At 35.2% G+C, this 230,686-nt stretch carries 211 protein-coding genes, 9 tRNA genes and 1 other RNA gene (2 of these 221 running past the window's edge); 127 read left to right on the top strand and 94 right to left on the bottom strand.

From position 1 onward, the window contains the following. On the top strand, positions 1 to 124 hold the end of the coding sequence (locus CJF12_RS16115) for an alkaline phosphatase (RefSeq protein ID WP_034682706.1). It extends 1,703 nt beyond the left edge of the window; the window shows 124 of its 1,827 coding nt (coding positions 1,704–1,827); its start codon lies off the left edge, out of view; the stop codon is at positions 122 to 124. A 115-nt stretch (positions 125 to 239) separates the two neighbouring features. On the opposite strand, the gene CJF12_RS16120 is transcribed toward CJF12_RS16115, so the two are convergent. The 4 genes from CJF12_RS16120 to CJF12_RS16135 all read right to left on the bottom strand — a co-directional run bounded on the left by CJF12_RS16120 (position 240) and on the right by CJF12_RS16135 (position 4,824). After that, positions 240 to 1,241 carry a phosphatidylinositol-specific phospholipase C gene (locus tag CJF12_RS16120; protein WP_095591186.1) on the bottom strand — a complete coding sequence of 334 codons (1,002 nt, stop codon included), beginning with the start codon at positions 1,239 to 1,241 and terminating at the stop codon, positions 240 to 242. Positions 1,242 to 1,682: 441 nt separating this feature from the next. Next, positions 1,683 to 2,954 carry a 3-phosphoshikimate 1-carboxyvinyltransferase gene (aroA, locus tag CJF12_RS16125; protein ID WP_034682703.1) on the bottom strand — a complete coding sequence of 424 codons (1,272 nt, stop codon included), beginning with the start codon at positions 2,952 to 2,954 and terminating at the stop codon, positions 1,683 to 1,685. Between the two features lie 137 nt (positions 2,955 to 3,091). Then, a complete protein-coding gene (locus CJF12_RS16130; protein ID WP_034678907.1) occupies positions 3,092 to 3,418 on the bottom strand; it encodes a nucleotide pyrophosphohydrolase in 327 nt (108 codons plus the stop codon). Next, entirely contained in the window at positions 3,418 to 4,824 is a 1,407-nt protein-coding gene (locus CJF12_RS16135) for a hypothetical protein (RefSeq protein ID WP_034682701.1), read from the bottom strand. The genes CJF12_RS16130 and CJF12_RS16135 overlap by 1 nt, the downstream gene beginning before the upstream one ends. A gap of 185 nt (positions 4,825 to 5,009) precedes the next feature. On the opposite strand from CJF12_RS16135, the gene CJF12_RS16140 reads away from it, so the two are divergent. The 8 genes from CJF12_RS16140 to guaB all read left to right on the top strand — a co-directional run bounded on the left by CJF12_RS16140 (position 5,010) and on the right by guaB (position 12,131). Beyond that, on the top strand, positions 5,010 to 5,261 hold the full coding sequence (locus tag CJF12_RS16140; protein ID WP_002976190.1) for a type B 50S ribosomal protein L31: 252 nt from the start codon (positions 5,010 to 5,012) through the stop codon (positions 5,259 to 5,261). Positions 5,262 to 5,480: 219 nt separating this feature from the next. Next, positions 5,481 to 6,641 (top strand): GlmU family protein, encoded by a 1,161-nt coding sequence (locus tag CJF12_RS16145; RefSeq protein ID WP_034682699.1) that lies wholly within the window; start codon positions 5,481 to 5,483, stop codon positions 6,639 to 6,641. Between the two features lie 102 nt (positions 6,642 to 6,743). Continuing rightward, positions 6,744 to 7,253: an RNA polymerase sigma factor gene (locus CJF12_RS16150; protein ID WP_034682696.1), complete on the top strand. Its 510-nt coding sequence runs from the start codon at positions 6,744 to 6,746 to the stop codon at positions 7,251 to 7,253. Continuing rightward, positions 7,228 to 7,893, top strand: coding sequence for a hypothetical protein (locus tag CJF12_RS16155; protein ID WP_051887220.1), 666 nt, complete (start codon positions 7,228 to 7,230; stop codon positions 7,891 to 7,893). The genes CJF12_RS16150 and CJF12_RS16155 overlap by 26 nt, the downstream gene beginning before the upstream one ends. A 68-nt stretch (positions 7,894 to 7,961) precedes the next feature. After that, positions 7,962 to 9,245 carry a DUF4252 domain-containing protein gene (locus CJF12_RS16160; RefSeq protein WP_034682693.1) on the top strand — a complete coding sequence of 428 codons (1,284 nt, stop codon included), beginning with the start codon at positions 7,962 to 7,964 and terminating at the stop codon, positions 9,243 to 9,245. 18 nt (positions 9,246 to 9,263) lie between these two features. Beyond that, a complete protein-coding gene (locus CJF12_RS16165; RefSeq protein ID WP_051887219.1) occupies positions 9,264 to 9,764 on the top strand; it encodes a DUF4252 domain-containing protein in 501 nt (166 codons plus the stop codon). A gap of 27 nt (positions 9,765 to 9,791) precedes the next feature. Further along, positions 9,792 to 10,499 (top strand): hypothetical protein, encoded by a 708-nt coding sequence (locus tag CJF12_RS16170; RefSeq protein WP_051887218.1) that lies wholly within the window; start codon positions 9,792 to 9,794, stop codon positions 10,497 to 10,499. A 171-nt stretch (positions 10,500 to 10,670) separates the two neighbouring features. Beyond that, the gene (guaB, locus tag CJF12_RS16175; protein WP_034682688.1) at positions 10,671 to 12,131 is read left to right on the top strand and encodes an IMP dehydrogenase; all 1,461 of its coding nucleotides are present in this window, start codon (positions 10,671 to 10,673) and stop codon (positions 12,129 to 12,131) included. A gap of 80 nt (positions 12,132 to 12,211) precedes the next feature. On the opposite strand, the gene CJF12_RS19965 is transcribed toward guaB, so the two are convergent. Genes CJF12_RS19965 through CJF12_RS16185 form a run of 3 tightly spaced genes read right to left on the bottom strand, consistent with a single transcriptional unit; the run spans position 12,212 to position 13,421 of the window. After that, positions 12,212 to 12,388, bottom strand: a complete 177-nt coding sequence (locus CJF12_RS19965) for a bacteriocin-like protein (protein ID WP_157759865.1) — start codon at positions 12,386 to 12,388, stop codon at positions 12,212 to 12,214. A 45-nt stretch (positions 12,389 to 12,433) separates the two neighbouring features. Next, positions 12,434 to 12,952 (bottom strand): DsbA family protein, encoded by a 519-nt coding sequence (locus CJF12_RS16180; RefSeq protein ID WP_034682686.1) that lies wholly within the window; start codon positions 12,950 to 12,952, stop codon positions 12,434 to 12,436. A 10-nt stretch (positions 12,953 to 12,962) separates the two neighbouring features. Beyond that, positions 12,963 to 13,421 (bottom strand): redoxin domain-containing protein, encoded by a 459-nt coding sequence (locus CJF12_RS16185; protein WP_084675617.1) that lies wholly within the window; start codon positions 13,419 to 13,421, stop codon positions 12,963 to 12,965. A gap of 221 nt (positions 13,422 to 13,642) precedes the next feature. Here CJF12_RS16185 and CJF12_RS16190 point away from each other — a divergent pair, with 221 nt between their 5' ends. After that, complete coding sequence (locus CJF12_RS16190; protein ID WP_034682684.1) at positions 13,643 to 15,514, top strand: GEVED domain-containing protein; 1,872 nt, start codon at positions 13,643 to 13,645, stop codon at positions 15,512 to 15,514. Between the two features lie 140 nt (positions 15,515 to 15,654). Here CJF12_RS16190 and CJF12_RS16195 read toward each other — a convergent pair whose 3' ends face one another. The 3 genes from CJF12_RS16195 to CJF12_RS16205 all read right to left on the bottom strand — a co-directional run bounded on the left by CJF12_RS16195 (position 15,655) and on the right by CJF12_RS16205 (position 18,454). Beyond that, the gene (locus tag CJF12_RS16195; protein ID WP_034681241.1) at positions 15,655 to 16,992 is read right to left on the bottom strand and encodes an IS1182 family transposase; all 1,338 of its coding nucleotides are present in this window, start codon (positions 16,990 to 16,992) and stop codon (positions 15,655 to 15,657) included. Positions 16,993 to 17,098: 106 nt separating this feature from the next. Next, positions 17,099 to 17,296: a KTSC domain-containing protein gene (locus tag CJF12_RS16200; protein ID WP_034680951.1), complete on the bottom strand. Its 198-nt coding sequence runs from the start codon at positions 17,294 to 17,296 to the stop codon at positions 17,099 to 17,101. Between the two features lie 87 nt (positions 17,297 to 17,383). Further along, on the bottom strand, positions 17,384 to 18,454 hold the full coding sequence (locus CJF12_RS16205; protein WP_034680953.1) for a DUF4407 domain-containing protein: 1,071 nt from the start codon (positions 18,452 to 18,454) through the stop codon (positions 17,384 to 17,386). A gap of 163 nt (positions 18,455 to 18,617) precedes the next feature. On the opposite strand from CJF12_RS16205, the gene CJF12_RS16210 reads away from it, so the two are divergent. After that, positions 18,618 to 19,028 carry a hypothetical protein gene (locus CJF12_RS16210; RefSeq protein WP_051887152.1) on the top strand — a complete coding sequence of 137 codons (411 nt, stop codon included), beginning with the start codon at positions 18,618 to 18,620 and terminating at the stop codon, positions 19,026 to 19,028. A gap of 5 nt (positions 19,029 to 19,033) precedes the next feature. Here the strand turns inward: CJF12_RS16210 and ruvC are convergent, their stop codons facing one another. Beyond that, on the bottom strand, positions 19,034 to 19,588 hold the full coding sequence (gene ruvC, locus CJF12_RS16215; RefSeq protein WP_034681587.1) for a crossover junction endodeoxyribonuclease RuvC: 555 nt from the start codon (positions 19,586 to 19,588) through the stop codon (positions 19,034 to 19,036). Positions 19,589 to 19,690: 102 nt separating this feature from the next. On the opposite strand from ruvC, the gene CJF12_RS16220 reads away from it, so the two are divergent. Together CJF12_RS16220 and CJF12_RS16225 are read left to right on the top strand one after the other, a co-directional pair. Next, the gene (locus CJF12_RS16220) at positions 19,691 to 20,182 is read left to right on the top strand and encodes a hypothetical protein (RefSeq protein WP_131329468.1); all 492 of its coding nucleotides are present in this window, start codon (positions 19,691 to 19,693) and stop codon (positions 20,180 to 20,182) included. Between the two features lie 2 nt (positions 20,183 to 20,184). Further along, a complete protein-coding gene (locus tag CJF12_RS16225; RefSeq protein ID WP_034680957.1) occupies positions 20,185 to 21,549 on the top strand; it encodes a peptidase M64 domain-containing protein in 1,365 nt (454 codons plus the stop codon). A 54-nt stretch (positions 21,550 to 21,603) separates the two neighbouring features. Here CJF12_RS16225 and CJF12_RS16230 read toward each other — a convergent pair whose 3' ends face one another. Together CJF12_RS16230 and CJF12_RS16235 are read right to left on the bottom strand one after the other, a co-directional pair. Beyond that, positions 21,604 to 22,125, bottom strand: a complete 522-nt coding sequence (locus CJF12_RS16230; protein WP_034680960.1) for a 2'-5' RNA ligase family protein — start codon at positions 22,123 to 22,125, stop codon at positions 21,604 to 21,606. Then, positions 22,122 to 23,288, bottom strand: a complete 1,167-nt coding sequence (locus CJF12_RS16235; protein WP_034680964.1) for a serine hydrolase domain-containing protein — start codon at positions 23,286 to 23,288, stop codon at positions 22,122 to 22,124. Before CJF12_RS16235 ends, CJF12_RS16230 begins: the two co-directional genes overlap by 4 nt. A gap of 292 nt (positions 23,289 to 23,580) precedes the next feature. Between CJF12_RS16235 and CJF12_RS20410 the strand changes: the two genes are divergently transcribed. Together CJF12_RS20410 and CJF12_RS20415 are read left to right on the top strand one after the other, a co-directional pair. Continuing rightward, positions 23,581 to 24,147 (top strand): hypothetical protein, encoded by a 567-nt coding sequence (locus tag CJF12_RS20410; RefSeq protein WP_316930819.1) that lies wholly within the window; start codon positions 23,581 to 23,583, stop codon positions 24,145 to 24,147. A 9-nt stretch (positions 24,148 to 24,156) separates the two neighbouring features. Continuing rightward, on the top strand, positions 24,157 to 24,990 hold the full coding sequence (locus tag CJF12_RS20415; RefSeq protein ID WP_316930820.1) for a pyridoxal phosphate-dependent decarboxylase family protein: 834 nt from the start codon (positions 24,157 to 24,159) through the stop codon (positions 24,988 to 24,990). A 142-nt stretch (positions 24,991 to 25,132) separates the two neighbouring features. On the opposite strand, the gene CJF12_RS16245 is transcribed toward CJF12_RS20415, so the two are convergent. Continuing rightward, positions 25,133 to 25,846, bottom strand: coding sequence for a Dph6-related ATP pyrophosphatase (locus CJF12_RS16245; protein WP_034680967.1), 714 nt, complete (start codon positions 25,844 to 25,846; stop codon positions 25,133 to 25,135). Positions 25,847 to 25,960: 114 nt separating this feature from the next. On the opposite strand from CJF12_RS16245, the gene CJF12_RS16250 reads away from it, so the two are divergent. Beyond that, positions 25,961 to 28,693, top strand: a complete 2,733-nt coding sequence (locus tag CJF12_RS16250) for a M16 family metallopeptidase (RefSeq protein WP_034680971.1) — start codon at positions 25,961 to 25,963, stop codon at positions 28,691 to 28,693. Between the two features lie 81 nt (positions 28,694 to 28,774). Here the strand turns inward: CJF12_RS16250 and CJF12_RS16255 are convergent, their stop codons facing one another. Then, positions 28,775 to 32,122, bottom strand: coding sequence for a methylmalonyl-CoA mutase family protein (locus CJF12_RS16255; protein ID WP_034680975.1), 3,348 nt, complete (start codon positions 32,120 to 32,122; stop codon positions 28,775 to 28,777). Between the two features lie 184 nt (positions 32,123 to 32,306). Here CJF12_RS16255 and CJF12_RS16260 point away from each other — a divergent pair, with 184 nt between their 5' ends. After that, positions 32,307 to 32,639 (top strand): hypothetical protein, encoded by a 333-nt coding sequence (locus tag CJF12_RS16260; RefSeq protein WP_034680977.1) that lies wholly within the window; start codon positions 32,307 to 32,309, stop codon positions 32,637 to 32,639. Here the strand turns inward: CJF12_RS16260 and CJF12_RS16265 are convergent. Beyond that, positions 32,636 to 33,724, bottom strand: a complete 1,089-nt coding sequence (locus tag CJF12_RS16265) for a DUF3667 domain-containing protein (RefSeq protein ID WP_034680980.1) — start codon at positions 33,722 to 33,724, stop codon at positions 32,636 to 32,638. The two genes, CJF12_RS16260 and CJF12_RS16265, sit on opposite strands and share 4 nt — an antisense overlap. Positions 33,725 to 34,124: 400 nt before the next feature. Between CJF12_RS16265 and rplM the strand changes: the two genes are divergently transcribed. The 3 genes from rplM (at position 34,125) to rpsB (ending at position 35,925) form a co-directional block, all read left to right on the top strand. Beyond that, on the top strand, positions 34,125 to 34,580 hold the full coding sequence (rplM, locus tag CJF12_RS16270) for a 50S ribosomal protein L13 (protein WP_034680983.1): 456 nt from the start codon (positions 34,125 to 34,127) through the stop codon (positions 34,578 to 34,580). An 8-nt stretch (positions 34,581 to 34,588) separates the two neighbouring features. After that, complete coding sequence (gene rpsI, locus CJF12_RS16275) at positions 34,589 to 34,975, top strand: 30S ribosomal protein S9 (protein WP_034680985.1); 387 nt, start codon at positions 34,589 to 34,591, stop codon at positions 34,973 to 34,975. Between the two features lie 188 nt (positions 34,976 to 35,163). Continuing rightward, the gene (gene rpsB / locus CJF12_RS16280) at positions 35,164 to 35,925 is read left to right on the top strand and encodes a 30S ribosomal protein S2 (RefSeq protein WP_034680986.1); all 762 of its coding nucleotides are present in this window, start codon (positions 35,164 to 35,166) and stop codon (positions 35,923 to 35,925) included. Between the two features lie 167 nt (positions 35,926 to 36,092). Here rpsB and CJF12_RS16285 read toward each other — a convergent pair whose 3' ends face one another. The 9 genes from CJF12_RS16285 to tsf form a co-directional block, all read right to left on the bottom strand. Further along, complete coding sequence (locus CJF12_RS16285; RefSeq protein WP_034680988.1) at positions 36,093 to 36,536, bottom strand: DUF6759 domain-containing protein; 444 nt, start codon at positions 36,534 to 36,536, stop codon at positions 36,093 to 36,095. A gap of 40 nt (positions 36,537 to 36,576) precedes the next feature. Further along, a complete protein-coding gene (locus CJF12_RS16290; protein WP_034680989.1) occupies positions 36,577 to 37,194 on the bottom strand; it encodes a DUF6759 domain-containing protein in 618 nt (205 codons plus the stop codon). An 18-nt stretch (positions 37,195 to 37,212) separates the two neighbouring features. After that, the gene (gene trmB, locus CJF12_RS16295) at positions 37,213 to 37,890 is read right to left on the bottom strand and encodes a tRNA (guanosine(46)-N7)-methyltransferase TrmB (protein WP_034680990.1); all 678 of its coding nucleotides are present in this window, start codon (positions 37,888 to 37,890) and stop codon (positions 37,213 to 37,215) included. An 88-nt stretch (positions 37,891 to 37,978) separates the two neighbouring features. Next, positions 37,979 to 38,755, bottom strand: coding sequence for a DUF6759 domain-containing protein (locus tag CJF12_RS16300; protein ID WP_034680993.1), 777 nt, complete (start codon positions 38,753 to 38,755; stop codon positions 37,979 to 37,981). 181 nt (positions 38,756 to 38,936) lie between these two features. Further along, the gene (locus CJF12_RS16305; protein WP_034680996.1) at positions 38,937 to 39,725 is read right to left on the bottom strand and encodes a hypothetical protein; all 789 of its coding nucleotides are present in this window, start codon (positions 39,723 to 39,725) and stop codon (positions 38,937 to 38,939) included. A gap of 152 nt (positions 39,726 to 39,877) precedes the next feature. Then, positions 39,878 to 43,234 carry a T9SS type B sorting domain-containing protein gene (locus CJF12_RS16310; RefSeq protein WP_228423511.1) on the bottom strand — a complete coding sequence of 1,119 codons (3,357 nt, stop codon included), beginning with the start codon at positions 43,232 to 43,234 and terminating at the stop codon, positions 39,878 to 39,880. A 152-nt stretch (positions 43,235 to 43,386) separates the two neighbouring features. After that, positions 43,387 to 46,212: a T9SS type B sorting domain-containing protein gene (locus CJF12_RS16315; RefSeq protein WP_034680999.1), complete on the bottom strand. Its 2,826-nt coding sequence runs from the start codon at positions 46,210 to 46,212 to the stop codon at positions 43,387 to 43,389. A gap of 136 nt (positions 46,213 to 46,348) precedes the next feature. Continuing rightward, positions 46,349 to 49,156, bottom strand: a complete 2,808-nt coding sequence (locus tag CJF12_RS16320; protein ID WP_034681002.1) for a T9SS C-terminal target domain-containing protein — start codon at positions 49,154 to 49,156, stop codon at positions 46,349 to 46,351. Between the two features lie 235 nt (positions 49,157 to 49,391). Next, a complete protein-coding gene (tsf, locus tag CJF12_RS16325; protein WP_034681007.1) occupies positions 49,392 to 50,219 on the bottom strand; it encodes a translation elongation factor Ts in 828 nt (275 codons plus the stop codon). Between the two features lie 143 nt (positions 50,220 to 50,362). Between tsf and CJF12_RS16330 the strand changes: the two genes are divergently transcribed. Beyond that, positions 50,363 to 51,079, top strand: a complete 717-nt coding sequence (locus CJF12_RS16330) for a DUF6759 domain-containing protein (protein WP_034681010.1) — start codon at positions 50,363 to 50,365, stop codon at positions 51,077 to 51,079. A 66-nt stretch (positions 51,080 to 51,145) separates the two neighbouring features. Here CJF12_RS16330 and CJF12_RS16335 read toward each other — a convergent pair whose 3' ends face one another. Together CJF12_RS16335 and gltX are read right to left on the bottom strand one after the other, a co-directional pair. Continuing rightward, a complete protein-coding gene (locus CJF12_RS16335; RefSeq protein ID WP_034681012.1) occupies positions 51,146 to 52,102 on the bottom strand; it encodes an acetyl-CoA carboxylase carboxyltransferase subunit alpha in 957 nt (318 codons plus the stop codon). 47 nt (positions 52,103 to 52,149) lie between these two features. Then, positions 52,150 to 53,661, bottom strand: coding sequence for a glutamate--tRNA ligase (gene gltX, locus CJF12_RS16340; RefSeq protein WP_034681016.1), 1,512 nt, complete (start codon positions 53,659 to 53,661; stop codon positions 52,150 to 52,152). Positions 53,662 to 53,965: 304 nt separating this feature from the next. Between gltX and CJF12_RS16345 the strand changes: the two genes are divergently transcribed. After that, positions 53,966 to 55,363 carry an MAC/perforin domain-containing protein gene (locus CJF12_RS16345; protein WP_034681019.1) on the top strand — a complete coding sequence of 466 codons (1,398 nt, stop codon included), beginning with the start codon at positions 53,966 to 53,968 and terminating at the stop codon, positions 55,361 to 55,363. A 122-nt stretch (positions 55,364 to 55,485) separates the two neighbouring features. Here CJF12_RS16345 and CJF12_RS16350 read toward each other — a convergent pair whose 3' ends face one another. From CJF12_RS16350 to pdxA, 15 genes are all read right to left on the bottom strand, one after another. Further along, the gene (locus CJF12_RS16350; protein ID WP_262485047.1) at positions 55,486 to 56,358 is read right to left on the bottom strand and encodes a glycosyltransferase family 2 protein; all 873 of its coding nucleotides are present in this window, start codon (positions 56,356 to 56,358) and stop codon (positions 55,486 to 55,488) included. Positions 56,359 to 56,396: 38 nt separating this feature from the next. Beyond that, positions 56,397 to 57,503 (bottom strand): DegT/DnrJ/EryC1/StrS family aminotransferase, encoded by a 1,107-nt coding sequence (locus CJF12_RS16355; RefSeq protein WP_034681026.1) that lies wholly within the window; start codon positions 57,501 to 57,503, stop codon positions 56,397 to 56,399. Continuing rightward, positions 57,493 to 59,013: a hypothetical protein gene (locus CJF12_RS16360; RefSeq protein WP_034681030.1), complete on the bottom strand. Its 1,521-nt coding sequence runs from the start codon at positions 59,011 to 59,013 to the stop codon at positions 57,493 to 57,495. Before CJF12_RS16360 ends, CJF12_RS16355 begins: the two co-directional genes overlap by 11 nt. Positions 59,014 to 59,076: 63 nt before the next feature. Beyond that, the gene (locus tag CJF12_RS16365) at positions 59,077 to 59,538 is read right to left on the bottom strand and encodes an N-acetyltransferase (RefSeq protein ID WP_034681033.1); all 462 of its coding nucleotides are present in this window, start codon (positions 59,536 to 59,538) and stop codon (positions 59,077 to 59,079) included. Further along, the gene (locus CJF12_RS16370) at positions 59,535 to 60,752 is read right to left on the bottom strand and encodes a glycosyltransferase family 61 protein (protein WP_034681034.1); all 1,218 of its coding nucleotides are present in this window, start codon (positions 60,750 to 60,752) and stop codon (positions 59,535 to 59,537) included. Before CJF12_RS16370 ends, CJF12_RS16365 begins: the two co-directional genes overlap by 4 nt. Beyond that, positions 60,730 to 61,149 carry a sugar 3,4-ketoisomerase gene (locus tag CJF12_RS16375; protein ID WP_034681036.1) on the bottom strand — a complete coding sequence of 140 codons (420 nt, stop codon included), beginning with the start codon at positions 61,147 to 61,149 and terminating at the stop codon, positions 60,730 to 60,732. Before CJF12_RS16375 ends, CJF12_RS16370 begins: the two co-directional genes overlap by 23 nt. Then, entirely contained in the window at positions 61,146 to 62,333 is a 1,188-nt protein-coding gene (locus tag CJF12_RS16380; RefSeq protein ID WP_034681037.1) for a glycosyltransferase family 4 protein, read from the bottom strand. The genes CJF12_RS16375 and CJF12_RS16380 overlap by 4 nt, the downstream gene beginning before the upstream one ends. After that, on the bottom strand, positions 62,330 to 63,319 hold the full coding sequence (locus tag CJF12_RS16385) for a glycosyltransferase family protein (protein WP_034681038.1): 990 nt from the start codon (positions 63,317 to 63,319) through the stop codon (positions 62,330 to 62,332). Before CJF12_RS16385 ends, CJF12_RS16380 begins: the two co-directional genes overlap by 4 nt. 4 nt (positions 63,320 to 63,323) lie before the next feature. Beyond that, positions 63,324 to 64,085 (bottom strand): glycosyltransferase family 2 protein, encoded by a 762-nt coding sequence (locus tag CJF12_RS16390; protein WP_034681589.1) that lies wholly within the window; start codon positions 64,083 to 64,085, stop codon positions 63,324 to 63,326. 2 nt (positions 64,086 to 64,087) lie between these two features. Beyond that, positions 64,088 to 65,338, bottom strand: coding sequence for an ornithine--oxo-acid transaminase (gene rocD, locus CJF12_RS16395; RefSeq protein ID WP_034681041.1), 1,251 nt, complete (start codon positions 65,336 to 65,338; stop codon positions 64,088 to 64,090). Between the two features lie 104 nt (positions 65,339 to 65,442). Further along, positions 65,443 to 66,798 (bottom strand): acetyl-CoA carboxylase biotin carboxylase subunit, encoded by a 1,356-nt coding sequence (gene accC, locus CJF12_RS16400; protein ID WP_034681043.1) that lies wholly within the window; start codon positions 66,796 to 66,798, stop codon positions 65,443 to 65,445. A gap of 98 nt (positions 66,799 to 66,896) precedes the next feature. Then, positions 66,897 to 67,376: an acetyl-CoA carboxylase biotin carboxyl carrier protein gene (gene accB, locus CJF12_RS16405; RefSeq protein ID WP_034681044.1), complete on the bottom strand. Its 480-nt coding sequence runs from the start codon at positions 67,374 to 67,376 to the stop codon at positions 66,897 to 66,899. A 125-nt stretch (positions 67,377 to 67,501) separates the two neighbouring features. Further along, positions 67,502 to 67,705: a 50S ribosomal protein L32 gene (rpmF, locus tag CJF12_RS16410; protein WP_034681046.1), complete on the bottom strand. Its 204-nt coding sequence runs from the start codon at positions 67,703 to 67,705 to the stop codon at positions 67,502 to 67,504. Positions 67,706 to 67,774: 69 nt separating this feature from the next. Beyond that, a complete protein-coding gene (locus CJF12_RS16415) occupies positions 67,775 to 68,305 on the bottom strand; it encodes a YceD family protein (RefSeq protein WP_034681048.1) in 531 nt (176 codons plus the stop codon). An 84-nt stretch (positions 68,306 to 68,389) separates the two neighbouring features. Then, positions 68,390 to 69,481 carry a 4-hydroxythreonine-4-phosphate dehydrogenase PdxA gene (gene pdxA / locus CJF12_RS16420; protein WP_034681051.1) on the bottom strand — a complete coding sequence of 364 codons (1,092 nt, stop codon included), beginning with the start codon at positions 69,479 to 69,481 and terminating at the stop codon, positions 68,390 to 68,392. Between the two features lie 49 nt (positions 69,482 to 69,530). Between pdxA and CJF12_RS16425 the strand changes: the two genes are divergently transcribed. The 3 genes from CJF12_RS16425 to CJF12_RS16435 are packed head-to-tail and all read left to right on the top strand — an operon-like array spanning position 69,531 to position 72,266. Continuing rightward, positions 69,531 to 70,130, top strand: coding sequence for a riboflavin synthase (locus tag CJF12_RS16425; protein WP_034681592.1), 600 nt, complete (start codon positions 69,531 to 69,533; stop codon positions 70,128 to 70,130). Then, the gene (locus CJF12_RS16430; RefSeq protein ID WP_034681053.1) at positions 70,117 to 71,571 is read left to right on the top strand and encodes a sensor histidine kinase; all 1,455 of its coding nucleotides are present in this window, start codon (positions 70,117 to 70,119) and stop codon (positions 71,569 to 71,571) included. Before CJF12_RS16425 ends, CJF12_RS16430 begins: the two co-directional genes overlap by 14 nt. Then, positions 71,571 to 72,266 carry a tRNA1(Val) (adenine(37)-N6)-methyltransferase gene (locus tag CJF12_RS16435; protein WP_034681055.1) on the top strand — a complete coding sequence of 232 codons (696 nt, stop codon included), beginning with the start codon at positions 71,571 to 71,573 and terminating at the stop codon, positions 72,264 to 72,266. The genes CJF12_RS16430 and CJF12_RS16435 overlap by 1 nt, the downstream gene beginning before the upstream one ends. A 2-nt stretch (positions 72,267 to 72,268) precedes the next feature. On the opposite strand, the gene CJF12_RS16440 is transcribed toward CJF12_RS16435, so the two are convergent. Together CJF12_RS16440 and rpmH are read right to left on the bottom strand one after the other, a co-directional pair. Beyond that, positions 72,269 to 72,979, bottom strand: coding sequence for a cell division ATP-binding protein FtsE (locus CJF12_RS16440; protein WP_034681059.1), 711 nt, complete (start codon positions 72,977 to 72,979; stop codon positions 72,269 to 72,271). 157 nt (positions 72,980 to 73,136) lie between these two features. Beyond that, entirely contained in the window at positions 73,137 to 73,295 is a 159-nt protein-coding gene (rpmH, locus tag CJF12_RS16445) for a 50S ribosomal protein L34 (RefSeq protein WP_034681061.1), read from the bottom strand. A 230-nt stretch (positions 73,296 to 73,525) separates the two neighbouring features. Here rpmH and CJF12_RS16450 point away from each other — a divergent pair, with 230 nt between their 5' ends. Continuing rightward, a complete protein-coding gene (locus CJF12_RS16450; protein WP_034681064.1) occupies positions 73,526 to 74,530 on the top strand; it encodes a DHH family phosphoesterase in 1,005 nt (334 codons plus the stop codon). 35 nt (positions 74,531 to 74,565) lie between these two features. Here the strand turns inward: CJF12_RS16450 and CJF12_RS16455 are convergent, their stop codons facing one another. The 8 genes from CJF12_RS16455 to tilS form a co-directional block, all read right to left on the bottom strand. Then, positions 74,566 to 75,357: a patatin-like phospholipase family protein gene (locus tag CJF12_RS16455; RefSeq protein ID WP_034681067.1), complete on the bottom strand. Its 792-nt coding sequence runs from the start codon at positions 75,355 to 75,357 to the stop codon at positions 74,566 to 74,568. Between the two features lie 90 nt (positions 75,358 to 75,447). After that, the gene (locus tag CJF12_RS16460) at positions 75,448 to 76,218 is read right to left on the bottom strand and encodes a phospholipase D-like domain-containing protein (protein WP_051887153.1); all 771 of its coding nucleotides are present in this window, start codon (positions 76,216 to 76,218) and stop codon (positions 75,448 to 75,450) included. A 191-nt stretch (positions 76,219 to 76,409) separates the two neighbouring features. Beyond that, positions 76,410 to 77,231, bottom strand: coding sequence for a hypothetical protein (locus CJF12_RS16465; protein ID WP_051887154.1), 822 nt, complete (start codon positions 77,229 to 77,231; stop codon positions 76,410 to 76,412). 12 nt (positions 77,232 to 77,243) lie between these two features. Further along, positions 77,244 to 78,026: an alpha/beta fold hydrolase gene (locus CJF12_RS16470; RefSeq protein WP_034681071.1), complete on the bottom strand. Its 783-nt coding sequence runs from the start codon at positions 78,024 to 78,026 to the stop codon at positions 77,244 to 77,246. Positions 78,027 to 78,036: 10 nt separating this feature from the next. Continuing rightward, positions 78,037 to 78,540 carry a hypothetical protein gene (locus CJF12_RS16475; RefSeq protein WP_034681072.1) on the bottom strand — a complete coding sequence of 168 codons (504 nt, stop codon included), beginning with the start codon at positions 78,538 to 78,540 and terminating at the stop codon, positions 78,037 to 78,039. 67 nt (positions 78,541 to 78,607) lie between these two features. Continuing rightward, on the bottom strand, positions 78,608 to 79,123 hold the full coding sequence (locus CJF12_RS16480) for an ExbD/TolR family protein (RefSeq protein ID WP_034681074.1): 516 nt from the start codon (positions 79,121 to 79,123) through the stop codon (positions 78,608 to 78,610). A 214-nt stretch (positions 79,124 to 79,337) separates the two neighbouring features. Further along, positions 79,338 to 81,413: a protein-disulfide reductase DsbD family protein gene (locus CJF12_RS16485; RefSeq protein WP_034681075.1), complete on the bottom strand. Its 2,076-nt coding sequence runs from the start codon at positions 81,411 to 81,413 to the stop codon at positions 79,338 to 79,340. Between the two features lie 2 nt (positions 81,414 to 81,415). Then, positions 81,416 to 82,750: a tRNA lysidine(34) synthetase TilS gene (gene tilS, locus CJF12_RS16490; protein ID WP_228379034.1), complete on the bottom strand. Its 1,335-nt coding sequence runs from the start codon at positions 82,748 to 82,750 to the stop codon at positions 81,416 to 81,418. A 68-nt stretch (positions 82,751 to 82,818) separates the two neighbouring features. Between tilS and CJF12_RS16495 the strand changes: the two genes are divergently transcribed. Then, on the top strand, positions 82,819 to 83,652 hold the full coding sequence (locus tag CJF12_RS16495; RefSeq protein WP_034681079.1) for an OmpA family protein: 834 nt from the start codon (positions 82,819 to 82,821) through the stop codon (positions 83,650 to 83,652). A 140-nt stretch (positions 83,653 to 83,792) separates the two neighbouring features. Here the strand turns inward: CJF12_RS16495 and CJF12_RS19970 are convergent, their stop codons facing one another. Next, positions 83,793 to 83,942: a hypothetical protein gene (locus CJF12_RS19970; RefSeq protein WP_157759866.1), complete on the bottom strand. Its 150-nt coding sequence runs from the start codon at positions 83,940 to 83,942 to the stop codon at positions 83,793 to 83,795. A gap of 180 nt (positions 83,943 to 84,122) precedes the next feature. Between CJF12_RS19970 and CJF12_RS16500 the strand changes: the two genes are divergently transcribed. From CJF12_RS16500 to CJF12_RS16520, 5 genes are all read left to right on the top strand, one after another. Continuing rightward, entirely contained in the window at positions 84,123 to 84,770 is a 648-nt protein-coding gene (locus CJF12_RS16500) for an O-methyltransferase (protein WP_034681080.1), read from the top strand. Positions 84,771 to 84,839: 69 nt separating this feature from the next. Beyond that, complete coding sequence (locus CJF12_RS16505) at positions 84,840 to 85,556, top strand: C40 family peptidase (protein WP_034681082.1); 717 nt, start codon at positions 84,840 to 84,842, stop codon at positions 85,554 to 85,556. Between the two features lie 51 nt (positions 85,557 to 85,607). After that, positions 85,608 to 86,039 carry a DUF1648 domain-containing protein gene (locus CJF12_RS16510; RefSeq protein WP_157759867.1) on the top strand — a complete coding sequence of 144 codons (432 nt, stop codon included), beginning with the start codon at positions 85,608 to 85,610 and terminating at the stop codon, positions 86,037 to 86,039. After that, a complete protein-coding gene (locus tag CJF12_RS16515) occupies positions 86,020 to 86,364 on the top strand; it encodes a cupin domain-containing protein (RefSeq protein ID WP_034681088.1) in 345 nt (114 codons plus the stop codon). Before CJF12_RS16510 ends, CJF12_RS16515 begins: the two co-directional genes overlap by 20 nt. 4 nt (positions 86,365 to 86,368) lie before the next feature. Then, the gene (locus CJF12_RS16520; protein ID WP_034681091.1) at positions 86,369 to 87,604 is read left to right on the top strand and encodes a 3-deoxy-D-manno-octulosonic acid transferase; all 1,236 of its coding nucleotides are present in this window, start codon (positions 86,369 to 86,371) and stop codon (positions 87,602 to 87,604) included. Here CJF12_RS16520 and CJF12_RS16525 read toward each other — a convergent pair. Together CJF12_RS16525 and CJF12_RS16530 are read right to left on the bottom strand one after the other, a co-directional pair. Next, the gene (locus CJF12_RS16525) at positions 87,596 to 88,222 is read right to left on the bottom strand and encodes a hypothetical protein (RefSeq protein WP_034681093.1); all 627 of its coding nucleotides are present in this window, start codon (positions 88,220 to 88,222) and stop codon (positions 87,596 to 87,598) included. The genes CJF12_RS16520 and CJF12_RS16525 overlap by 9 nt on opposite strands. Further along, on the bottom strand, positions 88,222 to 88,974 hold the full coding sequence (locus CJF12_RS16530) for a glycosyltransferase family 2 protein (protein WP_034681096.1): 753 nt from the start codon (positions 88,972 to 88,974) through the stop codon (positions 88,222 to 88,224). Before CJF12_RS16530 ends, CJF12_RS16525 begins: the two co-directional genes overlap by 1 nt. Before the next feature lie 146 nt (positions 88,975 to 89,120). Between CJF12_RS16530 and CJF12_RS16535 the strand changes: the two genes are divergently transcribed. The 11 genes from CJF12_RS16535 (at position 89,121) to CJF12_RS16585 (ending at position 99,679) form a co-directional block, all read left to right on the top strand. Beyond that, entirely contained in the window at positions 89,121 to 89,588 is a 468-nt protein-coding gene (locus tag CJF12_RS16535) for a lipocalin family protein (protein ID WP_034681099.1), read from the top strand. A 261-nt stretch (positions 89,589 to 89,849) separates the two neighbouring features. Continuing rightward, positions 89,850 to 92,663, top strand: coding sequence for a leucine--tRNA ligase (leuS, locus tag CJF12_RS16540; protein ID WP_034681101.1), 2,814 nt, complete (start codon positions 89,850 to 89,852; stop codon positions 92,661 to 92,663). Between the two features lie 241 nt (positions 92,664 to 92,904). After that, complete coding sequence (locus CJF12_RS16545) at positions 92,905 to 93,768, top strand: MotA/TolQ/ExbB proton channel family protein (RefSeq protein ID WP_034681105.1); 864 nt, start codon at positions 92,905 to 92,907, stop codon at positions 93,766 to 93,768. A 62-nt stretch (positions 93,769 to 93,830) separates the two neighbouring features. Next, a complete protein-coding gene (locus CJF12_RS16550) occupies positions 93,831 to 94,439 on the top strand; it encodes an ExbD/TolR family protein (protein ID WP_034681106.1) in 609 nt (202 codons plus the stop codon). A 12-nt stretch (positions 94,440 to 94,451) separates the two neighbouring features. Continuing rightward, complete coding sequence (locus tag CJF12_RS16555; RefSeq protein WP_034681109.1) at positions 94,452 to 95,024, top strand: ExbD/TolR family protein; 573 nt, start codon at positions 94,452 to 94,454, stop codon at positions 95,022 to 95,024. 23 nt (positions 95,025 to 95,047) lie between these two features. Beyond that, complete coding sequence (locus CJF12_RS16560) at positions 95,048 to 95,893, top strand: energy transducer TonB (RefSeq protein WP_034681112.1); 846 nt, start codon at positions 95,048 to 95,050, stop codon at positions 95,891 to 95,893. A 74-nt stretch (positions 95,894 to 95,967) separates the two neighbouring features. Continuing rightward, positions 95,968 to 96,165, top strand: coding sequence for a DUF308 domain-containing protein (locus CJF12_RS16565; RefSeq protein WP_185097158.1), 198 nt, complete (start codon positions 95,968 to 95,970; stop codon positions 96,163 to 96,165). After that, positions 96,155 to 97,027, top strand: a complete 873-nt coding sequence (locus CJF12_RS16570) for a PstS family phosphate ABC transporter substrate-binding protein (RefSeq protein WP_034681113.1) — start codon at positions 96,155 to 96,157, stop codon at positions 97,025 to 97,027. Before CJF12_RS16565 ends, CJF12_RS16570 begins: the two co-directional genes overlap by 11 nt. 89 nt (positions 97,028 to 97,116) lie before the next feature. Further along, entirely contained in the window at positions 97,117 to 98,766 is a 1,650-nt protein-coding gene (locus CJF12_RS16575) for a tetratricopeptide repeat protein (protein WP_034681115.1), read from the top strand. Between the two features lie 82 nt (positions 98,767 to 98,848). Further along, a complete protein-coding gene (gene bshB1 / locus CJF12_RS16580; protein ID WP_034681116.1) occupies positions 98,849 to 99,568 on the top strand; it encodes a bacillithiol biosynthesis deacetylase BshB1 in 720 nt (239 codons plus the stop codon). A gap of 35 nt (positions 99,569 to 99,603) precedes the next feature. Beyond that, positions 99,604 to 99,679: transfer RNA gene (locus CJF12_RS16585), tRNA-His, on the top strand. Positions 99,680 to 100,327: 648 nt separating this feature from the next. Here CJF12_RS16585 and CJF12_RS16590 read toward each other — a convergent pair. Together CJF12_RS16590 and CJF12_RS16595 are read right to left on the bottom strand one after the other, a co-directional pair. Beyond that, entirely contained in the window at positions 100,328 to 100,663 is a 336-nt protein-coding gene (locus CJF12_RS16590; protein WP_002976288.1) for a DUF3276 family protein, read from the bottom strand. A 99-nt stretch (positions 100,664 to 100,762) separates the two neighbouring features. Continuing rightward, positions 100,763 to 102,424: an ABC transporter ATP-binding protein gene (locus CJF12_RS16595; protein ID WP_034681117.1), complete on the bottom strand. Its 1,662-nt coding sequence runs from the start codon at positions 102,422 to 102,424 to the stop codon at positions 100,763 to 100,765. A gap of 90 nt (positions 102,425 to 102,514) precedes the next feature. Between CJF12_RS16595 and CJF12_RS16600 the strand changes: the two genes are divergently transcribed. The 5 genes from CJF12_RS16600 to CJF12_RS16620 all read left to right on the top strand — a co-directional run bounded on the left by CJF12_RS16600 (position 102,515) and on the right by CJF12_RS16620 (position 106,525). Next, on the top strand, positions 102,515 to 103,420 hold the full coding sequence (locus tag CJF12_RS16600; RefSeq protein WP_034681118.1) for a transcription antitermination protein NusB: 906 nt from the start codon (positions 102,515 to 102,517) through the stop codon (positions 103,418 to 103,420). 1 nt (position 103,421) lies between these two features. Continuing rightward, positions 103,422 to 103,922, top strand: a complete 501-nt coding sequence (locus CJF12_RS16605; RefSeq protein WP_034681121.1) for a DUF1573 domain-containing protein — start codon at positions 103,422 to 103,424, stop codon at positions 103,920 to 103,922. A gap of 5 nt (positions 103,923 to 103,927) precedes the next feature. Next, positions 103,928 to 104,299, top strand: coding sequence for a preprotein translocase subunit YajC (yajC, locus tag CJF12_RS16610; protein ID WP_034681122.1), 372 nt, complete (start codon positions 103,928 to 103,930; stop codon positions 104,297 to 104,299). A 253-nt stretch (positions 104,300 to 104,552) separates the two neighbouring features. Further along, positions 104,553 to 105,287, top strand: coding sequence for an SDR family NAD(P)-dependent oxidoreductase (locus CJF12_RS16615; RefSeq protein ID WP_034681123.1), 735 nt, complete (start codon positions 104,553 to 104,555; stop codon positions 105,285 to 105,287). Between the two features lie 392 nt (positions 105,288 to 105,679). Next, positions 105,680 to 106,525 (top strand): mechanosensitive ion channel family protein, encoded by an 846-nt coding sequence (locus CJF12_RS16620; RefSeq protein ID WP_034681125.1) that lies wholly within the window; start codon positions 105,680 to 105,682, stop codon positions 106,523 to 106,525. 88 nt (positions 106,526 to 106,613) lie between these two features. Here the strand turns inward: CJF12_RS16620 and ligD are convergent, their stop codons facing one another. The 3 genes from ligD to ku form a co-directional block, all read right to left on the bottom strand. Beyond that, positions 106,614 to 108,500 carry a DNA ligase D gene (ligD, locus tag CJF12_RS16625; protein WP_034681127.1) on the bottom strand — a complete coding sequence of 629 codons (1,887 nt, stop codon included), beginning with the start codon at positions 108,498 to 108,500 and terminating at the stop codon, positions 106,614 to 106,616. A 74-nt stretch (positions 108,501 to 108,574) separates the two neighbouring features. Beyond that, positions 108,575 to 109,174 (bottom strand): DNA polymerase ligase N-terminal domain-containing protein, encoded by a 600-nt coding sequence (locus tag CJF12_RS16630; protein ID WP_034681129.1) that lies wholly within the window; start codon positions 109,172 to 109,174, stop codon positions 108,575 to 108,577. Beyond that, complete coding sequence (gene ku / locus CJF12_RS16635) at positions 109,165 to 109,959, bottom strand: non-homologous end joining protein Ku (protein ID WP_034681133.1); 795 nt, start codon at positions 109,957 to 109,959, stop codon at positions 109,165 to 109,167. The genes CJF12_RS16630 and ku overlap by 10 nt, the downstream gene beginning before the upstream one ends. A gap of 136 nt (positions 109,960 to 110,095) precedes the next feature. Between ku and CJF12_RS16640 the strand changes: the two genes are divergently transcribed. After that, on the top strand, positions 110,096 to 110,665 hold the full coding sequence (locus tag CJF12_RS16640; protein WP_034681598.1) for a Crp/Fnr family transcriptional regulator: 570 nt from the start codon (positions 110,096 to 110,098) through the stop codon (positions 110,663 to 110,665). Between the two features lie 79 nt (positions 110,666 to 110,744). Next, complete coding sequence (locus tag CJF12_RS16645; protein ID WP_394336992.1) at positions 110,745 to 112,016, top strand: adenylosuccinate synthase; 1,272 nt, start codon at positions 110,745 to 110,747, stop codon at positions 112,014 to 112,016. 57 nt (positions 112,017 to 112,073) lie between these two features. Here the strand turns inward: CJF12_RS16645 and aspS are convergent, their stop codons facing one another. Then, positions 112,074 to 113,828 carry an aspartate--tRNA ligase gene (gene aspS / locus CJF12_RS16650; protein ID WP_034681138.1) on the bottom strand — a complete coding sequence of 585 codons (1,755 nt, stop codon included), beginning with the start codon at positions 113,826 to 113,828 and terminating at the stop codon, positions 112,074 to 112,076. 113 nt (positions 113,829 to 113,941) lie between these two features. Here aspS and CJF12_RS16655 point away from each other — a divergent pair, with 113 nt between their 5' ends. Together CJF12_RS16655 and CJF12_RS16660 are read left to right on the top strand one after the other, a co-directional pair. Next, a complete protein-coding gene (locus tag CJF12_RS16655) occupies positions 113,942 to 115,336 on the top strand; it encodes an MATE family efflux transporter (protein WP_034681140.1) in 1,395 nt (464 codons plus the stop codon). An 84-nt stretch (positions 115,337 to 115,420) separates the two neighbouring features. After that, positions 115,421 to 115,540: a 30S ribosomal protein THX gene (locus CJF12_RS16660; RefSeq protein WP_084675586.1), complete on the top strand. Its 120-nt coding sequence runs from the start codon at positions 115,421 to 115,423 to the stop codon at positions 115,538 to 115,540. 57 nt (positions 115,541 to 115,597) lie between these two features. On the opposite strand, the gene CJF12_RS16665 is transcribed toward CJF12_RS16660, so the two are convergent. Further along, positions 115,598 to 116,248: a DUF937 domain-containing protein gene (locus tag CJF12_RS16665; RefSeq protein ID WP_034681142.1), complete on the bottom strand. Its 651-nt coding sequence runs from the start codon at positions 116,246 to 116,248 to the stop codon at positions 115,598 to 115,600. Between the two features lie 121 nt (positions 116,249 to 116,369). Next, positions 116,370 to 116,879, bottom strand: coding sequence for a DUF2480 family protein (locus CJF12_RS16670; protein WP_034681144.1), 510 nt, complete (start codon positions 116,877 to 116,879; stop codon positions 116,370 to 116,372). Positions 116,880 to 116,957: 78 nt separating this feature from the next. Between CJF12_RS16670 and lpxB the strand changes: the two genes are divergently transcribed. The 11 genes from lpxB to CJF12_RS16725 all read left to right on the top strand — a co-directional run bounded on the left by lpxB (position 116,958) and on the right by CJF12_RS16725 (position 132,754). Beyond that, the gene (gene lpxB, locus CJF12_RS16675; protein WP_034681147.1) at positions 116,958 to 118,061 is read left to right on the top strand and encodes a lipid-A-disaccharide synthase; all 1,104 of its coding nucleotides are present in this window, start codon (positions 116,958 to 116,960) and stop codon (positions 118,059 to 118,061) included. 160 nt (positions 118,062 to 118,221) lie between these two features. Continuing rightward, the gene (locus tag CJF12_RS16680) at positions 118,222 to 119,598 is read left to right on the top strand and encodes a flavin monoamine oxidase family protein (RefSeq protein WP_034681149.1); all 1,377 of its coding nucleotides are present in this window, start codon (positions 118,222 to 118,224) and stop codon (positions 119,596 to 119,598) included. A gap of 142 nt (positions 119,599 to 119,740) precedes the next feature. Further along, on the top strand, positions 119,741 to 121,531 hold the full coding sequence (locus CJF12_RS16685; protein ID WP_228379035.1) for a ComEC/Rec2 family competence protein: 1,791 nt from the start codon (positions 119,741 to 119,743) through the stop codon (positions 121,529 to 121,531). A 146-nt stretch (positions 121,532 to 121,677) separates the two neighbouring features. Next, positions 121,678 to 122,340, top strand: coding sequence for a succinate dehydrogenase cytochrome b subunit (locus CJF12_RS16690; RefSeq protein WP_034681152.1), 663 nt, complete (start codon positions 121,678 to 121,680; stop codon positions 122,338 to 122,340). A 16-nt stretch (positions 122,341 to 122,356) separates the two neighbouring features. Continuing rightward, positions 122,357 to 124,369, top strand: coding sequence for a fumarate reductase/succinate dehydrogenase flavoprotein subunit (locus CJF12_RS16695; protein WP_034681153.1), 2,013 nt, complete (start codon positions 122,357 to 122,359; stop codon positions 124,367 to 124,369). 24 nt (positions 124,370 to 124,393) lie between these two features. Then, the gene (locus tag CJF12_RS16700; RefSeq protein ID WP_034681155.1) at positions 124,394 to 125,161 is read left to right on the top strand and encodes a succinate dehydrogenase/fumarate reductase iron-sulfur subunit; all 768 of its coding nucleotides are present in this window, start codon (positions 124,394 to 124,396) and stop codon (positions 125,159 to 125,161) included. Between the two features lie 137 nt (positions 125,162 to 125,298). Then, on the top strand, positions 125,299 to 126,831 hold the full coding sequence (locus tag CJF12_RS16705) for a TlpA family protein disulfide reductase (RefSeq protein ID WP_034681156.1): 1,533 nt from the start codon (positions 125,299 to 125,301) through the stop codon (positions 126,829 to 126,831). Positions 126,832 to 127,048: 217 nt separating this feature from the next. Next, positions 127,049 to 128,455 (top strand): 23S rRNA (uracil(1939)-C(5))-methyltransferase RlmD, encoded by a 1,407-nt coding sequence (rlmD, locus tag CJF12_RS16710; RefSeq protein ID WP_034681157.1) that lies wholly within the window; start codon positions 127,049 to 127,051, stop codon positions 128,453 to 128,455. 29 nt (positions 128,456 to 128,484) lie between these two features. Beyond that, a complete protein-coding gene (locus CJF12_RS16715; protein WP_034681159.1) occupies positions 128,485 to 128,964 on the top strand; it encodes a DUF6452 family protein in 480 nt (159 codons plus the stop codon). After that, the gene (locus CJF12_RS16720; protein WP_034681160.1) at positions 128,930 to 129,586 is read left to right on the top strand and encodes a DUF6048 family protein; all 657 of its coding nucleotides are present in this window, start codon (positions 128,930 to 128,932) and stop codon (positions 129,584 to 129,586) included. The genes CJF12_RS16715 and CJF12_RS16720 overlap by 35 nt, the downstream gene beginning before the upstream one ends. Before the next feature lie 252 nt (positions 129,587 to 129,838). Continuing rightward, the gene (locus CJF12_RS16725; RefSeq protein WP_034681161.1) at positions 129,839 to 132,754 is read left to right on the top strand and encodes a reprolysin-like metallopeptidase; all 2,916 of its coding nucleotides are present in this window, start codon (positions 129,839 to 129,841) and stop codon (positions 132,752 to 132,754) included. Positions 132,755 to 132,853: 99 nt separating this feature from the next. Here the strand turns inward: CJF12_RS16725 and CJF12_RS16730 are convergent, their stop codons facing one another. Further along, positions 132,854 to 133,303: a hypothetical protein gene (locus tag CJF12_RS16730; protein ID WP_131329470.1), complete on the bottom strand. Its 450-nt coding sequence runs from the start codon at positions 133,301 to 133,303 to the stop codon at positions 132,854 to 132,856. A gap of 95 nt (positions 133,304 to 133,398) precedes the next feature. Between CJF12_RS16730 and CJF12_RS16735 the strand changes: the two genes are divergently transcribed. Together CJF12_RS16735 and CJF12_RS16740 are read left to right on the top strand one after the other, a co-directional pair. Further along, the gene (locus tag CJF12_RS16735) at positions 133,399 to 135,411 is read left to right on the top strand and encodes a M43 family zinc metalloprotease (protein ID WP_051887155.1); all 2,013 of its coding nucleotides are present in this window, start codon (positions 133,399 to 133,401) and stop codon (positions 135,409 to 135,411) included. Between the two features lie 239 nt (positions 135,412 to 135,650). Beyond that, complete coding sequence (locus CJF12_RS16740; protein ID WP_051887156.1) at positions 135,651 to 142,100, top strand: GEVED domain-containing protein; 6,450 nt, start codon at positions 135,651 to 135,653, stop codon at positions 142,098 to 142,100. Between the two features lie 97 nt (positions 142,101 to 142,197). On the opposite strand, the gene coaE is transcribed toward CJF12_RS16740, so the two are convergent. The 4 genes from coaE to ruvB form a co-directional block, all read right to left on the bottom strand. Beyond that, positions 142,198 to 142,827, bottom strand: coding sequence for a dephospho-CoA kinase (gene coaE / locus CJF12_RS16745; RefSeq protein ID WP_051887157.1), 630 nt, complete (start codon positions 142,825 to 142,827; stop codon positions 142,198 to 142,200). Between the two features lie 3 nt (positions 142,828 to 142,830). Further along, the gene (locus CJF12_RS16750; RefSeq protein ID WP_034681165.1) at positions 142,831 to 143,697 is read right to left on the bottom strand and encodes an MBL fold metallo-hydrolase; all 867 of its coding nucleotides are present in this window, start codon (positions 143,695 to 143,697) and stop codon (positions 142,831 to 142,833) included. A gap of 25 nt (positions 143,698 to 143,722) precedes the next feature. Next, positions 143,723 to 144,334, bottom strand: a complete 612-nt coding sequence (locus CJF12_RS16755) for an FMN-binding negative transcriptional regulator (RefSeq protein ID WP_034681168.1) — start codon at positions 144,332 to 144,334, stop codon at positions 143,723 to 143,725. A gap of 150 nt (positions 144,335 to 144,484) precedes the next feature. Continuing rightward, on the bottom strand, positions 144,485 to 145,507 hold the full coding sequence (gene ruvB / locus CJF12_RS16760) for a Holliday junction branch migration DNA helicase RuvB (protein WP_034681170.1): 1,023 nt from the start codon (positions 145,505 to 145,507) through the stop codon (positions 144,485 to 144,487). Between the two features lie 278 nt (positions 145,508 to 145,785). Here ruvB and hutI point away from each other — a divergent pair, with 278 nt between their 5' ends. The 4 genes from hutI to CJF12_RS16780 all read left to right on the top strand — a co-directional run bounded on the left by hutI (position 145,786) and on the right by CJF12_RS16780 (position 151,709). After that, the gene (gene hutI / locus CJF12_RS16765) at positions 145,786 to 147,015 is read left to right on the top strand and encodes an imidazolonepropionase (protein WP_034681172.1); all 1,230 of its coding nucleotides are present in this window, start codon (positions 145,786 to 145,788) and stop codon (positions 147,013 to 147,015) included. Between the two features lie 208 nt (positions 147,016 to 147,223). Continuing rightward, on the top strand, positions 147,224 to 149,239 hold the full coding sequence (locus tag CJF12_RS16770; protein ID WP_034681175.1) for a BCCT family transporter: 2,016 nt from the start codon (positions 147,224 to 147,226) through the stop codon (positions 149,237 to 149,239). 116 nt (positions 149,240 to 149,355) lie between these two features. Continuing rightward, positions 149,356 to 150,279: a formimidoylglutamase gene (gene hutG, locus CJF12_RS16775; RefSeq protein ID WP_034681177.1), complete on the top strand. Its 924-nt coding sequence runs from the start codon at positions 149,356 to 149,358 to the stop codon at positions 150,277 to 150,279. Between the two features lie 137 nt (positions 150,280 to 150,416). Beyond that, positions 150,417 to 151,709 (top strand): aldehyde dehydrogenase family protein, encoded by a 1,293-nt coding sequence (locus tag CJF12_RS16780; RefSeq protein WP_034681179.1) that lies wholly within the window; start codon positions 150,417 to 150,419, stop codon positions 151,707 to 151,709. Positions 151,710 to 151,848: 139 nt separating this feature from the next. Here CJF12_RS16780 and pyk read toward each other — a convergent pair whose 3' ends face one another. The 6 genes from pyk to CJF12_RS16810 form a co-directional block, all read right to left on the bottom strand. After that, a complete protein-coding gene (pyk, locus tag CJF12_RS16785; protein WP_034681602.1) occupies positions 151,849 to 153,294 on the bottom strand; it encodes a pyruvate kinase in 1,446 nt (481 codons plus the stop codon). Beyond that, entirely contained in the window at positions 153,287 to 153,760 is a 474-nt protein-coding gene (locus tag CJF12_RS16790; RefSeq protein ID WP_034681181.1) for an IPExxxVDY family protein, read from the bottom strand. Before CJF12_RS16790 ends, pyk begins: the two co-directional genes overlap by 8 nt. Then, the gene (gene rnc / locus CJF12_RS16795; protein WP_034681183.1) at positions 153,738 to 154,499 is read right to left on the bottom strand and encodes a ribonuclease III; all 762 of its coding nucleotides are present in this window, start codon (positions 154,497 to 154,499) and stop codon (positions 153,738 to 153,740) included. The genes CJF12_RS16790 and rnc overlap by 23 nt, the downstream gene beginning before the upstream one ends. A 9-nt stretch (positions 154,500 to 154,508) precedes the next feature. Then, positions 154,509 to 155,753 (bottom strand): beta-ketoacyl-ACP synthase II, encoded by a 1,245-nt coding sequence (gene fabF, locus CJF12_RS16800; RefSeq protein WP_034681185.1) that lies wholly within the window; start codon positions 155,751 to 155,753, stop codon positions 154,509 to 154,511. A 33-nt stretch (positions 155,754 to 155,786) separates the two neighbouring features. Next, positions 155,787 to 156,026: an acyl carrier protein gene (locus CJF12_RS16805; RefSeq protein WP_002976354.1), complete on the bottom strand. Its 240-nt coding sequence runs from the start codon at positions 156,024 to 156,026 to the stop codon at positions 155,787 to 155,789. A 350-nt stretch (positions 156,027 to 156,376) separates the two neighbouring features. Beyond that, complete coding sequence (locus CJF12_RS16810) at positions 156,377 to 157,102, bottom strand: AAA family ATPase (protein ID WP_034681186.1); 726 nt, start codon at positions 157,100 to 157,102, stop codon at positions 156,377 to 156,379. A gap of 72 nt (positions 157,103 to 157,174) precedes the next feature. Between CJF12_RS16810 and CJF12_RS16815 the strand changes: the two genes are divergently transcribed. The 4 genes from CJF12_RS16815 (at position 157,175) to CJF12_RS16830 (ending at position 159,591) form a co-directional block, all read left to right on the top strand. After that, positions 157,175 to 157,735, top strand: a complete 561-nt coding sequence (locus tag CJF12_RS16815) for a helix-turn-helix domain-containing protein (protein ID WP_228379036.1) — start codon at positions 157,175 to 157,177, stop codon at positions 157,733 to 157,735. 246 nt (positions 157,736 to 157,981) lie between these two features. Next, complete coding sequence (locus CJF12_RS16820) at positions 157,982 to 158,227, top strand: hypothetical protein (RefSeq protein WP_034681190.1); 246 nt, start codon at positions 157,982 to 157,984, stop codon at positions 158,225 to 158,227. Then, positions 158,205 to 158,474, top strand: coding sequence for a hypothetical protein (locus tag CJF12_RS16825; RefSeq protein ID WP_034681192.1), 270 nt, complete (start codon positions 158,205 to 158,207; stop codon positions 158,472 to 158,474). The genes CJF12_RS16820 and CJF12_RS16825 overlap by 23 nt, the downstream gene beginning before the upstream one ends. Before the next feature lie 154 nt (positions 158,475 to 158,628). Then, positions 158,629 to 159,591: a beta-1,6-N-acetylglucosaminyltransferase gene (locus tag CJF12_RS16830; protein WP_228379037.1), complete on the top strand. Its 963-nt coding sequence runs from the start codon at positions 158,629 to 158,631 to the stop codon at positions 159,589 to 159,591. Between the two features lie 75 nt (positions 159,592 to 159,666). Here the strand turns inward: CJF12_RS16830 and CJF12_RS16835 are convergent, their stop codons facing one another. After that, a complete protein-coding gene (locus CJF12_RS16835) occupies positions 159,667 to 160,296 on the bottom strand; it encodes an RNA polymerase sigma factor (RefSeq protein ID WP_034681193.1) in 630 nt (209 codons plus the stop codon). A 273-nt stretch (positions 160,297 to 160,569) separates the two neighbouring features. Between CJF12_RS16835 and CJF12_RS16840 the strand changes: the two genes are divergently transcribed. The 11 genes from CJF12_RS16840 (at position 160,570) to istB (ending at position 174,572) form a co-directional block, all read left to right on the top strand. After that, the gene (locus CJF12_RS16840; protein ID WP_228379038.1) at positions 160,570 to 161,514 is read left to right on the top strand and encodes a FecR family protein; all 945 of its coding nucleotides are present in this window, start codon (positions 160,570 to 160,572) and stop codon (positions 161,512 to 161,514) included. 72 nt (positions 161,515 to 161,586) lie between these two features. Beyond that, positions 161,587 to 164,883, top strand: coding sequence for a TonB-dependent receptor (locus CJF12_RS16845; protein WP_051887175.1), 3,297 nt, complete (start codon positions 161,587 to 161,589; stop codon positions 164,881 to 164,883). A gap of 122 nt (positions 164,884 to 165,005) precedes the next feature. Then, positions 165,006 to 165,137: a hypothetical protein gene (locus CJF12_RS20365; RefSeq protein WP_262483396.1), complete on the top strand. Its 132-nt coding sequence runs from the start codon at positions 165,006 to 165,008 to the stop codon at positions 165,135 to 165,137. Positions 165,138 to 165,234: 97 nt separating this feature from the next. Beyond that, positions 165,235 to 166,554, top strand: coding sequence for a hypothetical protein (locus CJF12_RS16850; protein ID WP_034681195.1), 1,320 nt, complete (start codon positions 165,235 to 165,237; stop codon positions 166,552 to 166,554). A 64-nt stretch (positions 166,555 to 166,618) separates the two neighbouring features. Continuing rightward, entirely contained in the window at positions 166,619 to 167,542 is a 924-nt protein-coding gene (locus CJF12_RS16855; RefSeq protein WP_034681196.1) for a T9SS-dependent choice-of-anchor J family protein, read from the top strand. A gap of 184 nt (positions 167,543 to 167,726) precedes the next feature. Continuing rightward, positions 167,727 to 168,464, top strand: a complete 738-nt coding sequence (locus tag CJF12_RS16860) for a hypothetical protein (RefSeq protein WP_034681197.1) — start codon at positions 167,727 to 167,729, stop codon at positions 168,462 to 168,464. A gap of 23 nt (positions 168,465 to 168,487) precedes the next feature. After that, positions 168,488 to 169,843, top strand: coding sequence for a S41 family peptidase (locus tag CJF12_RS16865; protein WP_051887158.1), 1,356 nt, complete (start codon positions 168,488 to 168,490; stop codon positions 169,841 to 169,843). A 14-nt stretch (positions 169,844 to 169,857) separates the two neighbouring features. Next, positions 169,858 to 170,133, top strand: coding sequence for a hypothetical protein (locus CJF12_RS16870; RefSeq protein WP_034681198.1), 276 nt, complete (start codon positions 169,858 to 169,860; stop codon positions 170,131 to 170,133). A 526-nt stretch (positions 170,134 to 170,659) separates the two neighbouring features. Continuing rightward, positions 170,660 to 171,415 carry a GLPGLI family protein gene (locus CJF12_RS16875; RefSeq protein ID WP_262485062.1) on the top strand — a complete coding sequence of 252 codons (756 nt, stop codon included), beginning with the start codon at positions 170,660 to 170,662 and terminating at the stop codon, positions 171,413 to 171,415. 713 nt (positions 171,416 to 172,128) lie between these two features. Beyond that, positions 172,129 to 173,787, top strand: a complete 1,659-nt coding sequence (gene istA, locus CJF12_RS16880; protein ID WP_228423500.1) for an IS21 family transposase — start codon at positions 172,129 to 172,131, stop codon at positions 173,785 to 173,787. A gap of 41 nt (positions 173,788 to 173,828) precedes the next feature. Then, on the top strand, positions 173,829 to 174,572 hold the full coding sequence (gene istB, locus CJF12_RS16885) for an IS21-like element helper ATPase IstB (protein ID WP_034681199.1): 744 nt from the start codon (positions 173,829 to 173,831) through the stop codon (positions 174,570 to 174,572). Positions 174,573 to 174,873: 301 nt separating this feature from the next. Here the strand turns inward: istB and CJF12_RS16890 are convergent, their stop codons facing one another. The 7 genes from CJF12_RS16890 to CJF12_RS16920 all read right to left on the bottom strand — a co-directional run bounded on the left by CJF12_RS16890 (position 174,874) and on the right by CJF12_RS16920 (position 179,115). Beyond that, positions 174,874 to 175,101 (bottom strand): hypothetical protein, encoded by a 228-nt coding sequence (locus tag CJF12_RS16890; RefSeq protein ID WP_131329589.1) that lies wholly within the window; start codon positions 175,099 to 175,101, stop codon positions 174,874 to 174,876. Between the two features lie 163 nt (positions 175,102 to 175,264). Then, positions 175,265 to 175,663: a hypothetical protein gene (locus CJF12_RS16895; RefSeq protein ID WP_034687373.1), complete on the bottom strand. Its 399-nt coding sequence runs from the start codon at positions 175,661 to 175,663 to the stop codon at positions 175,265 to 175,267. Between the two features lie 64 nt (positions 175,664 to 175,727). Beyond that, positions 175,728 to 175,904 (bottom strand): type II toxin-antitoxin system HicA family toxin, encoded by a 177-nt coding sequence (locus CJF12_RS16900; protein ID WP_034687374.1) that lies wholly within the window; start codon positions 175,902 to 175,904, stop codon positions 175,728 to 175,730. A gap of 103 nt (positions 175,905 to 176,007) precedes the next feature. Next, a complete protein-coding gene (locus CJF12_RS16905; RefSeq protein WP_034687377.1) occupies positions 176,008 to 177,177 on the bottom strand; it encodes a site-specific integrase in 1,170 nt (389 codons plus the stop codon). A 115-nt stretch (positions 177,178 to 177,292) separates the two neighbouring features. After that, positions 177,293 to 177,695: a transfer-messenger RNA gene (ssrA, locus tag CJF12_RS16910) on the bottom strand. 149 nt (positions 177,696 to 177,844) lie between these two features. Continuing rightward, positions 177,845 to 178,180 carry a hypothetical protein gene (locus CJF12_RS16915; protein WP_034687380.1) on the bottom strand — a complete coding sequence of 112 codons (336 nt, stop codon included), beginning with the start codon at positions 178,178 to 178,180 and terminating at the stop codon, positions 177,845 to 177,847. Between the two features lie 146 nt (positions 178,181 to 178,326). Next, positions 178,327 to 179,115 (bottom strand): hypothetical protein, encoded by a 789-nt coding sequence (locus CJF12_RS16920; protein ID WP_131329591.1) that lies wholly within the window; start codon positions 179,113 to 179,115, stop codon positions 178,327 to 178,329. A gap of 207 nt (positions 179,116 to 179,322) precedes the next feature. Between CJF12_RS16920 and CJF12_RS16925 the strand changes: the two genes are divergently transcribed. Continuing rightward, positions 179,323 to 180,348 (top strand): helix-turn-helix domain-containing protein, encoded by a 1,026-nt coding sequence (locus CJF12_RS16925; RefSeq protein WP_034687381.1) that lies wholly within the window; start codon positions 179,323 to 179,325, stop codon positions 180,346 to 180,348. A gap of 90 nt (positions 180,349 to 180,438) precedes the next feature. Here CJF12_RS16925 and CJF12_RS16930 read toward each other — a convergent pair whose 3' ends face one another. Both CJF12_RS16930 and CJF12_RS16935 read right to left on the bottom strand, forming a co-directional pair. Then, a complete protein-coding gene (locus CJF12_RS16930; RefSeq protein ID WP_051887389.1) occupies positions 180,439 to 181,206 on the bottom strand; it encodes a hypothetical protein in 768 nt (255 codons plus the stop codon). Positions 181,207 to 181,286: 80 nt separating this feature from the next. Continuing rightward, positions 181,287 to 182,051, bottom strand: coding sequence for a hypothetical protein (locus CJF12_RS16935; RefSeq protein ID WP_051887390.1), 765 nt, complete (start codon positions 182,049 to 182,051; stop codon positions 181,287 to 181,289). Between the two features lie 175 nt (positions 182,052 to 182,226). On the opposite strand from CJF12_RS16935, the gene rpsU reads away from it, so the two are divergent. The 36 genes from rpsU (at position 182,227) to CJF12_RS17110 (ending at position 215,716) form a co-directional block, all read left to right on the top strand. Next, positions 182,227 to 182,424: a 30S ribosomal protein S21 gene (gene rpsU, locus CJF12_RS16940; RefSeq protein WP_034687383.1), complete on the top strand. Its 198-nt coding sequence runs from the start codon at positions 182,227 to 182,229 to the stop codon at positions 182,422 to 182,424. An 82-nt stretch (positions 182,425 to 182,506) separates the two neighbouring features. Continuing rightward, entirely contained in the window at positions 182,507 to 183,394 is an 888-nt protein-coding gene (locus tag CJF12_RS16945; protein ID WP_034687385.1) for a tyrosine-type recombinase/integrase, read from the top strand. Beyond that, a complete protein-coding gene (locus CJF12_RS16950; RefSeq protein ID WP_034687387.1) occupies positions 183,391 to 183,681 on the top strand; it encodes an HPF/RaiA family ribosome-associated protein in 291 nt (96 codons plus the stop codon). Before CJF12_RS16945 ends, CJF12_RS16950 begins: the two co-directional genes overlap by 4 nt. A 109-nt stretch (positions 183,682 to 183,790) precedes the next feature. Further along, a tRNA-Thr gene (locus CJF12_RS16955) sits at positions 183,791 to 183,864 on the top strand. Positions 183,865 to 183,883: 19 nt separating this feature from the next. Beyond that, positions 183,884 to 183,964 (top strand) — tRNA-Tyr (locus CJF12_RS16960). 87 nt (positions 183,965 to 184,051) lie between these two features. Further along, positions 184,052 to 184,124: transfer RNA gene (locus CJF12_RS16965), tRNA-Gly, on the top strand. Positions 184,125 to 184,219: 95 nt separating this feature from the next. Next, positions 184,220 to 184,293, top strand: a tRNA-Thr gene (locus CJF12_RS16970). Between the two features lie 19 nt (positions 184,294 to 184,312). Continuing rightward, positions 184,313 to 184,393 (top strand) — tRNA-Tyr (locus tag CJF12_RS16975). 87 nt (positions 184,394 to 184,480) lie between these two features. Beyond that, positions 184,481 to 184,553: transfer RNA gene (locus tag CJF12_RS16980), tRNA-Gly, on the top strand. 41 nt (positions 184,554 to 184,594) lie between these two features. After that, a tRNA-Thr gene (locus tag CJF12_RS16985) sits at positions 184,595 to 184,666 on the top strand. Positions 184,667 to 184,940: 274 nt separating this feature from the next. After that, positions 184,941 to 185,621: a response regulator transcription factor gene (locus tag CJF12_RS16990; protein WP_034687389.1), complete on the top strand. Its 681-nt coding sequence runs from the start codon at positions 184,941 to 184,943 to the stop codon at positions 185,619 to 185,621. Then, positions 185,622 to 186,986 (top strand): ATP-binding protein, encoded by a 1,365-nt coding sequence (locus CJF12_RS16995; RefSeq protein WP_034687392.1) that lies wholly within the window; start codon positions 185,622 to 185,624, stop codon positions 186,984 to 186,986. A gap of 82 nt (positions 186,987 to 187,068) precedes the next feature. Continuing rightward, a complete protein-coding gene (locus CJF12_RS17000; protein ID WP_084675686.1) occupies positions 187,069 to 188,310 on the top strand; it encodes a TolC family protein in 1,242 nt (413 codons plus the stop codon). Positions 188,311 to 188,314: 4 nt separating this feature from the next. Next, a complete protein-coding gene (locus CJF12_RS17005) occupies positions 188,315 to 189,397 on the top strand; it encodes an efflux RND transporter periplasmic adaptor subunit (RefSeq protein WP_034687422.1) in 1,083 nt (360 codons plus the stop codon). 28 nt (positions 189,398 to 189,425) lie between these two features. Then, a complete protein-coding gene (locus CJF12_RS17010) occupies positions 189,426 to 192,524 on the top strand; it encodes an efflux RND transporter permease subunit (protein WP_034687394.1) in 3,099 nt (1,032 codons plus the stop codon). A 400-nt stretch (positions 192,525 to 192,924) separates the two neighbouring features. Next, positions 192,925 to 194,136, top strand: a complete 1,212-nt coding sequence (gene tuf / locus CJF12_RS17015) for an elongation factor Tu (protein WP_034687396.1) — start codon at positions 192,925 to 192,927, stop codon at positions 194,134 to 194,136. A gap of 53 nt (positions 194,137 to 194,189) precedes the next feature. Further along, positions 194,190 to 194,260 (top strand) — tRNA-Trp (locus CJF12_RS17020). Between the two features lie 12 nt (positions 194,261 to 194,272). After that, positions 194,273 to 194,479: a preprotein translocase subunit SecE gene (gene secE / locus CJF12_RS17025; protein ID WP_034687424.1), complete on the top strand. Its 207-nt coding sequence runs from the start codon at positions 194,273 to 194,275 to the stop codon at positions 194,477 to 194,479. A gap of 18 nt (positions 194,480 to 194,497) precedes the next feature. Continuing rightward, on the top strand, positions 194,498 to 195,040 hold the full coding sequence (gene nusG, locus CJF12_RS17030) for a transcription termination/antitermination protein NusG (protein ID WP_034687398.1): 543 nt from the start codon (positions 194,498 to 194,500) through the stop codon (positions 195,038 to 195,040). A gap of 330 nt (positions 195,041 to 195,370) precedes the next feature. Next, complete coding sequence (locus CJF12_RS17035) at positions 195,371 to 196,003, top strand: hypothetical protein (RefSeq protein WP_034687400.1); 633 nt, start codon at positions 195,371 to 195,373, stop codon at positions 196,001 to 196,003. Positions 196,004 to 196,015: 12 nt separating this feature from the next. Continuing rightward, complete coding sequence (locus tag CJF12_RS17040; RefSeq protein WP_034687402.1) at positions 196,016 to 196,663, top strand: hypothetical protein; 648 nt, start codon at positions 196,016 to 196,018, stop codon at positions 196,661 to 196,663. Positions 196,664 to 196,670: 7 nt separating this feature from the next. Further along, a complete protein-coding gene (locus CJF12_RS17045) occupies positions 196,671 to 197,339 on the top strand; it encodes a hypothetical protein (protein ID WP_034687405.1) in 669 nt (222 codons plus the stop codon). A 270-nt stretch (positions 197,340 to 197,609) separates the two neighbouring features. Beyond that, positions 197,610 to 198,053, top strand: coding sequence for a 50S ribosomal protein L11 (rplK, locus tag CJF12_RS17050; RefSeq protein ID WP_034687406.1), 444 nt, complete (start codon positions 197,610 to 197,612; stop codon positions 198,051 to 198,053). Between the two features lie 11 nt (positions 198,054 to 198,064). Further along, a complete protein-coding gene (gene rplA / locus CJF12_RS17055) occupies positions 198,065 to 198,757 on the top strand; it encodes a 50S ribosomal protein L1 (protein ID WP_034687409.1) in 693 nt (230 codons plus the stop codon). Between the two features lie 17 nt (positions 198,758 to 198,774). Next, entirely contained in the window at positions 198,775 to 199,365 is a 591-nt protein-coding gene (gene rplJ / locus CJF12_RS17060) for a 50S ribosomal protein L10 (RefSeq protein WP_034687411.1), read from the top strand. 45 nt (positions 199,366 to 199,410) lie between these two features. Then, complete coding sequence (gene rplL / locus CJF12_RS17065) at positions 199,411 to 199,779, top strand: 50S ribosomal protein L7/L12 (protein WP_034687413.1); 369 nt, start codon at positions 199,411 to 199,413, stop codon at positions 199,777 to 199,779. A 109-nt stretch (positions 199,780 to 199,888) separates the two neighbouring features. Then, positions 199,889 to 201,226: an IS1182 family transposase gene (locus tag CJF12_RS17070; protein WP_095591034.1), complete on the top strand. Its 1,338-nt coding sequence runs from the start codon at positions 199,889 to 199,891 to the stop codon at positions 201,224 to 201,226. 226 nt (positions 201,227 to 201,452) lie between these two features. Beyond that, on the top strand, positions 201,453 to 202,739 hold the full coding sequence (locus tag CJF12_RS17075) for a hypothetical protein (protein ID WP_034685213.1): 1,287 nt from the start codon (positions 201,453 to 201,455) through the stop codon (positions 202,737 to 202,739). 31 nt (positions 202,740 to 202,770) lie between these two features. Beyond that, a complete protein-coding gene (locus CJF12_RS17080) occupies positions 202,771 to 203,304 on the top strand; it encodes a hypothetical protein (protein ID WP_034685214.1) in 534 nt (177 codons plus the stop codon). A gap of 411 nt (positions 203,305 to 203,715) precedes the next feature. Further along, a complete protein-coding gene (rpoB, locus tag CJF12_RS17085) occupies positions 203,716 to 207,537 on the top strand; it encodes a DNA-directed RNA polymerase subunit beta (protein ID WP_034685216.1) in 3,822 nt (1,273 codons plus the stop codon). A 112-nt stretch (positions 207,538 to 207,649) separates the two neighbouring features. Continuing rightward, a complete protein-coding gene (gene rpoC, locus CJF12_RS17090; protein WP_034685218.1) occupies positions 207,650 to 211,915 on the top strand; it encodes a DNA-directed RNA polymerase subunit beta' in 4,266 nt (1,421 codons plus the stop codon). 84 nt (positions 211,916 to 211,999) lie between these two features. After that, complete coding sequence (locus CJF12_RS17095; RefSeq protein WP_034685220.1) at positions 212,000 to 212,308, top strand: DUF3467 domain-containing protein; 309 nt, start codon at positions 212,000 to 212,002, stop codon at positions 212,306 to 212,308. A 148-nt stretch (positions 212,309 to 212,456) separates the two neighbouring features. Then, entirely contained in the window at positions 212,457 to 212,852 is a 396-nt protein-coding gene (locus tag CJF12_RS17100; RefSeq protein WP_034685222.1) for a cytidine deaminase family protein, read from the top strand. 122 nt (positions 212,853 to 212,974) lie between these two features. Then, the gene (locus CJF12_RS17105; RefSeq protein WP_051887301.1) at positions 212,975 to 213,856 is read left to right on the top strand and encodes a GNAT family N-acetyltransferase; all 882 of its coding nucleotides are present in this window, start codon (positions 212,975 to 212,977) and stop codon (positions 213,854 to 213,856) included. Between the two features lie 144 nt (positions 213,857 to 214,000). Then, on the top strand, positions 214,001 to 214,165 hold the full coding sequence (locus CJF12_RS19975) for a hypothetical protein (protein ID WP_157759868.1): 165 nt from the start codon (positions 214,001 to 214,003) through the stop codon (positions 214,163 to 214,165). Positions 214,166 to 214,435: 270 nt separating this feature from the next. Then, positions 214,436 to 215,716 (top strand): alkaline phosphatase family protein, encoded by a 1,281-nt coding sequence (locus tag CJF12_RS17110; protein ID WP_034685223.1) that lies wholly within the window; start codon positions 214,436 to 214,438, stop codon positions 215,714 to 215,716. Positions 215,717 to 215,786: 70 nt separating this feature from the next. Here CJF12_RS17110 and CJF12_RS17115 read toward each other — a convergent pair whose 3' ends face one another. Next, complete coding sequence (locus tag CJF12_RS17115; RefSeq protein ID WP_034685225.1) at positions 215,787 to 216,665, bottom strand: NAD(P)H-binding protein; 879 nt, start codon at positions 216,663 to 216,665, stop codon at positions 215,787 to 215,789. Positions 216,666 to 216,835: 170 nt separating this feature from the next. Here CJF12_RS17115 and CJF12_RS17120 point away from each other — a divergent pair, with 170 nt between their 5' ends. Next, positions 216,836 to 217,213 (top strand): winged helix-turn-helix transcriptional regulator, encoded by a 378-nt coding sequence (locus CJF12_RS17120; RefSeq protein ID WP_034685227.1) that lies wholly within the window; start codon positions 216,836 to 216,838, stop codon positions 217,211 to 217,213. A gap of 212 nt (positions 217,214 to 217,425) precedes the next feature. Here CJF12_RS17120 and CJF12_RS17125 read toward each other — a convergent pair whose 3' ends face one another. The 3 genes from CJF12_RS17125 to CJF12_RS17135 form a co-directional block, all read right to left on the bottom strand. Next, positions 217,426 to 218,337, bottom strand: coding sequence for an AraC family transcriptional regulator (locus CJF12_RS17125; RefSeq protein WP_034685229.1), 912 nt, complete (start codon positions 218,335 to 218,337; stop codon positions 217,426 to 217,428). Between the two features lie 332 nt (positions 218,338 to 218,669). Next, positions 218,670 to 219,722, bottom strand: a complete 1,053-nt coding sequence (locus tag CJF12_RS17130) for an NAD(P)-dependent alcohol dehydrogenase (protein ID WP_034685231.1) — start codon at positions 219,720 to 219,722, stop codon at positions 218,670 to 218,672. Positions 219,723 to 219,744: 22 nt separating this feature from the next. Beyond that, the gene (locus CJF12_RS17135) at positions 219,745 to 220,152 is read right to left on the bottom strand and encodes a cupin domain-containing protein (RefSeq protein WP_034685233.1); all 408 of its coding nucleotides are present in this window, start codon (positions 220,150 to 220,152) and stop codon (positions 219,745 to 219,747) included. A 132-nt stretch (positions 220,153 to 220,284) separates the two neighbouring features. Here CJF12_RS17135 and CJF12_RS17140 point away from each other — a divergent pair, with 132 nt between their 5' ends. Together CJF12_RS17140 and CJF12_RS17145 are read left to right on the top strand one after the other, a co-directional pair. Next, entirely contained in the window at positions 220,285 to 221,187 is a 903-nt protein-coding gene (locus tag CJF12_RS17140; protein WP_034685234.1) for a helix-turn-helix domain-containing protein, read from the top strand. 186 nt (positions 221,188 to 221,373) lie between these two features. Beyond that, on the top strand, positions 221,374 to 222,714 hold the full coding sequence (locus CJF12_RS17145; protein ID WP_034685236.1) for a carboxylesterase family protein: 1,341 nt from the start codon (positions 221,374 to 221,376) through the stop codon (positions 222,712 to 222,714). Positions 222,715 to 223,189: 475 nt separating this feature from the next. Here CJF12_RS17145 and CJF12_RS17150 read toward each other — a convergent pair whose 3' ends face one another. The 6 genes from CJF12_RS17150 to lpxK all read right to left on the bottom strand — a co-directional run bounded on the left by CJF12_RS17150 (position 223,190) and on the right by lpxK (position 228,773). Next, positions 223,190 to 224,656, bottom strand: coding sequence for an alpha-amylase (locus CJF12_RS17150; protein WP_262483416.1), 1,467 nt, complete (start codon positions 224,654 to 224,656; stop codon positions 223,190 to 223,192). A gap of 38 nt (positions 224,657 to 224,694) precedes the next feature. Then, positions 224,695 to 225,810: a DNA polymerase IV gene (dinB, locus tag CJF12_RS17155; protein WP_034685239.1), complete on the bottom strand. Its 1,116-nt coding sequence runs from the start codon at positions 225,808 to 225,810 to the stop codon at positions 224,695 to 224,697. A 48-nt stretch (positions 225,811 to 225,858) separates the two neighbouring features. Next, entirely contained in the window at positions 225,859 to 226,314 is a 456-nt protein-coding gene (locus CJF12_RS17160) for a GNAT family N-acetyltransferase (RefSeq protein WP_034685240.1), read from the bottom strand. A gap of 14 nt (positions 226,315 to 226,328) precedes the next feature. Then, positions 226,329 to 226,844, bottom strand: a complete 516-nt coding sequence (locus CJF12_RS17165) for a TlpA family protein disulfide reductase (RefSeq protein ID WP_034685331.1) — start codon at positions 226,842 to 226,844, stop codon at positions 226,329 to 226,331. Positions 226,845 to 226,948: 104 nt separating this feature from the next. Next, a complete protein-coding gene (locus CJF12_RS17170) occupies positions 226,949 to 227,764 on the bottom strand; it encodes a purine-nucleoside phosphorylase (protein ID WP_034685241.1) in 816 nt (271 codons plus the stop codon). Beyond that, positions 227,748 to 228,773 carry a tetraacyldisaccharide 4'-kinase gene (gene lpxK, locus CJF12_RS17175; protein WP_034685243.1) on the bottom strand — a complete coding sequence of 342 codons (1,026 nt, stop codon included), beginning with the start codon at positions 228,771 to 228,773 and terminating at the stop codon, positions 227,748 to 227,750. The genes CJF12_RS17170 and lpxK overlap by 17 nt, the downstream gene beginning before the upstream one ends. Before the next feature lie 49 nt (positions 228,774 to 228,822). On the opposite strand from lpxK, the gene truA reads away from it, so the two are divergent. From truA to CJF12_RS17190, 3 genes are all read left to right on the top strand, one after another. Beyond that, a complete protein-coding gene (gene truA / locus CJF12_RS17180; protein ID WP_084675649.1) occupies positions 228,823 to 229,614 on the top strand; it encodes a tRNA pseudouridine(38-40) synthase TruA in 792 nt (263 codons plus the stop codon). 23 nt (positions 229,615 to 229,637) lie between these two features. Next, the gene (locus CJF12_RS17185; RefSeq protein WP_034685244.1) at positions 229,638 to 229,979 is read left to right on the top strand and encodes a hypothetical protein; all 342 of its coding nucleotides are present in this window, start codon (positions 229,638 to 229,640) and stop codon (positions 229,977 to 229,979) included. 227 nt (positions 229,980 to 230,206) lie between these two features. Then, positions 230,207 to 230,686, top strand: partial view of an ABC transporter ATP-binding protein gene (locus tag CJF12_RS17190; RefSeq protein ID WP_034685246.1) — the 5' end (the start) only. Its footprint extends 1,281 nt past the window's final position; only the first 480 of its 1,761 coding nucleotides appear in the window; the start codon lies at positions 230,207 to 230,209; its stop codon lies off the right edge, out of view.

Consider the following 230,686-nt stretch of genomic DNA (forward strand, 5'->3'; position numbering starts at 1 on the left):
TGATCATACATCCATTCCATCCAGTGTATTTGCTTATGGTCCCAATTCTAAAGAATTTACGGGCCTGTTTGAAAATACCGAGATCTTTAATAAAATACTGAATGCCTACGGGATAAAGAAATAGATGTTAACTGAGGTTATATTACCAACAGCAGCTTTGTCCATTAAAAAAATTGCAGCCCTTATTCAATAAGGGCTGCAATTTTTATCATAAGGGCTTGTTTTTCAGAACCTAAAATCTAATTGAAATTGGTTTTAATGATCAGTTCTGATAATTCTGCACTGATAAAGTCTATAGGCATTATCCCATAAGATCCTTGAGGGCTGCTTTGAAATAAAGTTTTAAGCTTAGGGTTGATATTGTTGGATACGGTAGGGATATTTGGAATTCCAAATATTAAAGGTTTGTAACCGCTTGTGAAATTAATAAAGAGTTTACCACTCGTATCAGTTTTTGCTTCATTGTACAGAGCTGAAATCCTGGACCATTTATCGTCATTATTACTTACCTGATAATAATCCTGAACCTTTAAAGATGCGTTTGAGTTATTGATTTCAAATGTTGTATTGTCTGCCCATGATGTGGCATTAATTCCCTTAACTGTTTCTGCAGAAAACCTTCTTAATAATTTAATTTTTCCTCTCACAGATCCCAGGTTAGGAATAGTAGTACCTAGATCCCATCTGGATGGATTTTTCTGAATGTAAGAATCAAATGTCTTTTCAAAAGTTCTTGTATTATTGGACGGATCATATTCTTCTTTAACGGACATCACTATTGTTTCCGTCGGATGACTTTCCAAAAATGTATAACATGCATTAAGGACGTCATCGAAATTTAAATTCTGATAAATAGGACCATGATGTATGGCAAAAGAATTATCAATATGCCTGCACCGAATATCCAGAAAACGGATTCCAGCATTAAGCTGCTCACTGATGGTAAGATTTTGCGTTTTTGCAGTACCGCTATTAGAAGGTACTTCTCTCATAGCTCCCGAATCATGAGTACCGGGAATAGAAATTTTTGAAATAGAAGTATTATCCTGTAATCCGGACATCCAGTTACTGATTCCGATAGCAGCCAGGGAAGTTTTGCTGACATTTTTAGTCTGAAGATTCAGACTCTTATCATCAGAGTCCATTACGGTTACATTTTCTGAACAAGAAGAAAGCATGGTTGAGGCAGTCGTAATGCCGAAAAAGAGAATCGCCAGATATCTCATGTTAAGTTTGAACATAGTTTAAAGTATTTTATTTAATCTTAAAAATACACATACATCTATATTGGGGAGTTAATTAAATTTTAATATATAATTAAGTTATGAAAGCGAAAAGGCTGAATGGCAAAATCGCGGAATCGTAAAATTGTTCAATCGTTAATTAAAAAAAATAGAATATTTTAATTATCCTCAGTTTTCATGAATAATGCACAGTACCTTTTGTCATTGACTTCGTCTAATCTTCGATTTCAGGAATGGAGCAGAAGCGGAGTGGAGGAATCTCAACAGTAATATTAAAAATGAGGATATAATGAGTTGTTGAGGTGATGAAGAGATTTCTCACCTCGTTCGAAATGATAGAGGTTACATCAATAAATTATAACAATAATACATGAGATAGAAAACGACGTTCTTTAAGTAAGAACGTCGTTTGTATTTTAACTTAAGAGCATCGTTGAGCTATGAGATAAGTATCGTGGAAAGATCTTTCCAGAACATCGGATAAGATTTCTCAACGACATCTTCTTCCTCTATATTAAGTTCTTTGATCAGGCAGAACGGAGCAAAGCTCATGGCCATTCTATGATCCTGATATGTTTTGATAGAAATATTTTCTTCCGGTTCTCCAAAGCTAACCGATTGAATCGTTGAGTCTGTAATTTCAGTTTCTGCTCCTATTTTTTTCAGCTCATTGTATAAAGCCTGAAGTCTGTCAGTTTCCTTTACTCTCAACGTTCCAAGCCCTGAAATATCGAAAGGGATTTTTAATGCTGATGCTGTTACACAAAGTGTTTGTGCAATGTCAGGACAATTATTCATATCCAGTTCAATTTTTTCCGGGAAAGAGAAATTAGGATCAGGCTGTAAAGTGATTTTATGCTCATCTTCTGAAAAAGTTGTTGTAATTCCGAAGAGCTTTTCATAGATGTCCGCTATTGCAGAATCTCCCTGAGTGGATTGTTTATAGAAGCTTTTCAAATGAATGGTTTCTCTTCCTAATGCACAAATCGAATAGAAATAGGACGCAGAACTCCAATCACTTTCCACTTCATAATGAATAACAGAAGAAGGGTTGCTAAAAGGTTCTACCTTAATGACATTTCCATTAAAAGTGGCTTTAATACCGAATTTAGTTATAATATCCAGTGTCATTTCAATATAGGATCTCGATGTGATATCACCCACAAGATTGATTTCCAAACCATTTTCCAGTTTTCCCGCGATAAGAAGCAAAGAAGTAATAAACTGGCTTGAAATATTAGCAGGAACATTCACCGTAGACTGAATGATTTTCTTTCCTTTAATTTTTAAAGGGGGAAAACCTTCGTTCTCCATGTATTCTATATCTGCTCCCAGATCACGAAGTGCATTGACCAGGTTCTTAATAGGTCTTTCTTTCATTCTTCCGGATCCTGTAAGGATAGTATCTCTGCCCTCAAAAATTGAAAAATAAGAAGTGAGAAAACGCATGGCAGTTCCCGCATGATGAATATCCACCACTTCAGCATTTTGTTCAGAAGCTTCTATTTGTTTTTTATAGCCTTCACGAACCTCTATTGAGGTTTCAGACAAAGCTTTCGTCAGCATGTCAGTGTCCTGAGAATTGGAAAGGTTACCGATTTGTATGTTACTAAACAGACTTTCCAAAATCAATAAACGATTCGAAATACTTTTCGAACCGCTGATTTGTATTGTTCTGTTTCCTTCTAATTTTGATTGCTCTAACTTCATTGTTTCTTAAGGTTATAGACATTAGGTGCTATACCACAAGCTTACTCTTAATAACCCATTAAGGTATGGGGCAAGTCGTTAAGAATATATTAAGAGATTGCTTTGCTTTGTTCTCAATAGCAGCCTTTTGTCAATTTCTATTTCAATTTTTCATTATTCTGATGGCGGTCTTTGTCGCGATCAGTTTTTATCTTCATTTTTTTGTCAAAAGCTTCCTGTAGATTGACTCCGGTTTGATTGGCTAGACATAATGTTACAAACAGAACATCAGCCAGTTCTTCACCAAGATCTTTGCTCTTGTCACTTTCCTTTTCACTTTGTTCGCCATATCTTCTTGCGATAATTCTGGCTACTTCACCTACTTCCTCTGTTAACATGGCCATATTGGTCAGTTCATTAAAATAACGAACCCCAATGGTTTTTATCCATTCATCAACCTGTTGCTGTAAATTAGTAATCTCCATTATTGATAAGCTCCGAGCGTTGGGTTAGTAGTTCTTGATACATTGGCAATGTCAAAAGGTACACCTGCTGCAACAGTAACATTTCCTTTAGCTTTTGCTGGTGAATTGCTTTTTACTCTCAGATTAAGATGAGAGGTATAAACGTTTACAAATAAGGGGTCTTCATTTCTCAAGCATTGAATTACATTCGGATTGCTGTCAAAATTAAAACCGGCTTGCGATGTGTTGGAATATTTTAATAAAGAATTTTGGAATTGGAAGTTAAACTGCTGCCCAGGGGTTTGTTCTAAATTAACTGAATTATCCCGGTCAGAAAATACAATGCTGTTTCGTACATTCAGTTGTAGGGCTCCTTGTTCCGATTGACCGGAATCATTTTTCCATTCATTGGTTGCAAAAATACCAAGTCTATTGGCTGAAGATAAAACTTTAGAATAGTTGGCAATAGTAGAGTGTATATAATTATGGGTTCCTCCTTTAAAAATGCCGATAGCAGATTCCCCACAATTATTCATTACTAAGTTTTGTGCAGAGACTGTAGAGTTGACTGCATAAATTCCATATTCCTGGAAGGTGTGAATAATTGAATTGCTGATGGTGGCGTTGGTCTGTTTCATTTCCAGTCCGCGTGTTCCTCCAAAAAGTCTGGCGTAATTCATATTAAGTGTAGACCCTGCCTCCATTCTGATAGAGTTCCAGTTTTTAGGAATGGTATCATAGCGCGGATCATTTCGGTCTCCACGAAGGACAACCTGATTGTTCAACGTTCCGTTTATATTAAGGGATGCTCCGGCGGATACTTTCATTCCGCTATTCTTATGAAAATAAACTTTGGTTCCCGGTTGGATATCTAAGGTAATATTAGGGTTAATGGTTAAATCGCCATAAATAATTTTAGCCTTATCATTATTCCAGGTAGTATGATTGTTAATCACATTTGGATTACTTGGTGTTTTAATAAAAAATTCAGCATCCTGAACTACAGAGAATAAAGTGACATGTTGTTGTCCTGCCGGGCTTGTAAAAACGATTCTGTCTTCAGCAATGGCTTCCGGACCAGTAGCCTGTGGAGCAATTTCAACAAAAATATAAAGACTGTCTTTTTTTCTTAAAGGAACATCTTTAAAATCATAACCTGCTTTTCCATCTACATTGATTTTATAGAGCGATGCAGCTCCTTTTTCCAAATTAATTCTGGGAATTAAAATATCTTTATTCTCATTATTATAGACCTTTACCAGATATGTTTCCGAGCGTACCTGATGATAAACCGTATCACAGAATATCGTATCGCTTGAAAATCTCAATTGCTGAGAAGGTGCATCAAAGCTGATATCATCTTTATTGCATGATACTGTGACAAGAAGCATCCAGAAAGAAAAAGCCAGTAATAATTTGAATTTCATCGAAATTAAGGTTTTAATAGATTTCAAATTTAACGAAAATACTTTAATTTTCTTATCAATTGAAAAATATTGGATTCTCTATTTGGATATTAGAAAAAATATTGTATTTTTGCACCCTAAAATTAGCAGAGAAATATCCATTACTATTTCGAAAGCAAAACTTTAATTTTTTAACAAATTGTATTATGAAAAACGGAATTCACCCAGAAAATTATAGACTTGTTGTTTTCAAAGATATGAGTAACGACGAGGTGTTTCTTTGCAAGTCTACTGCAGAAACAAAAGACACTATCGAGTACGAAGGACAGGAGTACCCATTAATCAAAATGGAGATCTCTTCAACTTCTCACCCTTTCTACACTGGTAAAGTAAAATTAGTAGATACTGCAGGTAGAGTAGATAAGTTTATGAACAAATACAAAAAATTCGCTAAGTAATTTTTTGAATTAACGATATTGAAGTCTTCCAATTTTTTGGAAGACTTTTTTTATGCAGAAATTTAGGAGATGAAGGTTATAAATTAGTTTTAGTATTTGTATTTTTGTTTTAGATAGAAATTAGAAACTAAAATCTGGAAAATAATCATATCAATAAGGTGCATGACTTCCAGCTTCACGCCTCTAACTTCTAACATTCTAACCTCTAACTTCTTAAAAATGCAATTAGTACTTTCAGATGCACAGTATTGGGAAGATTTTCTCCCGCTTACATTTACCCGCCCAGTTGCTGAAATGCGATGTGGGATTCTTACCTTCTCTGAGAGGTGGAAAAGATTACTCGAGAACGATGAAATTTCTTATTTCACTGAAAACTACCTGCAAAAAAAATTTAAAAATCCGGAAGAAAAAGAAAGTCTTTTTCTGGTTGCCAATTTTCTTCCGACTGATCAGGTACTCCAGCAGATAAAAGATCTGAAACAAGGCGAAGCTTTGGTTTATGAAGATGAATTGATTGCTGCTAAGATCAATATGAAAGGGTTTTCACTGAATCAGATCGAAAAGATGACCGATATTAAAGAAGAACTGGTCTTCTTTAAGAAACCTAAAGATTTATTTACCTATAATCATAAGGCTATTGATTTTGATTTCGAACTGCTTACAAAAGGAAGAACTTCACAGGAGCTTTCTTCTACCAATGGTTTTTTAGGAGATAAAAAAGATTTGTTTATCGAAGAAGGAGCACAAATTGAATTTTCAACATTCAATACCAAAACAGGTAAGATTTACATCGGGAAAAATACAGAAGTAATGGAAGGCTGCCATCTTCGTGGCCCTATTGCGCTTTGTGATGATTCTAAATTCAATTTAGGAGCAAAGATTTATGGAGCCACTACGATCGGCCCAAACTGTAAGATAGGAGGTGAGGTCAATAATATTATTGTATTTGGATATTCCAGTAAAGGACACGAAGGTTTTGTTGGGAATTCAGTAATCGGGGAATGGTGTAATTTTGGAGCGGATACCAATTCATCAAATATGAAGAATAATTATGGTAACGTAAAATTCTGGAGCTACCGGACCAAGGCTTTTGAAGATACAGGATTACAGTTTGCCGGGCTCATTATGGGAGATCATTCTAAAACAGCAATTAATACCCAATTAAATACGGGAACCGTCATTGGTGTGGCTTCCAATATTTTTAAAGAAGGCTTTCCTCCGAACCTCATAGAAAACTTTTCTTGGGGTGGATTTAAAGGGGATGAAAGATTTAAATTGGATAAAGCTTACGAGGTTGCCGCAAGAGCAATGGCAAGAAGGAAAGTAGCCTTAACAGACGATGATAAGGGGATTTTAAAATATATTTTCGATGAATATTAACCTGATTATATAAAAGGCTTCAAAATTTTTTGAAGTTTTTTTATTTTTGATGTAATAGAAGTTAATTTTTAATTGTCTTACTTATAGAATCAAAACTAACTTATGAACCAAGAGACCTTTAAGAATACGGTGTTTATTCTCAAAAACGAGATGTATCGTTTTGCGAAGAGGTTTGTCATGAGTAGTGATGAAGCAGAAGATGTTGTACAGGATCTGATGATTAAGTTCTGGCAGAAAAAAGATGAACTGGAGCAGTTTGGAAATTTAAAATCTTATGCGCTGAAGGCCGTCCGGAACGAGTGCCTGAACAGGCTGAAGCATCACGATGTAAAACTCGGGTTTGCAGATATGCAGCTTCACCGGTCAGAGCTTTACAGTATGGAGATTAATAATCTGAAAGAACATATTATAGGATTTATAAATCAACTTCCTGAAAAACAAAAAATGGTAATCCATTTGAAAGATGTAGAAGAGTATGAAGTGTCTGAAATTTCTGAAATGCTGGAAATGGAAGAAAATGCAGTAAGAGTAAACCTTATGCGTGCAAGACAAAAAGTAAAAGAACAAATTTCACAATTGATGAATTATGAACAACGATCAATTTCAAGATAAGTACAAAGAAATCTTCCGGGATATTAAGGAAGAGAAAATGGATTGGGATTTTGATGATTTCCTTCAAAAAGCTGAAGGTGTAGATAATGATGATGATAAGATCATCCCTCTTGAAAAGAAAAAGCCTTCTTTCCCTAAATGGTTTTGGATGGCAGCAAGTGTAGTGGTGCTTTTAGGTATAGGTTTTGTCATTAATTATCATCAAAATACAGATATAAAGGAACAGTCTCAGCTTGTAGAGCATCAGGTATTGCAGCAAAAAACTGATTTTATTGAAGAAAATCACGAACCTGAACAACAAGTGGCCGTCAATCATGTAGATACAGTTTCTGTAAAAAAAGATTCTATATTTCAGGAAAATTCGATTGCAGAAAAAGATGTAATGGATGAGATTTTACCAAAAAGAGGGAGATTGAAAAAAGAAGTAAGACCTAAATATACGGACAATACTTCCTATAAAAAATATAATGTGGCTAAAAAAGATTCCACCGGATACAAAAACAATTATGTAATTGTAAACGGAAAGAGAATTGATAATGTAGAAGAAGCTATTAATGTAACTAAATATTCATTTCAAATATTTGCAAATAACGTTAGTGAAAAGTTAGTTCAACCCAAAGTAATGGATGATGACTATTAACTAAAAATATGATTGTTGTGCCTTTGATATCAAGGTGTTAATGATCTCCTTAAATTAAAAATTGACTCATGAAAAAAATATTGATCATATTCGCACTTGCTTTTTCCCATTTCTTTAATGTTTACGGGCAAGCAGACAAATTCGATAAACTTTTTGAAAAATACCAACAGGTAGAAGGTGTAACTTCTATCAAGATTGCAAAGCCGATGTTTGGCATGCTCAGCAGCCTGAATATTGATGATTCCCAACTGGATCAGATTAAACCATTGCTGTCAAAGATCAATGGATTAAGAATCCTGATCACAGAAAATCCTGAAAATGTAAACAGCGCTGTCGGAAAAAAGCTGCAAAATAATCTTTCTCAGATTAATAAAGATATTTCATCTTATTTGAGCCATCTGAATTACAATGAAATCATGTCTGTAAACAGCAGCGGAAACAAAATAAAATTTCTTTCTTCCGAAGCAAAAGAAGGTATACTGGATGATGTATTGTTAAGCATTGACAATGGAAGCGGAGGAAATGTATTGGTGATGCTGGACGGAAAGCTTTCAATGGATGACCTTAATAAAATTATTAATTCTAGTGAAACAAAAATAAGCTCGATCACCAATAGTACAAGAAGTAGCTTGTCGTCAGAGAATACTTCTTCTTATCTAAATGGGGAAGCCCGAAATGTGGGAGAATTTACCGGAATCCAGGTAAGCACAGGAGTAAACGTTGTGTATAAGCAAGAGAACCCAATTAGTGTGAAAGTTATTGCAGATGCTGACAAGCTCCAATACGTTATTACTAAAGTAGAAAACGGGATATTGAAAGTATATGTAGATAATAAAGGGACAAAGAACCTGAGATTTAAAAATTTAAGTGTTAATGTGTCTTCCCCAAGAATGGAGTCTGTCAAAACCTCTTCAGGAGCCAACTTTACGGTAATAAATACAGTAAAAGGAGCTAATTTAGATATTGATGCATCTTCAGGGTCTAACATCAAAGGAAAGTTCAGTATGTCAAATACTACGAATGTGAGTGCAACTTCAGGGTCTACTATAAAGGCTACCATTAACACAGGAAATATTATCGTAAAAGCTTCCAGTGGTTCTGATACGCTTTTGGAAGGGCAAGCTAATTCCGGTTTAATGGATGTGAGCAGTGGAGCGCTATGTAAAGCCGAAAACCTGAGAATGAGTGAAGTGGAAGCGGAATCTACCTCAGGAGGAAGTTTAAGTGTCAACGTTACAACAAAACTTACCGTAAGAGCTTCATCAGGAGGTTTAGTAAAATATAAAGGAAATCCTGAAATTAACTCTAAGATCAGTAAGACTTCGGGAGGAACCTTAAAATCAATAAACTAATCACTTAACCTAATCACCATGAAAATTTTAAAGAACACCTTCCTGCTGGTTTGCACCATTTTTCTTCTGCAATCCTGCGTGGTTTCTCACAAGCCGAATATGGATTTTTTCAGTAATTCTGATTACAATTTTAAAGGGGCTAAGTTTGAGAGTATCAATGTTCCGTTGTTTTTAGCAAAACCTTTTATTAAAAAGGCATTAAGAGAAGATGGTGAAAATGAAGAAATGATAGCCCTCGTTAAAAAAATATCAAAAATAAAAGTTTTGACTGTTGAAAACGGGGATAAGGAAATGTTGAAAGACTATGCTCAATATCTAAATAATAATAATTATGAAGACTGGGCTACGATAAAACATGATGGGGATAATGTAAATGTTCGGGTAAAGCAATCCGGTGAAACTATTAAAAATATGCTGATTACCGTGAATTCAGATAAAGAGCTGGTTTTTGTAGATGTAAAGGGTAGCTTCACTCCGGATGATATTTCAAAATTCATTAATGCAGCATCAGATAAATAATTTATTTTTATCAATAAATTATTTACCATGGAAAAATTAATTAGGGAAGTGCGCATGCTTAAAATATATGCTGCCTCACTTACAATCGCATGTATTCTGCTTTTTTTATCAGCTTTTAAATCCAATAATAATCACCAACGGTTTGAAGAAATTGATGTTGAGAGAATTAATATCGTTGAGAAAGATGGAACCTTAAAAATGGTAATCAGTAATAAGAAACGCCAGCATCCTGGATTATTAAATAATAAGCCTCTTAAATCCAGAGAAAGGGAGGCCGGATTGATTTTCTTTAATTCATTAGGAGACGAATGTGGAGGACTGATTTATGATTCTGATGAAAAAGGCTCAGGAATGGTATACTCCGTAGATCAAAGAAAAACAGATCAGATCATGCAATTGCAATATAGTGAAGTTACAGGCGCAGATAAGAAGAGAGCTTACGGTTTAAAGCTTTGGGACAGACCACATAATTTTCCATTAGAAATAATGATCCGCTTTGATGATTCATTACAAAAGTTAAATGATCCTGCGGCAGTAAAGAGAGCTTATACAAAGCTGAGGGAAGAAGGGAAACTTGGAAATGAACGTTTTTTTGCAGGAAAAGCAGCAAATGGAGATGTAGGACTTTTTATCCGGGACGATAAAGGCCGAATGCGTCTTAAGATCTATGTGGATAAAAACAATCAGACCCATATTGAAAATGTTGATGAAAACGGACAACTTACACGTCAATAAAAAGATAATTTTATATTCAAGTTCATATAACTTCATTTTATTTTGTACAGAACCGCTTTTAATTAAGAGCGGTTTTTCGATTTAACTTATTGATTATTAATTTTTATTTAAACTATTAAAAAGAATTTTCTAGTCTCATTAAAATAACTTAATTTTGCAAAGAAAGTAAAGATGTCTATTCATAACAAAATTGTAGAGACAGCCATCACTTTCGATGACGTTCTTCTAGTCCCTTCTTATTCAGAAGTTTTACCTAACCAGGTATCCCTAAAATCAAGACTTACCGATAAAATCACTTTGAATGTTCCGATAGTATCTGCTGCGATGGACACAGTTACTGAAGGCGATCTGGCTATTGCATTGGCAAGAGTTGGTGGTCTGGGTTTCATACATAAAAATATGACGATTGCAGAGCAGGCAGCACAGGTTAACCGTGTGAAGCGTTCTGAAAACGGAATGATCTCTGATCCTGTTACCCTTTCAAAAGATCATACTTTGGCACAGGCTAAAGAAATGATGTCAAAATATAAAATCTCTGGTCTGCCTGTTGTAGATCCGAATAATGTTTTAATTGGAATTATTACCAATAGAGACGTAAAATATCAGGAAGATCTTGACTTGAGAGTGGAAGAGATCATGACCAAAGAAAATCTGATTACTTCCGATAAAAATACGAATCTTGAAAAAGCAAAAGAAATCCTTCTTAAGAGCCGTGTTGAAAAGCTTCCGATCGTAGATCAGGATAACAAGCTTGTAGGATTAATTACCATTAAAGATATCGATAATCAGTTAGAATATCCTAACTCCAATAAAGATCAGAAAGGGCGTCTTATCGTAGGAGCCGGAGTTGGAGTTGGAGAAGATACAATGGATAGAATCGCAGCGTTGGTACAAGCCGGTGTTGATATTGTAGCTATTGATTCAGCTCACGGACATTCTAAAGGAGTTTTAGATAAAATTTCTGAAATCAGAAAAGCATATCCTGATTTGGATATCGTTGGTGGAAATATCGTAACTGCTGAGGCCGCAAAAGATTTAATTAAAGCCGGAGCAAATGTTCTGAAAGTAGGTGTTGGGCCGGGTTCAATATGTACTACCAGAGTAGTAGCCGGAGTTGGAGTACCTCAGTTATCTGCGATCTATAACGTTTACGACTATGCTAAATCTAAAAATGTAGCTGTAATTGCTGATGGGGGAATTAAGCTTTCCGGAGATATCGTAAAAGCGATTGCAAGTGGAGCAGGGGCAGTAATGCTGGGATCTCTTTTAGCAGGAACCGATGAGGCTCCGGGAGAAGAAATTATATTCCAGGGAAGAAAATTCAAATCTTACCAGGGAATGGGAAGTCTTTCAGCAATGAAGAGAGGAGGAAAAGAAAGATATTTCCAGAGTGAAGCTAAAAAATTCGTTCCGGAAGGAATTGAAGGAAGAGTACCACATAAAGGAAAACTGGAAGATGTTATTTTCCAATTGACCGGTGGTCTGAGAGCTGGAATGGGATACTGTGGAGCAAAAGATATTGAAGCTTTACAGAAAGATACCAAAATGGTAATGATCACAGGAAGCGGATTGAAAGAATCCCATCCTCATGATGTTATCATCACACAGGAAGCTCCGAATTATTCTTTGTAATGATTCAATTAAATATAACGAATAAGGCTATCTCAATGTTGAGGTAGCCTTATTTTGTATTTTGTTTAATAGTTAACTTATTATTGAGCAACGCAAGATCCTGGTGGAAGATCTGATATTCTTCTGCAACCTCCAGGTCCACAGCAGAAAAACTCTGAATCACCACAACCAAAATTGGGTAATTCAGCATTGCACATTTTAAATCCGCCTTTAATACTTTTTAGGCTTTCTCTTGAAATTTTTTTTGAATTTTTCATAATAATTATTTGTTTTATAATTTGTAAGATTTCTTTGAAATTAAACTAAGAAAGCAGGTCCATAAATGAGTCATAGGTTCCATCGTAATCTTCCCATTTTTGTCCATTAACGAAAAAAGAAGGAGTTCCGTTCACGCCACTGCGTACACCGCCTTCAAAGTCAGCTTCAATTTTACCTTGAAGTTCCGCAGTATTGATTTCATTTTCAATTTTATTGACATCCAGCTTCAAAACTTTCACGCATTCCTTAAGCAGCGCTTCGTTCAATATATTTTGATTATCATAGATCAGGTCATGCATTTCCCAGAATTTTCCTTGTTTTCCTGCAGCTTCAGCAACTGTTGCGGCAGCCATGGCATATTCATGGGCATCTGTTAAGGGAAAGTTTCTGAATACAAATGCTACATCATCACTATTTTCTTGGACGAATTTTCTTATCAAAGGAAAGGCATGCCCACAGTAAGGACATTGATAGTCGCCATATTCAACTAAAACTATTTTTGCAGTATCGGGATTTCCCTGAACATGATCCTGAGGGCCAATGGGAACTCTTAAAGTAGACATAAGTATTATTTTATTTTAAATTTTCTAATGCGTCAATAATCCCATCAGCACCGGGATTAATTCCATCAGGAGACAGATAACTCCATTGAATTATCCCTGCAGGGTCAATAACGAACAGAGCCCGTTTCGAGGTTCCATTTTCTTCATTGTAGACTCCATAGGCTTTTGAAACTTCTCCTTTAGGGTTAAAATCAGCCAATAAAGGGAAATGCAGTTTTCTGTTTTCCATAAAGGCATCATGACACCAAGTACTGTCTACAGAAATTCCAAGAATGTCAGCGTTATATTTATGGAAAATGGAAAGCATTTCGTTATACAGGCTTACCTGATCGCCACAAACCGGGCTCCAGTCCGCAGGATAAAAAACTAAAATCAGATTCTTTCCTAGAAAATCCGAACGTTTTAATGTTTGATCAGGTGTGGCATGAAGCTCAAAATCCGGGGCTGGGGTTCCTTTTTCTAATATCATATTTTTGAGATTGGTTATGAAAAAATTCATATTAAAAACTAAAATTACTAATAAGAAATCAATTCATAGGGGTTGATGACTTAAATTATTGTTAAAAATAAATATGCGGATTGTAACAAATGTAATATTACAATGACATATTACATCAAACATAGAATGATAGGTGAAAAAATTTATTTTAATAATAAAACTATAAAATAAATTTTAAAAAATTATCAAAAATGAAGAAAACTTTCCTTTGTGGGATTCTGGTATTGTCTGTTTCATTATCAGCACAACAGCAGCAAAAGATATGTGGTTTTGATGATGTTCAACAACCATATCAAAAACAGAATAAAGAAATTGATGAGATGATTCTCAAAATCCGTAATCAAATTCTTAAAAACGGCACGGCCGGCTCAAATAAAAATGCCTTTAAAACAGTGAACGGGGTTTATGAAATCCCTGTTGTTGTACACGTAATAGCACCTACAGGAGCTGCTATAGGAACGGCTTATAATAAAAGTGATGCTGATATTCAGGCATGGTTGGAACATTGTAACCAAATGTATGCAGGTACCTATCAATGGTCTCATACAGTTCCCGGAGATTTTGGAACTGCTGCCACAATGCCCATAAAATTAGTATTGGCAAAAAGAGATCCTAATTGTAACCCCACTACCGGGATCATAAGATATAATGGCGGAAGCATTTCCGGGTATGATGCTTATGGGATCAAGCGTAATGGCTCCAATGGAGTAACCACAGCGCAAATAAAATCTATCGCTCCTCATTGGACGGAGTCTTCTTATTTCAATATATACATTATGAATAAAGTAGATGGTGGCGGAACTTATGGAATTATGGGCTGGGCTGGTTTACCACAAAACCCGGATTCTTCCTATGAATCATTTATGAAATCTTTCGTTGTTACATTGCAAGACGATGTTACTTTAGCTCATGAATTTGGCCATAGTATGGGATTACTGCATACTTTTGGAAATGCAAATGCAGATGCTCCTGCAGGAACCTCTTCTACGGCATATTGCCCGCCTCAGGCTACTAACGATTGTACCAGAGATGATGATGGAGTTTGTGATACGGAAAGATCAAGAAGCTTACTGAATGATTTTCCTGTTCCTACCAATAATGATATGAATTACTGTACCGGAAGTAATTACCAAGGGGTTCAGTATAACATGATGAATTACACCAATCCACCGGCATTTAAATTCACCAATGGGCAGCATGACAGATCAGCTACGTATTTCTTCTTAATGAAAGGTTCTTTAAGTACTTCGCTTGGGGCAACACCTCCTGCGGCAGCTGCTAATCTAGGAACACCTATCCCAGCGTGTGCTCCAAGTGGCTTAACTAACGGAGCTAATAATAATTATTTTGTGGGTCCTACTTTGGTTAAATTAGGAAATATTAATAATGCTTCCAGTGGTGTATGGATGAATTCACCGAATTATTATGAAGACTATACCGGTTCGAACTGTTTAAGATCTGCATCAACAGAATTACAGGTCAGCCAATCTCAAAACCTACAGGTAAATGTTTCTGATGAAGGAAACTCTGTACGTACATGGATTGACTATAATAATAATGGAACTTTTGAAGATTCTGAGTTAGTGGCTTCTGGTGATAATATTGCCGTTGATCCAACGACTTTAATTGGAGTTTTCAATGCAAGCTTTACGGCTCCATCTTCTACAGTACTCAATACTCCATTAAGAATGAGAGTTATTGTAGATTATCAGAATACGAATATTACACCTTGTGGTCAATTATCATGGGGGCAAGCAGAAGATTATACCGTTAAGTTTGTTACCACATTAGGTACTAATGAAGTTAAATCTGATAATGATGACTTAATGATTTATCCAAATCCAATTACAAGTGGAGATAGTGTATTCATTAAAGCTAAAAATGGTAAAAACCTTAAAGTTGCGATTTCCGATATGTCTGGTAGATTGATTGTAAATAATCCATCTTTAACTGAAGAAGGAAGTGGAGTCTACAGAATCAATCAAAAACTTGAAAAAGGAGTCTATATGGTTCAGATTTCTAATGGGAAAGATAACAAAGCATCCAAACTGATTATTAAATAAATATTTTAGCACAATCAGTAAGAGAGGCTGTCTCAAAAGGACAGTCTCTTTTTAGTATTTCATTGAAAAAAGATTTCGATATTTTGAATAAAAAAAATATCTTGGAAAAAAGAAGATATAAGTCAAAAAAGCAGTCTGTTTTAGGCTGCTTTTGACATTTTCTTTAGATTGTGGGCAATTGCGAGTATGCCGATTTCTACCTCGACTTTATTTTTTCCCCGAAGCATGAATCGTTTAAAATTTTTGTTGTGTTTGAGCTCTGCAAAAACAGGTTCAACATCATGGGATCTTTGTTTTCTGAGTTTGATGCCCTTGCTGGTATTAAGAAGTTTGAAAACCTTTTCTCTGATTTTTGCCAATTTAGGATTGTTTTGTGAAGTGGTTATTTGTCCCGATTTCTGATCTTTTCTGAAGTAATTATATTTAACATAAGCTTTTATTTTCTTAGATTTTAACAAGTTGTAATTTTCTTCTGAGCCATAACCAGCATCAGCAACAAGCTCTTTGGGAGCTTTATGATAGCTTTCTTCAAAACCCAGTAAATGAGTCGCTAATGTTTTGGTGTCTGTTGGGTTGGGATGAATTGAATAATGTAAAATGAATTGTCTATGGGTAGAAATTTGTAGATTGTAAGCGGGTTTTAGTTGTCCGTTTCGCATATGATCCTCCTTCATTCGCATAAAAGTAGCGTCTGTATCGGTTTTGGAATAGGAATTTCTATCTTCTAATAATTCTTGCTGTTTTTTATATTTCTCTAAATTATCTGCCCAGTTTTTCTTAGCATAATTCAGTTTCTGACGAACTTTTGAAGCTACTTTTTTATCTTTCAAAACTTCATTGATCTTTTCGATGGTTTGAGTTACTTTTTCAGAATCTACTTCTTTAAAATCAATACTTTCTGTATTTTCAAGCTCGTCTTTGGCAACTGTTTCTGCATAGTTCCAAAGCTCTTCTAATTGCTCTGCAATCCTTTCTTTGTGTTTTTTGACAGCTCTTCCCCAAACAAAAGTATAGCGATTGGCATTGGCTTCTATCTTGGTGCCATCTACAAAAGTGGTTTTCAGACTTACCAAACCTTCCTTTTCCAAAAGAAGAACAATTTGTGTGAAAATAGCTTTAATCTCACCTTTCAATCGTTCACTACGGAACCTGTTTAAGGTGTTATGATCGGGACGGCTCATTGCAGAGAGCCACATAAAATGGATGTTTTCTTTCAAGGCCTGCTCCATTTTGCGGCTTGAATAGATATTGCTTAAATAGCCATAAATCAAAACTTTCAAAAGCATTTTCGGGTGGTAGCAAGATGTTCCGCCAGGTTTGTAGGTTTTAATTAAGCTTTTGATATCCAAGCCATCAATAATGTTTGAAACAATTTTCACAGGATGTCGCTCATCAATCAACTCCGATAAATTGGGAGGAAAAAGCAGATTTTCTTTGGGGGTGTAATCTTTAAAGACTACTTTTGACGTACTTAACACAATGCAAATTAATCAATTTGCAACTATTAGGAAAGCGAAAGCTTTCCTTTTTGCATAAAAAAGGCTATCTCTTTTGAGACAGCCTCTTTTTAATTGGAAAATAAAATTATTTTATTTTGACATATTTGAATTTCTTCTTAATGACCTTATTGAGAAATGTTCCCTTGGACTTTACCATCTTAAGCTGATCAGCAATTTTTTGTGGAACTTTCAGGTAATCATAAATAGCCCCTGACTGATATACAATTCGTAATATTTCAGTTTTAGGAAAGTACTCATAACTATGTACAACTGAAGAGGGCATAGTAGAGAAAATGCAAAAAATATTCCTTTATAAAATGAAAAGACCCTCCGAAATTCGGAAGGTCTTCAATTATATACAATGGGTATTTTACTTTTTAAAATTCTCTTTGAAATCCTCAATTCTATAATCGGTAAGCGCATTACCTTTTTCAATCTTTTCTTTTGAATACAACCGGAAATCATTTTCGGTTTTTTCCAGTAGATAATCATAAGGACCTACATGGGAAATTAATTTAACCAGTACCGGAGAAATTTCGAGACAGATGAAAAGCCCCATAATAAAAGTGGCTGCTAAGCCGATGATTGCTGAGTTTTTTCCTAATTCATCTAAAGCCTGTAAACGGGCTGCAAACCCATTGAATTTGTCTTCAAAGGTCTCTGTAGATTTTCTTTCTGTTTCAAGGTTGGTATAGACTTTAGAAATTTCCTTATCTAAATATTCGAGTCTTGGGGCAACCTGTTTCTGATAATTTTCTAAATCTTGTCTTCTTTGTTCTTTAAGCTCTTGCTTTCGCTTCGCATTAGGTCCAAAACCTTCTTTTCCGCTGGTTAAGCCGGATTGTTTTCCTAAAATTTCTTTTTCTAATTCTACGGCAGCGGAATCATAAGACTTCTGATATTGTAACGTTTTCTCTGAAATCTGTTTCTTTTCGGTTTCGAAAGGTCCGCTTTGCTGCAGGATTCTTCCGGTCATCTCACCCTGAAGTTGCTTTTTGTTTCTCTGAATAATAGTATTGAGCTGTTTATTAACCTCTTTCTCAAAAATTTTAAGCTCTAATGGCTTTGAAATAATAATTCCTAAAAAAGTGGCTAGTATCAAACGAGGGATGGCCATTAAAATCTGATTCCACCAGGTTCCCGTCTTTTTTATAGACGAAACGATATAGCGGTCCAGATTAAAAATCATTAATCCCCATAAAATTCCGAAGCCTGCTGAAGTCCAGATATTGTCGAATACTGTATACATCGCATAGCCTGCAGAAAGTGTCGCAAAAACTGCTGTGAAAAGAACAATACCTCCAATGCCTGAGAATTTGTTCCATTCACTTGGTGTTTTTCTTAAAATATGAATATTTCCTCCGGAGCATACCATCAGAAACTTCTGGAACCAATTTATTTTATGATTCATCTGATTTATAGTTTGTTGGTCATTTTTCATAATTGAAAATTTATACAAAAGTAATACTAAAAATCATACCAATGCTAAAGATAGTATTATGTTTTACCAAGTATAGACTTGTTTGTATTTATGTGTTTGATTTTCAGTTATTTATTTTATTGTGTTGAAATATTACTATCTTTAAGTGAATAATACCAAAATCATGAAAAATTTAATAGGACTTTCGGCGATCAGTACGACTTTACTTTTATGCTCATGCAATAAAGAAAAAACGATTGATCAAGAATTAAAGGAAGCAGCGGCAACGATGAATAAGCTTGGTCCTCAGGTGATGAGCAAAGGGATTCGTTTAGATAGTGCTTCTGCTTCCGGGAATAAGAGTTTTAAATACAGTTATACCTTATTGGAAGATGTAAAGGAAAGCGTGACAGAAACTGAAATCAGCCATTTTAAAAGTGAAGCGAAGGAGAGTGCTGTTAATGCTTTAAAAACCTCTCCTGATATGCAGATCTTCAGGGATAATGATATCACTTTGACCTATGTCTACTATGATAAGAATGGAAAGCTTACAGCAGATTTTTCCATTAGCCCGTCAGAGTATAAGAATAAATAAATTGACTATTTTAATCGATCCGGGTTTTGTTTCAGGAAGCTTTCCCAGCCCGAGAAAGATTTTGTATCTGCGATAGTTCCTGAGTTGAAATGGTGGCATACCGCTACGGCAAGGCCATCGGATGCATCCAGATATTTTGTAGGAAACTCTTTCAGGTTTAAAAGGTTTTGAAGCATTCCGGCTACCTGTTCTTTACTGGCATTTCCATTACCGGTAATAGCCATTTTTATTTTCTTGGGAGAATATTCTGTGATCGGAATATTCCTGTGCAGGCTTGCGGCCATAGCAACTCCTTGCGCTCGGCCTAACTTTAACATACTTTGTACATTTTTACCAAAGAAAGGAGCTTCGAGTGCCACTTCGTCGGGATGATATTCATCAATCAGAGCAAGCGTTTTATCAAAAATATATTTGAGTTTGGTTTCGTGATTGGGATATTTTTTTAGAATAAGTTCATGAATCGATATCATCTCCATTTTCCCCTTCTTAACGGAAATAATCCCGAATCCCATAATGGCAGTCCCTGGGTCTATACCTAAAATTATTTTTTCTGGAATCATTGAGTCAAAGATATGACTTTCTGCTTTTTTTTCATTAGAAAAAAAATAATAAAAATAAATCTTAATTTGGTGAAATCTTCTTAACTTCATCAAAAAATGATCATGAAAAATTTACTAAACCTTTTCGTGTTTCCTGTTTTTGTTCTTTGTAGCTTTCTGCAAGTGAATGACTTAATGACAGGAGGCCCAATTAGAAATGAAAAATCACAGGAAGGCAAAAATCAGATCGGCTACCTGTTTTTCAAAGTTGAAAAAAGTAGTTCAGGTATGGAAAAAATTACCTTGGAGGGAAAGAAAATAACAGGAGGAAAGCTTAAGGCTATTCCTGCTTTTGACAGAAGTTCTCTTGGTATTGGAGACTTTATTGTGTCTTTAACCGATGCTAACGGGAAAGAGTTTACAAAGCAGATTGTTGAAGATCCATTGAATCAGAACATGGAAAGTTTTGAAAAAGAGGGAATCAAAAGACATAAAGTTTCCCTTAATAGTGCAGAATTCAGTATTCGGTATCCTCATTCTTCCGAAATAAAAATTGTGAAAATTGAGAAGGCCACCAATGCTGGTAATCAATTATTATTTACCCAAAAACTATAGCCATGAAAAAAACTTTACTTTTATTACTTATCAGTACCTTCTGTTTTTCCCAGACTTTTCAAACAGTAGCGCTGCTCAATAATGGTTCTAATGATAACCGCATTAATATTGCGGTTTTAGGTGATGGGTTTACTTCAGCACAACAAAATAATTTTGTGTCGTCAGCACAATCGACGATTAATTATCTTTTTACCAAAAGCCCTTATACAGAATATAAAAATTATTTTAATGCCTATGCTGTAAAAGTTGTTTCGACCCAGACTGGTGTGAAGCATCCCGGAACAGCAACAGATGTTACGGAACCCGTAATTCCTGTTTCCAATCCTAATAATTATTTAGGCTCTTCTTTTGACTTTGGGGTTCACCGATGCATTTACAGCAATACGACCAATAAGGTAGCACAGGTACTGGCAGCAAATGTACCGGATTATGATATTACTTATGTTCTCGGAAACTCTACAGAATATGGAGGTTGTGGCGGAACATATGCATTTGCATCCTTAAACGGGGCTGCGAATGAAATTGTCGTTCACGAGCTGGGTCACTCATTCGGAAAACTTGCTGATGAATACTGGTTTGCAGGAACTGGAGAATCTCCCAATAAGACTCAAAATTCTAATACCGCAACGATCAAATGGAAAAACTGGCTTGGACTGAATAGCGTTGGAGTATATCCTTATACTGAAAGCCCTTCATGGTACCGTCCGCATCAGAATTGTGAAATGAGATATTTAGACAGACAATTCTGTTCTGTATGTAAAGAGGCCATTATTGAAAGAATACATTCCCTGGTTTCTCCAATAGATTCTTATACACCAGCGAATAGTAGTACCTTGAACGGAAATGCTGCCGCTACATTTACAGTGAATGAAGTTTTGCCTATTCCTAATACATTGGTCAACTCATGGATGCTTAATGGAACTACTCTTTCTTCAACCAGCAATTCCTTGACCGTTTCTCCGGGGCAGTTAAATAACGGTACTAATACCCTTATTTTTTCGGTAACGGATAACAGCCCATTAATAAAAGTTACTAATCATAATACAGTTCATTTGGCAACCATAACTTGGAAATTGAATAAATCCTCTACATTGAGAATATCTGAAGTTAAAGCCGAAGAAAGGAGATTTAGTATTTATCCAAATCCTGCTGAAAATGAATTTTACATCCGAGGTAAACAGAGTTTTTCTAAAAATGTAAAAGTAGCATTGTATGACGGAGCAGGTAGAATGATTCCTGTGAAGTTTGAAATGAAGGATTCTTCAACCATCTGGGTAGGTATTCAAACGATTCCGACAGGGACTTATACTTTAAGTGTTATGGAAGACGAAGGTCTTATTATTTCTCAGAAAATCGTAAAAGAATAATTTCTAGATATTCATTGCTATAAAAAAGAATCGACCTTATAAGACCGATTCTTTTTATTTTAATTCTTTTTGTGCTATAGGAACCCATCTTCCGTCATGGCGAAGAACTAATATTTTATCAACTATGAATTTAGTTTTGTAAGTTTTCTCTTTGTAAATCTCCCATGCTTTCAGGTAGTTCTCGTAACTTAAATCTCTGTAGCCAACTGTCATATGAGGAGTAAAAGAATATTTCATAAAATTAAAATGTTGTTTTACTCTATGGTGAAGTGCTGTCAAATTCTCATTAGGCACTGGATGAACAAATAATACAGGATTTTTAGGATTGGGGAAACTTCCAAATCCGTTCAGCTCAACTTCAAAAGGTGAAAGGTTTGTATCAATTTTATTAAATGCCGTAAGGATGTCACTTTCCAGCTCAATTTCCCTTGAAAAAGGAGGAAATAAGGTGATGTGTGCATCATTTTTAATAGCCTTTGAATTATGATAATTTATAAACAGATCCTGTTTAAAAAATTTGATCTCGTCAATGATCTGTTGAGGGGGATAGATGGCTATGAAATACAATTTTTTCATGGAAGCAATTTAGTGCTATTTTCAGGAACCGTGTTGATCATTTCTTTTTTCAGATCAATGACTGTATTTTCAATAGCGTCCGTTGCTTTCTTTATTTCAATATGAGGTTTAAAGATTGAGTTTTTCCCTTTGGACTCATCGGCAATATTAGAAAGTATAATCACTGAGGTTTTAGTTTCGGGATAGTAAATATTAAGGGATGGGGAGCCTTTAATATATCCACTGTGGAAATAAGAAACAGGTTTTCCGATATTCATCATAATACCATATCCATATCCCATTTTACCAAACACGGCATGTTGTCTTTCTGAGCTCTTGGAGATAAATCTATTAAGGGTTTCCGGTTTAATGATCTTTCCTCCGTATAAAGCGTGGTTCCAGATTTGGAGATCCTGTATTGTAGAAAGAATACCACCCGCAGGTGTTCCGATTTCTTTTCCGCCCAGTCTCTTAGGCATGTTAGGCACTTTCTCTGCATTTTTTTCAGTTCCAAGATAAGCGCTTGCGAAGTTTTTACCATTGCCATTAAATGAGGTTCCTGTTGAAGAATTGCTCATTCCGGTTTTTGAAAATAATTGTAGGACATTCTCATCATACGTTTTCCCGGTAACCTTCTCAACGATTTTTCCTAATGCATTAAAGCCATCATTGGAGTAGAAAAAACCTGTTCCACTTTTGAAAAGTAACCTTCCTCCGAACATATTCAATCCTGATGTGTGGTTTAAAAGTTGATGAATAGTAATATTTTCATATTCTTTGGTCTGGAATTCCTTTAGATACTTTGAAACCTTATCCTCTGTATTTAATTGGCCTTGTTCTGCCTGAAGCAGGATGAGAACCGCAGTAAATTGCTTGCTTACAGAGCCGATAGCAAAAATTGTATTGTTGTTGATCTTGGTTTTATTTTCAAAATTAGAAAATCCGTTTTCTTTTTGATACAGTTGAACCGAATCTTTGAAAACACCGACACTTCCATTAAAGTTATATTTTTTAAATATAGAATCAATCTGGCTGGCTAGCAATTTTTTCTCAAATGCTGTAATAGCTGAATCTACAATCGCATTTCTGTTAATAGTATCAATAGGTTCCGGAGTATTCTTACAAGCGGTTAAAGAGAAAACAATGACTAATAAAGTCAGTAATAGATTGGAAATTTTCAACATTTGTCTTTAAGTTTATGCTAAAAACCCAGCAAAAAGGATGCAAATCGAGTATTTTGAATTAAAAAAATAAGTTTTAAGTTTCAAAGCTATTCGGTAAAACTAGCCAAAAAGGGAATTATATTTTCATCACATTAAGCACAGAGGAATTAATTTAAGGATATAATAATGATTGCTCTGTCTGGATAGAAAGAAAATTTATATGAAAAAGATAAAAAATTACGTATCGGATGATAATTATGTAAATAAAAATAGGATAGAAAGTAATACTTTTGAGTAGATTATTGCTCTAAAAATGAAAACATACCTTGAAAACGATTTGTCTCAAATTGACCATTTACTGGACATCATAAAAAAACAAAGTATATCGTATCTCGATACAATATCGGATAGACGAACATCTGTTGAACATGATGTGTTCTTTGATCATGAATCATTACCTGAAGAAGGTTATGGAGCGGAAAAAGTACTGGAAATCTTTAATGAAAGATTTGAACAGGCTATCGTTGGGTCATCAGGACCGAGATACTGGGGATATGTTACCGGAGGCTCTACGCCTGCTTCCATAGCAGGGGATTGGCTTGCTTCGGTGTATGATCAAAATACACAATCATCAAAAGGGCAAGGAGATGTTTCTGCCATGATTGAATTAGAGGCTATCAATCTGATGCTGGATCTTTTAGGTCTTCCTAAAAGCTTTCTAGGAGGCTTTGTTACCGGAGCGACCATGTCCAATTTTACTTGTATGGCAGTAGCCAGACAATGGATTGGAAAACAGAAAGGAGAAGACATTGCTAAAAATGGAATTTCTAGTCCTCTTAAAGTTTTAACAGCTACACCACATTCTTCCAGTTTGAAATAACTTTCACTTTTGGGAATAGGAAGCAGCAATACCATAAAGATTAAAACCATTGAAGGAAATCGAGAAGCCATGTGTATGAGTGACCTGGAAAGCCGGATTATCGAATTACAAGGCGAACCATTCATTCTGATTTCGAGCGGTGGAACCGTAAATACGGTAGACTTTGATGATTTTAAAACCATTGCAGAGCTCAAAAAGAAATATAAATTCTGGTGGCATATTGACGCTGCATTTGGTGGTTTTGCTGCTTGCTCTGATAGCTACCGACATTTGATAGAAGGATGGGAATGGGCAGACAGTATTACGATAGACTGTCATAAGTGGCTTAATGTTCCTTATGAGAGTGCGGTATTTTTTGTAAAAGAGGACTATAAAATTTTACAGGTAGAAACTTTTCAAAATTCCAATGCTCCTTATCTGGGAGATCCGTTAGAAAATTTTAGTTATTTAAATTTTCTTCCCGAAAACTCAAGAAGGCTAAAGGCTTTGCCTGCATGGTTTTCAATAATGGCTTATGGTAAAAAAGGCTATCAGCAAATTGTAGAAAATACGATAGAGCTTTCAAATCAATTCGGACAACTCATTGAAAACGGTGAACATTTTAAGCTATTAGCTCCGGTACGGCTTAATACGGTTTGTTTTACCCTGAAAACTCAAGAAGATCAGGATAAGGTTAGTCTATTTTTGGAAAGGCTTAATAGTACAGGCAAAGTTTTTATGACGCCTACTTTTTACGATCAGCACAAAGGGATAAGAGCTGCTTTTGTGAACTGGAGAACGGATGAGAGAGATGTTGAGATGGTATTTAATCTAATGAATGAAATAATGCTAACCTTAAAATAAGGAATAAAGCTAAAAAGACCAACATACCATTTATAAAATATTCGTGCATTCGTGGCTTCAGAATTTATTGCCACGAATGCACGAATAAAAATAGCAGACTGAAATTATTTCGACAGGGCTATTATTTATAGTAATCTGCAGATTATCTGGATATCAAATCACAAAACCAGAAGACATACTCATCATCATTTTCGTTATCCTCAGACTTAGGCTTTGGATATGTTTTCTTTACTATTTCACCTACTTCGAACTGAATGGGGTTTTTAAAAATAGGCCCATCAAACGTGAAGGTATGAAACTCACCATTTTCTCCGCAAGGATCTACATTTTTAGGGAGATCAGCTAAAAATTGTTCATCAATAATTCTTCCTGCGAAACTTTTGTCCAGATAGGTTTCATTTACACAAGTGACAATCGTTTTAAAACCTAAATTCAAAAATTCATGAATAAGGCTGGTTGTATTTTCTTTCCACAATGGAAAAACAGCTTCCATTCCGACAGCTTTTAGTTGTTCTTCTCTATAAGTACGAAGGTCTTCTAAGAAAATATCCCCGAAAATAGAATAGGTGATACCCCGTGATTTCATGTCATTCATCTTTGTATTCATCAATTCACGATATATTTCCATGGAAGGTTCTTTGGGAAGTTCCATCTTAATTAAAGGAATGCCAATACTCAATGCCTGTTGCTCTAAAAGAGAAACGTGAACCCCATGCATGGAAATTCTCTGATACTCTTCATTAATGCTTGTAAAGAGGCATGTGACTTCAAATGTGTTACTTTTTAGAATTTTATATAATGCAAGTGCAGAATCTTTTCCGCTACTCCAGTTAAACAGAGCTTTTGAGATTTTCATTAATTAGTGATGTTTTTTATATATTTATTGTAATGTTTTGTAGGTTAGAGTTGTCTTATTAATAAATGGAGGTCCTTGTTTTTTTAAATTTAAACGAAATTAAACAAAATACAGATGAAAAATTTACTATTTGGAACGGCGGTTCTATTTTTAACAGGAATTACAACCCCTGTTTTTTCGCAAAAAGCTGAAACACCAAAATTTGTTGGGAATATTGAAGGGATAAAAGAATACTCTTTGAATAACGGAATGAAAGTTCTTTTAATCCCTGATGCCTCACAAAGTAATATGGTCGTCAACATTATTTATAATGTGGGCTCAAAAGACGAAGGGTATGGGGAAAAAGGAATGGCACATTTGCTTGAACATATGCTGTTCAAGAGTACTAAAAATCTTGGCGATATCAAAAAGCAGCTCTCTGATAAAGGAGGTCAGGCTAATGGAACGACCTGGTACGATAGGACGAATTATTTTGAAATTTTTCCTTCTAATGAAGAGAATTTAAAATGGTCTTTGCAAATGGAGGCTGATAGAATGATCAATGCGACCATCTTGCAAAGTGATCTGGATAAAGAATTTTCTGTGGTAAGAAATGAGTTTGAGATCGGAGAAAATGATCCTACAAGAGTCATGATCCAGAATGTATTCTCAAATGGATATACCTGGCATAATTACGGAAATAGCACAATCGGGAGTAAAGAAGATATTGAGCGTGTAAAAGCTCCAACACTACGAAAATTCTATGAAAAATACTATCAGCCTGATAATGCAACTTTAATTATTGCTGGAAAATTTGATGAGAATAATGCTTTAAAATATATTTCAGAATATTTTTCTGTATTACCGAAGCCTGCTCGTGAGTTGGGAGGAACATATACTGTAGAGCCTGCACAAAATGGAGAAAAATACTTTGAAATTAAAAGAAATAATGATAAGCAAATCATAGCTGTTGGTTATCATACATCAGCGTATGCAGATAAAGATTATGCTGCCTTAGCAGCACTTTATGAGATTCTTACATCCGACCCTTCAGGATATTTATATAAAAGTTTAGTGGAAACTCAAAAGGTTTCTGCTATCTGGACGTTTAATCCGGCCTTGAGAGATCCGGGAATGGTCTATTTTAATTTTGACGTTTCCAAGGATAAAAATCTGGATGAAATTACAAAACTTGTAAGAACAGAATTAGATCAAATATCATCCATGAAGTTTACCCAGGAAGATCTTACAAGAGCGAAATCAAAGTTGGTTAAAGGTATCGAGAATAAAAAAAATAATACTATTAATTATGCGATTGGTCTTACGGAAATTGTAGGGGCAGGAAATTACAAACTCAATTTTCTTTACAGAGATAATGTAGAAAATTTGAAATTGGAAGATATCAATAGAGTGGCTCTAAAATACTTTAAGAATAATAATCGTACCATAGGAGTTTTCAGGCCTTCTCCAAATGAAGAAAGGGTTTTCCCTACAGAGTTTAGAGATAATCAGCTTGCGGATTTGGTAAAAGATTATAAAGGAAGAGCTTTGGAAAAAGAGCCGGCTCCTTTTGAAGCCTCTATTGCTAACATTAAGAAAAACCTGACAGAAGGAAAGCTTTCTAACGGGATGAAATACGGGCTTATTAATAAAGAACTTAAAGGGGATAAGATACAGGGAACTTTCCGTCTCAGAATCGGAAACGAAAAAGATCTTCAGGGTAAAGAAGCGGTTGCAGGCATGGCTGCATCCTTATTAAAATCGGGAACTAAAACCAGAAAAAAAGAACAGATCCAAGATGATTTGGATCAGATGAAATCTTCGGTTTATGCTTATGTTTACGAACAGAATTTAATTATTGGTATCAATACCTATAAACAGTACTACCCGAAGGTAATGGCTATTGTACAGGATATGCTATCCAATGCGACATTCCCTGAAAATGAACTGACTAAAACGATTACTGAAACCAATACGCAATTAGAAGGACAGCTTAAAGATCCTCGGGCTATTGCAAATAATGAATTGCAAAGAATGGCTTCTCCATATCCGAAAACAAGTATTTTTTATATTGCTCCTTTGCAGGAACAAATTGATAAAAATAAAAAAGTAACCAGAGCACAAGTGGTCGATTTCTATCAGAATATTATGGGCGCTTCAGATGGTGCAGGAACCTTGATTGGTGCAATTGATTCAAAACTAGCTTCCTCTGAATTAGAGAAGACATTTGGGAAATTTACTGCTAAATCAAAATTTGTAGAAGTAAAACCAACATTTTTTGACACTAAAAAACAAGATAAAAATATCATTACCCCAGATAAAGAAAATGCAGTAGCCCTTGGAACTTCAAGCTTTAAGATGACACAAGACAATCCTGATTATCCGGCTTTGGTAATGGCTAATGAAATTTTAGGAAGTGGAGGATTTCTTTCCGCAAGGTTACCAATGAGGTTGCGGGAAAAAGATGGGATTTCTTATGGGGTAGGTTCCTATCTGAATGTTCCGATTACCAATGATGTGGCTTCCTGGAACTATTATGCTTTTCTTAATCCAACCAAGAGGGATGCTGTAGAAGCTGCTGTAAAAGAAGAGGTAAATAAAGCATTAGCTTCTGGGTTTACTCAGCAAGAGTTGGATTCTAATAAGCAAAGCTATGGTAATCAAAGAACAACAAGTTTAGGGTCAGATAATACACTCATGAATTTGGTTAACAATAATCTTCTTTATGGAGTTCCTTTGGAAAGGTTTGATGAACAGAATTTAAAAGTTCAGAATCTGAAATTATCTGAAGTTAATGCAGCCTTGAAAAAATACCTTTCTGAAAATAATATAATTTCTGTTTTTGCTGGGGATTTTAATAAGAAGTAATGCTTGATTGTATTGACTCAAATAACAAAGCCGTAGATTAAAAATTCTACGGCTTTGTTATTTGTTTAATATTATATTACATTACATATTTCTTCTGTACTTACCACCTACTTCAAATAAAGCATTGGTGATTTGTCCAAGAGAACAGTATTTTACAGCATCCATCATCACTCCAAATAAGTTTTGTTGGTTGATCGCTGCATATTGCAATTCTTTTAAAGCTGCTTCGGATTTATCCTGGTTTGCTTGCTGGAAATTATGAAGCGTTTCAATCTGAACCTGCTTTTCTTCTTCAGTAGAGCGGATGACTTCTCCCGGGCGAACCGTTGGTGAACCATCTTTACCAAGGAAAGTATTTACTCCGATAATTGGGTATTCTCCCGTATGCTTAAGCCATTCATAGTGCATGGACTCTTCCTGGATTTTTGAGCGTTGATACATGGTTTCCATCGCACCAAGAACACCACCTCTTTCTGTAATTCTGTCGAACTCTGCATAAACCGCTTCTTCAACAAGATCCGTTAATTCTTCTATGATAAATGAGCCTTGAAGAGGATTTTCATTTTTCGCTAAACCTAATTCTTTATTAATAATCAACTGGATAGCCATCGCTCTTCTTACCGATTGCTCTGTAGGGGTTGTGATAGCCTCATCATAAGCATTGGTATGAAGAGAATTACAGTTATCATAGATAGCGTATAACGCTTGCAATGTGGTCCTGATATCATTGAAATCAATTTCCTGGGCATGAAGAGAACGTCCCGAAGTCTGAATGTGATATTTTAGCATCTGACTTCTTTCATCGGCTCCATATTTTATTTTCATAGCTTTTGCCCAGATTCTTCTTGCTACACGTCCGATCACTGAATACTCAGGGTCGATACCATTGGAGAAGAAGAATGAAAGGTTAGGTGCGAAATCATTAATATCCATTCCACGACTTAAATAATATTCCACATAAGTGAAACCATTAGCCAATGTAAATGCTAACTGGGATACCGGATTGGCACCAGCTTCTGCAATATGATATCCTGAGATAGAAACCGAATAAAAGTTTCTTACTTTTTCCGTAATAAAATATTCCTGAACATCACCCATCAATCTTAGAGCAAATTCTGTCGAGAAGATACAAGTATTTTGTGCTTGATCCTCTTTTAATATATCTGCCTGTACCGTACCACGTACTGTAGCGATCGTATGGGCTTTAATTTTTTCGTAGTCTTCTTTAGGAATTACTTCATCTCCGGTGATTCCTAATAATTGTAGCCCTAACCCGTTATTTGAAGGGGGAAGTTCACCATTATATTTTGGTCGCTCTAATCCTTTATCGTCAAATTTTGCCTTTAGAACAGCTTCAACTTTAGCTTCTAGCTTGTGTTCTGCAATATATTTTTCAACGTTCTGATCAATAGCAGCATTCATAAAGAAAGCTAATAACATGGGAGCAGGTCCGTTAATGGTCATTGAAACCGAAGTCATTGCATTAATCAGATCAAATCCTGAGTATAGTTTTTTGGCATCGTCTAATGTAGCGATAGATACGCCTGCATTTCCGATTTTACCATAGATATCCGGTGGTAAAGCAGGGTCCTGACCATATAAAGTTACTGAGTCAAATGCAGTAGATAGACGTTTTGCCGGCATTTCTGCAGAAACGTAATGGAATCTTCTGTTGGTTCTTTCCGGACCTCCTTCCCCGGCAAACATTCTTGTAGGGTCTTCACCAGTTCTTTTGAATGGATAAATCCCCGCTGTATATGGGAAGTTTCCCGGAAGATTTTCCTGACCTTTCCACTGAATCAGATCTCCCCAATCATGATATTTTGGTAGAGCTATTTTGGGAATTTTCAGATGAGATAAAGATTCTGTTGAGGTTTCTACTTTGATTTCTTTTCCACGTACAAAATAGGAGAAGAATTCTTCATGGAAAGCCTTCTTAGTATCTTCCCAATTTTCAAGGAAGTCAATATTTTCCTGTTGAAGATCTTTTTCTGCTTTTTGATATTCAGCGTCTAAAGCTTCATTGGAAATAATATTTTTAACCCCTTGGATATGATACATTTTTCTGGCTAATTCTGCCTGTTTTTCAACAATGGCATCATAGTGTCTGTTATTTTCAACAATTTCAGAAAGGTACCGAACTCTTTTAGGTGGAATGATAGTGACTTCGTCTGTAATTTCCTGTTCAATAAAAGTTTTGAGGTCTAATTCTGAAAACTGATCATTTACTTTTGAAATTAATCTGTTGTATAATTCTGTCGTTCCATGATCATTAAACTGAGAAGCTTTGGTAGCATATACCGGCATATCATCTAGCGGACTTTCCCACAAAAGGTGGTTTCTTTGGAACTGTTTTCTTACAGCCTGCAAAGCGTCTAAAGCACCTCGTTTATCAGATTTGTTAAGTGCTACCAGATCTGCATAATCCAACATGTCAATTTTTTCTAACTGTGTAGATGCTCCATATTCAGGAGTCATCACATACATTGAAACATCAGCAAAGTCAGAAACCTCTGAGCCTGACTGTCCGATACCTGAAGTTTCTAAGATAATAACATCAGGGTGAGCCAGTTTTAAAACGTTTAAAGCTGAGTGAATGAATGGAGAAACAGAAACATTATTTTCTCTTGTTGCCATAGAGCGCATATAAACTCTTGGATCATTGATCGCATTCATACGGATTCTATCTCCCAATAGAGCACCTCCGGTTTTCTTTTTGGAAGGGTCAATTGAGATGATGGCAATTTTTTTATCGGGATTTGATCTTAAAAAGCGTCTTACCAGTTCATCAGTTAAAGAAGATTTTCCGGCCCCACCGGTACCCGTAATTCCGATAATAGGAATGATTAAATCTTTTGCTTTATCATCAATTGCTTTTACCAGTTCAGGCTTTTCATCTGAAAAGTTTTCAACAGCGGAAATAACTTTAGCAATGCTGGTTGAGTTTTCAAAGCTGATTGAATCTAAATCTTTAGCCGTAACATCTTTTCCTGTTGCGAAGTCTGATCTGTTAACCAGATCATCAATCATCCCTTGAAGACCAAGCTCACGTCCGTCGTCCGGAGAATAAATTCTATCGATCCCATAAGACATTAGGTCTTCAATTTCGTCAGGTAGAATAACACCGCCTCCGCCGCCAAAGATTTTAATCTGTGGGGAGTTTTTTTCTCTTAACAGGTCGTAGATATATTTGAAATATTCATTATGACCTCCCTGATAGGAGGTTAAAGCGATAGCATTAGCATCTTCCTGAATAGCTGTATTAACAACTTCCTCTGCTGATTTATCGTGACCAAGGTGAATGACTTCGCATCCCGTTCCCTGAATAACACGACGCATAATATTAATTGCCGCATCATGTCCGTCAAATAACGACGCTGCGGTTACAATTCTTACTTTGTTTTTAGGAGTATATTTTTGGGTTTCCATAAAAAATCTAGAAAATTTCTGAATTCTCAAATATAACAATAAAATAAGAATCGGGTTTTTATGGTTAATTGATTTGTTTACAGTTATTTATTGTATTTTTTGTGCTTGTGTTTTCCCCATATGGAAGAAGGGGTAGATAAGAAGTAAAAAGTAATTTACTTACTTTTGCAGAATATTTTATAGTATGCAAAAAGCTTTGGTTTATTTCGCTCTCGGGACTGTGGTTAGTTTTCTGATCAATTATTTTTTCTTAAGTAGCCAGAATATCGGTCTTGATCTCTATTATGCAATTGCTTTCGGGTTTGCCTGGGGATTAGCTTATTATCTGGATACCCCAAACTTTACACTGTCACAAAAACTCGGATTATCTTTTGCGGCAATGGGAGTACTGGTAGTAATTGGAACTCTTATTTTTAATATACAGCTTGCGATCCCATCTATTCTTAAATTTTCAACTGTTTTTGTAGCCTATTATTTAATAGCAAGCTTTAGGGGAAGTAAATCTTTGCGGAATTAGTGCATGGTTACAAAACTGATATAAGTCAATATCATAAGCATAAAAAGTAATCCGATACAATTGATTATAAATAAAAGAGAGCCTTTTAAAATGCTTGCTCTTTTGCTATTTTCATAAACCCTGTGGTGTGCAATAAAGAAATAAGCGCAAGTATAAAAGAATAGTGCGGTGTAACAAAGTCCGAAAATAACTTTAATAATAGTATAACTTGGAACCACTGCTATAAGATGATTGGCAAGAATAAAAATTAAAGTACTCGATAAGAGAAAGGAGAAGTAATGGAGTGTAAATATTCCATGGTCAAAATACCACCACTTTTTCTTATTGTGAAAAATCCAGAGAAAAAAAGCAAATACAGGTAGGTAAATAAAAAGAGCTTTCGGAAATGAATGGATAAATGTATCTACGAAACGGGCTATAATTTCCTTTCTCTTGAGACCTCTGTCCTGCAAATGAAAAATCTTTTTTGCAAAAGGTCTTACAGAGGTGTAGGTTCGGCCTCCTTTGATACTTAAAGAATCGTATTCTTTCATTGAAGTCGCTCCCAATATTGCAAACTGATCTTTTTGAGAACTCAGGATTTCTTTTTTATCAATTACATCTTCAAGGTTTTTTAATTTCGAGATACCTTTATTGATGATACTATCATTTTTAGTATTGCTCTCTACAATGATTCCACTTTTTACACTGTCAATTATTTTTGCTGCCAGGTCTTTATTATCTTTTTGTATTGAATGTTTTTCTATGGCTTCATCATCTGTATCCTCAGATTGTGAGAAAAGGGTAGGGACGAAGAATGTTATAAAGCTGATAAATATGTACAATTTTACCGGAGCAACATAGAATTGTCTTTTTCCTGATAAGTATTCTTTGGTTAGTTTTCCCGGTTGGAAAAGTAAATATTTTATGGTCTTCCAGAATTGTCCGTCATAATGGGTAAAGTCTTCAATAAAATGAGTGAAAAGATAATAGAAGGGCTGTCGTGGCTGGATATTTTCCTGTCCGCAATGTGGGCAGAATCTTTCCTCTACTATATGTCCGCAGTTAAGGCAGTTTTTTTCTTCTCTTATTTTTCCGTGGCTCATGGTTTTTAAGGCTTTATGAGCAAATATAATTATTTAGAGAAAGAAAAATAATTTTTTAGTTAAAATTCCTAAAAAATAAAATTTTATACAAATAAGGAAATCGTTAATTGCTAAGTAAATGTGGGAATTGTTGTGTAAAAGTTAATAAAGTAAGAGTTTAGTATCTAAACTCTTTACTTTATCACTTGTGTTTTTAGAATCTTCTAAAACTTTTTTTTCATCGTATTTGATTTTGCAATATTTGTGCCAAGATAATTTTCCATAGATGAAATCTGTCGAATCGTTTAACCAAAACGTCTAATGGATACATTAAATCAAATATGTTTTTCCATTACAAATTTTATTTGTATCTTTGCACACCCTTAGAGGGAAAATTATGTTTAATCTTTAACTAAAACGTGTGAATACATTAAGTTACAAAACTGTTTCAGCGAACAAAGCTACTGCTAATAAAGAATGGGTTGTGGTAGACGCTGAAGGACAACCGTTGGGAAGACTAGCTTCTCAGGTTGCAAAGATTTTGAGAGGTAAGCACAAAACAAACTTTACACCCCACGTAGATTGTGGTGATAACGTTATTGTTTTGAATGCTGGGAAAATTACACTTTCCGGAAACAAGTGGGCTGATAAGACTTATATCTGGCATACAGGATATCCTGGAGGTCAAAAGTCTATGACTGCGGCTGAACTTCAAAAGAAAGATTCTTTAAAAGTATTAGAAAAATCTGTAAAAGGTATGTTACCTAAAAACAGATTAGGATCTGCTTTATTGAAGAACCTTTATTTATATGAAGGAACTGAGCACAAACATGAAGCTCAACAGCCTAAAACAATTAATATTAACGAATTTAAATAATTATTAATATGTCTATAGTTCATAAAATCGGAAGAAGAAAGACTTCTGTAGCAAGAGTTTATGTAAGACCAGGTGCTGGTAATATTACAGTAAACGGTAAAGATGCTAAAGAATATTTCTCTACAGACGTAATGGTTTATAAATTAAACCAACCGTTCATCCTTTCTGAAACTGTTGGTCAGTATGACGTTACCGTAAATGTTTTCGGTGGTGGAAATACAGGTCAGGCAGAAGCTATCAGATTAGGTATTTCAAGAGCGTTATGTGAAATCAATGCTGAATTCAGATTAGCTTTAAAGCCTGCTGGTTTACTTACAAGAGATGCAAGAATGGTGGAAAGAAAGAAGCCAGGTCAGAAAAAAGCAAGAAAGAGATTCCAATTCTCAAAACGTTAATTTCGAGATTCAAGATATCAGACACAAGATTCAGGATTTTTTTCAGTCTTCAATCTCGGCTCTTGGTTCTTGGCTCTATTATCTAAACAAAAAATTGCCCGTTACGTTTAGCATCCAAACGCTTCTCCCATCTAAAGAAGTTGTTGATTGTTTAAAAGACGGAAAGTAAACTAACAAAAACAGAAAACATGGCAAAAGCAAATGTAAAAGACCTTTTAGAGGCTGGTGTACACTTCGGTCACATGACTAGAAAGTGGAATCCAAATATGGCTCCATACATTTTTATGGAGAAAAATGGTATTCACATTGTAGACTTACATAAAACAGCAGTGAAGTTAGATGAAGCGTGCAGCGCTTTAGAAAAACTTACTTCTGCAGGTAAAAAAGTTCTTTTTGTAGCTACTAAAAAGCAAGCAAAAGAAGTTGTTGCTAAGCACGCTTCAGAACTTAATATGCCTTATATTACAGAAAGATGGCCTGGTGGTATGTTAACAAACTTTGTTACAATCAGAAAGGCTGTTAAGAAAATGAACTCTATCGATAAAATGAAAAAAGATGGAACGTTCGAAACTTTATCTAAAAAAGAAAGACTTCAGGTAGACAGACAAAGAGCTAACCTAGAGAAGAACTTAGGTTCTATCGCTGACATGGTTCGTCTTCCTTCTGCAATATTTGTTGTTGATATCTTAAGAGAGCACATCGCTGTAACTGAAGCTAAAAAATTAGGTATTCCAGTTTTCGGTATCGTTGATACCAACTCTGACCCAAGAAAAGTAGATTTCGTTATTCCAGGAAATGATGATGCTTCTAAGTCTATCGATATGATTTTGAATGTTGTTTCTGATTCTATCAGAGAGGGTCAATCTCAAAGAAAAGCTGACAAAGAAAAATCTAAAGAAGAAGGAGAAAAAGTATCTGCTGATACAGATGCTGATTTTGATGCTGAATAATTAAAGGTTTATCTTTAAAATATTTTAAAAGCAGTGGAATTTTATTCCGCTGCTTTTTTTGTCTATTATTTATTAGCTAATTATTGATGATTGTATTTTGATATATTTCAATAATAGTAGAGGACATAAAAAAACTGCTAGAATAAAATTCTAGCAGTTTTTTTATTTTAGTTTGATAAACTTATGGTATAAGAATCAGAGATGAATTTAGTAGATTGGTAAACCGATCTGCAAAGGACACCGGATAGTCTGTAATTCTGGTTTTTCGGAAGCATGGTATACCCCATTTTACCGGCAGCAATAGGTATTTTCTTATAAAAATTATTACCGCTTATAGTAAGGACCATATTACAAGGTGATTTATTCTCCACTGTAAAAGAGGTTCTGTTGTCATCAGAGGAGCCATTTAAAAGGCTATTAAGCACTTCAGTGGTGTCTGGCTTGTAAGTTTTTACAAGCTCACTGTATTCTCTTTCTATATTAGCCGTAGAAGGAGTGTTATTTGTCGTATTAGGGAATCTGTTCCTTACAGGATAATTATTATAATTGACACTGCAGCTAACCAGAGATAAAGCCAGAATACCGCAGGACAAAGCCAATTTATTTTTCATAGATAATTTTTGATCAGTAAATTTAAGATTTACTTTTAATTTATTTGCTTTGAGTCCCTATCTGTTCAGGATTGCTGATACTCAAAATAATATTTTTTTTAATGTCTTTCTTGGTCTGGTATTTCACATCACAGACATTGCTTTCAATAGTATAGCTTCCTTTTTTTATCACAATAAAGTTTTCATCGTGTGCAGGAACTGCCATATTATAGAATTTTTCGCCCTGAATTTTTAAAATCAGATTACAGTCAGAATCATTTTTGAATAGGAAGATAGCTTCTTTGCGGGTAATGTCTTCATCAAACATGGAGTTCAAAAGTTTTGCTGTCTTTTCATTATGATCCTTAGAATCTTTAGACATCAAGCGTTTAAATTCTTCAATCTCATTGGGTCTTTTAGTGGGGATTTCAGCAATTACCGGTCTTGACTCCATGGGTTTCGCATCTTTTTTACCAAGTGTCCACTGCTGGTTCTTTAATGCGATTAATTTAGATTTTAAAAGGTTTCTTTTAGGATCTTCGGGATGTGTTTTTTCTAAATACTCTTCAATTTCTTTAATATTTGTGCTTTTTAAAATGTGTTTTCTGTTTTTTTGAGCGGTAGCTAAACAGGGGGTTAAGAAAGTGAAGAATAAAATAGTGAGAAATTTTTTTTTCATCAGGATTTTATTTTAAGGTCAACTTATTCGGAACTTAATATAAGTTATGGTTTTCCCTTTTGCAGAGAAAAGTTCTTCATAATAGGTTTTTATGTCTCTTAAATGTTCAGTGTTCGGATCATATTCCGGGGCACCGTAGATATCATGGTGTGCTGTAATGATTTCATAGCCAGCTCCTTGAAGGAAGCCTAAAGTATATCCATGTAAAAATTCAGAATCTGTTTTTAAATGGATAATTCCGCCGGGCTTTAAGAATTTCTTATATCGATCTAAGAAATCAGGATGCGTAAGTCTATGTTTTGTACGGCGGTATTTAATCTGTGGATCAGGGAAGGTGATCCATATTTCATCTACCTCATTTTCTGCAAAAAAATTATCAACAAGCTCTATCTGTGATCTTAGAAATGCAACATTAGACATGTTACTTTCAACGGCTTCTTTTGCTCCAAACCAAAATCTGGCTCCTTTGATATCAATTCCAATGAAGTTTTTTTCAGGGAAAGCTTTTGCCAGTCCTACAGAGTATTCTCCTTTTCCGCAACCTAATTCAAGAACAATGGGATTGTCATTTTTGAAAAATTCCGTTCTCCACTTTCCTTTAAGATTGAATCCGGTTAAGGCTTCTTCTCTTGTTGGTTGAATAACATTAGGTAATGTTTTGTTTTCTTCGAATCTTGCTATTTTATTTTTGCCCATGAGTATAAATGAAAATCGGGCAAAAATAATGAATTTAATATAGAATACCTTGTTTTTGAATAGAAAAGGCTATACTCTGTTTGTATATTTACTTAGATTCTGAAGTTCCTAAAGCAACTAAAATTGGTTTTTTTATGGTTTTCTGAGAGGCATATTGAGCTCCGCAAACCAGGCTTGTAAAAAGATAATCCCCTTTTTCTATGACAATTGAATTTTCATTGTGAGCAGGAACAGCAAGTCTGTACTTGGTAACGCCAACACCTTCCATTCTGACAATGATATTGCAATCCGATTTGTTTTCAATAAGAACAATACATTCTTTGCTCATAGGATCATTATCAAATAGTGAATTTAATATTTTTACCGTTTTATTTTTATGTTCTACAGGAGATACGGTCATCAGCATATTAAACTCTTCAGCTTCAGCATCTGGTATAGCTACAGTAGTCGTTGAAGTATTGGTGACAATAGCATTTTGTGCATTACTTGGAGTAAATTCTATCAACGATTTTTTGGCGGCTAGTTCTGCTTTATATTTTGCGATTTGCTTTTGTTTGATGATGGCATTCATTTCATCAAAAGTAATTTTAGTAGAAGGACGCCTTTTTAATAGGGCAAGCATTTCCTGCATTTCTTTGACCTTTTGATCCTCTGGATGAGCGTCCTTGATATACTCCCGCATCATGTCCATCACCTTAGGCTTCAATACTGATCTCCTGGGATCATCCGGATGGGCATCTCTTAAAAAAGCATTTATCTCATAAATGTTTTTACTTTTAATGATATTACTATAGTCTTTTGCTTTTTTCTGAGCAGACAGACTAAGGAATAAAGCGGAACAAAAGAATAAAAGCATTTTTTTCATTGAACAAATATTAGGTTAAAATTTGGTATTCCTCCTTATTTGTTTTCTGGCCAATTAGTCTTTAATGTGATAACGAAATACTATTGTTTTTATTTTAAACACCAGCTTGTGACATAAAGTTAAGAATATATTACTTATGAAAGCAATAATTTTTAAAAATAATCAACCTAATATGTTATTCTTATTTTATGATTTCCTGAAGGTGAGAGTTTTTTAATCTTCTTTGATAAATAGGTAAATACTTTTCTATCGGAACTTTTACAGCCTCAAAATTTCCGGACTGTATGTATGGTTGTATGTTTTCTGATGAGTAAACAAATTGCAAAAAGTTATCAATTAAATTTTCAGGAATCTTGAATTTTAAGAAATAATCCTTACCCAGGTAATTTTTAATTTGAGTAACCGAATTATTCATATTTTCATACGCAACATAGCGTTGTTTCTTTTTTCTTTCACCGGATAGGATATCATAAATACTTTCCAAACTGAAGGTAAGACCTCCATCTCTAAGCCCTGCAACCGGAAGCTGAGGAGGAGTTCCATCTCCTTTAGGTTCGGGTAAGCCAATTACCTTTTTCAGTTCGAGTGCTTTGTCCTTCTTGGTTATGGCATTCACATCATATCGTAAGTTTCCTGTAGGCTTAAATCTGCTGATTACAACCTCCTGAATATCATGGTACGCTATTTTTAACTCTATTAAACTTTTAATACCAAACATTTGTGGTGTAAGTTGGATATCTTTTCTCTCCGTAACAATAGAAGTAAAACGAATCATATCACCGGGGCTAGCTGGGATATTAAAATCTCCGTTATAATCTGTCAGGACAGTTTTTTGAGTATTAAGATTGGTGACATAAACCTGATTGAGATATAAAATTGAATTATCTCTCAGGAAAACTTCCCCCGAATATATTTGAGCGTTGATTTTTGCCAGAAAAACCAGCAGCAATAGAGTAATAAGTTTCTTCATATAATGGGCAAAATTACATAGAATTACCTCAGTTTATACCTATATAGATAGTGAAAACAGGTTAAAGTTATATTAAACTTTACTTCCAAATTGTTAATGAATGTTATAAGTAGTACTATAAAAGCATATTTTATACCAATAGGTTATTTGAGTTACCTGTTTTTCACTAAAAGCCAACTTGAATATTTAACCGTTGTACTGGCTCCATACTCCGTCCAGCTAATAGTATACCAGTAGGTAGCTGTTGATACGGGCCTTCCTCCTAATCTTCCATCCCAGGTATATTTATTGGAAGGGTTTCCTCTGAAAACTTCAGCACCATATCTATCATAAATTCTAAACTCAATCTGATCCTTTGTCATCAGAGCTGAATAGTTGATGGCATCGTTATGACCATCATCATTTGGAGTTATAGTGTTGATCAGATCGATAATTGTAAAAGGTCGCTGAGCGTCATTACATCTTTTGGAATCCCGTACGTAAGCAATATAACTTCCTCGGGGAATATTTTGAAATACATTGGAAGTTTGCCATGTAATTCCATCTAAAGAATACTGATAAGGTGGAACTCCGCCGCCAGCGCCTATCGTTACTGTTGTTCCATTGATATCTATTGAAATAATGGAAGGTAGCTCTGATTCTGTTATATTTACATATTGTCTGTAAATACAACCATTATATTTTAAATCAACCCAGTAACTTCCTGCAGGTATATTGGAAATAGAAGGTGTAGTAGCACCGTTGCTCCATAGATAGCTTTCAAAGCCAGGGCCGGCGTCTAATGTTGCAGTAGTCTTGGGACAGATAATAAGGTCTGTTAAAATAGCCGATTTTTTAGGAACCTTGATGGTTATAATAATTTTTCCAATCTGAGCGCAGACGCCAGTTTTTTCAAATCTGACATATATGGTTTGGGTACCTGTTACAGATGCTGGATTACTGATCGGATTGATATCATTTTGGGCATCTGTCAGACTGTTATGATAACTTACAGTTACTAACGGATCTGTTGTAAACTGGCTGATGTATTGAGTAAGATCAACCTGTTTAACACCATCGAGATCATCATCACAAAAACTTTCGGTTACTGTATCTTTGATAAGCTGAATTCTGGCGCCGATATTAAGATTTAAAGGCTGGATGACAGAGGCACATCCATCCGGCGAATCCACTCTTATGTAAATAGTAGTGGAAGTGCTGAAGCTCCATGTGCCAGGTAATGTATTTGCGTTTCCGGCAGTAGCATCAGTCAAATTAGCATAATACCGCACGTTTGTAAAGTAAGCCGGATTATTAAGGATTAAAGGAGTAACGTCGGATAAAACAACGCTTGCAATACCATCAAAATTATCGTCACAGAATGTTCCGGTATAATTTTGTAAGACAATGGCTACAGGATAAAGATTGAGGATAATTTCGGCAATATTTTTGCATCCTGCGGGGTTTTTTACTACTGCATAGACAATCGTACCATTAGGTGCGGTATAAGTAGAGGGATTGGTTATTAAGGCTGTAGGATTTTCTGTCTGCGCATCTATCAGGCTTGGGTAGTAAGTAATGGTTACAGGAGTATTGTTGGTGACATTTGCAGAAGTGAGGTTAAATGTACCTTGGCCATTTATATTACATGCAGATAATGTGGTATTGGTTACCGTTAGAGCTTGGATATTAATAGTTACTGTTATTGTTTCGCAATCTGGAAAATCTTGATCATTACCACAAAATGTGTAAGTAAAAGTATCTGCTCCAGTAGTTCCGGGGCTCGTAACAGTGTATGTAATAACTCCGGTTGTAGGATTAACGACCACGGTTCCTAAAGTAGGAGAAGTTGTAATAGCTATTGTAGATACAACTGGAGTTTGAGGTGAGTTGCTAAATGTAGGGATTATATTGTGAGCGGTGCAAACGTTATATGTAGCAGAGCTTTGTACGGTACAGTTTAAAACTTTGTATGGCTCTGTTATTAATGGAACGCAACTGCCCATGGTTACAGCACATGTATAATTTCCTGATTGTGTTGGAGTATAGGATATAGCTGTTGCCCCGGGAATAAGTACCCCATTTCTGTACCATTGATAAGCATTGTAAATAGCTGGATCTACAGTAAGAATAATACCAGGAACACAATCTCCTCCTGACTTTAAAATAACAGGCTGTGTAGGAAATCCGGCAAAAAAACCTCCATATCCCACAGCATCACTTCCCGCATTGATCCCTGCGGTAATAGCTTTGTCTGCGACAACAGTAATTGTTCCGGTTACATTTGGAATTCCGTATGTGACCCAATTATTTGTACCTGTCATGTTGAAAGGACCTGTAGTTGAAGGTGGAATAATACCGTTTATTGTTACATTGGCGCCTCTTTCTGTAATAAGGTTAAGCTTGGTGGGAATGTTAAGAATCCCGTTGGGGTTATTATTGGAATGAACAAAATTTTCATCAATAAGACCAAGTTCATTAATTTGTTTGGGTAAATAACAGTTTAAAGCAGGAATGAAATTAAAACCACCTGTCGCTACCTCATTACCTACTCCTGAATCTCCCGCAAGCATTTGATAGATATAGGCATTTTTTGAAGTTTTAATGTATAGATTATAATGATTATTTCCTTGTAACTGATATTTGCTATCGGGAATAATAAAATATTGGCCGGTATTTATTGTGGCTATTGGAGTGAGCTCATTATTAACAAATACCTGAGTATTATTTTCAGTAGCAATAACAAGAGCTTCTTCCATACTGGCTCCGATACTTCCGTTTCCTTTTACCAGGGCGAATTCATTGCCGAGCCTTTCTATCGGAACAGCTTGATCCATAAGTATATCTGAGCTGGTTGGGTAATTTCCTGCATATTGGCCATTGAAATTACCATTGGTAATGTTAATGGGTTTATTCGAGATTATTTTAGCGCCAATAAATCCATCAAAATTTCCGGTTATGTTCCCTATCCCTTCAATGATGTATGATTGTCCTTTATTAAGGTTGAAAGTTAAAACAGGATTGGAGGTTCCGGTTGTCCCATTAGAGAATTGAACGGAAGGCTTGTAGCCGGATATGGTCACTGTAGTATTATCCTCTGTTGCCAATACACTAGTCATGAAATTCAGAATAATATTGTTTACGGTGATTGGCGCGCTTGCTGCAAAGAATGCTTTTCCTGTAGAAGGAATTCCTTTTGATGTAATAATTTCTGCATGATTGAATACCGAGAATCTTAAATTAGCGTAGAAGGGGAATTCAGCTTTTAAATACAAGCCTTTAGATGTTGGAGTGAACAGATCTGTTTGTTGGGTAGTGATAATATAGTCTCTTAGAACATCAAACTTTTGAGGATTATTTTTGCTAATATTTAATGTGCCGATTAATATATTGTTATTATAAATACTTACCGGGAATGATGTAGCCCGGTTGGTGGATAAATATAATTTTTGATTTGGATTAGGATTTCCGGTTCTATCTATCATAGGGGCAAACCAGTGTTCTCTGTCTAACTGAGCAAAAGTTGACATGAAAACACAAAATATAAAGAGAAAGGATAGAATTTTATTCATTTAATATTAGCTTTTAACGCAAATTTAATAATAAAAAGCAGTAACGTGTTGAAAAATAATAAAAAAGCCGCGATGTTAAATCGTGGCTTTTTAGAAATTACTTAGAGGTATTATTCTCTGTTTTTGACTAAGATCCAACCGGAGAATTTTATTGGGGTTTGTCTTTTGTTGGATTCGTTCCAACTGATGTCGAACCAATAATTTCCTGTAGAGACTCTTTTGCTCCCATTAGTCGTTCCATTCCATTTATATCCGTTACTTTTATCCCCTTGGTGGATTTTAGCGCCATACCTATCATAGATATTAAATGTCATGTTGGGTTTATATGATAATGATGAGTAATCAATAATATCATTAATTCCATCGTCATTAGGAGTAATTACATTGACTAGGTTAGGGATTGTTATGCTTACGCTAATAGGGAGACAATTATAAGTGTCTTTTATATAAACCGTAATATCCCCCCGAGGGATATCCGAAAATACATTAGAATCCTGCCAGTTAATATTATCTATCGAATATTTATAAGGAGGTGTTCCGCCATTAGCATATACAGTAACAGTGTTGCTTGTAATATCAATATTTGAAATTACAGGCTGTTCAGATGCATATACGTTTACGGTCTGTGTAGTGACACACTCTCCGGTTTTTAATTTGACCCAATAAGTTCCTACTCCGACATTGGTAATAGTTTGCGTTGAAGCTCCTGTACTCCATTCGTAAGAGTTGAATCCGGGACCTGCGTCAAGAGTAGTTTTGTCTTCCATACAAATAATTTTATCAACCAATACGGTAGATTTTATAGGTGCTAAAACAATAAGTGTTACTTCGACAACTTTATAACACCCGTTTGCATTAGTTACTTTTATATATACTACTCCATTAGGGGCGATATAGGCGATAGGATTGATAATTTCATTCGTTCCGTTGACTGCATCAGTAGGAGAAGGATAGTATTTTTTAGTTACTCCGGTTTGTGATGTTACTGCTGCTGCTGTCAGGTTAAATAAGCCTGTAGTAGGATTCTGCTCAAGAAAACAAGTTCGTAGTGTAGCATTATTGACAACCGGAGTTGCGGAAACTGTCAAGTTTAAAGATACTTGTTCACAATCAATGAACTCCGGAGCATTGCCGCAAAATTTATAAACAATTGTATCAGGACCAAAATATCCAAAATTAGGAATATAGGTTATTACTCCTGTTACTGGATCAATCGTTGCTGTACCATTAGCAGGTGGAGTAACAATGGTTACTGTTCCTGGTACATATATTTGGGTAGAGTTGGTGAATTCAGGAACAATGGCTTGATAGCCTTCGCAAATGGTCATTGTTTTAGTAGATTGCTCAAGACATGAGAATACTTTATATACAGGAGTTATTGCTGGTGGGCAGCTTCCTACAGTAATTCTTACAGTGTAGTTTCCTGCCTGAGTAGGAGTATAAGAATTGCTTGTTGCTCCCGGAATAGGATTTCCGTTTAATGACCATTGATAGGTTTCAAAACTGTCATCAACTTCTAATATTATCCCGGGAATGCAATCCCCGGTTTGTTTAGCGATTACCGGTATGGAGGAGAATCCTGCGAAGTATCCTCCATAACCGGCTGTACTGTATCCACCATTAATTCCGGCGGTAACGGCTTTAGTAGAAGTGATGGTTACATTTCCTGTTATTCCTTGTATTGCATAAGTTACCCATTGTGTGTTTCCTGTGAGAGGAAATGGACCCTGCGCTGCAGTGGGAGCCATCCCGTTGACCGTTACTGCAGCACCTGCTTCGGTTAAAATATTTAATTTTAAATTAACATTACCATTGTAGCTAGGCATTTCATGGATTTTTCCAATTTCATCAATTTTCCTTGGTAAAAAGCAGTTTAATGGTGGAATGTAATTATAGCCTCCGGTATTATTAGCGCTGCCAGCTCCTATTAATTGGTATAAGTATACATTTTTTGTAGTACGAATATAAATGTTTGAATGTCCTCCGGCTTGTGTGGCGTAAGCGTTAGCCATAATTCTATAATAATCTCCCTCGTTAATAGTTGCTACAGGGGTTGTACCTGCATTCAGATATATTTCAGTATTATTTTCTGTAGCGATAATGATTCCACCTTCCATATTGTCACCGCTGGTAGAAATGCTTTTTACCATCGCAAACTCATTCCCCAAACGCTCTAATGGTACAGACTGGTCCATAATAAGGTCCGATCCATCCGCATATGCTGCGGTGGCATAGAACCCATTTGAATTACCATTAGTAACTGATACAGGTTTGTCGGAAACTATTTTTGCTCCTATAAAACCGGTTTGGTTGGGCACTGTATTGCCAAGACCAGCCAGGATGTAAGACTGTCCTTTATTCAGGGTTGTTGTAAGTGATAGAGGAGGAGATGTATTGTTAATAAACTGGATGTTGGGGTCATATCCTGAAATCGTAACCGTAGTATTGTCTTCTGTAGCCATAATTCCGGTAGTGAAATTATTGGAGATTGAGCTAACGGTCATAGGGGTAGCAGCTGCATAAAATTGGGTTCCGATTCCGGCCTTGCCTTTAGAAGTGATAATTTCTCCGTGGGAGATATTGTATATTCTTAAAGTTGCAAAATAAGGTTTATCCCCTTTGGTGTAAACTCCAAGATTAGTAGGCACCAAAGCGCTTGAAGAACTTGTTGTTCTTATATATTGTGCGCCCAACATAAATGTCTGCGGATTACTTTTACTAATGGTTACTGTTCCGATAACTGTATTATTGCTATAAATTTTTATTTCAAACGGGGTTACTGAATCTGTAGAGAAATATAATCCGTGTGTATAATTTGTAGGGGAGCTTGAGGAACTGTCAAAATAAGGAGCGAACCAATGATCTGTGTCTCGCTGTGCGAATGTTGTATGAAATGAAAATAAAAATAGGAATAAATAAAGTAGAGATTTTTTCATGGATATGGGAATTAGTTTATTATAAAAGTAATATATTATTTGATATATTGTAGTGTGTTTTCTTAAAATATATAATAAAATAATATATGTAAGCCAGGACTCTAGAGTCCTGGCTTACATATATTACAATTCAATATTAATCTCTATTTTTCACTAAAATCCAACCGGTGTATTTTATTGGTGTTTTTTGTTTATTGGGCTCATTCCAGTTAATGTGATACCAGTAAGTTCCTGTTGAAACTTTCTTGCCGAAATGTTTACCATCCCAACGGTAGTTGTTGAACCTATCTCCGGTAAATATTTTATTACCATATCGATCATAGATTACAAATACGAGATTTTCTTTATAAGATAATTCGATGTAATCAATATAATCATTAACATTGTCTCCGTTAGGAGTTATAGCATTAATAAGATTAGGAACTGTAATTTCTACAGAAACTGGTGTACAATTATTAGCATCTTTAACGTATAAGGTATGTTGCCCTCTTGAAAGGTTGGTAAAGACGTTGGAATCTTGCCAATTTACTGTTCCATCGACAGAATATTGATAAGGTGGTGTTCCTCCGTTTACAATTACTGTTGCATTGTTATTGGAGATTTCAATCTGAGTAATAACAGGATCTTGTGTTTTAAGTACTTTTACAATTTGAGTAACGAAACACCCATCCTTTCCAAGAATAACAACATATTCTCCGACCCCAACACCTTCAATAGCTGAGGTTGTTGCTCCTGTATTCCACTGGTAAGAATCGTAGCCCGGACCTGCATCCAGATTGGTTCTTGAATTGATACAAATGTATTTGTCAACGAGGGTCGGCGATTTTTTAATAGGTTTTGCAATTAATGTAATTTTAGCAATGCCGGTACATCCTTCACTGCTGGTTATTTTTACGTAAACAAAACCTCCTGTGGAACCATAATTTTCAGGGTTTGTAATTTCATTGGTATTTGCATTAAGATCAGCCAGAGTTGGATAAAATTTCTTAATAACGGTAGTAAGATCAATAACATTGGCAGTCCTTAAATCGAAATAAGCTTTGTCTTCATATTGACAGGCTTCTAATGTGGCATCTTTTACGATAAAAGGAACCACTGTTAAATGTAAAGTCACTGTTTCGCAGTCAATAAATTCAGGAGCATTTCCGCAGAATGTATAAACTATAGTATCAGGACCTAAATATCCGGGAGTTGGATTGTAAGTAATTACACCTGTTGCCGGATTTAAAACAGCTGTTCCATGCGAAGGATTTGTTAAAATACTTACCGTACTTGGAACAGGAGTTTGAGTTGAACTGGAAAAAGCAGGGGTTATGATTTTTGTGGCACAAGCATTAATGTTGCTTGTTGTATTTTTCATGCAGTTGAAAACTTTATAGACGGGTGTTGTCACAGGAGGGCAGCCTCCCATTGTAACTTTTACAGTATAATTTCCTGCTTGTGTAGGTGTGTAAGTATTACTTGTGGCGCCTGGAATAGCAACTCCATTTAAGTACCATTGATAAGTTTCGTATCCGTCATCTACTTCTAAAACAATACCGGGTACACACTCTCCTGTTTTTTTAGCAATTACAGGGATAGATGAAAATCCGGCAAAATACCCTCCGTATCCGGCTGTATTGTATCCTCCGTTGATTCCGGCAGTAACAGCTTTTGTAGAAGTGATGGTTACATTTCCTGAGATTCCTTCGATGGCATAGGTTTGCCATAAAGTATTTCCTGTTAGGGGATAAGGTCCCTGTGCTGGGGTGGGGGCAACTCCATTGACAAGAACCGTGGCACCTGTCTCAGTCAAAATATTTAATTTTAATGTGATAGCATTAGTCACGTTAGGCATTTGGTTGATATTGCCAATTTCATCAATTTTTCTGGGTAGGAAACAGTTGAGGGGTGGTATATAATTATACCCGCATGTTGCGTTACTATCATCAACAGCTACAAATTGATATAAATAAACATTTTTTGATGTTGAAATAAACATATTGGAGTGAGTTCCGGCACCGGTTTGTGTTACATAGCTCGTCTCATTAATTCTATACCATTGTCCTGCATTGATTGTTGCTATGGCAGTGCTCGCACCATTTAAAAATATATCAGTATTGTCTTCTGTTGCAATAATAATTCCTCCTTCCATATTTTCATTTGGGACAGTAGATCTGGTTTTCACCATGGCAAATGTATTACCAAGTCTTTCCACAGGGACAGACTGATCGAGAATAGGATCTGAACCCATAGATCCAAGCATTCCAAAATTTCCGTTACAACTTCCGTTAGTAAGAGATACCGGTTTGTCTGCTACGACTTTGGCTCCGATAAATCCTGTTAAATTGGCGCTGGTATTTCCAGAACCTGCGAATAAAAAAGATTGTCCTTTATTTAAGGTGAAAGTATGAGAAGTTCCTCCGGCTGTCCCACCGAAAAATGTTACAGATGCATTATTCCACGATACAGTAACGGTGGTATTATCCTCAGTCGCTAGAATTCCTGCTGTAAAATTATATAAAGAACTGGTTGAGGTATTCGGACTTGATGCTACAAAGAAATTCTTTCCAATACCTGCCTTTCCTTTACTGGTAATAATTTCACCATGGGCATACTGGGCCAGTCTTAAACTGCAGTAAAAAGGTTTGTCTCCTTTAAGATATAATCCTTTATTAATAACTTTAAAACCATCGGCTGCTGTAGAAGCAGATATCAGGTTATTGTTGGTAAGAGTATAAACTTGTGGGCTTCCTTTACTGACGGTAACAGTAATGAGCAAAGCATTATCACTGTAAATCTTAACTTCAAATGGAATAGTAGAATCTGTAGATAAGTACAAGGCGTTGGTGAAGCCTCCGACAGTATCGTAATAAGGAGCGATCCAGTGTTCAGTATCTCTTTGCGCGAAAAGTGTATTAATTGTAAAAAAAACTAATACTAAACTAAGTAGAAATTTTTTCATAAGATGGAATATGGAATTAGGATTTCTACAAATTTAAAATAATATTTGATATATTTTTAATAAATTATAAGTAAAAAGAAAAAAAACATTCTCGATTATTTACGAATATGTGTTCATTGTATGGAATTTGAAAGTGTATATCGATTTCATTTATTTAATCTGTATTACGATACTGATACACAAAAAATCCCACTGAAAGCTCAGTGGGATTTTTTATTTATTTTGTAGAGAAAAATTAGCTTAAGCTAACTCTTACAAATCCTGTTACTTTTAGGTCTGCATTTACAGATTTTACGTAATCAGCAACTGAGATACTAGAATCTTTAATGAAATCCTGGTGTACCAAAGTGTTGTCTTTGTAGAATCTCTGCATTTTACCTTTCAAGATATTGTCGATAATGTTTGCAGGCTTACCTTCTTCAGTAAGTTTGTGTCTTTCGATCTCTAATTCTTTGTCGATAGTTTCTTGAGAAACTCGAGTTTCATCAAGAGCGATTGGGTTCATCGCAGCAGCTTGCATAGAAACAGCTTTAGCAACTTCATCAGACCCTTCTACTTTTGCAGAAAGCGAAGTGATCGCAGCGATTTTGTTTCCAGCGTGGATATAAGCTCCTAGGAATGGTCCTTCAATTCTTTCGAAAGATCCGATTTCAATTTTTTCACCGATAACACCTGTCTGCTCAATCAATTTCTCAGCAACGGTCATTCCGTGGAAATCTGTAGCTAATAATTCTTCTTTAGTAGCTGCAAAAATAGCCATTTCAGCTAGTTCATAAGCTAATTCAATGAAATCTTCATTTTTAGCAACGAAGTCAGTCTCACAGTTTAAAGAAATAACAACACCTAAAGTGTTATCTTCATTTACTCTTGCAATAACAGCTCCTTCAGCAGATTCTCTGTCAGCTCTGTTAGCAGCAACTTTTTGTCCTTTTTTTCTAAGGATATCTACTGCTTTTTCGAAGTCTCCTTCAGCTTCAACTAAAGCTTTTTTGCAGTCCATCATACCTGCACCTGTTTGGTTTCTCAATTTTGCTACGTCCGCAGCAGCTGGTGTATAAGACATAATATCTATTATTTTTTTTATTAAGAATTAGTTTTGATTTTTTAGTTTATTTTTGAGCACTGCAAAGATAATGATTTTAATGACAAACTAAAAATTGACTTTTCACGTTATTTATTTGTTAATAATTTTAAAATGATTACTTAATGAAAAAAATATTTCTCCTTATATTTTTATGCATTTTTACACTTGGTTTTTCTCAGAAAAAGAAAAGAACTAAATCTAAAGCTGTTGTAGAAAAAGAAACTTTAATTATATACACTGAACAAGATGCTGAAAGTACAAAAGAAGCGAGAATTATTGCAGGATTTCTGAAACAGAATCCTAATCATGCTAAAACAAATTATTTTAAAAGAAAGCTGATTGAAATAATTATGGCAGACAATTCACCGGAAGCGAAGCCTACTATTAAACCTATCAGTAAGGAAAAAATTGAAAAAATTGTTAAAAATAATGAGCTTAATAGTGGTAGAACAATAGCAGCAAATTCATCATCAACATCTTCCGCTGAAAAGAAAGTCAACTATTCAAGTGTTAGCAAAAATATAAGTACAAGTGCAAGTAAAAGTGCCGGTCCGAGTGAAGAAAATAAAAAAACGGCGGCTATGCTTACTCATCTCTTTAGTAATGACCCTAGTTTAACCGAAGCCTATGTTAATATTAAGAATAGGTCTAATTGTAATCTGATTGTAAAAATCAGCGGAAAAAAATATTATAATCTGAACGTACCTGCAAAAGGGCAAAATTTTATTTTAATAGACAAAGGAGAGTATGTTGTAACAACAATGGTTTGTGATGCAAAGTATTCTTCAATTAAAAGAATTAGTAAGGATATTGAATTAGAACTGAATATTGCTGATTAATCAATCAAAAGAAATAAGTATCATAGAAAAATAAAAAGGTTAAGAAATTTCTTAACCTTTTTATTTTTATCCTTTAAATTGACCCATTGCAATGAATTTTTCTTGTCTTTGGGTTTCAAGTTCTTGTCCTGTGAATTTTGCAAAAGCTTTGATATTCTGTAAAATTGAGCTTTTCAAATTTAGATAAGTTGTTTCAGGGTCATAATGTGCTCCTCCTAGTGGCTCTTCGATAATTCCATCAATGAATTTCTCTCTTAAAGCATCCTTTGGAGTAAGGTTTAATGCGTTTGCAGCATCTTCTTTGTGATCCCAGTTTCTCCATAAAATAGATGAACAACTTTCAGGTGCAATTACCGTATACCATGTGTTTTCCAACATATATACTTTATTTCCAACTCCTATTCCTAAAGCTCCACCACTGGCTCCTTCTCCAATGATATAAGTGAAAATAGGCGTTTTAAGCTGAACCATCTCAAAAATGTTTCTGGCGATAGCCTCACCCTGTCCTCTTTCTTCAGCTTCCAATCCAGGATATGCTCCCGGTGTATCTACTAAAGTAATTACAGGAATGTGGAATTTTTCAGCAAGCTTCATTAGTCTTAAAGCTTTTCTGTATCCTTCAGGATTGGGCATTCCAAATCTTCTGTGCTGCCTTTCCTTGGTTGTTCTTCCTTTTTGAGTACCTATGATCATTACTTTATGACCGTCAAGGGTTGCTAAACCTCCAACCATTGCCGGATCATCAGCAAAATTTCTATCTCCATGAAGTTCCAGGAAACTCCCTTTATCTGCAATACCTTTGATATGATCTAAAGCATAAGGGCGATCAGGATGACGAGATAGTTGTACTCTTTGCCATGGGGTAAGATTTCCATAGATTTCTTTTTTCTTATCTATGATCTTATCCTCAATTTGGCTACATGCTAACTTTACATCAACACCACTTTCTTCTCCTACTAAAGAACATGTTTGGTATTGATCCATTAATTCTTTTATAGGAAGTTCGAAATTTAAATATTCCATTCTTGAAGTAAATTATATCGTTCAAATTTATGAAAAATTATGAAACTCTATTTAAAATTATTGATAGCATTGTTTATTCTGGCTGTACTTTCTTCTTTTCCAAGGAGTTCCAGGATATCAGGGACATCAGGTCCCTTCAATTCTCCCACTAAAGCAAGACGGAGTGGCATCATTACTTTACCCATTCCTAATCCTTTATTTTCAGCAAAATCATGAACGGTTTGCTTCAGTGTTTCAGCATTAAATGTTTCGCTTTTTGCTAAAACATCTGATAGTTCATTCAATATGGTTGAAGTTTCCTCATTCCACGCTTTTTTTGACGCTTTTTCATCATAAGAAGTAGGAGCCTCAAAGAAAAACTTGCCGTTTTCGTAAATGTCTTTTGGAAAAGTAGCTCTTTCTTTCATAAGATGAATAATTTTAATTAATTTCTCATCTGAAACATTTGAAAGATTAAGATCAGTGTTTTTCAAAATCTGAAGAAGCTCGTTATCAGATTTCAATTGTATATACTGATGGTTAAACCATTCCGCTTTTTCTTTACTGAATCTTGCTCCTGCCTTATGCACTTTATGAAGATCAAATTCTTTAATCATATCTTCTAAAGGAAGGATTTCTTTATCATCTGCAGGTGACCAGCCAAGCAAGGCAACCATATTAATGAAGGCATCCGGAAGGTATCCGTTTTCTCTGTACCCTTTAGAAATATTTCCGGTTTCAGGATCCTTAAAATCTAATGGAAATACAGGGAACCCAAATTTGTCGCCATCTCTTTTGCTTAATTTTCCTTTGCCTTCAGGCTTTAAAATTAAAGAAAGGTGAGCAAACTGTGGAGCATCCCATTGCATTGCTTCATATAAAAGGGTATGTAAACCTAAAGAAGGTAGCCATTCTTCCCCACGGATAACATGGGTTATTTCCATTTCGTGGTCATCAATAACATTGGCAAAATGGTAAGTTGGCATTCCATCGTTTTTAACAAGAACTTTATCATCTAAAGTATTGGTATTTACAGAAGACTTTCCACGAATAATATCTTCGAGGTTTAATATTCTGTCAACAGGCATTTTAAACCTTACCACATAAGGGGTCTTTTCATCCAATAATTTTTGAACTTCCTCTTCAGAAAGAGCTAAGCTGTTTCTAAGACGGTTTCTTGTTTTATTATCATAAGAAAAAACATCTCCCTTAGCTTCATACTCTGCGCGGATTGCATCAAGTTCTTCAGGAGTATCAAAAGCAATGTAAGCGTAATCCGTTTTTAAGATTAGCTCTGTATATTTATCATAAATGGCTCTTCTTTCAGATTGTCTGTAAGGAGCATGTTTCCCTCCTTTTTTAGGGCTTTCATCGGGAATGATTCCGCACCATTCTAAAGCTTCTTCAATATATTCTTCTGCTCCTTCAACATATCTTGCAGTGTCTGTATCTTCAATTCTTAATACAAATTCACCGCCTTGGTTTTTAGCAAAAAGATAATCATATAATGCGGTTCTTACACCTCCCAAATGCAAAGGTCCGGTAGGACTTGGAGCAAAACGTACTCTTACTTTCTCCATTTTCAATTTTAATTTTGTGCAAATTTACTTAAACGAATTGAGGTGACATTAAATAAAATAGACCTTTTATAGAGATGCTTGAGATTGTATGTAATAATTCGTTCAAAAATTAGTTTAAAAGTGAGTTAATTGTATAAAAATTTTTCTCAATTTTTTATTTTAATTCAATCATTAGAGATAGTAATATTCTTTATTGTAGCTGTTTTTACAGCTATAAAAAATCTATATTTTGTGATTTATGTCATTTGATTATTTTTTCTTTACATAATGATGAATCCTATTTTTGCAGAAATTTTTAATAATTATGAAAAAACAGATTTTATTTTGTTTGAGTGTCATTTTGATGCTTTTTTTAGCTTCATGTTCAACGGAAGAACTTACTAATGAAGCAACACCTGAAAGTTTAAACCGCTTAAATCGTACAGCCACTGCAAGGTCAGCAGGAGATGGTGAATATGATGTCCTAGGGCATGGTTTTAATGCTGCCGGAGAGTATGCAAATGCCAATTCAGCAGGATTTCAAATTATTGATATTGCCAGATTTAAAGTAGAACAAGCCGCGAGATTAGTCACAGACAATACATTCGCGCAGGAATATGTTGAAGAATATGGTGAAAATGCAGAATCTTATTCTAAAATGGTTTCTACTAAAGTGGGGGTGACTGCTGGAATACCATTATTTAAAAAAACGCTTTCAGTTGCCTTTAATACCTCAATTACCAATACTAATAAATTTGATGCGAAATATATTTATGGAAGCTATAATTTAACTATTAAGCAGAGAAGATTCAGAATCAATGCAACAGCTGCTGCTTTGTCAAATTACTTAACTCCAGAGTTTACACAGGACTTACAAAATAAGACTCCACAACAGATTGTTAATGACTATGGAACCCATGTATTGGTAGACATCTATACCGGAGCAAAAATGGATATTTTATTTCAGTCTGAAACGACGAATAGAAATAAAGAACATGCTGCTAGGGTAGGGGTTAAAGCAGGAATGAAAAGTATATTTGATGTAGATGTTACAAATGATGTTAATACTTCAAGTTCTAATCAAAATTTTTCTAAAAAGTTATCATATAAAACAAGAGGTGGAGACCCTTCAAAAGGTTTGATGAATGAATTAAACCTTGATCAGAATAACCCGAAAATCAATATTGCAAATTGGCAAAATAGTTCTACGCCTAATAACTCTGTTTTAGTGGATTTCGGTCCTAATGGGTTGATATTAATTTATGATTTGGTAAAAGATGCTGCTAAAAAGGCTCAACTTAAAGCTTATGTGGATCAATATCTAATTGATAATAGAGTTACTATCGAATATAAGAATACCCCCAATTTAGTCAACGGAAATTTTGTACGAAACCCTAGTACTGATGAAGTATTTTTTATGTTTGAAAATGAATTGAGATATATTCAGAGTCCAGATACACTTTTTGGTTTATTTAATATTAGGAACTCGGATATTTTTAATGTTAGCTCAAGTGATCTCTCAACAGTGAAAAAGGGTAAAGATTTGACTCCTGATAATGATCTTAAACAAGATAATAATACACTTAAGATCTATATGAGAGAAGGAAATACTTTGAGATGGATCCCTAATTCCACCATCTATAATAAATATAGATTTAATAATAATGCTGTTCGTAAAATTAATGGAACATCAGGATATATAATAGGAGCAGATATCCAATAGTATTAAAATAAAAAATAGAAGGGAGATGAAGTGTTAAACTTCATCTCCCTTTTTTATACTATCGTTTTGTTTTTATAGATGATAGGTAAATTGAGTGAAAAACTAAAAAAGAAAAGGACTAACTACTTGTTTTTTAATAACAAAAGTTTAAAAAACAAAATAGGATTGCTGTACTTTATTTTATATTTTTCCTTTTTCCATTCCAGCTTTAATACTTCTTTTTCATGTTCTGATTGGGTGTCTGATATGAGGATCTCATATTTGAAATGGATGAGCTTTAGTTGATATTTTTTATAAAGCTCTTTATCTGCTTTGATATAGTCGATGTATTTATTGGTAACTTTTTCATAAGAGCCCTTCATCAACTTCCAGTTTCTTGATAGGCTGGTAGAAAGGATTCTATAATAAAACAATTTTTTATCAATAAACCCAACTTTGAACCCCTTAGAAGTCAAACGCAGGTTCATGTCCCAGTCTTCTGTATTGATATTTTCATCAAAAGGAAACTCTGTCAGCAGCTCTTTTTTTACAAAGGTTCCGACATTGGCGGTCTTATTTTCCGAGACATTTTCATGGAAAAAATTACTGAGATTTTGAATGATATAATTCTTTTCTTTCAGAGTATAAACATCTGTCGTTTTATCCTCGTCCTGATAGTATTTATACCCATCCGTAAGGATAATATCAGCAGAGTTTTTTGTTAAGAAATTTATTTTCTCTATTAGATTATCTTCCGTATACCAATCGTCTCCGGACAAGATGGAAATGTATTCTCCTGAAGCATGTGAGACCAGGATGTTTATATTTTTTGATATTCCAAAGCTTTCGGAATTCTGTATAAGCTTATATCTGATTTTAGAGTGAGAAAGAACATTTTCTGCAATTTCAAAAGTTCTATCTTTTGAAGCATTATCTAAAAGTATGATTTCATAATTCGAATAAGTTTGGGAAATAGCAGATAAACAAGCCTGCTCTATGAATTTTTCATGATTCATAGTAATGATTATGATGCTTATAAAAGGCTGGTTGCTCATTACTCGAAACTATTTATTGCATGGATAATATAATCTACAGATTTCTCCTCTAAAACCGGACTGATTGGAAGGCTTAGCACCTCATTGCTCAAAAGTTCTGTAACAGGGAATTTTAAATGGTTGTATTCCGGGTAACATTTTTGCAGATGCGGAGGAATAGGGTAATGAATAAGTGTCTGAATCCCCTTTTCTAATAGATATTTTTGAAGGCGATCCCTTTTAGTACTTCTTATGACATATAAATGCCATACGTGTTCCGTATCATTTTTATGAACTTGGGGTAAAATTATTTTAGGATTATTGATTTCACGAGTATACCGTTCAGCTATCTTTCTTCTGTTGCTATTTTCCTGATCAATGTATTTCAGTTTTATATTAAGAACCCCTGCTTGGATTTCATCTAGTCTGGAATTGAGGCCTTTATACAGATTAACGTATTTTTCATTGGAGCCATAGTTGGCAACTGCTCTTATGGCTGCTGCAAGTTCATCATCGTTAGTAGAAACAGCACCACCATCTCCTAAAGCTCCAAGATTTTTACCAGGATAAAAACTAAACCCTGCCGCATCACCCAGATTCCCTGTCTTAATATTGTTATATACAGCTCCAATAGCTTGCGCGTTATCTTCAATTAATTTTAGATTATGTTTTTTTATAAGTTCTGAAAGCTGTTCATTATACGCTACTTTACCATACAAATGAACAGTCATTATGCCTTTTGTACGAGAAGTAATAAGACTTTCCAATTCATTTATATTAATATTCTGGTTGTTAATATCAGGTTCTGCAAAAATAGGAATGAGGTTATTATCTGTAATTGCTAAAACAGAGGCGATATAAGTGTTGGCAGGAACAATGATCTCGTCACCTTCCTGAAAGATACCTAGCTCTATATATCCTCTTATGATTAATCGTAAAGCATCTAATCCATTAGCAACTCCAATGATGTGTTTTACACCAATGTAATTGGCTAAATTTTTTTCAAAAAGTTTTGTTTCTTCACCCTGAAGATACCAGCCACTTTGAAAAGTCTTTAGCAGACTGCTTTGAATCTCATCCTGGTGAAGCATATTTATTTTTTGTAATTCGAGAAACTTAATTTCCATAAATAGTAAAATATTTAGTCTTTTTAATTATTTTTTTTTGCTTGATCAATTCCAATGTAATTGAACTTTTATAAAAACCTTCTTTGTAATAAGATTGTGAATTATCTACTGCTATTACATTGGTTTTTAGTTTAGATAAATCCTGTTTCCAGTTGGGATATTCAACATCCATTTCCCATGATGCCCGGTTGGGAAAACTTGTATTAATAATATCAAGAATAGGTGAGCCAGGTAAAAAGATAACATGTTTATAGATCTTATTTATCTCCTCTGCTTCAGTCACATATTGATATTCATGTTCTGAAATCCATAAGCCTGAAATTGATTTAACGTTATTACTGAAAATATATTTTGAATTTATTAAACTATCTGATAGGTAGGTATATTTAATTCTAAATAATAAAAAAGAAGTCAAAGCCAGGCCCCATAAAAGTAAGAAAAATTGTTTCCTTTTTTCGATGAATTTATAAAGAAAAATGAATATAAAGAAAATAGGAGTATTGTATCCCCAGGAAATCGAAGAAGACCAGCCTAAAAATAAGAGCAGGAAAATAAAAGTGTTCCTGGGTTCATATTTTAAAAATAATACAACCATAATTAAGAATAATGAATGGATGCCGGAATATGTACCCTGATTAAAAAATGGAAATACGAGTAGAACCGGGAATGTAATCAGTAATAATGTCTCAATATATTTTTTATTAATTTTTATAAAGTAGAGTAAAAGTAGGATTAGAATAAAAATTATTGTTTTGATATTTTTATCAAAGAAATAGATTGCAATACTGTTCTCATAGAAGCCTGAAGAGGCAGAAGAATTGAAAATCTGATTAAAAAATATTTTAAAATTATCAATAATGTGGTATTGAAATAAAACGATAATTAGAAAAACAATGGATGGAATAGAAATGTAAAAATCCTTTTTATCAAATGTGAACTTTCGACTTAGATCTCTTAATATAATCAGTCCCATTGCAAGTCCGAAAATAAAAAAGGACTGTTTGGTAAAAGATGCAAAAATGATAAAAATAAGAGTGCTTAAATACCATTTCTTTTTATAAAAAAATAGGGAGACTATTGAAAAGAATATCCCATCAATAGTATGCCAAGGCATGATGGGAAAGGTATGAAGAAAACAAATTAGTAAAAAAACAGTTACCTGAAGGGAACTTCTATTAAAGATTATTTTCTGTATTAAATAGCATATAATAAAGCTTTGGACGATAACTAATATTCGGGAAATTAAGATTAGGTATTCAGATGTCAGAGGAAGGGCTTTTAACAAATAATCCCAAAAAACGATACTAAAGAAAGGCCTCACATAATCGAAATCTTTGTAAATGATCTGCCCTGATTTTATTCTACTCACCATAGAAAGCTGAAAACCTAAATCATACTGATTGATCGAGTATAATGAAATGAAAATAAGATACATCAACGAAAGAATCAGCATCCCGTTAGCATATTGCTTTCTATAGCTTTCTAATGATAAAGTTATGGATTTATACATTTCTTTATTTGCAGATGCGTTACAAGATTGTAAGCTTTTGCCAATCTTTGTATAATGAAATATTTAATTAATACTTTTTGCTTTTTTCGCAGGGTTCCCAAACCATGTTTCTCCTGCCGGTATATCTTTTGTTACAACACTTCCTGCTCCTATAACTGCATTTTCATGAATCGTTATTCCCGGAAGTATTGTTGCATTGGCTCCAATAGAAGCTCCTTTTTTAACAATGGTTTTTAATAAGATAAAATCTTTATTTTTTGAAACAGGATGTTTGTCATTGGTAAAAGTTACATTGGGACCTATAAACACATCATCTTCAATGGAGATTCCATCCCATATCTGTACACCAGGTTTTATAGTCACATTATTTCCTATAAAAACGTCATTTTCTATAAAGACATTATAATTGATATTACAGTTTTTACCAATTACAGCCTGGGCAAGTACAACGCAGTGTTGCCATATCATCGTGTTTTCTCCAATTGAGTTGCTTAAAACTTCTGCAGTAGGATGTATCTTTATCATAAATTTAATAATTGGTTCAACTGATTTGAAAAAGTTTCAATATCCAAATGATAGTTTTCATGAAAATCCTCACTTGTCTGAGGGTAAATATAAAAATATAAATCAAACTGCATTTCTTTTGCTAATGTGGAGAATACAGAAAAGTCTCCCCATACAGAGCTCAGCCAAATTAACCCTTTAGCATTTGGGTTTACAAAAAGAATATTAGTCCAGGCTGCACCACTTGGCCCAATAATATAATCTGCTTTATTGATTAAGAATATTTGTTCATGAATATTAAGCTCTTCAAAAAAGACCTCTTCAAAGCCAAATTTTTTAGCCTCTTCAAAAATTTCTTCTTCATTGTATTTCCTAAATTTGGATTTTCTTGAAATAAAAATTTTCTTTATGGGCTTTATTTCTACCCGGTTAATATCCAGATTCTCAAAACATGTATTTCGAAGATACTGTAAAGACTTTTTTGAAAATTTGGTAAAGCCAGCTTCATACTTTTCACTAGGTAGAATATTAGGTATTGTATAGTTCGGACTAGTGATATGCCATAATTTTTTAAAGTGATAATAATTTTCGTTGTTTAGAAATAATACTTTATAATCTTTTACAAAGAATGATAAGAGTTCCTTTAGATTCTCAATATTTTGAATTCCTTCATCTACAACAATTAACTTGTTTTTAGCTTCAGGAATATATGAGAAAAATTCTGTTTTAGAAAGAATCTCAGTAAAAAAATGATAGTAATTAAATGTAAACGTACCTCCTAAAAAAATAGCTTCGGAATCATAATATATACTTTTATGATTTTTAACTTTTGCCAGAGTTATTGCATGTTGAAGTAAATTAGATGTATTGTATACATAATGAATTCTATCATCATCATGCCATTTTTCATAAAAAATTTTTTCTTTTTTTATGTCCAGAAAATAGGTAGAATTGGGAATACAATATAAATCTTTAAGCCCTAAAATTTCAATTGTATTTAAAGGAGTTTTTATAGACTTTTGTGGATTAAGAAATGTTCTGGGTAAAAATATTTCAACTTCTTTCTTCTCTTGTACTTCAATCCTATCTGTAAAATATTCAGAGGGAAGAGACTCCAGAGGTATAAAGTCGGTTACTAATCTTTTTGCTTTTCTGAAAAAAGACTTGAAATAATATTTTTTTCTTAATGAAGAAAGTTGTTTTTCTAGGTTTTCAATTGGTTTCCTTACGTCCATATCCTAAAAATTCAGAATATTCTCTAATATAATCTTTTTCATCATACTCAATACTTGCGACACACACCTGCACTGCATTATGGCTATATTTCATATCTCTCCAGCACATTTTAGGAATATAAAGCCCCATATTCGGTCTATCTAAAACAAATGTTTCTTTTTTTCCAGAAAGTAGCTCAGTTGTTACTTCTATTTTTCCTGAAACAGCAATAAGAATTTGCTGGAGGTCAAAATGAGAATGCCCTCCTCTCTCTACTTCTTCCGGCGTAAAGTAGGTCCAATATATTCTCTTTGGAACAAACGGAAGGTTTTCATTTTCTGCTACCGAGATGTATCCTAAAGCTGGAGCTCCAATTTTTGGAAACTCTATCAGGAAAGGCAATGTATAATCTGTCATATAATTTCTTTATAATAATCAATGGTTTTCGTAACCATTTTATCAATACAAAATTCAGTTTCTATTAATGTTCTGGCATTGAATGATATGGTGTTTTTTAGATTGTTATCTTCGAAAAGAAGACTTATTTTTTCATGAAAATTATCTTCATTAGCAATAAGTCCATTCACTGAATCTTTTATAATTTCTTTAAAAGAGTCTATCTCAGAACATATCACAGGCTTTTGTATAGCCATTACTTCCAGCAAAGATAAACTAAAATTTTCACCTTTTGAAGGAAAACAAACGACTTCAGCTTTATTAATAAGTTCTACAATTTCCTGACTGCTCTTATTTCCATAGAATGTGATTGAGTTTTCTATGTCTGAACTCCTGATATTTTGTGAGATGGTCGCTGGATAGTGATTAGGGTTTCCTATAAAGTGTAACGTAGCTTCAGGATATCTCTCTTTTATTTTAATAAATGAATTGAGAAGAGTGTCGGCTCCTTTTTCATAAGATACATTACCTAGAAAAAAAATAGACTTAGGTAGTAACGTAGTATTTTGAATAGGTGCGTAAAACTTTTCGTCAACACCATTATAAATCAATTTAGGATTCTGAATTTGAAAAAGATTTTTGTTGATTTTTTCATTGTATTGTGAGATGGTAATAATATTTTTAGAAATATTAAAAGCTAGTTTTTCACAATAGATTCTTCCTTTAGATACATTTTTGTAACCAAAATATGTTTTTAGAACATTCCATGAACCATGGCATCTGATTGCATAAGGAATTTGAGTAGGAATAGAAAGTGCCATACCTTCAAAATCGTGCGTTTCAGCTACGTCAAAATGATAATTGTTCTTTTGACTCCAGTTCTTTATTCTTTTAGAAATTATTTCTTTTTCCAGTTTATATAGATTGAAATGCCAGCTTTTTAAAAAGCTGAATCGACCTGTAAAAGATCTTAAAAGTTCGAGAAAAGGATTTGCTTTGAAAATATCTTTAATCGAATGGATCTTTACCCCTTCCTCTTCAATATCAAAGTTCTTTTTTGAAATTAAAAAAACATTGACACTTATCCCTCTTTTTACTAACTCTGATGATAGATTTTTATAAAAAACACCTGTTCCTCCTACTTTTGGGTAGGCAGAACATTTAAATTCCCTGGTAAGGATCAATACTCTTTTGATTTTTTTCATTGTTGCTGATCCAATTTAAAAACACGATCGACCCAGTTGTCAAGTGTGTAATAATAATAAATCTCATCAGGAATCTTTTCATAAGGCTGTTCAAAAAAGTGTCTGGTAAGATTACTGCATGTTTCATCCAGAACTAAGATATTATTTGGATTATAAAAATCATAATCTTTAATAAGCTCATTGTCTGTGATTATTTTTTTTTCTAAAGCCATTGCCTCAAAAACCCTGAAGCTTAAGCCATGCTGATTTTCACGGGTTAAGTCCAGTAATGCTTTTGAATTTTTATAATAGCGTGGGAGGTTTTTATGACAGATTTTTTTAATACTAAAGATTACTGAAAGATTTTCAGGAACACTGATAAACAGATTCTTTAATTGATGTTTCCAGCTCTTTTTCCCTATAATCATAATTTCAAACTTTAAGCCCAGGGCAATTAATTTCTTAGCCAATAGCTTAATATAAGAAACTCTTTTATTATCATATGAGGTAATGTAGAAAAGATCCATCGTAGGATTTTGATTTTCCTTAGAGACATGATCCAGATAGATGTAATTGGTTAGTTTTTCAAAGCCATGCTTTTCAATATCTGTAATATCAAACGAGAAAACTTTATCAAACAGAGATAGCTTATCACTCTCTACAGGAAACCTTTCAAGACTATCATAAAGATAGGTGATCAGTTTTTCAGTGTATGTTTTTATTTTCTCTAAGGTAGAAATGTCAAATGCATCAGGATTTAAAACTAAAATTTGATCCTGGTGGTCTAATTCGTCCAGAGAATCTAAAACGAATTTTTGTCTTTTTTCTGTCTTTAGATTTTTGTTCAGGAAAACCTTACTGATTGCGTTAGTAGCCCGTTCCTGAAAATTTGAATGGGTAACATCAGCAATTTTAATATGATGAGCATCAATACCTTTTCTGCATAGTGCATCTACAATATGTTTGTCATAACCCCAAAAATCATAACTAATTACACAAATCTTCATCCAACTAATTTTGTTCCTTTTTTAGCGATTCGTAAGTTTCAAACACACTCAGTGCTTGTAGATAAGAAAGCTGGTAGCCTTCTTTTCCGTCTAAAACTCCCAATCTCATAATATAAGCTTTGAAAAATTTGAATGCTGTCTTGGAATATTGAGTTAATTTACTGAATTTTTTCCCTTTTAAAGCAAGTTCTTGGCCTTTCAAAACTCCATAATGAATCATCTTTTTCTTGTAAGACTCATAATCTGAAACGGAAAAATGCAACAGTTTATTTTTCATTTCTCCGATTCTTCCCTCAACCTTCAATGTTTCATGAACTTTTTTTTCAGCAATATATCTTGCTTTTGATTTTCTGAAAAGTCTGAAATTTTTATCAGTCTGTGTTCCTGAATAATTGATAGGTTTATCTGCAAAAAAGAATTTCCTGTAGAAATAATAGGCGTCTTTTTTATCAGTTTTATTAAGTTCTTCAACTATTTCACTTCTCAATTGAGGAGTTATTCTCTCATCACCATCCAAAAATAATGCCCAATCGTTTCTGGCATTGTCTAAAGCTAAGTTTCTTTGCTTGGTAAAATCTTCAAATTTATTCTGAATAATTTTCACATTGGGAAACGTTTTAGCAATCTCTAAAGTTTTGTCCGTGCTAAAAGAATCAATGATAACAATTTCATCACAAAAATCAAAACATTCGAGTACTTCCCGAATGTTTTTTTCTTCGTTGTATGTTATAATTAAGCCACTTACTTTTTCAGTGAGTTCAGGCATATTTATTTTTTGAAATCTAAAATAGTTTTTTCTATAATTTTTACACAATCAAGCAATTGCTCTTCTGTAATAACCAATGGTGGAGCAAGTCTTATAATGTTTCCGTGAGTAGGCTTTGCCAATAATCCGTTTTCTTTTAATTTTAAACAAAGATTCCAGGCAGTAGAACTATCGGGTGTATCGTTAATTAAAATGGCATTTAGTAAACCCTTTCCTCTTACTTTGGTAATAAGATCTGATTTCTCGATCAGTTTTTCAATTTCACTTCTGAAAAGCTTCCCTAGTTGTTCTGCTTTTTCAGATAATTTTTCATCAGCTACAACATCTAGAGCGGCTACAGCTACAGCACATGCTATTGGATTTCCTCCAAATGTAGAACCATGCTGTCCGGGTTTAATCACATTCATGACAGAATCATTTGCCAATACAGCTGAAACAGGATACATCCCTCCTGAAAGTGCTTTTCCTAAAATTAAGATATCCGGTTGTACATTTTCGTGATGGCAGGCAATTAATTTACCTGTTCTTGCAATACCTGTTTGTACTTCGTCTGCAATGAAAAGAACGTTATGCTTTTTACATAAATCAGATGCTTGCTTCAAGAAACCTTCGTCAGGAACATAAACTCCGGCTTCGCCCTGAATAGGTTCAACCAAAAATGCAGCAATATCCTGAGCTTCATTAGTTAAAACTTTTTCTAATGCAGCAATGTCATTGTAAGGAATTTTAATAAACCCAGGTGTAAAAGGTCCATAATTCTGGTTAGCATCCGGATCGTTTGAGAAAGAAACAATCGTTGTTGTTCTTCCGTGGAAATTATTTTCACAAACAATAATCTTTGCTGCATTCTCAGCAATTCCTTTTACTTCATAACTCCATTTTCTGGCTAGCTTTACAGCCGTTTCTACGGCTTCAGCTCCCGAGTTCATAGGTAATACCTTGTCAAAACCGAAAAGATTTTTGATTTTCTTTTCATATTCGCCTAGATTGGAATTATAAAACGCTCTTGAAGTTAAAGCTAATTTTTTAGCTTGATTAACTAAAGCCTCAACGATTTTAGGATGAGAATGCCCTTGGTTTACAGCAGAATAAGCTGAAAGAAAATCATAATATTTTTTACCTTCCACATCCCAAACAAAAATGCCTTCACCACGGTCTAAAACTACCGGAAGAGGGTGGTAATTATGTGCTCCATGCTTGTCTTCTAGGTCAATAAAATACTGTGAATTTTTTGCTGTTTCTACTGTTGACATATTTTTTGGTTTTGTACAAAGTTAATAATTTAATATGATAAGACATAAAATAAAAAACTACCTCAGAATGAGGTAGTTTCATGATTTTATTTAATAAAATAACCTTAATGGTTATCATATTTTTTATCCATAACGAAGCTTTCCATAAATTTCGTTGTGTAGTTTCCGGAAAGATAATCCTCATTATCCATCAATTGCCTGTGGAAAGGGATCGTTGTTTTTACTCCTTCGATATAGAATTCTTCTAAAGCACGTCTCATTTTTGCAATAGCTTCCTCACGGGTCTGAGCAGTCGTGATTAATTTTGCAATCATGGAATCATAATTAGACGGAATGGTATATCCTGAATAAACGTGAGTATCTACTCTGATTCCGTGTCCGCCAGGGATATTTAATCCTGTTATTTTTCCAGGAGATGGTCTGAAATCAGCATAAGGATCCTCTGCATTGATTCTACATTCAATCGAATGTAATTTAGGATAATAATTGATTCCTGAAATCGGAGTTCCTGCAGCAAGGAGGATTTGTTCTCTGATCAGATCATAATCAATAACCTGTTCAGTAATAGGATGCTCAACCTGAATTCTTGTATTCATTTCCATGAAGTAGAAATTTCTGTGCTTATCTACTAAGAATTCAATCGTTCCTACACCTTCATATCCAATAAATTCAGCTGCTTTTACTGCTGCTTCACCCATTTTTTCACGAAGTTCGTCAGTCATAAACGGAGAAGGAGTTTCTTCCGTTAATTTTTGGTTTCTTCTTTGTACAGAACAGTCTCTTTCAGAAAGGTGACAAGCTTTACCGTATTGATCTCCCGCTACCTGGATTTCAATGTGTCTAGGTTCTTCAATCAGTTTTTCCATGTACATACCTCCGTTTCCGAAAGCAGCAACGGCTTCTTGGATAGCAGACTCCCAGTGATCTTTAAGGTCTTCAGCTTTCCAAACAGCTCTCATTCCTTTTCCACCACCACCTGCAGTAGCTTTAATCATTACAGGATATCCTGTTTCCTCAGCAACTTTTAAAGCATGTTCATAAGATTCAATCAAACCATCTGAACCTGGTACACAAGGTACACCGGCAGCTTTCATTGTTGCTTTGGCATTGGCTTTATCTCCCATTTTTTCAATCTGTTCAGGAGAGGCACCAATAAATTTGATTCCATTTTTCTGACAGATTCTTGAGAAGTTAGCATTTTCAGATAAGAATCCATAACCCGGATGAATTGCGTCTGCATTTGTAATTTCTGCAGCGGCAATGATATTAGGGATTTTTAAATAGGAGTCTTTACTCATTGCAGGACCAATACAAACTGCTTCATCCGCAAATCTTACGTGAAGACTATCTTTGTCTGCAGTAGAGTATACTGCAACGGTTTTGATCCCCATTTCTTTGCAAGTACGAAGAATACGCATTGCAATTTCGCCACGATTGGCTATTAATATTTTTTTGAACATCTTCTTAAATTTGAAAATTAGATAATTTGAAAATTAGATAATGTTATTTGAATGCAGGATAAGATCCGGCATCTAACGTCTAACATCTAATTTCTAAATTAAGATGGATCTACTAAGAATAAAGGTTGATCGTATTCTACCGGTGTTGCATCGTCAACTAATATTTTAACGATTTTTCCACTGATTTCAGATTCTATCTGGTTGAATAATTTCATTGCTTCAATTACACAAACAATTTTACCATTAGATACTTCATCACCTACATTTACAAAAACGTCTTTGTCTGGAGATGGTTTTCTGTAGAACGTTCCAATCATTGGAGATTTAATCGTTACATACTTACTGTCATCAGAAGCCGGTTCAGCTTTCTCAGTAGAAGTTGGAGCAACGGGAGCTGGTGCAGGAGCTGCTGTTTGCTGCGGTGCAGTATGGTAAACTGCAGGCTGTGCATAGTTTACTTCGCTTCCTGCTAATGGAGTTTTAATAGTGATTTCGAAATCTTTAGTTTTGTACTTCACTTCTGAAACTTCAGCTTTAGATACAAACTTAATAAGATTTTGTATGTCTTTAATGTCCATAAATTTGATATTTGATTTTGAGCCAAAGATACCAAAAAAACACAAAAAACAACAAAAAACCGCCTAATTTTATCAAAATTGGGCGGTTTTTGTATTAAAATAAGGCTTTTTTGAAATGTTACCTCTTAGTTTTCTTCAGTAGTTTCAACTGTTTTTTCCAATACTACTTTACCTCTGTAGTAAAGTTTTCCTTCATGCCAGTGAGCTCTGTGGTAAAGGTGAAGTTCACCTGTCGTTGCATCTTTAGCTAACTGAGGAACTACAGCTTTGTAATGAGTTCTTCTCTTATCTCTTCTTGTGGACGATTGTCTTCTCTTTGGATGTGCCATTTTGTAATAACTTTTTTAATTTGATGAGCGATGAGATTTTTTTCATCATCTCATCATATTTAAATTATTTTAATTTTTATCTTTTAATTTTTTAAGTGCCTCCCATCGTGGGTCACTTTCGGGTTCTTTTTCTTCAGTTTCTTCAATATTTTTAGGACTGAATTGATCAAGAATTGCTAAATCTTCATCGCTTACGTTAGGAGATACTTTTTTCATAGGAATGGAAAGCATCACATTTTCGTAAATTAATTGTGCGACATTGAAGGCATGATCTGTACTTAGAATCGTGATAACATTTTCGTCACTATCATCATATTCTTCTCCAAATTTTACCAACACGCTGATTTCGTTTTCAATGGGATGATTGAATTCATCGTTTGTGATATCACAAACCAATTCTACTATTCCATCTATCTTTATTTCAAATTCTAAAAAAGTAGTATGCTTATCCAGTAAGACATCTACTGCTATTTTAGGATTTGTAAATTCTTGCTCAGTGTCAAATAATTGAAAGAACGATTGGTCTATCTCAAATTTGAACTTATGCTTGCCGTTTTTTAATCCGGAAAAGCTTACGTCGTAGTTTCTTAACTTGTCCATAAAATGAGTGTGCAAAAATATGCATTTTTTTTTTAATTACAAATAAATTTTCAAACAAATTGATTTAAAATTTGTCAGAATTATTTAAGCATCAGTTTCATCGGGAAGATCTTCGTCAATTCCATTGTCCACAACCATTTTTCTAGGCTGCAGTCGGTTGCTCATAAGATCATTGTATTCGCTTCTATTTTTGAAAATCTTAATCGCGGCGAAAATTGCTTCGGTAAAACTCTGCTCATCCGCTATATTTTTTCCGGCAATATCATAGGCAACCCCATGGTCGGGAGAAGTTCTGATGAATGGAAGTCCTGCGGTATAATTAACGCCTTCTTCATATGCTAATGTTTTGAACGGAGCAAGACCCTGGTCGTGATACATTGCTAAAACAGCATCAAAGTTCTTATATTTAGCCGGCTGGAAGAAACTGTCAGCAGGGAATGGGCCAAAAGCCAGGATTCCATTATCTGAAAGTTCTTTGATAGCAGGTTCTATAATTTCAATTTCTTCACTACCGATTACACCACCATCTCCTGAGTGAGGGTTTAAGCCCAGAACTGCGATTTTGGGTTTAGAGATACAGAAGTCTTCAATTAATGTTTGATTTAAAGCTTTGATCTGTTTTTTGATTTTCTCCTTAGAAATATTTTCAGCCACTTTCGCAATAGGAATGTGATGGGTAGAAACGGCAACTTTTAAATCATCAGTTACTAAGAACATCAATCCTTTTTTGTTAAATTTCTCTTCAAAATATCCTGTATGACCAGCATGCTTAAAGCCCATTTTAACCATTTCGTCCTTATTGATAGGAGCGGTTACCAGAACATCAATTTCGCCTTTTATTAAAGCTTCGGTAGCAGCTTCCAGTGAAGCTATTGCCATTTTGGTAGATTCTTCTGTTGGAACTCCCAATTCTACATTAGAATTGTCCTTAGCAAGGTTTACCATATTCAGTTTTCCTGCTTGAGCCTGCGAAGCTTCATTAATATAATTGAAATTTAAATTCAGTTTGAAAATATTTTTCTGGTATGTGAATAGTTTCCCGGATCCGAAGATTACGGGAGTGAAGAAATCTGTAATAGTTTTGTCTTTCAAAGATTTCATAATGATTTCAGGGCCGATGCCATTGAAATCACCGATTGAAATTCCTACTCGTACTTTATAGTTTTTTGGACTCATTTTGATTATCTTTGAAGATTATAATTTTACAAATTTAGCAAAAAATAATATGTTCACAGGAATTATTGAAGCAGTTGGAGTTGTTGAGAAAATTGAGAGAAAAGGAAGTAATATCGATTTTACTTTAACATGCCCTTTTACCAATGAATTGAAAATAGATCAAAGTGTGGCTCATAGCGGTTGTTGTCTAACAGTTGTGGAAATTAAAAATGACCAATATGTTGTTACCGCTATTAACGAAACACTGGAAAAGACCAATCTAGGAAAATGGGAGATCGGATCAATGGTGAATCTTGAGCGTTGTATGAAGATGGACGGAAGATTAGACGGCCATATTGTTCAGGGACACGTTGATAAAACCGGAGAGGTTGTAGGAATTGAGAATAAAGACGGAAGTTATTTTGTCACGATTAAGTATGATAGTGACGGAGATTTTGTAACCGTTCCTCAAGGTTCTATTACTCTTAACGGTATAAGTTTAACCGTAGCAAAAAGTGAAGGCTTTCAGTTTTCAGTAGCCATTATCCCATATACCTGGGAGTTTACCAATATGCAACATTTAAAAATAGGAGATAAAGTAAATCTTGAATTTGATATAATTGGTAAGTATATTGCTAGGTTAATTAATAAACAGAATGGCAATAAGTAAGTATAAAGGATATAGCTTAAGAAATCGGGTCTTTTTCGGTTTCTTGTTGGTATGTTTTTTAAGTGTTGTTGCTTCTTCCCTCGTTCCATACTTTGTTTTGAGAAATAATTCCCTACAGCAAAGTAAAATAGACATGCAGGAAAAGACCAGTGCCGTTATGAGGTTTCTGGATTATGCAGTCAGTCGGACTATTCTTGAAACCAAAGATTTACCTCAGGTTTTAGGAAATAAAATTTTCGAGATTGCGGATATCAACCAGCATGATATTGTTATTTATGATCTGAAAGGGCATTATCTACTTTCTAACAAAGATGAAGGCTTGATTACTCAAAAGTCGATCCCTGTAGATATCGTCAATAGAATATTGACGACTGATGCAAGGGTAGATATCAGAGGGTATGATCAGGCTAAAGATGCTGTGTTTACTTCTTCTTATATGGTTTTGAAAAATAATGTTTTAGAACCTATAGGAATAGTCTATATCCCGCTTTACCATAATGAGTCTGCTTATCTTGAAGTACTCCATAAGTATGTGAAGTATATTCTTTTAGTTGACTTCTTTCTCATTATATTCAGTATCTGGATAAGTTGGGTTACTTCTAACAGTCTGGCAAAAAATATCACCAAATTCTCTGATATGATTACCCGTATTACATTGTTTGAAAATGAGATGCGTCCTATCAGATACTATAAAAATGATGAATTAAATGCTCTGGCAAGAGCATATAACAGAATGATTCTTCAGATTCAGGATCAAAAAGAAAGATTGCGTTTTAAAGCTTCGGAAGAAGCTTGGAGAGAAATGGCCAAACAGGTTGCTCATGAGGTGAAAAATCCTTTGACTCCCATGAAGCTTACTATTCAGAATTTTGAAAGAAAATTTGATCCGCAGGATCCTAATGTAACAGAAAGAGTGAAGTTGATGAGCAAGACGATGGTAGATCAGATTGATTTGATCGCTACTGTAGCATCAGCTTTTTCCGAGTTTGCCAAGCTGCCTGAAAAAAATAATGAAGTGATTAATCTTAACGCTGAAGTAGAAGATATTCTACGTGTGTTTAGTGATGATAGTGTTTTTGTTCATTCCAATAAAAACAATATTATGATTAATATGGATAAGATTTATCTTTCCAGGATTATTACCAATCTAGTGACTAATGCGAAACAAGCGCAGAGTGATGATCGGAAGTTAATTATTAATGTTGATATTGAGCAGCATCAGAGAAGGGTGATGATCTCTGTACAAGATAATGGAGTAGGTATTCCTGATAATATGTATGAAAGGATTTTTGAGCCTAATTTTACCTCAAAAAATAGTGGAATGGGCCTTGGTCTGTCTATGGTTAGAAAGATGGTGGAGGATTATAAGGGTGAAATTTCTGTGAAATCAGAAATCGGGAAAGGTTCTACATTTACGATTACGTTACCTACCAATTTATAGTGAAACCTTTTAGATTTAAACAATTTGATATTCATCAGTCCCCAAACGTTTTCAGAGTAGGGACTGATGGTGTTCTACTTGGTGCTCTTGCAAATATCTCCGGGGCTGAGAAAGTTTTGGAAGTAGGTACTGGGACGGGATTGATTAGTCTTATGCTGGCTCAGAGAAACCCTCAGGCAGAATTCCTGGGTTTGGATATTCAAGAGGAGGCAGTGAATTTAACCAAAAATAATTTTGAAAATTCAGTTTTTGCCAGTAGGTTAAAGAATAGATATCAGGATTTTAAAACCTTTGATACAAAAGAAAAATTTGATTGTATAGTCTCCAATCCGCCTTACTTTGAAGAATCTTCCTCTGATAAAGATAAAATCGCAAGACAAACAATTGAGCTTAATTTTAGACAACTAATTTTAAAATCCTCAGTTCTTCTTTCTCAAAATGGAGTTTTCTCAGTGATCATCCCAGCTGAAGTAGGTTTCGAATTTAATAAGATTGCGGAAGAATACAATTTGTTTCTCAATAGAAGAATTCATATTAAAGGAATTGAAAACTCAAAAACAAAAAGATTGATATTGGAATTTTCTTTCTATGAAAAAAATGTAGAAGAGTTTGACTTTGTAATAGAAAAAAGTCCGAGAGTATACTCGGACCAATATCTTGAACTCACAAAAGAGTTTCATATTTTTAGTAAATAGAATTATTCGAATAATTCTGTAGTATCCAATACAGATACTTTTCCATCTTCGCATCTGATTGCTTCTCCAGGGAAGTTTTGAATCATGTGGTAATCATGAGTGGCCATTACTACTGCAGCGCCGTTTTCTAAAGCTACTTGCTTCAGTAAGGTCATAATTTCATTAGAAGTTTCAGGATCCAGATTTCCCGTCGGTTCATCCGCAAGGATAAGATCAGGGTGGTTTAGTAAAGCTCTTGCAATAGCGATACGCTGTTGCTCTCCTCCTGAAAGTTCATGAGGCATTTTATGCTTTTTACTTTTCATATTTACGCTCCCTAAAACTTCATTGATACGGTCTTCCATTTTTACCTTATCACTCCATCCTGTTGCCTCAAGAACAAATTTTAAGTTCTTTTCTACCGTTCTGTCTGAAAGTAATTGGAAATCCTGGAAAACAATACCTAGTTTTCTTCTTAAGTTCGGAACATCAGAGGTTCTCATTTTGGCTAAATCGAAGCCTACCACGTCTCCATGTCCTGATGCTAAAGGAATATGTCCGTACAAAGTCTTTAAAAGAGAACTTTTTCCTGATCCTGTTTTTCCGATAAGATAGCAGAATCTTCCTTTTTTAATATTTAGATTAACGTCGGAAAGAACAGTAAAACTTTTTTGAGCAATTTTAGCGTGTTGTAAGCTTATAATGCTATCTCCGGAGATATTTGTATGTGGCATAATTCAATTTTAAAGTGCTGTTTCTGAAAAAATATATTTTCAGATTTTAAAAATAGAAAAAAGAAACTTATAGAACCTAAATTTTAGTAAATTTTAACAACAAAAAATGCCTGAAAAACTTCTTTTCAAGCATGATTTGTATATGATAATTTTGAGATTATCTCTTAGCGCGTGCTGCACTTATAGTTAAACTCTTTCTGCCTTTCGCTCTTCTTGCAGCCAATACTCTTCTACCGTTTGGCGTTGACATTCTTTCTCTGAAACCGTGTTTGTTTCTTCTTTTTCTTTCTGATGGCTGGAATGTTCTTTTACTCATTACTATATATTTAAATCGTAATTATCTATTAATTTTCAGGTTGCAAAGATATAGAATTTTTTAGAAGTTACAAATTTATATTACTTTTTTTTGAAATAATTTGAAATACATTTTTTAATAAAATTTTAAAAAGTCCTATTGTAAATAGTATCGGATGTTGTTTAAAATAATAAGCCATGATTTATTTAAAAACTTTATCTTTGGAAACTCAAATTTAAAGAAGCATAATGATGTTTACACCTGCGGAACTTTTAGAAATCAAAACTCTCCTTATTCCTGAAAATAAAATAGTTATTCTTACCCACTATAATCCGGATGGAGATGCTATTGGTTCCAGTTTGGGACTGAAACATTACTTGCAGGCTAAAGGAATTATGGCAGAAGTTGTTGTCCCTAACGATTTCCCGAAATTCCTGAAATGGATGCCAGACGCAAAGAAAAATATTATTGCTGAGTATAAAAGAAAATTTGCATTCGATCTGATTAATGAAGCAGATGTAATCTTTTGTTTGGATTTTAATTCTCCGTCGAGAATTGGGATTTTAGGAGACTGGCTGATAAATGCCCAGGCAAAGAAAATTTTGATTGACCATCATCAGCAGCCTGAACCATTCGATTACGTTTATTCTGATACTGTTATTCCTGCAACTTCACAGATGATCTATCATTTCATTGAAGCAATGAATGATGAGGACTTGGTTAATAAAGATATTGCGGAATGTCTTTATACAGGAATTATGACGGATACCGGAGGATTCCGTTTTCGTTCCACCAGTGCTACTACGCATAGGATTGTAGCAAATCTGATTGAAAAAGGAGCTGACCCCTCTGTGATTACATCGAATACTTGGGATACGAATACCGTTTCTCGTTTACAGTTATTAGCTCTGATTCTGGGAAGGATAGAAGTTGTAAATAATGGTACTGTGGCTGTTTTGTATCTGACAAGAAAGGAGTTGAAGGAATATGGTTTCCAGAAAGGAGATACAGAAGGTTTTGTTAATTATGGATTAAGCATTGTGGGAGTGAAAATGTCTGCATTTTTTATGGAAGATCTGTATGAGGATTTTATTAAAATCTCTTTCAGAAGTAAAGGAGATGTGGATGTGAATCAGTTTTCAAGAAAATACTTCAATGGAGGCGGGCACATTAATGCAGCAGGTGGAAAATCTAACGAATCTTTACCGGATACCCTTGTTACTTTCAAAGCAAGAGTAGCGGAGGAGAATTTATAGTAGCATAGGGGAATATTTATACTGGTTTATTGTACTTATATTCTTGTGTAGCCTTTGGATTCTAATTCTTCACAGGTGTATTCATAAACCTGTGTGAACATTTCATCCATAAACTTTTTATTGAAAAGACTGAACTTTGTCATTTTGGGTGGGTCCAAAAAAATGTCGCAGGACTTTGCTTTGGAATATACCGATTTGGCAATCGCTAAATGCAGAATCCTGTCAAACTCTTTCATTAAGCTCATTTTTTTTAATTCGTCATAGCTAATCGAGTTCACATGAGAAGCTATTAAAAAATCACATTTATCAATGATAGGCTCAATAGGGAGGTTATCAAGGACGCCGCCATCTACATAAATTTTTTCTTCTATTCTTACAGGAGGTAAGATAAAAGGAACGCTTGAGGAAGCTAGGAGAGGTTGGAAAAGCGGACCTTCTGAAAAGAAATCAACAATTCCATGAGTCATTTCTGTAGCTGCAACATACACTGGTATTTTAAGAATGCTAAAATCATCTTCAGGAAAATGATCTGTAAACAATTTTAAAATGAAATTTGAACTGAAAATACCATTTTTGGAGAGCTTTAGATAGGACCTTGAGAAGAATGTTGTTTGTTTTACGATGTCCATCATTTCATCCGGAGTTTTTCCAAATGAATAAAATGCCCCAACAATAGAACCGGCACTTGTTCCGGAAATGATCTGTGGCTTTAAATCATATTCTTCCAATGCTTTTAAAACAGCGATATGAGCAATTCCCCGCATTCCGCCGCCGGAAAGTGTCAGACCTATAATGGGTTTCTTTTTTTTGAAGGAGAATAGATTCATTAATATGGTTAATCCATACTAATATAAGATTTTTTAATAAATATAATGTGATTTTTGAGGTAGCTTATGATAAGAAAAAGAGAATGTTTTTTAATTTTTAGGCTCATTATATAATTCTTTACCCCAGTACTGTATGTCTCTTTCAGGTAAGCCGGAATGATAAAATAGATTATTGAATTCTTCTACAAGTTTTACTACGGCCTTATTATCTGTTGTTCTTATTCTTGTTTCGTAATTTTCTTTGGTTCCACTTCCTGTAAAATTTAAAGAACCCATATAAACAATTTCATCATCTATTATATAAACTTTACCATGTATGAAGGTATTTTTATATGTATTTGCATTTTGTGGAGATACAAAGACTTTGAATGGAAATAATTGTGAATACTTGTAATTAAAAATGCGATGATTTTCAATTTTGTTTTGATATAAATGTTTGAGTAGAAATAACAAAATAATTGGAATTATGCCATATAACAGCTTTGCACTTCTGTAAAAGTAAGCGGTTAGTATTAACGTAACGGCCAATGTAATGATACTATATAAAAGAATTTTAGTTAAATCTATCCATTTGTTTCTGATTTTTTCAGCTTCATTATCTTTTATTTGGTGTTGCTTAATTAATTTATGAATGTTTTTGTCATAAGAACCATAAAAATCTTCGATTGTATCTGTAGTTATCAAGTGAATATTGATTCCTTTGCTATGAAGATAGATTAGTTCTTTTATCAGAAACGGCGATAGATAAGGTGAGATAATTTTTACTGTTTTTCTTGCAGTAGAAATATCATCTAATAATTTTTTTCCTGCGCCTGTGCCAATATAGATATCACAGTTTGCTCCATTAAAATAAGTCCCCATATTCTTAAGCTTTTCATTTGTGTTTGTACAAAAATTACCACTAACAAGTAATAGACACTTTTATAGTCTCGTTGAGAACTACATTGTTAGGGACAATGAAGTAAACTTACTAAAAACTTATTAAATTGAAATTATAGATTTATGATTCTCTAAAAAAACTTACTTTGTTGTAACTTTTAATAAACGTTAAATTAAGGCCCATCACAGTCAGAATCAATTTTTATAAAAAGGGAATTAAATTCAGCATTCATTTTCTCATCATATTGGGGTCTGTCAATGTCATCATTAGCGCAATTGCCCCAACCAAATACAATCAGGTCTATGATGGCATAGTCTTTTTTATCAGGAGAGTTTAGATGCTTTTCGAATTCTTCTATTACATTTTGAGGGTTGCCATTTCTTTTGCTCATTTCTATACGGAGCTTCTTCCATTCTTCAACCATCTGACGGTCATCAGAATTTAAAGCATTAACAAAGCGGATGCAGTTTTTAGATATTTTGCTGTTAAGTAAAACAGATGGATCCGAATATGCTAAAATCTGAATTCTTTGCTTCTCATAAGAATTCAGCAGTTCCTGGTATTTTTGTTTTTTTACGTTTTGCCAGTAGGGAGTATTGACAACTTTTAAGTTCTCTATTAGCTTTTTCTTTTCTGAAAATTCCTGATTAAGTTTTTCCAGGATCTGATCCTTATCATTTCTTACCTTATAAAGGTCTTCAAGATTAAAAACATGTGGAGAGTCCAGTAATAAACCACTTAGTTCATGATATAATTTGTAGGTTCCTTCAATTTCCTGTCGGGTATATTTGCTCTCGTCAAAATATCCTTTGTTGTCACACAGTTCCGTAGCGAAAGTAAAAAGGCTTCGTTTGCCTTGTTGTGATTTTAAGGTGTCTTTTGAGGTGCTTCCTATCTGTGAAATCGAATCTGTACTACTGTTTTTAGAAGACGTGCTTTCTTTTTTGCAGGCAACGAATAGAAGAAGCATGATTGAAAGAGTCCATATTTTCATAGATGATTGTTTTTATAAAACTAAGTTTTTCGGCATATTGTGAAGAAGTTCTGTGTTAAGGATTTCAGCACAGATACTTGGCTTTTCCCAATGCCCGTTGTGCCCGCAGTCTAAAACATAAGATTTGATATTAGTTCTGTCCGGAAGATTTTTGATAGTTGCTTCAGTTTTTACTGCATTGTCATGTTTGCCGGCTAAGACAAGAATTTTAGACTCCAGGTTTTCCAGAACATGTTTTTTGTCTGTTCTTTCTACCATTCCTTTTACACAGGCTAGAGCGCCGAGATTATTGGTAGATAAAGCAACCTCCAATGCTGTTTCTATTTTTCCCTCCAGAACATCTCTTTCGTTTGGATTGAATAGATTAGGAACTCCTGCTTTGGCATAATTAGGGAAAGCTTCCTGAATTATTCTGTAGCTTTTTATCCGCTGTTTTTTCTTTTCATCATCATCAGGGAAGTAGGTTGAGAAAAATAAAGTTAGACTTTTTAATGAGTCAGGATATTTTTCGGCAAAAGCCAGAGCGGTATATCCACCCATAGAGTGTCCCAGTAGATGAACTTTTTCTAGTTTTTGGTATTCCAGGACTTTTTTTACTTCCTCTGCCATAAGCTCCATTGTATGTACATCAGCAAGTATTTCAGATTGGCCGTGGCCTGGTAAATCAATTTTTAAAAGGGAAAAGCTTTTTGAAAGATGAGGTTCCATGTCGCTCCATATGGAAAGGTTTTCCATGAAGCCATGAAGCAGAACCAATGTTTCTTTTCCGTTTCCTTTTTTTTCAAAGTTCAGCATAATTCAAAAATTAAAAGTGAATGTCGATATAATCTGCAAATCCTGAGCCGTTGATCATATCCTGTAATCTCCAGGTTTTTCCTCCGTCTTTGGAAAGAAATGTTTTTGTTCCCTTTCTTGTATAGGGCTTTCCGTTATCATTTTCAGCAATACTTTGAGTGATTTCTCCTGTGAAGTTCATATGCTTAGGCGAAACAACAACGGCTGTTCCTTTAATGGTGACGTAGTTTTTCCCGGATTTTACACTTCCTGAAACCTCATATTCGTCTCTGCTGACTTTTTTAAAATCTACAAAGCCTGAACTTTTGATTGAGTTGTGGGTGAATTTTCTGCTTCCGCTGAAGTCCTGAAATCTGTTTTTGTTTTTAATACTATCGTTCAGTTTTGTCCTGGCAGCGTTAATAGAATCAATAATCTTTACACTGTCTACCTGATTTGACGTAGATTGGGTTTCTTTTTTTGAACATGAAACGAATACGGTTGCAATACTTGCTGCGATTAAAATATTTTTCATCAACGAATAAAATTATACTCTCAAATGTAAATAAAAAAGAGCATTTTTAAAATGCTCTTTTTCTTTTTTATTTTGTTAATTCGTCGTAGACTTTTTTCTCCCATGGCTTAATGTCCGTAATACCGTATCGTTCTTTTTTAGAAATAGCAATATTGTCCAGCATATCTACAAAGTTTTTGTAGTTTGAGTCGTCTGTAGGTTCAATAATGATGGTGAAATTATTTCTTGCAGGAGCATTGTTGTAAGCTTCTGAAATAATTTTAGAAATAGTCACTCCGTTATAGCTGGCCTCTTTTAAATTACCTGCATTTAAATCTTCTTTTGCTTGTTGATGATAAAACACCCGATTGTCCTTTCCAATGATAAATGTAATCTGATTTTTAGTATCAATCACATTTACGGGAGGAGTGTTGCTTTTCGCAGGTAATCCTAAATCCATGACATTAGGTTTTGTAAAATTAGTGGTAAACATGAAAAAGGTAATTAATAAAAAACCTAAATCTACCATAGGAGTCATGTCAACTTTAATTAGTTTTTTTCTTTGTTTTCCTCCTTGTTTTTCTTGTGCAATTACTTCAGTCATAACGAATGTTTTAAAATGTTAAACCTTTTTAATAAAAAGTGTCGTATTGCTCTTTATTTAATCAAATCAATGCAAAGTTTGTACCTGATTTATTAAATATGTAAATATTTGTTATTTTCATTGAGTGTTTGAGTATAAATATTATTAAAATCAATGCATTAAAAAACCTTATCAAAATTAATTGATAAGGTTGTATTGAGATGTTGATATAAGTCTATTTATTCTTCTTAAAATAATTGACACCACATTCCAGGAATTTTTTGAAATCCTCTTTTGGCATATAACCGGAAACAGGAGTGTTAATTACTTTTCCGTCTGGCGTTACCAATACATAGTGAGGTTGTGAGTTATTATTGAAGTTTACCTGTTGGAATAAGCTCCATCTGTCGCCAATTGTTTTTACCTTTTTAATTTGTCCTTCTCCAAGATCTATTTTTGTTTTCTGATCTTCCGGAAGTTCTTCCTTATCATCTACATATAGCGATGCCAGCACGACATCATTTTGCAGAATCGGGAGAATATCTGGTTCACTCCAAACGAATTCTTCCATTTTTCTACAGTTTTCACAACCGTAGCCAGTAAAGTCTATCAGGATCGGTTTATTTTCTTTTTTAGCCAATTCAACTGCTTTAAAGAAATCATGCTCAGGATGCATTCCGAGGATTCCATCCTTTTCATTATGGAAATAGCTTACGTTTAGCGGAGGTAAGATTCCGCTTAATAATTGAAGTTTTGGACGGTCTGAAGGAATAAGTCCCTGAATCAGATATATAACAAAGCCGATACTCAGTACTCCAAATATTTTTCTTGTAATAGAGATTTTAGGTTTTTTATCATCATGTGGAAATCTGATTAATCCAAATAAATATAGAGTAAGCCCTATTGTAATAATGATCCAGATAACGATAAAAAGTTCACGTTTTAGTAAGAACGTTTTAGAAACTAAATCCGCTTTTGATAAGAATTTAAGTGCTAAAGCTAATTCTACAAATCCTAAGACTACTTTTACCGTATTCATCCATCCTCCTGACTTTGGAAGACTCTGTAATGCCTGAGGAAATAGAGCTAACAATCCAAAAATAATAGCCCATGCTAATCCAAACCCTGCTAAAGCAAAAGTTAATAACATCGGGACATTTGTAGAGCCGGTAACTGCGCTTCCCAGTAAACTTCCTAAAATAGGTCCTGTACAAGAGAATGAAACAATAACCAGTGTTAATGCCATAAAGAAAATACCGATAATTCCCCCTGCTTCTTCAGCTTTGGAAGATTTATTGGCAATAGAGCTTGGCAGTGTAATGTCATAATATCCAAAGAAGCTTCCTGCGAAGAAGATAAAAATGATAAAGAAGGCAATATTCAGCCATACGCTTGTAGATATTTCATTGAAGATATTCCCGGCAATCCCATTGATTAAATGGAAAGGAAGACTCAGTAAAACGAAAATTAAAAGAATGAAAAATCCATAAATAAGAGCATCTCTTTTTCCTTTTGCCTTGTTTTTATTTCCTTTGGTAAAGAATGAAACCGTTAAAGGAATCATTGGAAAAACACAAGGAGTTAATAAAGCAATGAGACCTCCGATAAATCCTAAGAACAAATAAGTCCAATAATTTTCATCCATTTTTGTAGATGCGGTACCGCAATCTGTTAAAGGCTTTTTGAAATCTAAAGTTTCTATTTTTAATTGCTTTGGATCCAAGCTTGAAGTTTCTGCCACCGTGATTTCTCCTTTTACGGGATTTTCAACCACCATCTCCTTTATTTTTGCTGAATCTTTTGTGGGTTCTGTAGTTGTTGCAGCGGGAGATTCTTCAGTAGCTCCTTTCGGAGTAACTTTTTGATTGAATTCTAAAGTATTGGGAGCCAGACAAACTCTGTCGTCGCAGGTTTGATAAGTAATTTCTGACGTTACATCAGCAGGCTTTGTAGCGTCTTTAAGCTTGAATTTTTGTTTAAATCCGACAGAATTGGAATAGAAAACAATCGTTCCGCCAAAGGCTTCGGAAAATTCCTCATGTTTTTTTCCAACCTCCTGAAATGTTCCGATCAACTCAATATTTTTCCCGGATACCTTATATTCTGTAGGGATTCCTGTATCCTCAGGAATATCTTTTGAATAAATATGCCAGCCACCTTCTATCGTTGTATTAAGCACTGCCTCATATTGATTATTCCCTAAATCGTTGATAGTGAATTTGAATTTTACAGGATTTTTGATTTGAGCGTTAAGTCCTGAAAATAAGAATACCAAAGCCAGTAATAGCCATGCCTTAAATTTACTTTTCATTTTTACTTTTGGTTAAAAAGGTTGAGGGTATATCTGGTTTTTTCTGTACAGACAAATCTTCTGTCTTGTCTGTAAGGAATAACACCTAGTACATTTTTATTGCCATCTGCCAATACCCAAATTTTTTGCTTCGCTAAAATAGATAATTTTTCATCTTTAAAGAACTTAGAAACTTTCTTTTTTCCTGAAAAGTTTAATGGATAAAATAAATCACCTTCCTGTTTTCTTCTTAAAACTAACGGAAACTGAATTTTTTCCATATCAAAACTCCATTGGAAGTTTTTGTTGTCCTCACCAGTCAATTGAATAAAATCTTTGATATTCAGATCAATTGACATAGGATTAAAATCAGATTTTTCAATTAAAATAATTTCCTGATTACTTTCCTGATCAGAATGGCGGTTAATGATGATTAATTCATCCCTATTGATCACCAACTGGTATTCATTAGAAAAAAAAGAACTTCCGGTTTCTGCAGTGAAGATTTTTTTAATCTCTTCTTCTTTGCCGAATCCATATTTTTTTAAAATTTCAAATCTTACAAAATCACTTTCTTTATTTAGCTTTTCTTTGGATAGGATTCTGTTTCCTAAGTTAAATGAAGAAAGATTATTTTCAATGTCCTGAATTTGTTTTCGGACAAAGTCTTTGGTTTGATTAAGATAGGAAGAGGTCTTTTTAAAGTTTTCTAAAAAATGATCATTCGTCTCTAAAAGTTTTGGAACAATCTCATTTCTTATCTTATTTCTTAGATAATCACTTTTTTTGTTGGAGAGATCTTCTCTGTATTCAATATTATTTTCTTGGGCAAAAGCATAGATCTCTTCCTTTGAGTAGGATAAGAGGGGGCGAAGAATTTTGTTGTCATTCGCAGGAATACCACTAAGTCCATTGATGCCGGATGCTTTTGACAAGTTAATGATAAACGTTTCCAGCTGATCATTCAAATGGTGTGCAGTAACCAGATATTTCAGGTCTTCTTTTTCCTGAATTTTCTTGAAAAACCTATAACGGATTTCTCTTGCCCAAAGCTGAATCGAATTTTCTGGTTGATGGTCCTTTTCAGAAACTTCGTACAGGTGAAATTTAATATGGGATTTATCACAAAAATCCTGTACTACTTTTTGGTCCAGATCAGAGTCGTTTCCCCGAAGCTTATAGTTGATATGGGCAATCTCAAAAGGTATTCCGGAATCCAAGAATAGTGAAGCTAAAACCATAGAATCAGCTCCGCCACTTACCCCTAAAAGATAGGTGTTGTTTTCAGGTGATTGAACGAGTTCTGCCAGATGATCTTTAATACTTAATTTTTTCAACATGGATGTTGAGAATTTCATTTGTGCAAAGATAATTCATATAATTCAATTGAATTTTCTAACTTTGATTCGTCTAAAAAAGATTATTTATGAAGATATTAAAAATTGTAGCAGTTTCTGCAATGGCGTTGGGAATGACATCGTGTGTCAGCAAAAAGCAGTATGATGCATTAAGTTCTAACTATAAGCAATGTATTGAAAATATCGGTGAAAGACAAAGAGAAATTCAGGATCTGAAGTCTCAAAACTCTGCGTTATCCGGTGAGAATAATTTGTTAAAAAGCCAGCATGATGCTTTAAAGTCATCTTTAGATGCTTGCTTGTCTAATACAGGAAAAAGTTCTGCAAACATTGATAAATTAGTAGGAGAGATTAATGCTTCTAACTCATATATCAAGAGATTGATTTCTAGTAATGCTAAGAATGACAGCTTGAATTTAGCGTTGTCAAACAAACTAAAAAGATCTTTGGATAATGTAACAGACGATGATGTTCAGATTAAAGTGTTGAAGGGAGTGGTAATGATTTCTCTTTCAGACAAAATGTTGTATAAAACAGGAGATTATAACATCTTACCTGCCGCTCAGGAAGTATTAGGGAAAGTAGCTAAAGTAATCAATGATTACGATAAATATTCAGTATTGATTGAAGGTAATACGGATAATGCTCCTTTAAACTCACCTAATCTACCAAGAGATAACTGGGATCTTTCAGCATTGAGAGGTACTGCAGTCGCTAAAGTTTTACAGACTCAATTCGGTGTGGATCCTTCAAGAATTACTGCCGGAGGACGTTCAGAATATAATCCTAAAGCAACAAATATGAGTGTTTCAGGAAGAGCAGAAAACAGAAGAACAGAAATCATCATTATGCCTAAACTTGATGAGTTTATGAGATTGATGGATATTGCTCCTAAGAAATAATTACATAATAAAATATTGAAAAAGAGGACGTTTTAAATGTCCTCTTTTTTATTGGTGAATAGTGAATGGGTTTAGGGAATATACATATCTCATCTTAATAAAAGAGGCTGTCTTGTAACAAAACAGCCTCTTTCTTTTAATCAAATTAATTCTTCTTTTTTCAATAATGAAATAATTCGCTGAAAAAATGAATCGGATACTTTGCGTTTTGTTTTTTCAGAAGATGATACATTCTTTACAGGTTCTATAGTCTCCTTTTTTTCTTTAGTTGAGCGTTCTTCTGTTTTCATGTTTATGTGTACTTTAGTGTTTTTATCTTCTTAGCAAAGATAGGATTGTATCTTTTTCGATGCTATCCGTGTTTTTACGGTATTTCATGGTGTATTTTCCCATTTTTCAGCAAGATCTTGACAGATAAGCTGTACTTTTTTCTTTTATTTGGTTAAATTTGAATAACAAAAAATTGTACAATGAGTTTTTTTGAAGAAAAGAACCCTGAAATGGATCGATACCTGGAATCGCATGCTTCTTCAGAGCCTGAAATTCTTAGGAAATTAAGAAGAGAAACTTTCCAGAAGACGACACAGCCACATATGATCTCCGGTTATCAGCAGGGAAGATTGCTCACCATTATCTCCCAGATGATGCGTCCTGAAAATGTTCTTGAGATCGGAACATTTACCGGATATGCAACACTTTGCCTGGCAGCAGGGCTGCCTGAGAAAGGTAGAATAACGACATTGGATGTGAATGAGGATCTTGCTTATATTCCTAAAAAATATTTTTCAGAAAGTGAACATTCGGATCGGATAGATTTTAAACTTCAGGATGCAAAAGAGTTTTTAAAAGAAACGAATGAGGTTTTTGATTTGGTGTTCATTGATGCAGACAAAGAAAACTACGCAGAATACTTCAGGCTTATTAAACCAAAAACAAAATCAGGTTCAGTGATACTATTTGATAATGTCCTTTGGTATGGAAAAGTGCTGGAAGAAAATCCAAAACAGAAATCCACACAAGTCATTAAGGAATTAAATGATTTAGTGGCAAAAGATGAAGATTTTGAAAATCTTATTTTACCTTTGCGGGACGGAGTAAATTTCCTTCGGAGGAAGTAATTAGAATAGTTTGAAGTTTAAGTTTTTAATCTTTGAATTTTTTAATCATTTAATATATAAAGAAAGTTGATGAATAAAGGAATTTGTATTGTTACTGTCGCTCCTGTTCGAGCTGAAAATTCGGACAAGGCAGAAATTGTTACAGAGATATTGTTTGGGGAAAGTGCAGATATTCTGGAAGTAGATAAAAACTGGACCAGAATAAAAATGCATTATGATGGTTATGAAGGATGGATGGATACCAAGCAAATAAAACCTGTATCAGATGAGGAGCTGGCTAACAGAAAAGTGTCTTTAATTACTGAAGATTTTTCTTCCGTTATCATGAATGATGGAAGAACTTTACTTTCTATGGGTTCCGAAGTTGAATTTCCTGCAGTTGCTTCAAGAAGGAGCCATGATATCCGTGAAAGTATTGCCCTGACTGCAAGAGAATTTATTAATGTCCCTTATTTATGGGGAGGCAAAAGCTTCTTTGCTGTAGACTGTTCAGGTTTTACGCAGCTGGTTTATAAAATTCATGGTGTAAAATTACCGAGAGACACCTATCAGCAGGCTGAAGTAGGAAGCCCGTTGACTTTCGTTGAAGAAAGCCAGCCAGGAGATCTGGCGTTTTTTGAGAATGATGAAGGTAGAATTATTCACGTTGGAATTATGCTTGAGAATCAAAAAATTATTCATGCATCAGGAAAAGTGAGAATTGATATATTGGATTCTACAGGTATCTTCAATAAAGAAATGAATAAACACACGCATAAACTCAGAGTTATCAAAAATGTCCTTTAGTAGCTAAGCATGCAAGTGATTTCAAAAACATTATTAATTGTAAATATTTTTTTGCTTATTTCAATTTGGGTTTTTGTAGGATTGAAATATGCTGGCCTGCCTGATATTATTCCTACCCATTTCGATGGTGGAAGTGGTATAAATGGATATGACCATAAAAAAACAATATGGTTCTTACCTGCTATTGCTACATTTGTTTTCCTTGTTCTTATAAGTATTACAAGAGATGTCAATTCTCCGTTATTACATGTGCCTACAAGCTTTCGCAATAAAAAATCGATGAAACTTTTTGCTTACAGTATTCTTTTTCCATTATTACTGGTATTTGGAGATGTTGTTTTAGAAAGCGTCTGGATAGCAGAAGGAAGAATAAAAGCCTTAAGTAATTTGTTTTTTGTATTTCTGGGATTGTTTTTTATTGTTTTAGCAGCCAATCTGTTGATCATGATTAAAAAAGGGAAAAATGATATTGTCCAAAGATAATTTACCTCATTATACCTGGGGAGATGGTTGTGATAGCTGGATTGTAAAAGATTTGCCAGGCCTGTCGGTTAAGCAGGAATCTATGCCACCGCATGCATCGGAAAAACTTCACTTTCATAAAAATGCTGAGCAGATATTCTATATATTAAAAGGAGAAGCATTATTTAATGTGGAAGAAGAACGTTTTTTGGTTAGGGTAGGAGAGAGTATTACAATTTTGCCCAAATCAAAGCATTATATTTCCAACGATACTGGAGAAGAACTTGAATTTCTAGTAATTTCCCATCCTTCCACAAACAATGATAGATTTGAAATTGAAAAATAAGTAAATGAGTTTCCTTTATAACATATTTATCAGTCTCCTCGTTTTCGGAATGAAAGTTTTTTCCTTGTTTAATGAAAAAACTAAAAAAGGAGTCGAAGGACGAAAAAAGTCTTTATCGCTCGTCAGAGACCGATTTTCTCCATCTGATAGAGTAATCTGGATGCATGCTGCAAGCCTTGGGGAATATGAACAAGGTCTTCCTGTTTTAGAAAGACTTAAGGAACAATTTCCTGAACATAAAATTCTAATTACTTTTTTTTCACCATCAGGCTATGAAAATGTGATTAAAAAGAAGCATATGGCTGACGTTATCTGTTATCTGCCTTTTGATAATAAAAAATCAGTACGAGAATTTGTTTCAGCATTTCATACAGAATTATTTTTTACGGTTAAGTATGACTATTGGTATAATCTGCTTGCTGAATTGAAAAGCAGAGGGATCCGAACTTATGTAATATCTGCATTATTTTATGAAACGCAGTCTTTCTTTACTTCTTATGGAAAGTGGTTCGTTAAACAGTTACAGAAAGATATTGATTGGTTTTTTCACCAGACCGACTTTTCTTTTGCTTTGGCTAAAAGTGTAGGATTGGTTCAGTCTTCGGTAACAGGAGATACTAGGTTTGATAGGGTGAAACAACTGAGAAATAGAAATAATCATGTAGAAGGTATTAAGGATTTTATTGGGGAGGAAAAAGTTATTGTTTTTGGAAGTTCATGGCATGCGGAAGAAAAATTGGCAAAATTAGTTGCTGAGAAAAATCACCAGGTAAAAATAATTATTGCTCCACATGACTTAAAAAGAATTCAGCACCTAAAGGATTTATTTCCCAATGCTCTGTTATATAGTGAAGTTTTAGGCTCTCAGCTCTCAACTTTAGACTCTCAACTCTTAATTATTGATAGTATAGGACTGCTGTCAAAGTTGTATTCTTATGTAGATGTTGCAGTCGTGGGAGGAGGATTTCATGATGCGGGCTTGCATAATATTCTTGAAGCCGCAACTTTTGGTGTTCCGGTAATTTTTGGAAATCAATACAGAAAAAATCCTGAAGCAGATCAGTTAATTGCTTTCAACGGAGGTAAATCTTTTGAAAATGAATCTCTCGCAGCCGAGTTTGTTCTTTTTTTGATGAACGATCCTGAAACCCTGGGCGAAATGTCTCTGCAAGCTCAAAAGTTTGTAGATGATACTCCTGACTCGACTGAGCTTATTATTCAAAAAATCGGATCACTTTAGGAATCCCTGACTTTTTATATCTTTTATGATGACATCCAGGTCCTCGGGGATATGATCACATCGTAGCCAGGCAAGATTAACACTATTGTTCAAGCAAAGCTTTTGCAGATAGCGGTTGTCATTAATTTTATCTTCTAAATCTTCCAGAAGCTCATCAATTTCAATCCAGTAATCCTCATCTAGCTTTTTAACCAATGTCAATGCTTTCAGAGCTTTATTAATCAGGTAGATGTGAAGTTTATAAACTTCATCAAACCTTTGGTGATTGAGTTTGTTATTGTGATCCAGAATTTTGTTGATCAGAAATAAATGAAGAGATACTTCTCCAAATTTATCGGTAGTGATTTTTATATGTTCAGTAACTTCAGCGCTTAATTTTCGGATGAGAACAAGGAAGTACTTGGGGTTACTTAAGTATTTTGAAGCAAAAAGAACTTTTTCCTCAATGATTTCTTCCATTTGAGTCCTTTTTTGATCTACCGTTTCCGTATCGATAAGCTCAAAATATAATTTTTTAGATAAAAGTTTGTCTTTTTTCAGTAATCTGAAAATGAGGCGGTCTTTTTCTATTGATGAAAAATTGCTGAGAGCAGCTTTAAATTCTTTTGAATACTCCATTAATTAAATACTTTAGAATACTTCATGAATCCGTTGATTGCCCAGTTCGCAGTATAGTATAGCGACTTTACAGTAGAAAACTTCATGAAGTCTTTATACACCAGATACTGATCTTTCACAATATTCTGTTTTTTTCTCGAAACGCTTGTTGCATGCATCCTGTATTTTGCCATTGTTTTTGGAAGGGGCTTTCCTACGGGAATTTTCTTAAGTAAATTCAACCACATGACATGGTCCTCACGTTTGCTTCCTTCAGGGAAATATTCCTTTCCGACCCTTTGGGAGTCGTACATCGAAGAAAGTAAAGAAAGACGACATGTCTTTAACAAGTTATCAAAGGTAACTTCTTTATCTGCTTTGAAATCTTCAATTTTAGGAACAAGCTGTTCGTCACATCTTGCATAATTTGAATAAGCGATTTCAGCATTTTCCCTTTTCATAAAACTGACCATTTCTTCTAAGAAATCAGGTTCCCAAAAATCATCTGCATCTAAAAAAGTGATAAACCTTCCGGTTGCCTGTTCCAGAGAAAGGTTTCTTGCATGTCCGGCGCCACCATTTTTCTCGGCGATAAGAAGCTTTATCCTGGAATCATTCACTTCCTGAATAATTTCTACGGAATTATCGGTAGACTTATCATCAGTGATCAACCACTCCCAGTCTGTAAAGGTTTGATTCATTACAGAGTTGATGGTTTCTGCTAAGAATTTAGAAGAGTTATAGCAGGGAGTAATTATGGAAACTTGAGGCATGCGTGCTTTTTTGCAAATATAAGGTTTTAAAATATCTGTTTTATTGAAGGAATTTTAAGGAAATGAAAATTATAATTCCAAAATCTAAAAAAAATGACAGAGTATTTAAAAAAAATCATAATTTTAGGCCTTGAAAAATTTGATATATGAAGAAATTAGCATTACTATTTGCAGGTTTATCATTATTAGCAGCTACAGGATGTAAAGATGACGATCCTGCACAAGTGTTTCCCATTGCTGGACTTTGGCAGCCTGTAAAAGAGGTAATTACTACAATCCCTACTGGGGGGAGTGGTGTTTCCGATGAGATTACTTATACCACTTGCCAAAAGGAATCAAGATGGCAGTTCAATGAAGGAACAACTGGGAAAAGAACTGATAAGGATGAAATCGGTACGCCTGCTATATGTAGTACTGTTTCTGAAAAGAATTTTACCTATAATTATAATACGAGTGATAAAAGGATAGAAATTAAATATCAAGGTGTAGCAACTCCGGATAAAGGAAAAGTAACTACGCTTAATTCTACTACGCTCAATCTTACGATCGAAGATACTACCAACCCTAATGAGTACCATTCTGTAACATATACATTCAAGAGAGTTACTCAATAATATATTATATATTACGTGTTAGGTATCTCTTATATTTATAGTAAAGGTATCCGCTAAATTCACCATTTTATAAAACAGCGATTTTATCTTTCATAGGAGGCATTATCATAAGAATATACAATCTCATCTTAAGGTGAGATTTTTTTTGTTTAAAGTGATCATGCTAATTAATTTAAAATTAAAGTTCTATTTCTTTTAAAATCTTTATTTTTGTAAGTCTTCAAATTTTTGAAATTAATTTATAATAAAATCTATATATAAGTGTTTTACGATCATCAGCAGATAGAAAAAAAGTGGCAGAAATACTGGGAAGAAAAACAGACGTACAAAACTTCCGATATCACAGATAAACCCAAATTTTATGTTCTCGATATGTTCCCGTATCCATCAGGGGCAGGACTTCATGTAGGGCATCCGCTGGGATACATTGCATCTGATATATATGCAAGATATAAAAGACATCAGGGGTTTAATGTACTTCATCCCGTAGGGTATGACAGTTTTGGCCTTCCTGCTGAGCAGTATGCGATTCAAACAGGGCAGCATCCTGCTATTACTACGGAACAAAATATTACAAGGTATGAAGAGCAATTAAGAAAAATTGGGTTTTCATTTGACTGGAGCAGGGAAGTGAGAACTTCTGACGCTTCGTATTATAAATGGACTCAGTGGATTTTTATTCAATTGTTCCATTCGTGGTATAATAAGAATACAGATAAGGCAGAATCAATAGAAACTTTAATCCAGCATTTTGAGGAAAAAGGGACAGAAGGTTTAAATGCCAATCAGAATGATGAATTAAACTTTACTGCAGAAGAGTGGAAGAATGCTTCTGATATTGATAAAGAAGATATTCTTTTAAATTATCGTTTGGCGTACAGAGCTGAGACTACCGTTAACTGGTGCCCTGCTTTAGGAACAGTATTAGCTAACGATGAGGTGAAAGACGGAAAATCCGAAAGAGGAGGTTTTCCTGTATTTCAGAAAAAAATGATGCAGTGGAGTATGAGAATTTCTGCATACTCTGAAAGATTGTTACAGGGTCTGACTACTTTAGATTGGCCACAGCCATTAAAAGACGCCCAGGAATATTGGATCGGAAAGTCTCAGGGAGCTCAGGTGAAATTCAATGTTGAAAACCATGATGAGTTTGTAGAGGTTTTCACCACAAGACCTGATACTATTTTTGGGGCAACATTCATGGTGCTCGCTCCTGAAAATCCTTTAGTGGATACGATCACTACGGAAGCGCAAAAAGTTGAAGTAGATACTTATATTGAAGAAACTTCTAAAAAGACCGAGAGAGACAGAATGTCTGACGTTAAAAACGTGAGTGGTGCTTTTACGGGAAGTTATGTGATCAATCCTTTCAGTAATGAAAAGATGCCTGTTTATATTTCTGATTATGTATTAATGGGATATGGAACGGGAGCTGTAATGGCTGTTCCTGCTCATGATGAGCGTGATCACAGATTTGCAAAGAAATTTAATTTAGAAATTAAAAAGGTGGTTGAAACTGACGAAGATGTTCAGGAAAAATCTTTTGATTCTAAAACCAGTGTTTGTATCAACTCAGATTTCTTAAATGGTTTATCTTATGATGAAGCTAAAGCAAGAATGATTGCTGAGATTGAGAACCGTAATATAGGTCATGGAACTACTAATTACAGGCAACGTGATGCTATCTTTTCAAGACAGCGTTATTGGGGTGAGCCTGTTCCTATATATTATAAGGATGGAATGCCTTATACATTACCCGCTTCAGCTTTGCCTCTTGAACTTCCTGAGGTAGAAAAATATTTGCCGACGGAGGATGGAGATCCACCATTAGGAAATGCAAAAACATTTGCGTGGGATGAGGTAAATCAAAAGGTTGTTGCTACAGATCTTATTGATGATGTCAATGTCTTTCCATTGGAACTCTCTACGATGCCGGGATGGGCTGGAAGCTCATGGTATTTCTTAAGATATATGGATCCTCATAATGAAGAAGGGTTTGCTAAAAAAGAACTGACAGACTATTGGGGACAGGTAGATTTATATATCGGGGGAAGTGAACACGCTACGGGACATTTATTATATTCTCGTTTCTGGAATATGTTCTTAAAAGACAGAGGATGGATTGATCATAATGAACCTTTCCAAAAACTAATCAATCAAGGAATGATTTTGGGAATGAGTGCATTTGTATATAGGATAGACGGAACGAACCAATATGTTTCTAAATCTTTAGCCAATGATCATAAAACTCAGAAAATTCATGTAGATGTATCCTTATTAAAAGGAGGGTCTGATGAATTAGATACGGAAGCATTTAAACAATGGAGACCGGATTATGCGGATGCAGAATTTATTCTTGAAGACGGAAAATACATTACCGACCGCGAGGTTGAGAAAATGTCCAAATCAAAATATAATGTTGTTAATCCTGATGATATCTGTGAAGAATACGGAGCTGACGGTTTAAGATTGTATGAAATGTTTTTGGGACCATTGGAACAATCAAAGCCATGGAATACCCAGGGACTAAGTGGAGTATATGGTTTCCTTAAGAAATTCTGGAACTTATACTTTAACGGAGATGTTTTCGAAGTTTCGGATGAGGAGCCGACAAAAGCGGAATATAAGGTTTTACATACTTTAATAAAGAAGGTCGTATTTGATATTGAGAACTTCTCTTTCAATACTTCTGTGTCTTCATTTATGATTGCGGTGAATGAGCTGCAAAAATTAAAATGTAACAAGCGCAATATTCTTGAACCTTTAGCCGTTATCATTTCTCCTTATGCACCGCATATTTGCGAAGAACTTTGGAATCTCCTGGGGCATAGCGATTCTATAGAATTTGAGAAGTTTCCGGAGCTGAATGAGGCTTATTTGGTAGAAGATGAAATTGAATATCCGGTAAGCGTAAATGGCAAAATGAAGTTTAAAATATCCCTATCTGCTCAATTTTCTGCCAAGCAGGTAGAAGATTTGGTGATTTTAGATCCTAAAATGCAACAGATTTTGGAGGGAAAAACGCCCAAAAAAATCATTGTGGTTCCTCACAGAATTGTGAATATTGTAATTTAAAAAAAAATTAACATTGGCAAATTAAAAAAAATGAAGGCTTAATTTTTTTGATTTTTTAATGTATTTTTAAAAACTGAGAAATATCATTAAAAAAAAAGAGAAAAAATGAAATATCGAAATCGTAATAATATTTCATTATCAAAAAAAAGCAAAATGTTTATTTAAGACTATTGTATTTTAATTAATTTTGCCTTTAATTTACAACCTGATAAAATTTTAAAACAATATAATTTAGTTAAATATGGAAATGAATGTTTCAAAAAATGATGAGCAAGTAGTTGCTAGAAAAGCGGGAGGTTTAAACCCGGCTGTTATTATTCCTATTTTATTCGTTATAGGAGTTTGTATTTATTTATTCGTATTAGGAAGTCCTGGTAACTTCAAAGATGCAGATAAACTAGGTAGTGGATCTGTAGCTTTTGCAAGCGTTGAAGGAAAAGACATTCATCCAGAATCGTTTTTAGGTATTATCTACAAAGGAGGGGTTATCGTACCAATCTTGATTACTTTCATGATTACTGTAATCGTTTTCTCTTTTGAAAGATATTTCGTGCTTGGTAAGGCTGCAGGAAAAGGAAACTTGGATAGCTTCGTAGTACAAGTAAGAAATTTATTAAATCAAAACAAAATTGATGAAGCTTTAGAAGAGTGTGACAGACAACAAGGATCTGTAGGTAACGTAGTGAAGGAAGGTCTTACTACTTACAAAGCTTTATCTCATGATACGACTTTGAATAAAGAGCAGAAAATGGTAGCTCTTAACAAAGCGATTGAAGAGGCTACAACTCTTGAGATGCCAATGTTAGAGAAAAACATGATGATTCTTTCAACTTTAGGTACTGTTGCAACGTTAGTAGCACTTTTAGGAACTGTAATCGGGATGATTAAAGCATTCTTCGCATTAGGTTCAGGTGGTGGTACTCCAGATGCTGCTGCACTTTCTACAGGTATCTCTGAAGCCTTGATCAACACGGCATTAGGTATTGGTACTTCAGCTATCGCTATTATTCTTTATAACTACTTTACTTCTAAAATTGACGGATTAACTTACAAGATCGATGAGATCGCTATGAGTATCCAGCAATCTTTCGCTGAATTCAACTAAGAATTTGTAGCAGGAAATTTGCATTAGCAATAAAAGAAGTTTAATTAAAAATAATAAAAATAATGGCGAGAGTCAAACCAAAAAGACATGGAGTAGTGACGGATATGACCGCGATGTGTGACGTTGCGTTCCTACTACTTACATTCTTTATATTGACCACTCAGTTTAAAAAACCTGACGTGGAGCAGATTAAACCGCCATCTTCAATATCAGAGAAGTTACTTCCTGATGCTAGTTTAATGACTATCAACGCTACTCCAGACGGAAAATTTTATTTCCAGCCGGTAGAAAATGCATCAGAGAGACTACAGCTTTTAGATAAAATGGGTCAAAAATATGGTATTAGTTTTGACAACAACGAAAAAGCTGCATTTCAAAAAGTACAAGCGATTGGGGTTCCTATGAACCAACTTAAGAGCTATCTTGATTTGTCAGATGAGGAGCAGAAGAGTTTCAAGAGTCCTACAGGGATTCCTATGGATAGTACAAATAAGCAGTTAGTAGACTGGGTACAACAGAGTTTGAGCGTAAATCCTGATTACAAATTAGCAATCAAAGGAGACGTAACGACTCAATACCCTAAAGTTAAAAGCCTATTTGAAGGTTTAAGAGATATTGATTTTCTTAAATTTTGGTTGATTACATCACAAGAAGGTAAACCTAACGAATAATATCACGTAGAAATGGCAGAAGTACAAGTACAGGAAAAGGGCGCCAAAGGCGGCAAGGTACGTTCCAAGAAACAGAGTACCAGAGTTGATATGACTCCGATGGTGGACTTGGGTTTTCTATTGATTACCTTCTTTATGTTCACAACCACATTCAGTAAACCGAATGTAATGGATTTGGGTCTTCCGGCAAAACCGAAAGATAAAGATAAAAAACCACCTCCAACAGAAATTAAACTTTCTAACTCTATTTCTTTATTATTAGGTAAAGACAACAGAATTTTCTGGCACCAGCAAGATAATACATCTTTAACGGATCAGAATCTTAATGAGACTACTTTCGATAGAGAAGGGATTAGAAAAGTAATTGAGCAGGCAAAAGCAAATGCGGCAGATAAGACTAAATTTACTATTATTATTAAGCCGACGGATGATGCTGTATATAAAAACTTTGTGGATATTCTTGACGAAATGGCAATTACAAAAAGCGAACAATACGGTGTTACCGATTTGAAGCCTTGGGAATTAGCTATTTATAATAAGAAAGTTGGAAACAATGGAGCAGCTGCTTCACCAGCTACAAAGTAATTTAACCATAAAATTGTAAATCTATGGCAGATGAAAACGTATACAATCAGAATCTTACTTTAGATGAGATTGTATTTGAAAATAGAAACAAAGAGTATGGTGCCTATGATCTGAGACATCAGTATCCTAGACTTCTAACAAGATCTTTTCTTATTGGAACGGCATTATTCTTAGTTTTGGCCTTGTCTCCTTTTATTTATCTTACGATTAAGAGACTTACAGCACCAGAAAAGCAAGAAGTAAAAGCTGATTTGGTAGAAATTCTTCAGGAAGATAAAATTATAGAGCAGCCGAAAGAAGAGGAACCACCTCCACCACCTCCACCTCCAAAAGAAGAGGAAAAAATTGAGGTGATTCAGAACGTAGTTCCGGAGCCTGTAAAAGCTCCAAAAATTGAAACACCACCACCACCAATTTCTAAGCAATTAGAAACAACAACTGGTTTGCAAAATCAGGAGGGGGTAAAAGCTCCGACTTATACACCACCGCCACCACCACCATCTACAGGTACTAAGACTTCAACTGCTGAAGTTAAGCCTCAGGTGAGTGATACTCAGGTTTATACCGAGGTTGAGCAAACTGCAGAATTCCCAGGAGGTATCAATGCCTTTAGAAATAAAGTAGCAAGTAGCTTTGACGGATCTGCAATGAACGGTGATGAAGGTACTGTAAAAGCTGAAGTTACTTTCGTTGTTGAAAGAGATGGAAGTATTACAGATGTAAAGGCTAATGGAAAAAATTCAGACTTCAACTCTGAAGCTGTAAGAACGATTAAGTCTATTAAGAATAAATGGAGTCCTGCTAAAATTAATGGTCAGTCTGTTCGTTACCGATTCAGATTACCTTTAACAATGAATTTTGAAGGATAATATTTATCTTTAAATAATAATTAAAAAAGAGAAGCATATGCTTCTCTTTTTATTTTTTTTGGTATTTTTGTTACATGATGTTCAATTGGTTGTCCTTAATAACAGGATTGTTTTATATCGTTTTAGGAATTGTAGTTATTATCTACAAATTCTTCTTTGTCATTCTTGAACCTGCAGTAGCGTATCCGCTTGGAGCCGTTATGATTCTTTATGGAATATTCAGAATTTACAGGGCAGTTTCAAGAATTAAAAATTCAGGAAATGAAGAATAGTATTAAACTTATAATACTTCTTATTTTTAGTTTAACTACTATAGGTTGTAAAAAAGAAGATAAATCCCCTTCTTACCACAAAGGAGACCTTACCATTCTTACCGACGAATCTTTTAAAAGTGTTACAGAAGCATTGGCCGAAGGCTATATGATTAATTATCCGGAAACACATATCAAGATTGTTACCAAGAAAGAAGACTTAGGTTTTCTTGATCTGTTAAATGATAAAGCAAGAATTGCTGTCATGTCCAGAGATTTAAATGCAGAAGAACTGAAAGCATATAAAGAACAGGTTGGACTAAAATTCTTACCTGCGAGATTTGCTGCTGATGCAGTGGTTTTCGTAGTTCCTAAAACTTCTTCCAAGACGAGTATTTCTATGGAGGAAATTCAAAATGGTCTTATGTCTGAAAACAAAGAATTTATCTTTGACGGAGTTAATTCCAGTAATCTGAATTTTGTTGCTCAGAAATTTAAAAAGCAACCTAAAGATCTTAAGTTTTCTATTATTCCCGGAAGTGAAAATATTATTGAGCAATTAAATAAGTATCCGGATAAGATTGGTGTTATCGGTCTTAATACGTTCAGTCGCCCTTATGATAAGACTGCTGAAAAGTTAAGAGAAATGGTTAAAATATTACCCGTAGAAAGTAAGGGTAAATTATATACTCCGGATTCTGGTGGGCTTCGCGAAATGAAATATCCTTTTACAAGAGTTTTGTATTTTTTAACAAATGAAGGAAACTTTAACATAGCCAATGGCTTTATAAGATATTCTTGTACCCAATTAGGTCAGATGATTGTACAAAAAGAAGGATTACAGCCCTATAATATATACAAAAGAGAGGTTCAAATGCGTTAAAAAGTATTAAATTGATCTTTTAACCTAAATAATTACAGTATTTTGGTCTGAAAATTGTGTATAATATAACTCGATTTAGAAAATATAAAATGAAAGATATAATGATTATGAATGTAAAAAAGATTGCTTTTGGAGCAGCAGTGGTATTTTTTACCAACTTTTCGTTTGCGCAGACGCTACAGGACGGTATCAACAGTGTTGATAGTGATAAATTTGCACAAGCTAAAAACAATTTCACTGAAATGATTGCAAAGGCACCTACAGCTGAAAACTATTTCTATTTAGGAAATACTTTTTTGAGACAAGGTGAACCTGATTTTGCAAAAGCAACAGAAAATTTTAATAAAGGTCTTGCTGCAGATAGCAAAAGTTATTTGAATAAGATCGGATTAGCAGCAGTAAAACTTGGAAAAGGAGATAAGGCAGCAGTTGCTGAAATCCAGAAGATTGTAGCTGATTCAAGAGAAAAAGATGCAGAAGTATTGTTTAGAGCTGCTGAAGCTTTAACTTTATTTGAAAAAAATAACTCACCTGATTTGGCTATTCAGTTCTTAAATAAAGCTATTGAAAGAGCTCAGAAGAAAGAAGTTCCTGCCAATTATTATTATACGCTAGGGGATGCTTACAGATTGAAGAAAATTCCTGGTGATGCAATGACGGCTTATGATAAAGCGTTACCTCTTGCAAAAAATAAAGCTTCTGTTTACACAAGAATGGGGACTTTATGGATGGCTGCTCAGCAGTGGAAATTAGCTAAAGAAAACATCGATAAAGCTATTGGAGTAGATGCAACTTATGCACCTGCTTATAAAGCTTTAGCAGCATACGATATCAAATACCAGCAAAACGAAAAAGCAACTCAGGATTTGATCAACTATACTAAGTATGCTGATGAAGATCCATATACATTATTAGAAATTTCTAAACTTTATTTTACGAATGAAGATTATGCTAATTCTAAAATGGTATTGGATAAAATTTTCGACAAAATCGATGACCCAATTAAATTTAAATTAAGAGCATATCAATTATATGCTGACGGAAAATATACAGAAGCTAAACAAAATATGGATAGCTTCGTTTCTCAGGCAGATAAATCAAGAGTACAGCCTGCAGATCAAGGTTTACAAGGTCTGATTGCTGCTGGATTAGCTAAAGAAGAAAAAGACGAAGCTAAGAAAACTGCTTTAATGACTGAGTCTCAACAGAAGATTGCCATTGCTAAAGCTGCAAAAGATGAAACAATGAAGTGGGATATGGAATTGGTTAAGATTGCCGGAGGAGGAGCTTCTCAGGCATCTGCAGATGCAGGACCAACAAACCCTACTATTGAAGGATTAAAACAAAAAGTAGCAGCTAATACTCAGGATACTGATTCATTATTCAAGTTGGCAACAGCTTACCAGGATGTTAAAAACTGGAATGAAGCAATCCTTACATGGCAGAAAATGAGTACTCTTCTTCCTGACTGGGCACCTGCTTACTACAGTCAAGGGTATTCTTATCAGCAAGCTGGAAACAATGATGCAGCAAAAATTGCTTATGAAAAGTTCATCAGTACTGTTAAGCCTGCAGATATGGAGGCTAACAAACAGACTTTAGCTTATGCTTACTTTGCTGTAGCATATATGAGCAAGGACTCTGATGTAGCTAAAGCTAAAGATTATGTTGCTAAGTCTGTGCAGTTAGATCCTACTTATCAGGATGCTATAAAACTTAATGCAGAAATCAATAAGTAATTTAAAATTTAAATTATAAATATTAAAACTTCCCATTCGTAATGTTTGGGAAGTTTTTGTTTTAAGTCTTATCTTTGAACGTATGAAAACAGATATACTTGCTTTTGGGGCGCACCCTGATGATGTAGAACTAGGATGTGGAGGCACAATAGCCAAATTAGTATCAGAGGGTAAAACATGTGTTATTGTTGATCTTACCAAAGGTGAGATGGGAACAAGGGGTACAGATGAAACCAGAAAAATGGAAGCCGCAGATTCTGCAAAGATTTTAGGTGTTTCTGCCAGAGAAAATTTAGGAATGAAAGATGGGTTTCTTGTTAACTCAGAAGAGTACCAGATGAAGATTGTAAAAATGATCCGCAAATACAGGCCAGAAATCGTTTTAGCCAATGCTATTGATGATAGACATCCGGATCATGCAAAAGGAGCAAAATTAGTTTCTGATGCGTGCTTTTTAGCAGGCTTACGAAAGGTTAAAACAGTACTGGAAGGAGAAAACCAGGAAGTATGGAGACCTAAACATATTTTTCACTACATCCAGTGGAAACATATCCAGCCGGAATTCGTTATTGATATCTCTGAACATCTTGATAAAAAGATTGAAGCATGTATGGCATTCAAAACTCAATTTTACGATCCAAATTCTAAGGAACCAGTGACTCCGATTGCTACAAAAGACTTCTTTGAAAGCCTAACCTATAGAGCTCAGGATTTAGGGCGTTTATCGGGAGTTGCTTACGCTGAGGGCTTTACAACAGAGAAGTTAATTGCTTTGAAAAATTTTGAAGGAATTGTTTTGTAATTAAAAATTCTTTCCTATATTTGCAACCACAAAACGGTGATTGTAGCTCAGTTGGTTAGAGCGTCGGATTGTGGTTCCGAAGGTCGGGGGTTCGAGACCCCTCATTCACCCAGAGAAAGTACACTTTTTACAAGTGTACTTTTTTATTTTATACGATTTCCAGTGTTAATTCTTACCCTTAAAAAATACTTGAGTTGCTGATTTCTATTCCAAAAATGAACTGTTTATTCAGTTTGATAGTAGTTAATGGAGAATTTTTGAAATAAATAGGATACTTAAAGGTCTCATTAAGTTATTAAGAAAAGTAAGAGATTCTCCTTCGTCGAAATGACAGTGCTCGAAAAAAACTCTCTGTCTCTTTCATTGACTACGTCTAATCTTCGATTTCAGAATGAAGCGAAAGTGGAGTGATGAATCTAAACATAGTAAAGAGATCAAATCATCTATGGGAGTATTATATACTTTTAATTCTAAAAATTTTTAAACACTTTAGTGATTTTAAGTTTAATATATGCTGGATAAGAAGTACACATAAATTTAAAAATCAAAGATTTTCAAGGGAGATTTGAAAATAAACCATTAAGATTCTATTAAGCTGTTAAGAATTGAGAGATTGCTTCGCTTTGCTCGCCATGGCTAATACAAGGGATGTTTAGCAATTTAATAAATCCGCGATTTTGCCTTTCGTGAGCTTTTCCTTCAATCAAGGCATAAAAAAAGCACCTTTTTCAGATGCTGTGTTTTTAGAATATTCTTTTTTTATACTTCGTCGTCCGAATCTATCGTATAAGATCTGCTTTTGAAGTCTTTGTCATGTTTTTCTGATATTACATCCTCACCTTTTTCATTAATGATGAAATCTGTTGACTCATTGAACATTTCCTGGAAACTTTTAAAATCTTCTTTGTAAAGATAAATTTTGTGCTTCTCAAATGTAGCTTCTCCATTTTCCCCGAAGTTCTTTTTACTTTCGGTAATCGTAAGATAATAATCCCCTGCTTTCGTCTCACGCACATCAAAGAAATATGTTCTTCTTCCTGCTTTTAACACCTTCGTGAAAATTTCATTTTCATGGCGTTCCTTGTATTCACTCATTGTTAGATATTTTTTAATCTTGTTAAGAACAAATATAAAAGATTTCTTTTAATCACAAAATTTTTTTTATGATTTATTTAACAATGTTGAATGAATTGCCTAAGCAGTTACAGAATTGGTAATTTCAGTAAGATTGATGATCTTATCTGCTTTTTGTGCGCTAGACTCTCTGTGTGTGATGATTATGGAAGTTGCATTGTGGATTTTAGTCTCAATATTTTCAAGGATATTCTGTTCCGTTTCGGTATCTAAAGCTGATAGTGAATCATCGAAAATGATGATATTTGGGTCCTTAATTAAGGCTCTTGCAATACAAATTCTTTGTTTTTGTCCTCCCGAAAGCATCACTCCACGTTCACCAACGGTCGTTTTGTATTGTTCCTTAAAGTCTATGATGTTTTTATGTACATCAGCAATTTTTGCATACTCAACCACTCTCTCGTGAGAAGGATTGTCAATGGCAAAACCGATATTATTCTCGATAGAATCTGAAAATAAATAACTTTCTTGTGGAATATAGCCAATGAAATTTCTGTAAACATTAAGATTATGATCCTTAAGGTTTTTTCCGTCAATAAGGATTTCACCTTCAGTAGGATCAATCAGTCGGCAAAGTAAGAGCGCAATTGTTGATTTTCCACTTCCTGTCTTGCCCATAATTGCTAAGGATTGTCCGGCATTAATGGTGAAGCTCAAATTATCCAATGCTTTAATCCCTGTATTGGGATACACATAAGAAACGTTTCGGAATTCTATATCTCCTTTGATTGAATATTGATCGGAATTTTTATTGATAATTTCAGATTTCTTGTCTAAAAATTCATTAATTCTCTGCATAGAAGCCTCAGCCCTTTGATTCACTGAAGTTACCCAACCAACCATTGAAAATGGCCAGATTAGGATATTGATATACATAAAGAAATCTGCAATCTTTCCTACACTCAATTCCCCTGCAATATATTTTTGTCCACCAATGAAAATAACGGCTACGTTTAATAACCCAATAACGAACAGGATAATGGTGAAGAAATAAGCTTCTGTTTTAGCTAAATCTAGCGCCTTATTCTGATAATCGGTTACTTTTACTCCATAATTTTTTTCGATGTATTTTTCTTTAGCAAAGAATTTTACAACCCTGATGCCTGAAAAGCTGTCTTGAACAAAAGTAGAAATTGCAGATTGGCTTTTCTGCATGATCTTCGATTTCTTATTGATAATAGAGCTTACTTTAAAAATAATATAAGATAAAATAGGCAGTGGAAGCAAAGTCCATAGAGTCATTGATGCATCAGTCTTTATCATATAGATACTTGTGATCAATAATAAAATCACAAGATTAACGACATACATAACGCCTGGTCCCAGATACATTCTCACCGCAACGACATCTTCGCTTAATCTGTTCATTAGATCTCCAATAGTGGTTTGTTTGTAATCTGATAAAGATAAGTCCTGATAATGTCTGTATATTTTATTTTTCAGCTCATATTCGATTCTTCGTGAGGAAACAATAATGGTCTGTCTCATCATAAAAGTGAAGAATCCTGTTAATAATGAACAACCAACGATGATGGCAACATAGATCAATACTTGTCTGTTGAATCCCAGATTTCCGCTTTTGGTAAGCTCATCCACCGATTTTCCTACAAACTGAACTTTATAAATATTGAAAAAATTACTGGCAATGATAAATAATAACCCCCAAAACAAAAGTATTTTGTGTTTCCAAAAGTAAGGGTTTAAGGTTTTTAGAGCTTTCATAAAGTTTTACAAATTTACAAAAATACCTTCAGACTACGAATTTCATAAATTTTAAATTTTGTATCTTTGCACGCATAAAAAGCTCTTTGAATGTTAGGAAGAAGACAAATCCGTGAAAAAGTGGTGGAGAACGTATATTCGTACTACCAAAATCCTATTAAATTTGATGTTTTAGAAAAAAACATGTTTTCAGGTATAGAGAAAATCTATCATCTCTATATCTATCAGCTTAATTTTTTGGTGGGTCTTAAAGACCTTGCAGAAAATCAAATGGAGATTGGGAAGAAAAAATATCTGAAAACTGATTCTGATATTAATCCAAACCAGAAATTTATTAATAATCAGGTTCTGATTAAGCTGGAAGAAAATCCTGAAAGACTTTTTTTCACAGGACAGCATAAAGAATTGAAATGGGATTTACATGACGATCTTTTGGTGAAAACTTTCCAGAGAATTACAGCCGGAAAGCGTTACCAGGATTTTATGAAAGTAGAAGAATATTCTTTTGAGGAAGATCAGAAATTTATTGGTAAATTATTCTTACGATATATCGCAGAAAATGAAGATTTTCATGATTATCTAAGCGATAAGGAACTTACATGGTCTGACGATATCCACATTTCTAATTCGATGGTTCAAAAAACAATCGGTTTCCTAAGAGAAGATGAAGAAAGCAGAACATTGATAAAAATGGTGAAAGATGAAGATGATAAAGCTTTTGCTTCTAAGCTTTTAAGAGATACTCTGAACAATTGGGAAAATAACGAAAAGAAATTGAGCGAAAGACTGGAAAACTGGGATTTAGAAAGAGTTTCTTTAATGGATAAAGTTATTTTGTCTACAGCGATCTCTGAAATTGATCACTTTCCTTTAACACCTTCAAGAGTCATTATCAACGAATATATTGAGATTGCTAAAGTATTTGCTACGGATAGATCCAATATCTTCATTAATGGAATTTTAGATAAATATTGTAAAGATCAAAATAGAATTTAACATGAAAAAGACGTTATCAATTATCGCTTTGTCTATTATAGGCTTTGGTTTAGTATCTTGTAAAAAAGAAAACAAGGAAACTCAGAGTGCTGATTCTGTAATTACAGATTCTACAGCAGTTCCTACTGATTCAGCAGTTGCTCCGCAAGTAACAACTGCAGCAGCGGCTCCGGCTCCATCTAACCAGCCATTAACTACAATAGCTTTGGCAGAAAGTAATTTTGATTTTGGAAAAATCAAAAAAGGAGATAAGGTAGAACATGTATACGAAGTTACCAATACAGGAAAAAATCCATTAATAATCTCTGAAGTTAAGCCTGGATGCGGATGTACAGCTCCTGATTTTACTAAAGAACCAATTTTACCAGGTAAAAAAGGAAAAATCACATTGCATTTTGACTCTTCAAATTTCGACGGAAACGTTCAGAAATATGCAGATGTATATGCTAACGTAGAAAAAGCTCCAATTAAATTAACATTCATTGCGAATATTCAACCGTAATTAAAATGAACACACTAACAATATTTTTACAGGCTCAACAAGGAGGAGGATCTTCTATGATGCTCATCATGATGGGGGTCATGTTTGTAGGTTTTTATTTTTTAATGATAAGACCACAAATGAGAAAGCAAAAGCAGGAGAAAAGCTTTCAGGAAAACTTAAAGGTAGGAAGCAGAGTAGTGCTTACTTCAGGTCTTCACGGAAGAATCGCTCAGATTCAGGATGATGGTTTTGTGATTGAAACGCTTTCTGGAAAATTAAAATTCGAAAAAGCAGCGGTATCAAGAGAATTTACTGATGCCCGTTTTGGAGAAAAAGCAACAAAAGCAGCTGAAAAAACTGCTGAGAAAAAAGAAATTGAAACTGAAAAGAAGTAATTTTTTAGTTTAAAAGATAATACGTTTCGGGGCGGTGAATAAAGTTCACCGCCCCGAATTTTTTTATGTATATACTACATCCTCGTTCAGAATGGAGCGAGGATGAGTGAAGGAAGGGTTTAGGCATTAGATTCATCATTTTACAAATTAACGCTTTCACGACTTTACTTCTACAACTATTGAATAGCCTCTACAATATTATAAAACCTGTGTAAAGGTTTGTGTTCTTTGAGGTTTAATTTATCTTTGACAGATGAATCAAAATACCAACAAAACTGTTCTTATTTTAGGTGCTAATTCCGATGTGGCTAAACAATGTATCCTGCTCTATCTTAAAAAGGGATTTTCTGTTATTGCGGCATCACGAAATACAGCTGAGCTAGATGATTTAGCAAGAATTAATAACTTGGATGAATCGAAGATGAAGGTTTTGTATTTTGATGCCGTAGATTTTGATTCTCATCAAAAGTTTTATGATGAGCTTCCGGTAAAACCTCATATTGTCGTATATGCAGCTGGTTTTCTGGTGGATAATGAAAAGGCTTTAAGGGATTTTAAAGGAGCTCAGCAAATGATGCAGGTTAATTATATGGGAGCCGTTTCTGTTCTTAATATTATTGCCATGGATGAGACTAATACAGGGCTCGAAAGAATTGTAGGACTTTCTTCGCTTTCCGGAGTAAGAGGAAGGAAAAGTAATTTTGTTTATGGAAGTACAAAAGCAGCATTTACACAGTACCTGGCAGGATTGAGACAGGAGTTGGCTTCAAGAAAAGTAATTGTTAACGCTTTAGTCATCGGTTATATTCGTACTAAAATTAATGCGGGATTAGAATTGAATGAATCTTTAATCATGGAGCCGGATTATGTTGCGAAATTTATTGTTAATGCAGGAGGTTCTTTTATTGTTGTACCCGGTTTCAAGTGGAAAATAATTTATCATATTTTGAAAATTTTACCTGAGAGCCTGGTGGCGAAATTACCTTGATTTTTTGTATTTAGATTATGTTTTGTGTAATTTATTTTCTTTCAATGTGGATTTTGTATTAATATTTTGTCTTTGTTCTAGTGTTTGGGTATTTGTTTTTGATGAAGCTAGGTTCATCGAAATTGGAAATTCGTGTTTTTTTGATTATTTTTAGACTCCAAAATATTTCTTTTATAGAATTCGATTTCTAAAATGATCATTGATTGAAGCTGAAAAGCTGTTCTGCTATCCAACTTATTTTATATATAATTAATACATACTTTGGCCAAAAAGGTCTAAAGTTTGTTTCTATTGGAACCAGCTACATTGATCAGTCTCATTTTATGGAATCTGATTCATATAGAACATGAATGCATATTTAACATTTCAACATAAAAATAAGTAGTAAACAAATGGACGATTTAAAATTGAACAATATTCAACAACATTGGGATAGCCTGATAACTTCAGCTATTGCATGGGCACCCAAAATCATTACAGCTGTGATTTCAGCATTTTTGATATACATCATCGGATCGTGGATGATAAGGATGATCAAAAGACTGGTTGAAAAAGCTTTTAAAAAGCGCAATATGGATGCTTCTTTACAGCTTTTTCTTTTAAATATTATTAACTGGGGGCTTAATATCCTGCTCTTTATTGTTGTCGTTACCCAATTAGGCGTACAGACATCTGCTTTTGTAGCGATGATTGGTGCCGCCGGTTTAGCAGTAGGTTTAGCTTTACAAGGTTCTCTAACTAATTTTGCAGGGGGAATACTTATTTTATTATTAAAACCATTTAGGATTGGAGATTTTATTTCCGCCAGTTCAGGGGTTTCAGGGACTGTAAATGCAATAGATATATTTCATACAAGACTAATCACTCCGCAAAATCAACTGATTGTAATACCTAATGGAGAAATTTCAAATAAAAGTATTACTAACTACACCCAGTTAGGGACCCGAAGAACATGGTTTGATATAGGGGTTTCTTATAATGCTGATTTGAAGCAGGCCAAAGATATATTAATGGAAGTAATTACGAATAATCAATATGCTCTTAAAGACCCGGCACCACAAGTGGTTGTGACTGAACTTGGAGATAGTGCAGTGAATTTATCGGTAAGGGTGACAACGACCAACGAAAATTACTGGGCAATGAATGAGGAATTGATTATAGCTTGTAAGAAAGCTCTTGATAATGCTGGAATTGAAATTCCTTTCCCGCAAAGAGATGTACATGTTTATAATAAATAATATATCACTTCATAAGACAAAAATTCCTGTAGACACTACAGGAATTTTTTTATTTTATGGAAGGTTAAAATCTTAATCACAAAATAGGCTAAAGGTTTTGCAATAGATCTAACGCTTTTACCATATCAATTCCCTTTCCTAAAACTGGTTTAAACAAATCTCCTTTTTCTTTAATTCTGTCCAGAGCATTATGAATGTTAAAATCAGTAGGTTTTAAACCTGGTTTCAGTTCATCCCATTCCAAAGGCATCGAAACAGAAGCTCCTTCTTTAGGTCTTAAGCTATAAGCACTTGCTAATGTTTGTCCTGTTCGGTTTTGCAGGTAATCGAGATAAATTTTCTTATCGTCCCTTTTTTGTAAACTTCTTTCTAATGTGGTTATCTTGGGAAGCTTGTCATAAACTTGTTTCATCAATATATGAGCGAAATCTTTCACCTGTTCAAAATCATATTTTCCACCCATAGGAATATAGATATGAATTCCAGTACTTCCTGATGTTTTACAATATCCTTTAATTTTAATTGAATTTAAAACTTCGTTAACCTGAAGGGCAGTTTCAATAACATCATCAAATGTATTTTTCTTTGAAGGATCAAGGTCTAAGACAAGGTAGTCAGGATGTTCCAGATCCGGGAGTGAACTATTCCAGGGATTGAGGTCAATGCATCCTAGATTATTGAGGTAAGCCAACGTTGCTTTATCATTACAATAAATATAATCGATATACTTATCATTAGATTCTGAGTAGACCTTTGTTGTTTTAACCCATTCAGGAATATGATCACTCGCATCTTTCTGATAAAAACCCTGTTCTTCAATCCCATTGGGGAAACGGTTTAAAGATAATGGACGATTCTTCAAATAAGGGAGAATATAATCTGCAATAGATTGATAATATTCCACAACGTCACCTTTGGTAATGCCGTCTTTTGGAAAATATATTTTATCCTGATTGGTGAGTTTTACGGAATGCCGGTTTAATGTGATTTCCTTTTCTTTTTCAGATGTTGTGTCGGTTTTTTTGGAAGAGGTTTTAGCTTTCATTTCTTTAAGTTTTTCTTTGGAGGGTTTCGTTTTGTCTGTTGTCCCTTTAATATCTTCCGGTTCTTTATCCTCACGAATTGCTATAAAAACCGGATGGCGGAAGATACCGTCTTTTGTAATTTCAGAATATTTTATTTCACATACCAATTCCGGTTTTACCCAGGTGACCGGCATATTGGTTTTAGGAATATCTTCAAAAGGGGATTGTTTTATGACAAGTTTTTTCAACTCTTCATGCAGCTTGCTAAGAGACTCTGCATTAAAGCCTGTTCCTGTATGGCCTGAGTAAATTAACTGATCTCCTATATATTTCCCCAAAATCAAAGCTCCAAAGCCTTTTCTCGACCCTCTGGGTTCTGTAAACCCACAGATAATAGCTTCATCGGTATTGGTAAATTTTATTTTAAGCCAATCACTATTTCTGTAATTTTCGAGATAGAGGCTGTTTGATTTTTTAGCAATCATGCCCTCCAGTTTCATTTTCTTCATCTGGTTGAAAAATGCAATGCCTTTTTCAGGAATATGGTCACAATATTTGATGGTATCAGTTTCTACCAATGCTTCTTTTAATAATTCCTTTCGTTGGATAAGCGGAAGATCTTCGGTAGAATGGCCATTAAGCCAAAGCAGGTCAAATACCTGATAAACCAAAGCTAAATCGGGATGATCTCCGATTTGTTGTAGTAGTTGAAAGTCAGGTCTTCCTTCATTGTTATAAGCAACAATCTCACCGTCTATAACCATTTTATATTTTTGCCGGCTGAAATCCCGTGCTACTTTTTCAAATTTTGATAGAAAGGAAATTCCGTTTCTTGAATAGAAAAGAGGTTCTTCATTTCTGAGATCTGCAACCGCTCTGTATCCGTCCCATTTTATTTCAAAAACCCATTCTTTATCATCAAATGCTTTTTCAAAGGATTTGGCAAGCATTGGCTTAATAAAGTTTTTAAGTTTTTTTTCGTGGGTTAATATATTGAAGTTCTGGAATTTTTTTTGTGGAGCTATTACTTCTTTTTGTCGTTTTTTAGGCTTTTTTTTTCCTCCAGAAACTGAGTCACCAATGATTTGGGCGAGGTATTATCTTCAGCATCATAAGGACTTTCTGCAAACTCATCTTTATGTTTTATGAGTAACCATGCATTATTCTCAGCATTTTTCATTTTTACTAAAGCAAATTCTCCTTTTAGTTTTTTACCATGCAAAATGAATTTTAATGAACCTGATTTCAGCTCTTTCAACAATTCCTTTTCATCAGAAAGTTTAGCATTTTCTTCCAATGGTTCATAAGTTCCGTTATCCCATACTTCTACCTGTCCAGCTCCGTAATTCCCTTCAGGGATATTTCCTTCAAAATCTTTATAATCATAAGGGTGGTCTTCAACCATCATGGCGAGTCTTTTATCATGGGGATCCAGGGATGGACCTTTAGGAACTGCCCAGCTTTTTAAAACGCCATCCATTTCCAGACGAAAGTCATAGTGGAGACGAGAGGCAGCATGTCTTTGAATGACAAAGATAAGCTTGTCTTTACTTTTTTTTGCCTTGCCTTTAGGTTCGCTTGTTTCATTGAACTTGCGCTTTTCCTGATAATCTTTTAAAGCCATTCCGATGCTGTTTTAGAGTTAGGTTTTTGTAGACTGGCTTTTAACTGAGCCATTAAATCAATTACTTTACCTTCTTTTGCAGGTTCTGCTTTTTGTGCTTTTATATTTTTACCTTTTGCTTTTTGTTTGATGATTTTCATCAATGCTTCTGAGTAGGTGTCTTTATATACGCTAGGATCAAATGTTTCGGAGAGCTGTTGGATAAGGCTTTTGGCCATCTTTAATTCAGCGGGTTTAGGAGCTTTTTTGGCAGGAATTTTCAGATCTTTATAATCTCTGATCTCCTGGTTAAAACGTAACCGGTTTAAAACGAGTATCTCATCATTATATGGGCGGATCATTCCGATAGCCTCACTTTCACGAAGAACAAAGGTTCCGATTCCAACCATTTTGGTTTCCTGTAAGGCTTTTATAAGTAATCTGTAGGCATTTTCTCCATTTTTCTGAGGTTCCAGAAAATAGGGAGTTTCAAAATACACGCTGTCTACTTCTGTTTCTTTTACGAAATGTTCAATGGAAAGTATTTTTGTTTTTTCAGGACTTGCCGCTTCATAATCCTTATCCTCAAGAACGATGTATTTATCTTCCATCAGATAGGCTTTCACAATGTTTTCCCATTTTACTTCCTTACCTGTTTTTTCGTTAACTCTTTTGAATTTGATATTAGAAAAGTCAGATTTATCAAGCATGTCTAAATCTAATTTACTCGTTTCTGTTGCGGAATAAATCTTAACAGGAATATTCACTAATCCAAAACCGATGGCCCCGTTCCATATTGCTTTCATTGTCTTACGTTTTTAAAAATCAAGCAATTAATGTACCATCAAAGGATGTCAATCAGAGCGCTTCTGCTTTTATTACCAATTGGCAATTGTCGATTTTAAGGATTTGCCTACCTTTAAAATTCCAATGGACGGAACTATGAAAGAACTATTTGATTACATCAGGAAATTTGGAATACTTAGTGAGGCTGAGGAAGCATTAATTGCTGATGGGGTTCAGGAAATGGTTATCGGAAAAGGAGAAATATTTGTAGAAGCGGGTAAGGTCAGTCAGAAAATTGCTTTTGTAAAACAAGGAGTATTCAGATCGTTGTATTATAATAAACAGGGTGATGATTTTACAAGATACTTTATTTATGAAGGCCGGTTCATTGGAGACTTTCATGGTTTTGCTGATCAGCTTCCTGCTCATGAGTATATTGAGGCTATTACAGATGCCGTTTTACTTGTGATTGATCTTGATCATTTTAAAATTCTTGAAAGAGAAATAGCTATATGGCCTGTGTTGTTTGCCAGAATCCATGGCTTTGTAGCTGAGAATAAACTTAAGGTAGCCAGTATCATGCTGAATCAGGATGCAAAATCCCGCTACATTCATTTTTTAAATCATTATCCGGGATTAGCGAATAGGGTACCCCAATCCATGCTGGCTTCTTACCTTGGGATTACTCCTTCTTCATTCAGTCGCATCAGAAAAAATATATCTTAGATTTCTTTTTTGCCAAATGGCAATTGCCCTGCTTTCGACATGTAATAGCTTTGCCATATAAAAAGAAAATTTTATACATATGGATATTGTACTAGGTTTACAGTGGGGTGATGAGGGAAAAGGAAAGTTTATTGACCTGATCAGTGAAAATTATGATATTACAGCCCGATTCAATGGTGGCTCAAATGCCGGACATAGTATTGAACGAAATGGGAAAAGAATTACCCTTAAAATGATTCCTTCAGGAATTTTTATGCAGGGAGTTCAGAATGTTATCGGAACAGGAACTGTTATTGATCCTGTAAGTTTTAAAAAAGAAATTCTGAACCTTCAGATTTTTGATAAAACTGTTCAGCCGGAAACCAATATAATTATTTCTAAAAAAGCACATTTGGTAATGCCTACCCATAGGCTTCTGGATATTTTTATGGAAGAAAATCCGGATTATACTACGATTGGAACTACTAAAAATGGTATTGCTCAGGCATACTCAAATAAAATATTAAGACAAAATCTGAGAGTAGGGGATATGTTTTCTTCAGATTTTCAAAGCAGGGCACAGCATATTTTGGAAAGAGATTACAGGATGCTGAAAGATGCCGGAATGATTGTTCTGCCTGCTTTAGAGGAAATCAGTAAAGAATTTTTTGAGGCAGTAGACTTCCTGAAAAAGTTCAATTGTACAGAAACTGAGATTTATCTTAATAAAGCCCTATCCGAAGGGAAAAGAATATTGGCAGAAGGTTCTCAGGCCGCAATGTTGGATATTGATCATGGTACCTATCCGTATGTAACATCTTCCTCAACAACGGCATCAGGTGCCAGCAGTGGTCTGGGCGTTTCACCGAAAAAGATCGGTGAAATTTATGGAATTGCAAAAGCTTATTGCACCAGAGTTGGAAATGGAGCATTTCCAACAGAGCTTTTAGACGAATTTGGAGATGATCTCAGAATGAAGGGAAACGAATTTGGTTCGAATACAGGTAGGCCAAGAAGGATCGGATGGCTGGATCTGCCTGCCTTAAGGTATGCGGTAATGATCAATGGTGTTACCCAATTGGTTTTCACCAAAGCAGATGTATTAAGTGGTTTGAAGTCTATAGCTGTCTGTACCCATTACGAATTAGAAGATGAAGCTATTGAAACAACTGCATCAACACTTCCTGAAAATGCTAAACCTGTATTGAAATGGGTAGAAGGCTGGAATGCTGATTTTTTGAAAATAAAAAATGTCTCAGAATTACCAAAAGAATTAATGGACTTTCTGGTCTTTCTGGAAACAGAATTAGGAATTCCTGTGGGGTATCTTTCGATAGGGCCAGGAAGAGAACAGATTATAAAAATGAATTAGAGTATACTTATTTTCATAGAAATAAAAAAGCGGAGAAATTATTCTCCGCTTTTAATTTTATGCTTTTAAATTCAATTTTAATTCTAACTCATCCAGCTGTGCATCAGCAATAGATGCTGGAGCATCAATCATGACGTCACGCCCTGAATTGTTTTTAGGGAATGCAATATAATCCCTGATTACTTCATTGCCATCCAGGATTGCGACCAAACGGTCAAACCCGAAAGCTAAACCACCATGTGGAGGTGCTCCATATTTGAAAGCGTTCATTAAGAACCCAAATTGAGCTTCAGCTTCTTCTTTGCTGAATCCAAGAAGGTCAAACATTTTGGACTGAAGATCTCTGTCAAAAATCCTGATAGATCCACCACCGATCTCGTTTCCGTTTAAAACCATGTCATAAGCGTTGGCTCTAGCCTTACCAGGATCTGTTTCCAATAAATGAATGTCTTCAGGTTTTGGAGATGTGAAAGGATGGTGCATCGCATGGTATCTCTGCGTTTCTTCATCAAATTCCAATAATGGGAAGTCAACAACCCAAAGTGGTGCAAATACGTTTCCGTTTCTCAATCCAAGACGATTTCCAAGCTCCATTCTCAATGCGGAAAGTTGTGCTCTTACTTTATTTTCATTTCCGGAAAGAATCAGCATCAAATCTCCTTCTTTAGCTCCGAACTTCTCTATAATCTTAGCAAGGTCTTCTTCATTATAGAATTTATTGACAGATGATGTTTTTACGCCATCGTTTTGGAATTTAACCCAAACCATTCCTGAAGCGCCAATTTGTGGACGCTTTACCCAATCTACCAATTCATCGATTTGCTTTCTCGTGTAATCTGCACATCCTTCGACATTGATCCCAACTACCAGCTCAGCATCATCAAATATTTTGAAATCTTTTCCTTTTACCAATTCGTTGAGTTCTACGAACTCCATTCCGAAACGGATATCCGGTTTGTCATTTCCATATTTTCTCATGGCATCCGCGAATGTCATTCTTGGGAAATTTCCAAACTCCTGTCCTGTAATGTCTTTTAAAAGGGTTTTGGTCATTCCTTCAAAAACATTCATAACATCTTCCTGCTCTACAAAAGCCATCTCGCAGTCGATCTGAGTAAATTCAGGCTGTCTGTCAGCTCTAAGATCTTCATCACGGAAACACTTTACAATCTGGAAATATTTATCCATTCCACCCACCATCAAAAGCTGTTTGAAAGTTTGTGGTGATTGTGGTAATGCATAAAATTGTCCGGGATTCATTCTGCTCGGTACCACAAAGTCTCTGGCTCCTTCAGGAGTAGATTTGATAAGTACCGGAGTTTCTACTTCGATGAACCCTTCTTCTGAAAGGTAATTTCTTACTTTCTGGGCCATCTTATGGCGGAAGATTAATTTATCTTTTACCGGATTTCTTCTAATATCCAGGTAACGGTATTTCATTCTTAATTCTTCACCTCCGTCAGTTTCATCTTCAATAGTGAAGGGAGGAAGCTGTGAGTCGTTAAGAACAGTTAGCTTTTCAACTAAAATCTCAATTTCTCCGGTTGGGATATTTGGATTTTTGCTTACTCTCTCAATTACTTTTCCGGTAACCTGAATTACAAATTCACGACCTAATTTTTTAGCTTCTTCCATCAATTGAGCAGAAGAACGATCCTGATCGAATACCAACTGAGTAATCCCATAACGATCTCGTAAATCTATCCAAATCATAAATCCTTTATCACGGATAGTTTGTACCCATCCTGAAAGTGTAACTTCTTCGTTAAGATTTTTTAGAGATAATTCTCCGTTGGTGTGTGTTCTGAACATTGATAAAATTTTTTGCAAAGATAATATTATTTTTTGCTAAAACTTTCCATATGCTAAGTCTTAATCATTTTCAAATTGATATTTTTGGCACATATTAAATATGAATAAAACTCATGACAAAATATATAGACTTTTTTAAGAGGGCATTTAGTGGTGAAGAAGTAGACTATACTAAGATCACTATCAGAAGCGCTGTGCTTCTTTTAGCCATTCCGATGATGCTGGAAATGGCGATGGAATCTGTATTTGCATTGGTAGACCTGTACTTTGTTGGACATCTGAAAGAAAGCGGTTATGCAATACAAAGTGTGGGGCTTACAGAATCTGTTCTCTCTGTAATGTATTCAATTGCAGTCGGGATGAGTATGGCAGCCACAGCTTTGGTGGCAAGAAGAATTGGTGAAAAAAATCCTGAGCAGGCCTCCAGAAGTGCCGCGCAGGTTTTACTGGTTTCTATTGCTATTACTTTTATTCTGAGTTTATTTGGAGCGATATATGCTGAAGAAATTTTAATTCTGATGGGTTCTAAACCCGAAGCAGCAGCTTATGGTAAGGATTTCACAAGGATTATGATGGGCAGCAGCGTTATTATAATGCTTTTGTTTTTGATTAACGGGATTTTCAGAGGAGCGGGAAATGCTGCTATTGCTATGAAAAGTTTATGGATTGCCAACATCGCTAATATTATCCTTTGTCCCATATTGATTAGAGGTCTTGGCCCTATTCCGGCTATGGGATTGACTGGAGCAGCTCTTGCTACAACGATAGGAAGAAGTATTGGGGTTATGTATCAATTGTATCATCTTTTAGTTGCAGATACACAGATTCGTATAAAATTAAATTACTTTAAACCTGATTTCGGATTAATAAGATCCGTCGTGAAAATAGCAACTCCTGGAATCTTCCAGTTTGTTATTGCGTCATGCAGCTGGATCTTTCTGGCTCAGCTTGTAGCAACTTCAGGTGGAGAGGATGCTTCTGCCGGTTACCAGACTGCTCTTAGACTGATGATGTTTTTTATGCTTCCGGCTTGGGGATTAAGCAATGCTGCCTCTACCCTGGTGGGGCAAAATATGGGGGCGAATGAAATGCTGAGAGCAGAACAATCCGTGATGAAGACTGTAAAGTATAATGTTATTTTTATGCTGATTGTCAGTTTAATATTCTTTATTTTAGGAGATGTATTAGTCGGCTTTTTTACTCAGGAAAACGAAATCAAAAGTTTTGCTAAAAATGCGCTACACATTATGAGTGTAGGATTTATTTTCTATGGAATAGGGATGGTTATGATCAATGCCTTTAACGGAGCAGGAGATACATGGACTCCGACCTGGGTGAACTTTTTCGGATTCTGGATGTTTCAGATTCCATTAGCTTATTTTCTTTCCAAGCATCTGGGAATGGGGCCAAAAGGTGTTTTTATTTCGATTCCCGCTGCAGAAACGCTGATTACTATAGTTGCATTTATTTTGTTTAAGAAAGGAAAATGGAAAACCATTAAGGTTTAGATTTATAAAAACTTTAACAGCGTGAGTGCTTCAGTTTTTGTTTAGATTTCTTAAATTCGTAGATATCAACCAATAATAATTACTATGGGAAAAGGAGACAAAAAATCAAGAAGAGGTAAAATTAATAACGGAAGCTACGGAAAAAGAAGACCTAGAAAAGCCTCTAAATCATCTGTAACTTCAGAAGAACAAACCAAGAAGTAACATCATAAAAAAAGACCAAAGAATAAATCTCTGGTCTTTTTTTATATTTAAATTAAATTATTTTCCAAAAATACTACCCAGGATACCCCCTAGTCCGCCTTGTTGTTTTTGTTGTCCACCTCCAAGAACATTTCCTAAAATATCGTTTAAAGGATTTCCTGAAGATTGAGACTGCCCACCGCCACCAAGGACACTTCCAAGAATGTCGTTCAGTGGATTAGACTGCTGTGACTGAGCTTGGTTAGAAGCACTTCCAAGGATTCCTCCTAATAAATCTCCTAATCCTCCAGCTCCAACATTGTTCTGTTGTTTTTCTTTACCGATATATCCCATAATAACAGGAGCAAGCATAGCTAGAACGGGTCCGATTTTATCTATTGAGATTCCTGTATTCTGTGATAACTGGTTTTCAACATTTTGTTTATCGCTACCGAAAATATTATTAAGGATTGATCCTCCTTCTGCTTGTCTGGTCTCTACTTGAGAAGCATCATCTAAAATACTTCCATCGTGATCTTTTTCCAAAGCTTTATTCAGAGCCTCAGCTTCTTTTGAATCTTTAGATTTATTTCTTAAGTATGAAATAATTAATGGGGCTGCTACAGCCAGCAAAGCAATAATCTGGTTTTTACTGATTCCAAATTTATTTTCTGCTTGTTGTGCTACTTGGTTGCTTGTGCTTCCTGTAAGCAAATCGATTAAATTCATAGTTTGTGCTTATTTAAATTATTAAGTAAACCAAAGTTATCAAAAAATATTCCCTAATAATTTTTTTACCCTTAAATAACTGTTAAAGTTTGTTATTTTATATAAGGTATTGATTTTCAGTTTAATTTTTTAAAATCGGAACATTAGAACATGCCTCCCCAAACATTAATGATTTTACAATCGGTTGCAATTGTTCTACCAACTCAACGTAAGCATTTTCAGGGATCTCTTTATCTGAACACCCTTTTACTAGAACCCTTTTTCCAATCAGATCATCAAAATCATAGGTTTGTATGGCGTTGTGCATAAGGATTACTTCTAAATCCTCACGATTACCAAAAACTATTTTTTTAGCTACCCCCGTTAGTTTAGCAGTTAATACAAAATATGCCCATAACGGAACGATCGCATCGGCCGAGTTATAAATATGAATATAAGTATCGGTGTAATCTTCAGTATTAATGGCTGCTACTTTTTCACGGAAATCTTTTTCCTTAAGAATCATTTCCTGAAATAGAAAATCCTTGAGATCAATACCTTTTCGCGCTCCTTTCGGAACGAGCTGGGCAAGATCAAAATTAACTAAGCCGCTTTCATTTACTTTATTTCTGATTTCAAATTCTTCTGACATTTTTATCATTATCTTTGAACAAATTTACAAATTAAGATTCAACAACGTTTTAATTTGTTCTCTATCCTTATTATAGAAATGAAATATTATATTATTGCCGGAGAAGCATCGGGAGATTTACATGGAAGTAATTTAATGAAAGCTTTAAAAAGTAAAGATCCGGATGCGGAGTTTAGATTCTGGGGTGGCGATCTTATGGCCCAGCAGGGAGGTACTTTAGTAAAGCATTATCGTGATTTAGCTTTTATGGGATTTTTGGAAGTTGCCATGAATCTTAAAACGATTTTGAATAATATTAAATACTGTAAAGAGGATATTAAAAATCATAAACCTGATGTGCTGATTTTAGTGGATTATCCTGGATTTAATCTGAGAATTGCCAAGTTTGCCAAAGAATTAGGAATTAAAGTGATCTATTATATCTCCCCTCAGCTTTGGGCCTGGAAAGAAGGTCGGGTGGAAATTATAAAGAAGTATGTTGATGAAATGCTGGTTATTCTTCCTTTTGAAGAAGATTTTTACAAAAAGCATGGAGTTCATTCTCATTTTGTAGGTCATCCTTTGCTTGATGCCATCTCAAGTTTACAAAATATTGATCCTGAAAATTTTAAAAAAGAGAATGGATTCAATGAAAAGGAGATTATTGCTCTTTTGCCGGGATCCAGAAAACAGGAGGTTGAAAAAATGCTTGAAATGATGCTTTCAGTAAGGCCTTATTTTGAAAACTATCAATTTGTAATTGCCGGAGCACCAAGTCTTCCCAAAGAATTTTACCAAAAATATGTAGATGATAACGTTCATTTTGTTTCTAACAGAACCTATGATTTACTTCGATGTTCAAAAGCTGCGCTGGTGACATCCGGAACAGCAACTCTGGAGACGGCTTTGCTTAATGTTCCTGAAGTCGTATGCTACAGGGGAAGCACAATTTCTTATGCAATTGCCAAAAGATTGGTGAAAAATATTAAATATATTTCGCTGGTCAATTTAATTATGGACAGGGAAGTTGTCAAAGAATTGATCCAAAATGATTTGAACACTGAAAATCTGGTTAAAGAATTAAAAATGGTTCTGGAAGGTGAAAAAAGATCTCAGGTTTTGAGTGATTATGAGCTTTTACGGGAGAAACTTGGTGGAAGCGGAGCAAGTGATCATGCTGCTGAGGTAATACTAAAAGGTTAAATTAAATATTTAACAATAAAATAATATGAATCGAGGGAATTTTTTTTCTGCGATTTTTTTATTTTGAATCTGTGGTATGTATGAATTTTATTTATCTATTTTTGCTTTAGTTATGTAAATATTTCTAAAATATATCTTTTAGGATAAAAACTAATAATCTATGACGACAAGAAGGTCTTTTCTCCGGCAAAGTCTGCTTGCAGCTGGTGGTCTGATGATTCCCAGCTCATCTTTTGCCAACTTTATTTTATCAGGTAACAAGAAAGTTATTGTAATTGGTGCTGGATTTTCCGGGCTGGCGGCAGCTTATAAATTAGATCCTCGAAAATTTGATGTAACCGTTTTAGAAAGTCAAAATTCTATTGGAGGAAGAGTCTTTTCTCATAGAATGAGAAATGATCTTATCATTGAGCTTGGTGCAGAGTGGGTGGGGAATTCACACACACGCATTCTTACGCTTTGTGATGAAATGAAACTGAAGCTGGATAATAACCAGATGGATACGCATGTTTTATACAAAGGTATTTACAGTCCTTCTAAAAAGTCACATTACACTAAAGAATGGGATGATACATTTGATAGGTTGTTGGAAAATTACAGAAATTTTACTGAGGATGATAAAGAGCTGCTTGATCAAATGGACTGGTGGCGGTATTTAGTCAACAATGGTTGTAAGGGCAGAGATTTGGATCTGCGTGAATTATTTGACAGTACAGATTTTGGAGAAAGCATACGACAGGTTTCCGCGAATTCAGCACTTTCTGAATATTTTGAAAATATTACAGATGAAGGCAGGAGAAATAAGACAAATAACCAAATGGATCAGAAGATTATTGGAGGGAACAGAAGACTAGCTGATAAGCTTTCCGAAAAAATAGGCGAGAAAAGAATTCTCCTAAATCATACCGTAACCCGGATTGAGCAAGGAAATAAGGTGAAAATATTTTGTTCTAACGGTAAAGTTTTTGAAGCAGATAAGGTGATCTGTACTTTGCCAACTTTTGCCTTAAAAAAAATTGATTGGAAACCAGGTTTACCGGAGAATAAAATAGAGGCTCTTAATGAGCTTCAATATGCCCGAATAAATAAACACGCCATGTTGTTTGAAAAAAGGTTCTGGAAAGCCGAAAACTTTGATATGGTAACGGATCAGCTACCTCATTATTTTTATCATGCTACACAAAATCAACCAGGAACAGCCGGAGTGCTGATTTCGTACAGTATTGGTGATAAAGCTGCGGTGATTGCGAATCAAAGTCATGAGATGAATTTTAAAAGTATACAGGAAACTTTACATCCTGTTTTTGGAAATATACAGCCTAATCTTTTGCAACAGGAGAATTATTATTGGGGGAATGATGACCGCTCAAGAGGGTCTTATGCACTTTACGGACCTGGGCAATGGGGACGTATCAGACCTATTCTGAAGGAACCTTTTCTGCATACTCATTTTGCGGGTGAACACCTTGCTGATTGGCAGGGGTTTATGGAAGGTGCTATTCAGTCAGGAGAAATAGCAGCTGAGGAGATTATATGATGGATTGAGTTTTAAAATTTTTAATTATTTATAACAAATCACAGGAATTTTTTTCTGTGATTTTTCTTTTGTACAACGGATTTGATCTTATTTTAAAACTTTTAAAATTTTGAAGTGTAAATTTTTAGCTCAATAAATATTTTTGAGTAATACAAATTTTGAATTGAATAAACAACCTCTTCTTATTCTCGTTATATGTTTTATTCTTGGGATATTTTTTCAGGATAAAACAATGCTGGGGGAAACCTATATCTATATTGCTTTTGGAGTTTGCTTGTTAATTTTTATTTCAACCTTTTTTCATGCTTATTTTTTATATAAAATTAAACCTGTTCTGTTGGGGATCATGTTTTTTGGAATGGGAATTATGATTCATTCTTATAACATTCTTTCTACTCTTCCTATACAGCATTTTTCAAATGAAAAGATCATTTTTAAGATTTCTAAAAAATTAAATTCAACAGAAAAATATAAGAAATATGAATCTTTTATTCAGGTTGGAAAACAGCAGTTGAATTCCATTTTATTTATTCCTAAGGATAAGGGTGTCCTTGATTTCAATCATTATTACCAGGCAACTGCCTATATTAGTAAGGTGAAACCTCCCCAATTCGATTTCCAGTTTGACTATGCGGGATATTTGAAGAGAAAAAATATTGAATATCAATCGTATGTTTCAGGTGATATTGTGGGCGTTATGCGAAATGATCTGACAATCAAAGAAAAGGTTTCTCAAAAAAGACTTGATGTTTTGCAAAAGATTGATCAATCGGGTATTTCTTCTGAAAGCAAAGCTTTTCTGAAAGGAATTATTCTGGCAGACAGGACGGAGTTGAGTTCTGTGGTTGTTCAGGATTTTAACCGGTCAGGATTGGTTCATCTTCTTGCCATTTCGGGAACGCATATTATGGTCATCTTTGGGTTGTTCTATTTTCTTTTAAAAGCTTTTCTTCCGTTGAGGTTTAGGAAATATGTTATCATCATAAGTCTGCTGTTTATTTGGTTGTTTGCTGCATTTATAGGATTTGGTAATTCTGTCCTGCGTGCATGTACGATGCTGACGGTGTATTTTATCTATGTTTTGCTTCAGAGAAAAACCGATGTATTGCATTCTATGGCTCTGGCTGCTTTTATTATTTTGATTATTGATACTCAGGAACTTTTTAATCTCGGATTTCAATTGAGCTTTGTGGCAGTCCTTGGAATTTTTTGGTTGAATAAGCCTATATTAAAACTTTTTCCTAAACAGGATCATTATCTGAAGAAGCTTATTTTTAATACGGTTTCTATTTCAATTTCGGCTCAGCTTGCTACTTTACCTCTGATTTTGTATTATTTCCATCAGTATTCATTGATTTCAATTCTTGCCAATTTTATCGTTGTTCCCTTTTCTGAGCTTATCATTGTATTCTCATTTGTAATGGCAATTTTAATTGCATTGAATCTGGATTTCAATATAATCAATATTGGATATGATTTTGTAATTAGGGGATTGTTGAAGTGCATCCACTGGTTTGCGGAGCTTGAAATTTTATTTTTCGAAAATATTTCAATGAATTTGCTGGAAGCTTTCGTCTTATTGGTTATTATTTATTGGCTGAGGTTCGTGATTCTCAAATTTAATTTTAAAAACAGTATGGTATTGATAATGGGTATTTTAGTATTTTTTATTGTAAGTTCTGTTTTTAATGTTATTGAGAATCAGAAAGAAGAGGTCTTGGTTCATCATGTGGGTCATGAGAAAGTATTTTCAGTCAAAGAAGGAGATAGGGTCTGTTTTTGGATGAAAAATAGTATGGATCAGGATAAAGTCTCTAAATACGTTATAAATCCATACTGCTCGTCAAGAAGGCTGAAATATATTCAATTGAAAAATTTTCCGGAGCTGACGAAAAAGATTATGTATAAGGGTAAAATTTATGATATAAATTAATTGTTTTATTTTTTTTGTTTTTCCTTTATCTATAATACTTTAGGCTCTTATTTAGAAAGATTACAAACTGGCTAATTGTGAGATTTCTCACTTTTCAATATTGTTAACATTTCTTAATTTTGTAGAAATTCAAATTTAAACTTAATATGGCAGGTTTAACGAGTTCTACAATAGGTAGAAAATATGCTATGGCATTATCAGCTATGTTTTTGCTGATTTTTCTTATTCTGCATTTAACAACAAATTTATTATCTGTTATAAATCGGGATGCTTTCAATACGGCATCAGATTTTATGGGGTATAATCCTTTTGTTCAGTTTTTAATGCAGCCTATTCTTGGTTTTGCAGTTATTTTCCATTTTGTTATGGGATTTGTACTGGAGATTAAGAATAATAAAGCGCGTCCTATTAAGTATGCATCTAACGACGCTTCTGTGAATTCTTCATGGATGTCCAGAAATATGCTTATTTCTGGAGCTGTTATTTTGGCTTTCTTGGCGCTACACTTATATGATTTCTGGCTACATGAAATAAACTACAAGTATGTAGAGGGACTAACTCCTGATGCAGAACGTTTCTGGCCGGAATTACATGAAAAGTTTGCTGACATCTGGAGAGTAGCTTTGTATGTGATCTCATTCGTATTATTGGGATTACACCTTGCTCACGGGTTTCAGTCTTCTTTCCAGTCAATTGGTGCAAGACACCCTAAGTATACCCCGATTATTATGGCGGTAGGGACATGGTATTCTATCCTGATCCCTCTTGGGTTTATTTTTATTGCATTATTTCATTTTATAACTCAATAATATCAATATACATAGTATGAGTAAATTAGATTCAAAGATTCCAGCAGGTCCTCTTAAGGACAAGTGGAAGCATCATAAAGACCATATGAACCTTGTTGCACCAAACAACAGAGATAAGATTGATATTATTGTTGTAGGTACAGGTTTAGCAGGAGGTTCTGCAGCAGCAACTCTTGCTGAGCAGGGCTATAATGTAAAAGCTTTCTGCTATCAGGATTCTCCAAGAAGAGCGCACTCTATTGCAGCTCAAGGGGGGATCAATGCAGCTAAGAATTACCAGGGAGATGGAGATTCAACGTATAGATTATTCTATGACACCATAAAAGGAGGAGATTACAGAGCAAGAGAAGCTAATGTATACAGATTGGCTGAAGTTTCTGCTAATATTATCGACCAGTGTGTTTCTCAGGGTGTTCCTTTCGGAAGAGATTACGGAGGTCAGCTGGATAACCGTTCATTTGGTGGGGTTCAGGTAAAAAGAACTTTCTACGCAAAAGGACAAACGGGTCAGCAGCTATTATTAGGTGCTTATTCTGCCATGAGCCGTCAGATCGGAAAAGGTAGAATTAAAATGTACAACCGTCACGAGATGTTAGATCTTGTTATTGTAGATGGTAAAGCAAGAGGAATTATTGCAAGGAATCTTGTAACAGGAGAAATTGAAAGACATTCTGCGCACGCAGTAGTTATTGCATCAGGTGGATACGGAAATGTTTATTTCCTTTCTACGAATGCGATGGGATCCAATGTTTCTGCAGCATGGAAAATTCACAGAAAAGGAGCTTACTTTGCTAACCCTTGTTATGTACAGATTCACCCGACGTGTATTCCTGTTCATGGAACACAACAGTCTAAATTAACCTTGATGTCTGAATCATTAAGAAACTCAGGAAGAATCTGGGTTCCTAAAAAGATTGAAGATTCAGTTGCCATCAGAGAAGGTAAATTAAGACCTGAAAATATCAAAGAAGAAGACAGAGATTATTATTTAGAGAGAAGATATCCTGCATTCGGTAACTTAGTACCTAGAGACGTTGCGTCAAGAGCTGCTAAAGAAAGATGTGATGCTGGTTTCGGAATCGAAAATAATGAGACTAAAGAAGGGGTATACCTTGATTTCTCTACAGAGATCATGAAAAAAGGTAAAGAATCCGCTATCGAAAAACATATTCATAACCCGACTGATCAACAGCTTTATGACTTAGGTAAAAGCTGGGTTGAAGAAAAGTATGGTAACTTATTCGTAATGTATGAAAAAATTACTGCGGATGATCCATATAAAACTCCAATGAAGATCTACCCTGCGGTTCACTATACTATGGGTGGTATCTGGGTGGATTACAATCTTCAGTCTACTATCCCTGGATGTTTCGTGATTGGAGAAGCCAACTTCTCAGACCACGGAGCCAACAGACTTGGAGCTTCTGCTTTGATGCAAGGGCTTGCTGATGGATATTTTGTACTTCCTTATACGATTGCAGATTATCTTTCTGCAGACATTAGAACGGGAGAGATTCCTACCAATTCAGGAGCATTCGATGAGGCTGAAAAAGGGATTAAAGATAAAATAGACTTCTTCTTAAACAATAAAGGAACTCATTCTGTAGACTATTTCCATAAGAAATTAGGAAATATCATGTGGAATAAAGTAGGTATGGGAAGAACTCCTGAAGGATTAAAAGAAGCAATTCAGGAAATCGCAGAGGTAAGAAACGAATTCTGGAAAGATGTGAAAGTACCTGGTGAAGGAGAGGGAATGAATACTGAGCTTGAAAAGGCATTCAGAGTAGCAGACTTCCTAGAGCTTGGTCAATTAATGGCTATCGATGCATTGCAGAGAAATGAATCTTGTGGTGGTCATTTCCGTGAGGATCACTCAACTCCTGATGGAGAGGCGGAAAGAGATGACGTAAATTATAAATACGTTGCAGCTTGGGAATATCAGGGATCAGATATCAATCATGAGATTCTGCACAAAGAAGACCTGATTTACGATAACATCGAGGTTAAAACTAGAAGTTACAAATAATCTCCAACCTATAAATATAAAATTATGAGTGCAAAAAAAGGCTTACATCTTACGCTGAAAATTTGGAGACAAAAAAATAATAAATCTAAAGGTCAGTTTGAGACCTATAAAATATCGGATGTTTCTACAGACTCTTCATTTTTGGAGATGCTGGACATTCTTAATGAAAATTTAATTAACGAAGGAAAAGAACCGATTGCTTTCGATCACGACTGTCGTGAAGGAATCTGTGGTATGTGTTCTCTTTATATCAATGGTAGAGCTCATGGTCCTGATACAGGGATCACCACTTGTCAGCTTCACATGAGAATGTTCAAAGACGGTGAAACGATCGTTATTGAACCATGGAGAAGCGCAGCTTTCCCGGTAATTAAAGACTTAATGGTAGACAGAAGTGCATTTGACAGAGTAATGGCTGCAGGAGGATTCATTTCTGTGAATACTTCTGGAAATACATTGGATGCCAATGCTATTCTTGTTCCTAAAGAAGATGCGGATAAAGCAATGGATGCAGCAGCATGTATCGGTTGTGGTGCTTGTGTAGCTACATGTAAAAATGGTTCTGCCATGTTATTTGTAGGTGCTAAAGTTTCTCAGTTTGCATTACTTCCTCAAGGTAGGGTTGAGGCACAGAGAAGAGTTCTTAACATGGTTCAGGCTATGGATGAAGAAGGATTTGGTAACTGTTCCAACACTGGTGCTTGTGAAGTAGAATGTCCTAAAGGAATTTCTTTAGAGAATATTGCAAGAATGAACAGAGAATACATGTCAGCATTAGTAGACAAAGGATAAAACTAATTAAAATAGTTCAAAAAAATCGTCTCCTTATTGGGTGACGATTTTTTTAGTTAAATCTTTCATAAAAAGTAGTATTTAATTGTATTTAGTAAATTGGAAAAACTTATTTTTGTTTAATTATAAAAATCAAAATGAAAAAATATCTTTTATTGTTTATCATCGCAATATTTGTGATGTCTTGCTCTAAAAAAGTAGAAGTAAAAGGAAAAATTACAGGTGGATCTCCATTAGAAAGAATAGAATTCATTGAAGCTTCAGGTGTTGCTACATTACCATTAGCCAACATCGGAGTAAAGAATGACGGAACTTTCTCAGGAAGCTTTGAGGCTCCTAAAAATGGGATGTACCTTATTTCTTATGCAGGAAAACAAAATCTGGTATATCTGAAAAAAGGACAAACCCTTAATATTTCAGGTAACGGAATGACATTCCCTAGCGAATATGTTATCACCGGAGATGCTAAAAAGAACAATGACTTTTTTGCTGCTTCTCAAAAATTCCTTTCTAATTATGCTCAGACCGTGAACATGAATGAACTGATGATGAAAGATGAGAAAGGCTTTCTTCAGGGAATTGAAAAAGTAGGAAAAGATATTACTAAAAATATTGATGAGAACGTTAAAAAGTTCAGTCCTGACAATGAAGTAATCAACTGGAAGAAAAATGACCTTGCAAGTACTTTGCTATCCATTACTTCTCAGTATGAAATGAGACAAAGCCAGAATCCATCATTTAAAGCAAGTAAAGCTTTTGTAGATTATGAGAATAAGCTTCAGGAGAATAAGGATGTAATGATCAAGGAAAATCCTTTATACAGACAATACCTGCTTTCTAAGATGAGTCCGGATTTTCAAAAATATGCTGAAGCTAACGCTAAAGGGAAAACAGATATCACAACATCTGAGTTGTTTGCTCAATATTTAAAAACTAAAAAAGATTTGTCTCAAACTGCTAAGGATTACCTTTTAGCATTTGTAATGGCTCAATCTGATATTCATCCTGGGACACCGGTTAAAACTACGGATAAGATTAAAAAAATCATTGACGAAGATATCAAAGATGCTACTATTAAAAATGACCTGACTAAAATTCAGGTTGCAGTTAATGGAGTAAAAATAGGAGAAGTTGCTCCCGATGCATCTTTAGTAAAGCAAGACGGAAAGTCTTATAAGCTTTCTGAAAACAAAGGAAAACCATATATGTTATTCTTCTATGCATCTTGGAATCCATATATCGGAGAAGCTACAGTTCCTGTATTGAAAGAGGTAGTGAATTTTTATAAATCAAAAATGAATTTTGTATTTGTAAATGTTGACGATACAAAAGATCAGTTTATCAAAACAAGCGGTTCATTATTAAAAGGAATTCCGGGAGTTAATGTATACGGAGACGGAGGATTGGATTCCGATGTTGCTAAGAAATACGGAGTTTATGGATTTAAATTACCTTGCTTTGTAATTATTGATAAAGACGGTAAAATTGCCAGTAGATCTTTTGTTAATTTAGGAGAACCGGAATTAGTAACGATTCTTGATAAATTAACAGGGCTTTCTGCTCCGAAAGTTAACCCTAATGCACAATTACAGCCAGGTTTAGGCGCTGATCCAGCTGCACAACAAGCAGTTCCTCAGCCTCAAAATCCTCAACCTGCTCCAACAAAATAATAAACTTTAACATAGTAGAAAAACCTTGTCCTAGGATAAGGTTTTTTTTATTGTATTTTTGCAAAATAAAACCGAAAGGTTATATTCAACAATATAGAAAAATAGAAGTTATGGATGAACCCGAAAAGGTTTCATTTATCCATAGAAAAGAAATAGAGATTACGAATGAAACTGAAAAGTTGTATTCTTCGCTATTTAGAAAAATAGAAATTTTAGAATGAAAAAGAAGAAAAACATTATTCTTGAAAATATTAAGCTTTTAACGGCTGGAGCTAAAGGTGTAGCAATAGGTAAGACAGAAGATGGGAAAACCATATTAGTTTCAGGAGCTATTCCGGGAGATGTTGTAAATGCCAGAGTGAAAAAGTCCAAATCCAAATATTATGAAGCTGAAACTATTGAAGTTTTAGAAAAATCTCCTTTCAGGGTAGATCCTAAATGTATTCACTTTGGAGTTTGTGGTGGATGTAAATGGCAGAATATGAGCTATGAGAAACAGCTCGACTTTAAACAAGAAGAGGTATATAATAATATCAAGAGAATCGGAGGAATTGAGGATTTCGAAACGGTAAGGATATTAGGTTCGGAAGAACAGTATTTTTATAGAAATAAAATGGAATTTTCTTTCTCTAATGCAAGATGGCTTACCCAATATGAAATAAGTTCAGAAGAAAATTTTGGGAATAAAGATGCTTTAGGTTTTCATATTCCGGGAATGTGGAGCAAGATCCTGGATCTTAAAGAATGTTTTCTTCAGGAAGATCCATCGAATGCAATCCGTTTAGCGGTGAAAAATTATGGAGTAGAAAATGGACTGGACTTCTTTGATGTAAGAAATCAGGAAGGTTTTCTGAGAACATTAATGATGAGACAGAACTCTAAAGGTGAGTGGATGGTATTATTTCAGCTTTACAGAGAAGAAACGGAAAACAGAGAAAAACTATTTGAATTCCTGTTGAGTAAGTTCCCTCAGATTAAAACTCTGGTATATGCTATTAATCCTAAGCAAAATGACTCTATCTATGATCTAGATATTAATATTTATTTTGGAGATGGCTTTTTAATGGAAGAAATGGATGGGCTGAAGTTTAAAATAGGTCCGAAGTCTTTCTTCCAAACAAACTATAAGCAGGCTTTAGAGCTTTACAGAAAAACGTTGGAATTTGCTGATTTAAAAGGTGACGAAGTGGTTTATGATCTTTATACAGGGACAGGGACCATTGCGCAATATGTTGCTAGAAATGCAAAGCAGGTGATTGGAATAGAATCTGTTCAGGAAGCTATTGACGCAGCAATTGAACACGCTGAGCTCAACGGTCTTACGAACTGTACGTTCTATTGTGGTGATATGAAGGATATTTTTAATGATGAATTCATGGCAAACCATCCAAAAGCAGATGTTCTTATTACAGACCCTCCAAGAGACGGGATGCATCAGAAAGTGGTAGAGCAGATTTTAAAGCTTTCTCCTGAAAAAGTGGTTTATGTAAGCTGTAATTCTGCTACGCAGGCGAGAGATTTGGCATTGATGAAAGAACATTACAATGTGGTTAAAATATTGCCTGTAGATATGTTTCCTCAAACCCATCATGTTGAGAATATTGCATTGCTTATAAAAAAATAAATTACCTAAATTTGGATTCAAATCTTAGTATGAAATATTTTAAATTTCTTATCGTATTCGCTCTGCTTGGGATGCTTTATTCATGTGGTGGAGATGACGATATCTGTGAAAGTGGTGAAGGAACTCCAAGAATGAAGATTTCTTTTAAATCGTTCGAGACTACCAAAGATATTACGGTTGACTCCCTGTATGTTGCAGTTGATTATGGCTCAGGTAAAATAAACCTCGGGAAAACTGCTAATAATACTTCCAGACTGATTCCGCTAAGGGTGGATGATTCTCCTTATACAGAAATTTATTTCAAAAGAAGACTTACTGGTCCTGAATCAAAAGTCAGAGTAAACTATACGACTAAAGCATCTTATGTTTCTCCGGGATGTGGTGTTAAGAAAACGTATGAAAATCTCAATTCTGAATTACCAACACCTGATAATCCTGTCAAGAAAGTTGAAATTGGACAAAATAATATAGAGAATGAAGACAAGACTAATCTTTTCCTGTTTTTTTAGCATAATAAGCTTACTGGGTTTTGCCCAGGAAAAGAAAGTGGAAGCCCCAAAAGAGAAATATAAACCGAATTTTATGGTTGGTTTCGATGCTCTTAATGCGGGTGTTGCTTTTTTTTCAGATAGAAAATTATATCAGGGATTTATCTCTTCAAAAATTAAAGGGAGCTTGCATGGTGTTGCAGAAGCTGGTTTTGAAAAGAATATATATCAGAAAAACGGGTATGATGCTAAAGTAAGCGGTCCTTTTATAAAATTGGGAGTATTTTATATGCTTGCTAAAGATCCTGAAAATGAATTTAACGGCTTTTATGCCGGAGGAAAAGCAGGAGGCTCATTTTATACTCAGGAATATATGGCGATACCAGTACGTGGATTTGGTGGAAGCGGTTCTTCCCTTGCTTTTCCTTCGTCTACACAATCTTCTTATTGGCTGGAGGGAGTAATAGGCGGGAGAGTTCAGTTGTTTGAATCGAATTTTTATATAGACATTAATCTTCAGCCCAAGTATATGGTGTATACTACAAAACAGGATGATATCCAGCCTATGATTGTACCTGGGTTTGGGAGAAGTTCATCCAAATTTAATATGGGCTTTGCCTGGAATATTGCCTATAAGTTTTAAATAAACATAATCCATATTTTCAGTTGTCGTAAAGGAGTTTTTCTTTACGACAATTTTTTTGTGGATATACTGTTTTTGCTCTTTCTGTAATGCTCTTATTATTTGATAACAGATTTTTGCTAATATTTATTTTTTGTCTTTGTGTACTGAGGATTTACTATGTTTTTAGATTTATTATAGTAATTTATTTTTGTTTTCGGCTTTTTTTGAAAAAAATATTTAAATTTAGTGTCACCAAAAATCAATATTTATATGAAAAAAAGAATTACTACTACTTTGTTATGTAGTTTGCTATCTATTTCCGCTATGGCACAATGGAAACCCACTACACCTGTGGGTGAAGCAACTAAATCATCCCATGTTCGAAATTACTATGAGCTGAATATAAATATGATCAAAGATCAGCTCAAAAATGCCCAGGAGACGGGATCTAATGCAAAACCAGTACAAATATCTCTTCCTACTCTTGATGGTAAAGTTGAAAAGTTTGCTGTTTATAGCTTTCCTGTGGTTGTTAAAGAATTAGCAGATCAATATGGCTTGGGTTCCTATGTAGGAGTTGGTATTGACGACCCTTCTAAGTTTTTAAGATTCAGTGTTGCTTCGAATGATTTTCAGTCGATGATTATCAAAAATGGAAAATCTGAATTTATAGAACCTGTAAATGCACAAAAAACAGTGTATGGTGTGCATCCGAAAACGGATAAAAGTAAGGAAGGTTTTTTATGCTCGATGAATGAAGATCTGCTATCTAAACAAGAGATAGATAAACTTTATAAAAGTGGAGCAGCATTTACGAATCAGGCAACTAATTTTGCAAAAGCTTCTGACAAAAAATATAGAACCTTGAGACTGGCTATGTCAGTAACGGGTGAGTATACCCAATTCCACGGGGGAACAGTTACAGGAGCTTTAGCTGCAATTAATGCTACTCTGACAAGGGTAAACGGAGTTTTTGAAAAAGATTTTGCATTGCATCTTAATTTGCAGAATTTTCCAGGGGTAATTTATACAAATCCTGCTACAGACCCATATTCAGCAGCGGGTGCGGGAGCTGGAGGAGCGTGGACTCTGGAATTACAAAATACGCTTACAGCAAATGTCGGGAATGATAATTATGATATAGGACATTTGTTCGGAGCATCAGGAGGTGGCGGTAATGCCGGATGTATCGGATGTGTATGTATAAATCCAACGGCTTCACAGCCTAAAGGTAAGGGATCCGGATATACTTCTCCTGCGAATAGTATACCGCAGGGAGATAGTTTTGATATCGATTATGTTGCGCATGAATTCGGACACCAGCTTGGTGCTAATCATACCTTCTCTCATGGTCTTGAAGGAACAGGAGTGAATGTAGAGCCGGGTTCAGGATCTACGATTATGGGATATGCCGGGATTACAGGACCGAATACAGATGTTCAGCCGCACTCGGATGATTATTTCCATATTGCCAGTATCAAACAGGTACAGGCTAACCTGATCAATAAAACCTGTGATGTAGAAACTACTGTTGCTAATAATCCACCTGTGATTGCCGTATTACCTACTTATAATATTCCTAAAGGAACGGCGTTCGTATTAACGGCATCTGCGACTGATGCTGAAAATGATCCGATAACATACAGTTGGGAAGAAGTAGATAATGCGAGTGTTACAATTAATAAGAATAACTTAGGAACCACGGCTACGGGAGCTTCATTCAGATCCGGAGTACCTAGCACAAATCCAACACGTTATTTTCCTAAATTTTCTTCTGTATTAGCAGGAACTTTAGATAATAGTCTGAATACCTGGGAATCTGTTTCTATGGTGCCGAGAACTACCAAGTTTTCTGTTGCCGTAAGAGATAACAACCCTATTGCCAACCAACAGCAGACTCAGTTTGCAGAACAAACTATTGTTGTAGGTAATGACGGACCGTTTAAAATTAATTCAATGTATGCATTTTCTAATGCACCTACACCAATAACGTGGGATGTTGCTAATACAACAGCAGCTCCGTATAGTGTAGCCAATGTGAAAATAGATTATACTACTGATAATGGAACTACCTGGACGGTACTTTCTGCTTCTACAGCGAATGACGGTTCTGAAACATATACCTTTCCTGCTAGTTTAAACGGGCAAACGATTAAGTTAAGAGTAGCTTCTATCGGAAATGTTTTTTATGCGGTACGCTCAATGTCTGTTATAACATTAGCACCATGTGATGGTACTGCGCCTAGTGCCGTTACAGTGAATACTATTACAACATCATCTGCTGTGGTTAATTGGGCGCCTGTTAATGGGGCAACCTATTCCATCCGTTATAAAAAATCCTCAGCTACAACATGGAGTCAAACCACATCACCAACGAATAGCGTAACACTAAATGGTTTGGAAGTAATGACAATGTACGATGTGCAGGTGGCTGCGATCTGTTCTGGTACAACCGGAACGTATAGTGCGACAACTCAGTTTACAACCTTGTCTTACTGTGCCCTTACTTCTGCATCTCCAAGTGATGAATACATTTCAAATGTAACATTAGCAAATCTGAATAATACCTCCGGACCAAGTACCTATACTAATTATACTACGGATCCTACAAAAACAGTGACACTTGTAAAAGGATCAACGAATAATATGGTATCTGTTACCAAAACATGGACGGGGACTTTATATAACGAAGGGGTAAGAGTCTGGATAGATTTTAATAAAGATGGAGTGTTTGATGCTACCGAAATGGTGATGAGCTCTTCGCCGAGCCAGGTACCAACAGTAACCTCTACATTTACTGTTCCTGTGAGCTCAGTATTGAATAGCCCGCTTAGAATGAGAGTAGCATTGCGTTATAATACATTGCCACAAGCATGTACATCATATGATTACGGCGAAGTGGAAGATTATAATGTTGTAGTAACTGATGTATTAGCTGTAACTGATGTTAATGCTTCAAATAATGGAATTCAAATGTATCCTAATCCGACTTCAGAAATATTGAATATTACTAAAGTTTCTGATAAAGCAGCTTATAAAATTTATAATGCGGCAGGCCAGCTGGTTGGTAGTGGAAATATCAGAGATGGAAAAGTTAATGTTTCGTCTTTAGTTACGGGAGCATATGTGATTGCAATCGATGATAAAGGAAAAGATGTATTTAAATCTAAATTTGTTAAAAAGTAATCTTATGTGATAGGAACTACGATTGTAGTTCCTATTCAATAAATGATAAAGCCAAAGCATCAATGCTTTGGCTTTTTATTTTGTATGATCAGATCAATATTATTTTTTAAGTAATTTGTAAAGTGCCTGTAATTCTTTTGGAGGTGTCCCGGAATCGAATTCGGAAGACTGATAAGTATTTCCATTGCTGGTTATCTCGATTGTTGACGATAGCGCTTTGTCTGAAAACCGGTCAGTGGTAGGAGAGGTGTAGAAAGATATTTTTTCTAGATCAATTAAACTTGCTTGCTTGGAAAGATTATTCCAATCACTTACTGCCAATTTAGCGGTTGTAACCTCCCCGTTTAATGAGGTAATGACAGAAGTTGGGGTGAACGTTACTTTTCTGTTAGTTCCTCTGGTTTGTTCAGTAAGTTCTACTTTTTCTATTTTGTAGTTTTGATCTTTTATGACTGATTTATTTTGATCATTTTGCATCTTTTTTTGAGAATCACAACTTCCTGTGGCTAGCGCTGTAAATGCGATTATTGATAGTGTAATGTTTTTCATCTTGAAGTAATTGTATTTTTTAATTATTTTATGATAAATATAATTAAAAATATTACCTAAAACCAATATATTTGCAAATATTATAAAATAAAATAATGCGAAAATCTACTACTTTAAAATTTCTTTTCCTATTGCCTTTGTTTGCTGCAGGAGTATTAAATGCTCAGACACCGAGTCGATCTGTTAAGAAAGAAGCTCAATTTGCTAAGAAATCTCAGGAAGAGCTTGCTAAAGCCAATGGCTTTGACAGATGTTCTACTGTAGAATATGAAAACTATCTTAAGTCGAAATTCCCTGGAAGGATGACCGCTGAACAATTTGAATCATGGTTAGCTCCTTTGGTTGAAAAGGCCAGAGCCAATAAATCACAAAACGGAAACATCATCACGATTCCTGTCGTGGTACACGTTATCCATAATGGTCAGAACCTTGGAGTTGCACCTAATATTGTTGATGAACAGGTAATGTCTCAGATTACGGTAATGAATAATGATTATCGAAGACTGGCGGGTACTCCTGGTTTTAATAATAATGCGGTAGGGGCTGACGTACAGATCCAATTTGCTTTAGCAAAAGTTGACCCTAAAGGAAATCCTACTAATGGTATTGATAGAGTAAATTTATGTCAGAATAGCTGGTCAAGAGATGATATTGAAGCTTTTGTAAAGCCTGAAACTATTTGGGACCCCACTAAATATATGAATATGTGGAGTCTTAAGTTTGTAGATAATACTTTATTAGGGTATGCTCAATTCCCATCTGCTTCTGGTTTACCAGGATTGAATGCACAAGGTGGAGAAGCTTATTCTGATGGCGTGGTAGCTAAATATAGTACATTTGGAAGTAGTGATTACAATATAAATAATACTTTCTTGCTTTCAGCTCCATATGATAAAGGGCGAACAATGACTCATGAAGTTGGCCATTTCTTAGGACTAAGACATATTTGGGGAGATGCTGCTTGTGGTAATGACTTCTGTGATGATACTCCAACTGCTCATACTTCAAATTATGTGTGTAATCCGGCAATAGCAAGCTGTACTAATCCTTCAGTTTTTGAAATGGTACAGAACTATATGGATTATACGAATGATACCTGTATGAATATCTTTACCATTAACCAGAAAGATAGAATTACAACAGTAATGAATAACTCTCCAAGAAGAATGGAGCTTAAAACTTCTACAGCTGACCAGCCTATTCCTTTATTTCCAAATGATGCTGAAGTGAAGCTGGAAAGAGAATGTGCTACCGCTACTTGTGCTACTACAGCTGCTCAGAGTGTCAAAGTGTCTTTATATAACAGAGGAACAAGCCCGTTAACAACAGCGGTGATTACATATTCAGTAAACGGTAATACAAAAATATATAACTGGTCAGGAAATCTGGCACAGGATAAATACCAGGTTGTAACACTTCCTATGGATGCTAATACTTTAGGAGGGCAAATGAATATTAATGTAACTTCTGTAAATGGAACAACAGACCAAAGAGTATCTAACAGTAATATTACAGTTAATTATTTAGGAGCTATTGTAAGAGCTGACGCTAATGTTGTATTTAACCTTCAGTTAGATCAATATGGTTCTGAAACGAGCTGGGCGCTTAAAAACAGTTCTGGAGCCACAGTATATAGCGGTGGACCGTATACGGATTCTCCAAATGGATCACTTCCTGCTTTAAAAACTATCAACTGGACATTGAATCCGAATGAATGTTATACATTAACTGTTAATGATGAATTTGGTGATGGTTTCTACCCATATGGAGGATATTACAATGTTAAGTCTCAATCAGGAACAACATTACTTTCAGGATCTCACTTTGCGAGTACGCAAAGCAGATCTTTAAAAGTTCAGGTTCTTGGAACGAATGAGGTTGTTAAAGACAATTTCGGAATTTATCCTAATCCGGTTAATGATATTTTAAATGTTACTAAGGTTTCTAATAAAGCTAACTTCGAAATTCACAATGCTGTTGGACAGCTTGTAAAAAGCGGAGTAATCACTAATAACCAGATTAGAGTAGCAGATTTAGTAAAAGGCACTTATATTATTTCTATAAAAGATAATGCGATTTCAGAAAGCATTAAGTTTATTAAGAAATAGCAATTTTAATTGAATAAAAAGTCTCGGAATTCCGAGGCTTTTTCGTTAAGAGAAAAGTGGATAAAATAATCAAATATCTCACGAAATATGAAATCCTCAGTCAATAGCTGAGGATTTTTTTATTTTGAAATCATATTTTAAATTATTATGAAATTTGTATAAAAAAAATAATTAAGCCTGTAAATTAATAACAAAAAATGATTAGATTTGTGTAATTAATATAATATATTGAGAAGCTTATGAAGAAAATTTTTACTTCTTTCTTCTTTCTCTGTTTATTTGTTGTTACCAGTGCACAATGGAGTACGACATCATTCAGGGGAGAAAAAATCAGAGGAAGTTCTGAGATCAAGGACTATTACTCTTTAGACATTCCCTTATTAAAATCCCAACTGGCGAAGGCACAGGAAACAGGCAAGAATGCAAAGCCTGTAACTATTTCATTGCCAACTTTGGATGGGAAAATTGAAAGGTTTGCCATTTACAGCTTTCCGGTTGTTGTAAAAGAACTGGCAGATCAGTACGAATTAGGCTCTTATGTAGGTGTCGGGATAGATGATCCGGGCAAATACTTGCGATTCAGTTTAGCCCCTGATGATTTTCAGTCAATGATTATCAAAAATGGGAAATCTGAATTTATAGAACCGGTAAATAGACAGAAAACAGTTTATGGTGTGCATCCTAAAACTGATAAAAGCAATGAGGGGTTTTTATGTTCTATGGACGAAAACCTGCTATCTAAACAAGAGATAGATAAGCTTTATAAAAGCGGATCTGCATTTACCAACCAGACTACCAATTTTGCGAAGTCTTCTGATAAGAAGTACAGGACCATGAGATTGGCCATGTCTGTTACGGGTGAATACACCCAATACTTCGGAGGAACTATTGCGGGAGCATTGGCTGCTATTAATGCTACTTTAACAAGAGTGAATGGTGTTTTTGAGAAAGATTTCGCATTACATTTAAATTTACAGAATTTTCCTGGAATCATTTACACCAATCCGGCTACAGATCCATATTCACCTTCGGCGCAGATGAATAACTGGAATCTACAGTTACAACAAACACTTACTGCAAACGTAGGAAATTCCAATTACGATATTGGACATTTATTTGGTGCATCCGGCGGAGGAGGTAATGCTGGTTGTATAGGCTGTGTTTGTATTGACCCTGCTAATAATACAGCGACGCAAAAAGGTTCCGGATATACGTCTCCAGGAAATGGTATTCCTCAGGGAGATAGTTTCGATATCGATTTTGTTGCCCATGAAATGGGACATCAATTAGGAGGAAATCATACGTTTTCTCATGGTCTTGAGGGAACGGGAATGAATGTGGAACCGGGTTCAGGATCTACTATTATGGGATATGCTGGGATTACAGGCCCAAATACTGATGTTCAGGCGAATTCAGATCCTTATTTTCATATTGTTAGTATCAAGCAAGTACAGGCTAATCTAATCAGTAAAACCTGTGATGTAGAAACGACTGTTGCTAATAATCCTCCTGTAATTGCGGCTTTACCTACCTATAATATTCCTAAAGGAACAGCATTCGTATTAACGGCATCAGCAACCGATGCTGAAAATGATCCGATGACCTATACCTGGGAAGAAGTAGATAACGCGAGTGTTACCATTAACAAAAATAACTTAGGGACAACCACTACAGGTGCTACCTTTAGATCTGTATTGCCAACGACAAGTCCTATACGATATTTTCCTAAATTATCTTCGGTATTAGCCGGAGTTCTTAATAATTCTAATAATGGCTGGGAATCTGTTTCTATGGTACCGAGAACTACAAAGTTTTCTATTACAGTAAGAGATAATAGTCCTATTGCCAACCAACAGCAGACTCAGTTTGCTGAGCAGGTTATTGTGGTAGGTAATGATGGACCTTTCAAGGTAACTACTGCAACTGCATATAACAACGGACCTTCTACAGTTACCTGGGATGTGGCCAATACTACAGCAGCTCCTTATAATGTAGCTAATGTAAAAATTGACTATACAACAGATAATGGAATTACCTGGAATGTTCTGACTCCTTCTACTGCTAACGACGGAACTGAGTCTTTAACCTTTGGAGCCTTAACATTAGGTTCTACAGTTAAAATCAGGGTAAGTTCTATTGGTAACGTGTTTTATGCAATAGGGAATGCAACAGTAGGGAGCTTAGCAGCTTGTACGGGAGCAGCGCCTACGGGAGTTGTTGTTTCTGCTATTACGCAAACTCAAGCTACGGTTTCATGGGCAGCTTCAGCCGGAGCAACTTATGTTGTTCAGTATCGTCCGGTAGGAAGTACTACCTGGGTTACGGTAAATGCAGCTTCGAACTCTATTGTATTAACAGGTTTGACTGACGGAGTTCAGTATGAAGTACAGGTGGCAAATGTTTGTTCAGGTACTCAGGGTACTTTCTCTGCTTCGGTCAACTTTACTACTCCGGGGCTGAACTATTGCCAGATGCAGTCAAGTAACTTCAATGATGAATATATTTCTAACGTTACTGTAGTACCGAATGGTGCTGCTACGATGAGTAATAACTCTGCTGGAAGTAATTATACGGATTATACGACAACACCGGCAGCTTTGGTAAATCTGGTCATAGGTTCTGCTAACAATACAATTTCTGTTTCAAAAGGATGGTCCGGGTCTTCTTATAGCGAGGCAGTGAATGTCTGGATTGACTTTAACAGAAATGGAGTTTTTGAAGCAACAGAGCAGGTAATGGCTTCTCCGGCGAGTACGACTACTCCTGTAACAGCTACTTTCCCTGTTCCTGCAACGGCTTACAACGGCCCTTCAACTACGAGGATGAGAGTGGCTTTAAGCTTTAGTTCACCATCTGTAATGTGTCAAAACTTTACTTATGGAGAAGTGGAAGACTATGCCGTAAAATTAATTCAACCAATACCTTGTACGACGAATGCTCCCCTAAACCTGAGTGTGAATAACATCACTGCAACATCAGCGTATGTAATGTGGGATCCTGCAGCTGGAGCAACTTATGTTTTGGAATACAGACAGATAGGATCTCCTACATGGATCAACGTTCCTTTAACAACAAATGCATACACGATTAACGGTTTAACTGAATCGACTCAATATGAGGTTCGGGTAGCGTATGTATGTTCAGGAACAACAGGAACCTTTACGGCTCCGCTTCCTTTTACAACTCCGTCAGTAAGCTATTGTACTGTTACAGGTAACAGTACCAATGGATATATTTCAAATGTTACGTTGAAGCCGACCAACTCATATATCATGAGTAACACTACCGGAGCGAATTCTTATACTAACTATTCTCCGGATCCTGATAAATTGGTGACATTGGTTCGTGGATCTGCAAATAATAATATTTCGATCAGTAAATCATGGTTAACGCCATCAACATTCCCTCCTTCATTAGCAGTTGGAGCATGGATAGATTTTAACAGAAACGGAATATTTGAGGCAAGTGAAAGAGTAGTGAATACAACAGCAAACACGACAACACCTATTACAGCAACGTTTACTGTTCCGACTACATCCTATAACGGACCTCTTACGCTTAGAATGAGAGTGATTGTTTCTACATCTACAGTTAATGATCCATGTGTCAATATTACGAATGGTGAAATTGAAGATTATGCTGTTAAGATTGTAGACATACAAGCATGTTCAAATGCAGCACCTGCGCCAATTACGGTAACCGGTATTACTGCATCCACAGCTGTTATTTCCTGGCTAAATTCTACCGGGGCAACATATGCATTAAGGTATAAAGCTACAGCATCAGGTACCTGGATTATGGTTAATCCTGTTCCTGCACCTGGGTATAGCTATACCATTGCTAACTTAAATGCCGCCACTCCATATGAAGTACAAGTTGCTACTATTTGTAGTGGTACTCAGGGACCATGGTCGGCATCAGTGAACTTTACAACACTGGCAATTAATTATTGTAATTCAGGTACAGCAACGGTAACGGATGGTTATATTAATAATGTAACGGTTACTCCTACCAACTCTACCCTGATGATTAATAACTCAGGACCTACTACTTACACAGATTACTCTAATGATGTTACTAAACTAATTACATTTGTACGTGGATCCACCGGAAATAATATTTCCATAGGAAGAACAATTTTATCCAGTACTTATGCTACTTCTGTTTGGATAGACTATAATGGGGATGGTATTTTTGATAATACAACCGAGAGGGTAATGAATCTTGGTTACTCCAGCACGACTCCTGTAACCGCGACTTTTACTGTTCCTGCTACAGCTTATACAGGAACGAATAAAGTGAAGATGCGTGTTGTTGTTTATTATAATACAATTGATAATGCGTGTCAAAACTTCACAAGTAATGGAGAAGTTGAAGATTATGCAGTTAAATTCATAGATATCCAGCCATGTACAGCAGCACCTCCAAGTAATATCACGGTAAGTAATATTACTGCGACTACAGCGAACGTTTCCTGGATTGCTTCGTCAGGTGCTACTTATGCATTGAGATGGAGACAAGGAGCTACAGGAGCGTGGACTACTATAGATCCCGTATTGCCACCTGGAAACAGTTATACGATTACGGGTCTTACAGAGTTGACAAACTATCAAGTACAGGTAGCCACAAGATGTGGAGGAGCTTTAGGAGCGTATTCTCCTTCGGTTCCGTTTACAACAACAGCTATTACCTATTGCAATATGATAGGAACCGGTACCAATGATCACATTGCTAATGTAACGGTTACTTCTGTAAATCCTGGTATCTTGCCAATGAGTAATACTTCTGTACAAACCAATTACATTAGTTATACAACACCAGCTACACTTGTAAATCTTGAAGTTGGCTCTGCAGGAAATACTATTTCTGTAACGAAAGGATGGACAGGATCAACCAATAGCGATGCAATAAGTGCATGGATTGATTTTAACAGAAACGGAGTCTTTGAACCGAGTGAACAAATCATGGCCGTATCTGCAAATACCACCAATACCGTGAATGCAACATTCAGTGTACCTTCAACGGCATACAGCGGACCATTGACTACTACCATGAGAGTGGTGTTAAAACGCACCAGTGCTCCTGTTATGTGCCAGGTTGCTGTGAATGGTGAGGTAGAAGATTACGCAGTGAAAATAAGACCTTGTGTTACTACTGCTCCAACCAATCTGGCATTTAGTACAATCACTCATACTACTGCAATTATTAACTGGTCCGGAGCTGCCAATAGCCTTACGTATATTTTACAGTATAGACCTTTGGGATCTACTGCATGGACCAGTGTCAATGTATCCACTCTTCTTGGAAATCCTCCTATTCAGTTAACAGGCCTAACTCCTGCTACGACGTATGAGGTACAAGTTGCTGCCAATTGCGGAACTACACCAGGTACATTTACGCCTATCAAAACGTTCTCTACACGATGTGATCCTACACCTCCTATTGTGACTATCGCTAATGTAACTACGAATTCTGCATTAGTGACATGGGCACCAATTGCCCCTAGTTCTACATATGTATTAAGATACAGAGTAGTAGGAACAACAATATGGACTGATATCAGCGTACCGGCAACACCAGGGAACTCTTATCAGTTGACAGGATTAAGTCCTTATACAACCTATGAGGTTCAGGTAGCAAACAAATGTGTGGGCGAAACAACGATCAATCCATATTCAAATCCTAAAGTGTTTACTACGGAAAGAATCTGTGAGTTACCACCTCCGGGATTAACTATTACTAACCTGACACCTACTACGGCAATCGTAGTATGGGGCCCATTCCCGGGAGCTACTTATATCTTAAGATACAGAAAAGTAGGTATTCCGAGCTGGACAACAGTTCCTGTGGCAACGAATACCCTTACTCTTACCGGATTAACGGAGCTAACGAAGTATGAGATGCAGGTTGTTAACGTTTGTAACGGTACTCCTGGTACCTATACGCCACCATACTTCTTTACTACTCCTACGGTAGTTTACTGTCAGATGTCGTCTGGAAGTTCAGTGAGTGAGTTTATTTCAAATGTTACGGTGAAACCTACTGGTAAACCACAAATGTCTAATGACTCAAATGCTCAGAACTATTCGGACTTTACAGGTGATCCTACGAAGTTTATAGAGTTGATTCAGGGATCTACCGGTAATGAAATTTCTATTACGAAATCATGGACCGGAACAACGAATAATGAAGGGATTGCAGTTTGGATAGACTTTGACCGAAGCGGAACTTTTGATCCTAGTGAAAGAATCCTGGTATTCTCACCTAGCACAACAACACCTGTTAAAGGAACCTTCAGTGTTCCGGCTGATGCATTCATCAGTATGACAGATTACAAATATGTTGTGATGAGAGTAGCCATGCAAAAAGATGCTATTCCGGTAAATTGTGTAAGCTTTGCAAGCGGTGAGGTTGAAGATTATACCGTTAGAATTTCGAAACAAACAGTTCCTAATCCGGTTGACCAGACAGAGATATTAATTTATCCTAACCCGGTAAGCTCGATATTGTATGTGAAGAATATTAGTAAAAAAGCTAATTACAAACTTTATAATGCAGCAGGTCAGCTAGTTTCAGGTGGAGTCATCTTAAATAATAAGATTGATGTAAGCCAATTGATCAATGGGGTGTACGTAATTGACATTGATGATGTTAAAGGTACTGCTCAAAAGAAATTCATCAAAGAATAATAATTATTTATTTATATAGAATAAGCTCTCAGAAATGAGAGCTTATTTTTTGTTAAAAAAAACTCATCAGAAAAGTAATTCTGATGAGTTTTTATTTCTATTCGATTTCGAAGATAACTCTTTCGGTTTGTTCTTTTAAATCATCTAAATTGGTATCATTATAGATAATATAATCTGCAATTCTTATTTTATCTTTTTCGGGCATCTGCCGTTCCATAATTGCCTGTACTTCCCGGTAGGTTTTGTTATCCCTATCCATTACCCTTTTTATTCTTAAGTTGTCCTGAGCCGTTACCAGAAGAGATTTGTAGCATTGTAAATTAAGTTTTAATTCAAACAATAATGCGGTCTCTTTAAAAACCAGATATTTAGTCTGCTGGCTTACCCACTCTTCGAAATCAATCCGGACTGCAGGATGGATAATGCCATTTAAGCTCTGTAATAATTCATTATTATTAAATACTTTATTGGCAACAAACTTCCGATCATACATGCCATTTTCGTCGTAGGCTTTTTCTCCTAAAAGTTCTTTAATTCTAACTTTTAAACTTTCATTGTCATTGACGATCGTTTTTGCCCTGTCATCTGAATAATAGACTGGAAATCCACATTCTTCTATGAAATGAGCAACGGTCGTTTTCCCTGAACCTATTCCACCTGTCAGCCCAATGATCTTGGGTGCTGGTTCCGGTTCTGCTTTTTTTGTTTCTGAATTTAGTTCTTCCATAATTTAATATCCGAAAACATCATTAAAACTATAGGTTTCATCAAGTCTTACTCCTTTCTCAGTCATTTTCAGACTTGCCAGTTCGTGGTGTGCGTCATGTTCAAAAAATAATAAATATTCATTATCTACACATTGCTTAAGGAATTTTCCTTTTTCTTCCATTGTTAAAAGAGGTCTTGTATCGTATCCCATAACATAGACCTGATTAATGTGTCCGGTAGTAGGGATAAGATCTGCTGCGAAAACAATTGTTTTCTCCTGATATTGAATAACGGGAAGCATTTGTTTTTCGGTATGCCCGTCTACGAAAATAACATCCATTTTCAAATCCGGAGCAAAACCATAATTTCCGGTAGTAGGAAGGGGTAAAAAATTCAATTGTCCACTTTCCTGAATCGGAATAATGTTTTCTTTTAAAAAGCTTGCCTTTTCTCTTGGATTGGGTTCTGTTGCCCATTGCCAGTGATTTTCATTGGTCCAGAACTGGGCATTTTTAAAAGCAGGACGATAGCCTGTTTTATCATCATTCCATTCAATAGCACCACCACAATGATCGAAATGAAGATGAGTCAGGAAAACATCAGTAATATCCTCCTTTACAAAACCATATTTTTTTAAGTTTTTATCTAGATTATCATCTCCCCAAAGAGAATAGTGTCCGAAGAATTTTTCATCCTGTTTATTTCCAAGACCGCAATCTACCAGGATTAGTTTTTTGCCATCTTCAATAAGCAGGGATCGTGTTCCCAGATCGATTAAGTTTCTTTCGTCTGCAGGATTCGTTTTTTCCCACAGACTCTTTGGGACGACTCCGAACATTGCGCCGCCGTCCAGCTTAAATTTTCCACATTGTATTGGATATAACTTCATATAATATTATGTTTTATAAATGTATTTATTTTTTTATCATTTTCATTTTTTCAGCAATCTTTTTTCCTTGATCATCCGAGTTTTCAAGATGAGAAATAATATTTTGAGAATCTGCTTCCTTTCTGTTTTGAGAAAGCTTCTGCTTGATGAATATTTCAGTTGGAATGACTTTCAAACCAAAGACACCCTTCATTTCTTTTTCGACAAATTCTTTACCCATATCTTTTATTAATACAGGACATTGCTGGAAATTTTCGTACTTGGCGGTTAACTTTTCCAGGTGTTTGTAAAGTTCTTCATGGTTCATTAGTTCTACTTTTCCATGGATCTGTACAGCTTCATAGTTCCATGTCGAAACATTGATATGATCATACCAGCTGCTGGAAATGTAGGTGTGAGCACCAAGAAAGTCACACACGACTTCATCTCCGTTTTTCAAGGTTTTAGCCTGGGGATTTGCTCTGGAAATATGAGTTTCCACGTACATATGTTCGGGATCATCTTCATTAAGCATCATCATGGAGTGCGTAGCTCTTATCTTGTCTACAGAGGAAATAAGTAAGGCGAAAGCATTCTCTTTAATGATTTCTCTCATTACCTCGTAATCCTCGCTCCTGTATATTTTAGGTATAAACATAAATTCATTACTTATTTCAATCCCAAAAGTCTTAAAAATTCATACTTAAATGACGACTATTTGAGAAGTACATTCAGCTCTTGACAATCATTAATATTCGTTTCTTAATTTATTTTTTCTTAATATTTAAAACGTATAAGCATCCTAAATCTAAAAGAGTTCTCCCGGATTTCTTGGCACTGCAATATTCAAATGCTTATAAGCCTTGTCCGTAACCTCTCTTCCTCTGGGAGTACGAATGATAAACCCTTCCTGAATCAAAAAAGGTTCGTAGACTTCCTCCAGGGTTTCAGGGTTTTCGCCAATGGATGTAGCTAATGCAGATATGCCCACAGGTTTTCCTTTGAAGTTTTCAATCATGACACGCATGATTTTATTGTCCATTTCATCCAGCCCAAACTCATCTACATTTAAAGAGTTTAGAGCATACTTTGTAATATTAATTTCAATTTCGCCATTTCCTTTTATTTCAGCAAAATCCCGGACTCTTCGTAATAAAGCATTCGCAATCCTTGGTGTTCCACGACTTCTTCTTGCTATCTCGATAGCAGCATCTTCATAAATCTTAACTCCTAATACCCTTGAACTTCTGATAATGATCATGGAAAGCAGTTCAATCGTGTAATATTCTAATCTGCTTTGGATTCCAAACCTTGCCAACATAGGTTTTGTAAGCATTCCACTTCTGGTTGTCGCTCCTACTAATGTAAACGGATTTAGACCAATTTGAACACTTCGTGCATTCGGGCCTGTTTCCAGCATAATGTCGATCTTATAATCTTCCATGGCAGAATACAAGTATTCCTCTACAACAGGGGAAAGACGGTGAATTTCATCAATAAAAAGAACATCATTTTCTTCCAGGTTGGTTAATAAACCTGCTAAACTTCCGGGTTTATCTAAAACCGGACCTGATGTTATTTTGCAGTTTACATCTAATTCGTTGGCTATAATATTGGCTAAAGTCGTTTTTCCTAATCCCGGCGGGCCATGAAGAAGAACATGGTCAAGCGCCCCCCCACGTTTTTTGGCAGCGGTTACAAAAACCTCAAGGTTTTCCAGAGTTTTTCTTTGTCCTGCAAAATCTTTAAAACTCTGGGGACGAATTTGTTCTTCCTGCATGAGCTCTTCATGGGAATAATTTTCTTTATCTGGATGTAAAAAATCAGGCATTAATTCATTTCATTTACCTCAAAGATAGGAATTTTAGACTTACGTTGAGGGTTAGAATGAGGCAAAGATTGAGAATGAGACTAGGTAAGATTTAGTAAACTGAGATATTTTAACTATTTTTGGAAGGAGAAAATTATTAATAAAATATTTTCTGAAGATGATTGTTTGGAAATATAAAACTTGATCGGGAGTATATGGTTTAAATAAATCAGAAATTACCCGGATCGGAACAATCAGTCTTATATCGAAAACTTAATCTAAATCTTAGCCTAAACCATATGAAATTAATAGGACCATTTAAACAAATTGTTACGCTGTCTAATCTTCCATTAAGAGGTAAACTGTCTGATGAACAACTTGAAATAATTATTGATGGCGGAATTCTGATCAACAATAATACGATTGAAAAGGTTGGGGCTTTTGAAGAATTAATTGCTGAGAATCAATTTGCAGATTTGGAAAAAATAGAAGGAGAGTACATTGCTCTTCCTGCTTTTACAGATTCTCATACTCATATTTGTTTCGGAGGGAATAGAGCTAATGATTTTGCCATGAGAAATGCAGGTAAAACTTATCTTGAAATTGCTGAGAGTGGCGGCGGAATATGGAGCTCCGTACAGCATACACGAGAAGCATCCGAAGAAGAATTATTGAAAACGTTAGTAGAACGAATCAATTTTCTGATTTCTCTGGGAATTACTACAATTGAAATAAAAAGTGGGTATGGCTTGGACGTTGAGAATGAGCTGAAGATGCTTAGAATGATCAAAAGAGCTCAGGAACAAACAAAGGCAATGCTGGTTCCGACATGTCTTTCCGCCCATTTGAAACCTCGGGACTTTGAGGGTGACAATCAGGAATATCTTAATTACATTATCACTAAAATATTACCAAAAGTTAAAGAAGAGAGTTTAGCAAAACGAGTAGATATTTTCATTGAAAAATCAGCATTCCAACCGGAAGAGAGCAAAGCATTTCTCTTAAAAACTAAAGAACTAGGTTTTGAAATAACAGTGCATGCAGACCAATTTACGCCCGGAAGCTCAAGGATTGCTGTTGAGGTAGGTGCCAGATCTGCAGATCACCTGGAGGCCACTATTGATGAGGATATTGAGTTTATTGCTCAATCCGATACAGTGGCAACAGCATTGCCGGGAGCAAGCTTGGGATTAGGAGAAAAGTTCACTCCGGCACGAAAGTTGCTGGATGCAGGAGCTATTCTTGCAATAGCCAGTGACTGGAATCCCGGTTCTGCACCTATGGGCAACCTAATTACTCAGGCGTCCATCTTAGCAACTTATCAGAAGCTAACTACAGCAGAGGTTTTGGCGGGGATCACTTTCCGCTCTGCATACGCTCTGGGACTAGAAGACAGAGGAAGGCTGGAGCATGGTTTGAAAGCAGATTTTGTTGTTTTTAAAACCAATAATTTTCAAAACATATTGTATAATCAGGGAAGCTTGAATGCTGAAAAGGTTTATATTAATGGAGAAAAATGGGAGATATAGTATTGATAAACTTTACATTCCGTTTTAATACCTTATTATAAATTTCCCGATATTATACAAATATTACTTTTTTTCAATACTGAAAAAGTGATTCTGTCGTAAGTGTGATTAATAAGAAAGAGCCATATCGTTTTTCTTACTTTTTTTGAGTGCTTCTGTTGCGGCTATGCAAGGATGATGTATCAACAATATAATACGAAAAATAAATATGATGAAATTTCGAAATGTAAAGTCAACGTTCAACAAAGGAGTGACCATTCCAAGTTTAATTTTTATTATTGGGACTTGCTTTATATCAGGTGTTTATCCAAAATCAACGGAGTATATTCTCAACATTGTTAAGAATTTTATTTTCGTTAACCTAAACTGGGTCTACGTTTGGTCGGTAACTATATTTGTTATTTTCCTGGTATATTTAATGTTTAGCAAGTATGCCAATATTAAATTAGGATCGAATGACAGCAAACCGGAATATTCTCTTTTTTCCTGGATCTCCATGCTTTTTGCTGCCGGGATGGGAATTGGTTTAATATACTTCAGTGTCGCAGAACCTATGCAGCATTATTCTTCAGAAGTCTTTGCAGACAACCACTATATTAACAGGGCAAAACAGGCACAGCTGTATACCTTCTTCCATTGGGGGATTCATGCCTGGGCTATTTATGGGATTGTAGGACTTTCTTTATCTTACTTCGCTTATCGTTATAGATTACCGCTTTCATTACGAAGCTGTTTCTATCCATTACTGAAAGATAAGATTAATGGAAGATGGGGTAATGTTATTGATATTTTTGCGCTTTGTTGTACTTTTTTCGGAATTACCACAACCTTAGGGTTTGGGGTTGTCCAGATTAACTCCGGTCTTCAGGTATTAGGTGTTATTCCTGAAAATAATTTCGGATACCAGATTATGATTGTGGTATTTTTGATCGCTTTATCTGTAATTTCAGCAACGACAGGTGTTAACAAAGGAGTGAAGTTGCTGAGTAATATTAATGTGATCAGTGTCATTGTACTACTGTTATTTGTATTGATATTAGGTCCTACTGTTTATCTGATCGGAAGTTTTACGGAAGGATTGGGAAATTATATCAATAACTTTTTCGACCTTACTTTCAGTACTCATGTGTATGAGAAAAATACACTACCATGGTTTTATGACTGGACAATCTTATACTGGGCATGGTGGATCTCATGGTCTCCGTACGTAGGATTGTTTATTGCCAGAATTTCAAAAGGAAGAACTATCAAGGAGTTTATCCTTGCCGTTTTAATATTACCAACTTTATTTAATTTTATCTGGATGTCTGTTTTTGGAAACAGCGCCATTTGGTTTGATTTCAATATTGCAGGCGGACGATTGAGTGAACTGGCTTCGAACCCTGATGCATTGATGTTCCGCTTTTTAGAATACATGCCTTTATCTACTATTAGCAGTGCTTTTGTTGTATTGATCATTATTATCTTTTTTGTGACTTCTGCGGATTCGGGGATATTTGTTATGAATAGTATAGCGACAAAAAATGCTGCCAAATCACCTAAATGGCAAATTGCATTCTGGGGTATGCTTTTAGCTGTATTATCCCTTTTATTACTGAATGTGGGTGGATTAAAAGCACTTCAGAGTATGACGCTTATTACCGCGTTGCCTTTCTCTATTATCATCCTTTTCTTCATTGTCAGTTTAATGAAAGCCTTAATCATCGACCAGAAATATTACGATAGGGACTTTTCTGCTTCTGCTATTCCGTGGTCGGGCGAATTCTGGAAAGAACGTTTGAAAAGGATTGTTTCGTTTAAAGATAATTCTTCTGTGGATCATTTTATTGAAACTACGGTTAAAGAAGGATTCCTGGAATTGCAAAAAGAATTTGCGGAGAATGGAATCGAAGTCAAAATGAACTATGGTAAAAATCCAACCAAAATAGAGATAGAAATTCACCATGGTCTTGTGAATAACTTTATTTACGGAATTAAAAATCAGAAAAAAACAGTCTCGGAGTATGTGATGAATGAAGAGAATCTTCCGGACCTTGACAACAGTACAACGCACTATCCGAAATCATATTTTGGAGATGGAAGAGAAGGGTATGATGTACAATATTTTACAAAGAATGAACTGATTTCTGATATACTTAAACACTACGAGCGATTTTTAGAAATCATTTCGGAAGAAAAGAATGAAATGTTTATCAGTAGCAATGCTAATCAAAATAAAGACTAGAATTCTCTTTAAATAATCCATTTTTACAGGTGATAAAAACTAGTTTTATATATAAACAATATTATTTAGCTTTACTGGATATAACGGTGTAACTAAAATTGAATTTATAAAGGCTTATGTTTCAAAATATTTGGCAGGGTAGATTAGATGGAGAAGGGCTCCTTTTTCATAGAATTTTTCAACGGGTAAAAACAGAAAGTGATTATGATGCTATTTCCGCAGGGGATTTCGTTTTACACGGATTTGCTGTTGAAGAAGGAGTCAGAAGAAATAAAGGAAGGCTTGGTGCTAAAGATGCACCGGATGTTATTAGAAAGAATATGTCTAATTTTCCGGTAATCCTTCCAGATTTTTCTCTACTTGATTTTGGGGATATTACCTGTGATGACGGCAATCTGGAAAATACCCAGAACACGCTTGCAAAGAATGTTTCCAAAGTTCTTTTGAAGGGTGGAAAGTCACTCGTTATAGGCGGTGGGCATGAATTGACTTATGCGCATTATCTGGGTGTAAAAACAGCATTTCCGGAGCAGAAAATAGGAATCATCAATATCGATGCTCACTTTGACAATCGACAGCCGGAAGAAGGGGTAGGAGCAAGCTCAGGAACCGGATTCTGGCAGATCGCTCAGGAAGGAAAAATCAATTCCCTGCATATGGGTATCCAAAGGAATTCCAATACCTTAAAATTATTTGATACAGCTCATCAATTCGGAATGAAATATATTCTGGCGGATGAATTGTTTTTCGAAAATCTTCCTTCGATTTATCAGCGTATTGAAGATCTCCTCAATGAAGTAGATGTTGTTTATCTTACCATTTGTATGGATGTTTTCAACGCATCTATTGCCCCGGGAGTATCTGCTTCGGCGTATAACGGGATTTTTGCTGATGCTGCTTTTATGCATTTATACAGACGTATTTTAAAGAGTGAGAAGCTCGTTGCCCTGGATGTAGCGGAGGTCAATCCTTCATATGATATCCAAGAGAGGACAGCGAGGTTAGCAGCAAGTCTTGTAAATGAATGGTTTATGATATAACCCAAAAAATATATTCTTTTAATAGAGAAAATCATTATTTTATTTAACTTAAAGGAACAAAATTTGTTGCTTTGTTCATGCTTTTACCTGTAAAAGCAGTCTAAATTCATTTTTGAATTTGAAACAAAAATTACATTATGGAAGAATTAATTGAAAATAAACTTATCAAGGCGGATAAGGCTTTTTCAGAATGGAAGAAAGTGTCTTTTGAAGAAAGACAGAAATTAATTGCAAAGGCAGCTGATATTTTAAAGAATAATTCAGAGAAGTTTGGCGAAATTATTACCGGGGAAATGAATAAACCCATTTCACAGTCAATTGCTGAGGTAGAAAAATCTGCATTGATGATGGATTATTATGCGGACGCTGAAAATATTTTAAAGCCGGAGAAAATAGAATCTGAATATAAATTTTCTGAAGTTCATTATATCCCAAAAGGAGTTATTTTAGGAGTTATGCCATGGAATTTCCCTTTCTGGCAGGTATTGAGATTTGCAACTCCTGCTATTTTATCGGGGAATACGGTGGTATTAAAGCATGCTTCCATTTGCTTTGGAAGTGGTAACGCAATAGAACAAATATTTTTGGAAGCAGGTTTTCCGGAAGGCGTTTTTCAAAACCTGGAAGTAGGACATAAAGAAGTGAAGGCGATCCTTGAACATGATGCTGTAAAGGGAGTAAGCTTAACAGGAAGTGGAAAAGCAGGTGGAGAAGTGGCTTCTATTGCTGGTCTGAACATCAAAAAATCTCTGCTTGAATTAGGAGGGAGTGATGCATTCATCGTATTGGATGATGCAGATTTGGATAAAGCAGCAAAAGTAGGAGCGCAGGCAAGACTACAAAATTGTGGACAGACTTGTGTGGCTGCCAAGAGATTCATTATCAATGAAAAAGTTGAAGCTGAATTTTTGCCTAAATTTATTGAAGAATATAAGAAATTTGTGCCTGCAGATCCTATGGCTAAAGAAACGAAAATCAGTGGGATGGCAAGACCTGATTTAGCAGATGATCTGGAAAATCAGTTCAATAAAGCCTTAGAAAATGGAGCTGAAATAATTATTCCATTGGAGAGGATTTCTGAAAATGAATTTAATCCGGGATTAATCCGAGTGAAAGAAGGAAATCCAATTTTACAGGAAGAGCTGTTTGGACCTTTAGGAATGGTTATGATTGCTAAAGATGATGAAGAAGCGTTACAAATGGCCAATGACATTCCTTTCGGACTATCGAATTCTGTCTGGACAAGCACAGAGGCCCGTCAGTTATTTTTCATAGAAAATTTAGAATCCGGAACGGTCAATATCAATAGAATGACCAGCTCTGACCCACGTTTCCCTTTTGGAGGAACAAAAGGCTCAGGGTATGGGACAGAACTTTCATTAATTGCTTTAAAAGAATTTGTTACCCCTAAAACGATTGTGGGAAATTGATTTTCTTTTGTAGAATGTATTAATGATTTTTGATACTTAATATACAATATAAAAAAATAACTCCTGAATATTCAGGAGTTATTTTTTATTTCAATTTGAAAAGCAATTCTGCCTTTCAGCTTTTTTTGCCTTTTTGCTTTTAAACCGTAGTTAATCTCAGCGTATTTGTTTTCCCTCCTTCATAAGATGGAGTAGCATTGATATTGATTACAAAATCTCCACTTTCAATATAGCCATAATTATGCGTCAGCATATTAACCTGGATAATGGTTTCGTCTGTTGATTTATTCATGTCATAATAATAAGCATGAACTCCCCAAAGTAGATTTAACATGGTAATTACCCTCTTATTTCCACTATAAACGATAATGTGGGAATTAGGTCTGTGTGCAGAAAGTTGGAACGCTGTATAGCCTGAATGGGTCAAAGTAACAATTGCAGTTACATTAGTTGTTTTAGCAATCCTTACGGCAGCCAAACATACCCTGTTTGTTATAAACCTCTCGTCAATACAGTTGTAATCTTTTTCAATAGGCTCATTTTTGTGCTGATAGAAATTGGTTTTTTCTATATTCTGAACAATTTTAGCCATGTTCTCAACAACCTGTATAGGATATCTCCCTACAGAAGTCTCTCCTGAAAGCATTACGGCATCCGCTCCATCCAATACAGAGTTGGCCACGTCATTTACTTCAGCTCTTGTAGGAGTTAAGCTATTGATCATGGTTTCCATCATCTGAGTGGCAATGATAACCGGCTTGGAATAGAATCTTGCTTTTTCAACCAGGTTTTTCTGGATAGCAGGAACTTCTTCCATAGGAACTTCCACTCCTAAGTCTCCACGGGCAACCATCAATCCATCACACTCCAATAAGATTTCATCAATATTTTTTACCCCTTCAGGTTTTTCAATTTTAGCGATGATCGGAGTTTTGAACTTTCCGTTTGGATGTTTCTTGATCAATTCTTTCAAATCGATTATATCCTGTGCATGACGTACAAAAGAAAGTGCAATCCAGTCCACTTCCATGTCAAGCATGAAATTCGCATCCTGAATATCTTTTTCCGTTAAAGCAGGAAGAGAAACATTGGTATTAGGAAGGTTGACCCCTTTTTTAGAACTTAGTGGTCCCCCTTGAATTGTTTTTGCTTTTACCGTATCCTTTTGATTGGTTTCAATAACTTCCAAAACTAATTTTCCGTCATCAATCAAGATTCTTTCCCCTACATTCACATCTTGAGGAAACTGTTGGTAAGTCATGTAAACTTTGGTAGAATCTCCCTCAATTTTTTCATTGGTAAACGTTAAGATATCTCCAGGATTAAGATATGATCCCTCCTTTACGACTCCTACTCTTAATTTAGGACCTTGCAAATCCCCTAAAATACTTACAGAGTATCCATGTTCCTTATTGAGTTCTCTAATGATATCAATATTGGATCGAACTAAGTCATAATCTGCATGTGAAAAATTTATTCTAAAAACGTCAACACCTGCTTTCATAAGTCCTAACATGACTTCTTTAGATGATGATGCAGGGCCAAGCGTTGCGATAATTTTTGTCTTCTTTAAATACTTATTCATAATACTGGATAATTTGATAAAGTTCCTCATCAGAACTTAGTGTATAATCTTGAATTGGAAAAACAAGATTTTCAGGGAGCAAAATTACGGAAAAATCAGGAAACTGTTCCGAACTATGCAGAATATATTCCACATCTACCTGATTATTTAATAAAAATTTAATGTTTTCTTCTTCTGAAAAGAGCTCAGTCTGTAATTTTTTTTGCTTACTTTCTGATGACCTGTTGGAAATGAACGTAAAACAGGTTTTGGTAAATTTGTGATAAGCTTCAAATCTTGAGAAGTAATAATCGTAGTATAATCCATGGAAAACCAGGTCTTCTATTCTGGAAAACTTAAGATCATTGTTTTGATTTACTTTGAAAAAAAACTCGTAATCGGGTATATTTTTTGCTAATCTTACCAGTCCTATGGCAATATCTTCAAATTCTATATCGTCTAGATCATAAAGTTTTTGAATTTCCAAGTATATTTTCTTTTTTGTTTAAAATATAAAATGCCCGTTGTGCAGCTTTTTCTTCCGCCTTCTTTTTCGAAGTTTCAGTAGCGTTGGCAATCTTCTCATCTCCCAGCCATACATGGCAGCGAAATACGATCGCTTTATTAGCCTGAACCTCTTCGCAGGTTTCATACTTTATATGCAGCTTTTTCTTCTGGCTCCATTCAAGCAGAAGGCCTTTGTAGCTTACAATTTTATTTTCGAGTTTATTAATCTCAGAGGGCGTCAGTAGTCGTTCCAAAATGATCTTTTTACAAGTATCATATTGAAAGTCCAGATAAACAGCACCGATTAATGCCTCAAATAAGTTTCCGGAGATATTTTCGCCTAAAGCTACAGAATTTTGTTTGATTAAAAGATCAGTCAGCTTTAAATCTTCCCCTAATTTATTAAGATTTTTCCTATTAACAATCTTAGATTTCATTTGTGTTAAATATCCTTCATTAGCCCGAGGATAAGTCTGAAACAAATGACAAGAGATAATTGTACCCAAAACAGAATCTCCCAAAAATTCAAGCCTTTCGTAATTACTGTCTTGATTTTTAGAAGAATTTTTCAAAGAAAAAGCTTCCCGGTAAAGAGCAACATTTTCTACCTCAGTACCTAATATCTTATTGAGTTCAGTGCTGAGAAAATAGTCTCTCTCCGTTAATTTTCTTTTTCTTTGTTTGAGAAGGAATTTAGAAAAGTATTTCTGTAACTCCATTCAGTAAATTTAGATTTTCATAAACAGAACGCAGGCATTATGCCCACCAAATCCAAAAGTATTGCTCATGGCTACTTTTACATCTTTTTTCACAGCTTCATTAAATGTAAAATTAAGTCTGCTGTCAATATTTTCATCATCAGTAAAATGATTGATGGTAGGAGGAACTGTACCATGAATAATAGTTCCCAACGCAGCAATCGCCTCAATAACTCCGGCAACACCCAGAAGGTGACCCGTCATTGATTTGGTAGAATTAATCTGAATGTCGTAAGCGTGCTCTCCTAATAATTTAGAAATTGCATTAGATTCTGCAATGTCTCCTAATGGAGTAGATGTACCATGCATGTTGATATGATCTACTTCATCAGCAGTTAACCCTGCGTCTTCCAAACAGTTTTTCATTACTAAATAAGCGCCTAAACCTTCAGGATGAGGTGCTGTCATATGATGTGCATCTGCACTTAGACCGCCTCCTTTCAATTCTGCGTAAATTGTTGCGCCACGTTTTACCGCGTGCTCATATTCTTCAAGAATAATGGTTCCTGCACCTTCACCTAATACAAAGCCATCTCTGTCTTTATCAAAAGGTCTTGAAGCTGTTTTAGGATCATCATTTCTTGTAGAAAGTGCCATCATAGCATTAAACCCTCCAACACCACTTGCTGTAACAGCTGCTTCAGATCCTCCACATACGATAACGTCTGCTTTCCCCAATTGGATCAGCATTTTAGAATCGATGAGTGCATTTGCAGAAGAAGCGCAGGCAGATACAGTAGTATAATTGGGACCATGGAAACCATACTCAATAGAGATGTGTCCAGGGGTAATATCCGCAATCATTTTAGGAATAAAGAATGGATTGAATCTTGGAATATCAGTATTAGCCCATCCTAAAACTTCTGTTTCAAAAGTTTCTAAACCTCCGATTCCGGAACCCCAGATTACGCCGACTCTGTTTTTATCCACATTGTCTTCGATAATTCTGGAATGCGCTACTGCTTCTCTGGCAGCAACAAGCCCTAACTGGGTATTTCGGTCCATTTTTTTAGCTTCTTTCTTATCAAAATGCTGTAATGGATCAAAACCCTTGACTTCGCAAGCGAACTTGGTTTTGAAGTTTGTGGCATCAAAAAGAGTAATCGGAGCTGCACCGCTCTCACCTTTAACAAGATTTTCCCAGTAATCTTTCGCATTATTTCCAATCGGTGTTATTGCGCCAAAACCGGTTACAACTACTCTTTTTAATTCCATAAACTTTTTAAATTTTCCTTTTGTTGAAGAATATTATTTATTTACTACTTCTTCGATATAAGCGATAGCGTGACCTACAGTAGTAATTTTTTCAGCTTGATCATCAGGGATTTGAATATTAAATTCTTTTTCAAACTCCATGATTAATTCAACTGTATCTAATGAATCAGCTCCTAAATCGTTAGTGAAGCTAGCTTCAGGAGTCACCTCTGTTTCTTCAACGTCAAGCTTATCAGCGATGATAGCTTTTACTCTTGATGCAATGTCTGACATAGTAAATTATTTTTTTAATTGTTAGATGGTGCAAATATATAAAATTCTTTACGATAAAACATTTTTTTAGTCTTTTTTGTGGGTAGACTATCCGTATTTTATTGTCAGAAGTTTTAGTCTTTTAGTTTTCAGGTATTTATATTTTATATCTGCAGTGGCAGATGAAATTAATCATAAACGAAGAGAATGATTTTATGACTTAATTGGACATTAAAGACCGGATTCTGTTTTGCAAGTCGATAATTTCAACCTGTTCATGGTGAGCAGTCACTGTTATTTTGATAGAATTAGGTTGTTCTTCTCAATTTTGAGAAAAAAATATTTGAGATAAACGATATGATGATCTCTAATTAGTACTCATCATCATTGAATAAATGACGGAAATAAAGTTCTGGAGAATTGAGAAAGTTTTTAGTTACCTGATAATGTTCGGTATCCTGGTAATCAATGGGTGTCATATTATTATCAAGAGAGTAAATTGTTGCATTTGGATAACTTAATAAAATAGGTGAATGAGTAGATATAATAAACTGCGCCTTACCTGTTTTTTCCAGTGAGTGGATGATTGATAATAGGGATAACTGGCGTTGTGGAGACAGTGCTGATTCCGGCTCATCCAGAAGATAAATGCCTTTTTCGAAATGGTTGTGAAACAGGGCAAGGAATGCCTCACCATGAGATTGTTGATGCAGTGATTTTCCTCCGTAAGCGTCCAGAATTCTCATGTCGGTGGTGGCGACCTCATCAATATATGTGGCAAAATTGAAAAAACTTTCAGCTCTCATAAAAAAGCCTTCATTGATTTTTGTTTTCCAAGAAAGGGTAAGGTAGTCTGATAATGCGGACTCAGTCTTATGGAAATCATAATTATGGTTCCGGTTTCCGCCTGATAAATTGAATTCACATTTGTCAGCAATACTTTCCATTAAAGTAGACTTTCCAGTACCATTTTCACCCACGAAGAATGTTACATTGCTTCTTAAAATAAGATCCAGTCCATTTTTAAAGACCGGAAGATTAAATGGAAAATCTTCTGGATGATCTTCTTTTAGATAAATTCTTGATAAATACGTCATCTCTGATCAATGATTACTCCGCATATAGATAGCAAAAATATGCCAAATATTAAATATGTAACTTTGAGTATAATGAAATTGTATATAAAATACATGGTGAGTCTACGTTGTAAGCTTGCGGTTAACCAAGAGCTTAATGACTTAGGACTTAAGCATGCTGTTGTAGAACTTGGGACAGTGGAGCTTTTGGAAGAGATAACGGAAACACAGCGGGATATTTTAAGGCAGAGATTAAAAAAGCTTGGGCTAGAGCTATTGGATGATAGAAAAGCCATTCTCATAGAGAAAATTAAAAATGCCATTACGGAGATGATTCATTATTCAGAAGAGTTACCAAAAGAAAACTATTCTGATTATCTGAGTGACAAACTGGGGTATGATTATACCTATCTTTCCAATACATTTTCCGAGGTGAAGGGAATCACGATCCAGCAATTCATTATACTTAATAAAATTGAAAGGGTTAAAGAGCTTATTTTATACGATGAGCTCAACCTGACAGAAATTTCCTATAAGCTCAATTACAGTAGTGTCGCGCATTTATCCAAACAATTTAAAAAGGTGACAGGACTTCCTCCTTCTTACTATAAGCAGTTACAAAAAAACAGAAGCAATAATTTAGAAGACCTGTGATTTGTACAAGTATTTCAATTACATATATAATTTTCTTTCATTGTTTAATTTGATCTTTGTATAGAAGTAACTCTATTGAATTGTTATCTGCCACAGAAATACATCTTTGCGGATACAATATCCTGTAAAAGGTTTCAATACCTGTAAAATTATTAATGCACAATATTATGATATAGGAGTAGTTGGATAAAAGTGAAAGCTTTTGTCCAATTTATACTGTGTGAAAGATCTTTTATTGATAAACATATGGAAGCAAAGAAAAGCTATTTAACAAAAGAGATTCTAAGGATTACTTTAGAAATTCAAACCCAATTTCCAGAGCTGTACGTGCTTCTCAGTGAAACGCCGTTGATTCCTTCAAAACATCAGGAAGAAATCAACCTGAATGACTTAAGGCAATATCTTTTTTCAATTATCAAACAAAAGAAGGATTTTGAAAAAGGAATAAAACAGTTTAAAATGAGCAGATATGAAAACGATTCAATTATATAAATTTAAAGATTCGGTCACTAAGAAAATACCTTTATTTAAAGAGGATTCCAGTCTGAATACACTCAATGATCTGATGTATACTGATTTGATGGATGTAGAAATTGTCACAGAATATATTATCGATATTGGCGATGACTTTGTATTTGAAGATCTTCAAAATTCAGAATTATTGATAGTATGTACTTTGGCGCGGGAGACTATTGAGCATTATTTTGTGACCGCTATTAGTGATTATGATTTGATCTAAAGACTAAAGAAGCATAATAAAAAAACATAAGATGATTTTAAACCAATGAAGCAGTTGTATTAATAATACAGGCTGCTTTATTATTGCACCTATAGGGATGTTTATTAATACTTTATAAAATAAGTTGTAAGCATTCATAATTTAAAAATATAAAATGAGAAATGTTTACATGAGCGAAAGCAATGAACATCATGGTATGGATAGTTCAGCAAAACCAATTCGTATCGCGTACCTGATTCTGGTACACCGCTTACCTGAACAATTCAAAAGACTTTTTAAAGCCATCTATGAACCTACCAATTTTTATCTGATCCACATTGATAAAAAAGCGAATCAGGAGATCGGGAAAGACGTCAGAGATTTCCTGAAAAAATATCCGAATATCCACATTCTTAAAAGTGAAAAAGTAGTATGGGGTGGATACAGCATGGTTCAGGCTGAACTTGACGGAATGAACTATCTTCTTAGTATGAATGATGAATGGGATTACTTTATCAACCTGAGTGGTCAGGACTATCCTTTGAAATCACAAAAAATTATCAAAGAATTCTTATCGGCGAATAATGGAAAAAGTTATCTGAAAGTAGCAGACCAGAAAGAGATCAGGCCAGAAACCATGAATCGTATAGAAAACTATTTTGAAGAACTTGAAGATAGTATATCGGAAAAAACTCACAAAAGAGATTTTATGGAGGGAGTGATCCCTTATATTGGTGGGCAATGGATGATTTTAACCCGAAATTGTTGCGAATTCATATGTAATAGTATAGAAGTGAAGAAGTATGAAGACTACTACTTGAATACTTTGATTGCAGATGAATCTTTTTTTCAGACTGTCTTAATGAATACTTCTTTTGATGGCATTTTAGTGGATGATGATAAGAGGGCTATTATCTGGATTCCGGATGGAGACATTAAACTCCGTCCGAAAACATTTATCAGGACAGATTTTGATTTTCTGCAAACAGGAAGTCACCTTTTTGCAAGAAAATTCGATGATAACGTTGATGACCAGATTATTAATAGTATCGCAATTCAATACAACGAACCTTTTAAAGCGTTGGCGAAAGTAATCGATATAAAGACTGTCAGCAAAAGCTATGATCGTCTGAATTAAAACTATTGTAGATTTAATGAAAAGCAGGTATGTATTATTTACATACCTGCTTTTTTAGTATAGTACCATTGATAATTAATAGGTGTTCATGTGATTCATCATTTCCATAAGGGCTAAAAGGGAAACTAATTTTTTAGATGATTTGTATTTTGGAGAAAGCTGATCCCTGATTTCATTTAAAGCTTTGCTGAGATTATTGCTTACAGTTTTGTTGCTTAAATGAAGTGCTTCAGCAGTTTCATCTACTGACATGTTTTTACGGATCCGTAGATCATAGACTTTTTGTTCGGTTGGAGAAAGTCTGGATATCACCTCATCTATCATTGTAAAAAGCTCATTAATATCTGTATCTTCCAATATTTCTGCATACTCAGCATCACTTATTTCAAATAAAGAATCTTCAGACTCATCTATGTGGATGGATTGTGCCTTTTTGATGCTGTTATAATAGTCAAGGATGCGGTAGTGTATAAAACGAAACAGGTATCCTTTGGCGCTTTCTATTTCATCCGTCTGTACAAATTCAGGATTTTCCAACACTCTTATCCAAAGGTTTTGAAGCAGCTCCTCTGTAGCTTCTTTATCTCTCGTACGGGCAAAAATCATTGTATAGAAACTATCCCAATATCGCTCATATAACATGGTAAAAGCAGGTCGGTCACCTGATTTTATTTTTTTTAATAGAGTATAGTCTGTTGGTTTCATAATGTTTGATACAAAATTACCTAAACTAATATTAATGTTTTATGAATTATCCCACCTCCAAGATTAAATAATTCTGAAAATATTACTAAGTATTTAGGTTTTATATGTGGATATGTGTATAAATCATATGTTTTGTATTAAAAAAATGATAGTGATGTTAACCGGATATTAAATGCCTTAAGGGAAGTTTTCCTTTTTCACAGTATTATAAGTGAGGATGTTGATGAAAGTAATATCAACAAGAAACTAATACAATAACATTATACTTATCAAGTGAAGAAATTGAAATACAGCAAGACAGAGGCGTTTGTTTTTAAATTATGGAGCAGGGAAGTGTCAGGAGATAAAATCTCAGAGAAAGAATTAAGACTATTGGAATTATGGGAACGTGAGGTAATCAAAAGCCTGGACAAAGAAGATATTCAGAAGTCTAAAATAAAAGTACTCTCAGATCTTGAACCTTATTTTGTACATCCGATAAACAGTCAGGTTTATTTCAGGAAAAATAGGTATAGCGTTGCCGCTGTATTACTTCTCTTATTTTCTTTGGGCGGATTCTTTACGTATTTCTTTTTCTATAAACCTGATGTATATGTTGCTGAAAATATCAACCGTACTGTGAAACTAAAAGACGGATCGTTGGTAATGCTTTTGCCAGGTGCAAAACTTACGGTTGAAAAAAGTTTTCCGGCCGAAACGAGAATCGTGGACTTACAGGGAGACGCTGTATTTAAAGTGGCAAAATCAAAAGTCCATCCATTCATTGTAAAAGCTGATGGCTTTAGTACCAGAGTAATGGGGACTGTGTTTAAGGTAATGCAGAGAGGGACACGTAAAACAGTAGAGCTTTATGAAGGAAAAGTGGCGGTTTCGTCACCCGGTACTTCTGTCGCTTACCTTACTCCCAACCAACGATGGACGAACTTTGGGATAGCACATACTGCTGCGGTAGTTATAGGTAAGAAAGATAAGCGGTCTGGGAAAAAGTTGTTTGTACTGATGACCCTGACCTTTAATGATGTACCCTTCAAAAATATAATGGATATCCTCTATAAAAATTACGGAATAAGTATCAAATATCCTCCGGAAGTAGCAGATAAAAAAGTTACGGCCGACCTTACAGGGAGCAGTTGGGATGAAAATGTAGAAGCGTTGGCATTTATCACGGGACTTGAAGTGCAAAAGGAGAATAATACCACTTACATATTAAAAAAGTAGCAGTATAGCAGTTATGTAGTGTTTATGAAAAGAATTATGAGTCAGTCAGTAATAAAAAGTGGTATAAAAAATATGAGAAATTTGAAATGCAGTCTTACGGTAGCGGTGATCTTTTTTGCCACAACAGTAGACGCGCAGGAGTTGACGATGAAAGTATCTTTTTCTGCCCCGGCCGGAAAACCTTTGATCAATACATTGGAAGAATTCGCAGATAAAACGAGGATGCGTTTGGTGTATTCAAAAGAAGATATTAAAGACTTTAAAGTGAGAGAGGTAAGATGTGATTATATTTCTGTAACCGAATGTCTGAAAAATATTACAGATAACCTTCCCGTGGCTGTACGTCAGAGAGGAGAGTTGCTCTCAGTGAAATATCAAGGCTCCAACATGTCTGTATCTGCAGTACAGGGAAATGGAAGGCTTACAGGAAAAATTGTAGATGAGGTAGGAAATCCTATTGTAAAAGCAGAAGTAAATGTTGCAGGAAAGACTGCAGCAACGGATAATAATGGAGATTTCAGCATCAATGTGCCTGCAGGAGTTTATACCCTTACGGTGAAGGCATCAGGCTACAGTTCATTAAGAGTAGAGAAGTTGCAGGTAATTACTGATGAAATTAATACTGTTTCTTTTGCGATGAAGCATATCTCTAATAAAGAAATGAATATTAAGGAGGTTGTAATAACAGGTGTACGTAAGGCGGATACGCAGGCAGGTCTTTTAGCTCAACAAAAAAGAGCAGCTCAAATGAGTGATGGAATTTCTGCTGAGCAAATATCCAAAACTCCTGATAATGATGTAGGAGGTACTCTTAAAAGAGTTACAGGAGTGACTACGATCGATAATAAGTATGTGGTGGTACGTTCAATGGGAGAACGTTGGAATACCGCAGCAATGGATGGAATTAATTTACCGAGTACAGAAGCATACAACCAGAATTTTTCTTTTGATATTATTCCTACCGCTATGGTAGAAAGTGTGGTGGTCAGCAAAACGGCAACACCGGATATGAATGCCAGCTTTGCGGGAGGTTATGTAGAAGTGCGAACAAAAGATATTCCCAACGAAAATTTTACAACAGTAAATATTGGCTCTTCTTATAATGATATCTCAACATTTAAAGAGTTTATTACCAAGAAGCGAGGGAAGTATGATTATTGGGGGTATGATGACGGAACAAGGGATTTCCCAAAAGGTTTGGAAGCTACAGACTGGAATAACCCTTTGTTTTTTGAGCAATCAAAGCGATTTACCAATGATAATTTTACGAATTATTCAACGACAGCTAATCTTAATTCTAATATGCAGGTTGCTTTAGGAAGGAATTACAGGCTGAAAAATAATAATAAATGGGGTTTTGCTGCGGCTATTACAACAAGAAATGAACAAAATAAACTTGATATTGACCATACCGGAAGAGGAGGCTGGATGGATAATGCGGGATTGGTTATTGGCTGGGAAAAATTGGGAGTTGCCCCGGTAAGCTTTTTTAATTTTAAAAATAAAGGAGCATCCTATAGTTATAATTCGACCATAGGAGGAATGTTGAACTTCGGTTTGCAGCTTGGCAAAAACAGGATCTCTTTCCGTAATTCCTATACCCATATTTATGATCAGACCCTGACGAGGATTACCGGCTGGAATGAATATGTAAATGGAAGCGGAGATGCCACCATTCCGTATAATTATTTTTACTACGGTATTCTTCCTCCCAATACAGATCTGAAGTTCGTAGACCGACCGATTACAGAGACAACAGATTATCCGGTGTATCAAACCTTGCTCCAAAACAAATTGGAAGGAAGTCATAAAATAGGAAACAAAGAGATCAGCTGGTTTGCTGCCAGAACAGGTGTCACTTCGGATACAAAAGATTATACTCAGTATCAGACCAATTATAATTTCATAGGAAACGAAATTTTAAGTTATAATCAGATCTATAACTCCGGAAATAATTTTGCCAGAGGATATATTGCCAATAAAGAGACTGATTATAATTATGGAGCTTCATTCAAATGGAGTATGGATACCGGAGATTTTAAAAATGATGTTAAAGTAGGTTATGCAGGGGCTTTAAAAAATAATACCAATCAGCAACAGAAATTTTTTCTTAGAGTGGACGAAAACCGTGATGTTCCCAACAGTGAAAAAAACAGTCTGATTATGTATGGTGCACTTGCGGGGTGGTTTGATGGTTCTCATTACAATCCTGGCGGTATCGGATGGCAAACTAAAGCACTTTATAAAAATGATAAATACGAAGGTAAAGTAACTCAGCATGCTCCTTTCATTATGTTTGATAACCGTTGGAAGAATAAACTCAGATTGGTTTGGGGAATGCGTGCAGAATACTTTAGATATGATCTTATTTCTCAGCAGCAGGATCCGAGTGATAATAAAAATGTGATTAAAGCACCTATTAAAGAAAAAGCATGGCAGTGGATGCCTTCAGCGAATTTTACTTATAGTCCTTCTAACAATATCAATGTGAGATTAGCTTATAACAGATCGGTTATTCGGCCTCAGTTTAACGAAAGAACAGGGTTGCCTTATTTTGATCCGATTGCGAACGGTCTTATCTATAATACGGAAATGACTTCGGCTGTCATCAATAATTATGATTTCAAGTTTGAGTGGTTTCCGGGTCTGGGAGAAATAATTTCTGCAGGATTGTATTATAAAAATATTGATCGGCCGATTGAGCGAGAGGGTTATATTTCTCAAGAAGGAAACCTGTTTCTTTATAATGGAAATTCTAAAAATGCAAAATTAAAAGGATTTGAAGTAGAAGTAAGAAAAAGCTTAGGCTTTATCAAGGAAGGTACTTTCCTGAAAGATCTTTTTATCAGTGGAAATTTCACGTACAATGATACTAAAGTGGTGGCTTTCAAAGACCGGTATAAAACTGAAGATACCGATCCAACCTATGAAGTAGATCGTCCTCTGTATGGACAGACGCCTTATGCCTACAATTTAGGCTTGCTATATAATGGTAACCGTTTAGGTTTGAGTTTTTTATACAATGCTAAAGGTGATCAGTATGTAACCGTTGGGTATGCTTATATCGGTGAAGAAATTCAAAGGCCTTACGCCGTGGCAGATGCTCAGATTTCATATAGACTTTTAAAAGATAAGAACCTGGAGATCAAGTTTAACGTAAGAAACCTCTTCAACAGGGTAAGGGAATATTATAATAATTTCAATTCCTACTCGGTGTCCAAAGGTGACGGAAGTTCTTATGATACACAAAGAGAATCTCTGGGGCTTTTACCCGGAGCAACAAGCAAATATGATAAAGATATCGATAGAATATTATTCAGAGCTTACAATGGGAGGCTATTCGGCTTATCAGTAGGATATACCTTTTAGGTAGTGCTGAGTATCAGATAAAAAAGAAAACAAGCTTTTGACAGAAGCATTATGATATAAGATCTTATATAGATGGTAGGTGTTACAGGTTTCCGTATCCTGAGATCTGAGAAATAAAACTGATGATGCGCACTTCAGTAGATAATCAGACAAAAATGGAAAATTACTGTATTCCCTGGGCAGTAATTAGATCTACAGGGAACTTTGTAGGGGCTGCACCTCAGGCAATACAGAGTTTTAAAAACAATGTGTAACCAAATCACGGTGATATAAAGGTGGTATCCCGTAACCAGGATTCATCCGGCCCAAAAAAATAAAATAACCGGATCCATATTTCTAAATTTTACAACAATGAGAAAATTAACTTTAATCGCTGTAACAGCTTTATCCCTAACAGCTTGTCGTCAGAATGATTCTTTATCAGATTCTTCTTCATTTGAAATGCAATCTGCTTCTGCAGAATATTTAACTGCTTCCGCACTTCCTGTTACTGCAGTTAGTGGTGCGATTACTACCAATACTACTTGGAGTGGAGTTGTTGAAATCGATGGTATAGTAACTGTTAAAGGTGGAGCTACTTTGACAATCCAGCCGGGTACTTTTATCAAAGCAAAGCCTAATACAACAAATACGCCGACAGGAGTTTTGGTTATTGCTAAAACAGGTAAAATAAATGCTACAGGAACTGCATCTCAACCTATTATTTTTACAAGTTATAAGTTATTGGATGGAGATGAAGATACTACAGCAACTCCAGGTGATTTTGGAGGTGTTATTATGTTAGGAGATGCTCCTACAAATAAGCCTACAACTACTGTTATTGAAGGTTTATCAGGTGCTGATTATCAATATGGTGGTACGAATGCTGCTCACAATGGAGGAACTATTAAATATGCACGTATCGAATTTGGAGGATTTGACCTTTTCGCACCTAACTCAGGAAATGAAATCAACGGGTTAACTTTAGGTGGAGTAGGTAACGGTACTACATTAGACCACATCCAGGTATCTTATGGTAAAGATGATTCATTTGAATTCTTTGGAGGTACGGTAAATGCATCAAACCTTGTTTCTTTTGCACCGGATGATGACAACTTCGATTTTGACTTCGGATATTCAGGAACGATTACTTGTGCTTTGGCATTAGCAGATTATAATTCAACTCATAGCCAGAGTGGAGGTGTTTCTGATACAAATGGTATCGAATTGGATAATGACGGGACAGGTTCTACTGCTTCTCCTTTCACGCGTCCTACTGTTAAAAACCTTACTATCGTTGGAGCTAAAAGTCCTTTAAAAGGAGGTTTATATGAAAATGCAATCCACGTAAGAAGAAATGGTAAATTAACTTTAGATAATGCTGTTGTTACAGGATATCCTGTAGGAGTATTATTAGAGACTGTAAACAGTACTACTCCTGTCAATCTTGCAGATCTTAACTTTACAGCTGTACAAGCTCATGGGTTTACATTCGCTACAGCGTCTAAAGTAGGTTCTACTACTGCAGCACTTACGATTCCTGGAGTAACAACTTCTACTTCTAATCCTGCTAACCTTTGGGGAATGTCTCAGCCGTTCTTTAACGAAGCTACTGCATGGAATGTTTCTCCAAGAAATTGTGGAGATTTCCAAGGAACATGGACAAAATATAATTTTTCAATTGTACAATAATTGATAATATGGGGTGGCACCATCTGCCATCCCATTTTTTTAATTCATTTTTAAAATCTATAGTATGAAAAAAGTAGTTTTATTCTCTCTCTTAATTGTATCAAAGTTATTGTCTGCCCAATATCCGGTTTGGACCAATTCTTTTGATTCAACAAGTGATATGCAGGGGTGGTCTTTCCATGATCTAAACGGAAATGGAAACGGATGGATACAGGGACCGAATATTTATCATAACGGTACTGCTCTGCAGTATGGTTCAGCAGGTTCTTTACGCTACTCAATAAGCAGTGTTCCTTCCGGAAGTGTAGCGGGATTTGGTACTGAAAATGACTGGGCGATTTCTCCGCAAATTGACTTGTCTTCATCGGGCGGGACGATTACTTTGGCAGCTTATATCGGTCGTCAAAGAACAACCCATCAGATTGTTGGAAGATACCTTTATATTTATGTAAGTACCGATCAAAAGCCGGTGCCGGAATTAGCCGATTTTCAGGCATTGGCAGTAGATGCCAACGGAAATAACATTGTAAGTCCTTATGTGATCAGTGCTGGTGGTGGAGGTAACCCTTTTCCCAACGACTTGAATCAGTTTGTAGAAAGCCTTGTTGATCTTTCTGCTTTCGCAGGAAAAAAGATCTATATCGGATTATGGTCAAACAGAGCCACTGGAGATACGACCAATGTGCCTAATATCAACATTAATGAAATGGCGATTTATACTTCGGTTCTAAAAACACAGGATGTAAAAAAAGTAAAAGATCTTACCTTGGTGATGCAGAATCCGGTTGTAGCATCTTTAATGCTAAAGCTTAATCCTGCCTTCAGGGAAAATGCAACAACGGTTACAGTATTTAATATGGCCGGACAATCAGTTCTTAATACCCGATACAGCAGAGAAATGAATGTGACCGGGTTGTCTTCAGGTAATTATGTTGCTGTAGTATCAGACGGAATATTGTCTGAGAAAGTGAAGTTCATCAAAAAATAATTCTTTACATACAGGATGGTGCTCCCTCAGTTCGATTTCTTTAAGATGAAAAAAATAACCATGTCAAAAACTATTACTATAGGACTTTATAGCGCACCTGTACCATATACAATTTAAAAATATTGCCCTCTGTATGGCTTAGGGCAATATTTCTAAATTATAGTTTATAATTAATATCATAAAAATGAAAAAAATAATCGCCCTTGCTATTCTTATCGGTTTGTTATCATGTACTGATGAGGTTATGCAGCCTTATGATAAATCACAGAAACCTGCGGAAATTAATATCAAGGGATATTCAAAACCGGATGTATTGCAATTAAGGCTTAATGGGAAACCTGTAGTCATCAATGGAAGTACGTCATATACCAATACTATAGAAACCCAATTGAGTTTTGTTGTGGATGAAGGAGAAACAGATCAGATTGAGATCTATAACAATGAAAGCGGAAAACAGATCGCAAAATATAATATCAATTTTAATAATATAGATCAGTATAAAAATTTGTATTTCTTCAACCTTCCCGGAATTTACCTTCAGACGTATGCTGTCAAGCCTCAGGTAAATCTTGGAAAAGTAGGAATGGAATTTATCTTTCCTAATTTAGGGGAGGTCTCCGGTGTCTCTTTAGACGGGATAAAAGGAGTATTAAAGAGAGAAAATGGACAGGTGTTGGCAGAGTTTGATCGTATTGAAAAAAATAATTTCTCTCCGTTAAAGATGTACAGTTTTTTCAGTGTAACAGCTCCTGTCTATCTGGAATTGTACAAAACAGGAACTTCTGATCCATATTTCGGATCGCAAATCATTCAGGTAAAAATAAAACAGGATATAGGAGCAAACATGATCGTACTGCAGGAAAAGATGGAAAATGGAAAAGTTGTGGTGATCGGTGATATTGATATTGCAGACTATTTGTAAAAATAAATTCTTTAAGGAGCATCATGGGTAAATTTTTTACATTTAATAGACTGGCTTTAATCTCTCTGATTTCAATAATGGCTTTTTCATGCAGGTCTGAAGAAGAAGCAATTCCTGATTTTCCCGATGGAAGTGTGGAGTCTGCTAATGTGTGGGTACAGGACCAAATGAAACGATATTATTATTGGGCAGATCAGATGTCTTCGAAACCGGATTATCATCTGCCTGTCAAGAAATTTTTTACAAGTCTTTTATCTCAGAATGATCGTTTTTCAAGTATTGTTAATACTGAAGATCCCACAACCTATTTACGTACCGTCCGGAATATGTATGGATTTGATTATGCTGTTCTTCAACTTGCCAACGGGCAGATAACGGCTGTAATTAAACTAGTCTTACAGAATTCTCCTGCTCAAAATGCAGGTTTGCAGCGCGGGATGATCATAAAGAAAATTAATGGAAGCCTGATCACGGCTTCCAATGCAGAAAGTCTTCTTAACTCTATTCCCAATAATACAACCCTTGACCTTATGGTAGGAAACTGGAAAGACGGGAATATTGAGAATGAAAAAAATATAAAGGTGTATTGTGGCTTTTCTCTTGATCAGCCTATTATCTCTAAAATTTTTGAACAAAATGGTAAAAAGACAGGATACTTATATATTTACGATTTCCCGGATGGAATGTCTCATAGTCTTAATCAGAAATTTGCAGAATTTAAAGCTAATGGGGTAAAGGATCTTGTGGTAGATCTCAGATATAATTACGGCGGATCAGTAGCATCAGCAGCGGCATTATGTTCACTGATTCCTTTGGGAATAGCTTCCGGTTCTCCCTTTATTATCTATAAAGGGAATAAAAATGGAGGTGAAGTTAAAAAGACATTTGCAGAACAGATTGCCTATGACCCTACTGCTGTTGACTTTGCAACGCTTCATGCTAATGCATTAGGGTTGGGCCGGGTTTTTATTCTTACATCAAGGAATACAGCATCCGCATCCGAAATAGTAATCAATAACCTTAAACCTTATGTGCAGGTGATACAAGTGGGAGGTACTACTCTTGGGAAAGATATGGCAGGCTTTTCCATTTCAGATGATCGTAAGCCCAAGAAAATCTCATGGCAGTTGCATCCTGTTATTTATAAGGTATACAATGCGAACGGGCATGGAGAATATAACAATGGAATTTCACCACAGGTTCCGGTAGATGAATATGCTTCATTACCATTAATGCCTCTAGGGCAGGCTGATGAAACTTTACTTCAGACTGTTTTAGGGAAGATTTACTCCAAATCTGTTCAGGAAAATACAATTCAGGTGAAAATACTTTCTGAAAGTGAAAGACCATTTTCACTATCTAATAGTAAGCGATATTAAAAACCTAATGAGTTATGCAAGGAATAGAGCCCAAAATACACCAGGAAGTGATCAAAAGAGTTCATGATCTTGAACAATTGTTAAAAGAAACACCCGAGCAAAACAGGGAATACACGGAAGAAATTTTTCATATGAATACTGAATTGTCAGCACTTTATGAAGAGTACCTTACGATAAAAAAGAGGTTGGAAAGTTGTATTAAGCTTTACAAATCGCAGCATATTGAGATTAGGAAGCAGCTTACACAAAATATCCGAAAGTTGAGACGTGAAACAATAAATCAAAAATAGGGAATTTTAATCTCCGAGATTGATTCCTCACTTTAATGCTAAAAACACTCTATCCTTTTTTTGGGTAGGGTGTTTTTATTTTGCGAAGTATTTAAAAAAAACTCTTAAAAAATGTTAAAATTTAGATTAAATGAAATATTGGCACAATATTTCAATGTACTCAGCAACTCATGTTTAATTTGAGTTTTCATGGTTATTAGTTTTGTCCTCAACTTAGGTTGGGGATTTTTTGTATATAAATGTTGCGTTTAGCAATTGAAGTGCTAAATAGCCTATGGTATAATGATAATTAAAATATAAGATTTTAGTTTACTATATCAGGATTGTTTTTCGTTTAAATTGCTAATATTATATATAATTAAAAAATTTTAGTAATTATATATTCCCGTAATGGGGAATAAAAATATTTTGTATAATTGGTATTAGGTTGCAACCAGACAAATATTAATTAATTTTTTATTTGAAAATATGAAAAAGCATACTTCTTTTTTGCTTTCTTTTTCCGACTATATATTTCTCTCAGGATATTAGATTTACCTATCATTATAGATTTGTTACAGATACTTTGAAAAAAAATATTATTTCTGATGAAATTGTAATTTTAGATTTTAATGAGAAAGAAAAGCAATCTATTTTCACCGGACTAAAACATATAATATCTGACTCAACTATGAGAGCAAAGTCAGATAAAGGGATCATGTCATTTCCTGATACTTCAATGAAAATAAAGTATGTAGTAGAAAAGAATAGCAATGGCAGAATATACTTTTATACTCCTAATCATATGCCTAATCCTGTTTTAAAAGTTAAAGATGAAAGGAAAATAAATTGGAAAATTTCAAATGAAAAAGAAAGTATATTAGGATACATAGCTCAAAAAGCAACAACTATTTTTGCAGGAAGACAATGGACGGCTTGGTTTAATGCTGAAATTCCTATTTCTGATGGACCATATAAATTTTATGGATTACCTGGACTTATCTTAAAAATTTATGATAGAACAAACACCCATTCATTTGAAATTATATCTGTACAGAAAAAAAAGTCTGATTATGTTGTTTTAAATGATGTTACTTATAAAGAGGCGAAGCAGATTACTTTAAATGAATATGAAAGTATTTCTAGAGAGAGTCCTTTGGAAAGATATAGAAATAAAGCTTTTAGTGGGGATATAATTTTTCATAACAATGAAGAAAAGCAAAAGTTTTTGAAAGATTTAGATGTCCAAATAAAGGAAAGCAAGATACATGATAACAATCCTATTGAATTATTATATAAATAATCCTATAATTGGAAAGTGATATAAAAATGGGCACGAACAAATTGCCCGTACCCATCCACACATAAAAAAAATTAATGTAAAATATAAGTGAAGAATATAGCTGTGAATAATCTCATGTAAATTTTATAAAAGCTTAATTTGAATTATTGTCATCTTATTCAATTAAATAATTGATAAACTCTACATTTGATTCTATACTTTATTCTTAAGAATGTGTTTGAATTTTAACTTATTATGCTTTTAGCTAGTATGGGTTGCTAGGACAAAAATTTCATTAAATCCATTATTATAAAAACCATAGCATATACTTTTAAATCATTAGTTAAGTACATGTTTTGTAATCGATGTCTTTTATAAAATGGGCACGAGCAAAGCACTCGTACCCACCATCACATAAATGAAAAAATTAATGTAAAATATAAATGAAGAATGTGTAACTGTGAAATTGTGTTATGTAAATTTTACAAAAGCTTAATTGGGATTATTCAATTAAATAATTTATAAACTTTACATTTTGATTCTATATTTTATTCTTTTTCATTATGTATAAGAATGTTTCAAAATTTAAATCATCGTACTTTAATCTTTTAGTTAGTATGGGTTGCTAAGGCATGCATTTCGTTATTAAGTCCATTACTATCATTATAATTATAAAAACCATAGAGTGTAGAATCCTTCAAAATTGACCATCTCAATCCTGTGAAAATGATCAGTTGATTCCTGAGCAAATTGACCATGGTATTCCTGAGCAAATTGACCACCAAAAAAAAGTCAGAAAACGTGTCTTGAATAACTTAGCCAAAAAATACCAAATGGCTAACAAAAGAATAGACATGTTGAACATTAAACAATTATTACGATTATACACCCAGGGGGTAAGTAAATTGCGGATAAGCAAACAACTGGGTATCTCACGCAATACTGCTAAAAAGTATATCAGCCTGTTCCATGAACACCAGCTTACATATGACGAGCTGATAGAGCTGAGTGATGAAGATTTAGATGATTTATTCGAGACTCCGCCAACCGATATAAGGGATAAGGCCAATATTAAAAAACAACTTGAATCGTTGTTTCCTTACATATCCAAAGAACTAAAACGTGTTGGGGTCACCCGTTATCTGCTATGGGAAGAATACATAGATAAATACCCTTCAGGCTACCAATATTCCCGCTTTTGCCATCATTACCGGGAATGGTGTAAAAAGGTGAACCCTTCCATGCATATTGAACATAAGGCTGGGGATAAACTTTTTGTGGATTATACAGGAAAAAAACTTCACATTATTAATAAAGAAACAGGAGAACAACAGGAAGTTGAGGTCTTCGTATCCATACTTGGAGCCAGTGGCATGACCTTCGTAGAAGCTACAAGAACCCAGGGGAAAGAAGATTTTCTTGGAAGTCTTACCAAAACCCTGCATTATTATGGAGGAGTTCCCGCAGCTATTGTTACCGATAACCTGCGTACAGCCGTAAAAAAGAGCCATAAGTACGAACCTGTCATCACTGATTCTCTTCTGGATTTTGCTTCCCACTATAGCACTACAATACTTCCTACGCGTACCTATCATCCCAAGGATAAGGCTTTGGTTGAAAATGCGGTACGCATTGTGTATACCCGCATTTTTGCTCCATTGCGTAAAGATCACTTCTTTAGCCTGGAAGCATTGAACAAAGCTATAGAAAACCTGCTGGAAGGATATAATGAAGCTCCCATGAAAAGAAAGAAGTATTCCAGGGCTGATGTTTTCCGTGAGGTTGAAAGACATGCATTATCCCCACTACCAGCTATGATGTACCAGCTCAAGCATTCTGCACGTGCTACCGTTCATAAGACCAGCCATGTATATTTAAGTAAAGACCAGCATTATTACAGTGTTCCGTTCAGCTATATTGGTAAAAAAGTAAACATTATTTTTAGTAAAAATACAGTCGAGATTTACTATGACCAGCGCAGAATAGCATTCCATAACAGAATCCTGGCTAAATATCAGTATACGACTGTAAAAGAACATATGCCTTCATCTTATCAGTTTATGACTGAATGGAATCCCTCCCGGTTTATCTCTTGGGGAAGGTCTGTCGGGGAATATTGTGAGCAGTACATCATCAAAATCCTGGAAAAGAAACAGCATCCTGAGCAGTCCTATAAAACCTGCCTGGGAATCCTTTCATTATCAAAAAAGATCGGCAACATAAGACTTGACAATGCCTGTAAAAGAGCGTTGGGATATGAAAAATACAGCCTTGCCATGATTAAAAGTATTCTGGAAAGAGGGCTGGATAATCTAACCGATGACGATGCATTTTTTGAAGAAAAGAAACTGCCTAAACACAAAAACATAAGGGGCGGAAAATACTATCAGTAACATCTACAATCATTAACAATTAAATCATTAATACAAAACCTATGAATCAGGCAACATTAGAAAAAATGAAACATTTAAAGCTCCACGGGATGCACAGGGCGTTTTCCACAACAATGGAAACAGGAAGTATCTCCTATACCAATGATGAACTTATAGCCTACTTGATTGAATCCGAGTATGACGACAGGGAAAGCAGAAAGGTAGAAAGATTGATTACCACAGCTAAGTTCAGATACAGGACATTTATGGAAGAGATTACGGCCTCTTCTTCCAGAAATATTGATAAGAATACTATTGGAAGATTATCTTCCTGCGATTTTATATCACAGAAACAGAATATTCTTATTACAGGCAGTACAGGAGTTGGAAAAAGTTTTATCGCAACTGCCATTGGATACAAAGCCTGTACAATGGGATATAAAGTCATGTACTTCAGCATCAACAAACTCTTCTCAAAGCTTAAGATGGCTAAGGCAGACGGATCTTACCTTAAAGAGATAGACCGAATAGAAAAGCAGGATCTTATTATCCTTGATGATTTTGGATTACAATCCCTGGATAATCTTAAACGTCAGGATTTTATGGAGATTATAGAAGACAGACACGGAAAACGTTCCACTATTATTGCTTCGCAACTGCCTGTAAGTGCCTGGCATGAAGTCATTGCGGAACAAACAATAGCCGATGCAATACTTGACAGAATGGTTCACAACTCCCTGAGAATAGACCTTAAAGGAGAATCGATGAGAAGAAAAAAAGCTGATCAGAAAATCAGCTCAGAGTAAAGATTTATTTTATATTTTTAAACCATCTTTTAGACACCTTTTTTGACTTCATTCTTAGTGGTCAATTTAATCAGGAATTAGGTGGTCAATATCACTGGAATTTACACCTTGATGTCATCAATTATCGTAATAACAGGAATATTTAATACTGACAATTATAATAGGGGATTTTCTCTATCTTTTCTATTACCCTGTGCAATTTTCATAATAAGCACCATAGCATTAATTATAGTAAATTTTAAAAGTTCTAATAAAGTTCAATCATAAAAAAAATATCCCGAACTAATCCGGGATATTTTTTTTAAAACCCGTCTTCAAGTTTTTGAATTTCTTCTCTTGCGAACTCTTCCATTTCTTCAATGATCTTTTCTCTCTCATGTTTGTTTAAAAACATAGCGTGTTCAATTTCTCGTACCAAGCTAATAGGCTGCAATTGTTCAACTCTGAAAAATAGTTCTTTGCCCGGAGATCTGTACAAGACATAATATTGTTGCGTCTTAGGGTTATAAAACAGTTCTATTTTTTTCATGATATTAGATTTATTTAGATGGGAATCAATTATCATGCAAAGTAGATGCTTTAAAACGTCAAAACTTGTCGCATTAAAATGTGTTGCCTTCTAAAATATAAATTGACTACCTAATGTATAGATAGCCAATTTTGCAAACACTTTAATAAGTTGGGTTAATGCATTAAAGTTCGATCGCTAATAATTCTCTTCCTAATTTATGTAATCCTTCTTCAATTTTCTTTTTTTGTTTTTGTCGTGGTTTTTTTAATCCTTTAGAATATTGATGAATTAACTTTTGATTGATGCCTGTAATTTTTTCAATTGCCGGATTTGACAGCATTCCTTTGTAATATTGAAGCAGACTTTCTACGTCAAAATGATAGCGAATGCTATAATCACCTTTTAATATTTCTGGGATGTTTTCTTCAGAATTGTTCTCTTTTAAAATTTTTATTGCATCTAAGACCGATTGTTTTGCTTCTTCTGCTGTTCCTCCGCCTCCATAAATTCCTTCTACATTTTCAGCATAAGAAGAATACATATCTGCCGTCTTCTCTATGACAATATTAATTCTTTTCATAATACTACACTGTTATTCTTCTTCTATTAATTTGATAATGCGCTATAGTAAGGACAGGGGCTAATTAAAGCCCCATTTCCTTAATGATCTTTTTTTCAAGACCCTTACCAACTTCCTTTGCCCCGTGATACGGAACAGGGTAAGTTTTACCGTCCTTTTCATAAATGTAATGGCTCCCCTCACATCGGATATAGTTCCATCCATTTTTCCTTACCTTTCGGTGTAATTGACTTGATTTCATCGATCTCACTGCTTCATTAACCACTACAAAGGTATATAAATATATACCAATAAGCAAATAAAAAAAGAAAAAGGTGTAACGTTTTAGCTACATCTTTTATTTTCTAGTCAAAAGTTCCGTAATTACCTCTCTGTTTCTCTTGGACTATTTCACTGTATTTAGTTGCGTATATTTTTGTCATCTCTATAGTCGAGTGTCTATTGGCTTCTTTGACTTCTTCAATACTCCATCCTCTAGACAATTTATCATTATTATTTTTTTTCTTTAATGAGTACATATCAGCATCAATGTTTAGATGTTCCTTTACCTCTTTTTTCCACAATTTATTACATGAATTTATTGATATTTTCATTGGTGATGGTTTAAATATCTTCTTCCTATCTCTTGATCTGTACTTTTCAATTCCGAATAGGTAATCTTCGGGATTAGATAGATCCATCTTTTGTAAATCAATTTTTAGATCGTCAGGAATAAGTATGTATGCTTTCTTGTCATTTTTTGTTATGGTTTCAGGCAGGGTAAAATACCATTTACTTTGATCAATCATTCCAACTTTTAATAATCTTATTTCTTTAGGTCTAAGATCTAAGTGATACAAAACTTTTAGAAGTGTAATAAATTGAGGACATATGTTAGAAAAATGTTGAATAATGATTGTTTGCTCTTCAGCCGTAACAATGTGCTTTTCTTCACTATAGTACTCTTTTTCTGATAGTCCTTTGATTTTACTTTCTTTAATGATGAAAGCGTCAACAAGTGCCGTATTGAATGATTTTGATAAATTTAAGTGTTTATTAAAATAAACATCATCACATTTACGGATCTCACACATTTTCTCAATAATTAGTTTAAAATGAAACTGATCGAGATCAGTAAAAAGATTGTTTTGCCATTCTAATTTTTCAACAGCCTCAAGAAAGTACTTTTTATGAGTTTTATAATCGCTTTTAGTTTTCAATTCTCTTTTCTTGGTTAAGAGAATTGAAAAGCTCTTTTCGTAAGCCTCATTTACTGTTAGATTGTTTTGATAAGGTTGTGGGAGTGGTTTTGCTTTCGCAGAAGGCGGGATTGGTTTCCACCCGTTTTTAATTTCTTTTTCGAGAGAATCTTTGAATCCTTCACAGATAAGCATTCGTCTAACTAGGTCAGATTCCTTATTGATGCCTTTAGAGGTTCTGTGTACTATTTTTTGTAAGTCCACGTCATATACATAGACATACCATTTTACAGACGGACTGTCTGAAGAAAAGATCTTAACTTCAAAATTTTTCATATCACAATTTTTAGATTGCGAACACTTGGGCAAGATTTGAAAAACTTTTACTCTTTTTTACTCAAATACTTTTCGTAAAATCATAAAGCGTTAATTTTAAACGCTTTATGATAGTATGTGGAGTTGGAGGGATTCGAACCCTCGTCCAAACAAGCAATACATAAGCTTTCTACATGCTTATTTTACTATTGGTTTTCGACTGAAAGCAGAGAGTAAACACCCAACTTCCAGCTTATCTTCTAAGGTTTTCGAGTTTTAGCCGAAGTATCTAAAACCTTATTTCTGCATTCCTATATCCCAGAATCAAACGCCGCAGAACAGAGCATTTGTGAGATATCTTGCTTCCTTACTAAAATCTTCGGGAAAGCGCTTGAATCTACTAAACTTCGATATTAAGCTGCAAGAGCGAACTCTTCGTTGCCAGTTAAAATTGTGTAGCAAGGGATTAAAGAGATCGCGCTACGGTTCTCTGCATGCTTACTTACCCATTGACCTTGCTGTCGAAACCAGTCAACCCCATAGTAAAGTGAATGCAAAAGTAAGACTTTTTGTTTATATATGGTTAATTTGGTGATTAAATGTGCTTAAAAAGAAAGATTACCGGGATTCAAATTAGAATAAGCATAAAAAATGAAAAAGTAAAATAATCCTATGAGTGTTTTTTTTCTCATAAGTAACTAAGTGTTAGAAGCCCGGTAATCAATAATGTAATCAATGACATTATATACAATATAAAAAAGCTGTGGCTTTGCTGGAAGCGGGATGGTGTTTTTAAATGATCTGTTGCCTGAATGGAATGTTTTTTAAGAAGTGTTTGAATAGCGTTAGCATCATTCTTGTTAAAATAAAACCCCAATGTAAATAGATGTGAACCTGGAACATGCATTTCAAAATCTACCCAGTATTCAATCCCTGAGCGAACAAGTTTGTTTTCGAATGTAAGGTGTTTTCTATAAGGAACATGGATTCTGTAAAGGTTCTCATCAAAAATAGCTGATTTCATCAAATGTGTTTTTTGTGTATTATTTAATTTGTGTTTTTATATAAATTGTCAACAGCTTATTATGGTGAGTGGTAATCAAAGCCGGAATATAATTCCGGCTTTTTTATCGCTTATTGCGATCATCTAAAAAACAGACATGAAATTATCTAATATTGCTCAAATGCTACTACGTACATTTCATCATCGGGTGCAGCTCCACTATTAAAGCCATCGAAGCCATGAAAGTATCCAGCCCTCAAATCTTTACTTCCGGGTGTCACCCCATTTTTAGTATAGATTTGAGCTTGAAAACCCCACGGGTAATACCAATTACCATTATATGACAGGGCATTAGACCACTCATTCCAATTTTCTGGTGTGAAAGTTACAGACAACGCAGCTCCGTTTGTACGGGTTCCGAACCATAATAGGTTTGCGTAATAAGTGATTTCAGATATAGGTTTAGATAATAATCTAACTTCAATATAGGTATATGAGTTATCACTGTAAGCACCAGGAGTAGTCCCGTTATAAGTAGCGAACCTGAATTCCATATTCATGGATGGTACTTTTAGTGTGGGTTTGTCGAACCCGTTGGATTGTAAATTTCTTCCTCTGTATTTTTGTTTCAATAACAAAGATCCGGATGTGTCATCTGAATTCCTATTTACCAAATCCCACTTAGTTCCATCGTTGACGTATAGCCCTGGGGTAACGTCATTAGCTGTAGCTGTATTATAGGCTACCATTCCTGCTACATGCTCAGTTAATGGAGAGGCTATGGTTGTTGAAGTTAAGGCTAATCTTGGAGGTAAAAGACCCTTATTATTTGATGTTACATCTAATGCAGAATTCAAATTAGGAGTTGTGGTATTGATACCGACTTGTGCCTTTGATAAGGAAAAATTTAAAAAAAACGCTATAAAAATAACGCTCATAATTGAGTAATTCTTCATAATAATTTCTTTTTTAAAATTTATGTTAAGCAAATTTATGAGCATAATTTTTAATGATTTAATAAATCTAAAAAAAGAGATGTGTTATTTCTAAAAAATGTAACCTATTGATATGTAGTATTATTTTAAGTTTGGATATAGGAAAATAATACACTATATTGCATATTGCAATTTGTGAATTTTCTTTTTATATAATAATATTGTGTTATGAATAGAATAACAGATGAGGTAACGAATGAGATCAAACAATTGGAGTATTCTTTCGCCAGAAAAATCATTTTTCTGTTGTTGATGAAACAGGTTATTACCATATCATTTGATTTTTATTTTCTGGGGACTAAATATTTATTTTTCGACCTGATTTTAATTTTCACGGTGGCTCCGTGCTATGTTTTTACCCGAATTTCAGAAAATTATGATTTTCAGAGGATAGGTAAGCTTACAGTGGTATATCTAATGATTCTGAATGTTATCCTTACCATATTGTATTACCACAACTTTCCGAATATTGTTGCTTATGTCTTTATATTTTCAGTGACATTACTATTATTTTACAACACCAGAAAGGTTATCTATATTGCAATAGGTCTATTAGCGGCTATTCCTCTAAGTATTTTTTATAATCATTATTTTGGGGGTGTCAAAGCCGGATCTGAAACTAGTCTTTATCATGAGGTTACGAATACCTATATGTTAGGATGTGCTTTTGTTTTATTCATTGTTTCGCTTTATTATGTTGTTCAGATTTTGAAATTTAAATCAGTTTTTACTTTTTTAAATGAAAATAATATAATCATCGAGGGCTTTTATGGTCTGAATAAACAAAAAGAAGTAAAATTAATCCGGGGGAGTTTTCCAGATGATGATTTGTCTATCCCGATTTATGAAAAATTATTTTCAAAAATTGAGGATTTTATGTATATCCAAAAGCCCTGGAAAAATCCTGAATATAGCCTGAAGGACCTAGCTAGGGATGTGCACTCTAATACGCAGTATGTTTCTTCAGCAATCAATAACTCTACAAAGAATAACTTCAAAGCCTATTTGAATGAGTTTAGGCTGAATGCTTTTATTGCACTAATTAATAATAAAAATGAATTGGCTTCGATGGAGGAAGCTTACCTTGCTATTGGATTTTATAACCGATCTACTTTTAATAGAGTCTTTAAATCCAGATATAAGATGACCCCTCAGGAGTATATTAACAGTAAAATGGATAGTAATCCTGAGTGATGCTTATAGAAGTGTAAAGATTCTCTTAACGATACTAAAAATGCCGGAATAGAAATTCCGGCATGTTCAAATAGTTTTTGTCAGCTTATTTTAATATTGGTCAAATGCTAAAACATACATTTCATTTTCTACTCCTGATCCATTATTATAATTATTGAAACCATAGAAGTTTCCTGCCAGTAAATCATTGCTTCCAGGTATTACTCCATCTTTAGTGGAAATCTGATATTGGAAACCAAAAGGGTTGTGCCATGAGCCATTTGAAATAGCTCGGGTCCATTCATTCCAGTTTGTTGTTGTGAAATTTACAGACTGGGCACCTCCGTTTGTTCTAGTTCCAAACCATAATTCATTAGCATAATATGTTATATCATTAGCTGGTTGAGACAGGAGTCTTACTTCTAGATAATTAGAGCCACCGGTAGCTGCAAACCTGAATTCCATATTCATAGTAGGTACTTTCAGAGTAGGTTTGTTGTATCCATTAGTGTCGATATTTCGCCCTCTGTATTTTATTTTAGTTAATACAGTTCCTGATGTGTCGTCTGGGGCAGGTTTTACTGATGACCATTTTGTACCGTCATTATAATATAATCCCGGAACAACATCATTTGCAGTCGCGGTGTTGTAAACTACCATTCCTGCTACATGGTTAGCAAGTGGTGAAGCAGCAGATGTAGATGTTAATGCTACTCTTGGAGGTAAAAAACCTTTGTTCTTATTATTAGAGGTTACTTCTAGAGCTGAGTCTGGATCTGGATTGGTTGTATTGACTCCTACTTGAGCTATTGCGGCCGAAGAAATTAATAAAAAAAACGCTGAAGATAGGGTCTTAATATGGGTCAAATGATTTTTCATAATTTTTAATTTTAATATAGATTATGTTGATTATGGATGCCTTGCTGAGCATCATTACAGTTCTTAAGCTTTCTCAGACCTTAATATTGGTCAAATGCTAGAACATACATTTCATTTTCTATTCCTGCTCCATTTCCGTAATTATTGAACCCATAGAAGTTTCCTGCCAGTAAATCATTGCTTCCGGGTATTATCCCATCTTTGGTGGAGATTTGGTATTGAAATCCCCAAGGGCTAGTCCAGTTGCCACTTGAAATATCTCGGGACCATTCATTCCAATTTGTTGTTGTGAAGGTTACGGATTTTATATTCCCGTTGGTGCTACTTCCAAACCAAAGTTGATTGGCATAATATGTTATATCATTAGCTGGTTGAGATAATAGTCTTACTTCCAAATAATTAGATGATCCGGTAGCTGCGAACCTGAACTCCATATTCATTGAAGGGACTTTAAGGGTGGGTTTATTATAACCATTAGCCTCGAGATTTCTGCCTCTGTATTTTACTTTAGTTAATACGGTCCCTGATGTGTCATCTGGAGCTGGCTTCACAGAAGACCATTTTGTGCCGTCATTATAATATAATCCCGGAACAACATCATTTGCAGTCGCGGTGTTGTATACTACCATTCCTTCTACATGAGCTGCTAATGGAGTAGCTGAGGAAGTGGAAGATAAGGCTACCCTCGGAGATAAAAATCCTTTGTTTTGACTATTAGAAGTAACTTCTAGCGCTGAGTCAGGATTTGGAGTGTTGGTGTTAATACCAACCTGTGCTACTGCAACTGTAGGCAGCGCAAAAATAAGAGCTAAGGATATAGCTCTTGTAAAAAGGTAATTTTTCATGTCTTTTGTTATTTTTTATTATGTATGTATTTCTGTGTTAAACATATGTATCACAAATATATGAAAAATTGGCATTATGTTATGTTAACTAAATAATATTTTAAATTTTAAAAGGTATAGTTTGTGTATTAAGAAAAAAATATATACTTTTGCAATCCAAAATGAGATGTAAAGTATGTTAATAATTCCTGTAAAAGATGGTGAATCCATCGATAGAGCGCTAAAAAAATATAAAAGAAAATTTGATAAAACTGGAACAGTTCGTCAGTTAAGAGCTAGACAACAGTTTATTAAGCCTTCTGTAACGTTAAGACAAGCTAGATTGAAAGCGGCTTACAAACAAAGAGCGTTAAGCAAAGAAGAACAAGCTTAAGAAATTTTTCTTAAACAATACTAAATTCACTTCTTAAATACTTATATTTGAGGAGTGAATTTTTGTTTTATATGCTAATGTAATGTTGAATAAATTTTTAGAATACTTACAGTTTGAAAAGAGGTACTCTCCTCATACCATTACAAGCTATAAAAAAGATCTTGAAGATTTTTCCTATTTCTATCTCAAGACCGAATCTTCAGAAGACCTTTCCAAGGCAGATAAAAAAGTCATCCGAAATTTTATTGTAGCCCTCAGTGAAAATAATATTTCCAAAAGAAGTATCAACAGAAAGCTTTCCTCACTTCGTAGTTTTTATCTCTTCCTTTTAAAGATAGGCGAAATTAAGGTTTCTCCTACGGAAAGTATTTCCTCCCTCAAATTTTACGCAGAGAAGCAAATTCCCATGTCAAAAGAAGAAATGGAGCTTCTTAATGATGCTATTTTTGATAAGGCTCCCGATGTTTTGGAAAAATGTATTGTGGAAGTTTTATATCAGACAGGGATTCGTAAAGCAGAGCTTTGTGGCTTGATATTTGAGAATGTTAATTTAGATGGAAATGAGTTAAAAATTATAGGTAAGGGGAATAAAGAAAGATATGTTCCCATATCTCAGGACTTAACAAATTTGCTTCAAGGTTACTTGGGATTAAGGAAGCCGAATGACGAGTATAAATCATATTTTTTCGTGAATAAGAAAGGTAAAAAACTAACGGAAAAATTTGTTTATGTAGTAGTTAATAAGTACCTTAGTCTTATAACTTCTAAAGAAAAAAGAAGTCCTCACATTTTAAGACATAGCTTTGCTACGCATGTTTTAGATAATGGGGCCGAGATCTCGAAAGTAAAAAAGATATTAGGACATTCCAGTCTTGCAAGTACTCAAGTTTATACGAATGCTAATATCGAACAATTGAAAAAAGTGTTTAATCAGGCTCATCCTCGAGCGTCTAAAAAAGAAGAATTATGAAGATCAAAGTACAATCAATTGGTTTAACTCCACACGAACCACTAGAATCACACATTGAAAAAAAAGTAAGCAAACTTGAGACCTTCTATGATAAGATCCATGAGTGCAAAATCTTTTTAAAAGTTGAAAATAACTCGGATAAAGCAAACAAAACTACAGAGATTATTTTAGCGGTTCCGGGAGACGATATCGTCGTAAAAAAGACGGCTACAAGTTTTGAAGAAAGTTTGGACCTTTGCGTTGATACTGCTAAGAAGCTATTAATCAAGAAAAAAGAGACGGCATAGAAAAAAACTTTGAAAAAAGTTATTAAAAAGTTTGAGAATTCAAAAAATCCGTTCTATATTTGCACTCGCAAAAAGGGAACAGTGATCTTTTGAATTCTTTTTAAAATATGCCTCCATAGCTCAGTTGGCCAGAGCACGTGATTTGTAATCTCGGGGTCGTGGGTTCGAATCCCTCTGGAGGCTCAATTTAATATAAACATGAGGGAAGATTCCAGAGTGGCTAAATGGGACTGACTGTAACTCAGTTGCTTCGGCTTCGCAGGTTCGAATCCTGCTCTTCCCACATTTTATATTAGAAAAAAAAGTTGCAAATTTAGAATACTTTTTGTAGGTTTGCACAGCGTTTACCAATAGTTTTGGAAACAAAATTGCGGAAGTAGCTCAGTTGGTAGAGCGTCAGCCTTCCAAGCTGAATGTCGCGGGTTCGACCCCCGTCTTCCGCTCAATAAGATCACACCAATGGGCGTGATTTTTTTTTACTACTGATGTAGCACAGAGTAGAGTAGCTCTGAAAGCTTTCAGTTCTTTTTTTTAAATTGCCTCCATAGCTCAGTTGGCCAGAGCACGTGATTTGTAATCTCGGGGTCGTGGGTTCGAATCCCTCTGGAGGCTCAATTTAATATAAACATGAGGGAAGATTCCAGAGTGGCTAAATGGGACTGACTGTAACTCAGTTGCTTCGGCTTCGCAGGTTCGAATCCTGCTCTTCCCACATTTTATATTAGAAAAAAAAGTTGCAAATTTAGAATACTTTTTGTAGGTTTGCATAGCGTTTACCAATAGTTTTGGAAACAAAATTGCGGAAGTAGCTCAGTTGGTAGAGCGTCAGCCTTCCAAGCTGAATGTCGCGGGTTCGACCCCCGTCTTCCGCTCAAAGAAAATCACGCTATAAAGTGTGATTTTTTTGGTTAATGCCGACTTAGCTCAGCGGTAGAGTGCTTCCTTGGTAAGGAAGAGGTCACGGGTTCAAGTCCCGTAGTTGGCTCTCCATTATATCCCGAATATGATTCGGGATTTTTTTTGCTCAAAATTTTATTTTCCTATTCCGTTTACTTTATATTTTTATTCAAAAAATAAATTGTAATGAAAATATTTTTGGATAGATGACGAGTGTTTTGCCTTTATTATTGCGTTCATGAAAGTATAGTCGATCTCTTATTCATAATCATTTTTCACAAACCTTGGAATAAAATTTAGAAGGTGACACTTTAAATACATAATCATAAAAATTTTCATTAAATTCGTATAAATAATTTTTGATGAACATACTTTTATTAGAAGACGACCTTATTCTCTCTGCAGAGCTTTGTAAGTTTCTAGAATCAAATAATTTCGCCTGTGATAAAATTTATGATGGAGAAACTTTTCTTCGTCAGATTAAAAACAAATCTTATGACCTGTATCTTCTGGATATTAATGTTCCAAAGATCAATGGTCTGGATGTTTGTCAAACGATCCGTTCTTTTGATAAAAATACCCCCATCATTATTATTTCTGCTTACGGAGATCTTTCCGATAAAAAAGATGCTTTTACCAGACTTGCTGATGACTATCTTGTAAAACCTTTTCAATTTGAAGAATTACTGCTACGTGTAAACTCACTATTAAGAAGAAAAACACCTGTTGATAATTCTGATCAGGAAATTATCAGAATCGATGATCTCATCATTAATAAGACAGAACAAAAGGTTTTCAGAGCCGGAAATGAAATCAATCTTACACTAAAGGAATTTCAGTTACTGGATTATTTGGCTGAAGCACAAGGAAGGACTGTTTCTAAACAACAGATCACAGAACATGTCTGGGAACATAATTTTAATACCAATACGAATACAGTAGAAGTTTATATTAATTTTTTAAGGAAGAAAATAGATAAAGATTTTAAAGTTAAACTTATCCATACACGTTCGGGGTTTGGATACTATTTAAGTCCCCTCTAAATGTCATTAAAAAGAAAGATCGCTTTAAATTTAAGTATTGCCTTCTCATTACTTTTTGGTATTGTGATGGTGATTATTTATATGTCTTTTAATGATTTCAGAAGGGATGAATTCAAAGAGAGGTTCAGGCAAAGGCTGGAGTTTACCTGTCATTTTATTTCAGAATCGAAAGATTTCGAGGAAGAAGCTCCTGTTTTTTTTAATGAGAACTCTGATAATATTCTCCTTAATGAGAAAATTCTTATTTTCAATGCACAAAAAGAACTAATCTATAGTACCATCAAAGACCAGAATGTTACCTGGGATGCAGCATTACTGAAAGAATTGGATCAAAGGAAAACGATCTATACGGAAAAGACGATTCCAGAGGTATATGCAGCGGTAAAAAATATTAAAGGCGAAGATTATTACATTCTTACAAGTGCATATGACAGTAATGGTAAATCTAAGCTATCTTATTTAAAATATCTTTTGATTGCAGCATATGTCATGAGTACGCTTCTGATCGGTCTTTTTAGTTATTATTTTATGGGGCAGTTTCTCCGGCCATTGGAGGACCTTAATAAAGAGATTTCTGAAGTAACAGCGCATAAATTGACAACACAAATTCCGGTAAAACAATCTCAGGATGAAATCAGTATCCTGGCCCAGTCTTTCAATACTATGATTGTAAGATTAAATGATGTATTTCAATCTCAAAAAGATTTTACGGCGAGCGCATCGCATGAAATTAGAACACCCATTACAAGAATGGCTTTTCAGTTGGAGAACCTGATAAAATTTGAACAGCATTCTCCTGAGACCCTATCTTCATTACGGCAAATTCAGAAAGATGTTTATCAATTGTCTGATCTTACGAATTCGTTACTTCTCCTAACTAAATTTGATAAAGAGAATATTCAGAGCTTATATGAGGAGGTAAGAATTGATGAAGTTATATTCAGTTCCTTTGAAACGGTAGAAAAAAGTTATCCGGATCTGAAAATGGATTTTTTAATTTCTGAAGAAACTTCGGAACAAGCACTATTAACCATAAAAGGGATACAATCATTGCTGGACATCGTATTTATCAATCTGTTCAAAAATGCAGCGGCATATTCGGATAATACTGAAGTAGATGTTCTCATTACTGAGACCACTTCAGAACTGATTGTGGATGTTACTTCTCAGGGAAGTACTATTTCGGAAGATGAGCAGTCGAAACTATTTGAGGCTTTTATGCGGGGAAACAATTCTCAGAATATTTCAGGCTCAGGACTGGGACTTCGCATTGTTAAAAGGATTTTGGAATATCACGGAGCTGATATTACCTATTCTTCTCCATCAGAAAATATAAATAATTTCAGTATTAGATTTAAAAAATGAAATTTAATATTATTTTAAGCCTCATTTAAGTTCGTTTTAATCGTGTCTTAGCAATTTTGTATCACAAATAATAATTGAAAGAATGAACAAAATTGCAGGACTGTTTGTTGTCATTTCCTCATTCATGACAGCACAACGGCAAATGTCACTCCTGGATTGTGAAAATGCTTTCCAGGCGAATAATCTTCAGCTGCTGGCTCAGCAGTATAATATCAATATGGCCGATGCTGATATTATACAAGCTAAAATCTGGGAGCTTCCTCAGCTAAGCGGGCAAATTAACGCCTATAATCCCCAGGACAAAAAAGTATTTGATGTGGCACATGCCAAAGCTGCACAAGTAACCCAATTGATTTATATGGGCGGCAAAAAAAAGAATGAAATTGCCTTTGCAAAATCTAATAAAGAGCTGACTCAGCTCCAATTCTCTCAACTTTTGGTTGATCTTAAAACCCAGCTACGTACCACTTACTATAATCTTTATTATCAAAAATTAAAACTGGAAAACGTCAATAAGCAGTTGGGGTATATGAAAGAGCTTCTGAGTGCTTATAAAGTACAGTCTGCAAAAGGGAATGTTTCTCTTAAAGATGAAGTGAGGTTGCAGAGTATTGTCATTCAGCTCAATAACGATAAAGTAGAAATCAATAAAAATATTATTGCTGTTGAACAAACTTTAAAAGTTTTAACAGGAATTACAGAAGATATTGAACCACAGCTTTCAGAATCGGAAGCATCAGAGATTCTTACCAGTCAACCTTTTGGTGATGAAGAAGAATTAAAAAAGAAAGCCCTCGAAAATAATGCAGATTATCAGTATAATCTAAAATTGATTGATAATAGCAAATTGTATGCGCTTTGGCAAAAATCAATGAATGTTCCGGATCTTAACGTAGGTGCGGGATGGGATCAGAATGGAGGAACCTTTAGAAATGAAATCAATCTGATGGTAGGTATTCCTTTGCCATTATGGAAAAGCAATCAGGGAAATGTGGAAAAAGCCAATTTTGCGATTCAGCAAAATCAAAAAAATGCAGAGTATCAAAAGCTGGATTTAGAAACAAAGGTACTGTCATCTTACAGAACCTGGAAAGGTCAATACGATCAGCTATCAGAGATCAAAGATAGTGACTTAAATAATCTGGAACTTGTTTATAATGGTATGTTGACCAACTTTAAAAAAGGAAATGTAAGTTTTATTGAATTCACAGATTTTATGGAGAGTTACAGACAGACCGCTTTGCAGATCTATGACATGAAAAATGACCTTATCCAATCTGCTGAACAGCTTAATCAACTGGTACAAACTAAAATCTTTTATTAAAAACATGAAAAAATATATAATTATTGCATTGGGGGTTGTTTCACTAGCATCTTGCTCTAAAAAAGAAGAAGAGAAGACACCACAACCTAAAGGGTTTGAACTAAGTAATACGATGTTTAAATCGATTTCTTTTGCAAAAGCTGAGAAGAAATATATTGTAGACGATCATAATTTTTATGGAAAAATATCTGCAGATAAAAATAACTATATTGATGTTTACCCTTTAGTGGGAGGAAATGTTTTAAGTGTGAATGTTGAGTTGGGAGACTATGTAAAAAAAGGACAAGTCTTAGCTACTATTAGAAGTACTGAATTAGCTGAAGTACAAAAAGATGTAAGTGATGCTAAAACAGATTTGGTGGTGGCACAAAATAATGTAAGAGTTGCTAAGGAAATGTATGAAGGAAAACTGAATACAGAAAGAGATGTCTTAGAAGCTAAAAGCCAATTACAGAAAGCACAGGATCAGTTGCATAGAGCTAATGCCGTGAGTACGGTGTATAATGTGAAAAGAGGGAATATTTATTGTGTCGTAGCTCCTATTAATGGATATATTGTTCAAAAGAATATCAATAAAGATATGCAATTGAGGACGGATAGAAGTGATAATATATTTGATGTTGCCAATACGACTAATGTCTGGGCTATTATGAACGTTAATGAATCGGATATAGATAAAATTAGTCTTGGAATGAAGGCTGAGGTTTCTACTCTTTCTTATCCGGATAAAATATTTTATGGAAAAATTGATAAAATTTTCAAAATTATTGATCCGGAAACCAATGCTATGCAAGCAAGAGTGGTGCTGGATAATACAAGCGGATTACTCATTCCTGATAGTAAAGCAACGATAAAAGTTTCACATTCAGAAAATAATATGGCGATTACTATTCCTTCTAATGCTGTGATTTTTGATGACAATAGAAACTTTGTTGTTGTTTACAAATCCAGAGCAGATATTAAGGTTAAAGAAATAAAGGTTTTGAAACAGGTAGGCGATATTACTTTTGTCTCTGAAGGTTTGTCGGAAGGAGAGCAGGTTATTAACAACAATCAGCTGCTGATTTATCGCTCATTAAAGTCGTAACCGTTTATCCATTCTTCATTAATTTACTATGAATAAATTCATTAAAAATATTATTGCTTTTTCTCTGAAAAATAAAGCATTTACCTTTATCTGGGTAGCTATTTTGGCGGTTGCTGGTTTTATAAGCTTCAAAAATATGCCGATTGAAGCTTTTCCTGATGTTACCAATACCCAGATTGTAATCATTACCCAATGGAACGGAAGGAGTGCAGAAGAGGTGGAGCGTTTTGTAACGACTCCTATCGAATTGGCTATGAGTCCTGTTCAGAAAAAAACAAGTGTAAGAAGTACGACCATGTTTGGTCTTTCTATCGTTAAAATTCTTTTTGATGATGGAGTAGATGATACTTTTGCCAGAAATCAGGTCAATAATCAATTAAGAACAGTAAGCCTGCCTGATGGAGTGGATCCTGAAGTCCAGCCACCCTATGGGCCAACCGGAGAAATTTTCAGATATACATTAGAAAGTAAAACCAAAGATTCCCGGGAGCTACTAACCTTACAAAACTGGGTTATTGACAGGGCATTAAGAGGCGTACCTGGGGTAGCTGATATTAATGTTTTTGGTGGACAGGACAAAGTCTTTGAATTAAGTATTGATCCGAGAGCATTGGATAAATATAATCTTACACCGCTTCAGGTATATGATGCCGTTACGAAAAGTAACTTGAATGTTGGAGGAGATGTTATTGAGAAAAACGGGCAAGCTTATGTGGTAAGAGGAATAGGGTTGGTGAAATCTGTCGTTGATATTGGAAATATTACGATTGAAAATGATAGTGGGAATCCGGTATTGGTTAAGAATGTTGCCAATGTTCATGAAAGCTCTATGCCTAGAGTAGGACAGGCAGGATTAAATAACCATGAAGATACTGTAGAAGGGATTGTGGTGATGAGAAAAGGGGAGAACCCCAGAGAAGTTTTAGTCGGAGTGAAAGCTAAGATTAAAGAGCTTAACGAAAAGATTCTTCCGAAAGATGTAAAAATGGTAACCTTCTATGATCGTGATAACCTGATGGATTTCACGACTGAAACGGTAATGCACAATTTGATGGAGGGGATTGTTCTTGTAACGGTGATGGTATTGATTTTCATGGCCGACTGGAGGACTACTTTAATTGTTTCCATCATTATCCCATTATCTTTATTATTTGCATTCCTGTGTTTGAAGTTAGCCGGAATGAGTGCCAATTTACTTTCATTGGGAGCGGTTGATTTTGGAATTATCATTGATGGTGCCGTCGTCATGGTGGAAGGTATTTTTGTAATTCTTGATCATAAAGCCCATAAATATGGGATGGAAAAGTTCAATAAGATGGCCAAAGGTGGATGGATTAAGCAGACCGGAACAGGTTTGGGAAAAGCCATTTTCTTTTCAAAACTAATCATCATTACGTCTTTAATTCCAATTTTCTCATTTCAGAAAGTGGAAGGTAAAATGTTTTCACCATTAGCATTTACATTAGGGTTTGCTTTAATGGGTGCATTGATATTCACATTAACTTTAGTGCCGGTTCTTTCACATATTCTCTTAAATAAAAATGTCCGGGAAAAGAATAACCCATTTGTTAACTTTTGGGATAGAATCGTATTGAAAGGTTTTAACTATACTTTTAAGTATAAAAAAATGAGTTTAATTGTTGCTATTGCTTTTTTAGGAGTCACTTTATTCTCAGGAAAATTCCTGGGCACGGAGTTTTTACCACAATTAAACGAGGGATCACTTTGGATTACTGCTGAAATGCCAATGAGCTCTTCATTAAAAGAGTCGTTGAAAACAGCGGATCTTCTGAAAAAGGATATTATGAGCTTTTCTGAAGTTACGGATGTTTTAGCTCAGACAGGACGTAGTAATGATGGAACAGATCCGAATGGGTTTGGATTTGTACAGTTTGCAGTTAATCTCAAGCCAAAGAATGAGTGGAAACGAAAAATCAGCTATGATGAGCTTATTCAGGAAATTGATGGAAAACTAAGGAATTACCAGGGAATTACATTTAATTATTCTCAGCCTATTTCAGATAATGTGGCTGAAGCAGTAGCAGGATTTAAGGCAGAAAACGGAATTAAAATTTATGGAGATAATCTGGAAACTTTAGACAGATTGGCTGAGGAAGTTTTAAAAGAAATTAAAAAGGTAGAGGGAGTTAAAGATCCTGGAATCATCAAAAATATTGGGCAACCTGAAGTAAGCGTAGTATTGGATAGAGATAAAATGGCAGCTTATGGAGTGATGCCTGCCGATGCCCAGGCTGTTTTAGAAATGGCTTTCGGAGGTAAAACGGCTTCTGAGATGTTTGACGGTGAAAGAAAGTTTCCTATCAGACTTCGTTATGCTCAGGAATATAGGAAAGATGAGAATGATATTGCTTTGTTGATGGTTCCGACGCAGGATGGTGCAAAAATTCCTTTAAAGGAAATCAGTACTATTGTTAAGGATAATGGAGCGGCCTTTATTTACAGAGATGATATTAAACGTTATATAGGAGTCAAATTCTCTATCCGTGACCGGGATTTGGGAGGAACCATTGCAGATGCACAGAAAGAAGTTTCTAAAATTGAGCTTCCTGATGGCTATTCTATTGGCTGGACAGGACAGTTTGAAAATCAGCAAAGAGCTTCACATCGTTTGACACAGGTTGTTCCGGTAAGTATTCTAATGATTTTCTTCCTGTTGTTTATCCTTTTTGGAAATATCAAAGATTCTCTTCTGGTGTTGGCGAATGTACCTTTTGCATTAATTGGAGGAATTATTGCCCTTCATGTTACAAGAATGAATTTTGGGATATCTGCCGGTGTAGGAATGATTGCATTACTGGGTATCTGTATTCAAAATGGAGTAATTCTGATTAGTGAGTTCCATCAGAACGTTAAAAACGGATTGAAGCTTGATGACGCTATATTTACTGGAGTAAAATCGAGAACAAGACCGGTAATTATGACTGCATTAATGGCATCTATAGGACTTTTACCAGCAGCTTTGTCTACCGGTATAGGTTCAGAATCTCAAAAGCCTTTGGCAATTGTAATTATTGGAGGATTAATCACTGCAACGGTTCTTACATTGCTTATTTTCCCGATTATTTTCTGGATTTTTTACCGAACTAAGAGATCACAACAGATTTAATGCTGGTATTTCATTCAAATTATAGAATGTTAGAATAAGATGTAAACTTTCTTGAAAGAGGTTTGAGAATTAAAGAAATATCAGTTTTAAAATAATAGTGTATATTAATTACTTGAAATAGGCAAAAAAGTATAATCAGAGAGAAATATGCCTCAGAAAAAGCCACTCTTAAAACTTGAAATTAATTGGGTATCAGGCTTTTTGATAAAAGGTTTTCTAAAGTTTTTTTCAATCGATAAATTTGTGTAAATTTGCACTTCAATACAATGAAGTATATAGGGTTGTAATTCTTTGGATTTGAATATTGAAACTTTTTTCTGAAAAAAGATTTTAGTATTTAAAAATTCATTATATTTGCAAACCGAAAATTTGAATAAACAATAAATAAATAATTTAAATCATGGCAAAGGAAACGTTTAATCGTAACAAACCACACTTGAACATTGGTACTATTGGTCACGTTGACCATGGTAAAACAACTCTTACGGCTGCTATCAGTGCTGTATTAGCTAGCAAAGGTCTTGCTGAGAAAAAAGACTTCTCTGCAATTGACTCTGCTCCAGAAGAAAAAGAAAGAGGTATTACTATCAATACTGCTCACATCGAATACGAAACTGAAAAAAGACACTATGCTCACGTTGACTGTCCAGGTCACGCCGACTATGTTAAGAACATGGTAACTGGTGCTGCTCAAATGGATGGAGCTATCGTAGTATGTGCTGCAACTGACGGTCCAATGCCTCAGACTAGAGAACATATCCTACTTTGCCGTCAGGTAAACGTACCAAGAATCGTTGTTTTCATGAACAAAGTTGACATGGTAGATGATCCAGAGTTATTAGAGCTTGTTGAAATGGAGCTTAGAGACTTATTATCTACTTACGAATTTGACGGAGACAACTCTCCAGTAATTCAAGGTTCTGCATTAGGAGCTCTTACAGCAGCTACTGCATCTCCTGCTAACACAGAAGATAAGTGGTTCAAGAGCGTTGAAGAATTAATGGATGCTGTTGATACTTGGATCGAACAACCACCAAGAGATACTGAAAAGCCATTCTTGATGCCAATCGAAGACGTATTCTCTATTACAGGTAGAGGTACTGTAGCAACTGGTAGAATCGAGGCTGGTGTTATCAACACTGGAGATCCAGTTGATATCGTTGGTATGGGTGATGAGAAATTAACTTCTACTATTACAGGAGTTGAGATGTTCAGAAAAATCCTAGATAGAGGTGAAGCTGGAGATAACGTAGGTCTATTGTTGAGAGGTATTGAAAAAACTGACATCAAGAGAGGTATGGTTATCGCTAAGAAAGATTCAGTTAAGCCACACAAAAAATTCAAAGCTTCTGTTTATATCCTTTCTAAAGAAGAAGGTGGACGTCACACTCCATTCCACAACAAATACCGTCCTCAGTTCTACGTAAGAACTACTGACGTTACAGGTGAAATCTTCTTACCAGAAGGTGTAGAAATGGTAATGCCAGGAGATAACTTAGAGATCACTGTAGAATTGTTACAACCAATCGCTCTTAACGTAGGTCTTAGATTTGCGATCAGAGAAGGAGGTAGAACAGTTGGTTCAGGTCAGGTTACTGAAATCTTAGATTAATATCTTAAAATAAATAAAGCTTCCGAAAGGAAACTCTCGGAAGCTTTTTATCTACGGGCATCGTCCAATGGTAGGATACCGGTCTCCAAAACCGTTGATCAGGGTTCGAATCCTTGTGCCCGTGCAAATAATAATTATGAGTTCATTTATCGATTTTTTAAAAGGTTCTTATAACGAATTCAGACATAAAGTTGAATGGCCAAAATGGGCTGATCTACAATCATCTACAATTGTAGTAACGATTGCAACAGTGATTTTGTCATTATTTACCTTTGGAGTTGACGAATTGTTTTCTAAAGCAATAAGCAACATAATTGGAATGCTAATTAACGTGTTCAACTAAAAAAAGTATTTTCCCATAATGAGCGAATTGAAATGGTATGTGCTGAAAGCGATCAGCGGACAGGAAAATAAAGTGAAAAACTATATTGAGACAGAAATCAAACGTTTAGGGTTTGAGCAGTACGTTACTCAAGTGGTTATTCCTATGGAAAAGGTAATTCAATTGAGAAACGGTAAGAAAGTTCCAAAAGAAAGACCTTACTATCCTGGTTACTTGATGGTAGAAGCTGATTTAATGGGAGAGATACCTCACATTATTAAAAATATCCCTGGAGTTATTTCTTTTTTAAGTTTAACAAAAGGAGGTGATCCTGTTCCGATGAGAAAATCTGAAGTGAACAGAATGTTAGGAAGAATGGATGAGCTTTCAGAATTTGCTACCGATCTTGAGATTCCTTATGTAGTGGGTGAAAATGTGAAAGTGATCGATGGTCCTTTCAACGGATTCAACGGAACAGTAGAGAAGATTCTTGAAGATAAAAAGAAAATTGAAGTTTCAGTTTTAATTTTCGGTAGAAAGACACCAATGGAATTAAGCTACATGCAAGTAGAAAAAGTATAGAAAATACAGCAAGATATAAAAAAAGCCACTCATTTGAGTGGCTTTTTTGTTTGTATTAATTGATTGTGGTCTGTCTAAAATAATGTTGTTTTAAGTTAAAATAAGTTTGTTGTTTATTTTATGCTTTTCCCTAGTATGTTTTTAATAGTTATTTAATTAAAACTAAATCTTTAGATAATAAATGGATATTTCCATGGCATGTTTCTTGTAAAGTATTCTTTTGAAAACATGAATAGTTTCTAATTTTTGATTTTTGAACCTCCATAAGCGGTTAAAATTTGAAATGAAGTTTCTAGGAGTAATTTAAACACTAAGCAAACACACAATTAAATGACTAAAATTATTTCGATAGTACTTATCACAAGTATTATTGGGGTTATCAATGCCCAGACTACTGGTAAGGTAGGGATTAATACAAAAACTCCTGAAAAAGAACTCTCAGTAAATGGTACGATGAAGACATCAGGTATGTTCTTTAAAGATCCTATTGAAAAATTAGGTTCGAGTGAGAATTATACATTCATTATCAAGTCTCCAGTTCCTGAAAACAAAATTACGGCTTACAACGATTCTTTTGTACCCAATTCGCCTGCACCCATTAACCTTATTCAATACAAAATAACCTGTGATCCTTCTGATAAGGATTGGGTGAATCAGTATGACACTAAAATCAACTCAGATAAGTTTCTTGTCGTTATCTCTTCATTTGGTTTTACCCAGCCCGTGAGAACAAACAGCCCTGATTGGGTAACACCTGTTCCTCAGATCTTTGCTTATTATAATAATGGAACATGGAAAGTAAAAGCAGACTATCAAGGGTTCGCTCCCGCTCCCACATTACCAGCAGGAGTTTGGACTTTGAATTTATTGGTTTTTGATAGGTCATATGCAAAAGAAATAAACCGAACACAAGGTATGGGTGCATCTACTACTGGTGCGGCAACCACTTCTTTACTTCAATAAAAAAAACTTATAATGAAAAAAATTACCATACTATTTTTTATAACGTGTACTTTCATAGGTGTCGATGCGCAATTAGGGATCAATACAAAGACTCCACAAGCTACCCTAGATGTAGTAGGAGGGACGTTAGTAGAATCATATATAATAGATACGACCAATTCACCGGCGACAGGAAATTATTTTCTTCTTACCCGCTCTAAAGACACTACTCCTGTAGGAAAAGTAAAGATGCTTGATATTTCTTTAAGAGATGTAGCTCCGGTTAATGCTTATAACATTATCATGAAAAATGTGAGGCAGGATGAAGTTGTTAATTTGAATACCGGATTAGAGGTCAATAAATATGTGGTAGCCATTACAGGCGCGATCTTTACTGATGCTGTGTCTGCAGCGAATACTTCAACTAACCCCAAATCATATGGTTCATACTCTACAGAAGTAACCCAGGTAGCAAAAGGAGGTACTACTTATCATGCTATCAACCTTGCTTTTAAAGGAGCTGGTACTGTTTCTTCACAGAATGGTACATGGACGATTACTTTAAATGTTTATGAAAGGTCTTTAATTAAAGATTGGGGAACATTTACAGGGTCTGTATCAGCTTCTGCTTCGCCTTCCTATTCAGGAGTTTCAACAAATACACCACTAGGACTTCAATAATAAGATTATGAAAAGAAAAATTTATATCATCGTCATGGCATGTATGGGAATGTTATGGCAAGCTCAAACAGGTAAGGTGGGCGTTAAAACAACTAGCCCAAAAGAAACACTGGATGTTAACGGAGATACTTTTACGAATTCATTGTACATGAGAAATCCCGGGGAACCTACAATGACAGGAGGGCATTTTTTAGCGACTTCTCAAAATTCACTACAAATATATGATCCCAATCTGGAAACAAGCGGATTATTTAATTATATAAAACTGAGCCTAACCGGAGTATCTGGTGCCGGGATAACAGATTACGATACTAAAATAGATGCAAATAATTTTCTGGTAACCGTACATAATTATTCATTCAAACTAAATGACGGGAGTACAAATGTAGCTCTTGATTATGGTGATAATGGAAGGAATGATAATGCACAAGGATCGCCTGATGTTACTGCGTTTAGAAGTAATGGAACCTGGCATTTAAGAGCGAGATTTACAAATAGCAAGTTGATTGCTTTTACTTCTGCCAATCCAAATAGGCTATATAATAACTTCACAGTAGAATTTTATTTAATGGCTTATAAAAGGCTTATTACAAAACAAAATATTTCTGATATCAATACTGATCTTGGGGGAACAGATGGTTCTGCTCAAACACTCAATAAGCCTTCAGGATTTTAAACACTAAGGAATTAATTTTAGCTTGAAGCCATATCCGATTCATTGGATATGGCTTTTTTTGTATTATTGATATATTAAAGCTGAAATGAAATCTCTTTTTAAAAATATTTTGTAAAAACTTTCTAAAAATCAGTTCATTCCATTTGCTATTTCAAAAATATTTTATAATTTTGCAGTCCGAAAAGTAGGTTTACTATATGTGAGTGCGGTAACCTGCTGAATAATAAATGCTTCCAAACTCATTAATTATTCAAATTAAAAAAAGAAGAAATGGCTAAAAAAGTCTTTAAAATGGTAAAGCTTCAGGTGAAGGGAGGGGCTGCAAACCCGTCTCCACCAGTAGGACCTGCATTAGGTTCTGCCGGTGTAAACATCATGGAGTTTTGTAAACAATTTAACGGAAGAACTCAGGATAAGCCTGGGCAAGTTTTGCCAGTAGTAATTACTGTATACGAAGACAAGTCTTTTGAATTCGTAATCAAAACTCCTCCTGCTGCAATTCAGTTAATGGATGCTGCTAAAATTAAAGGAGGTTCCGGAGAACCAAACAGAAACAAAGTAGGTTCTGTATCTTGGGATCAGGTAAAGAAAATCGCAGAAGATAAAATGGTAGACCTTAACTGCTTTACATTAGACTCTGCTCTTTCTATGGTTGCAGGTACTGCTAGATCTATGGGATTGAGAGTAACAGGAACTAAACCAACTAACGCTTAAAACTTAGAGAAATGGCAAAATTAACAAAGAAGCAAAAGGAAGCTTTAAGCAAAGTAGAAAAAGGAAGAGTATATAACCTTGAAGAAGGTTCAGCTCTTGTAAAAGAAGTAAACACTGCAAAGTTTGACGCATCTGTAGATATCGCTGTAAGATTAGGAGTAGATCCTAGAAAAGCGAACCAAATGGTAAGAGGTGTAGTATCTCTTCCTCACGGAACAGGTAAAGACGTTAAAGTATTAGCTCTTGTAACTCCAGATAAAGAAGCAGAAGCTAAAGAAGCTGGTGCTGATTATGTAGGTCTTGACGAATATTTACAAAAAATAAAAGATGGTTGGACAGATGTTGACGTTATCGTTACTATGCCAGCTGTTATGGGTAAATTAGGACCATTAGGTAGAGTATTAGGACCAAGAGGTTTGATGCCTAACCCTAAATCAGGTACTGTAACTATGGACATAGGAAAAGCAGTTTCTGAAGTAAAATCAGGTAAAATTGATTTCAAAGTAGATAAATATGGTATTATCCACGCAGGTATTGGTAAAGTATCTTTTGATGCTGCTCAATTGAGAGAAAATGCTCAGGAATTAATCCAGACATTGATCAAAATGAAGCCAACTGCTGCTAAAGGAACATATGTAAAGAGCATTTATTTGTCTTCTACAATGAGCCCGGGTATTGCAATTGATACTAAATCTGTAAACTAATATAAATCCTTAAGACAATGACAAAAGACCAAAAAGTTGTAGCAATACAAGAGATCAAAGATTTGCTTCAGGATGCAAAAGTAGTATACGTAGCAGATCTAGACGGTTTGAACGCTGCTAAATCTTCTGATTTCAGAAGACAAGCTTTCAAGCAGAATATCAAAGTGAAAGTAGTAAAAAATACACTTTTACAAAAAGCAATGGAGCAAATTGACGGAGTAGATTTCTCTGAAATGTTTGAAACTTTCAAGGGTAACTCTGCTTTGATGGTTGCTGAAACGGCTAATGCTCCTGCAAAATTAATCAAAGACTTTAGAAAAAAAGAAGAGAAGCCGGCTTTGAAGTCTGCTTTTGTACAGGAAACTTTCTATGTTGGTGACAATAACCTTGATGCTCTAGTAAGCATTAAGTCTAAAGAAGAAATGATCGGTGAAATCATCGGATTACTTCAGTCTCCAATCCAAAGAGTTGTTTCTGCTCTTCAAAACAAACCTGAAACAGTAGAAGCTAAAGCTGAAGAAGCTGCACCTGCTGTAGAAGAAACTCCTGCTGAATCAGCTCCTGAAGCTGCAGCAGAAAGCACTGAAGAAACTCCAAGTGCTGAATAATTAGACTCAAAAAATAAATAAAATATCAACAAAAACATTACAACAATGTCAGATTTAAAAAATTTAGCTGAAACGCTAGTAAACTTAACAGTAAAAGACGTAAATGAATTAGCTACTATCCTTAAGGATGAGTACGGAATTGAGCCAGCTGCTGCTGCTGTAGTAGTTGCAGGTGGAGCTGCAGGTGAAGCTGCTGAAGAAAAGACTGAATTCGACGTAATTCTTAAGTCTGCAGGTGCTTCTAAATTAGCTATCGTTAAATTAGTAAAAGATTTAACTGGTGCTGGTCTTAAAGAAGCTAAAGATATCGTAGATGGTGCTCCTGCTCCAATCAAAACTGGTATCTCTAAAGACGAAGCTGAAGCTCTTAAGAAGCAACTTGAAGAAGCTGGTGCTGAAGTAGAATTGAAATAATTCAATTTACCTTACAAATAAAAGAGGCTGTCTCAAAAGAGATAGCCTTTTTTATGCAAAAAGGAAAGCTTTCGCTTTCCTAATAGTTGCAAATTGATTAATTTGCATTGTGTTAAGTACGTCAAAAGTAGTCTTTAAAGATTACACCCCCAAAGAAAATCTGCTTTTTCCTCCCAATTTATCGGAGTTGATTGATGAGCGACATCCTGTGAAAATTGTTTCAAACATTATTGATGGCTTGGATATCAAAAGCTTAATTAAAACCTACAAACCTGGCGGAACATCTTGCTACCACCCGAAAATGCTTTTGAAAGTTTTGATTTATGGCTATTTAAGCAATATCTATTCAAGCCGCAAAATGGAGCAGGCCTTGAAAGAAAACATCCATTTTATGTGGCTCTCTGCAATGAGCCGTCCCGATCATAACACCTTAAACAGGTTCCGTAGTGAACGATTGAAAGGTGAGATTAAAGCTATTTTCACACAAATTGTTCTTCTTTTGGAAAAGGAAGGTTTGGTAAGTCTGAAAACCACTTTTGTAGATGGCACCAAGATAGAAGCCAATGCCAATCGCTATACTTTTGTTTGGGGAAGAGCTGTCAAAAAACACAAAGAAAGGATTGCAGAGCAATTAGAAGAGCTTTGGAACTATGCAGAAACAGTTGCCAAAGACGAGCTTGAAAATACAGAAAGTATTGATTTTAAAGAAGTAGATTCTGAAAAAGTAACTCAAACCATCGAAAAGATCAATGAAGTTTTGAAAGATAAAAAAGTAGCTTCAAAAGTTCGTCAGAAACTGAATTATGCTAAGAAAAACTGGGCAGATAATTTAGAGAAATATAAAAAACAGCAAGAATTATTAGAAGATAGAAATTCCTATTCCAAAACCGATACAGACGCTACTTTTATGCGAATGAAGGAGGATCATATGCGAAACGGACAACTAAAACCCGCTTACAATCTACAAATTTCTACCCATAGACAATTCATTTTACATTATTCAATTCATCCCAACCCAACAGACACCAAAACATTAGCGACTCATTTACTGGGTTTTGAAGAAAGCTATCATAAAGCTCCCAAAGAGCTTGTTGCTGATGCTGGTTATGGCTCAGAAGAAAATTACAACTTGTTAAAATCTAAGAAAATAAAAGCTTATGTTAAATATAATTACTTCAGAAAAGATCAGAAATCGGGACAAATAACCACTTCACAAAACAATCCTAAATTGGCAAAAATCAGAGAAAAGGTTTTCAAACTTCTTAATACCAGCAAGGGCATCAAACTCAGAAAACAAAGATGCCATGATGTTGAACCTGTTTTTGCAGAGCTCAAACACAACAAAAATTTTAAACGATTCATGCTTCGGGGAAAAAATAAAGTCGAGGTAGAAATCGGCATACTCGCAATTGCCCACAATCTAAAGAAAATGTCAAAAGCAGCCTAAAACAGACTGCTTTTTTGACTTATATCTTCTTTTTTCCAAGATATTTTTTTTATTCAAAATATCGAAATCTTTTTTCAATGAAATACTAAAAAGAGACTGTCCTTTTGAGACAGCCTCTTTTTATTTTTATGTATTGGGTCTTAGTAAATAAAATATTAACATTTTAGATGCTTTTGTTTGATGCTTTTTTTGTATCCTTGCGGTGATTAATCGTTTAAGGATTTTTATGAAAAACACACTACTTTTAAAAACAATTATTTTGACATTGGTGCTTTCCAGCTATAGTATGGTGAAGGCCCAATATGATCCCAATCAAGATCTTGATGGGGATGGAATCATTAATTCTATTGATTTAGATGATGATAACGATGGAATTCCGGATCTTCTGGAAAGCCCACCTTCTAATACAGTTGTCAATGGTACTTTTACCGGTACTTCAGCGCCATGGGTATTAGGCACAGGTTGGGTTTTCAACAGTGGGGGAGGAAATGTTAGAATTGAAACGGATAATGTTTCAAATAGAGATTTAAGACAAACGGTAAATAACCTTAATAGAACCAATGGAACCATTGCTTTAACCATGAGACTTGGTGCTCAGGATGGAAGTAATGCAGCTGGATCTACTGCTTCGCTGCAGGTTATTCTTAATGGTACTGTATATGCTACAATTAATAATGGTACTACACGAAGTACGGCAACGAATAATATTACCATAACATTGGCGAACGGAGCGACATCTAACTTTACTCCGTATACTACAGCTGTTGCGACAGGATATACTTTCCAGACATTTACCATTAATATTCCATACAATTCTCCTGGTACGGCTGATCTTATTTTCAGAGCGACAACAGTATTGGATGACTGGACTCTGGATGATATTGCTATTCCTGCTTTTATAGAAGATACAGATGGCGACGGTATTCCCAATTATCAGGATTTGGATTCTGATAATGATGGTTGTTTAGATGCTATGGAAGGAGATGAAAATGTTGCATACAGCATGCTGGTTGCTGCAGCTCCGGGTTTAACAGTGGGGACAGGGTCTACAGCACCTAATCAAAATCTATGTTCTACCGGAGCTTGTGTTGATGCTCAGGGAGTTCCTGTAGTGGTTAATGCAGGAGGGGCTGCAGATATTGGTTCGGATCAGGGACAAGGAATAGGAGATTCTAAAAATAATGCTGTTATAGCTTGCTATTGTTACAAGCCAGTAGTAACAGCGGGTACTGCTCTAAATACACCATATGGAATAACAGCTTTAGGAAGGGCAGGAGCTAATAGTGGAAACTGGCCTATGGTAAGAAAAGGAGCCTGGACTGCTCTTGAAGCAAAAACTAAAGGCTTTGTTCCTAACAGATTGACTTCTACACAGATTTCAGCAATTCCTGCTGCTAATTTAGTAGAAGGAATGATGGTTTACAATACAACTCTAGATTGCTTACAGGTAAATACAAATGGAACAGCATCAGGCTGGGCTTGCTTTAATACGCAAACATGTCCCACCAATTAAATCTCTCAATAACTAGTTTAAAAAATCAAAAATGAAAAATATATTAACGACGCTATTTTTATTGTTTTTTTGCTCGGCATTTACACAAGTTGCTATTGGAAAGCAGTCTGTTTCATCAGCTTCCGCCTCTTTGGATTTCGGTTCTGCAAACAGGGGAATGCTTTTGCCATGGACTACTTCAGCATCAGCTGTTACGCCAGTGGTGAATGGAACTATGATATATGATCTTTCTGACCATAAGATCAAAGTAAGATACAATTCAGGCTGGAAGGATCTTAGTGTAGATAATTCAGGAACGACTGTAGACCCGGTAACAAGTGTAGACGGGGTGGCTATACAAAATTCAGCAACTGAAATTGCAACTTCTAAGGTAACGGTAGGAACTCTTGCTTCAACTTCGGGTGTATTGGTGTTGGAAGACACTAATAAAGCAATGGTTCTGCCAAAGGTATCAAGCCCACATCTTAATATCATTAATCCGGCACCGGGAATGATTGTTTATGATACCAACTCAAAACAACTTGCCGTCTACAACGGTAAAGTTTGGTCTTTTTGGAAACAATAACGACACCTTATTTTTTTTATAAAACAAAACCTCTTCAAAATGAAGGGGTTTTGTTTGTGAATGTGGATAACTTTTCGTATCTTTGCTCCTCTTTTGGCGCTAACTAATTGTATGTAAATCTATAAAATATTATAAATCAACTCTTTCATGAATATGAAGGGGATTTCATGTTTATAGATATTGCGGTAATTCTGCCTCAAAAGTATTAAAAATATTTTGCATTACGCTGTGAAAAGATATACCAGTGTTGCAGTTAGAATTAGAAAGTAAGAACAAAGAACAAAGAATAAAGACCAATTCTGATAGCGCCAAACATCTAAAGGTCTTTTCTCTTTCATCTTTTCTCTTTTTGTCTTCTTCTGATATTTTTTTGTAAAATCAAAATATTTTTTAACCCTTCTTAAAAGTTTTATGAGTAAAACAACAGCAACAACTAGGGGGAATCAGAGAATTAACTTCTCATCAGCGAAAGGAAAAATTATCACTCCAGACTTCTTGGATATCCAATTAGAGTCTTTTAAAGAGTTTTTCCAGCTTGATACCCTTCCTGAAGACAGGAAAAAAGAAGGTCTGCATAAGACTTTCCAGGAAAATTTCCCAATTACAGACTCTAGAAACCAATTCGTATTGGAATTTTTAGATTATCTGGTAGATTCTCCACGTTATTCAATAGATGAGTGTGTAGAAAGAGGATTGACGTATTCAGTTCCTCTAAAAGCAAGGCTTAAATTGTATTGTACAGACCCTGAACATGAGGATTTCCAAACCGTAGTTCAGGATGTATATTTAGGTCCGGTGCCTTACATGACGCCTAGTGGATCTTTCATCATCAATGGTGCAGAGAGAGTTATCGTTACGCAGTTACACCGTTCACCTGGTGTATTCTTCGGACAGACTTACCACGCTAACGGAACTAAGCTTTACTATTCAAGAATTATTCCTTTTAAAGGATCTTGGATGGAATTTACTACGGATATCAACAGCGTAATGTATGCGTATATTGACCGTAAGAAAAAATTACCATTAACTACTTTATTAAGAGCTATCGGATTTGAATCTGATAAAGATATCCTTCAGATCTTCGACCTTGCGGAAGAAGTGAAAGTTTCTAAAGCTGCCCTTAAAAAAGTTGAAGGAAGAACATTGGCTGCGAGAGTATTGAACACTTGGTTCGAGGATTTCGTAGACGAAGATACAGGTGAGGTTGTTTCTATTGAAAGAAACGAAATCATCCTGGATAGAGAAACTATTCTTGAAAAAGAACACTTAGATCTTATTCTTGATGCTGGAGTGAAATCGATCCTGATTCACAAAGAAAACAGCAATGAATTCTCTATCATCCAGAATACATTACAAAAAGACCCTACTAACTCTGAAAAAGAAGCAGTAGAATATATTTACCGTCAGTTAAGAAATGCAGATCCGCCAGATGAGGAAACGGCAAGAGGAATTATTGAAAAATTATTCTTCTCTGAGCAGAGATACTCACTAGGAGAAGTAGGACGTTACAGATTGAACAAAAAGCTAGGTCTAAATATCCCTACAACAACTGAAGTTCTTACAAAAGAAGATATCATTGCGATCGTAAGACATTTGATCGAATTGGTAAACTCTAAAGCGGAGGTTGATGATATTGACCACTTATCAAACAGAAGAATTAAGACTGTTGGTGAGCAATTAGCAGGACAGTTCGGTGTAGGTCTTTCAAGAATTGCAAGAACGATCAAAGAGAGAATGAACGTTAGAGATAACGAAATCTTTACTCCGCTTGATCTTGTTAATGCGAAGACTTTAACATCAGTTATTAATTCATTCTTTGGTACCAACCAGCTATCTCAGTTCATGGACCAAACCAACCCATTGTCAGAGATCACTCACAAGAGAAGATTATCTGCACTAGGGCCTGGTGGTTTATCAAGAGAAAGAGCAGGTTTCGAGGTTCGTGACGTTCACCATACTCACTATGGAAGAATTTGTCCGATTGAAACTCCGGAAGGACCGAACATTGGTTTGATCTCTTCTTTGGGAATCTATGCGAAAATTAACAACTTAGGTTTCATCGAAACTCCATATAGAAAAGTAGAAAACAGTAAGATTGATCTTACTTCTGATCCTATTTATCTGAATGCGGAAGACGAGGAAGATAAAGTAATCGCTCAGGCTAACGTAGAATTGAACGATAACGGTGAATTCGTAACAGATAGAATTATTGCAAGACTAGATGGTGACTACCCTGTAGTTGAGCCGCAGCAGGTTGACCTTATTGACGTTGCACCAAACCAGATTTCTGGTATTTCTGCTTCATTAATTCCTTTCTTGGAACATGATGATGCGAACCGTGCGTTGATGGGATCTAACATGATGCGTCAGGCCGTTCCTCTATTGAAGCCACAGGCTCCAATCGTTGGTACAGGTCTTGAGCAGCAAGTTGCAAGAGATTCAAGAATTTTGATCAATGCTGAAGGTACAGGTACTGTAGAATATGTAGATGCAGATAAGATCACTATTAAATATGAAAGAAGCGATGACGAAGATCTAGTATCATTCGAATCTGCTACTAAAACATATAACCTTACTAAGTTTAGAAAAACTAACCAAAGTACTACCATTACACTAAGACCAAACGTAAGAGTAGGTGAAACAGTACAAAAAGGACAAGTACTTTGTGATGGTTATGCTACTGAAAATGGAGAATTAGCTCTTGGTAGAAACTTAGTGGTTGCGTTCATGCCTTGGAAAGGATATAACTTTGAGGATGCGATCGTAATCAATGAAAAAGTTGTTCGTGAAGACTGGTTTACTTCTATCCACGTAGATGAGTATTCTCTTGAAGTTCGTGATACCAAATTAGGTATGGAAGAATTGACAGCAGATATTCCAAACGTTTCTGAAGAAGCTACTAAAGATCTTGATGAAAACGGGATGATCAGAATTGGTGCTGAAGTGAAGCCTGGTGATATTATGATTGGTAAAATCACACCTAAAGGTGAATCTGACCCAACTCCTGAAGAAAAACTTCTTAGAGCAATCTTTGGTGATAAAGCTGGTGATGTAAAAGATGCATCATTAAAAGCTGACTCTTCATTAAGAGGAGTTGTGATCAACAAGAAATTGTTCTCTAGAAATATTAAAGATAAAAAGAAGAGAACTGAAGAAAAACTTAAACTTGAAGAAATTGAAAACACTTACAAGGCTAAGTTTGATGAGTTGAGAAATACTTTAATTGAAAAATTAAATACACTTGTAAGTGGGAAAACTTCTCAAGGGGTTACAAACGACCTTGATGAAGAAATCATCGGTAAAGGTGTGAAATTCACTCATAAATTATTGACTTCAGTTGAAGATTACGTTAACGTTAGTGGTGCAGATTGGACTGTTGATAATGATAAGAATGAATTGATCAAACAATTGATTCATAATTATAAAATCAAATTCAACGATATCCAAGGAGTTAAAAACCGTGAGAAATTTGCAATTTCAATCGGAGATGAGCTTCCAGCAGGTATCATGAAGTTGGCTAAAGTTTATATCGCTAAGAAACGTAAACTAAATGTAGGGGATAAAATGGCAGGACGTCACGGTAACAAAGGTATCGTGTCAAGAATCGTTCGTGAAGAAGATATGCCATTCCTAGAAGATGGAACACCGGTAGATATCGTATTGAATCCACTTGGGGTACCTTCTCGTATGAACATCGGACAGATTTATGAAACAGTTCTTGGATGGGCTGGTCAGAAATTAGGAATGACGTTCGCTACACCAATCTTCGATGGAGCAACTCTTGAGCAGATTACTGAGTATACTGAAAAAGCAAGTCTTCCTAAGTTTGGTAACACTCACCTTTATGATGGTGGTACCGGAGAAAGATTTACTCAGCCTGCAACAGTAGGGGTAATCTATATGTTGAAATTAGGACACATGGTAGATGATAAGATGCACGCACGTTCTATCGGTCCTTACTCATTGATTACTCAGCAGCCGTTAGGAGGTAAAGCTCAGTTCGGAGGTCAGAGATTTGGAGAGATGGAGGTTTGGGCTCTTGAAGCATTCGGAGCATCTAACATCTTGAGAGAGATCCTGACAGTGAAGTCTGATGACGTGATTGGTAGAGCAAAAACTTACGAAGCTATTGCAAAAGGTGAATCTATGCCTGAACCAGGTATTCCGGAATCATTCAATGTACTACTTCATGAGTTACAAGGTCTTGGATTAGACGTAAGATTGGAGGAGTAAATTAAAGATTTAATTATTAAAAAATTAAAGAATTAATCAACTCCGAGATGATAAGAGCGAAAGGAATTTATAAATCTTTCAATCTTTTAATCTTTTAATCAAAATAAAAATTATGTCAAATAAAAATAAATCAAGTAGATTTAATAAAATAACCATCGGTTTAGCTTCTCCCGAATCCATTCTTCAGGATTCAAGAGGAGAGGTTTTAAAACCGGAAACTATTAACTACAGAACGCATAAACCAGAAAGAGATGGTTTGTTCTGTGAAAAAATCTTCGGTCCTATTAAGGATTACGAATGTGCTTGTGGTAAATACAAGAGAATTCGTTACAAAGGGATCGTTTGTGACCGTTGTGGGGTAGAAGTTACAGAGAAGAAAGTAAGAAGAGAGAGAATCGGACACATTAACCTTGTGGTTCCTATCGCTCACATCTGGTACTTCCGTTCTTTACCAAACAAAATCGGTTACCTTCTAGGTATTCCTTCCAAGAAATTGGATATGATTATCTATTATGAAAGATATGTTGTAATCCAGCAAGGTATTGCTAAGAAACTGGATGGTTCTGATTTTGATAACATGGAATTCTTAACAGAAGAAGAATACCTGGATATCATGGAAACGCTTCCTGTTGAAAACCAATATCTTGATGATTCTGATCCAAACAAATTCATCGCTAAAATGGGTGCTGAAGCTGTTGAGGAATTATTAAAAAGAATCGATCTTGATGCATTATCTTTCGACTTGAGACACAAAGCTCACAATGAAGGTTCTAAGCAAAGAAGAACTGAAGCTCTGAAAAGATTGAACGTTGTAGAAGCATTAAGAGGTGCTAATACAAGAATGATCAACAGACCGGAGTGGATGATTATGCGTGTACTTCCTGTAATTCCACCAGAATTAAGACCATTAGTTCCATTGGATGGAGGACGTTTTGCTACTTCTGACTTAAATGACCTTTATAGAAGAGTTATTATTAGAAATAACCGTTTAAAAAGATTATTGGAGATCAAAGCTCCTGAAGTAATCTTAAGAAACGAGAAGCGTATGCTTCAGGAATCAGTAGATTCATTATTCGATAATACAAGAAAATCTTCTGCAGTAAAATCTGAATCAAACAGACCATTGAAATCACTTTCTGATTCATTGAAAGGTAAACAAGGTCGTTTCCGTCAGAACTTATTAGGTAAAAGGGTAGATTACTCAGCACGTTCGGTAATTGTTGTAGGTCCAAACTTACAGCTTCACGAGTGTGGTATTCCTAAAGATATGGCTGCGGAACTTTACAAACCGTTTATCATTAGAAAGCTAATTGAAAGAGGTATTGTAAAAACAGTAAAATCTGCAAAGAGAATCATCGACAGAAAAGAACCTGTAGTATATGATATTCTTGAAAACGTGATGAAAGGTCACCCGGTTCTATTGAACAGGGCACCTACTCTTCACAGATTGGGTATTCAGGCTTTCCAACCTAAGATGATCGAAGGTAAAGCAATTCAGTTACACCCATTAGTAACAACGGCCTTCAATGCCGATTTCGATGGTGACCAGATGGCGGTACATTTACCATTAGGCCCTGAAGCGATCCTTGAAGCTCAGTTATTAATGTTAGGTTCTCAGAATATCTTGAACCCGGCTAACGGTTCTCCAATTACAGTACCATCTCAGGACATGGTTCTTGGTCTTTATTTCATGACTAAAGAATTGAGTTCTACTGAGGATATGAAAGTAAAAGGAGAAGGATTAGCATTCTACTCTCCAGAAGAAGCAGAAATTGCTTATGCAGAAGGAAAAGTTTCTTTAAATGCTAAGGTAAGATGTAGATTACCAGTTAAAGAAAATGGAGAATTAGTAACAAGATTAATTGAAACATCTGTTGGTAGAATCTTATTCAACCAAATTGTACCTAAGCAATCAGGATACATCAATGAACTTTTAACGAAAAAGTCATTAAGAAATGTTATCGGTAAAATTCTTGCAGATACAGATTTCCCTACAACAGTGAAATTCTTGGATGCAATGAAAGATTTAGGATATTCAAATGCATTTAAAGGAGGTCTTTCCTTCTCACTTGGGGATATTGTAGTTCCTGTTGAGAAGAAGCAGATGGTTGCCTCAGCAATTGAAACGGTAGATGAAATTAGAGCCAACTATAACATGGGTCTTATTACAGATACAGAACGTTATAATCAGGTAATTGACGTTTGGACAAACACCAATGCAGGATTAACTGAAATGATCATGAGCAGAATGAAAACCGATCAAGGTGGATTCAACTCTGTATATATGATGCTTGACTCTGGGGCGAGGGGTTCTAAAGAACAGATCCGTCAGTTATCAGGGATGAGAGGTTTGATGGCAAAACCGCAAAAAGCCGGTTCTACTGGTGCGGAGATTATCGAAAACCCGATCCTTGCAAACTTTAAAGAAGGTCTTTCGATCCTTGAGTACTTTATCTCTACCCACGGTGCACGTAAGGGTCTTGCGGATACCGCTCTTAAGACTGCCGATGCAGGTTACTTAACAAGAAGATTGGTAGACGTTGCACAAGACGTTATCGTTACAGAAGTAGATTGTGGTACTTTAAGAGGAACTGAAGTTACTGCCTTGAAGAAAAATGATGAGATCGTTGAGAAAATTTCTGAAAGAATTTTAGGTAGAGTTTCTCTTCATAATATTTATGATCCTGAGACAGATGAATTAATCGCTGAAGCAGATCAGATCATCAACGAGCAATTAGCTAAGAGAATTGAGGAAACAGGTTTAGAAGCTGTTGAAGTTCGTTCGCCATTGACTTGTGAAGCTAAGAAAGGAATCTGTGCTAAATGTTACGGTAGAAACTTAGCAACTGGTAAAGTAATTCACATGGGTGAAGCTGTAGGGGTAATTGGAGCACAATCAATTGGTGAACCAGGAACTCAGTTAACATTAAGAACCTTCCACCAAGGGGGTACTGCAGGTAACGTATCAGAAAACCCTTCAATTATAGCTAGAAGAGATGGTATCGTTGAAATGGATGAAGTAAGAACAATTACTTCTGAAGATGAAAACGGAAACACTGCTGAAGTTGTAGTATCTCGTTCTACAGAATTTAGATTGGTTGCTGACAACGAATCAAGAACACCTTTAATGATCGCAAACGTACCTTACGGTTCGGTATTAGCTGTAAAACCAGGTGATAAAGTGAAGAAAGGGGATGTGATCTGTAAGTGGGATCCGTATAACGCGGTAATCATTGCAGAAACTTCTGGTAAGGTGGAATACGAAGATATTATCCAAGGTATTTCATTCCAGCTGGAAATTGACGAACAAACAGGATTCGAAGAGAAAGTAATCTCTGAATCTAGAAATAAGAAAGCCGTACCTACCTTGAAGGTGGTAGATTCTAAAGGGGTTGAGCAAAGAGCTTACAACTTACCGGTAGGAGCCCACTTAATGGTAAATGATGGTGAAAAAATTAAGGCGGGTAAAGTCTTAATCAAAATCCCAAGAAAATCTGCAAAAGCAGGGGATATCACCGGAGGTCTTCCGAGAGTTACTGAATTATTCGAAGCAAGAAACCCTTCAAACCCAGCGGTTGTTACAGAGATCGATGGTGTAGTTTCTTACGGAAAGATTAAGAGAGGTAACCGTGAACTTATTGTAGAGGCTAAGACCGGAGAAAGAAAAATTTACTTGGTAAAACTTTCTAATCAGATCTTGGTACAGGAGAATGACTTCGTAAGAGCTGGTTCTCCGCTTTCTGATGGTTCTATTACTCCGGACGATATCTTAAGAATCAAAGGTCCAACTGCAGTTCAGGAATATCTTGTAAATGAAATTCAGGAAGTTTACCGTCTGCAAGGGGTAAAAATTGATGATAAGCACTTCGAAATTATCGTAAGACAGATGATGACGAAAGTATCTATCGTTGATGGAGGTGATACTCAGTTCCTAGAAGGAGCTTTAGAGCACAAATATGATTTCTTAGAAGAAAACAACAGAGTATTTGGTCTTAAAGTAGTTGTTGATTCTGGTGATTCTAAAGAATTCAAACCAGGTCAGATGATTACAGCGAGGGAATTAAGAGATGAAAACTCTAAATTGAAGCGTGAAGATCAAAACCTTGTTGAAGTTAGAGAAGCACTTCCTGCTACAGCAACGCCTGTATTACAAGGGATCACAAGAGCTGCTCTACAAACTAAGTCATTCATGTCTGCAGCATCGTTCCAGGAAACAACTAAGGTTCTTAACGAAGCCGCAGTTGCTGGAAAAGTAGACTACTTAGGAGGTCTTAAAGAGAACGTAATTGTAGGTCACAGAATTCCTGCAGGTACCGGTCTTAAAGAGTATCAGAACGTTATCGTAGGTTCTAAAAAAGAATTCGAAGATATTAACTAAAATGTAGATAAAAGTTTCAGGATTCAAGTTTAAATTTTAAATTAGAGGCCTGAAACTTTTTAAACAAAAATATTTAAAGAAAACATGGACAATCAAAATCAAAATCCACAAGACGGAAACATCAACATCGAACTTAACGAAATGGTAGCTGCTGGGATCTATGCTAACTTAGCATTAGTAAACCACTCTCCATCTGAGTTTGTAGTAGATTTCATCCAATTAATGCCGGGTGTTCAACAAGCAAAAGTGAGATCAAGAGTTATCCTTGCTCCTCTTCACGCTAAAAGAGTATTATCTGCTCTTCAACAAAACATCGCTAACTACGAGCAACAATTTGGTGAAATCAAAGAAGTTGAGCCTTTCGTATTAGGTGGTAACAACGTACAAGCATAAGATTTTCTTACTATAAATCAGAATGCCTCAATATTTATTGAGGCATTTTTTTTGCCAATTCTGAAATTTTCATTCTACCCGGATATATCTTTTTATCTTTACAATGATCGACAATAACTGCTGAAATTGAATCCTCTTTAATATGATAATGAGAAAAGACCTTAAAGAAATTGCGGGCCGACTAGCCCAACCTGTTATTCTTAATGATTTTGTAGAATATGGAGGTGTTGCTGCTGCCATTGAAACCAGATCCGGTACTATTTATACGGGAATCAGTATTGATACTGCCTGTTCTATGGGGTTTTGTGCAGAGCACAGCGCCGTAGCAGAAATGCTCAAAAATGGGGAACAACATATTAAAGCGGTTGTAGCGGTAGGAAGTGATGGGAATGCTGTTCCTCCATGCGGCCGATGTCGGGAACTGATGAGCCAGCTTTCTAAAGAAAATCTAGATGCAATAGTAGAAGTTAAGAACGGAGTCTTCGTGACCTTAAAAGAATTATTGCCTTTCGACTGGAAAGAAGATCTTGAACAGAAATGGTAATTTTAGTGAATCTAACATTCTTAAAAAGTTCTTCTTACATGAAAAAGGTTACCAATTCACAATTTCACGGTTTAACGATTTTACAATACTCAATTCATTCCAATAACTAAATAACAATCTAAATGGAATTCAGAAACTTAGCAGAACTGCCCATAACAGAGCTTTTATCCGTATTTAACCAATCTTTTTCAGATTATATAGTTCCTTTTCATCTGACATTAGAACAGCTCAAATCAAAAATTGAAACTGAAAAAATAGATATGGAAGTTTCTGTTGGTGCATTTCAATCAGGTCATTTAGCCGGGTTTATCCTCCATGCAGAAAAAATTGAAGATGGAAAACGTATCATTTACAATGCAGGCACTGGAATTATACCTGAATTTAGGGGACAAGGATTGGTGAGAAAGATGTATGACTTTATTCTTCCGGGACTTCAGGATAGAAAAGCAGATGCATTGATGCTTGAAGTTATTGAGGGAAATCAGCCGGCCATAAGAGCGTATAAGAACTTAGGCTTTACCATTTCACGCAAACTGCTTTGCTTTAAAGGAAATGTAGAGCCATCAAAAAAACATACTGATATTTTAGTACGAGGGCTAGACCGTTTTCAATGGGAGATATTCACCTCTTTCTGGGATATTGAACCATCATGGCAAAGCTCAATAATGGTTCTTGAACAGCTGGGGGAAAACTCTATTATTCTGGGAGCTTATCAGGAAAACAAGCTTGTTGGATATGCTGTTTACAATCCTGTAGCTGGAAAAGTATATCAGATAGCCGTTCATAAAAATGATAGGGAAAAAGGAATTGGAACCCAGCTTTTCAATGTCATTGGACAAATGAGTGAAGGGAAGACCATATCTATAAATAACGTAGATGATTTTTCAGAGAGTACGAGTGCATTTCTTAATGCGATAGGTCTTAGAAACTGGGTGTCACAATTTGAAATGTCTTGTGAAATCCAATCTTTTAAAGGTTCCAATTATAATGAAAAAGAAAAATAATTCAATATTTAATGAAAAATATAATGGTGTATTGTTTTGATTTAATGAGTGTTATATTGAGGATTTATAAAGGTGTCGCTTGTATTTTTTGCAATTCTGATAATAAATTCATAGATTTACTATACACCAATACCATATAAAAATATGAAAAAAAGTAATGTAACATTAAAAGGAGCTAAAAAGCTAAATAGAGAAGACCAAAGAAAAGTATTTGGCGGAGCTATAAGCTGTCCGGCAGGATTTTATGCTACTACCAGAAATGGAGTAGAAGCATGTTGCCCTCGTAATGGCGGACCTTGCTTTTACTGATCATGATTTCAATGTAAATTTATGTGCCTTGCTTTTATTTAAAAAGCAGGGCATTTTTTATCCTTTTTTGAATACTCGTGACTTAAACATCGTATGTAATCGAGGTTTGCGGAAAGATCTTTTGGTTCTGATGATTTTATTGTAATATTTTAATTATAAACTATCATCATATGATTAGTTTTGAAAAAAAAGTAACTTATGTAATATACTTTTAATCCATCAAACTTTTCTGAGAAAAACTTACGATGTAACTTTGCAAAAATTTTTACAATGAAGCGAGGAATACAAATTTTACTTCTGTTTATTTCAATAATGGGCTTTGCTCAGAAACCAACGGTTGATACTACACAGGTTGTAATCCCTAATCGATACAACAGTGTTGATGCCCAAACAAAGCCTTATGTAATTATGATTTCTACGGATGGCTTTCGGTATGATTATGCTAAAAAATATCATGCTGAGAATTTGCTAAAGCTTTCCAATGAAGGAGTTCAGGCCAAAGCGATGATTCCAAGCTATCCAAGTATAACCTTTCCTAATCACTGGAGTTTAATTACAGGATTGTACCCTGCACACCATGGCCTGATTGATAATTTTTTCTATGACTACAAAAGGAAAGAATTTTATGCGATGAGTGATAAAAAAAATGCAGAAGATGGAAGTTGGTATGGGGGAACACCTCTTTGGGGACTTGCTGAAAAGCAGAAAATGGTTTCCGCTTCTTTGATGTGGGTAGGTTCTGCAAGTGATGCCGGAGGAGAAAGACCTACTTATTATTATCCATATCATGAGAAGTTTACCCCCTCTGAAAAAGTAGATAAAGTGGTGAACTGGCTTACATTGCCTATGGATAAAAGGCCTCATTTTATTTCATTATATTTTCCGGAGGTAGATGGTAGCGGACATCACTATGGACCGGACGCAAAGGAGACAGAAGACGCTGTTCATCTTGTAGATAAAGCAATAGGAGACCTTGTACAAAAGATCAATAATTTAGGATTAAAAAATGTAAACTTTATTTTTGTTTCAGACCACGGGATGATAAAAGTAGATGGCGGAGCTCCGCTTGAAATTCCAGCCATGCTTTTTGATAAAGAACGATTTGACTTCTTTAACTCTCAGACCTTATTAAGAGTCGTTATAAAGCATCAGGAGGAAACTAAAGCTGTATACAATGAGCTTAAAGCACATAAAACAGCAGATTATGAAGTGTATCTGGATAAAAGGCTTCCTAAATATATGCACTTTGGAATCAAAGATGACCAATATCACAGGATAGGGCAGATTCTTTTAATCCCGAAAGCACCCAAAATATTTTTAGAAAAGGGAAAGAAAACATCAGTAGGAAAACATGGATATAATCCGAGACTGGTTCCTGAAATGAAAGCAACATTCTATGCCTGGGGTCCGGAATTTAAAAGCAATGTAGTGATTGATGAATTTACCAATGTTAATGTTTACCCTTTAGTTGCTGAGGTGCTAGGACTGAAAGTAGATCAGCCGATTGACGGAAAACTAAAAGTTTTGAAAGGTATTTTGAAAAATAAATAGAAAGAGTCATATTTAGATAATAATAGTTTCGGCGCACCATTGGTGCGCCGAAACTATTATTTGAAGTTTACTAAAATTTAGAAGCAAACTCTTTTGCAAAATCCTCTAATTTGGTACTTCCTGTAACCGGAGAGCCGTGATCAATAAAATCTGCTTGTACAACTCCTGTTCTCATTCCTTTTCCCATTTCTGTGTATAATTCTGCCATTTCTTGAGGAAGTCCTGCCTGTACTGCTCCATTCAAATATTCCTCATCTGTAAATTCTACCCACGGTAATTCAGGCTTTCCAATCGCTGAGCCGAGTACAGAGGCAAAATCAGAACTATTGCGAACATCACCTACAGCATATCTTATAGTTTTGCCTTCGGTATTTTTAACCAGCTCTTCAGCGGCTGCTTTTGCAATATCATTAGGGTGTACTAACGGAATGCTTGCATTTTCAGGATAATTTCCACCGATAATTCCTACGTTTTTAACGAGTGGAATATCATTGAAGAAATTAATATAAAAATATCCTGCCCGCAGGAATGTTACGGACGTTTCTTCTAATCCATTATAGATGTTTTCAATATGGTGAAGACCTTTGATCGGACCATTTTCTACAGGAGAAGCTGCTCCTACACTGCTTAGCATAACAACTCGTTTTACATTTGTCTTCTTGATGGCTTCTGCATAATTTTTTCCTGCATTTACTGTATCTTCAACAATATTTACGGCACCCATATTAGGAGGTGTCATGGCAAATACAGCGTCTGCACCTTCAAATGTTTTAACTAAAAAATCTAAATCAGTTATAGAACCTATCGCTGCTTTTGCTCCTAAGGATTCTATTTCATTTTTTTTAGACTCGTTACTGCTGATAACAGTAATATCATGTCCTTCTGCGATTAACTGTTGGGCTAATGGTTTGGCTACGTTTCCCAGAGAGCCTGTGACTATAATTTTCATATGTAAAATTTTTATTGTTTTTTAATGATCATATGTAATCGCTGAATATGGATTAGTTTTTATGAATTGATCAAGTGATTGCGATTTCATAATAAATATTTTTTTATTTCTGATAACAAAGTTATATTTGTACTTACTTTTATACAAGTACTTACCCTAAAGTATGTATCATGACAGCAATTAAAGAGAGTTCTACCATTCAGGAAAACAAGAAGAATATACTGGACCAGTGTCCGGTAATGTATGTTATGGAAAGAATAGGCGGTTTCTGGAAGCCTATTATTCTATTTCAATTATCTACAGGGGGGAAGCGATACAGTGAGCTAAAAAGGGCTATTCCGGAAGTGACGGAAAAGATGCTGATCCAGCATTTAAAACAACTGGAGGCAGATGGGCTGATCATCAGGACGGCGAAGCCTGTTGTTCCACCACATGTAACCTACGAACTGAGTGAAGCAGGTAATAAACTCGCTCCCGTTATTGATGCTATGGCAGATTGGGCTTTTCAGGATATGAAAGGGAAGCATAATTGGAAGCCGGTAAATTAATCTCAAATACTAAAAATAAAGGATCCGCCTCACTAGTTATGAGACAGATCCATTTTTATTAGGAGCCCAGCAAGGTGTTGGCGCCAGCGGGGAGAAAAAAGAGTTTCCTATATTGTAAATTCTGCGAAACTGCAAAATTTGCAGAGCAGGTTTTGGATCAAAGTCATAGCATAGGCTTTGACCAGATTTTCAATATAGCAATCAATATTATTTTAAATTTTGATGGGCACACAAATTTCCACTTTAAAAAGACCATTGTCAGGTTCTTCAGGGTATAATTCAAAACAAAGTTTGTCATCTGGTATATAACCACTTGTAGGAAACCAGGACCCCATAAGCCAATCCCATGCTTCCTGAAACTCCTCTGCATTAACAGTGAATTTTCCTATCACATACTTTCCTTTTTCCAGCGTCATTTTTCCTATTTCGCCATCAACAACTGTATTTTCTGAGGCTGTTAAACAGACACTTGTCCTTAATTTGCTTTTATCTGCAACATTTACATCATCGTGATAAACAATAGCTGTTTTAAACGGACCACTATCCAATAGTCCTCTTGGTCCGGCCCATGCAAAAAGTTTACTGAATAGTGTTTCGAATAATTCATTATCACCTTGATAAGGTCCTGTATGTCTAATGTAAATAACAGGAATGTTAGGGAGTTCCTTAATTTCGATGCTTTCAAGATTTTTCATATTTGTTTTCCATTTAATTGATTTTGTCTGGTTACAAATATATAAGCTTGATTCCAGGTAGTTTTTTGTAAGATTGCTGTTCACTTTATTCAAATTGCTATTCTTCTTTCTAAAATTAGTAGCTGATTCTGAATAGTAAGATGTAAAATTCTTTGAAAATACAGACAAACTTTTAAATCCACTGGCAAAAGCAATATCAGAAATTGAATCTCTGCTATGAACTAAAAGTGATGCTATACGTTCTAATCGTAATCTTAGAATGAGTTGAAATACAGTTTCTCCGGTAACTGCCAGAAATATCCTGCTAAAATGATATTTTGAAAAATTTGAAATTTGAGCTAAGTCTTGTAAGGAAAGATCTTCGTTTAGATTTTTTTCAATATAGTCAATGACTTTGTTAATCCTGTATTTGTATTCATTCTCAATCATAAAGGTGGATTTTATTTTCAACTTACAACTTAAAAGTAATAAAAAATATAAAACTCTTCACAAGTTTCCGTTAACTCAAGCTTATAATTCGCATTATGAAAAAAATGTTCTAATTAGTTTTACTATTCTTAGTTGTAGCATTTAGTTTTGAAAGAATGAATACGGAGCCACCCTTAGATAAGGGCGGCTAAAAAACTAACTGCCATGAGAAATGTACCATTTTTCAGCACTATATATAAAGACACTTATTTCATTGGAATGCAGCATAAGAGGAAAAAAAGAGGCTGTCCTACTTTTTGGACAGCCTCTTTTGTGAAAAAATATCTGAAGAATTATAAAGATTGCATATCAATAACAAAACGATATCTTACATCGCTCTTCAACATTCTTTCATAAGCTTCATTAATCTCATTCATTTTAATCATTTCGATTTCAGAAACGATATTATGCTTGCCGCAGAAATCAAGCATTTCCTGGGTTTCGGCAATACCACCAATTAAAGAGGCTGCTACAGATTTTCTTCCCATAATCATAGGAACCGTATTTAAAATAGGTTCTAGCCCTCCTAAATATCCAACCAAAACAAGTGTTCCACTGATATTTAAAGTGGTAACATAAGGATTTACATCGTGGATATAAGGGACCGTATCAATAATGACATCGAATTTTCCTTTTACAGCATCCATCTCAGCCTCCTCAGTAGAAATGACTACATGATCAGCTCCTAATTGTTTTGCATCTTCTGTTTTTCCTGGAGTCCTTGAGAATAAAGTTACTTCAGCTCCTAACCCTTTTGCTAATTTAATGGCCATGTGCCCTAATCCTCCCAATCCAATTACCGCAACTTTTGAACCCGGTCCTACGTTCCAGTGTCTTAAAGGAGACCATGTCGTAATTCCCGCACATAGAAGCGGAGCTAAAGCTGCAAGATCTAAATTTTCAGGTACTTTTAAAACGAAATTTTGATCAACAACTACTTTTTGGGAATATCCTCCAAAAGTATGGCCTCCCAAATGCTTGTCTTTTCCATTATAGGTTCCTGTGAATCCGTTTAGACAATATTGCTCCAAATCTTTTTTGCAGCTTTCACAAGTTCCGCATGAATCAACCATACATCCTACTGCTGCCAGATCACCAACTTTAAATTTGGTAACATCAGCTCCTGTTTTTGTAATTCTTCCCACGATTTCGTGTCCGGGTACTGCCGGATACATGGTACCACCCCAATCATTTCTGGCGGTATGAAGGTCAGAATGGCATACCCCGCAATATAGAATTTCGATTTCTACATCATTAAGGGTTGTATCTCTTCTTTCAATATTCATTTCTTTTAAGTCTGCTGTCGTAGACTCTGCTCCATAAGCTTTTACCGTGAATGTGCTCATTTGATTTTTAGTTTAATTAAGTTTATAAATTATTGTATTCTTTATCAGTTACCGGCTCCATCCATTCCACAATACCGTTTTGGGTATTGGGATTAATGGCAATATGAGTGAATTCACTATCGGGGCTTGCGCCATGCCAGTGGATCACATCAGGAAGGATATTAATAATATCTCCGGATTTCAGGATTTGGATAGGTTTTCCTTTCTCCTGAAAATAGCCTGTTCCTGAAGTTACAATTAAAATCTGACCGCCACCATGAGAATGCCAGTTATTTCTGCAGCCGGGTTCGAAAATAACATTGCCGATCTGGCAGTTCAGGTCGTCTTCATTAGGTTTTAAGATATGTACCCAAGCAGTTCCGCCTGAAAAATATTCAGCAGGAGCTTTTTCTCCTTTTGGAAAAATGTCTTTAGTATTGAATGTTTCCATAACTATACAAAAGTCGAAACTTTTAACCGAAGACTACTTATATAGATTACAGAAACATGTACCATTTTTACAGGCAGCATTTAAAGTAACAATAGAAAATGGTAATTTTGAATATGATTAAAAGGATATTCTATGGAAAATCAAGATATTAAAATAATTAGTACTGTTTCAGAGTATAATAAAATGATGAATCATGAGACGCTGCATCCTCTGGTGAGTATCATTGATTTTTCCAAAGCTGATCGTATTTCTCAATATAAAAGAAGCTATGGTTTTTACACGGTCTTTCTTAAGGATGTGATGTGTGGAGATATGTATTATGGTAAGAATAATTACGACTATCAAGAAGGAACATTGGTATTTATAGCTCCCGGACAGGTTTACGGGATGAATAATGATGGAACTTACATTCAGCCGGGAGGATATGCTTTGATATTTCATCCTGATTTAATAAAAGGAACCAACCTTGGCAAAAATATCAAAGATTATTCTTTCTTTTCCTATGATGTTCATGAGGCGCTACATCTTTCAGAAAAAGAAAGAGAAATAATTCTTGAATGTTTTAAAAATATTAAGCTGGAACTGGAGCAGTCTATCGATAAGCATAGCAAATCTTTGATTGTGAATAATATTGAATTGTTTTTAAATTACTGTATGCGGTTTTATGACCGACAGTTTATTACAAGAGATCATGTCAACCAGGGAGTTATAGGCAAGTTTGAAAATTTGCTGGATGATTATTTGAAATCAGAAAAGCCTAAAAATATGGGATTCCCTATGGTTAATTATTTTGCGGAACAGCTTAATCTGTCAGCTAATTATTTTGGGGATCTGATAAAAAAAGAGCTGGGAATTTCTGCTCAGGAATTTATTCATAATAAACTTATAGAGGTAGCCAAAGAACAAATCTTTGATCCTGCCAAGTCAATCAGTGAAATCTCTTATGATCTGGGGTTTAAATATCCCCAGCATTTTACACGGTTGTTCAAAGCCAAAGTAGGAGTTTCACCGAGCGAGTATAAAACGCTAAATTGATTTTGTTTACATACTTTAATCAAACACTAATAGCTTTCACTAATGATACCGATTATTAGTGAATTTTTATTTGTGACATTTGTGTTTAAGCTAATCACGGGAATAGGTATTTTCTTTCAAATAAATTCCGGATTTAAAAAAAACTCAACTATTTTTATAAATAGAAGTAAGTAATGTTTTTTTGAGATGAAATCACAACAAAATATAGGAGCTCATATTTTTCAGACCCCTTTTGGAAAAATTATGGCACTTAGAGAAAATGGTATTATCAAAGCCAGAAGTATTCGCTATGCATATTCAGAAAGATATCAGATGCCTATTCCGGTTCAGACATCGGATTCTGAAATTATATATCCTGATAGGACCCCGGTTTCTCCGCAGGTGATCAGTCCACTTATAGAAAAAATGATTGGTGCCATCGATCTTGAGAGCTTTGAAATTGACGAAGCAACCCAGTATTTATCTATCATTCGCCCTGAAAAGATTGAAGAGAATGAAAAACTTGCTGTAATCATCTGGATCCATGGAGGCTCTCATGAAATAGGCTGTGGAGATCTGGCTACTTCCGATGCTACAGAATGGGTTAAAGAGCAAAATATTATTGTAGTTTCCATTTCTTACCGTCTGGGTATGTTTGGGTTTTTAGGGGGTAACGAAACCAGACCTGCGAATCTGGGGCTGTTTGATATGATAGAAGGAATAAAATGGGTTAAAACGAATATTGAAAGCTTTGGAGGTGATCCGGAGAACATTACACTTTTGGGCCAATCTTCCGGTGGTGATGCAATTGCACATTTGATGATTTCGGAAGGAGTTGATGGCTTATTTCAAAGGGTGATTATTCAGAGTGCTCCTTTAGGGCTGAGGGATAGCCGTCAGAAAATGACAGCTGAGTTTCTTAATAAGACAGAAGCAATCAAAGACGAACCTGATGTTTTAAAAATGATGGAAGACTATAAAAAAATGGTTCCGTCTGTTATAAGATATGGGCTGAAGGCTGTGATGCCTTTTGGTACACAATATGGTTTCCCACCGTTATGCAGAGAAGATGAGGTGGTAGAAAAATGGAAACAGAAAGCTCATGAATATGATGTTTTGATAGGGCTGAATGATGATGAAACAGCATTTTATCTAAAGACATCAGAAGCTCTGAATAAATATTTCGGGACTGGTTTCGGACAGAAAATTATGAATCAAACGGTGCGACTGACTACAGAAAAGATTTACGGGAAGCCTGCTGAGCTGTTTGCGAAGAATTATGCATTGGCAGGAGGTAATGTGTATTTATTCAGAATTTATTCAAAACTGGAAAGTGACCATATCGGTGCGGCGCACAGCATAGATCTACCTTTATTATTTGGAAATGAAGCTGCATGGAAATCGGCAGGATTACTAAAGAATATTCCCTGGGAATATATTCATGAAAATGGAAGGAAGCTAAGAGCAGTTTGGGCTGAGTTTGCCCGAACCGGAAAGATTTCTGATCAAACTGAAATACCTGAAATCTTAGAAATTCGAAAAATGTAGTTTTTTTAAACCTTTGTGATATTATTTTATATCTACAATTAGGGCATTTATTGAATAAAAGCGTGTTTTTTAATAGTATATTTGAGTTATTGGACTATTAGGTATACTAATTATAAAACTGATGTTTTCAGACGTCAATTGTAGAACTTGCTTTATGTGACCACCGATCCATGTTTCAACAATTAAACTTTATTAACCTAAACATATTTTTAAAATGAAAACTAATATCTTATCATTACGCCGTGTTCGGAAACTTGACAGGCAAGAACTCAGAAATTTAAAAGCAGGAGACAACGGAAAGACTAAAGTATGTTGTACTTACAATGAATACAACGAATGTTGTGAATGGCCGATCAATATGTATTGCCAAGGCTTACAATGCTAGATTAACAAACGTATTGTATTAATTAAAGAAATACATGACTAGAGGAATTCTTCTGATCATGTATTTTTTTTATTTTTTCAACATCTGTCCTTAAAGTTGTTCAGGAACCCAGACACTGACATTTCCTGCCGGTACCGGAAAATCTCCCCAGCCTTTTTCATTAATGGTTACTTTTTCCTCAAACCTTCCGAGTAGATCGTAAAAAGTTTGACCAACATATTTTTCACCCATTTCCATAGGCTTATTATACGTTTCTTTATTGCTTAGGACAACGGCACAGCCTGCATGCTCATCATCACCCTCACGTACCCAGCCTAGACAGTTGGCATCTTCAAAATAATCTTTCTGGATTCCGTAAGCATATTCCTTACGTGCTTTCAGTAGTTCCTCAATACCATTGATCTTATTAAGAAAAATTTCCTGGTCGTTGCCCTCTTTATCTTTATCAATATAATGAGCTCCATATAAATCCGGATAAAAGACACAAGGATAGCCATCTTCTCTCAAAAGAATTAAAGCATATGCTATTGGTTTAAACCATTCTTCAACAGGAGCTTCTAAATCCTGCAATGGTTGGGTGTCGTGATTATCAACCAGACTTACGGAATGTAAAGGATCGGCCTGGGTTAAAGTTTCATCAAATATTCTTCTCAGATCGTAAGCGCCACCTTCTCGGGATGCGGTGTGAAAGTTATTTTGCAAAGAGCTGTCGAACAGGCTCATGCCTCCTTCGGTAACCTCAATGTATTTCTGAAGCAGATGCAGATATCCGGGAGCCCAGTATTCTCCAACAGCAAAGATGTTCTTTCCTGAATTAGAACGGATCAGGGTAAGCCATTCCTTATAGAAATCAAAAGAGATATGTTTTAAGGCATCCAATCGTACCCCGTCAAAATCAGTCTGGTCAAAATACCATTTTGCCCAGTTATTAAGCTCTTCACGAACGAAGGGATTACGATGCTCAATATCATTGTACATTAAATAATCGTAATTTCCCTTCTCATCATCGATCATTTCTTCCCAGTCATTTCCGTATTCAGACTGGATTTTGAAAATATGGGAATCCATGCCTTCTGCATAATCTACCCCGCTAAAGCAGGTGAAGTTCCATTCAAAATCAGAATATTTTTTACCTCTTCCTGGGAATGTAAATTTGGTATAGGATTCAATTTCAATAATATCAGAGATGATTTTTTCCCTATTATTCTCGTCTACTTTTACCGCTTTGATTTTCTCCAGTTCATCACCCCCGGCTTTATGACCTAATACAATATCTACGATAATCTGGATATTTTGCTCTTTAAGTGCTTTTATGGCCTGGATATAATCACTTTTAACACCATATTTGGTTGGGATGGTCCCTTTTTGATCAAATTCTCCAAGGTCAAAAAGATCATATGCATCATAGCCTGTTGAGTAGCCTCCGTTTGTTCCTTTGTAGGCTGGTGGGAACCATACTGATGTAATGCCTAACTGCGCTAGATAAGAGGACTGTTTTTGAGCTTCTTTCCAAAGTGTTTGATTTCCATCTGAGTACCAATGAAAAAATTGAATCATTGTTTGGTTCATACATTGTAGGGTTTAATTACTACAATTTAGTGAAATTTTCTTAACTGTTGAGACTCAAACTCTTCGAACGGTATTTTTAGTTGAACGGAAATCTGTTTCTTTTCCTCTGTATTGAGGTGGGAGAGGGATAAGCCTAGTAAACGGACTGGCCTGTCATAGGGTCTTAATTCCCAAAGTTTTTTAGCTGTTTTAAAATATTCTTCATCAGAAATGAAATATTCTTCTTTTGTGCTGCTTCTGGTAAAGAGAGAAAAATCTTTGTATTTGATTTTTAAAGTAAGTGAGCGTCCAAGAATGTTATTTTTTTGTAACCGGTGATGAAGCTCGGCACTTAAGCTTTCGAGCTTCTCATTGATTTGCTGTTCATCAAAAAGATCTTCAAAAAAGGTTCGCTCTACTGCAACACTTTTTTGGATCCGATGAGGTTTGACCTCTGAATTGTGAATGCCACGGACAACATTGTAATAGTATTGGCCAGACTTTCCGAAAAGACGGGTCAGCTCTTCCAGTGTTTTTTTCTTTAGGTCTCTACCTTTAAAAATTCCTAAAGTAAACATTTTATTGGCCGTAACTTTTCCAACTCCATAAAACTTTTCAACAGGTAATTCTTCCAGAAATCCTTCTATCTTATCAGGATGAATGGTTTTTTGTCCATTCGGTTTATTGATGTCCGAAGCTACTTTTGCAAGGAATTTATTGACCGAAATTCCTGCGGAAGCAGTAAGTCCGGTTTGTTCAAATATTTTTTGACGAATCTCTTTGGCAATCTGATTGGCAGATTCTATTTCCTTTTTGTTTTCAGTGACATCAAGGTATGCCTCATCCAAAGATAGGGGTTCAACGAGATCTGTGTATTCATGAAAAATCTCCCGTATTTGTTTTGAAATTTCTTTATAACGGGCAAAGCGGGGAGGAACAAAAATAAGATGCGGACATTTTTCTTTGGCTGTCTTACTAGGCATTGCAGAACGAACACCATATTTTCTGGCCTCATAACTTGCTGCAGAGACAACACCCCGGTGTTCACCACCAACAGCTACTGCTTTTCCTTTAAGTGCAGGATTATCATGTTGTTCTACGGAAGCATAAAATGCATCCATATCAACATGAATAATTTTGCGAATGGGAAAAGAAAAATCCATATGACAAAGATATGGATTCATTGAATTCTATTTTAAGATTGTTTTGATTTATGTTTTTAATCTCATGGTCAGAAGGAGAGGTTCAAAACCTGCCTTCTCATAAGCTCTGACTGCCGGTTCATTTTGTTCATATACATCCAGTCTTATTTCAGACATTCCTTTATTTTTTGACCATTCGATCAGTCTTTCTACAATTAACTGATTGATCCCTTCTCCCCGGTGTTCGGGCTTTACAAACATAAATCCCAGATAAGCATACTTTTTAAAATTGGTGTAGTCTTTTTGATATTCCTTGATCAGAGCATATTCCGAGGCTACAATTTCATTGCCTTTTTCAACAACAACCAATAAGGCGTCTTCTGATCGGATTAAAAAGCTTAAATCATAATAATGAATCTCACCTTCCTTTAAGGTTTTGTCAACAAGTCTTTCGGACTCAACAATACCCTGCTCAAATTCTAAAAGGACTTCTAGATCGTTTTCTGTAGCTTCTCTGATTTTCATGGTAAATGTATTCTTTATTTTAAAAGCTGGTTAATAGTGCTTTGTATTTCAGGATCTTCAGGAGAAATAGCATAATATTTAGCAATAGCAGATTTTTGATCAATGACCATGTATCTGGGAATCCAGTTCAGGTCAATATAATTATTGAAATCATTTTTCCATCCTGATGCAAACCAGTAATTGTCTTTATCCTTCATATTAAATCTTTCAAGACTTTTATCGAAACCTTCTTTTGATCTTTCCAGTGAAAGAAATACAAAATCTATATTCGGATTATTTTTCTCCAGTTCCTCAGCTTTGGGAAGTGCCTTCAAGCAGTCTCTGCACCATCCTGCCCAAAAATCAATTACCAATACTTTTCCTTTATGCTGGTTAAGGATATCCTGTATAGTGATGCTTTTTCCGTCTTCATCCTCCAATTTCTGATGTAAAGCTTCTTTAGAAAAACCGGTTTTAAGAACTTTTGGGGCTTCCTGGGAATAGACTAATCCAAATGCTCCTATCATAAAAAATAGCAATAGCTTTTTCATTTTCATTTTCAATTTTATACAAATCTAAACAATGAAATGAATTTAAGAATTGCTTTTCTTATTAATTAGGAAAAATTTAAGATATTGAAATATTCTATAAAGGATTATGGGTAATTTCTGACCAGGCCTTTTACTACGGTAATGACATCAGGCATCGCTTTGTTGGCTGCATTGAGTACTTCTTCATGAGAAACAGATAGTGCAATGTCGGGGCCTCCCAAGTCCGTAATAATAGAAAGACAGAAGACATCCATTCCCATATGTTTTGCTGCAATAACTTCGGGTATTGTGCTCATACCTACCATATCTCCACCAATCGCTTTGATCATTCCATACTCAGCAGGTGTTTCAAAAGTAGGACCTTGCAATCCGACATAAATACCCTGGTTTACTTTGATGTTGTTCTCAGCAGCAGCCTTTTCTGCTATGGCAATCATTTGTTTGTTATAAGGTTCGCTCATATCTACAAAACGAGGACCTAGTTCATCAATATTCTTTCCACGGAGCGGATGTTCGGGCATCATGTTGATATGATCCTTTAACAAAACAACATCAGCGACGTTATAATCTGGATTAACTCCTCCCGAAGCATTGGAAAGAATAAGGTTTTTAATTCCCAGTAGATGAAAAACTCTGATAGGAAACACGACTGTTTCCATAGAATAGCCTTCATAATAATGAAAGCGTCCGCTCATCATCAATACCTTTTTGCCTTCTAAAGTTCCGTAAATTAATTTTCCGCCATGTCCTACTACTGTAGTTTGTGGGAAATTAGGAATGTCTTTATATTCGAGGGTATGGATAGGGGCTACTTCATCCTGAAGCTTTCCTAATCCGGATCCTAGAACAATAGCAAAATCAGGAGTATCCTGAATAATGTTTTTAATGAAATCGGCAGTTTCTTTAATTTTTTCTAACATAATCTGAGATGATCTGGTTAAACTCCTCTTTCTTATCAATGATCACATTGATAGGCCAGCAGTAAACAATATCTCTAAGATAGTCAAAGCTTTTTAAACGAACATAATCTTTCTCTGTTGTTAAGATTAATTTATATTCGCCCAGCTTTTTATATTCAGCAATGATTTTTTTGATATCATCATCTGAAAAATTATGGTGGTCTCTGAATTTCAAATGTTTTACCCTTTGGGAGAATTTTGCCAAATGTTCCAATAAAGGTTTTGGATTGGCAATTCCCGTAATGAGTAAAATATCGTAATAGTTAAGATTGTTGTCAGGAAGTATTTTGTCTTTTCCATAGACGTTTTCGTCATACCCAATGGATGAGAAAAAGACTTTCTGGTGATGGGAAGGTCTGATTCTTGAAATATAATACCGCTTGGTTTCTTCAGTTAATTCATCAGGACATTTGCTGACCATAATGATATCAGCTCTCCTGGCACCGGCTCTTGATTCTCGTAAATCTCCTGCAGGAAGCAGATGATCTTTAAAATAAGGATCATTGAAATCGGTCATCAGGATATTGAATCCTGCCTTTATCGCTCTGTGCTGCATGGCGTCATCCAGAATCAGAACATCCAGATCCATATCAGCAATCACTTTCTTCGCTCCCGGAACTCTTTCTTCGGAAACAGCAATGACAAAACGGTTTTTGAAGCGCTCGAATAATTGCATAGCTTCATCACCTACTGTTTTGTAGTTACTGTCATAATTCGTTACGTCATATCCTTTTGTAAGTCGCCCGTAACCACGGGAAAGTACCCCTGTTCTGTAGTGTCTGGACAGGTATTGGGCAAGGTACATCACCATAGGAGATTTCCCGCTCCCACCAACAGAGAGGTTACCGACATTGATAATCGGAGTATTGAATTTCGTAGATTTAAAAATCCCCAGATCATACATTGTGTTTCGGATACCCGTTACCAAATGATAACCAATGGAGAAAGGATAAAGGTACCATCTTTTCATACGATTGCAAAAATAGTAATTTTCAAGAGCATTTGATCCAATATTCTCAATGATTTTTCAACAATTATTTCATAAAATTAAAGTATTTTTGTGGAGTTATTTTAATACATTGAGGTACTTTATTGAGTTTTCTTACAACGGTAAAAATTATTTCGGTTATCAGATCCAGCCGGATGCTAATTCTGTACAGGAAGAATTGGAAAAAGCGCTTTCCACTATTTTAAGAGAAGAAATTAAGATTACAGGAGCTGGAAGGACAGATACCGGTGTCCATGCTAAAAAAATATTTGCCCATTTTGATACCGGGCAAGAGCTTAGCGATCAGCTTTCTCATAGGCTGAACAGCTTTCTCCCACCAGATATTTCCGTTAAAAGAATTTTTCCTGTGAAAGATGATTTTCATGCGCGTTTCGATGCGACTTACAGAACCTATGAGTATTATATTTCTCTGGAAAAGAATCCTTTTACACTGGAATCGGCCTGGCAACACTGGAGGAGACCTCTGGATATCGATGCAATGAATGAAGCGTGTAAGATTTTGTTTGAATATGACGATTTTACCAGTTTTGCCAAACTCAAGACGGATAATAAAACCAATATCTGTAAAATGTATAAAGCAGAGTGGGAGCAGGATGGAAGCGAACTAAAGTTTACGGTTTCCGCCAACCGTTTTCTGAGAAATATGGTAAGAGCTATTGTCGGAACAATGGTTGAAATTGGAGCCGGAAAATTAAAACCGGAAGATATGCGTAAAGTGATAGAGAATAAAAACCGTAACTCAGCAGGAACCTCAGCTCCGGCACACGGGTTGTTTCTGGTGGATGTAGGCTATGAATTTTAAAATACCCTCAAAAATCTAAACCTATGATGTCGATATTTATTCTGATAGGAGCCTATAGATATTATGCCGCACTGGCGGAAAGATTTGGGAAAACCAAATGGCACTTCGGGCTTTTGGCTATTGCGATCTACTTTGGGTTTCAGCTGGCTTTTCTTTTTTGCTACGGGTTATATATGGGATTGATTCAACCCAATTCTTTTGATGATAATTATAGTGGTTTTTCATGGGTGAATGTTATAAGCTGGTTGGTTGCTATTGCTGCAGTTTGGGGTATTTACCAGCTTATTGAAAAAAAGCTGCAGAAAGAAAGCCTTCAAAAGCCGAGTCTGGATATTGAGGAAATTGGAATGAAGGAGAATAGGTAAAAATACTGATCAATTACATGTATTATCTTGATATATACTATAATTTTGTAATTTTGAAATAAAATATACTCTATTTTAGGAATAGCTGATTAACAGATGATATTCATATTTTAAATAATTGATATCGCTGTTTTTCTATTATTATTTGGGTTAGTTGTTCAGGCTTTCAAATTATAAAGTGTTATTTTTGCAAAGAATTTATTTAATTCTTTTCTTCAATCCGTACAATGAAAAAACAAGATACCTGGGAAATTATTAAAAGGCTTTTCTTTATCGGGATGAAATTCCGGTCCTGGTTTATCCTTACCCTGATAATTTCTATAATACTATCAATAGTTTCTACTTACAGACCTTATCTGACCATGCTAGTGGTAGATAATGATATCACCAAGCTACAGGATAAGGCTTTAATGATGAAGCATATCTATATCTTGATAGGATTGGTTTTTGCTGAAACTATTTTAAATTTTTTCTTAGTTTACTTTTCTAATTTTATTTCCCAGAATGTCATCAGAGATATCAGAGAAAGGCTGTATGCCAAGCTGATTTATTTCAGAACTGCATTCTTTGACAAAACTCCGATAGGACAATTGGTAACACGTGCTGTAGGTGATGTGGAAACCATTGCTACCGTATATACAGATGGCTTTCTGATGGTTTTCGGAGATATCCTGAGAATCGTATTTGTATTGATTATGATGTTCAGT

Origin of the sequence: Chryseobacterium piperi, assembly GCF_002285635.2 — a bacterium.
Lineage (GTDB): Bacteria > Bacteroidota > Bacteroidia > Flavobacteriales > Weeksellaceae > Chryseobacterium > Chryseobacterium piperi.

Coding starts and splice junctions, on each gene's coding strand:
- CJF12_RS16120 (WP_095591186.1), bottom strand. CDS start 1,241: ATGTTCAAACTTAACATGAGATATCTGGCGATTCTCTTTTTCGGCATT.
- aroA (WP_034682703.1), bottom strand. CDS start 2,954: ATGAAGTTAGAGCAATCAAAATTAGAAGGAAACAGAACAATACAAATC.
- CJF12_RS16130 (WP_034678907.1), bottom strand. CDS start 3,418: ATGGAGATTACTAATTTACAGCAACAGGTTGATGAATGGATAAAAACC.
- CJF12_RS16135 (WP_034682701.1), bottom strand. CDS start 4,824: ATGAAATTCAAATTATTACTGGCTTTTTCTTTCTGGATGCTTCTTGTC.
- CJF12_RS16140 (WP_002976190.1), top strand. CDS start 5,010: ATGAAAAACGGAATTCACCCAGAAAATTATAGACTTGTTGTTTTCAAA.
- CJF12_RS16145 (WP_034682699.1), top strand. CDS start 5,481: ATGCAATTAGTACTTTCAGATGCACAGTATTGGGAAGATTTTCTCCCG.
- CJF12_RS16150 (WP_034682696.1), top strand. CDS start 6,744: ATGAACCAAGAGACCTTTAAGAATACGGTGTTTATTCTCAAAAACGAG.
- CJF12_RS16155 (WP_051887220.1), top strand. CDS start 7,228: ATGAACAACGATCAATTTCAAGATAAGTACAAAGAAATCTTCCGGGAT.
- CJF12_RS16160 (WP_034682693.1), top strand. CDS start 7,962: ATGAAAAAAATATTGATCATATTCGCACTTGCTTTTTCCCATTTCTTT.
- CJF12_RS16165 (WP_051887219.1), top strand. CDS start 9,264: ATGAAAATTTTAAAGAACACCTTCCTGCTGGTTTGCACCATTTTTCTT.
- CJF12_RS16170 (WP_051887218.1), top strand. CDS start 9,792: ATGGAAAAATTAATTAGGGAAGTGCGCATGCTTAAAATATATGCTGCC.
- guaB (WP_034682688.1), top strand. CDS start 10,671: ATGTCTATTCATAACAAAATTGTAGAGACAGCCATCACTTTCGATGAC.
- CJF12_RS19965 (WP_157759865.1), bottom strand. CDS start 12,388: ATGAAAAATTCAAAAAAAATTTCAAGAGAAAGCCTAAAAAGTATTAAA.
- CJF12_RS16180 (WP_034682686.1), bottom strand. CDS start 12,952: ATGTCTACTTTAAGAGTTCCCATTGGCCCTCAGGATCATGTTCAGGGA.
- CJF12_RS16185 (WP_084675617.1), bottom strand. CDS start 13,421: ATGATATTAGAAAAAGGAACCCCAGCCCCGGATTTTGAGCTTCATGCC.
- CJF12_RS16190 (WP_034682684.1), top strand. CDS start 13,643: ATGAAGAAAACTTTCCTTTGTGGGATTCTGGTATTGTCTGTTTCATTA.
- CJF12_RS16200 (WP_034680951.1), bottom strand. CDS start 17,296: ATGCCCTCTTCAGTTGTACATAGTTATGAGTACTTTCCTAAAACTGAA.
- CJF12_RS16205 (WP_034680953.1), bottom strand. CDS start 18,454: ATGAAAAATGACCAACAAACTATAAATCAGATGAATCATAAAATAAAT.
- CJF12_RS16210 (WP_051887152.1), top strand. CDS start 18,618: ATGAAAAATTTAATAGGACTTTCGGCGATCAGTACGACTTTACTTTTA.
- ruvC (WP_034681587.1), bottom strand. CDS start 19,588: ATGATTCCAGAAAAAATAATTTTAGGTATAGACCCAGGGACTGCCATT.
- CJF12_RS16220 (WP_131329468.1), top strand. CDS start 19,691: ATGAAAAATTTACTAAACCTTTTCGTGTTTCCTGTTTTTGTTCTTTGT.
- CJF12_RS16225 (WP_034680957.1), top strand. CDS start 20,185: ATGAAAAAAACTTTACTTTTATTACTTATCAGTACCTTCTGTTTTTCC.
- CJF12_RS16230 (WP_034680960.1), bottom strand. CDS start 22,125: ATGAAAAAATTGTATTTCATAGCCATCTATCCCCCTCAACAGATCATT.
- CJF12_RS16235 (WP_034680964.1), bottom strand. CDS start 23,288: ATGTTGAAAATTTCCAATCTATTACTGACTTTATTAGTCATTGTTTTC.
- CJF12_RS20410 (WP_316930819.1), top strand. CDS start 23,581: ATGAAAACATACCTTGAAAACGATTTGTCTCAAATTGACCATTTACTG.
- CJF12_RS16245 (WP_034680967.1), bottom strand. CDS start 25,846: ATGAAAATCTCAAAAGCTCTGTTTAACTGGAGTAGCGGAAAAGATTCT.
- CJF12_RS16250 (WP_034680971.1), top strand. CDS start 25,961: ATGAAAAATTTACTATTTGGAACGGCGGTTCTATTTTTAACAGGAATT.
- CJF12_RS16255 (WP_034680975.1), bottom strand. CDS start 32,122: ATGGAAACCCAAAAATATACTCCTAAAAACAAAGTAAGAATTGTAACC.
- CJF12_RS16260 (WP_034680977.1), top strand. CDS start 32,307: ATGCAAAAAGCTTTGGTTTATTTCGCTCTCGGGACTGTGGTTAGTTTT.
- CJF12_RS16265 (WP_034680980.1), bottom strand. CDS start 33,724: ATGAGCCACGGAAAAATAAGAGAAGAAAAAAACTGCCTTAACTGCGGA.
- rpsI (WP_034680985.1), top strand. CDS start 34,589: ATGTCTATAGTTCATAAAATCGGAAGAAGAAAGACTTCTGTAGCAAGA.
- rpsB (WP_034680986.1), top strand. CDS start 35,164: ATGGCAAAAGCAAATGTAAAAGACCTTTTAGAGGCTGGTGTACACTTC.
- CJF12_RS16285 (WP_034680988.1), bottom strand. CDS start 36,536: ATGAAAAATAAATTGGCTTTGTCCTGCGGTATTCTGGCTTTATCTCTG.
- CJF12_RS16290 (WP_034680989.1), bottom strand. CDS start 37,194: ATGAAAAAAAAATTTCTCACTATTTTATTCTTCACTTTCTTAACCCCC.
- trmB (WP_034680990.1), bottom strand. CDS start 37,890: ATGGGCAAAAATAAAATAGCAAGATTCGAAGAAAACAAAACATTACCT.
- CJF12_RS16300 (WP_034680993.1), bottom strand. CDS start 38,755: ATGAAAAAAATGCTTTTATTCTTTTGTTCCGCTTTATTCCTTAGTCTG.
- CJF12_RS16305 (WP_034680996.1), bottom strand. CDS start 39,725: ATGAAGAAACTTATTACTCTATTGCTGCTGGTTTTTCTGGCAAAAATC.
- CJF12_RS16310 (WP_228423511.1), bottom strand. CDS start 43,234: ATGTCAACTTTTGCTCAGTTAGACAGAGAACACTGGTTTGCCCCTATG.
- CJF12_RS16315 (WP_034680999.1), bottom strand. CDS start 46,212: ATGAAAAAATCTCTACTTTATTTATTCCTATTTTTATTTTCATTTCAT.
- CJF12_RS16320 (WP_034681002.1), bottom strand. CDS start 49,156: ATGAAAAAATTTCTACTTAGTTTAGTATTAGTTTTTTTTACAATTAAT.
- tsf (WP_034681007.1), bottom strand. CDS start 50,219: ATGTCTTATACACCAGCTGCTGCGGACGTAGCAAAATTGAGAAACCAA.
- CJF12_RS16330 (WP_034681010.1), top strand. CDS start 50,363: ATGAAAAAAATATTTCTCCTTATATTTTTATGCATTTTTACACTTGGT.
- CJF12_RS16335 (WP_034681012.1), bottom strand. CDS start 52,102: ATGGAATATTTAAATTTCGAACTTCCTATAAAAGAATTAATGGATCAA.
- gltX (WP_034681016.1), bottom strand. CDS start 53,661: ATGGAGAAAGTAAGAGTACGTTTTGCTCCAAGTCCTACCGGACCTTTG.
- CJF12_RS16345 (WP_034681019.1), top strand. CDS start 53,966: ATGAAAAAACAGATTTTATTTTGTTTGAGTGTCATTTTGATGCTTTTT.
- CJF12_RS16350 (WP_262485047.1), bottom strand. CDS start 56,358: ATGAATCATGAAAAATTCATAGAGCAGGCTTGTTTATCTGCTATTTCC.
- CJF12_RS16355 (WP_034681026.1), bottom strand. CDS start 57,503: ATGGAAATTAAGTTTCTCGAATTACAAAAAATAAATATGCTTCACCAG.
- CJF12_RS16360 (WP_034681030.1), bottom strand. CDS start 59,013: ATGTATAAATCCATAACTTTATCATTAGAAAGCTATAGAAAGCAATAT.
- CJF12_RS16365 (WP_034681033.1), bottom strand. CDS start 59,538: ATGATAAAGATACATCCTACTGCAGAAGTTTTAAGCAACTCAATTGGA.
- CJF12_RS16370 (WP_034681034.1), bottom strand. CDS start 60,752: ATGGACGTAAGGAAACCAATTGAAAACCTAGAAAAACAACTTTCTTCA.
- CJF12_RS16375 (WP_034681036.1), bottom strand. CDS start 61,149: ATGACAGATTATACATTGCCTTTCCTGATAGAGTTTCCAAAAATTGGA.
- CJF12_RS16380 (WP_034681037.1), bottom strand. CDS start 62,333: ATGAAAAAAATCAAAAGAGTATTGATCCTTACCAGGGAATTTAAATGT.
- CJF12_RS16385 (WP_034681038.1), bottom strand. CDS start 63,319: ATGAAGATTTGTGTAATTAGTTATGATTTTTGGGGTTATGACAAACAT.
- CJF12_RS16390 (WP_034681589.1), bottom strand. CDS start 64,085: ATGCCTGAACTCACTGAAAAAGTAAGTGGCTTAATTATAACATACAAC.
- rocD (WP_034681041.1), bottom strand. CDS start 65,338: ATGTCAACAGTAGAAACAGCAAAAAATTCACAGTATTTTATTGACCTA.
- accC (WP_034681043.1), bottom strand. CDS start 66,798: ATGTTCAAAAAAATATTAATAGCCAATCGTGGCGAAATTGCAATGCGT.
- accB (WP_034681044.1), bottom strand. CDS start 67,376: ATGGACATTAAAGACATACAAAATCTTATTAAGTTTGTATCTAAAGCT.
- rpmF (WP_034681046.1), bottom strand. CDS start 67,705: ATGGCACATCCAAAGAGAAGACAATCGTCCACAAGAAGAGATAAGAGA.
- CJF12_RS16415 (WP_034681048.1), bottom strand. CDS start 68,305: ATGGACAAGTTAAGAAACTACGACGTAAGCTTTTCCGGATTAAAAAAC.
- pdxA (WP_034681051.1), bottom strand. CDS start 69,481: ATGAGTCCAAAAAACTATAAAGTACGAGTAGGAATTTCAATCGGTGAT.
- CJF12_RS16425 (WP_034681592.1), top strand. CDS start 69,531: ATGTTCACAGGAATTATTGAAGCAGTTGGAGTTGTTGAGAAAATTGAG.
- CJF12_RS16430 (WP_034681053.1), top strand. CDS start 70,117: ATGGCAATAAGTAAGTATAAAGGATATAGCTTAAGAAATCGGGTCTTT.
- CJF12_RS16440 (WP_034681059.1), bottom strand. CDS start 72,979: ATGCCACATACAAATATCTCCGGAGATAGCATTATAAGCTTACAACAC.
- rpmH (WP_034681061.1), bottom strand. CDS start 73,295: ATGAGTAAAAGAACATTCCAGCCATCAGAAAGAAAAAGAAGAAACAAA.
- CJF12_RS16450 (WP_034681064.1), top strand. CDS start 73,526: ATGTTTACACCTGCGGAACTTTTAGAAATCAAAACTCTCCTTATTCCT.
- CJF12_RS16455 (WP_034681067.1), bottom strand. CDS start 75,357: ATGAATCTATTCTCCTTCAAAAAAAAGAAACCCATTATAGGTCTGACA.
- CJF12_RS16460 (WP_051887153.1), bottom strand. CDS start 76,218: ATGGGGACTTATTTTAATGGAGCAAACTGTGATATCTATATTGGCACA.
- CJF12_RS16465 (WP_051887154.1), bottom strand. CDS start 77,231: ATGAAAATATGGACTCTTTCAATCATGCTTCTTCTATTCGTTGCCTGC.
- CJF12_RS16470 (WP_034681071.1), bottom strand. CDS start 78,026: ATGCTGAACTTTGAAAAAAAAGGAAACGGAAAAGAAACATTGGTTCTG.
- CJF12_RS16475 (WP_034681072.1), bottom strand. CDS start 78,540: ATGAAAAATATTTTAATCGCAGCAAGTATTGCAACCGTATTCGTTTCA.
- CJF12_RS16480 (WP_034681074.1), bottom strand. CDS start 79,123: ATGACTGAAGTAATTGCACAAGAAAAACAAGGAGGAAAACAAAGAAAA.
- CJF12_RS16485 (WP_034681075.1), bottom strand. CDS start 81,413: ATGAAAAGTAAATTTAAGGCATGGCTATTACTGGCTTTGGTATTCTTA.
- tilS (WP_228379034.1), bottom strand. CDS start 82,750: ATGAAATTCTCAACATCCATGTTGAAAAAATTAAGTATTAAAGATCAT.
- CJF12_RS16495 (WP_034681079.1), top strand. CDS start 82,819: ATGAAGATATTAAAAATTGTAGCAGTTTCTGCAATGGCGTTGGGAATG.
- CJF12_RS19970 (WP_157759866.1), bottom strand. CDS start 83,942: ATGAAAACAGAAGAACGCTCAACTAAAGAAAAAAAGGAGACTATAGAA.
- CJF12_RS16500 (WP_034681080.1), top strand. CDS start 84,123: ATGAGTTTTTTTGAAGAAAAGAACCCTGAAATGGATCGATACCTGGAA.
- CJF12_RS16505 (WP_034681082.1), top strand. CDS start 84,840: ATGAATAAAGGAATTTGTATTGTTACTGTCGCTCCTGTTCGAGCTGAA.
- CJF12_RS16515 (WP_034681088.1), top strand. CDS start 86,020: ATGATATTGTCCAAAGATAATTTACCTCATTATACCTGGGGAGATGGT.
- CJF12_RS16520 (WP_034681091.1), top strand. CDS start 86,369: ATGAGTTTCCTTTATAACATATTTATCAGTCTCCTCGTTTTCGGAATG.
- CJF12_RS16525 (WP_034681093.1), bottom strand. CDS start 88,222: ATGGAGTATTCAAAAGAATTTAAAGCTGCTCTCAGCAATTTTTCATCA.
- CJF12_RS16530 (WP_034681096.1), bottom strand. CDS start 88,974: ATGCCTCAAGTTTCCATAATTACTCCCTGCTATAACTCTTCTAAATTC.
- CJF12_RS16535 (WP_034681099.1), top strand. CDS start 89,121: ATGAAGAAATTAGCATTACTATTTGCAGGTTTATCATTATTAGCAGCT.
- CJF12_RS16545 (WP_034681105.1), top strand. CDS start 92,905: ATGGAAATGAATGTTTCAAAAAATGATGAGCAAGTAGTTGCTAGAAAA.
- CJF12_RS16550 (WP_034681106.1), top strand. CDS start 93,831: ATGGCGAGAGTCAAACCAAAAAGACATGGAGTAGTGACGGATATGACC.
- CJF12_RS16555 (WP_034681109.1), top strand. CDS start 94,452: ATGGCAGAAGTACAAGTACAGGAAAAGGGCGCCAAAGGCGGCAAGGTA.
- CJF12_RS16560 (WP_034681112.1), top strand. CDS start 95,048: ATGGCAGATGAAAACGTATACAATCAGAATCTTACTTTAGATGAGATT.
- CJF12_RS16565 (WP_185097158.1), top strand. CDS start 95,968: ATGATGTTCAATTGGTTGTCCTTAATAACAGGATTGTTTTATATCGTT.
- CJF12_RS16570 (WP_034681113.1), top strand. CDS start 96,155: ATGAAGAATAGTATTAAACTTATAATACTTCTTATTTTTAGTTTAACT.
- CJF12_RS16575 (WP_034681115.1), top strand. CDS start 97,117: ATGAAAGATATAATGATTATGAATGTAAAAAAGATTGCTTTTGGAGCA.
- bshB1 (WP_034681116.1), top strand. CDS start 98,849: ATGAAAACAGATATACTTGCTTTTGGGGCGCACCCTGATGATGTAGAA.
- CJF12_RS16590 (WP_002976288.1), bottom strand. CDS start 100,663: ATGAGTGAATACAAGGAACGCCATGAAAATGAAATTTTCACGAAGGTG.
- CJF12_RS16595 (WP_034681117.1), bottom strand. CDS start 102,424: ATGAAAGCTCTAAAAACCTTAAACCCTTACTTTTGGAAACACAAAATA.
- CJF12_RS16600 (WP_034681118.1), top strand. CDS start 102,515: ATGTTAGGAAGAAGACAAATCCGTGAAAAAGTGGTGGAGAACGTATAT.
- CJF12_RS16605 (WP_034681121.1), top strand. CDS start 103,422: ATGAAAAAGACGTTATCAATTATCGCTTTGTCTATTATAGGCTTTGGT.
- yajC (WP_034681122.1), top strand. CDS start 103,928: ATGAACACACTAACAATATTTTTACAGGCTCAACAAGGAGGAGGATCT.
- CJF12_RS16615 (WP_034681123.1), top strand. CDS start 104,553: ATGAATCAAAATACCAACAAAACTGTTCTTATTTTAGGTGCTAATTCC.
- CJF12_RS16620 (WP_034681125.1), top strand. CDS start 105,680: ATGGACGATTTAAAATTGAACAATATTCAACAACATTGGGATAGCCTG.
- ligD (WP_034681127.1), bottom strand. CDS start 108,500: ATGCTTGCCAAATCCTTTGAAAAAGCATTTGATGATAAAGAATGGGTT.
- CJF12_RS16630 (WP_034681129.1), bottom strand. CDS start 109,174: ATGGCTTTAAAAGATTATCAGGAAAAGCGCAAGTTCAATGAAACAAGC.
- ku (WP_034681133.1), bottom strand. CDS start 109,959: ATGAAAGCAATATGGAACGGGGCCATCGGTTTTGGATTAGTGAATATT.
- CJF12_RS16640 (WP_034681598.1), top strand. CDS start 110,096: ATGAAAGAACTATTTGATTACATCAGGAAATTTGGAATACTTAGTGAG.
- CJF12_RS16645 (WP_394336992.1), top strand. CDS start 110,745: ATGGATATTGTACTAGGTTTACAGTGGGGTGATGAGGGAAAAGGAAAG.
- aspS (WP_034681138.1), bottom strand. CDS start 113,828: ATGTTCAGAACACACACCAACGGAGAATTATCTCTAAAAAATCTTAAC.
- CJF12_RS16655 (WP_034681140.1), top strand. CDS start 113,942: ATGACAAAATATATAGACTTTTTTAAGAGGGCATTTAGTGGTGAAGAA.
- CJF12_RS16660 (WP_084675586.1), top strand. CDS start 115,421: ATGGGAAAAGGAGACAAAAAATCAAGAAGAGGTAAAATTAATAACGGA.
- CJF12_RS16665 (WP_034681142.1), bottom strand. CDS start 116,248: ATGAATTTAATCGATTTGCTTACAGGAAGCACAAGCAACCAAGTAGCA.
- CJF12_RS16670 (WP_034681144.1), bottom strand. CDS start 116,879: ATGTCAGAAGAATTTGAAATCAGAAATAAAGTAAATGAAAGCGGCTTA.
- lpxB (WP_034681147.1), top strand. CDS start 116,958: ATGAAATATTATATTATTGCCGGAGAAGCATCGGGAGATTTACATGGA.
- CJF12_RS16680 (WP_034681149.1), top strand. CDS start 118,222: ATGACGACAAGAAGGTCTTTTCTCCGGCAAAGTCTGCTTGCAGCTGGT.
- CJF12_RS16690 (WP_034681152.1), top strand. CDS start 121,678: ATGGCAGGTTTAACGAGTTCTACAATAGGTAGAAAATATGCTATGGCA.
- CJF12_RS16695 (WP_034681153.1), top strand. CDS start 122,357: ATGAGTAAATTAGATTCAAAGATTCCAGCAGGTCCTCTTAAGGACAAG.
- CJF12_RS16700 (WP_034681155.1), top strand. CDS start 124,394: ATGAGTGCAAAAAAAGGCTTACATCTTACGCTGAAAATTTGGAGACAA.
- CJF12_RS16705 (WP_034681156.1), top strand. CDS start 125,299: ATGAAAAAATATCTTTTATTGTTTATCATCGCAATATTTGTGATGTCT.
- rlmD (WP_034681157.1), top strand. CDS start 127,049: ATGAAAAAGAAGAAAAACATTATTCTTGAAAATATTAAGCTTTTAACG.
- CJF12_RS16715 (WP_034681159.1), top strand. CDS start 128,485: ATGAAATATTTTAAATTTCTTATCGTATTCGCTCTGCTTGGGATGCTT.
- CJF12_RS16720 (WP_034681160.1), top strand. CDS start 128,930: ATGAAGACAAGACTAATCTTTTCCTGTTTTTTTAGCATAATAAGCTTA.
- CJF12_RS16725 (WP_034681161.1), top strand. CDS start 129,839: ATGAAAAAAAGAATTACTACTACTTTGTTATGTAGTTTGCTATCTATT.
- CJF12_RS16730 (WP_131329470.1), bottom strand. CDS start 133,303: ATGAAAAACATTACACTATCAATAATCGCATTTACAGCGCTAGCCACA.
- CJF12_RS16735 (WP_051887155.1), top strand. CDS start 133,399: ATGCGAAAATCTACTACTTTAAAATTTCTTTTCCTATTGCCTTTGTTT.
- CJF12_RS16740 (WP_051887156.1), top strand. CDS start 135,651: ATGAAGAAAATTTTTACTTCTTTCTTCTTTCTCTGTTTATTTGTTGTT.
- coaE (WP_051887157.1), bottom strand. CDS start 142,827: ATGGAAGAACTAAATTCAGAAACAAAAAAAGCAGAACCGGAACCAGCA.
- CJF12_RS16750 (WP_034681165.1), bottom strand. CDS start 143,697: ATGAAGTTATATCCAATACAATGTGGAAAATTTAAGCTGGACGGCGGC.
- CJF12_RS16755 (WP_034681168.1), bottom strand. CDS start 144,334: ATGTTTATACCTAAAATATACAGGAGCGAGGATTACGAGGTAATGAGA.
- ruvB (WP_034681170.1), bottom strand. CDS start 145,507: ATGCCTGATTTTTTACATCCAGATAAAGAAAATTATTCCCATGAAGAG.
- hutI (WP_034681172.1), top strand. CDS start 145,786: ATGAAATTAATAGGACCATTTAAACAAATTGTTACGCTGTCTAATCTT.
- CJF12_RS16770 (WP_034681175.1), top strand. CDS start 147,224: ATGATGAAATTTCGAAATGTAAAGTCAACGTTCAACAAAGGAGTGACC.
- hutG (WP_034681177.1), top strand. CDS start 149,356: ATGTTTCAAAATATTTGGCAGGGTAGATTAGATGGAGAAGGGCTCCTT.
- CJF12_RS16780 (WP_034681179.1), top strand. CDS start 150,417: ATGGAAGAATTAATTGAAAATAAACTTATCAAGGCGGATAAGGCTTTT.
- pyk (WP_034681602.1), bottom strand. CDS start 153,294: ATGAATAAGTATTTAAAGAAGACAAAAATTATCGCAACGCTTGGCCCT.
- rnc (WP_034681183.1), bottom strand. CDS start 154,499: ATGGAGTTACAGAAATACTTTTCTAAATTCCTTCTCAAACAAAGAAAA.
- fabF (WP_034681185.1), bottom strand. CDS start 155,753: ATGGAATTAAAAAGAGTAGTTGTAACCGGTTTTGGCGCAATAACACCG.
- CJF12_RS16805 (WP_002976354.1), bottom strand. CDS start 156,026: ATGTCAGACATTGCATCAAGAGTAAAAGCTATCATCGCTGATAAGCTT.
- CJF12_RS16810 (WP_034681186.1), bottom strand. CDS start 157,102: ATGACGTATTTATCAAGAATTTATCTAAAAGAAGATCATCCAGAAGAT.
- CJF12_RS16815 (WP_228379036.1), top strand. CDS start 157,175: ATGAAATTGTATATAAAATACATGGTGAGTCTACGTTGTAAGCTTGCG.
- CJF12_RS16820 (WP_034681190.1), top strand. CDS start 157,982: ATGGAAGCAAAGAAAAGCTATTTAACAAAAGAGATTCTAAGGATTACT.
- CJF12_RS16825 (WP_034681192.1), top strand. CDS start 158,205: ATGAAAACGATTCAATTATATAAATTTAAAGATTCGGTCACTAAGAAA.
- CJF12_RS16830 (WP_228379037.1), top strand. CDS start 158,629: ATGAGAAATGTTTACATGAGCGAAAGCAATGAACATCATGGTATGGAT.
- CJF12_RS16835 (WP_034681193.1), bottom strand. CDS start 160,296: ATGAAACCAACAGACTATACTCTATTAAAAAAAATAAAATCAGGTGAC.
- CJF12_RS16845 (WP_051887175.1), top strand. CDS start 161,587: ATGAGAAATTTGAAATGCAGTCTTACGGTAGCGGTGATCTTTTTTGCC.
- CJF12_RS20365 (WP_262483396.1), top strand. CDS start 165,006: ATGATGCGCACTTCAGTAGATAATCAGACAAAAATGGAAAATTACTGT.
- CJF12_RS16850 (WP_034681195.1), top strand. CDS start 165,235: ATGAGAAAATTAACTTTAATCGCTGTAACAGCTTTATCCCTAACAGCT.
- CJF12_RS16855 (WP_034681196.1), top strand. CDS start 166,619: ATGAAAAAAGTAGTTTTATTCTCTCTCTTAATTGTATCAAAGTTATTG.
- CJF12_RS16860 (WP_034681197.1), top strand. CDS start 167,727: ATGAAAAAAATAATCGCCCTTGCTATTCTTATCGGTTTGTTATCATGT.
- CJF12_RS16865 (WP_051887158.1), top strand. CDS start 168,488: ATGGGTAAATTTTTTACATTTAATAGACTGGCTTTAATCTCTCTGATT.
- CJF12_RS16870 (WP_034681198.1), top strand. CDS start 169,858: ATGCAAGGAATAGAGCCCAAAATACACCAGGAAGTGATCAAAAGAGTT.
- istB (WP_034681199.1), top strand. CDS start 173,829: ATGAATCAGGCAACATTAGAAAAAATGAAACATTTAAAGCTCCACGGG.
- CJF12_RS16890 (WP_131329589.1), bottom strand. CDS start 175,101: ATGAAAAAAATAGAACTGTTTTATAACCCTAAGACGCAACAATATTAT.
- CJF12_RS16895 (WP_034687373.1), bottom strand. CDS start 175,663: ATGAAAAGAATTAATATTGTCATAGAGAAGACGGCAGATATGTATTCT.
- CJF12_RS16900 (WP_034687374.1), bottom strand. CDS start 175,904: ATGAAATCAAGTCAATTACACCGAAAGGTAAGGAAAAATGGATGGAAC.
- CJF12_RS16905 (WP_034687377.1), bottom strand. CDS start 177,177: ATGAAAAATTTTGAAGTTAAGATCTTTTCTTCAGACAGTCCGTCTGTA.
- CJF12_RS16915 (WP_034687380.1), bottom strand. CDS start 178,180: ATGAAATCAGCTATTTTTGATGAGAACCTTTACAGAATCCATGTTCCT.
- CJF12_RS16920 (WP_131329591.1), bottom strand. CDS start 179,115: ATGAAGAATTACTCAATTATGAGCGTTATTTTTATAGCGTTTTTTTTA.
- CJF12_RS16925 (WP_034687381.1), top strand. CDS start 179,323: ATGAATAGAATAACAGATGAGGTAACGAATGAGATCAAACAATTGGAG.
- CJF12_RS16930 (WP_051887389.1), bottom strand. CDS start 181,206: ATGAAAAATCATTTGACCCATATTAAGACCCTATCTTCAGCGTTTTTT.
- CJF12_RS16935 (WP_051887390.1), bottom strand. CDS start 182,051: ATGAAAAATTACCTTTTTACAAGAGCTATATCCTTAGCTCTTATTTTT.
- rpsU (WP_034687383.1), top strand. CDS start 182,227: ATGTTAATAATTCCTGTAAAAGATGGTGAATCCATCGATAGAGCGCTA.
- CJF12_RS16945 (WP_034687385.1), top strand. CDS start 182,507: ATGTTGAATAAATTTTTAGAATACTTACAGTTTGAAAAGAGGTACTCT.
- CJF12_RS16950 (WP_034687387.1), top strand. CDS start 183,391: ATGAAGATCAAAGTACAATCAATTGGTTTAACTCCACACGAACCACTA.
- CJF12_RS16990 (WP_034687389.1), top strand. CDS start 184,941: ATGAACATACTTTTATTAGAAGACGACCTTATTCTCTCTGCAGAGCTT.
- CJF12_RS16995 (WP_034687392.1), top strand. CDS start 185,622: ATGTCATTAAAAAGAAAGATCGCTTTAAATTTAAGTATTGCCTTCTCA.
- CJF12_RS17000 (WP_084675686.1), top strand. CDS start 187,069: ATGAACAAAATTGCAGGACTGTTTGTTGTCATTTCCTCATTCATGACA.
- CJF12_RS17005 (WP_034687422.1), top strand. CDS start 188,315: ATGAAAAAATATATAATTATTGCATTGGGGGTTGTTTCACTAGCATCT.
- CJF12_RS17010 (WP_034687394.1), top strand. CDS start 189,426: ATGAATAAATTCATTAAAAATATTATTGCTTTTTCTCTGAAAAATAAA.
- tuf (WP_034687396.1), top strand. CDS start 192,925: ATGGCAAAGGAAACGTTTAATCGTAACAAACCACACTTGAACATTGGT.
- secE (WP_034687424.1), top strand. CDS start 194,273: ATGAGTTCATTTATCGATTTTTTAAAAGGTTCTTATAACGAATTCAGA.
- nusG (WP_034687398.1), top strand. CDS start 194,498: ATGAGCGAATTGAAATGGTATGTGCTGAAAGCGATCAGCGGACAGGAA.
- CJF12_RS17035 (WP_034687400.1), top strand. CDS start 195,371: ATGACTAAAATTATTTCGATAGTACTTATCACAAGTATTATTGGGGTT.
- CJF12_RS17040 (WP_034687402.1), top strand. CDS start 196,016: ATGAAAAAAATTACCATACTATTTTTTATAACGTGTACTTTCATAGGT.
- CJF12_RS17045 (WP_034687405.1), top strand. CDS start 196,671: ATGAAAAGAAAAATTTATATCATCGTCATGGCATGTATGGGAATGTTA.
- rplK (WP_034687406.1), top strand. CDS start 197,610: ATGGCTAAAAAAGTCTTTAAAATGGTAAAGCTTCAGGTGAAGGGAGGG.
- rplA (WP_034687409.1), top strand. CDS start 198,065: ATGGCAAAATTAACAAAGAAGCAAAAGGAAGCTTTAAGCAAAGTAGAA.
- rplJ (WP_034687411.1), top strand. CDS start 198,775: ATGACAAAAGACCAAAAAGTTGTAGCAATACAAGAGATCAAAGATTTG.
- rplL (WP_034687413.1), top strand. CDS start 199,411: ATGTCAGATTTAAAAAATTTAGCTGAAACGCTAGTAAACTTAACAGTA.
- CJF12_RS17075 (WP_034685213.1), top strand. CDS start 201,453: ATGAAAAACACACTACTTTTAAAAACAATTATTTTGACATTGGTGCTT.
- CJF12_RS17080 (WP_034685214.1), top strand. CDS start 202,771: ATGAAAAATATATTAACGACGCTATTTTTATTGTTTTTTTGCTCGGCA.
- rpoB (WP_034685216.1), top strand. CDS start 203,716: ATGAGTAAAACAACAGCAACAACTAGGGGGAATCAGAGAATTAACTTC.
- rpoC (WP_034685218.1), top strand. CDS start 207,650: ATGTCAAATAAAAATAAATCAAGTAGATTTAATAAAATAACCATCGGT.
- CJF12_RS17095 (WP_034685220.1), top strand. CDS start 212,000: ATGGACAATCAAAATCAAAATCCACAAGACGGAAACATCAACATCGAA.
- CJF12_RS17100 (WP_034685222.1), top strand. CDS start 212,457: ATGAGAAAAGACCTTAAAGAAATTGCGGGCCGACTAGCCCAACCTGTT.
- CJF12_RS17105 (WP_051887301.1), top strand. CDS start 212,975: ATGGAATTCAGAAACTTAGCAGAACTGCCCATAACAGAGCTTTTATCC.
- CJF12_RS19975 (WP_157759868.1), top strand. CDS start 214,001: ATGAAAAAAAGTAATGTAACATTAAAAGGAGCTAAAAAGCTAAATAGA.
- CJF12_RS17110 (WP_034685223.1), top strand. CDS start 214,436: ATGAAGCGAGGAATACAAATTTTACTTCTGTTTATTTCAATAATGGGC.
- CJF12_RS17115 (WP_034685225.1), bottom strand. CDS start 216,665: ATGAAAATTATAGTCACAGGCTCTCTGGGAAACGTAGCCAAACCATTA.
- CJF12_RS17120 (WP_034685227.1), top strand. CDS start 216,836: ATGACAGCAATTAAAGAGAGTTCTACCATTCAGGAAAACAAGAAGAAT.
- CJF12_RS17125 (WP_034685229.1), bottom strand. CDS start 218,337: ATGATTGAGAATGAATACAAATACAGGATTAACAAAGTCATTGACTAT.
- CJF12_RS17130 (WP_034685231.1), bottom strand. CDS start 219,722: ATGAGCACATTCACGGTAAAAGCTTATGGAGCAGAGTCTACGACAGCA.
- CJF12_RS17135 (WP_034685233.1), bottom strand. CDS start 220,152: ATGGAAACATTCAATACTAAAGACATTTTTCCAAAAGGAGAAAAAGCT.
- CJF12_RS17140 (WP_034685234.1), top strand. CDS start 220,285: ATGGAAAATCAAGATATTAAAATAATTAGTACTGTTTCAGAGTATAAT.
- CJF12_RS17145 (WP_034685236.1), top strand. CDS start 221,374: ATGAAATCACAACAAAATATAGGAGCTCATATTTTTCAGACCCCTTTT.
- CJF12_RS17150 (WP_262483416.1), bottom strand. CDS start 224,656: ATGATTCAATTTTTTCATTGGTACTCAGATGGAAATCAAACACTTTGG.
- dinB (WP_034685239.1), bottom strand. CDS start 225,810: ATGGATTTTTCTTTTCCCATTCGCAAAATTATTCATGTTGATATGGAT.
- CJF12_RS17160 (WP_034685240.1), bottom strand. CDS start 226,314: ATGAAAATCAGAGAAGCTACAGAAAACGATCTAGAAGTCCTTTTAGAA.
- CJF12_RS17165 (WP_034685331.1), bottom strand. CDS start 226,844: ATGAAAAAGCTATTGCTATTTTTTATGATAGGAGCATTTGGATTAGTC.
- CJF12_RS17170 (WP_034685241.1), bottom strand. CDS start 227,764: ATGTTAGAAAAAATTAAAGAAACTGCCGATTTCATTAAAAACATTATT.
- lpxK (WP_034685243.1), bottom strand. CDS start 228,773: ATGAAAAGATGGTACCTTTATCCTTTCTCCATTGGTTATCATTTGGTA.
- truA (WP_084675649.1), top strand. CDS start 228,823: ATGATTTTTCAACAATTATTTCATAAAATTAAAGTATTTTTGTGGAGT.
- CJF12_RS17185 (WP_034685244.1), top strand. CDS start 229,638: ATGATGTCGATATTTATTCTGATAGGAGCCTATAGATATTATGCCGCA.